205 protein-coding genes and 3 tRNA genes (2 of these 208 only partly in view) are annotated in these 229,597 nt (G+C 68.5%); 129 read left to right on the plus strand and 79 right to left on the minus strand.

Annotated elements, in window-relative coordinates; all coding sequences use genetic code 11:
* The 3 genes in view from ABVF28_RS00280 to ABVF28_RS00290 are tightly spaced (each overlapping or abutting the next) and all read left to right on the plus strand, a layout consistent with a single transcriptional unit that may run on beyond the window.
* Positions 1-110: the 3' portion of an ABC transporter permease gene (locus tag ABVF28_RS00280; RefSeq protein WP_371029050.1), read on the plus strand. It extends 748 nt beyond the left edge of the window; the window shows 110 of its 858 coding nt (coding positions 749-858); its start codon lies beyond the left edge, outside the window; it ends in the stop codon at positions 108-110.
* Positions 107-265, plus strand: coding sequence for a hypothetical protein (locus tag ABVF28_RS00285; RefSeq protein ID WP_371029051.1), 159 nt, complete (start codon positions 107-109; stop codon positions 263-265). Before ABVF28_RS00280 ends, ABVF28_RS00285 begins: the two co-directional genes overlap by 4 nt.
* Positions 262-1,449, plus strand: coding sequence for an ABC transporter ATP-binding protein (locus ABVF28_RS00290; protein ID WP_371029052.1), 1,188 nt, complete (start codon positions 262-264; stop codon positions 1,447-1,449). The genes ABVF28_RS00285 and ABVF28_RS00290 overlap by 4 nt, the downstream gene beginning before the upstream one ends.
* A 149-nt stretch (positions 1,450-1,598) precedes the next feature.
* Here the strand turns inward: ABVF28_RS00290 and ABVF28_RS00295 are convergent, their stop codons facing one another.
* A complete protein-coding gene (locus ABVF28_RS00295) occupies positions 1,599-2,402 on the minus strand; it encodes a DeoR/GlpR family DNA-binding transcription regulator (protein ID WP_371029053.1) in 804 nt (267 codons plus the stop codon).
* A gap of 71 nt (positions 2,403-2,473) precedes the next feature.
* On the opposite strand from ABVF28_RS00295, the gene galT reads away from it, so the two are divergent.
* Both galT and galK read left to right on the plus strand, forming a co-directional pair.
* A complete protein-coding gene (galT, locus tag ABVF28_RS00300; protein WP_371029054.1) occupies positions 2,474-3,604 on the plus strand; it encodes a galactose-1-phosphate uridylyltransferase in 1,131 nt (376 codons plus the stop codon).
* Between the two features lie 14 nt (positions 3,605-3,618).
* Positions 3,619-4,764, plus strand: coding sequence for a galactokinase (galK, locus tag ABVF28_RS00305; RefSeq protein ID WP_371029236.1), 1,146 nt, complete (start codon positions 3,619-3,621; stop codon positions 4,762-4,764).
* 235 nt (positions 4,765-4,999) lie between these two features.
* Here galK and ABVF28_RS00310 read toward each other — a convergent pair whose 3' ends face one another.
* Positions 5,000-5,515, minus strand: coding sequence for a GyrI-like domain-containing protein (locus ABVF28_RS00310; RefSeq protein WP_371029055.1), 516 nt, complete (start codon positions 5,513-5,515; stop codon positions 5,000-5,002).
* A 232-nt stretch (positions 5,516-5,747) separates the two neighbouring features.
* Between ABVF28_RS00310 and ABVF28_RS00315 the strand changes: the two genes are divergently transcribed.
* Together ABVF28_RS00315 and thrC are read left to right on the plus strand one after the other, a co-directional pair.
* A complete protein-coding gene (locus ABVF28_RS00315) occupies positions 5,748-7,238 on the plus strand; it encodes an amino acid permease (protein ID WP_371029056.1) in 1,491 nt (496 codons plus the stop codon).
* Between the two features lie 61 nt (positions 7,239-7,299).
* Complete coding sequence (gene thrC / locus ABVF28_RS00320) at positions 7,300-8,724, plus strand: threonine synthase (protein WP_371029057.1); 1,425 nt, start codon at positions 7,300-7,302, stop codon at positions 8,722-8,724.
* A gap of 133 nt (positions 8,725-8,857) precedes the next feature.
* On the opposite strand, the gene ABVF28_RS00325 is transcribed toward thrC, so the two are convergent.
* The 3 genes from ABVF28_RS00325 to ABVF28_RS00335 form a co-directional block, all read right to left on the minus strand.
* A complete protein-coding gene (locus ABVF28_RS00325; RefSeq protein WP_371029058.1) occupies positions 8,858-9,430 on the minus strand; it encodes a YdeI family protein in 573 nt (190 codons plus the stop codon).
* A gap of 191 nt (positions 9,431-9,621) precedes the next feature.
* Positions 9,622-10,923 carry an Nramp family divalent metal transporter gene (locus tag ABVF28_RS00330; RefSeq protein WP_104310374.1) on the minus strand — a complete coding sequence of 434 codons (1,302 nt, stop codon included), beginning with the start codon at positions 10,921-10,923 and terminating at the stop codon, positions 9,622-9,624.
* A gap of 204 nt (positions 10,924-11,127) precedes the next feature.
* Complete coding sequence (locus ABVF28_RS00335; protein WP_104240141.1) at positions 11,128-12,063, minus strand: dihydrodipicolinate synthase family protein; 936 nt, start codon at positions 12,061-12,063, stop codon at positions 11,128-11,130.
* A gap of 190 nt (positions 12,064-12,253) precedes the next feature.
* Between ABVF28_RS00335 and ABVF28_RS00340 the strand changes: the two genes are divergently transcribed.
* Positions 12,254-13,297: a LacI family DNA-binding transcriptional regulator gene (locus ABVF28_RS00340; protein WP_371029059.1), complete on the plus strand. Its 1,044-nt coding sequence runs from the start codon at positions 12,254-12,256 to the stop codon at positions 13,295-13,297.
* Positions 13,298-13,594: 297 nt separating this feature from the next.
* Here the strand turns inward: ABVF28_RS00340 and ABVF28_RS00345 are convergent, their stop codons facing one another.
* Positions 13,595-14,149 (minus strand): TetR/AcrR family transcriptional regulator, encoded by a 555-nt coding sequence (locus tag ABVF28_RS00345; protein ID WP_179555964.1) that lies wholly within the window; start codon positions 14,147-14,149, stop codon positions 13,595-13,597.
* A 54-nt stretch (positions 14,150-14,203) separates the two neighbouring features.
* Here ABVF28_RS00345 and ABVF28_RS00350 point away from each other — a divergent pair, with 54 nt between their 5' ends.
* Both ABVF28_RS00350 and ABVF28_RS00355 read left to right on the plus strand, forming a co-directional pair.
* Positions 14,204-15,724 (plus strand): MFS transporter, encoded by a 1,521-nt coding sequence (locus ABVF28_RS00350; protein ID WP_371029060.1) that lies wholly within the window; start codon positions 14,204-14,206, stop codon positions 15,722-15,724.
* Positions 15,725-16,056: 332 nt separating this feature from the next.
* The gene (locus ABVF28_RS00355; protein ID WP_104251579.1) at positions 16,057-17,085 is read left to right on the plus strand and encodes an ATP-dependent 6-phosphofructokinase; all 1,029 of its coding nucleotides are present in this window, start codon (positions 16,057-16,059) and stop codon (positions 17,083-17,085) included.
* Between the two features lie 79 nt (positions 17,086-17,164).
* On the opposite strand, the gene ABVF28_RS00360 is transcribed toward ABVF28_RS00355, so the two are convergent.
* The 3 genes from ABVF28_RS00360 to purS are packed head-to-tail and all read right to left on the minus strand — an operon-like array spanning position 17,165 to position 18,765.
* Positions 17,165-17,701, minus strand: coding sequence for a DUF3817 domain-containing protein (locus ABVF28_RS00360; RefSeq protein ID WP_179555966.1), 537 nt, complete (start codon positions 17,699-17,701; stop codon positions 17,165-17,167).
* A 3-nt stretch (positions 17,702-17,704) separates the two neighbouring features.
* The gene (purQ, locus tag ABVF28_RS00365) at positions 17,705-18,409 is read right to left on the minus strand and encodes a phosphoribosylformylglycinamidine synthase subunit PurQ (protein WP_371029061.1); all 705 of its coding nucleotides are present in this window, start codon (positions 18,407-18,409) and stop codon (positions 17,705-17,707) included.
* Positions 18,406-18,765 (minus strand): phosphoribosylformylglycinamidine synthase subunit PurS, encoded by a 360-nt coding sequence (gene purS, locus ABVF28_RS00370; RefSeq protein WP_371029062.1) that lies wholly within the window; start codon positions 18,763-18,765, stop codon positions 18,406-18,408. Before purS ends, purQ begins: the two co-directional genes overlap by 4 nt.
* Before the next feature lie 165 nt (positions 18,766-18,930).
* Here purS and ABVF28_RS00375 point away from each other — a divergent pair, with 165 nt between their 5' ends.
* The 3 genes from ABVF28_RS00375 (at position 18,931) to ABVF28_RS00385 (ending at position 22,585) form a co-directional block, all read left to right on the plus strand.
* On the plus strand, positions 18,931-20,337 hold the full coding sequence (locus ABVF28_RS00375) for an AI-2E family transporter (RefSeq protein ID WP_371029063.1): 1,407 nt from the start codon (positions 18,931-18,933) through the stop codon (positions 20,335-20,337).
* On the plus strand, positions 20,337-21,191 hold the full coding sequence (locus tag ABVF28_RS00380; RefSeq protein WP_371029064.1) for a hypothetical protein: 855 nt from the start codon (positions 20,337-20,339) through the stop codon (positions 21,189-21,191). The genes ABVF28_RS00375 and ABVF28_RS00380 overlap by 1 nt, the downstream gene beginning before the upstream one ends.
* Positions 21,192-21,472: 281 nt before the next feature.
* Positions 21,473-22,585 carry a transaldolase family protein gene (locus ABVF28_RS00385; RefSeq protein WP_371029065.1) on the plus strand — a complete coding sequence of 371 codons (1,113 nt, stop codon included), beginning with the start codon at positions 21,473-21,475 and terminating at the stop codon, positions 22,583-22,585.
* 191 nt (positions 22,586-22,776) lie between these two features.
* Here the strand turns inward: ABVF28_RS00385 and ABVF28_RS00390 are convergent, their stop codons facing one another.
* Complete coding sequence (locus ABVF28_RS00390) at positions 22,777-23,442, minus strand: TetR/AcrR family transcriptional regulator (protein WP_371029066.1); 666 nt, start codon at positions 23,440-23,442, stop codon at positions 22,777-22,779.
* A gap of 92 nt (positions 23,443-23,534) precedes the next feature.
* On the opposite strand from ABVF28_RS00390, the gene ABVF28_RS00395 reads away from it, so the two are divergent.
* On the plus strand, positions 23,535-25,019 hold the full coding sequence (locus tag ABVF28_RS00395; RefSeq protein WP_371029067.1) for an MFS transporter: 1,485 nt from the start codon (positions 23,535-23,537) through the stop codon (positions 25,017-25,019).
* Between the two features lie 69 nt (positions 25,020-25,088).
* Here ABVF28_RS00395 and ABVF28_RS00400 read toward each other — a convergent pair whose 3' ends face one another.
* The 4 genes from ABVF28_RS00400 to purD form a co-directional block, all read right to left on the minus strand.
* Positions 25,089-25,391 carry a DUF1905 domain-containing protein gene (locus tag ABVF28_RS00400; protein WP_179555970.1) on the minus strand — a complete coding sequence of 101 codons (303 nt, stop codon included), beginning with the start codon at positions 25,389-25,391 and terminating at the stop codon, positions 25,089-25,091.
* A 57-nt stretch (positions 25,392-25,448) separates the two neighbouring features.
* The gene (locus ABVF28_RS00405) at positions 25,449-26,981 is read right to left on the minus strand and encodes a SulP family inorganic anion transporter (protein ID WP_371029068.1); all 1,533 of its coding nucleotides are present in this window, start codon (positions 26,979-26,981) and stop codon (positions 25,449-25,451) included.
* A 180-nt stretch (positions 26,982-27,161) separates the two neighbouring features.
* A complete protein-coding gene (locus tag ABVF28_RS00410; protein WP_371029069.1) occupies positions 27,162-28,055 on the minus strand; it encodes a phosphoribosylaminoimidazolesuccinocarboxamide synthase in 894 nt (297 codons plus the stop codon).
* On the minus strand, positions 28,052-29,335 hold the full coding sequence (gene purD, locus ABVF28_RS00415) for a phosphoribosylamine--glycine ligase (protein ID WP_371029070.1): 1,284 nt from the start codon (positions 29,333-29,335) through the stop codon (positions 28,052-28,054). Before purD ends, ABVF28_RS00410 begins: the two co-directional genes overlap by 4 nt.
* 243 nt (positions 29,336-29,578) lie before the next feature.
* Between purD and ABVF28_RS00420 the strand changes: the two genes are divergently transcribed.
* Together ABVF28_RS00420 and ABVF28_RS00425 are read left to right on the plus strand one after the other, a co-directional pair.
* Positions 29,579-29,953, plus strand: coding sequence for a sterol carrier family protein (locus ABVF28_RS00420; protein ID WP_181026850.1), 375 nt, complete (start codon positions 29,579-29,581; stop codon positions 29,951-29,953).
* Between the two features lie 82 nt (positions 29,954-30,035).
* The gene (locus ABVF28_RS00425) at positions 30,036-30,461 is read left to right on the plus strand and encodes a hypothetical protein (protein WP_179555974.1); all 426 of its coding nucleotides are present in this window, start codon (positions 30,036-30,038) and stop codon (positions 30,459-30,461) included.
* A gap of 251 nt (positions 30,462-30,712) precedes the next feature.
* Here ABVF28_RS00425 and ABVF28_RS00430 read toward each other — a convergent pair whose 3' ends face one another.
* From ABVF28_RS00430 to purF, 4 genes are all read right to left on the minus strand, one after another.
* A complete protein-coding gene (locus tag ABVF28_RS00430) occupies positions 30,713-31,327 on the minus strand; it encodes an energy-coupling factor transporter transmembrane protein EcfT (RefSeq protein WP_371029071.1) in 615 nt (204 codons plus the stop codon).
* 90 nt (positions 31,328-31,417) lie between these two features.
* Positions 31,418-32,119 carry an energy-coupling factor ABC transporter ATP-binding protein gene (locus tag ABVF28_RS00435; RefSeq protein WP_371029072.1) on the minus strand — a complete coding sequence of 234 codons (702 nt, stop codon included), beginning with the start codon at positions 32,117-32,119 and terminating at the stop codon, positions 31,418-31,420.
* A gap of 51 nt (positions 32,120-32,170) precedes the next feature.
* A complete protein-coding gene (locus tag ABVF28_RS00440; RefSeq protein WP_371029073.1) occupies positions 32,171-32,800 on the minus strand; it encodes a biotin transporter BioY in 630 nt (209 codons plus the stop codon).
* Between the two features lie 176 nt (positions 32,801-32,976).
* Positions 32,977-34,434 (minus strand): amidophosphoribosyltransferase, encoded by a 1,458-nt coding sequence (purF, locus tag ABVF28_RS00445; protein WP_371029074.1) that lies wholly within the window; start codon positions 34,432-34,434, stop codon positions 32,977-32,979.
* Positions 34,435-34,627: 193 nt separating this feature from the next.
* Between purF and purM the strand changes: the two genes are divergently transcribed.
* Positions 34,628-35,740, plus strand: coding sequence for a phosphoribosylformylglycinamidine cyclo-ligase (gene purM, locus ABVF28_RS00450; RefSeq protein ID WP_371029237.1), 1,113 nt, complete (start codon positions 34,628-34,630; stop codon positions 35,738-35,740).
* Between the two features lie 325 nt (positions 35,741-36,065).
* On the opposite strand, the gene ABVF28_RS00455 is transcribed toward purM, so the two are convergent.
* Positions 36,066-37,007: an asparaginase domain-containing protein gene (locus ABVF28_RS00455; protein WP_258067830.1), complete on the minus strand. Its 942-nt coding sequence runs from the start codon at positions 37,005-37,007 to the stop codon at positions 36,066-36,068.
* A 245-nt stretch (positions 37,008-37,252) separates the two neighbouring features.
* Between ABVF28_RS00455 and ABVF28_RS00460 the strand changes: the two genes are divergently transcribed.
* The 5 genes from ABVF28_RS00460 (at position 37,253) to ABVF28_RS00480 (ending at position 42,649) form a co-directional block, all read left to right on the plus strand.
* Positions 37,253-38,191, plus strand: coding sequence for an ABC transporter substrate-binding protein (locus tag ABVF28_RS00460; protein ID WP_104310394.1), 939 nt, complete (start codon positions 37,253-37,255; stop codon positions 38,189-38,191).
* Positions 38,192-38,351: 160 nt separating this feature from the next.
* Positions 38,352-40,034: an aromatic amino acid ammonia-lyase gene (locus ABVF28_RS00465; RefSeq protein WP_371029075.1), complete on the plus strand. Its 1,683-nt coding sequence runs from the start codon at positions 38,352-38,354 to the stop codon at positions 40,032-40,034.
* A 49-nt stretch (positions 40,035-40,083) separates the two neighbouring features.
* Positions 40,084-41,148, plus strand: coding sequence for an ABC transporter ATP-binding protein (locus tag ABVF28_RS00470; protein ID WP_371029076.1), 1,065 nt, complete (start codon positions 40,084-40,086; stop codon positions 41,146-41,148).
* The gene (locus ABVF28_RS00475) at positions 41,145-41,888 is read left to right on the plus strand and encodes an ABC transporter permease (RefSeq protein ID WP_371029077.1); all 744 of its coding nucleotides are present in this window, start codon (positions 41,145-41,147) and stop codon (positions 41,886-41,888) included. The genes ABVF28_RS00470 and ABVF28_RS00475 overlap by 4 nt, the downstream gene beginning before the upstream one ends.
* Positions 41,888-42,649 (plus strand): ABC transporter permease, encoded by a 762-nt coding sequence (locus ABVF28_RS00480; RefSeq protein WP_371029078.1) that lies wholly within the window; start codon positions 41,888-41,890, stop codon positions 42,647-42,649. Before ABVF28_RS00475 ends, ABVF28_RS00480 begins: the two co-directional genes overlap by 1 nt.
* Before the next feature lie 224 nt (positions 42,650-42,873).
* Here ABVF28_RS00480 and ald read toward each other — a convergent pair whose 3' ends face one another.
* Entirely contained in the window at positions 42,874-43,995 is a 1,122-nt protein-coding gene (ald, locus tag ABVF28_RS00485) for an alanine dehydrogenase (protein ID WP_371029079.1), read from the minus strand.
* Positions 43,996-44,136: 141 nt separating this feature from the next.
* Here ald and ABVF28_RS00490 point away from each other — a divergent pair, with 141 nt between their 5' ends.
* From ABVF28_RS00490 to ABVF28_RS00535, 10 genes are all read left to right on the plus strand, one after another.
* Positions 44,137-44,619, plus strand: a complete 483-nt coding sequence (locus ABVF28_RS00490; RefSeq protein ID WP_371029080.1) for an Lrp/AsnC family transcriptional regulator — start codon at positions 44,137-44,139, stop codon at positions 44,617-44,619.
* A 287-nt stretch (positions 44,620-44,906) separates the two neighbouring features.
* Positions 44,907-46,295 carry a dihydroorotase family protein gene (locus ABVF28_RS00495; protein WP_371029081.1) on the plus strand — a complete coding sequence of 463 codons (1,389 nt, stop codon included), beginning with the start codon at positions 44,907-44,909 and terminating at the stop codon, positions 46,293-46,295.
* A 2-nt stretch (positions 46,296-46,297) separates the two neighbouring features.
* Positions 46,298-47,140, plus strand: coding sequence for an IclR family transcriptional regulator (locus ABVF28_RS00500; protein ID WP_104310401.1), 843 nt, complete (start codon positions 46,298-46,300; stop codon positions 47,138-47,140).
* A complete protein-coding gene (locus ABVF28_RS00505) occupies positions 47,133-49,022 on the plus strand; it encodes a urocanate hydratase (RefSeq protein ID WP_371029082.1) in 1,890 nt (629 codons plus the stop codon). The genes ABVF28_RS00500 and ABVF28_RS00505 overlap by 8 nt, the downstream gene beginning before the upstream one ends.
* A complete protein-coding gene (locus ABVF28_RS00510; protein WP_371029083.1) occupies positions 49,015-50,133 on the plus strand; it encodes a DUF917 family protein in 1,119 nt (372 codons plus the stop codon). The genes ABVF28_RS00505 and ABVF28_RS00510 overlap by 8 nt, the downstream gene beginning before the upstream one ends.
* Entirely contained in the window at positions 50,123-51,430 is a 1,308-nt protein-coding gene (locus tag ABVF28_RS00515) for a M20 family metallo-hydrolase (RefSeq protein ID WP_371029084.1), read from the plus strand. The genes ABVF28_RS00510 and ABVF28_RS00515 overlap by 11 nt, the downstream gene beginning before the upstream one ends.
* A gap of 215 nt (positions 51,431-51,645) precedes the next feature.
* Entirely contained in the window at positions 51,646-52,326 is a 681-nt protein-coding gene (locus tag ABVF28_RS00520; protein WP_371029085.1) for an alpha/beta fold hydrolase, read from the plus strand.
* Between the two features lie 25 nt (positions 52,327-52,351).
* Positions 52,352-52,843, plus strand: a complete 492-nt coding sequence (locus ABVF28_RS00525; protein ID WP_211892238.1) for an FBP domain-containing protein — start codon at positions 52,352-52,354, stop codon at positions 52,841-52,843.
* Positions 52,844-52,960: 117 nt separating this feature from the next.
* A complete protein-coding gene (locus ABVF28_RS00530; protein WP_371029086.1) occupies positions 52,961-55,225 on the plus strand; it encodes a carbon starvation CstA family protein in 2,265 nt (754 codons plus the stop codon).
* Between the two features lies 1 nt (position 55,226).
* Positions 55,227-55,454, plus strand: coding sequence for a YbdD/YjiX family protein (locus ABVF28_RS00535; protein ID WP_371029087.1), 228 nt, complete (start codon positions 55,227-55,229; stop codon positions 55,452-55,454).
* Positions 55,455-55,461: 7 nt separating this feature from the next.
* Here ABVF28_RS00535 and ABVF28_RS00540 read toward each other — a convergent pair whose 3' ends face one another.
* Together ABVF28_RS00540 and ABVF28_RS00545 are read right to left on the minus strand one after the other, a co-directional pair.
* Positions 55,462-55,839, minus strand: coding sequence for an SdpI family protein (locus tag ABVF28_RS00540; RefSeq protein WP_104310409.1), 378 nt, complete (start codon positions 55,837-55,839; stop codon positions 55,462-55,464).
* Positions 55,840-55,907: 68 nt separating this feature from the next.
* Complete coding sequence (locus ABVF28_RS00545) at positions 55,908-56,153, minus strand: DUF3073 domain-containing protein (protein ID WP_104310410.1); 246 nt, start codon at positions 56,151-56,153, stop codon at positions 55,908-55,910.
* Between the two features lie 179 nt (positions 56,154-56,332).
* Here ABVF28_RS00545 and ABVF28_RS00550 point away from each other — a divergent pair, with 179 nt between their 5' ends.
* The gene (locus ABVF28_RS00550; protein ID WP_371029088.1) at positions 56,333-57,526 is read left to right on the plus strand and encodes a flavin-containing monooxygenase; all 1,194 of its coding nucleotides are present in this window, start codon (positions 56,333-56,335) and stop codon (positions 57,524-57,526) included.
* 34 nt (positions 57,527-57,560) lie between these two features.
* Here ABVF28_RS00550 and ABVF28_RS00555 read toward each other — a convergent pair whose 3' ends face one another.
* From ABVF28_RS00555 to ABVF28_RS00580, 6 genes are all read right to left on the minus strand, one after another.
* Positions 57,561-59,042, minus strand: a complete 1,482-nt coding sequence (locus ABVF28_RS00555; RefSeq protein ID WP_371029089.1) for a permease — start codon at positions 59,040-59,042, stop codon at positions 57,561-57,563.
* Entirely contained in the window at positions 59,039-59,812 is a 774-nt protein-coding gene (locus ABVF28_RS00560; RefSeq protein ID WP_371029090.1) for an ABC transporter ATP-binding protein, read from the minus strand. Before ABVF28_RS00560 ends, ABVF28_RS00555 begins: the two co-directional genes overlap by 4 nt.
* A gap of 134 nt (positions 59,813-59,946) precedes the next feature.
* Positions 59,947-60,411: a CrcB family protein gene (locus ABVF28_RS00565; protein WP_371029091.1), complete on the minus strand. Its 465-nt coding sequence runs from the start codon at positions 60,409-60,411 to the stop codon at positions 59,947-59,949.
* Positions 60,411-60,869: a CrcB family protein gene (locus tag ABVF28_RS00570; RefSeq protein ID WP_371029092.1), complete on the minus strand. Its 459-nt coding sequence runs from the start codon at positions 60,867-60,869 to the stop codon at positions 60,411-60,413. Before ABVF28_RS00570 ends, ABVF28_RS00565 begins: the two co-directional genes overlap by 1 nt.
* Before the next feature lie 253 nt (positions 60,870-61,122).
* Positions 61,123-62,151: a helix-turn-helix transcriptional regulator gene (locus ABVF28_RS00575; protein WP_371029093.1), complete on the minus strand. Its 1,029-nt coding sequence runs from the start codon at positions 62,149-62,151 to the stop codon at positions 61,123-61,125.
* On the minus strand, positions 62,148-63,161 hold the full coding sequence (locus ABVF28_RS00580) for a hypothetical protein (protein ID WP_371029094.1): 1,014 nt from the start codon (positions 63,159-63,161) through the stop codon (positions 62,148-62,150). Before ABVF28_RS00580 ends, ABVF28_RS00575 begins: the two co-directional genes overlap by 4 nt.
* A gap of 195 nt (positions 63,162-63,356) precedes the next feature.
* Here ABVF28_RS00580 and ABVF28_RS00585 point away from each other — a divergent pair, with 195 nt between their 5' ends.
* The 4 genes from ABVF28_RS00585 (at position 63,357) to ABVF28_RS00600 (ending at position 70,787) form a co-directional block, all read left to right on the plus strand.
* Positions 63,357-64,445 (plus strand): YdcF family protein, encoded by a 1,089-nt coding sequence (locus ABVF28_RS00585; protein ID WP_371029095.1) that lies wholly within the window; start codon positions 63,357-63,359, stop codon positions 64,443-64,445.
* Between the two features lie 125 nt (positions 64,446-64,570).
* Positions 64,571-68,056, plus strand: coding sequence for an efflux RND transporter permease subunit (locus ABVF28_RS00590; protein WP_371029096.1), 3,486 nt, complete (start codon positions 64,571-64,573; stop codon positions 68,054-68,056).
* Between the two features lie 179 nt (positions 68,057-68,235).
* Positions 68,236-70,332, plus strand: coding sequence for a DEAD/DEAH box helicase (locus tag ABVF28_RS00595; protein ID WP_371029097.1), 2,097 nt, complete (start codon positions 68,236-68,238; stop codon positions 70,330-70,332).
* A gap of 119 nt (positions 70,333-70,451) precedes the next feature.
* Entirely contained in the window at positions 70,452-70,787 is a 336-nt protein-coding gene (locus ABVF28_RS00600) for a hypothetical protein (RefSeq protein ID WP_371029098.1), read from the plus strand.
* A gap of 111 nt (positions 70,788-70,898) precedes the next feature.
* On the opposite strand, the gene ABVF28_RS00605 is transcribed toward ABVF28_RS00600, so the two are convergent.
* The 3 genes from ABVF28_RS00605 to ABVF28_RS00615 are packed head-to-tail and all read right to left on the minus strand — an operon-like array spanning position 70,899 to position 74,220.
* Positions 70,899-71,765: an energy-coupling factor transporter transmembrane protein EcfT gene (locus tag ABVF28_RS00605; protein ID WP_371029099.1), complete on the minus strand. Its 867-nt coding sequence runs from the start codon at positions 71,763-71,765 to the stop codon at positions 70,899-70,901.
* Positions 71,762-73,660, minus strand: coding sequence for an ABC transporter ATP-binding protein (locus ABVF28_RS00610; RefSeq protein ID WP_371029100.1), 1,899 nt, complete (start codon positions 73,658-73,660; stop codon positions 71,762-71,764). Before ABVF28_RS00610 ends, ABVF28_RS00605 begins: the two co-directional genes overlap by 4 nt.
* Positions 73,657-74,220 carry an ECF transporter S component gene (locus ABVF28_RS00615; protein ID WP_371029101.1) on the minus strand — a complete coding sequence of 188 codons (564 nt, stop codon included), beginning with the start codon at positions 74,218-74,220 and terminating at the stop codon, positions 73,657-73,659. The genes ABVF28_RS00610 and ABVF28_RS00615 overlap by 4 nt, the downstream gene beginning before the upstream one ends.
* 177 nt (positions 74,221-74,397) lie before the next feature.
* On the opposite strand from ABVF28_RS00615, the gene ABVF28_RS00620 reads away from it, so the two are divergent.
* From ABVF28_RS00620 to ABVF28_RS00670, 11 genes are all read left to right on the plus strand, one after another.
* The gene (locus tag ABVF28_RS00620; RefSeq protein WP_104310426.1) at positions 74,398-74,796 is read left to right on the plus strand and encodes a BlaI/MecI/CopY family transcriptional regulator; all 399 of its coding nucleotides are present in this window, start codon (positions 74,398-74,400) and stop codon (positions 74,794-74,796) included.
* Positions 74,797-74,870: 74 nt separating this feature from the next.
* Positions 74,871-75,695 carry a M48 family metalloprotease gene (locus ABVF28_RS00625; RefSeq protein ID WP_104310427.1) on the plus strand — a complete coding sequence of 275 codons (825 nt, stop codon included), beginning with the start codon at positions 74,871-74,873 and terminating at the stop codon, positions 75,693-75,695.
* Between the two features lie 3 nt (positions 75,696-75,698).
* Positions 75,699-76,181 carry a hypothetical protein gene (locus ABVF28_RS00630; RefSeq protein WP_371029102.1) on the plus strand — a complete coding sequence of 161 codons (483 nt, stop codon included), beginning with the start codon at positions 75,699-75,701 and terminating at the stop codon, positions 76,179-76,181.
* A gap of 64 nt (positions 76,182-76,245) precedes the next feature.
* Complete coding sequence (locus ABVF28_RS00635) at positions 76,246-77,688, plus strand: sensor histidine kinase (protein WP_371029103.1); 1,443 nt, start codon at positions 76,246-76,248, stop codon at positions 77,686-77,688.
* A gap of 104 nt (positions 77,689-77,792) precedes the next feature.
* Complete coding sequence (locus ABVF28_RS00640) at positions 77,793-78,524, plus strand: response regulator (RefSeq protein ID WP_371029104.1); 732 nt, start codon at positions 77,793-77,795, stop codon at positions 78,522-78,524.
* 160 nt (positions 78,525-78,684) lie between these two features.
* A complete protein-coding gene (locus tag ABVF28_RS00645; RefSeq protein ID WP_104310431.1) occupies positions 78,685-79,569 on the plus strand; it encodes an ABC transporter ATP-binding protein in 885 nt (294 codons plus the stop codon).
* Positions 79,566-80,765, plus strand: coding sequence for an ABC transporter permease (locus ABVF28_RS00650; RefSeq protein ID WP_371029105.1), 1,200 nt, complete (start codon positions 79,566-79,568; stop codon positions 80,763-80,765). The genes ABVF28_RS00645 and ABVF28_RS00650 overlap by 4 nt, the downstream gene beginning before the upstream one ends.
* A 193-nt stretch (positions 80,766-80,958) precedes the next feature.
* On the plus strand, positions 80,959-83,052 hold the full coding sequence (locus tag ABVF28_RS00655; protein ID WP_371029106.1) for an acyl-CoA dehydrogenase: 2,094 nt from the start codon (positions 80,959-80,961) through the stop codon (positions 83,050-83,052).
* 114 nt (positions 83,053-83,166) lie between these two features.
* Positions 83,167-84,522 carry an FAD-dependent oxidoreductase gene (locus ABVF28_RS00660; protein WP_371029107.1) on the plus strand — a complete coding sequence of 452 codons (1,356 nt, stop codon included), beginning with the start codon at positions 83,167-83,169 and terminating at the stop codon, positions 84,520-84,522.
* 9 nt (positions 84,523-84,531) lie between these two features.
* Positions 84,532-84,993 carry a flavodoxin domain-containing protein gene (locus tag ABVF28_RS00665; RefSeq protein WP_104310435.1) on the plus strand — a complete coding sequence of 154 codons (462 nt, stop codon included), beginning with the start codon at positions 84,532-84,534 and terminating at the stop codon, positions 84,991-84,993.
* Between the two features lie 134 nt (positions 84,994-85,127).
* On the plus strand, positions 85,128-86,027 hold the full coding sequence (locus ABVF28_RS00670) for a neutral zinc metallopeptidase (RefSeq protein WP_371029108.1): 900 nt from the start codon (positions 85,128-85,130) through the stop codon (positions 86,025-86,027).
* Positions 86,028-86,172: 145 nt separating this feature from the next.
* Here the strand turns inward: ABVF28_RS00670 and ABVF28_RS00675 are convergent, their stop codons facing one another.
* Together ABVF28_RS00675 and ABVF28_RS00680 are read right to left on the minus strand one after the other, a co-directional pair.
* On the minus strand, positions 86,173-87,006 hold the full coding sequence (locus tag ABVF28_RS00675) for an aldo/keto reductase (RefSeq protein ID WP_371029109.1): 834 nt from the start codon (positions 87,004-87,006) through the stop codon (positions 86,173-86,175).
* Positions 87,007-87,109: 103 nt separating this feature from the next.
* Positions 87,110-88,039 (minus strand): LysR family transcriptional regulator, encoded by a 930-nt coding sequence (locus ABVF28_RS00680; protein WP_371029110.1) that lies wholly within the window; start codon positions 88,037-88,039, stop codon positions 87,110-87,112.
* Between the two features lie 75 nt (positions 88,040-88,114).
* On the opposite strand from ABVF28_RS00680, the gene ABVF28_RS00685 reads away from it, so the two are divergent.
* The gene (locus tag ABVF28_RS00685) at positions 88,115-89,728 is read left to right on the plus strand and encodes an aminotransferase class I/II-fold pyridoxal phosphate-dependent enzyme (protein ID WP_371029111.1); all 1,614 of its coding nucleotides are present in this window, start codon (positions 88,115-88,117) and stop codon (positions 89,726-89,728) included.
* Between the two features lie 133 nt (positions 89,729-89,861).
* Here the strand turns inward: ABVF28_RS00685 and ABVF28_RS00690 are convergent, their stop codons facing one another.
* On the minus strand, positions 89,862-90,392 hold the full coding sequence (locus tag ABVF28_RS00690; RefSeq protein ID WP_371029112.1) for an N-acetyltransferase family protein: 531 nt from the start codon (positions 90,390-90,392) through the stop codon (positions 89,862-89,864).
* A 76-nt stretch (positions 90,393-90,468) separates the two neighbouring features.
* The gene (locus tag ABVF28_RS00695) at positions 90,469-91,500 is read right to left on the minus strand and encodes a LacI family DNA-binding transcriptional regulator (protein WP_371029113.1); all 1,032 of its coding nucleotides are present in this window, start codon (positions 91,498-91,500) and stop codon (positions 90,469-90,471) included.
* Positions 91,501-91,664: 164 nt separating this feature from the next.
* Here ABVF28_RS00695 and ABVF28_RS00700 point away from each other — a divergent pair, with 164 nt between their 5' ends.
* The 5 genes from ABVF28_RS00700 (at position 91,665) to ABVF28_RS00720 (ending at position 97,202) form a co-directional block, all read left to right on the plus strand.
* Entirely contained in the window at positions 91,665-92,891 is a 1,227-nt protein-coding gene (locus ABVF28_RS00700) for a Gfo/Idh/MocA family protein (protein WP_371029114.1), read from the plus strand.
* A 1-nt stretch (position 92,892) separates the two neighbouring features.
* A complete protein-coding gene (locus ABVF28_RS00705; protein WP_371029115.1) occupies positions 92,893-93,888 on the plus strand; it encodes a Gfo/Idh/MocA family oxidoreductase in 996 nt (331 codons plus the stop codon).
* A gap of 288 nt (positions 93,889-94,176) precedes the next feature.
* The gene (locus tag ABVF28_RS00710; RefSeq protein WP_371029238.1) at positions 94,177-95,154 is read left to right on the plus strand and encodes a substrate-binding domain-containing protein; all 978 of its coding nucleotides are present in this window, start codon (positions 94,177-94,179) and stop codon (positions 95,152-95,154) included.
* 66 nt (positions 95,155-95,220) lie between these two features.
* On the plus strand, positions 95,221-96,303 hold the full coding sequence (locus ABVF28_RS00715; protein ID WP_151422077.1) for an ABC transporter permease: 1,083 nt from the start codon (positions 95,221-95,223) through the stop codon (positions 96,301-96,303).
* Positions 96,303-97,202 (plus strand): ATP-binding cassette domain-containing protein, encoded by a 900-nt coding sequence (locus tag ABVF28_RS00720; protein WP_104310447.1) that lies wholly within the window; start codon positions 96,303-96,305, stop codon positions 97,200-97,202. The genes ABVF28_RS00715 and ABVF28_RS00720 overlap by 1 nt, the downstream gene beginning before the upstream one ends.
* A gap of 84 nt (positions 97,203-97,286) precedes the next feature.
* On the opposite strand, the gene ABVF28_RS00725 is transcribed toward ABVF28_RS00720, so the two are convergent.
* Positions 97,287-97,688, minus strand: a complete 402-nt coding sequence (locus ABVF28_RS00725; RefSeq protein WP_371029116.1) for a YccF domain-containing protein — start codon at positions 97,686-97,688, stop codon at positions 97,287-97,289.
* 175 nt (positions 97,689-97,863) lie between these two features.
* Between ABVF28_RS00725 and ABVF28_RS00730 the strand changes: the two genes are divergently transcribed.
* Positions 97,864-98,364, plus strand: coding sequence for a heme-degrading domain-containing protein (locus ABVF28_RS00730; protein WP_371029117.1), 501 nt, complete (start codon positions 97,864-97,866; stop codon positions 98,362-98,364).
* 25 nt (positions 98,365-98,389) lie between these two features.
* On the opposite strand, the gene recQ is transcribed toward ABVF28_RS00730, so the two are convergent.
* The 3 genes from recQ to ABVF28_RS00745 all read right to left on the minus strand — a co-directional run bounded on the left by recQ (position 98,390) and on the right by ABVF28_RS00745 (position 101,110).
* A complete protein-coding gene (gene recQ / locus ABVF28_RS00735; RefSeq protein WP_371029118.1) occupies positions 98,390-100,273 on the minus strand; it encodes a DNA helicase RecQ in 1,884 nt (627 codons plus the stop codon).
* 107 nt (positions 100,274-100,380) lie between these two features.
* The gene (locus ABVF28_RS00740; protein ID WP_181026855.1) at positions 100,381-100,542 is read right to left on the minus strand and encodes a hypothetical protein; all 162 of its coding nucleotides are present in this window, start codon (positions 100,540-100,542) and stop codon (positions 100,381-100,383) included.
* Positions 100,543-100,807: 265 nt separating this feature from the next.
* Complete coding sequence (locus tag ABVF28_RS00745; RefSeq protein ID WP_104310452.1) at positions 100,808-101,110, minus strand: rhodanese-like domain-containing protein; 303 nt, start codon at positions 101,108-101,110, stop codon at positions 100,808-100,810.
* A 270-nt stretch (positions 101,111-101,380) separates the two neighbouring features.
* On the opposite strand from ABVF28_RS00745, the gene efeU reads away from it, so the two are divergent.
* The 5 genes from efeU (at position 101,381) to ABVF28_RS00770 (ending at position 107,468) form a co-directional block, all read left to right on the plus strand.
* Positions 101,381-102,289, plus strand: coding sequence for an iron uptake transporter permease EfeU (efeU, locus tag ABVF28_RS00750; protein WP_371029119.1), 909 nt, complete (start codon positions 101,381-101,383; stop codon positions 102,287-102,289).
* Positions 102,290-102,315: 26 nt separating this feature from the next.
* Positions 102,316-103,533 (plus strand): iron uptake system protein EfeO, encoded by a 1,218-nt coding sequence (gene efeO, locus ABVF28_RS00755; RefSeq protein WP_371029120.1) that lies wholly within the window; start codon positions 102,316-102,318, stop codon positions 103,531-103,533.
* Between the two features lie 278 nt (positions 103,534-103,811).
* Complete coding sequence (gene efeB / locus ABVF28_RS00760) at positions 103,812-105,113, plus strand: iron uptake transporter deferrochelatase/peroxidase subunit (protein WP_371029239.1); 1,302 nt, start codon at positions 103,812-103,814, stop codon at positions 105,111-105,113.
* Between the two features lie 64 nt (positions 105,114-105,177).
* Positions 105,178-105,927 carry a response regulator transcription factor gene (locus tag ABVF28_RS00765; protein ID WP_104310456.1) on the plus strand — a complete coding sequence of 250 codons (750 nt, stop codon included), beginning with the start codon at positions 105,178-105,180 and terminating at the stop codon, positions 105,925-105,927.
* Positions 105,924-107,468, plus strand: coding sequence for a sensor histidine kinase (locus ABVF28_RS00770; protein WP_371029121.1), 1,545 nt, complete (start codon positions 105,924-105,926; stop codon positions 107,466-107,468). Before ABVF28_RS00765 ends, ABVF28_RS00770 begins: the two co-directional genes overlap by 4 nt.
* Positions 107,469-107,478: 10 nt before the next feature.
* Here the strand turns inward: ABVF28_RS00770 and ABVF28_RS00775 are convergent, their stop codons facing one another.
* The 3 genes from ABVF28_RS00775 to ABVF28_RS00785 form a co-directional block, all read right to left on the minus strand.
* Positions 107,479-108,981, minus strand: a complete 1,503-nt coding sequence (locus tag ABVF28_RS00775) for an MFS transporter (RefSeq protein ID WP_371029122.1) — start codon at positions 108,979-108,981, stop codon at positions 107,479-107,481.
* A gap of 210 nt (positions 108,982-109,191) precedes the next feature.
* Entirely contained in the window at positions 109,192-110,580 is a 1,389-nt protein-coding gene (locus tag ABVF28_RS00780) for a M20/M25/M40 family metallo-hydrolase (RefSeq protein ID WP_371029123.1), read from the minus strand.
* Positions 110,581-110,584: 4 nt separating this feature from the next.
* Positions 110,585-111,118: a MarR family winged helix-turn-helix transcriptional regulator gene (locus ABVF28_RS00785; RefSeq protein WP_371029124.1), complete on the minus strand. Its 534-nt coding sequence runs from the start codon at positions 111,116-111,118 to the stop codon at positions 110,585-110,587.
* Positions 111,119-111,157: 39 nt separating this feature from the next.
* Between ABVF28_RS00785 and ABVF28_RS00790 the strand changes: the two genes are divergently transcribed.
* On the plus strand, positions 111,158-112,132 hold the full coding sequence (locus tag ABVF28_RS00790) for a DMT family transporter (RefSeq protein ID WP_371029125.1): 975 nt from the start codon (positions 111,158-111,160) through the stop codon (positions 112,130-112,132).
* Here the strand turns inward: ABVF28_RS00790 and ABVF28_RS00795 are convergent.
* A complete protein-coding gene (locus tag ABVF28_RS00795) occupies positions 112,105-112,701 on the minus strand; it encodes a dihydrofolate reductase (RefSeq protein WP_371029126.1) in 597 nt (198 codons plus the stop codon). The two genes, ABVF28_RS00790 and ABVF28_RS00795, sit on opposite strands and share 28 nt — an antisense overlap.
* Positions 112,698-113,507, minus strand: a complete 810-nt coding sequence (locus tag ABVF28_RS00800; protein WP_371029127.1) for a thymidylate synthase — start codon at positions 113,505-113,507, stop codon at positions 112,698-112,700. Before ABVF28_RS00800 ends, ABVF28_RS00795 begins: the two co-directional genes overlap by 4 nt.
* A gap of 170 nt (positions 113,508-113,677) precedes the next feature.
* Between ABVF28_RS00800 and ABVF28_RS00805 the strand changes: the two genes are divergently transcribed.
* From ABVF28_RS00805 to ABVF28_RS00855, 11 genes are all read left to right on the plus strand, one after another.
* A complete protein-coding gene (locus tag ABVF28_RS00805) occupies positions 113,678-114,529 on the plus strand; it encodes an NAD-dependent epimerase/dehydratase family protein (RefSeq protein ID WP_371029128.1) in 852 nt (283 codons plus the stop codon).
* A gap of 195 nt (positions 114,530-114,724) precedes the next feature.
* Positions 114,725-116,533, plus strand: a complete 1,809-nt coding sequence (locus ABVF28_RS00810) for an amidohydrolase (protein WP_371029129.1) — start codon at positions 114,725-114,727, stop codon at positions 116,531-116,533.
* 259 nt (positions 116,534-116,792) lie between these two features.
* On the plus strand, positions 116,793-117,938 hold the full coding sequence (locus tag ABVF28_RS00815) for a Gfo/Idh/MocA family protein (protein WP_371029130.1): 1,146 nt from the start codon (positions 116,793-116,795) through the stop codon (positions 117,936-117,938).
* Between the two features lie 72 nt (positions 117,939-118,010).
* On the plus strand, positions 118,011-118,925 hold the full coding sequence (locus tag ABVF28_RS00820) for a sugar phosphate isomerase/epimerase (RefSeq protein WP_104251685.1): 915 nt from the start codon (positions 118,011-118,013) through the stop codon (positions 118,923-118,925).
* A 131-nt stretch (positions 118,926-119,056) separates the two neighbouring features.
* A complete protein-coding gene (locus ABVF28_RS00825) occupies positions 119,057-119,812 on the plus strand; it encodes an SDR family NAD(P)-dependent oxidoreductase (RefSeq protein WP_371029131.1) in 756 nt (251 codons plus the stop codon).
* Positions 119,809-120,954, plus strand: coding sequence for an aldose 1-epimerase family protein (locus tag ABVF28_RS00830; protein ID WP_371029132.1), 1,146 nt, complete (start codon positions 119,809-119,811; stop codon positions 120,952-120,954). Before ABVF28_RS00825 ends, ABVF28_RS00830 begins: the two co-directional genes overlap by 4 nt.
* A 98-nt stretch (positions 120,955-121,052) precedes the next feature.
* The gene (locus ABVF28_RS00835; RefSeq protein WP_371029133.1) at positions 121,053-122,471 is read left to right on the plus strand and encodes a CaiB/BaiF CoA transferase family protein; all 1,419 of its coding nucleotides are present in this window, start codon (positions 121,053-121,055) and stop codon (positions 122,469-122,471) included.
* Positions 122,468-123,805: an extracellular solute-binding protein gene (locus ABVF28_RS00840; protein WP_371029134.1), complete on the plus strand. Its 1,338-nt coding sequence runs from the start codon at positions 122,468-122,470 to the stop codon at positions 123,803-123,805. The genes ABVF28_RS00835 and ABVF28_RS00840 overlap by 4 nt, the downstream gene beginning before the upstream one ends.
* Positions 123,802-124,596: an enoyl-CoA hydratase/isomerase family protein gene (locus ABVF28_RS00845; RefSeq protein WP_371029135.1), complete on the plus strand. Its 795-nt coding sequence runs from the start codon at positions 123,802-123,804 to the stop codon at positions 124,594-124,596. The genes ABVF28_RS00840 and ABVF28_RS00845 overlap by 4 nt, the downstream gene beginning before the upstream one ends.
* A 691-nt stretch (positions 124,597-125,287) precedes the next feature.
* Positions 125,288-126,508, plus strand: a complete 1,221-nt coding sequence (locus tag ABVF28_RS00850; RefSeq protein ID WP_371029136.1) for a fumarylacetoacetate hydrolase family protein — start codon at positions 125,288-125,290, stop codon at positions 126,506-126,508.
* Positions 126,505-127,533: a LacI family DNA-binding transcriptional regulator gene (locus ABVF28_RS00855; protein WP_371029137.1), complete on the plus strand. Its 1,029-nt coding sequence runs from the start codon at positions 126,505-126,507 to the stop codon at positions 127,531-127,533. The genes ABVF28_RS00850 and ABVF28_RS00855 overlap by 4 nt, the downstream gene beginning before the upstream one ends.
* A gap of 91 nt (positions 127,534-127,624) precedes the next feature.
* Here the strand turns inward: ABVF28_RS00855 and ABVF28_RS00860 are convergent, their stop codons facing one another.
* The 7 genes from ABVF28_RS00860 to ABVF28_RS00890 form a co-directional block, all read right to left on the minus strand.
* On the minus strand, positions 127,625-129,199 hold the full coding sequence (locus ABVF28_RS00860) for an AMP-binding protein (protein ID WP_371029138.1): 1,575 nt from the start codon (positions 129,197-129,199) through the stop codon (positions 127,625-127,627).
* 154 nt (positions 129,200-129,353) lie between these two features.
* Positions 129,354-129,809, minus strand: a complete 456-nt coding sequence (locus tag ABVF28_RS00865) for a RidA family protein (protein ID WP_371029240.1) — start codon at positions 129,807-129,809, stop codon at positions 129,354-129,356.
* A gap of 7 nt (positions 129,810-129,816) precedes the next feature.
* Positions 129,817-130,896: an acyltransferase family protein gene (locus ABVF28_RS00870; RefSeq protein WP_371029139.1), complete on the minus strand. Its 1,080-nt coding sequence runs from the start codon at positions 130,894-130,896 to the stop codon at positions 129,817-129,819.
* Between the two features lie 251 nt (positions 130,897-131,147).
* Positions 131,148-132,203 carry an ABC transporter permease gene (locus ABVF28_RS00875; protein WP_104310475.1) on the minus strand — a complete coding sequence of 352 codons (1,056 nt, stop codon included), beginning with the start codon at positions 132,201-132,203 and terminating at the stop codon, positions 131,148-131,150.
* Positions 132,200-133,219: an ABC transporter permease gene (locus ABVF28_RS00880; RefSeq protein WP_179556037.1), complete on the minus strand. Its 1,020-nt coding sequence runs from the start codon at positions 133,217-133,219 to the stop codon at positions 132,200-132,202. The genes ABVF28_RS00875 and ABVF28_RS00880 overlap by 4 nt, the downstream gene beginning before the upstream one ends.
* Positions 133,216-134,862 carry a sugar ABC transporter ATP-binding protein gene (locus ABVF28_RS00885; protein ID WP_371029140.1) on the minus strand — a complete coding sequence of 549 codons (1,647 nt, stop codon included), beginning with the start codon at positions 134,860-134,862 and terminating at the stop codon, positions 133,216-133,218. Before ABVF28_RS00885 ends, ABVF28_RS00880 begins: the two co-directional genes overlap by 4 nt.
* A 75-nt stretch (positions 134,863-134,937) precedes the next feature.
* Entirely contained in the window at positions 134,938-136,020 is a 1,083-nt protein-coding gene (locus tag ABVF28_RS00890) for a substrate-binding domain-containing protein (protein ID WP_371029141.1), read from the minus strand.
* Between the two features lie 649 nt (positions 136,021-136,669).
* Here ABVF28_RS00890 and ABVF28_RS00895 point away from each other — a divergent pair.
* Complete coding sequence (locus ABVF28_RS00895) at positions 136,670-137,437, plus strand: hypothetical protein (RefSeq protein ID WP_371029142.1); 768 nt, start codon at positions 136,670-136,672, stop codon at positions 137,435-137,437.
* Positions 137,438-137,596: 159 nt separating this feature from the next.
* Here ABVF28_RS00895 and ABVF28_RS00900 read toward each other — a convergent pair whose 3' ends face one another.
* The 3 genes from ABVF28_RS00900 to ABVF28_RS00910 all read right to left on the minus strand — a co-directional run bounded on the left by ABVF28_RS00900 (position 137,597) and on the right by ABVF28_RS00910 (position 140,802).
* Positions 137,597-138,475 carry a DUF3592 domain-containing protein gene (locus tag ABVF28_RS00900; RefSeq protein WP_371029143.1) on the minus strand — a complete coding sequence of 293 codons (879 nt, stop codon included), beginning with the start codon at positions 138,473-138,475 and terminating at the stop codon, positions 137,597-137,599.
* Positions 138,476-138,489: 14 nt separating this feature from the next.
* On the minus strand, positions 138,490-139,317 hold the full coding sequence (locus ABVF28_RS00905; RefSeq protein WP_371029144.1) for a hypothetical protein: 828 nt from the start codon (positions 139,315-139,317) through the stop codon (positions 138,490-138,492).
* A gap of 150 nt (positions 139,318-139,467) precedes the next feature.
* Entirely contained in the window at positions 139,468-140,802 is a 1,335-nt protein-coding gene (locus ABVF28_RS00910; protein ID WP_371029145.1) for a uracil-xanthine permease family protein, read from the minus strand.
* A gap of 300 nt (positions 140,803-141,102) precedes the next feature.
* Between ABVF28_RS00910 and ABVF28_RS00915 the strand changes: the two genes are divergently transcribed.
* Positions 141,103-142,647: an NCS2 family permease gene (locus ABVF28_RS00915; protein WP_371029146.1), complete on the plus strand. Its 1,545-nt coding sequence runs from the start codon at positions 141,103-141,105 to the stop codon at positions 142,645-142,647.
* A gap of 28 nt (positions 142,648-142,675) precedes the next feature.
* On the opposite strand, the gene ABVF28_RS00920 is transcribed toward ABVF28_RS00915, so the two are convergent.
* Positions 142,676-143,212: an NINE protein gene (locus ABVF28_RS00920; protein WP_371029147.1), complete on the minus strand. Its 537-nt coding sequence runs from the start codon at positions 143,210-143,212 to the stop codon at positions 142,676-142,678.
* A gap of 99 nt (positions 143,213-143,311) precedes the next feature.
* Positions 143,312-144,238 (minus strand): DUF368 domain-containing protein, encoded by a 927-nt coding sequence (locus ABVF28_RS00925; protein WP_371029148.1) that lies wholly within the window; start codon positions 144,236-144,238, stop codon positions 143,312-143,314.
* A 222-nt stretch (positions 144,239-144,460) separates the two neighbouring features.
* Between ABVF28_RS00925 and ABVF28_RS00930 the strand changes: the two genes are divergently transcribed.
* Entirely contained in the window at positions 144,461-146,056 is a 1,596-nt protein-coding gene (locus ABVF28_RS00930; RefSeq protein ID WP_371029149.1) for a molybdopterin-dependent oxidoreductase, read from the plus strand.
* A gap of 167 nt (positions 146,057-146,223) precedes the next feature.
* Positions 146,224-146,871: a hypothetical protein gene (locus tag ABVF28_RS00935; protein WP_371029150.1), complete on the plus strand. Its 648-nt coding sequence runs from the start codon at positions 146,224-146,226 to the stop codon at positions 146,869-146,871.
* Between the two features lie 19 nt (positions 146,872-146,890).
* Here ABVF28_RS00935 and ABVF28_RS00940 read toward each other — a convergent pair.
* The 3 genes from ABVF28_RS00940 to ABVF28_RS00950 all read right to left on the minus strand — a co-directional run bounded on the left by ABVF28_RS00940 (position 146,891) and on the right by ABVF28_RS00950 (position 147,284).
* Positions 146,891-146,963 (minus strand) — tRNA-Phe (locus ABVF28_RS00940).
* 79 nt (positions 146,964-147,042) lie between these two features.
* Positions 147,043-147,119 (minus strand) — tRNA-Asp (locus ABVF28_RS00945).
* Positions 147,120-147,211: 92 nt separating this feature from the next.
* Positions 147,212-147,284, minus strand: a tRNA-Glu gene (locus tag ABVF28_RS00950).
* A 360-nt stretch (positions 147,285-147,644) separates the two neighbouring features.
* Here ABVF28_RS00950 and ABVF28_RS00955 point away from each other — a divergent pair.
* On the plus strand, positions 147,645-149,438 hold the full coding sequence (locus tag ABVF28_RS00955) for a peptidoglycan DD-metalloendopeptidase family protein (RefSeq protein ID WP_371029151.1): 1,794 nt from the start codon (positions 147,645-147,647) through the stop codon (positions 149,436-149,438).
* Positions 149,439-149,749: 311 nt separating this feature from the next.
* On the opposite strand, the gene ppa is transcribed toward ABVF28_RS00955, so the two are convergent.
* Positions 149,750-150,238, minus strand: coding sequence for an inorganic diphosphatase (gene ppa, locus ABVF28_RS00960; RefSeq protein WP_068479635.1), 489 nt, complete (start codon positions 150,236-150,238; stop codon positions 149,750-149,752).
* 237 nt (positions 150,239-150,475) lie between these two features.
* Between ppa and ABVF28_RS00965 the strand changes: the two genes are divergently transcribed.
* From ABVF28_RS00965 to ftsH, 4 genes are all read left to right on the plus strand, one after another.
* Positions 150,476-150,736: a PLDc N-terminal domain-containing protein gene (locus ABVF28_RS00965; protein ID WP_104310610.1), complete on the plus strand. Its 261-nt coding sequence runs from the start codon at positions 150,476-150,478 to the stop codon at positions 150,734-150,736.
* Positions 150,737-150,831: 95 nt separating this feature from the next.
* On the plus strand, positions 150,832-151,860 hold the full coding sequence (gene tilS / locus ABVF28_RS00970) for a tRNA lysidine(34) synthetase TilS (RefSeq protein ID WP_371029152.1): 1,029 nt from the start codon (positions 150,832-150,834) through the stop codon (positions 151,858-151,860).
* Positions 151,861-151,924: 64 nt separating this feature from the next.
* The gene (gene hpt, locus ABVF28_RS00975; RefSeq protein ID WP_104251707.1) at positions 151,925-152,482 is read left to right on the plus strand and encodes a hypoxanthine phosphoribosyltransferase; all 558 of its coding nucleotides are present in this window, start codon (positions 151,925-151,927) and stop codon (positions 152,480-152,482) included.
* A gap of 155 nt (positions 152,483-152,637) precedes the next feature.
* Positions 152,638-154,614, plus strand: a complete 1,977-nt coding sequence (gene ftsH, locus ABVF28_RS00980) for an ATP-dependent zinc metalloprotease FtsH (protein ID WP_104310490.1) — start codon at positions 152,638-152,640, stop codon at positions 154,612-154,614.
* Between the two features lie 90 nt (positions 154,615-154,704).
* On the opposite strand, the gene ABVF28_RS00985 is transcribed toward ftsH, so the two are convergent.
* Complete coding sequence (locus ABVF28_RS00985) at positions 154,705-154,905, minus strand: hypothetical protein (RefSeq protein ID WP_371029153.1); 201 nt, start codon at positions 154,903-154,905, stop codon at positions 154,705-154,707.
* 354 nt (positions 154,906-155,259) lie between these two features.
* Here ABVF28_RS00985 and folP point away from each other — a divergent pair, with 354 nt between their 5' ends.
* The 4 genes from folP to ABVF28_RS01005 all read left to right on the plus strand — a co-directional run bounded on the left by folP (position 155,260) and on the right by ABVF28_RS01005 (position 160,882).
* Complete coding sequence (gene folP / locus ABVF28_RS00990; RefSeq protein ID WP_371029154.1) at positions 155,260-157,191, plus strand: dihydropteroate synthase; 1,932 nt, start codon at positions 155,260-155,262, stop codon at positions 157,189-157,191.
* A complete protein-coding gene (folK, locus tag ABVF28_RS00995; protein ID WP_371029155.1) occupies positions 157,184-158,635 on the plus strand; it encodes a 2-amino-4-hydroxy-6-hydroxymethyldihydropteridine diphosphokinase in 1,452 nt (483 codons plus the stop codon). Before folP ends, folK begins: the two co-directional genes overlap by 8 nt.
* Positions 158,632-159,228: a DUF3180 domain-containing protein gene (locus tag ABVF28_RS01000; RefSeq protein ID WP_371029156.1), complete on the plus strand. Its 597-nt coding sequence runs from the start codon at positions 158,632-158,634 to the stop codon at positions 159,226-159,228. The genes folK and ABVF28_RS01000 overlap by 4 nt, the downstream gene beginning before the upstream one ends.
* 727 nt (positions 159,229-159,955) lie before the next feature.
* The gene (locus ABVF28_RS01005) at positions 159,956-160,882 is read left to right on the plus strand and encodes a DUF559 domain-containing protein (protein ID WP_371029157.1); all 927 of its coding nucleotides are present in this window, start codon (positions 159,956-159,958) and stop codon (positions 160,880-160,882) included.
* Positions 160,883-160,898: 16 nt separating this feature from the next.
* Here ABVF28_RS01005 and ABVF28_RS01010 read toward each other — a convergent pair whose 3' ends face one another.
* Positions 160,899-161,984 (minus strand): GTP-binding protein, encoded by a 1,086-nt coding sequence (locus ABVF28_RS01010; RefSeq protein ID WP_371029158.1) that lies wholly within the window; start codon positions 161,982-161,984, stop codon positions 160,899-160,901.
* 45 nt (positions 161,985-162,029) lie between these two features.
* Between ABVF28_RS01010 and ykgO the strand changes: the two genes are divergently transcribed.
* The gene (gene ykgO / locus ABVF28_RS01015) at positions 162,030-162,152 is read left to right on the plus strand and encodes a type B 50S ribosomal protein L36 (protein ID WP_179557095.1); all 123 of its coding nucleotides are present in this window, start codon (positions 162,030-162,032) and stop codon (positions 162,150-162,152) included.
* A 119-nt stretch (positions 162,153-162,271) separates the two neighbouring features.
* Positions 162,272-163,261 (plus strand): UDP-glucose 4-epimerase GalE, encoded by a 990-nt coding sequence (galE, locus tag ABVF28_RS01020; RefSeq protein WP_371029159.1) that lies wholly within the window; start codon positions 162,272-162,274, stop codon positions 163,259-163,261.
* Here galE and ABVF28_RS01025 read toward each other — a convergent pair.
* Positions 163,251-164,324, minus strand: coding sequence for an acyltransferase family protein (locus ABVF28_RS01025; protein WP_371029160.1), 1,074 nt, complete (start codon positions 164,322-164,324; stop codon positions 163,251-163,253). The two genes, galE and ABVF28_RS01025, sit on opposite strands and share 11 nt — an antisense overlap.
* A gap of 164 nt (positions 164,325-164,488) precedes the next feature.
* On the minus strand, positions 164,489-165,565 hold the full coding sequence (locus ABVF28_RS01030; RefSeq protein WP_371029161.1) for an acyltransferase family protein: 1,077 nt from the start codon (positions 165,563-165,565) through the stop codon (positions 164,489-164,491).
* A 280-nt stretch (positions 165,566-165,845) separates the two neighbouring features.
* On the opposite strand from ABVF28_RS01030, the gene ABVF28_RS01035 reads away from it, so the two are divergent.
* From ABVF28_RS01035 to ABVF28_RS01090, 12 genes are all read left to right on the plus strand, one after another.
* Positions 165,846-166,526: an SGNH/GDSL hydrolase family protein gene (locus ABVF28_RS01035; protein ID WP_371029162.1), complete on the plus strand. Its 681-nt coding sequence runs from the start codon at positions 165,846-165,848 to the stop codon at positions 166,524-166,526.
* A 212-nt stretch (positions 166,527-166,738) separates the two neighbouring features.
* On the plus strand, positions 166,739-168,208 hold the full coding sequence (locus tag ABVF28_RS01040; RefSeq protein ID WP_151422134.1) for a polysaccharide biosynthesis tyrosine autokinase: 1,470 nt from the start codon (positions 166,739-166,741) through the stop codon (positions 168,206-168,208).
* Positions 168,209-168,308: 100 nt separating this feature from the next.
* The gene (locus tag ABVF28_RS01045) at positions 168,309-169,610 is read left to right on the plus strand and encodes a UDP-glucose/GDP-mannose dehydrogenase family protein (protein ID WP_371029163.1); all 1,302 of its coding nucleotides are present in this window, start codon (positions 168,309-168,311) and stop codon (positions 169,608-169,610) included.
* A 99-nt stretch (positions 169,611-169,709) separates the two neighbouring features.
* Complete coding sequence (locus tag ABVF28_RS01050; RefSeq protein ID WP_371029164.1) at positions 169,710-170,840, plus strand: glycosyltransferase; 1,131 nt, start codon at positions 169,710-169,712, stop codon at positions 170,838-170,840.
* Positions 170,841-171,902: a glycosyltransferase gene (locus tag ABVF28_RS01055; protein ID WP_371029165.1), complete on the plus strand. Its 1,062-nt coding sequence runs from the start codon at positions 170,841-170,843 to the stop codon at positions 171,900-171,902.
* 43 nt (positions 171,903-171,945) lie between these two features.
* Positions 171,946-173,076, plus strand: coding sequence for a hypothetical protein (locus ABVF28_RS01060; protein WP_371029166.1), 1,131 nt, complete (start codon positions 171,946-171,948; stop codon positions 173,074-173,076).
* Positions 173,073-174,299, plus strand: a complete 1,227-nt coding sequence (locus tag ABVF28_RS01065) for a polysaccharide pyruvyl transferase family protein (protein WP_151422139.1) — start codon at positions 173,073-173,075, stop codon at positions 174,297-174,299. Before ABVF28_RS01060 ends, ABVF28_RS01065 begins: the two co-directional genes overlap by 4 nt.
* Positions 174,296-175,756, plus strand: a complete 1,461-nt coding sequence (locus ABVF28_RS01070) for a lipopolysaccharide biosynthesis protein (RefSeq protein ID WP_280115558.1) — start codon at positions 174,296-174,298, stop codon at positions 175,754-175,756. The genes ABVF28_RS01065 and ABVF28_RS01070 overlap by 4 nt, the downstream gene beginning before the upstream one ends.
* A gap of 5 nt (positions 175,757-175,761) precedes the next feature.
* Positions 175,762-176,799 carry a glycosyltransferase gene (locus ABVF28_RS01075; protein ID WP_371029167.1) on the plus strand — a complete coding sequence of 346 codons (1,038 nt, stop codon included), beginning with the start codon at positions 175,762-175,764 and terminating at the stop codon, positions 176,797-176,799.
* 62 nt (positions 176,800-176,861) lie between these two features.
* Positions 176,862-178,166 carry an O-antigen ligase family protein gene (locus tag ABVF28_RS01080; protein ID WP_371029168.1) on the plus strand — a complete coding sequence of 435 codons (1,305 nt, stop codon included), beginning with the start codon at positions 176,862-176,864 and terminating at the stop codon, positions 178,164-178,166.
* Between the two features lie 110 nt (positions 178,167-178,276).
* A complete protein-coding gene (locus ABVF28_RS01085; RefSeq protein ID WP_371029241.1) occupies positions 178,277-178,759 on the plus strand; it encodes a YdcF family protein in 483 nt (160 codons plus the stop codon).
* 384 nt (positions 178,760-179,143) lie between these two features.
* Positions 179,144-181,135, plus strand: coding sequence for a hypothetical protein (locus ABVF28_RS01090; RefSeq protein WP_371029169.1), 1,992 nt, complete (start codon positions 179,144-179,146; stop codon positions 181,133-181,135).
* Here the strand turns inward: ABVF28_RS01090 and ABVF28_RS01095 are convergent.
* Together ABVF28_RS01095 and ABVF28_RS01100 are read right to left on the minus strand one after the other, a co-directional pair.
* Positions 181,123-181,479, minus strand: coding sequence for a hypothetical protein (locus ABVF28_RS01095; RefSeq protein ID WP_371029170.1), 357 nt, complete (start codon positions 181,477-181,479; stop codon positions 181,123-181,125). The two genes, ABVF28_RS01090 and ABVF28_RS01095, sit on opposite strands and share 13 nt — an antisense overlap.
* A 320-nt stretch (positions 181,480-181,799) precedes the next feature.
* Positions 181,800-182,759: an acyltransferase family protein gene (locus ABVF28_RS01100; RefSeq protein WP_371029171.1), complete on the minus strand. Its 960-nt coding sequence runs from the start codon at positions 182,757-182,759 to the stop codon at positions 181,800-181,802.
* A gap of 494 nt (positions 182,760-183,253) precedes the next feature.
* Here ABVF28_RS01100 and ABVF28_RS01105 point away from each other — a divergent pair, with 494 nt between their 5' ends.
* From ABVF28_RS01105 to ABVF28_RS01115, 3 genes are all read left to right on the plus strand, one after another.
* On the plus strand, positions 183,254-184,171 hold the full coding sequence (locus tag ABVF28_RS01105) for a UTP--glucose-1-phosphate uridylyltransferase (protein ID WP_151422147.1): 918 nt from the start codon (positions 183,254-183,256) through the stop codon (positions 184,169-184,171).
* A 345-nt stretch (positions 184,172-184,516) separates the two neighbouring features.
* Positions 184,517-185,929, plus strand: coding sequence for a phosphatase PAP2 family protein (locus tag ABVF28_RS01110; protein ID WP_371029172.1), 1,413 nt, complete (start codon positions 184,517-184,519; stop codon positions 185,927-185,929).
* Positions 185,930-186,198: 269 nt separating this feature from the next.
* On the plus strand, positions 186,199-188,463 hold the full coding sequence (locus ABVF28_RS01115; protein ID WP_371029173.1) for a hypothetical protein: 2,265 nt from the start codon (positions 186,199-186,201) through the stop codon (positions 188,461-188,463).
* Positions 188,464-188,496: 33 nt separating this feature from the next.
* Here the strand turns inward: ABVF28_RS01115 and ABVF28_RS01120 are convergent, their stop codons facing one another.
* On the minus strand, positions 188,497-190,695 hold the full coding sequence (locus ABVF28_RS01120; protein WP_371029174.1) for a hypothetical protein: 2,199 nt from the start codon (positions 190,693-190,695) through the stop codon (positions 188,497-188,499).
* A 283-nt stretch (positions 190,696-190,978) separates the two neighbouring features.
* On the opposite strand from ABVF28_RS01120, the gene ABVF28_RS01125 reads away from it, so the two are divergent.
* The 4 genes from ABVF28_RS01125 (at position 190,979) to ABVF28_RS01140 (ending at position 193,292) form a co-directional block, all read left to right on the plus strand.
* Positions 190,979-191,365 carry a VOC family protein gene (locus tag ABVF28_RS01125; protein WP_371029175.1) on the plus strand — a complete coding sequence of 129 codons (387 nt, stop codon included), beginning with the start codon at positions 190,979-190,981 and terminating at the stop codon, positions 191,363-191,365.
* A gap of 3 nt (positions 191,366-191,368) precedes the next feature.
* Positions 191,369-191,896, plus strand: coding sequence for a DUF3995 domain-containing protein (locus tag ABVF28_RS01130; RefSeq protein ID WP_371029176.1), 528 nt, complete (start codon positions 191,369-191,371; stop codon positions 191,894-191,896).
* A gap of 303 nt (positions 191,897-192,199) precedes the next feature.
* Positions 192,200-193,096 (plus strand): ATP-binding protein, encoded by an 897-nt coding sequence (locus ABVF28_RS01135; RefSeq protein WP_371029177.1) that lies wholly within the window; start codon positions 192,200-192,202, stop codon positions 193,094-193,096.
* Positions 193,097-193,106: 10 nt separating this feature from the next.
* Positions 193,107-193,292, plus strand: a complete 186-nt coding sequence (locus ABVF28_RS01140) for a response regulator (RefSeq protein ID WP_371029178.1) — start codon at positions 193,107-193,109, stop codon at positions 193,290-193,292.
* A 390-nt stretch (positions 193,293-193,682) separates the two neighbouring features.
* Here ABVF28_RS01140 and ABVF28_RS01145 read toward each other — a convergent pair whose 3' ends face one another.
* From ABVF28_RS01145 to ABVF28_RS01165, 5 genes are read right to left on the minus strand one after another with little or no spacing between them, the layout of a single operon-like run.
* Positions 193,683-194,456 carry an IclR family transcriptional regulator gene (locus ABVF28_RS01145; protein WP_371029179.1) on the minus strand — a complete coding sequence of 258 codons (774 nt, stop codon included), beginning with the start codon at positions 194,454-194,456 and terminating at the stop codon, positions 193,683-193,685.
* Positions 194,457-194,482: 26 nt separating this feature from the next.
* Positions 194,483-195,316 (minus strand): 5-dehydro-4-deoxy-D-glucuronate isomerase, encoded by an 834-nt coding sequence (gene kduI, locus ABVF28_RS01150; protein WP_371029180.1) that lies wholly within the window; start codon positions 195,314-195,316, stop codon positions 194,483-194,485.
* A gap of 57 nt (positions 195,317-195,373) precedes the next feature.
* Positions 195,374-196,681, minus strand: coding sequence for a TRAP transporter large permease (locus tag ABVF28_RS01155; protein WP_151422154.1), 1,308 nt, complete (start codon positions 196,679-196,681; stop codon positions 195,374-195,376).
* A complete protein-coding gene (locus ABVF28_RS01160) occupies positions 196,678-197,205 on the minus strand; it encodes a TRAP transporter small permease (protein WP_104251740.1) in 528 nt (175 codons plus the stop codon). Before ABVF28_RS01160 ends, ABVF28_RS01155 begins: the two co-directional genes overlap by 4 nt.
* Positions 197,206-197,208: 3 nt before the next feature.
* Entirely contained in the window at positions 197,209-198,264 is a 1,056-nt protein-coding gene (locus ABVF28_RS01165; protein WP_371029181.1) for a TRAP transporter substrate-binding protein, read from the minus strand.
* Between the two features lie 134 nt (positions 198,265-198,398).
* On the opposite strand from ABVF28_RS01165, the gene ABVF28_RS01170 reads away from it, so the two are divergent.
* The 5 genes from ABVF28_RS01170 (at position 198,399) to ABVF28_RS01190 (ending at position 203,744) form a co-directional block, all read left to right on the plus strand.
* Positions 198,399-199,418 (plus strand): zinc-binding dehydrogenase, encoded by a 1,020-nt coding sequence (locus tag ABVF28_RS01170; protein ID WP_371029182.1) that lies wholly within the window; start codon positions 198,399-198,401, stop codon positions 199,416-199,418.
* Between the two features lie 2 nt (positions 199,419-199,420).
* The gene (locus ABVF28_RS01175; RefSeq protein WP_371029183.1) at positions 199,421-200,170 is read left to right on the plus strand and encodes an SDR family oxidoreductase; all 750 of its coding nucleotides are present in this window, start codon (positions 199,421-199,423) and stop codon (positions 200,168-200,170) included.
* On the plus strand, positions 200,167-200,808 hold the full coding sequence (locus ABVF28_RS01180; protein ID WP_371029184.1) for a bifunctional 4-hydroxy-2-oxoglutarate aldolase/2-dehydro-3-deoxy-phosphogluconate aldolase: 642 nt from the start codon (positions 200,167-200,169) through the stop codon (positions 200,806-200,808). Before ABVF28_RS01175 ends, ABVF28_RS01180 begins: the two co-directional genes overlap by 4 nt.
* A complete protein-coding gene (locus ABVF28_RS01185; RefSeq protein ID WP_371029185.1) occupies positions 200,805-201,752 on the plus strand; it encodes a sugar kinase in 948 nt (315 codons plus the stop codon). Before ABVF28_RS01180 ends, ABVF28_RS01185 begins: the two co-directional genes overlap by 4 nt.
* Before the next feature lie 93 nt (positions 201,753-201,845).
* Positions 201,846-203,744: a beta-galactosidase gene (locus tag ABVF28_RS01190; RefSeq protein ID WP_371029186.1), complete on the plus strand. Its 1,899-nt coding sequence runs from the start codon at positions 201,846-201,848 to the stop codon at positions 203,742-203,744.
* Positions 203,745-203,933: 189 nt separating this feature from the next.
* Here the strand turns inward: ABVF28_RS01190 and ABVF28_RS01195 are convergent, their stop codons facing one another.
* From ABVF28_RS01195 to ABVF28_RS01205, 3 genes are all read right to left on the minus strand, one after another.
* A complete protein-coding gene (locus ABVF28_RS01195; protein ID WP_371029187.1) occupies positions 203,934-205,067 on the minus strand; it encodes a TerC family protein in 1,134 nt (377 codons plus the stop codon).
* Positions 205,068-205,326: 259 nt separating this feature from the next.
* Positions 205,327-206,427 (minus strand): substrate-binding domain-containing protein, encoded by a 1,101-nt coding sequence (locus tag ABVF28_RS01200; RefSeq protein ID WP_104310551.1) that lies wholly within the window; start codon positions 206,425-206,427, stop codon positions 205,327-205,329.
* Positions 206,424-208,541, minus strand: a complete 2,118-nt coding sequence (locus tag ABVF28_RS01205; protein WP_371029188.1) for a heparinase II/III family protein — start codon at positions 208,539-208,541, stop codon at positions 206,424-206,426. The genes ABVF28_RS01200 and ABVF28_RS01205 overlap by 4 nt, the downstream gene beginning before the upstream one ends.
* A gap of 192 nt (positions 208,542-208,733) precedes the next feature.
* Between ABVF28_RS01205 and ABVF28_RS01210 the strand changes: the two genes are divergently transcribed.
* The 7 genes from ABVF28_RS01210 to ABVF28_RS01240 all read left to right on the plus strand — a co-directional run bounded on the left by ABVF28_RS01210 (position 208,734) and on the right by ABVF28_RS01240 (position 216,733).
* Entirely contained in the window at positions 208,734-210,692 is a 1,959-nt protein-coding gene (locus ABVF28_RS01210; protein ID WP_371029189.1) for a DUF2264 domain-containing protein, read from the plus strand.
* Between the two features lie 63 nt (positions 210,693-210,755).
* Positions 210,756-212,048: an ABC transporter substrate-binding protein gene (locus ABVF28_RS01215; RefSeq protein ID WP_371029190.1), complete on the plus strand. Its 1,293-nt coding sequence runs from the start codon at positions 210,756-210,758 to the stop codon at positions 212,046-212,048.
* Between the two features lie 63 nt (positions 212,049-212,111).
* The gene (locus ABVF28_RS01220) at positions 212,112-213,059 is read left to right on the plus strand and encodes a carbohydrate ABC transporter permease (protein ID WP_211891961.1); all 948 of its coding nucleotides are present in this window, start codon (positions 212,112-212,114) and stop codon (positions 213,057-213,059) included.
* Positions 213,059-213,973 carry a carbohydrate ABC transporter permease gene (locus tag ABVF28_RS01225; protein ID WP_218854897.1) on the plus strand — a complete coding sequence of 305 codons (915 nt, stop codon included), beginning with the start codon at positions 213,059-213,061 and terminating at the stop codon, positions 213,971-213,973. Before ABVF28_RS01220 ends, ABVF28_RS01225 begins: the two co-directional genes overlap by 1 nt.
* 3 nt (positions 213,974-213,976) lie before the next feature.
* Positions 213,977-214,639 (plus strand): ferredoxin-NADPH reductase, encoded by a 663-nt coding sequence (locus ABVF28_RS01230; protein WP_371029191.1) that lies wholly within the window; start codon positions 213,977-213,979, stop codon positions 214,637-214,639.
* Positions 214,640-214,671: 32 nt separating this feature from the next.
* Positions 214,672-215,841 (plus strand): glycoside hydrolase family 88 protein, encoded by a 1,170-nt coding sequence (locus ABVF28_RS01235; protein WP_371029192.1) that lies wholly within the window; start codon positions 214,672-214,674, stop codon positions 215,839-215,841.
* A gap of 28 nt (positions 215,842-215,869) precedes the next feature.
* Positions 215,870-216,733 (plus strand): fumarylacetoacetate hydrolase family protein, encoded by an 864-nt coding sequence (locus ABVF28_RS01240; RefSeq protein ID WP_371029193.1) that lies wholly within the window; start codon positions 215,870-215,872, stop codon positions 216,731-216,733.
* A 21-nt stretch (positions 216,734-216,754) separates the two neighbouring features.
* On the opposite strand, the gene ABVF28_RS01245 is transcribed toward ABVF28_RS01240, so the two are convergent.
* A complete protein-coding gene (locus tag ABVF28_RS01245; RefSeq protein ID WP_104310559.1) occupies positions 216,755-217,015 on the minus strand; it encodes a hypothetical protein in 261 nt (86 codons plus the stop codon).
* A gap of 134 nt (positions 217,016-217,149) precedes the next feature.
* Here ABVF28_RS01245 and ABVF28_RS01250 point away from each other — a divergent pair, with 134 nt between their 5' ends.
* Positions 217,150-218,697, plus strand: a complete 1,548-nt coding sequence (locus tag ABVF28_RS01250; RefSeq protein WP_371029194.1) for an FAD-dependent oxidoreductase — start codon at positions 217,150-217,152, stop codon at positions 218,695-218,697.
* A gap of 227 nt (positions 218,698-218,924) precedes the next feature.
* Positions 218,925-219,269: a hypothetical protein gene (locus ABVF28_RS01255; RefSeq protein WP_371029195.1), complete on the plus strand. Its 345-nt coding sequence runs from the start codon at positions 218,925-218,927 to the stop codon at positions 219,267-219,269.
* Between the two features lie 76 nt (positions 219,270-219,345).
* On the opposite strand, the gene ABVF28_RS01260 is transcribed toward ABVF28_RS01255, so the two are convergent.
* Positions 219,346-219,678: a hypothetical protein gene (locus ABVF28_RS01260; protein ID WP_371029196.1), complete on the minus strand. Its 333-nt coding sequence runs from the start codon at positions 219,676-219,678 to the stop codon at positions 219,346-219,348.
* Positions 219,679-219,921: 243 nt separating this feature from the next.
* On the opposite strand from ABVF28_RS01260, the gene ABVF28_RS01265 reads away from it, so the two are divergent.
* The 7 genes from ABVF28_RS01265 (at position 219,922) to ABVF28_RS01295 (ending at position 225,918) form a co-directional block, all read left to right on the plus strand.
* Positions 219,922-220,839: an ATP-grasp fold amidoligase family protein gene (locus tag ABVF28_RS01265; protein WP_371029197.1), complete on the plus strand. Its 918-nt coding sequence runs from the start codon at positions 219,922-219,924 to the stop codon at positions 220,837-220,839.
* Between the two features lie 335 nt (positions 220,840-221,174).
* Complete coding sequence (locus tag ABVF28_RS01270) at positions 221,175-221,360, plus strand: hypothetical protein (RefSeq protein ID WP_104310983.1); 186 nt, start codon at positions 221,175-221,177, stop codon at positions 221,358-221,360.
* Between the two features lie 378 nt (positions 221,361-221,738).
* Positions 221,739-222,620 (plus strand): manganese catalase family protein, encoded by an 882-nt coding sequence (locus tag ABVF28_RS01275; RefSeq protein WP_371029198.1) that lies wholly within the window; start codon positions 221,739-221,741, stop codon positions 222,618-222,620.
* A gap of 44 nt (positions 222,621-222,664) precedes the next feature.
* Positions 222,665-223,600 carry a hypothetical protein gene (locus tag ABVF28_RS01280; protein WP_371029199.1) on the plus strand — a complete coding sequence of 312 codons (936 nt, stop codon included), beginning with the start codon at positions 222,665-222,667 and terminating at the stop codon, positions 223,598-223,600.
* 11 nt (positions 223,601-223,611) lie between these two features.
* Positions 223,612-224,043: a phage holin family protein gene (locus ABVF28_RS01285; RefSeq protein WP_151422174.1), complete on the plus strand. Its 432-nt coding sequence runs from the start codon at positions 223,612-223,614 to the stop codon at positions 224,041-224,043.
* Positions 224,040-224,687 (plus strand): DUF3618 domain-containing protein, encoded by a 648-nt coding sequence (locus ABVF28_RS01290; RefSeq protein WP_371029200.1) that lies wholly within the window; start codon positions 224,040-224,042, stop codon positions 224,685-224,687. The genes ABVF28_RS01285 and ABVF28_RS01290 overlap by 4 nt, the downstream gene beginning before the upstream one ends.
* Before the next feature lie 139 nt (positions 224,688-224,826).
* Positions 224,827-225,918: a YihY/virulence factor BrkB family protein gene (locus ABVF28_RS01295; RefSeq protein WP_371029201.1), complete on the plus strand. Its 1,092-nt coding sequence runs from the start codon at positions 224,827-224,829 to the stop codon at positions 225,916-225,918.
* Positions 225,919-225,941: 23 nt separating this feature from the next.
* Here ABVF28_RS01295 and ABVF28_RS01300 read toward each other — a convergent pair whose 3' ends face one another.
* Complete coding sequence (locus ABVF28_RS01300; RefSeq protein ID WP_179556119.1) at positions 225,942-226,286, minus strand: hypothetical protein; 345 nt, start codon at positions 226,284-226,286, stop codon at positions 225,942-225,944.
* Positions 226,287-226,708: 422 nt separating this feature from the next.
* Here ABVF28_RS01300 and ABVF28_RS01305 point away from each other — a divergent pair, with 422 nt between their 5' ends.
* Together ABVF28_RS01305 and ABVF28_RS01310 are read left to right on the plus strand one after the other, a co-directional pair.
* A complete protein-coding gene (locus ABVF28_RS01305; protein ID WP_371029202.1) occupies positions 226,709-227,503 on the plus strand; it encodes a hypothetical protein in 795 nt (264 codons plus the stop codon).
* Positions 227,504-227,640: 137 nt separating this feature from the next.
* The gene (locus ABVF28_RS01310; RefSeq protein ID WP_371029203.1) at positions 227,641-229,317 is read left to right on the plus strand and encodes a response regulator transcription factor; all 1,677 of its coding nucleotides are present in this window, start codon (positions 227,641-227,643) and stop codon (positions 229,315-229,317) included.
* An 11-nt stretch (positions 229,318-229,328) separates the two neighbouring features.
* Here the strand turns inward: ABVF28_RS01310 and ABVF28_RS01315 are convergent, their stop codons facing one another.
* Positions 229,329-229,597, minus strand: the end of a protein-coding gene (locus ABVF28_RS01315; protein WP_371029204.1) for a hypothetical protein. Its footprint extends 328 nt past the window's final position; 269 of the gene's 597 nt are visible here — the last part of the coding sequence; its start codon lies off the right edge, out of view; its stop codon occupies positions 229,329-229,331.

Raw genomic sequence — 229,597 nt, forward strand, 5'->3', positions numbered from 1 at the left:
CCGATGGGCAGATCGCAGCCGTCATGTCGCTCCTCGCGCTCGGCGTCACCACGATCCTGCTCATCACCCTCGACCTGCTCGCGGGGCGCCGGACGCGGAGGCGCCGATGAACCGCCACGTCGCGATCATCGGCAGCGAGCTCATCCTCGGCGCGCTGCCCTACCTCGCAGTTGCCCTCGCCAGCATCTCCATCCTCGTCACCGAGCGCAGCTCAGCCCGTGCACCCCGGGACGCCCGCCGCGCAACGAAAGGCCAGAAGCCATGACCAGCACCATCGCGGCGTCCGCACCCGCATCCGTCACCCATTCGCAGACCGCCGTCGGCGTCGAGCTGCGTGGCGTCACGCGCCGCTTCGGCTCGACCGTCGCGCTGCGCGGCCTCGACCTGAGCATCAAGCCCGGCGAGATGGTCGCCCTGCTCGGACCGAGCGGATGCGGGAAGACCACCGCGCTGCGAGCGCTCGCGGGGCTCGAGGACATCGATGAGGGCGAGATCCTCGTCGGCGGACGCGACGTCGCGAACGTGCCAGCCTCCAAGCGGGACATGGCCATGGTCTTCCAGTCGTACTCGCTGTTCCCGCACCTGACGGTCGCACAGAACGTGGCGTTCCCGCTCAGCCTGCGCCGCGGCATTCCGGCGAGGGAGCGCAACGCGCGCGTGCCCGAGTACCTCGAGCTCGTCGGTCTCGGCGGCTTCGACGATCGCTACCCCAACGAGCTCTCGGGCGGCCAGCAGCAGCGCGTCGCCCTCGCCCGCGCGCTCGCCGTCCAGCCCAAGGTGCTGCTCCTCGACGAGCCGCTCTCGGCCCTGGATGCGAAAGTGCGGGTGCAGCTGCGCGACGAGATCCGCCGCATCCAGCTCGAGGTCGGCATCACGACCGTGTTCGTGACCCACGACCAGGAGGAGGCGCTCGCCGTCGCCGACCGGGTCGCCGTCATGCGCGGTGGCATCATCGAACAGCTCGGCGAGCCGGAGGCGATCTACTCGACCCCGGAGAACGCGTTTGTCGCCGACTTCATCGGACACCACTCGCCAGTGCGAGCCAGTGCGGCGGGCGGCGTCGCGACGGTGCTCGGGCAGCGCGTGCCGCTGCTGGCTGGCAGCGCCGACGGCGACGTCGACGTGCTCCTGCGGCCGGAGCACGTGTCGTTCGCGGTGGCCGGTGCGGTGGACGCGGCCGGTGCTTCAGGGGTCGCGGCTGGTGCGGGCGCCGATGGCGTATCGGAGCGCATCGATGCAGACGCTGCGCTGCCGGCAGGTGAGGCGCTCGCGCGGATCGTCTCGACGGGCTTCCTCGGCGCCCACGTCGTCGTGCAGGCTCGACTCGCGGACGGCACGCTCCTGCGCGCGCACATGCGGAGCCGCGACACGGGTGCGCTCGAGCCGGGCCGCGTGGTGGCCGTCGAGGTGCATCCGGCGCCCGCGCTCGCTGTGGCCGTCGGGGCGTAGCCGCCTGTCCAACTTCAGTGCAATTTCGGGCGAATCTGGCGTCTCGGCGTCGAAAACCCTCGATATTGCACTGAAGTTGGACAGCCACGGGCGCCACGAGAGGTGATGCGCACGCTGGTCGGCGCGGGTCGAGGTCCGGCGCGCTGCTGCTAGACCAGCCGCACGTCGCAGCCGGCAGCGCGCAGTGCCTCGACGTCGCCCGCGTCTGCCTCGGTGCCCGTGATGAGGCTCTCGAACTCGCCGAGGCCGCCGATGACGCCGACGTGCGCGCGGCCGAGCTTGCTGGCATCGGCGACGACGACCGAGTGGTCGGCTGCGTGGAGCATGGCCCGCTTGAGCTCGGACTCCGGCAGGTTCACGTTGGTGACGCCCGCGCCGACCTGCACGCCCGTGCAGCCGATGACGGCCAGGTCGGTGTGGATGCGCTCGAGCATCGCGGACGCGTAGGGCGCGACGAGCGAGTGCTGCAGCGGGCGGAGGGTGCCGCCCGTCACGACGACCGTGAAGCGGGGGATGGCCGACTCGAGGGCGAGCGCGATCGAGAGGCCGTTCGTGATGATGACGACGTCGTCGAGGTCGTCCCGCGCGAGCAGGGCCTCGGCGACGGCCGTCGTGGTCGTGCCGACATCGAGGAGCACGCTCGAGCCGCTCGTCACGAGCGCTGCCGCGGCGGCGCCGATGCGGCGCTTCTCGTCTGCGGCACTCTGCTGCGCGGTCTCGAAGGAGGTCTCGAGGCCGGCGGGCCCGTGGCCGAAGATCGCACCGCCGTGGACTCGCCCGAGGACCCCCGCGCGCTCGAGCGCCGTGAGGTCGGAGCGAACGGTGACCTCCGAGACGCCGAGCTCGCGGCTCAGGTCAGCGACTCTGGCGAAGCCGGTACGTTTGACGAGCGCGACCACGTCGGCTCTGCGCGCCTCTGCGGGGCGGTCTGGGGTCGTCTCGTTGTTCACCACGATCCACAGCTTACGCCTTCGCAAGCGGATTGACACTTGACTTTCGAAAACGAAAGTGGCGTAATCGGAGCGTGCACTCCCTCACCAACAACATCGTCAAGCGCGAGACGCTGCTCTCCGACGGTCGCGAGCTCATCTACTTCGACGACGCCGACACGACCCTCGACCCCGAGCGCGCGCTCGACAGTCGCATCCCCGCCGATCGTCCGCCGGTCGCCGAGATGCGCCAGGACCCGCTCACCGGTGAGTGGATCTCGATCGCCGCGGCGCGCCAGAACCGCGTCATGCTGCCGCCCAAGCACCTCGACCCCCTGGCGCCTTCGAGCCCGGCGAACCTCACCGAGGTGCCGAGCAACTACGACGTGGCCGTGTTCGAGAACAAGTCGCCCTCCTTCGGCCCGACGCTCGCCGTCGACGGCTTCAGCCCCGAGGGCGAGCTCGAGGAACTCGCATCCCTTGGCCTCGGCCGCACGAAGCCGTCGATCGGCCGATGCGAGGTCGTCTGCTTCAGCCCCGAATCAGAGGGGTCGTTCGCCTCGCTCTCGCTCTCGCGCGCTCGCACGGTCGTCGAGGCATGGGCTGACCGCACCGCCGCGCTCTCGCAGCTGCCCGGCGTGCAGCAGGTCTTCCCGTTCGAGAACCGTGGCAAGGACATCGGCGTCACGCTGCACCACCCGCACGGCCAGATCTACTCGTACCCCTACGTCACGCCGCGCACTGCTGCGCTCATCCGCTCTGTCGAGAAGTACGGGCCGACGCTCTTCCAGGACATCCTCGATTTCGAGCAGGCCTCCGAGCGGATGCTCATCCGCGGCGAGCACGTCACGTTCTTCGTGCCCTTCGCCGCGCGGTGGCCGCTGGAGGTGCACATGCTCCCGCACCGCCACGTCGCCGACCTCGCCGAGACGACGCCGGAGGAGCGCGACGAGATCGCCCGCGAGTACCGCCGCGTGCTGCGCGCCCTCGACGCGATCTACGACACCCCGACCCCCTACATCGCCGCGTGGCACCAGGCGCCCGTCAACTCGCATCGTGATGACGTCAGGCTCATGCTGCAGATCACCTCGCCTCGGCGTGCGGAGGACAAGCTCAAGTTCCTCGCCGGTTCCGAGTCGGCGATGGGGGCCTTCATCGGCGACGTCCCGCCTGAAGCCACGGCGGGCCTCCTGCGCGCGGCGCTCGCGAAGGTGGACGCAGCGTGACCCGGCCAGAGCTGGTGACGGCGGCGACGGAGGCGTTCGCGCGCATCCACGGTGGCGCACCCGACGGCCTCTGGTCGTCGCCGGGACGCGTGAACCTCATCGGCGAGCACACCGACTACAACGAGGGCTTCGTGTTCCCGTTCGCGATCAACCGGCACACCGTGGTCGCCGCGAGGCTGCGCGACGACCGGATCGTCCGCGTCTCGAGCGGGCTCCGCGAGGGGGTCGAGGAGATCGCCATCCACGAACTGGCGCCGGATGCGCTGAGCGGCTGGTCCGCCTACGCACTCGGGGTCATCTGGGCGGCGGGCCAGCTGGGCGCCGACCTCAGCCAAGCCCGTGGGCTCGACCTGCACGTCGAGTCCGACGTGCCCCTCGGGGCAGGGCTGTCCTCTTCCGCCGCCCTCGAGGGTGCCGTGGCCGTCGCCATCGACGAGCTGTGGCAGCTCGACCTCGACCGCCGCACGCTCGCCCGCATCGGGCGCCTCGCCGAGAACGAGGCCGTCGGCGCCCCGACCGGCATCATGGACCAGTCGGCCGTGCTCCTCGGTCAGCGCGACTCGGGTGTGCTGCTCGACTGCCGTTCGCTCGAGTCGACCATCGTGCCGCTCGCGTTCGAGGCTCAGGGGCTTGCGGTGCTCGTCATCGACACCCGCGTCGAGCATGCCCACGCGAACGGCGGCTACGCCGAACGGCGCGCCTCGTGCGAGCGCGGGGCCGCTGGCCTGGGCGTCTCGTCGCTGCGCGACGTGGCCGTCGGCGACCTGGAGCGCGCCGAGCAGGTCCTGGATGAGGAGACGTTCCGCCGGGTGCGCCACATCGTCACCGAGAACGCGAGGGTTCTTGCCGTCGTGGAAGCGCTCCGCGACAGCGGCCCGCGCAGCATCGGCCCACTGCTCGCCGAGTCCCACGCATCGATGCGCGACGATTTCGAGATCTCCGTGCCGGAGCTCGACCTCGCGGTATCGACGGCCGTCGCTGCAGGGGCCATCGGCTCGCGCATGACGGGCGGCGGCTTCGGGGGAGCGGCGATCGCGCTCGTGGAACGCGACGACCTCGCCTCCATCTCGCAGCGCATCCACGAGGCCTTTGCCGCCGCGGGGTTCACGGAGCCGGCGACGTTCGAGGTGCTTCCCTCCCAGGGCGCTACCCGCGTCTGAGCCGCGCCGCCGGCGCCCGCTGGCTCTCTGCTGAGCTGCTTGGTCTCCGCCCAGCCACTCGGCCGGAGCCCCGCGCCAGACCCCGGCCTTGCGCATCCGCGACAAGTCCAGCGGATGCGCTTGCCACAGGTCTGCGTGCGCGCCTGTACGTCTCGGTACAGACGTCGGGCTCACGCATCCGCTGGCCGGTAAGCGGATGCGCGCGGCCCAGGTCTGCGGCTCGGTCGCCTCCTCGTTACTCGCGCGGGGCGAGCGACACGATGAGGTCGGTGCGCAGGTCGTCGGGGTTCATGTCGGGGCTCGGCTCGGTGACGTAGATCTCCACCATCGAACCGGGGGCCTCGCCGGAGTCGGCGACATCCTGCATCAGGCGACCCCACGATTCGCCGAGGCCATCGAACGAGCCGAGGTGCGTGGCACCGGCCGCCGGACCTGCCGGCAACCAGGAATTCTGGATGGCGATGTCGCCGACGATGATCTTCTCCCGCTCCGACTCGGTGACGGGGAAGCCGATCTCCACGTCGAAGGTCTGCGACGGGTCGCCGTGGTAGACCGCGAGGGCGGGACCTGCGGGCTGCACCTTGCCGGCCCCGATCGCGGCGCCCATCGCCTGGAACGTCGTGTCGAAGAGCGCGCGCAGGTCGCCCATGCTGACGTTGTCGTAGCGCGCGACCGCGAGGGGGACGGCGGTCAGCTCGAAGCGCTCGACGCCTTGGCGGGGTGATTCGGGCAGCGGAAGTGTCTCTGGCATGGTGTCCTCCTCGACGTCCCGCGCAGGCGGGGGCAGATGCTTGACGCCAACCTAGGGCAAGCAGCCGTATGCCGACGCCAGGTTCGGTGTTCTCGCGGGAACTTCTCCACAAGGACCGGAACTCGACGCGCTCGGTGCGCGGCCGAGGCGCTACGATCGCGCAGGTGGCGTGCCGGCGCAGATGACGGTCGGGTGGATGCGCCACCGGAACCACGAGAGACACGAGCTGCGCATGAACACCGTCGAGAACAACGGCATCGACACCGGGGCCACGCAGAAGCGGCCCCTCGCGCGGGCGCTCACGGCCCGGCACATCCGCTTCATGGCGCTCGGCTCGGCGATCGGAACGGGCCTCTTCTACGGCTCGTCGGCCGCGATCCAGGCCGCGGGCCCCGCCGTGCTGCTCGCGTACATGATCGCCGGCGCCGCCGTCTTCATGGTGATGCGTGCGCTTGGCGAGATGACCGTGCGTCACCCCGTGACCGGCTCGTTCGGGCAGTTCGCGAACCGCTACCTTGGCGCGCGCTGGGGCTTCATCACCGGCTGGACGTACGCGTTCGAGATGATCGTCGTCGCGATCGCCGACGTCACCGCTTTCGGCGTCTACATGGGCTTCTGGTACCCGGACGTCGCGCGCTGGGTGTGGATCGTCGCCGTCATCCTCTTAATCGCCGCCATCAACCTGCTCGGCGTGCGCGCATTCGGGGAGCTCGAGTTCTGGCTCGCCCTCGTGAAGGTCACCGCGATCATCGCCATGATCGCGGGCGGCATCGCGATCATCATCTTCGGCTTCAGCAACCAGTCACCGGATGCGTCCGGCATCGGCGCGCTCTTCAACCCGGCGACGGGCGGCTTCTTCCCGATGGGCATCGAGGGGGTCATCGCCTCCTTCGCGATCGTGGTCTTCGCGTTCGGCGGCATCGAGATCATCGGCATCACGGCGGGTGAAGCGCAGGACCCGAAGCGCGTCATCCCGAAGGCCATCAACAGCGTGCCGCTGCGCATCCTCCTCTTCTACGTGGGCGCGCTCGCGGTCATCATGATGCTCGCGCCGTGGAACACGATCACGGGAGACGCGAGCCCGTTCGTCTCGATCTTCGACGGCCTCGGGATCCCCGCGGCCCCGCACATCTTGAACTTCGTGGTCATCACGGCGGCGCTCTCGGCCATCAACTCGGACGTGTTCGGGGCCGGCCGCATGATCTACGGCCTCGCCGAGCAGGGGCAGGCGCCGCGCGTGTTCCTGCGGGTCTCGAGGAACGGCGTGCCGTGGGCGACGGTCGCGCTCATGGTCGCGGCGCTCGCGGTCGGCGCGTGGATGAACGCCGTGATCCCCGAGGACGTGTTCCTGGTGATCGCGTCCATCGCGACGTTCGCGACGGTGTGGGTGTGGATCATGATCGTCTGCTCGCACATCGCGATGAAGCGGGACATCGCACGCGGCGGCCGCAGCGCATCCGAGTTCCCCGTGCCGCTGTGGCCGTACGCGTCGTGGGCGACCCTCGGGTTCCTCGTGTTCGTGCTCGGCGTGCTCGGCTGGTTCGAGAACACGCGCGTCGCACTCCTGGTCGGAGCCGTCTGGTTGGCGCTGCTGCTCGTCGCCTACCAGTTCGCCGTCGGCACGGCCGGCAAGCGCCGCGCCGACCTCGTCGACGAGACGCGATCAGTGGAGGTGCAAGCCGGCGGGCCTACGCCGCAAGTCAAGGGCACCCCGCGCGACTGACCCGCCCCGATACGATGGGGACGCACACTCCCGGCACGACAGACGACTGAGGCGCCAGATCTTGCAATTCATCTCAACACGCGGCGGCACGCTCGGCGCATACTCCGACGTTCTCCTCGAGGGCCTCGCCCCGAACGGCGGGCTCGCCGTCCCGGAGCTGCTGCCGCAGTTCACGAACGACGACCTCGAGCGGTGGCGGCCGCTCGACTACGCCGGTCTCGCGACCGAGGTGCTCGCGCTCTTCGCGACCGACATCCCCCGCGCAGACCTCGAGCAGCTGACGGCGCACGCCTACGGCGAGGGCCGCTTCGCCTCCGAGGATGTCGTCCCGCTGCAGCAGCTGGATGCGCAGCTCACGCTCGTGGGCCTGTCCGAGGGCCCGACCCTCGCGTTCAAGGACATGGCCATGCAGTACCTGGGCCAGACCCTCGACTACGTGCTCGCCAAACGCGACCGCGTGCTCAACGTGCTCGGCGCGACCTCGGGCGACACCGGGTCGGCCGCGGAGCACGCCCTGCGCGGACGCGAGCGCGTCTCCGTCTTCATGCTCTCCCCGCAGGGCCGCATGAGCGCGTTCCAGCGCGCGCAGATGTACTCGCTGCAGGACGAGAACGTGCACAACATCGCCGTCAAGGGCGTCTTCGACGACTGCCAGAACCTCGTGAAGCGCCTCGCGGAAGACATCGACTTCAAGCGCGGCAACAACATCGGCGCCGTCAACTCCATCAACTTCGGCCGCATCTCGGCCCAGATCGCCTACTACGTGTGGGCGTGGCTGCGAGCCACCGACGAGCTGTCGGCGGATGCTCGCGACGGCTTCGAGGTGTCGTTCGCGGTGCCGTCCGGCAACTTCGGCAACATCCTCTCCGGCCTGTACGCGAAGCTCATGGGCCTGCCCGTGCGCAAGCTCGTGCTCGCCGTCAACGAGAACAACGTGCTCGACGAGTTCTTCCGCACGGGCTTCTACCGCCCGCGCAACGCCGAGAACACGCTCGCCACGTCGAGCCCCTCGATGGACGTGTCGCGCGCGTCGAACCTCGAGCGCTTCGTGTTCGAGCTGCTCGGTCGCGACGGCGGACGCACGGCAGCCGCGTGGAGCGAGCTGGCCGTGACGGGCGAGATCGACCTGTCGGTGGCGCAGCACACGTTCGAGCCGCTCTTCGGCATCGTCAGCGGAACGAGCACCCACGCCGACCGTCTCGCGACGATCCGCAGCGTGCACGACGCATCCGGTGTCACGATCGACCCGCACACGGCCGACGGCGTGAAGGTCGCGCGCGAGCATCTCGAGGACGGCGTTCCCATGCTCGTGCTCGAGACCGCGAAGCCGCAGAAGTTCGCTGACACGATCTCCGAGGCGCTCGGCGCCGAGGTCGAGGTCGACGCGGAGACGCGGGCGCTCCTCGACGCGCCCCAGCGGGTCGTCGAGCTCGACGACGACGAGCAGCTCCTGCGCGACTTCATCGCGGAGCGCGTGCTGCGCTAACGCCCAGCCCCATCCGGGCGTACACGTATGGAAAATGCATGCTCCTTGCACCGGGAGCATGCATTTTTCGTAGGTCTGCGCCGCAGCGGGCGGGTGCGGGAGGCAGTCGCGCGCGGGAGCGCCCGTGAGCCGCTTACTTGTAGTGGTGCTCCCCGCGGGCGGCCTTCTCGACGACGTCCTGGATGCGCGCGGCGCGGATCGCTGTCGTCTTGATGCCGGTGATGCGGAAGATGACCTGGAAGCGCTCCTGCTTCTTCATCGCCTCGAAGAAAGCGAGGGCGGCTGGGTTCGCGTCGAGTGCCGCCTGCAGGTCGGCGGGCACCACTGCGTCCTTGACCCGGTAGGCGGCGTCCCACCGGCCGTCGGCCTTCGCCCGCTCGATCTCCGCGAGGCCGCCCGGCTGCATCCGCCCCTCTTCGATGAGGCGGGCCACGTGCCCGACGTTGATCTGCGACCACGGGCTGTTCTTCCGCCGTGGCGTGAACGCCTGCAGCATGTAGTCGTCGTCGAATCGCGCCGACTGGCCGTCGATCCACCCGTAGCATAGGGCCACCTCGAGCGCCTCCTGCCAGGTGATGCCCGGCGCCTTCGAGAGCTTCTTGCGCAGTTTCAGTCGTACGCCGCCGTCGTCGGGGCCGGACGCGAGGAACGCCGCCCACTGCTCGATCGTGAAGTCGTGGACGGGTTTGTCGGCAAAGCTCACCATGGCGTCATCCTAGGAGGGCGTCGGTCCGGCTGGCGCTGTCCAACTTCCGTGATGGATGCGCTCCACCGACCACCGGGAACGCATCCTGGCCCGTTTCATCACGCAAATCGGTCAGGGCCCGCGCCCAGCAGAGAGCTGAGCACGGGCCCTGATCGTCGGCCCAATCCGCCGAGGTGCTTCGCCTGCGCCGCCTACCCGGCGATGAAGCTCATGAGCAACCGCACGGAAAGCGCGAGCACCGCGACGAGGCCGAGGATGCCGAACAGGTTCTGCCACCACTTGTTGCGCATCTCGCCCATGAGCGAGCGGCGGTTCGCCATGATGATGATGAGTGCCGCCAGGATGGGCGCGACCAGGATGGTGAGGGCCTGGGCGAGCACGATGAGCTCGACGGGCGAGGTCTGGAAGATGAGCGTCACCGCCAGACCGAAGGCGAGGATGAAGCCGCTCGTGACGCGGGCCGTGATGGTGTTCGCGGATCCACCCCTGCCGAACGCGTCGGACAGCATCGTGCCGCCGGCGATCGCGTTGGGGATCATCGAGGAGAACGCCGCCCCCGCGAAGCCGAGGGCGAAGATGAAGCCGCCGACGGGTCCCGCGAGCGGTTCGAAGATCGCCGCCAAGCCGGTGATCGAGGTCGCGGTCTCAGCGGTCTTGCCCAGGGCGCCCGCCGCGACGACGATGACGAGCCCCGTCATGATGCCAGGCGCGATGATGCCTGGGATCGTGTCGACCAGCGTCACATCGCGGTAGTCCTCCTCCGTGCGGCCGCGCTCCTTCGTGCCGTAGGAGGTGTAGAAGGCGGCGTTGATGGAGAAGTTCGTGCCGACGAGCGCCACGATGAGCAGCCAGGAGCCCTCCGGTGCGGTCGGGATGAGCCCTCGGCCCGCCTCCGCCCAGTCGGGGTTGACGACGAACGCGCTCACGACGAAGCAGATCGCCATGAGGGCGACGATGCCGATGAGGACCTTCTCGATGACGTTGTAGATGCTGCGGATGAAGAGCACGGCCGCGACGCCGAGGGTGCAGATGGCGGTCCACATGACGGGCGACGAGCCCTCGACGAGCATCGAGAGTCCGAGGCCCGAGCCGACCGCGTTTCCCACGGAGAAGCACAGCGTGATGAGGAAGACGCCGACGCCGGCGACGACCCCGAGCGGCTTCCCGAGGTGGTCCTTGATGGAGGCGATGAGGGACACGGGCGATTTGATGCCGAGTCGCACGCTCATGTCGGTGAGGAAGATCATGAGCACCGTCGAGACGGCGATGACCCAGATGAGGGCGTACTGGTACGAGCTTCCGGCCTGGACAGCCGTGGTGAGGTTGCCGGGCCCGAACTGCCAGGCGCCCGCGACGAACGCGGGTCCGATGAGGGCCAGCTGCTGCCAGAAGCGGCGGCGAGTGCGGCGGGATTCGACGATCGTGCGGACTGCTTCGGTCGAGATGCGTGCGTGGCCGGTGCCCGGCGTCGAGTGGAGGCGGGTGTCGCCCATGAGGGTCTCCTTCGGGGAGTGCGGCTGATCGGATGCGGGGCATCCGGCCGCGAAGTCGTCATTGACTTGGGGGTCGCGCAGGTTGGGGGAACCGGCGCGACCGGTGCCGCTTCCGTGGCGTGCGTGGCGGCGTGTGTCGTCGATCGTCGAGCAGTCGACGTCAAGCGTATGGGGCAGCGACCCTGTTGTCGCTGCCCCTGCCTGCTAGGAGGCGACCGTCACGCGGTCGAGCCCTGCGATGGCGAACGCCTCGGCGATCTCGCGGTCCGCGCCGTCCGCAAGTGGCAGGAGCGGGGTGCGGACGGTCGCGTGGTCGAGGATGCCGCGGTGCACGAGGCCCCACTTGAGCGCGACCGTACCCTCCATGTGCGAGCCGCGGTGGTACACGTTCTTCGTGACGGGGAGCAGGCGCTCGTGGATCTCGTGCGCCCGGTCGTAGTCGTGCGCCTTGCCGGCCTCGATGAGCTCGACGAGCGCCTCGGGAGCGATGTTGCCGTAGCCGACGAGCAGGCCGTCGACGTCGAACATCGTGGGCAGCAGGTACTCGTCGTGGCAGGAGAGGATCTGCAGCTCCGGGTAGGCGGCGCGCAGCGCGGGGATCTCGGTGTACCAGCGGCGCATGTTGCGGACGCCGTTCTTCGTCGCGAAGACGCCCTCCTGGCCGGCGATCTCGAGCTGCGTGTCGAGGTTGTAGCTGGCCTTCGTGTTGTCGGGGTACTGGAAGAGGATCAGCGGGAGTCCGCTCTCCTCGTAGATGTCGCGGTAGCGCGTCTGGGGCGCGCCGTCCTGGTAGCCGAAGCGCAGCCACCCGTGGGACGGGTAGACGAGGCCGGCGGACGCGCCAGCATCCACTGCCCGCTTGGCTTCCTCGGCGGCGACGGCGTTGCCCTCCTGGGTGATGCCGGCGACGATCGGGATGCGGGAGTCGACCGACTCGCGGAAGGCCGTGATGACCTTGGCCTGCTCGGTCTGCGTGAGGAACGTGCCCTCGCCGGCGTGGCCGAGGACGACGAGGCTCTTGACGCCGTCGACGGAGCCGAGCCAGGAGCCGAGGCGCTGGATGGCGTCGTAGTCGACGGCGCCGTCCTCGGTGAAGGGGGTGACGGGGGCGGGGGAGAGGCCGCGGAGATCGATCGACATCTTGTCTTCCTTTGCTCATCGTTGAGGTGGTGGGTCCCGGCCGTTGCGAGCTGGCGTTGCTTCTGGTTCTGTCAGTTGCAAACGTTTGCGGGAACGATTGCAAGTCTTGATGCAAACGTTCCCGGTGTCAACCCCCGAATCCTGTGATTGCTGCCGGAGCTGTGTCAGCGACCGGGATACACTCCTCCGCATGAGGCGAAACGACAGTGCTGTTGCCCCCGGGGCGGGCGAGCGCCGAGTCGTGACCCTCAAGGAGGTCGCCGCCGAAGCCGGCGTCAGCATCTCGACCGTCAGCCGCATCCTCGACGAGCGCACCGCGCAGTCGCAGTCGGCGACCGCCGTGCGTGTCCGCGAGATCGCGAACGAGCTCGGCTACCGGCGCAACGTGTTCGCGTCCCAGCTCCGCCGCGGATCGACGAGCACGATCGGAGTGCTCGTGCCGCGCCTCAGCGACACGGTCATGGCGCTCATGTACGAGGCGGTCGAGCGTGCAGCGGCCGCGCGCGGCTACGTCGCGGTCGTCGCGACGACCGGTGACGACGCCGAAGGCGAGCAGCGCGCCGCCCAAGTCCTCCTCGACCGCAACGTGGATGCGCTCATCATCGCCTCATCTCGACGCGTCGACTCCTTCCCCCAGTCGCTGCAGGAGTCTGGCATCCCGCTCGCGCTCGTCCTGCGCACCGACGGCGTCAGCCCGTCCTCCCTCGGCGACGACGAAGTCGGCGGCTACCTCGCCGTGCGGCACCTCATCGACCTCGGCCACCGCGACATCGCACTCGTCACGGGTCCCGACTTCACGTCCAGTGCACGAGACCGCCTGGCCGGGGCGCTGCGAGCGGCGCGCGAGGCCGGCATCGAGATCCCTCTGCACCGCATCGCGGGCGACGGCTTCCGCATCGAACACGGCGCCGCCGCGGCCGAGCGCATCCTCGACGCGGCCGACGTGCCGCCGACCGCGATCTTCGCCGCGAACGACAACCTCGCCCTCGGCGTCATGGCCGCCTCGCACCGCCACGGCCTGCGGATCGGCACCGACCTGGCCCTCGTGGGCTACAACGACGTCCCCTTGGCCGAGGCCCTGCCCGTGCCGCTCACCTCGGTGCGCACGTCGTTCGACCAGATCGCCACGACCGCGCTCGAGCTGCTGCTGACGCCCGGCGCAGGTCCCGTCATCCGCCGCGCGATGCCGACCCTCATCCCACGCGCATCCAGCTGCCCGCCGCCGCAGCGCTGACCGCGGCTCCGTCGGCCCGTCGCGGGTGCCGAGTGCGCCGCGGCCCTGTCCAACATCAGTGCAATATGGCCGCATTTTGATCCGTCAGGCCGTCGTTCGCGCGTTTTTGCACTGATGTTGGACAGGTCCGCCGCTCGGCGGCCGGGTCGACCGGCGCTCCGGGGCTTCGTGCCTCGTGCTCGCGCCCGTGCTCTGGCCCCGCCCCCTGTGGCCAACTTCCGTGATGGATGCGCGCCCGTGGCGTTCGTGGCGCCGTACGAATGCGTTTTGTCCCTCAGCTTGGTCAGGTGAACGTCGTTACTCGTCGAGGAGGTCGAGGAGCGTGCGGATGATCGCCTCGCGCTCCCCGTCGCTCGGGAGCAGCTTCGCGGCTTCGGGGAGGCTCTCGCGCGACTCGCTCACGAACGACGTCGAATGGTAGAGGCCGTCGCCGAGGAGCTTCGTCATGTGGGCGACGAGTGGGCTGCCGGTCGATTCGAGGATCGCGTCGTGCCACGAGCGCTCCAGCTCGAGCACGGCTCGGGTCGCGCCCTGGTTGCCGTTGCGGGAGAGGTTCATGACGGCGAGCCAGGCGGTGTCGAGCTCGTCGCCCACGGAGCTGCTCATCTCGATGAAGTGGCGGACGGTGGTCGCGGCGTCGCCGTGCAGCTGGTCGGCGCTTGCTCGTGCCATGCCGGTGAAGCGCTCGATGAGCGCATCCGCCAGCGCCTCCTTCGAGGGGAAGTGGTAGATGAGTCCGCCCTTGGAGACGCCCGCGATGCGGGCGACGGCGTCGAGGGTGGTCGCGGCGACGCCCACGGTGGTCAGTGACTCCTCGTAGGCGTCGAGGATCTTCTCTCTGGCGGAGCTCATGGCCGACATCTTACAGTTGCCAGCTATACCGGCTGGTCGGTATAGTCCTCTTCCATGACCACACTGATCGAACAGCGCGCAGGCCGGAAGGAATGGCTCGGCCTCGCTGTGCTGATGCTCCCCGTCCTCCTCGTGTCGATCGACAACACGGTCCTGAGCTTCGCCCTTCCCTACATCGCGCTCGACCTCCAGCCGAGCGCCGCGATGCAGCTCTGGATCATCGACATCTACCCGCTTGTGCTCGCGGGCCTCCTCGTCACGATGGGCTCCTTCGGCGACCGCATCGGCCGCCGCAAGCTGCTGCTCATCGGCTCGACGGGATTCGCGCTCGTCTCCGTGCTCGCGGCCTTCTCCGTCTCTGCCGAGATGCTGCTGCTCTCGCGCCTGCTGCTCGGTGTCTTCGGCGCCATGATCATGCCGTGCACGCTCTCGCTGCTGCGCGGCATGTTCCACGACCGCGCTCAGCGCCGCCTCGCCATCGCCATCTGGGCGACGGGCTTCTCGGCGGGCACCGCCATCGGGCCGATCGTCGGCGGCGTGCTCCTCGAGCACTTCCACTGGGGTTCCGTCTTCCTCATCGCGGTGCCGTTCCTGCTGCCGCTGCTCGTCTTCGCGCCGCTGCTCGTCACCGAGTCGCGCGACCCGAACCCGGGCCCCATCGATGTTCCCGCGATCCTGCTCTCCATGGTTGCGCTCGCGCCCGTCGTCTTCGCCATCAAGCACACGGCGACCGACGGCCTCGACCTCATCTCGGTGGGCTCGCTCCTGGTCGGCCTGCTGTCTGGTTGGCTGTTCGTGCGTCGACTCCTGAAGCAGGAGAATCCGATCCTCGACATGCGTCTGTTCGCGGTGCCCGCCTTCACCGGCTCGGTGCTCGTGAACCTCGTGAGCGTCGTCGCGCTCGTGGGTCTGCTCTTCTTCCTGTCGCAGCACCTCCAGCTCATCCTCGGACTCACGCCGCTGCAGGCTGGCCTCATGCTGCTGCCCGGGACGGTCATGATGATCGTCGCCGGCCTCCTCATCGTGCGAGTCGTGCGCCGCGTGAAGGTGCATATCGCTATGGCGTTCGGCCTCGGCCTCGCGTTTCTCGCCTACCTGTCGCTGGCGATCACGGGCGGCTCGGCTCCGCTGTGGATGCTCGTGGCCGCGTTCACGCTGCTCGCGGCGGGAATCGCGATCGCTGAGACGCTCTCGAACGATGTCATCATCGCGAGTGTCCCGCCGGCGAAGGCCGGCGCGGCGTCTGCCGTCTCGGAGACGGCCTACGAGGTGGGCGCGGTGCTCGGCACGAGCGTCCTCGGTGGTGTCCTGACGTCCAGCTACCGCTCCGGCATGGTCGTCCCGGAAGGGGTGACCGCCGAGCAGGCGGATGCGGCGCGGGAGACCCTGGCCGGTGCCGTGAACGTCTCGAACGAGCTCGAGGCGGGCGGCATGGCGCCGCAGGCGCAGACGCTCCTCGACTCCGCGTTCCACGCCTTCGATGCGGGCAGCACCGTCACGTCGGCGGTCGGTGCCGTGCTCATGGTCGGCGCGATCTTCCTCGCGCTGCGCATGGTCAGCAAGACACCCGCGTAGTCGGCGTCGCCGGCAGCTGTCGCTCGCATCGCGCGGCCCTCGGCGGGTCGTAGGGCTGTGCTGCCAGTCAGGGTGACGTGAGCCCCGAACCGGGCTTCGGGCTCCAGATTCGGAGCCCCACGTCACCCTGACCGGCAGCGCGTGCGTGGCAGACCGACCCACATCGTCGCTCGTCAGAAATCGCGCGAGACACCCGGACCCGGTACTGTCGCTGTCGAGCCGTCTTCCAACGCAGGAATCCGCTTCTGCACTGAATCCGTTCCGCAGTGGGTGGGCTACTCGACCGTGATGGCTGTTTGCGTGTATTGCCACACCCAGAGGAGAACCAACGCATGAAGATCGGACTGCTGACCAGCGGCGGCGACTGCCCAGGACTCAACGCTGTCATTCGTGGCAGCGTGCTCCACGGCATCAAGACCTATGACAACGAGTTCGTGGGCTTCCGCGACGGCTGGCGTGGCGTCATCGAGGGTGACGTCATGGATCTTCCTCGCACGAAGGTGCGTGGCCTCGCAAAGCAGGGCGGCACGATCCTCGGCACCTCGCGCACGAACCCGTTCGATGGCCCCAACGGCGGTCCCGAGAACATCGCCGTCATGATGGAGCGCCACTCGGTGGATGCGCTTATCGCGATCGGCGGAGAGGGCACGCTGGCCGGCGCCAAGCGTCTCGCTGACGCCGGCATCCCAGTGGTCGGCGTGCCGAAGACCATCGACAACGACCTCCAGGCCACCGACTACACGTTCGGCTTCGACACGGCCGTGCAGATCGCGACGGACGCCATGGACCGCCTCCGCACGACCGGTGAGTCGCATCACCGCGTCATGGTGGCTGAGGTGATGGGCCGCAACGTCGGCTGGATCGCGTTGCACTCCGGCATGGCGGCTGGCGCGCACGCCGTGCTCATCCCGGAGCAGAAGGTGCCGATGACGCAGGTCGCGGAGTGGGTTTCCGAGGTGCACCAGCGTGGCCGCTCGCCGCTCGTCGTGGTTGCCGAGGGCTTCATCCCCGAGGGCATGGACGAGGTGCTCTCGCAGGGCACCGAGGTCTCCGGTCGGCCCCTTCTCGGCGGAGTCGGCGACTACGTGACCGCTGAGCTGGAGAAGCTGACGGGCATCGAGACGCGCAACACGACGCTCGGCCACATCCAGCGTGGTGGCGCGCCGACGGGGTTCGACCGCGTGCTCGCGACCCGTTTCGGCCAGTACGCCGTCGACATGGTCAACGGCAAGCAGTGGGGCAACATGGTCGCGCTGCGCGGCACCGAGATGCAGACGGTCGCCTTCGAGGAGGCCCTCGACGGCCTCAAGACCGTCCCCCAGGACCGCTGGGACCAGGCGAAGATCTTCTTCGGCCGCTAAGCTGTCGGGTCGCTGACCCGAGATGCACGAAGAGGGCGGATGCAGGTGCCTCCGCCCTCTTCGTGCACGCGCAGGGTGCTCAGTGGGCGCCGGTGGGTCCGACGAGGGCGCCGCTGAGGGAGCCGGTCAGGATGACGACGGCGAGCACGATGACGGCCGCGCTCATGGTGATCGGCCGGTCAACGAACCAGCGGACGATGCGCTGCAGCGAGAAGCCCTTGGATGGAGCGTCTCGCCAGCCGCCCTCGAGGGCGCCCCGGCGCTCAGCCCACCAGTCGTAGACGAGCGTCGCGAACGGCGGGATGGCCGCGAACCAGCCGAGCCCGAACATCCACCACGGCCAGCGCTGGTTGATGCCGACGAACGCCGTCACGACCAGGTAGACCATGAACATGGCGCCGTGCAGCGAGCCGCCGACGGACACGAGCAGGTCGGTGGTCTGCGTGACGTACTTGAGGAACATGCCGGTGAGCAGCAGGGCCCACGTGATGGCCTCGCCGATCGAGACCGCCCGCAGCAGGACGCGCGGGGTGAGGCGCCGGCCGTCGGTGGGGGTCGTCGATCCGGTCGCCGTGGCCTGCGCCGTGCGCCCGGCCGTCGTGCTCGCTTCTGACACCGTCTAGACGCGCGCGAGCAGCGCCTCGACGGCGCTGCGGAAGATCGGGAGGCCGTCGAGGCCGGATGCCATGTGGGTCGCTGTGTCCGGTCCGAAGCCGAGCTCGACCGCGTGCTCGGGGTGCGGCATGAGGCCGACCACGTTGCCGCGTTCGTTCGTGAGGCCCGCGATGTTGTTGCGTGAGCCGTTCGGGTTGACGTCGACGTAGCGGAACGCGACCTGGCCCTCGCCCTCGATGCGAGCGAGCGTCTCGTCGTCGGCGATGAACCCGCCCTCGCCGTTCTTCAGCGGGATGGTGATCTCGGCGTTCTTCTCGTACGCGTTGGTCCACGCGGTCTCGTTGTTCTCGACGCGCAGCACCTGGTCGCGGCACACGAACTTGCCGTGGTCGTTGCGGATGAGCCCACCGGGCAGCAGGTGCGCCTCGGTCAGCATCTGGAAGCCGTTGCAGATGCCGAGCACGGGGAGGCCCGCGTTGGCGGCCGTGATGACCTCGGCCATGATCGGCGAGTGGCTGGCGATCGCGCCTGCGCGCAGGTAGTCGCCGTAGCTGAAGCCGCCGGGGAGGATGATGGCGTCGACGCCGTGCAGGTCGTGCTCGCCGTGCCAGAGGGCGACGGCTTCACCGCCCGCGAGGCGCACGGCGCGCTGGGCGTCGCGATCGTCGAGCGAACCCGGGAACGTGATGACGCCGACGCGGGGGCTCATGAAGCGGAGCCCTTCGACTGGACCTCGGCCGCGATGACCGATGAGAGGGAAGCCTCGGTGTCGGCGGCGACCGCGTCGTCAGCGTCGTCGTCGGCCGACTCGGCGCCGTCTGGCAGGACGTCGATCGAGATGACGTCCTCGATGACCCCGTTGGCGAGCAGCTCGTCGGCGACCTGCGAGATCTCCTCCATGAGCTCTGCCGTGACTTCGCGGTCGGTGGTGATCTCGAAGCGCTTGCCCACGCGCACGTCGTGCAGGTGGTCCTTGCCGAGGCGCGAGAGGGCGCCGGCGACGGCCTTGCCCTGCGGGTCGAGGAGTTCCTGCTTTGGCATGACGATGACGACGATCTTGGGCATCGGGAGCGGCTCCGATCGGTGGAGGAAAGAGACGCCCCCAGCTTACCGTCAGGCGCGGATGCGCGAGGCTCGTCCAGAATGTCGGTGCACACGCATAGCCTTGACCCACATTCTCGGCCGTTGGCATCCCCGCCGGCCGCTATCGCTGACATCTCGGGAGCATCCATGCGCGACAAGCTCAAGCGCCTCTTCGGCGGCGGCAAGCGGGCGGGGCGTCCCGCGCCAGTGCTGCCCGCGCCGTCCGCGTCCTCCGTCGCGGCGCAGCTGGCGGCGCAGTCGTCGCCTGTCGAGCACCTCGATGCTCCGGCGCGAGATGAGGTCATGGTCGGCGGCAACGCGGTCCAGGCATACGCGCCAGACGATGGCGAGGGCCGCGGCCGGCGCCCGACGAGCGTCGGCGTCATGTGGACCGACCAGCTGGGTCGCGTCGCGACGCGGGCGCTGCAGGGGCTCGTCATCGTCGCTGCCGCCACCCTGCTCATCTTCGCTGGACTGCAGGTCACGATCGTCGTCATCCCGGTGCTGCTGGCGCTCATCGTGTCGGCCGCCGCGTGGCCGATCATCCGATTCCTCACGTCGAAGAAGTGGCCGCCGGCGCTCGCGACCATCACCGTGCTGCTGGCCATCATCGTCTTCCTCGGCGGCGCGCTCACGATGGTCGTGCTGCTCGTGCGCAACCAGTGGTCGGAGCTGTCGGAGCAGGCGGTCCAGGGGTTCAACCAAGCCATCGAGTGGGTGAACGCGACCTTCCCGATCACGATCAACCAGGACCAGATCAACGAGTGGCTGGGCCAGGCGCAGGACTTCATCTTCACGAGCCAGTTCGGCAACGCCGCCGCGAGTGGGCTCACCGCCGGCATCTCCGGTGTCACCACGTTCATCACGAGCGGCGTGCTCTTCGTCGTCATCCTGTTCTTCTTCATGAAAGACGGCCCCCTCATCTGGGGCTTCCTGACGAAGCCGCTCAAGGGTGCGAACAAGCGCCGCGCGCGACTCATGGGGTCCCGCGCTGTGGAGGTCATGGGCGGGTACGTGCGAGGCACGGTCATCGTGGCCCTCGTGGATGCGGTGTTCATCGGCATCGGGCTCGCCATCGTCGGCGTCCCCCTCGCCTTCCCGCTGGCCGTGCTCGTGTTCATCCTCGCGTTCATCCCGATCGTGGGCGCGACGCTGGCCGGCATCCTCGCAGCGCTCGTGGCGCTCGTCACGAACGGGCTCGTTCCGGCCATCGTGGTCGTCGGCATCGTCGTGCTCGTCAATCAGCTCGAGGGCAACTTCCTCCAGCCGGTCGTGCTCGGCAAGTCGCTCAAGCTGCACGAGCTCGTCGTGCTCATCGCGCTGACGGTCGGCACGATCCTCGGTGGCATCGTCGGGACCCTGCTCGCGGTGCCCGTCGCGGCCGTCAGCTGGGCTCTCATCCGCGCCTGGTACGAGCCCCTCGAGAAGCTGCAGGAAGACGAAGCCCTGCCTGATGACATGCGAACCAGGCTGCCCTGGCGCAAGAACCTCGACGAAGACGACGCCCCGGCCGGCGCCTCCTCAGGCGCCAAGGGCTCGAGCATCGACGTCTGATGTTCGCAGGGCTGATCCGGGGGATCCGGGAGAAGGGCGTCCTCGCCGAGCTCAGTTCGGCAGGCATCGCCGTGGCCGTGCTCGTCGGCGTCTGGACTCTCTCCACGATCTCGGACGTCTCGCAGTTCCCGTACGACGCATCCACGTGGTCGTACGTGGGCATGGGGGCTCCCGCGCTCCTCGGCATCTGGCTGAGCGTCGAGCTCCTCGGTCTGCCTGACGCCGAGGATCGGCCGCTGCTCGGGCGCTTCATGGTGCGCACGATGGTGGTCGGGCCGTTGCTCTTCACGGCCGCCTGGCTGCTCGGCACCCTGCTCCTCCTGGTGCTGACGCTCACGGGCGGCATCGTGCCGGAGCTGAACGAGACGGACGGGCCCGTCACCGAGGTACTGCTCAACGCCTTCCTGACGTGGCTGGTCGGCGTCGCAGCGGTGCTCCTCGGGGCCTTGCTCGGGCTGGTGTTCATCGTGCTTCCCGTCCTCTCCTGGCGTGACCCCGCGAGGGCGGCCGCGATCAACGCCGAGACCGCCCCGAAGGGCGACCTGGCCCGTGCGCGGCTCGAGCGGCTGACCTTCTCGGGCATGCTCGCCCTCATCTTCCTGGCGCCGGCCCTCTGGGTCTTCGGTGAGGACAACGCCAAGGCGAGGAGCGCCCCTGAGGCGTTCGTCAACGTGTGGCGTGCCGTCGTCGACTTCGAGCCGTCCTGGTGGGACCGGTACCTCTGGGACATCGTCTGGGTTCTCGGGATGCTCAGTGCGCTGCTGCTCGTCGCGCTGGTCGTCATCATCGTCCGACAGCGGTCGAAGCACGGCTCATCGTCCAAGGGCCGCGGTTCGAAGGCCGGCGGAGAGTAGCTCAGCACACATCGGTCGCTGCCCGGGCCACCACGAATCGAGCGCACGCGCGGAGGCACTCTCGGTGGGCGGCCATCCTCGCTGCGCCGACATCTGGCGACGGTAATACCTGTTGTGATAATGTCAGGACATATGCGGCAGGCGGGTAGCGATCGGCACGGGCTCGAGGAAGAGCATCCGCGTCGTCGATGGCTCGCGAGGCTCAGCGCCCCGGACCTCGGGGAGCGTGGCTGCCGCGGCACCGGCGAACCCGGCCAACAGCCACCGATGAGGAGAACAGCATGACCCTGCTCGAAACAGCGCCTTCCAACGACAACGGCACCCCGGCGACGGAGCTCGCACCCCTCGCCTGGGCCGCGCAGAACACGCAGACCGCCCTCTGGAACGACTCGGCGGACCCGGAGGAGCTCACGAAGTCCATCGAGTTCGGGGCTGTCGGTGCGACCTGCAACCCGGTCATCGCGTTCGCGGCGATCAAGAAGCGTCCCGATGTCTGGGGTCCGCGCATCAAGGAGATCGCCGCGCAGAACCCCACCTGGGGCGAATCGGAGATCGGCTGGCAGGCCGTGCGTGACCTCTCGATCAACGCGGCCCGACTCCTCGAATCCGAGTTCGAGCGCAGCGGGGGCCGCAACGGCCGCCTCTCGATCCAGACCGACCCGCGCCTGCACCGCAACGCCGCAGCCCTCGCCGACCAGGCCGAGGAGTTCTCGAACCTCGCGAAGAATATCATCGTCAAGATCCCCGCAACGAAGACGGGCATCGAGGCGATGGAGGAGGCCGCCTACCGCGGCGTCAGCATCAATGCGACCCTCAGCTTCACCGTGCCGCAGGCTGTTGCCGTCGGCGCCGCGCTCGAGCGGGCGCTCGACCGCCGTGCGGCCGATGGTCTCCCCGAGCAGGAGTTCGGCCACGTGGTCACGATCATGGGCGGACGTCTCGACGACTGGCTCAAGAAGTGGACGACCGCGAACCGCATCCTCGTCACCCCCGGCATCCTGGAGTGGGCAGGCGTCGCGGCACTCAAGCGCGCGCACGCCGTGTTCCAGGAGCGCGGCTACCGCAGCCGCGTGCTGTCGGCGGCCTTCCGCAACCAGCTGCAGTGGTCCGAGCTCGTCGGCGGCGACGTCGTCGTCTCGCCGCCGTTCGACTGGCAGGCCCGCATCAACGAGAACAACATCGCCGTCTCCGAGCGCATCCACGTGCCCGTCGATGCCGCGATCCTCGAGGAGCTGGGCACGCTCAGCGAGTTCCGCCGCGCTTACGAGGTCGACGGCATGGCTCCGGAGGAGTTCGAGGACTTCGGGGCGGCACGCAACACGCTCCGCCAGTTCCTCGATGCGGACGCACAGCTCGACGCCCTCGTGCGCGAGATCCTGGTGCCCGCCGCCTAAGGTGCCCACGGCGGCTATCCGCCACCATCCGCTTCCTGAACTGAGCTCGGCCGCGTCGCGTCGCGACACCCGGAGCGCGCCGAGCTCATCCCGCCTGCTGCTCAATCAGCGTGGCGGCGCAGGGGAGGGGCCGTAGTTTTCTCGCGAGGAAAGCCGACGGGCCCTCCCCTTTTCGCGTGCCCGCGCCCACGTCAGTGCGCGGGGGTCCCGCGGTGGGCGGCGGGCAGCACGACGTTGTCGATGATGCCGACGAAAAAGTCCCGGTCCGGTGACTGCCGGAGGATGAGCGTTCGGAATGCGGCCATCGCCGGCGCAATCATGCTGAGGGTGTCCAGCTCGACATCGGCGGCGATCTCGCCGCGCTCGATGGCGCGCTCGAAGAGCACGCGGTTGGCGGCGGCGCGGGGAGCGACGATCGCCGCGTGCGCTGCGGCGGCCATCTCCGGGTCGCGCGCGATCATCGAGACGACACCGGTCATGACGTTGAGCTTGCGCTCGGCGTCGCGGATGTTCGGGGGGCGAACCATGGCGATGAGGTCGCCGCGCAGGGTGCCCGTGTCGGGGAGTGCCTCGAGGTCGAGGTCCTTCGACTTCATGCAGGCGACTGCGTCGAGCACGAGGTCCGACTTCGAGGCCCAGCGCCGGTACAGCGTGGCCTTGCCGGCCTTCGCTCGGGTTGCGACCATGTCGATCGTCATGCCGTCGTATCCGGTCTCGGCGAGCACATCCAGTGCCGCCTCGAGGATGTCGGTGTCGCGCGTGTGGTCGCGCTTGCGTCCGAGCCGCGGCTTCCCGGCTGTCTCGTCTGGTGTCGCCGGTGCTGCGGGGGAGCTGTCGGCGAGGTGTGTCTTCGTCATCGAAACCGCCTCTCGTCGCTGCACAGACTAGCCGTGCACATTACGGAACTCAGTGTATCCGAAACGGCTCAGTCTCGGATATGGTGATGCGCATGCCTGAAACCTCTGCACTCGCGACGGATCGTCGCCGCTGGTTGACGCTGGTCGTCGTCGGTCTCGCCCAGCTGATGGTCGTGCTCGACGCGACCGTCGTCAACATCGCCCTGCCGTCCGCGCAAGCGGACCTCGGGTTCTCCGATGGCCAGCGCCAGTGGATCATCACGGCCTACTCGCTCGCCTTCGGCAGCCTCCTGCTCCTCGGAGGCCGCCTCTCCGACCTCATGGGTCGCAAGCGCACGTTTGTCATCGGGCTCATCGGCTTCGCGGTCGCCTCCGCCCTCGGCGGCGCTGCCCCGTCCTTCGAGCTGCTCGTCGCAGCCCGCGCCCTGCAGGGTGTCTTCGGCGCGCTGCTCGCGCCGACGGCCCTTGCCGTCCTCACGACGACCTTCACGATCCCCAAGGAGCGCGCCAGGGCCTTCGGCGTCTTCGGCGCGATCGCTGGCGCGGGCGGAGCAGTCGGTCTGCTCCTCGGCGGCGTGCTCACGGAGGCGTTCGACTGGCGCTGGAACCTCTACATCAACGTCGCGATTGCTGCCGTCGCGCTGGTCGGCGCCTTCGTCTTCGTGCCGTCGATCGCCCGCACCGGTCCACGCCCGAAGCTCGACATCCCGGGAACGCTGCTGGTCTCCGCCGGCCTCTTCGCGCTTGTCTACGGCTTCTCGCACGCCGAGACCGACGGGTGGGATTCGCCGCTCACGTGGGGCATGCTCGCCGGCGCGGTTGTGTTCCTCGCCGGGTTCGTGGTCTGGCAGACTCGCGCCGGGCACCCGCTGTTTCCCCTGCACATCGTCCGCGACCGCAACCGCGGCGCCGCCTACCTGTCGGTCATGATCGCGGGCGCCGGCATGTTCGGCGTCTTCCTCTTCGTCACGTACTACCTGCAGCTCACGCTCGGCTACTCGCCCATTCAGACGGGGTTCGCGTTCCTGCCTATGATCGCGATGCTCGTGCTCGCCGCACAGCTGGGCACGAACATCTTCGTTCCACGGTTCGGCCCGAAGGTGCTCGTCCCGATCGGCATGACGATCGCCGCGAGCGGCATGGTCTGGCTCACGTTCCTGGATGCGACGAGCTCGTACGCGGCGCACGTCATGCCGCCGCTCATGATGATCGGCTTCGCGATGGGGACGATCATGCCCGCGTCGATGCAGACGGCCACGCTCGGCGTCGACCGCGAGTTCGCCGGGGTCGCGTCGGCGATGGTCAACACGAGCCAGCAGGTTGGCGGTTCGGTGGGCACCGCACTGCTCAACACGCTCGCCGCGACGGCCGCCACCGACTACCTGCTCGAGCATGGCCGGGATGCGGTCGGCGACGCCATGATCGCCAGCTACGCCGCCGCCTACTGGTGGGGCGCGGGCTTCTTCGCGCTCGGTGCTGTCGTCTCCGCGTTGCTGTTCCGCCGCCGGAACCAGGGACTCTCGCTCAGTCGGGAGATCGAGGCGGAAGAGGCCGCAGAGCCGACCCTCGCCCACTAGACGTGCGGCCGCCGGTCTGGGCTTCCGTGTCCATGCCGCGCGTCCGGGCGCATGCTCAAGCGTCGCGGGTCACCGCTCCTGCAGGTCGACGAGACGCACCTTGCCGACCACCGGCGCATCCAGCTCGAGCCCCTCGGCCTCGCGCACGGCCTTCTTGATGGGCAGGATGTAGGCGTCGTCGCTCGGGAAGATCGATGTGCGCCACGTGGAACCGCCGACGGTCGCCTCGACCCGCACCGAGCCGAAGCCGTGCGTGAAGCGCTCTGTGGCGGCCGCGATCTTGTCGGACGCGTCCTCGCTGAGGCTCACGAACGTCCACAGCTCACGCCGCTTGTCCCAGCGCCACAGGGGATTCGAGAACGAGAACTCCATGCGACCATGATCGCGCACGAGAGAGGTCGCGGCGAGCTCCGCGACGTGGGTGGGGGGCTAGTGCTCGCCGCCCGGCAGCACGTCGCGCATCCGCTGCAGGCGGGTCTCGCTCTCAGCGTTCAAGCCGACGACCTCCACGGTGGCGCCGTGCCTCTCGTACTTCTCGATGACGGCATCAAGAGCTGCGACGGTCGACGCATCCCAGACGTGCGCCGCACTCAGGTCGATGACCACCCGTGCCGGATCGGACGCGTAGTCGAACTGCGCGTACAGATCGTTCGACGACGCGAAGAACAGCTGGCCCGTCACCGCGTACGAGGCGAGCGCACCGTCGTCCGACAGGGTCCGCCGCACCTCGACGACGTGTGCGACACGACGCGCGAAGAGCAGCACGGCGCACAGCACGCCCGCCCCGACGCCGATCGCGAGGTTGTGCGTCGCGACCGTCGCGACGACCGTCACGAGCATGACCGCGGTCTCGCTGAGCGGCATCCCGCGCAGCGTCGACGGGCGAATCGAGTGCCAGTCGAACGTCGCCCAGCACACGAAGATCATGACGGCGACAAGCGCCGCCATGGGGATGAGCGCCACAACGTCGCCCAGCAGCACGACCAGGAGCAGCAGGAAGACCCCGGCGAGGAACGTCGAGATGCGCGTGCGCGCGCCGGACGCCTTCACATTGATCATCGTCTGCCCGATCATCGCGCAGCCGCCCATGCCGCCGAAGAACGCGGTGATGACGTTCGCTGCACCCTGCCCCCACGCCTCGCGGGTCTTGCTGGAACGCGTATCCGTGATGTCGTCGACGAGCTTCGCCGTCATGAGCGATTCGAGCAGCCCGACGAATGCCATGGCCAACGCAAACGGGAAGACGATCTGCAGCGTCTCCAACGTGAGCGGCACATCCGGCACGAAGAACCCCGGCAGGGTGCTCGGCAGCTCGCCCTTGTCGCCCACCGTGGGAACGCTGAGCGACGCGAGCACCGTGATGAGCGTGAGCACCACGATCGCGACCAGCGGAGCAGGCACGACGGTCGTCAGTCGGGGAAGCCCGAACACGATGATGAGGGCCAGCAGGGTGAGCGGATACACGAGCCACGGCACCCCGAGCAGCTCGGGCACCTGCGCCAGGAACACGAGAATCGCGAGCGCGTTCACGAACCCGACCATCACCTGGCGCGGGATGAACCGCATGAGCTTCGCAACCCCGATCACGGCGAGCAGCACCTGCAGCACACCGGCGAGGAGCACCGCGGCGATGAGGTAGTCGAGCCCGTGCGAGGCCATGAGCGGCGCGATCACGAGCGCGACGGCGCCCGTCGCCGCCGAGATCATGGCGGGCCGGCCGCCCAGGACGGCGATCGAGACGGCCATCGTGAACGAGGCGAAGAGACCCACCCGGGGGTCCACTCCCGCGATGACCGAGAACGCGATCGCCTCGGGAATCAGCGCGAGCGCCACGACCAGGCCGCCGAGCACCTCCACCTTGAGCAGGCGAGGTGATCGCAGCGTTCGGAGCACCGACTGCCGCTGCTCGGGAGTGATGGCCGTGACGGCGGACACCGGTGCGGATGGGGCAGAGGGAGGCACAGCGGATCCAGTCTCGAGGGTGAGGAAGCAGGAGGACCCGCGAGCCCATGAGCGGCAGCGGACTTCCAGGGCGGTGTCGAGGTCGTTCAGACCGCGGAATGACGACCATAGGTCCGCTACGCGCGCCGAGCAAGGGGCGCGCTCGTCCGGACGGCACTGGCCTCGGCGTCCGAGACGTGGCTAGGCGCCGACTCCGAGGCGGTCGAAGAGCTCCGCGTAGCGAGCCTGGGTGCGCTCGATGACCTCGGCCGGAAGCGCGGGCGGTTCACCCTGCTTGTCCCAGTTCGAGGACAGCCAGTCACGGACGATCTGCTTGTCGAACGACGACAGCCGCTGCTTCAGCGGCAGCGTGGTGTCGGCGTACAGCTTCGCGTCCCAGTAGCGTGACGAGTCGCTCGTGAGCACCTCGTCACCGATCGTGATCTCGCCGTTGGCGGGGTTGCGTCCGAACTCGAACTTCGTGTCGGCCAAGATGACGCCGCGCGCCTCGGCGACCGCGGACGCCTCGCGGAACACCCGCAGCGACAGGTCACGCAGCGCGACTGCATCGTCGAGGCCCACGAGCTCGATCATCTTCTCGAAGCTGATGTTCTCGTCATGCTCACCCTGGGGCGCCTTGTAGGCGGGCGTGAAGATCGGGGCCGGGAGCCGGTCGCCGTCCTCGAGCCCCGTCGGCAGGGCGATCCCGCACACTGTGCCGTGTTCGCGGTACTCGATGAGCCCCGAACCGGTCAGGTAGCCGCGCACGACGCACTCGACGGGGAACATCTCCAACCGCACGACGCGCATCGATCGGGCAGCGGTGTCGGCGGGCAGCGATGCATCCCATCCCGACGGCTCGCGCAGGTGGTTCGGCACCGCGATGCGGTCGAACCACCAGCGGCTCAACGCCGTGAGTCGAGCGCCCTTCCCGGGAATGCCGGGGGAGAGGATGTGGTCGAATGCGCTCACGCGGTCGCTCGCGACCACCAGCAGCACGCGGTCGTTGGCCAGTGATTCGTACACTTCGCGCACCTTGCCGGACGAGACGTGCGACCACCCTTCGAGCGTGGGAGTCAGCGCGGCGTCGGTCACGACTGCTGCTCGCGGGCCGCGAGCTCGGCGATGTCTGCGCGGTACTGCGCGCCGTCGACGTGGATGCGCGAGAGCCCCTGGTACGCGAACGCGCGAGCCTCGGCGATGGTCGCGCCGGTTCCGACGACGTTGAGGATGCGGCCTCCGCTTGTCACGAGCGTGTCGTCGTCGCGTTGGGTCGTGGCCGCCTGCAGCACCTTCACGTTCGGCTCAGCCAGCGCATCCTGAACACCCGTGATGGTGCGGCCGGACTGCACGTCCTCCGGGTAGCCCTCGCTCGCGAGCACGATCGTGACCGCCGCGTTGTCGGCGATCGCGAGCTCCGCTGGCAGATGTCCGAGGGTGCCGGTCGCCGACGCGTACAGCAGCTCGGAGAGCGGCTGGGCGAGGCGCTCGAGCACGGCCTGCGTCTCGGGGTCACCGAAGCGCGCGTTGAACTCGATGACGCGGATGCCGGCGCTCGTCACGATGAGTCCGCAGTAGAGGAGCCCCGCGAACGGCGTTCCGGAGGCCCGCATCTCGTCGACGACGGGCTTCGCGACCTGGTCGACGATGAGCTTCGAGAAGGCGCGCTCGCCGCCGAAGCGGTCGCCCAGGAACGGGACGGGCGTGTACGCGCCCATGCCGCCCGTGTTCGGGCCACCGTCGCCGGCAAGGAGGCGCTTGAAGTCCTGCGCGGGCGGGAGCGCCCGGACGTTGACCCCATCGGAGAAGACGAACTGCGAGACCTCCTGGCCGTCGAGGAACTCCTCGACCAGCACGGGGCCAGCGGCAAGCCAGTGCTCGGCGTGGATGAGCGCGTCCTCGCGGCTCTCCGTCACCATGACACCCTTGCCGGACGCGAGGCCGTCGGCCTTCACGACGTACGGAGCGCCGAACTCGTCGATCGCCGCGGCCGCCTCGTCGAGCGTCGTCGCGAGGCGCGCGCCGCCCGTCGGGACGCCGGCGCGGGACATGACGTCCTTCGCGAAGGTCTTCGAGCCCTCGATCTCGGCGGCGGCCTTCGACGGGCCGAACACGGGGATACCGGCGTCGCGCAGCGCGTCGGCGACACCCGCGACGAGTGGCGCCTCCGGTCCGATGACGACGAGGTCGAAGCCCTCGTCCTTGGCGAACTCCGTCACGAGCGACGGGTTGTTCACATCGAGTCTGATCACCTCAGACTCGTCGGCGATACCCGGATTGCCCGGGGCCGTGACGATCGAGTGTGCGCGCTCGCTGTGGAGGGCGGCAACAATTGCGTGCTCGCGGGCACCGGATCCGAGGACGAGAATTCTCACCGCACCAGCCTAACCGGGGACGACGTCTCCCGCTTCCGCGTGAACGCAGATGACCGGTCGGTGACACCGGCGGCGCTTCTGCCTGCGCCTCGTCGCGCACCGGTCGCCAGCTTCGGTGACTGGTTCCTCGGATCACGGCGTCCGCCGAACGGAAACGCCGAAGAGTCACCGAAGTTGGCAGCCCGCCCCGGCGAGGTGCGTCGCTCACCGACTCCGGGGGCGCGGCTGGAGCACAATAAGGACGTGCCGAAACCCCGAATCGCCGACGCCGCTGGCCTCGGAGCCATCACCGCCTGGTCTGAAGCCCGCGCCGAGGGGCGCCCGACGCCTCGTGCCGACGCCGCGACTGCCGTTCGCTACACGCTGCAGGCCCTCGAGGACCGGGCGCCCGGCGCGAGCGTCGAGGTTCGCGTCCCGCCGTTCGGGGCCGTGCAATGCGTCGAGGGCCCGGGCCATACGAGGGGCACACCGCCGAACGTCATCGAGCTCGACGCCGACACCTGGCTCGAGCTGGCAACGGGCCGGACCTCATGGCAGGAGGCCTTCGAGGCGAACCGCGTGCGCGCCTCCGGCACCCGCGCCGACGTCTCGGCCTGGCTGCCGCTCGTACGTCGCTGAGGGCGTGTGTCTCGGCGGGGTCGCCGCCCCAGCGACTGCGCATGCTGCGCGCGCTCACCGGGAACTGCGCGACAATGGATGCATGCTCCGCGAGAACGAACCCACTCCGCCGCGACCTGAAGGCGGCGCCGAACCGACGGCTGACCGCACGGTCCAAGCCGGCGGCGAGCTGGAGGGCTACGAGGCCGAGTTCGCCGAGCTGATCGACGAAGACGAGGATGACGGCGTCCGCGAGATGGACGCGAAGGTGCACCGGGTCCCGCGCATGAGCAGCTTCCTCGTGCTCGGCGCCATCGTCGGCGTGGTGCTCGTGACGATCCTCACGTTCGCGTTCCCGCCCAACGAGGCGTTCACGCGCATCCAGGTGTTCGCGTTCCTCCTCGCGTTCACGGTGCCCATCACGCTTGCACTCGGCGGGCTCGCCGGGTACATCGCGGGTCGGGTCTCTGCGAAGCAGTCGGTCGACGCGCGTCTCATCCGCGCCGACGAGCTCGAGAACCGCAGCTAACCCCCCCCCCGCACGGCCGCGGCAACCCTGGCCGTGCGCGCGCCTCCCTCCGGATCTGACTGGTGTTCACGGACCCAGTTCATCGCGTCGTGACGATTCGAGGCGGGGGGGTGTTGCCACTCAAGGTGACGTAGGACTGAAAATGCGGGCGGTGCGGCGGCGACGCTCCCCACGTCACCCTGACTGTCAGCAAAGGTGTCAGGTCCCGGTCCGAGCCAGGTGCGGAAGAGCGCGAGGACCTCTCGGTTCGCTCAGTCGTCGAGGCCGCGCGCGTGGAGTGCGTCTGACATGGCGTCGGCGCGACGCAGCGCTCGCACGACAAGCGGCACGGCGAAGGCACGCGGGTTGCCGCGGCGGCCGCGTGCGTACTGCGCCTGCCTCGCGGTCTCGGCGAGCTCGGCGATGAGCGGCACCGCTCGCACGCCGAGCGCGAGCTGCAACGCGATTCGGTCGGGATCCACGCCGACGCGTCGGAGCGGCCGGAGCAGCCACACGATGGCGTCGATCATGTCGGTCGTGCGGGTCGTGAGGCTGACGAGGGCGGCCGCGAGGAGCAGCGCGACGATCGACCCGACGACGCCGAGAGCCCGGGCGAGGTCAGCGCTCCACCACTGGAAGGCGAAGATGCCGATCAGGAAGATCCACGTGGGCCGCACGCCGCGCCAGGCGTAGCGCAGGCTCAGTCGCGCGACCGCGAACCCGAGCAGGGCAGTCGCGACCGCGATGCCGGCGGCGAGCGGCGACGCGATCGCGAGCACCGCTGCGCCGGCGGCGACGAGCGCGAGCAGCTTCGCCCCTGCCGGCAGCCGGTGGACGATGGATGCCCCGGGCACGTAGACCGCGAGCGGCGACGAGCGGTCAGCCACGGGCTGTGCCCGGCGAGAGCGGGTGCCCCGCAGCGCGCCCTTCGTCGTCGAGGCGGGCGTCCCAGAACCCCGTCTGCCGGGATGCGGGCTTCACGGCGCCCCTTCGGCCTCGATGGCGGCCCGGTACGCGGCGATGGCCTCCGACGGTGACCCGTCGAAGTGGATGCGCCCGTCGTGCATCACGAGCACGCGATCGAAGGTGCGGAGCAGGTCGAGGTCGTGGGTCACGAGGACCACCTGTTGCGGCAGGCGTGCGATGCGGGCGGCCATGGCGCGTGCGTTGCGCAGATCGAGGAGGGTCGTGGGCTCGTCGAGGACGAGGATGCTCGGCTCGGTCACGAGAACCGCCGCGAGGGCGAGCAGCTGCTTCTGTCCGCCGGAGAGGAGGTGCGCCGGGTGGTCGGCGCGGTCGGCGAGCCCGACCTGCTCGAGCGCGCTGGCGGTGCGGGCGGCGATCTCGGCCTTGCTGAGGCCCCGCCGCCCGAGCCCGAAGGCGACGTCCTCCCCGACGGTCGGCATGATGATCTGCGAGTCGGGGTCGGTGAAGCAGAACCCCACGCGCCGGCGGACCTCTCGCCCGTCCCGCTTCGTGTCGAAGCCGTCGACCGAGACGGTTCCGCTCGTCGGCAGCAGCAGGCCGTTGAGGAGCCTCGCGAGGCTCGACTTGCCCGAGCCGTTGGCGCCGATGATCCCGATGCGCTGCTCGTGGAGCGTGACCGAGATGTCGTCGAGCACCCGCCGCCGCTGGGCGCCGTCGCCGAACGCGACGCTCACGCCGTGCAGCTCGATCATGCGCAGCCCCCGTTCATCGGGCGGGCGTGAGGGGATGCGGGAGCCGAGCGCTCACGCATCCACTGCCGGTGCCGCTGCTGGACTGGACGCGGCCTTCCGCCGGTGCCGACGACCGGAGATGAGCCCCGGGTACGCCTTGTGGACGCCGCGCGCGATGAGCGCCGCGATGACCGCCTTCGCCAGGTCGCCCGGCAGGAAGGCGAGCGCAGAGAGCGCCGCGGCGCCGACGCCGATCTTGGCCATGAGGGCGACGCCGATGATGCCGGGAACGTAGAGCACGAACACACCCCCGACCGCGGTCGCGAGGATGCCGGGCAGAAGGCGGAACGGGGTCCCGAAGCGTTCGACGAGCCATCCGACGGCGAAGGCCGCGATGGGGAAGCCGATGAAGTAGCCGACAGTGGGGCTCGCGAGCACCGCCAGCCCGCCCCGGCCGCCGGCGAGCAGCGGGAGCCCCGCGAGCACGAGCACGTTGAAGAGCAGCATCGCGGAGAAGCCGCGCTTCGACCCGAGTACTGCGCCCGCGAGCATCACGCCCAGCGTCTGCAACGTGATCGGCACCCCGGGGCCGGGGATCGTGATGGCCGGCACCACGCCGAGCGCCGCCACGATGCCCGCGAACACGGCGATCTGCGTCAGGTCCCGGGTTCGGTTGCGGGGTGCGAGGGGTGCGTCGGTCATGCGAGGACTCTACCGGCGCCCCGCCCTGCCGCCCGCCCCGCGCCCGGCGTCTCGCATCCCGCGACACCTGTGGAAAACGCATGCTCGTTTCGCGACGAACATGCGTTTCCCAGATATCTGGCCCCGTTGGGCGGCAAGGATGCGCGGGGTGTGGGCTGCAGTGAGTCGCCGGCTGGCTAGCTCTTCGTGTTGAGCTCGAGCCAGGCGAGGTACTCGGGGGTGACGGTGCCGGTGGCGTAGTTGCCGTCGAAGCAGCTCATGTCGAGCTCCTTCACGTTCGAGCCCTCGGTGATGGCCGTGAACAGGTCGCCGACCTCCTGGTAGACGAGACGGTCGGCGCTGATGACCGACGCGATCTCCTCGATCGAGCGGCCCGATGCGACGAGCTCGCCGCGCGACGGCATGTTGATGCCGTACACGTGCGGGTAGCGGACCGGGGGAGCGGCGGATGCGAAGGTCACCGAGTTGGCGCCGGCCTGCCGGGCCATCTCGACGATCTCCTTCGACGTCGTGCCGCGCACGATCGAGTCGTCGACGAGCAGCACGTTCTTGCCGCGGAACTCCGTCGGGAGCGCGTTGAGCTTCTGGCGCACCGACTTCTTGCGCACCTTCTGCCCCGGCATGATGAACGTGCGGCCCACGTAGCGGTTCTTGTAGAAGCCTTCGCGGTAGTCGATGCCGAGGGTCTTCGCCATCTCCATCGCCGTGGGGCGGCCCGAGTCTGGGATGGGCATGACCACGTCGATGTCGCCGGCGCTGATGCTGCGCTCGACGTTCGCGGCGAGGGTCTTCCCCATGCGCAGGCGCGACTCGTAGATCGAGATGCCGTTCATGACGGAGTCGGGGCGAGCGAGGTACACGTACTCGAACGAGCAGGGCACGAGGCGCGGGTTGATGGCGCACTGGCGCGAGAAGAGCTCGCCGCCCATGGAGATGAAGATCGCCTCGCCCGGCTCGACGTCGCGGACGAAGTCGTAGCCGCCCGACTCGAGCACGAGCGACTCGGACGCGACAACCCACTCGTCGCGGCCGTGCTCGTCGTCGCGGCGACCGAGGACGAGGGGGCGGATGCCGAACGGGTCGCGGAAGGCGAGCAGCCCGTATCCGGAGATGAGGGCGACGGATGCGTACGAGCCCTCGACCCGGTCGTGCAGGCGGGAGATCGAGTCGAACAGGTCGTCCGGGGTGAGGTCGTCGCCGTTGATGCCGTGCTGCAGCTCGTTCGCGAGGACGTTGAGCAGCAGCTCCGTGTCACTCGACGAGTTCAGGTGGCGGCGGTCGACGTTGAAGAGCTCCTTGCGCAGCTCTCGCGTGTTCGTGAGGTTGCCGTTGTGCACGAGGACGATGCCGTAGGGCGCGTTCACGTAGAACGGCTGCACCTCGTCGTCGCTCTTCGCGCTGCCAGCCGTCGCGTAGCGGACGTGGCCGAGGCCGACGTTGCCAAGCAGGTTGCGCATGTCGCGGGTGCGGTAGCCCTCGCGGACCTGCCCCTTGACCTTGGCGATGTGGAACGTGTCCCCGTCGGCTGTCGCGATGCCGGACGAATCCTGGCCGCGATGCTGCAGGAGCAGGAGGGAATCGTAGATCTGTTGGTTGACGGGACTGGTCGAGACGTGACCAACAATGCCGCACACGCTGGGGGAGCTCCAAGCACAGGTAAGCGCGCCCGCGAGGGCCCGATTTCAAGGAGGCCCACGAGGGGCCCTGAACGATGTTTCGATTTTGTCACAGCTGGCGAGTCCGCGCGCACCAGCGTGGGAAGGGTTCGCTTCCGGCGTCACCCTCGCGGCGGGCTAGGCTGTTGGGCGCATCCCCCGAGGAAAGGGCATCCCTGTGTCAGGCAACGACCTCTACGCCGCCGCTGGCGTCGACACCCGCGCGGGCGACACCGCCGTCGAGCTCATGAAGCGCGCCGTCCAGGCGACCCACGGACCAGAAGTGCTCGGCGGCGTCGGCGGCTTCGCCGGCCTCTTCGACGCGTCGCGTCTGACGTCGTTCACGAAGCCCATCCTCGCGACCTCGACCGACGGCGTCGGCACGAAGGTCGCGATCGCGCAGGCCATCGACAAGCACGACACCATCGGGCAGGACCTCGTGGCGATGGTCGTCGACGACATCGTCGTCGTGGGCGCCGAGCCCCTCTTCATGACCGACTACATCGCCTGCGGCCGCGTCGTCCCCGAGCGCATCGCCTCGATCGTCGAGGGCATCGCGAAGGCGTGCGCCGAGACCGGCACCGCGCTGACCGGCGGCGAGACGGCAGAGCACCCCGGCCTCCTCGGCCCGGACGACTACGACGTGGCAGGTGCCGCAGTCGGCGTCGTCGAGGCCGACCGGATGCTCGGACCAGAGCGCGTGCAGCACGGCGACGTCGTCATCTCGATCGCGTCGAGCGGACTCCACTCGAACGGCTACTCGCTGGTGCGCCGCATCATCGCCGACCAGGGGCTCGCCTTCACAGACACCTCGGCGGAGCTGGGCGGGGTCGTCGGCGAAGTGCTCCTCGAGCCGACGCGCCTCTACACTGGCCCGCTCGTCCGTCTTCTCGCCGAGCCAGCCCTCGACGGCGCCGTGCACGCGTTCAGCCACGTCACCGGCGGCGGCATCGCAGCGAACCTCGCCCGCGTCCTCCCGCAGGGTTCCTGGATCGAGCTCGACCGCGGCGCCTGGTCCCCGAACGACATCTTCCGCGTCCTCGCGGGCTTCGCCGGAACCGACCTCGAGTCGACGGAAGGCACCTGGAACCTCGGCATCGGCATGTTCGCGGTCGTCGACGCGCAGCGCGCATCCGCGGTCGTCGAGTGGCTCGAGGCTGCTGGCCTCCCCTCCTGGGTCGCCGGCACCATCTCGACCGAGGCCCGCGACTTCGATGGCTTCGAGCAGGGCGCCAAGGGCGTCGACGGCGGCGCCGTCCGCCTCGTGGGCAGCTACGCCAGCTAGCAGGACGGGAGTCGCCGCTTCTCGCGGACGGACGAAGCAGCGCGGCCACGAGCACGCGGGTCTTCGCGCGGCCTGACCCACATCAGTGCAATAAACGCGATTCGAGGGCGTTTCGACGCTTTCGGGCCCGATATCGCACTGATGTTGGACAGGCGTCCGCGCAACGTCGAAGCGGCGCCCGGAAAATCCGCGCCCACCTGGCCAAGGTCCGTGATGAAACGGCCGGGTTCGCGCGTTGCGGCGTCTCCCGCGCTCACTGATCCCAGAAGTTGGACAGGCGTCCGTGATGCCTGGACTCCGCCGCGGCGCAGGAGGGGCAGCCCGTCTACTCGGCGGCGAACGCCGCAGCGATGTCCTCGCTCGTCGCCTCATTGGCGAGCAGGGCGGCGAGCAGGATGCGCGCCTGCCCGGCGCGCAGGACCGCCGCGTGGATGGCGCCGACGACCGCGAGGTCGTGCCCGCCCCCGCCTCCGCCGTAGCTGGCCTTGAGGACACCGAAGGGCACTCGGCTCGAGACGACGAGCGGGATGTCGGAGGCCTGGCATTCCCATGCGGCGGAGACGATGCTCTGGCTCGCGTTGCCGGAACCGAGGCCGACGAGCACGATGCCCTGCACGCCGGCTTCGAGGCTCGCGTGCAGGTGAGTGGCGTCGCCGCCAGGCATGACGGCGACGGTGTCGACGCGCATTCCGGTCACCGGGGCCGGCAGGTGCAGGCGGCGGGCGGGCCTGTCGGTGACGCTCCGGAACGCATCCGCGCGGTCTGCGGATGCCTTCGTGAGGCCCCACGCCTTGAGCAGTCGGCCGCCGAACGCGACGAGCACGCCTCGCCCGCGGTTGGCGGGATCGAGCGCGGCGGCGAGGGCCGCGGCGACGTTCGCGGGCCCGTCCGGTGCCTCAGACTCCGCAGTGAACTGCGAACCGGTAAAGATGACGGGCTTCGAGCTCTTGAGCTGCAGGTCGGTGAGCAGCGACGACTCCTCCATGGAGTCCGTGCCGTGCAGCACGATGACGGCGCTGACCTCGTCATCCTCCACCTGGCGGCGCACCTCGTCGCTGATCGACTGCATGTCGCCGAGGGTGAGGCTCGAGGAGTCGACGGCCATGAGGTTCACGGGCCGCAGGCGGGCACCTGGCGCGTCTGCGCCCTCGAGCAGCGCATCCGCGCCGAGGCTGGGCGTCGTCGCCCCTGAGGCGGTTGTCGTGCTGGCGATGGTGCCGCCCGTCGCGATGACGGCGATGAGGGGGAGAGGCGCAGTGGTCGTCACGGTCACATGTCTACCCGGTTTCGCCGGGACGCGCGCTGAGGGTTGACTGCGCGGCGTTCGGGGACCGACGGCCAGGATGCGCGACCCGCGACGCGGGGAACACGGACGCTTTCCCGTGCGTTGGGCACGTAACACAGAGTTAATTCGCGCCTTCCGGGAAGCGCGTCCCGAATTCATGGGGCACATTCCTAAGATGGCCGCACATCACTGATGTTCTGGCTACCGCCGAAGATAGGGAAACCCCAATGCAGAAGACACGCCTGATCACTGGAGGCATCGCCGCGCTTGCAGCGATCGGCCTCCTCTCAGCCTGCTCGAACCCGACCGCCCCCGACGCCGGCGGAACCGACGAGGGCGCCGCGTCCGGCGACACCATCGTCGTCTCCTCGGCGAACTTCCCGGAGTCGGAGATCATCGGCAACCTGTACGCGGAAGCGCTCAAGGATGCCGGCTTCACGGTGGAGACGCAGTTCAACATCGGCTCGCGCGAGGCGTACATCCCGGCGCTGTCGGACGGATCGATCGACCTGATCCCCGACTACACCGGCAACCTCCTCATCTTCCTCGACCCCGAGGCGGACACGGCGGATGCGGAGACCATCAACACGGGGCTCACCGCGGCGCTCGAGGCGGAGGGCCTCACGGGGCTCACCCCGGCCGAGGCCGAGGACAAGGACGCGGTCGTCGTCACGAAGGAGACCGCTGAGAAGTGGAACCTGACGACCATCGCCGACCTCGCCGCGCACAACGCCGAGATCACCTACGGTGCCCCGGCCGAGTTCCAGGAGCGCCCGCAGGGCCTGCCCGGCCTGAAGGCGAACTACGGCGTCGAGCCCAGCGCCTTCACCCCCATCGCTGACGGCGGCGGACCGGCTACGGTCGACGCGCTCGTGAGCGGACAGGTGCAGGTGGCGAACATCTTCACCACGTCGCCCGCGATCGTCGAGAACGACCTGGTCGTGCTCGAGGACCCGAAGAACAACTTCCCGGCGCAGCAGGTCGTCCCGATCGGCAACACCGAGAAGCTCACCCCCGAGGTCGCTGAGGTCATCGACGCCATCTCGGCGCAGCTGACCACCGACGAGCTCATCGCGCTGAACACGCGCGTCTCGGGCGAGGAGAAGGTCGAGCCGACCAAGGCCGCGACCGACTGGCTCACCGAGAAGGGCCTGCTCGGCGCGTAGGCACCGGGGCACCCGCACGACCGCCCAGAGGGTGGATGCGGCCGGTCACGCGCCGTCCGCATCCACACTCTCGGCAGCACCACCAGGCACGGCCGCCGAACCCACCTCCCCCGCTTTCTTCACCCCTCCAGTTTCAAGATCCACCAGAAGCGAGTTCCGGATGCAGCAGCACGCAGACGCCGAGCAGCGGCCGCAAGTGCGCCCGACGATGCGCCCCAACAGGCGTGCCGTGCAGGCGAAGCGCCCGGTCACGGACGGGTCGTCCGCTGGCGTCAACGCGCTCGCGGGGACCAGCGCGGAGGCGTCGCTGCCGCTCTCGAGCTTCGTCATCGGTCGCGACCGCATGACCCCGCGCATCCTGGAGCGACTGGCCGTCACGGTCGGCCACCTCGACATCGACCCGCACGTCAGGGTCCGCCTCGCGGAGGCCCGCGGCGTCATCGAGAGCGTCATGGCGCGCGGCGAACCGGCGTACGGCGTGAACCGTGGCCTCGGCCCGCTGCGCGACCAGGAGATCCCCGAGGAGCTGCAGCACGCCTTCCAGCTGTTCGTCCTCGCCTCCCACGACGCCGCTGTCGGCAAGAACCTCACCCCGATCGAGGCTCGTTCCGTCATGCTCGCGCGCCTCGCCGTCATGGCGCAAGGCAACTCTGGGGCGACGACGTCGCTCTTCGAGGGGCTGCGCTGCCTGCTCGAATGCGGCGTGACGCCCGCCATCCCGTCTGAGGGATCCGTCGGCGCGGCAGACCTGTCCATGCTCGCGGCGATCGGGAACGTGCTCGTCGGCCGTGGCCGGGTGCTCGACGAGACGGGCACGCAGACCGTCCCGGCTCGCGAGGCGCTTGCGACGGCAGGGCTCGTCCCGCTGGAGCTCGCCGCGAAGGACGGCCTCGCCCTCGTCGGCGCGAATGCCGCCTCGGTGGGCATCGCCGCCCTCACCTCGGTGCGACTCGACCGCTTCACCGCCTCAGCCGACCTCGTCGTCGCCCACACCTTCGACGCCCTCAACGGCAGCGTCAAGGGCTTCCAGGAGAAGGTCGTCGCGGCGCGGCCCCACCCCGGCCAGATCCGCGCCGCCGCCCGCTTCCGCTCGCTCCTCGGCTCGAGTCGCGCCTACGGCCCCGCCACAGCTGGCTCGCTGCAGGACCCGCTCTCCATGCGCACCGTCCCGCAGGTGCACGGCACGCTCATCGAGCAGGCGGATGTGCTGCGCGAGTCGGTCACGGTCGAGCTGAACGCGCGCAGCGAGAACCCCTACATCGACGTCGACAACGACGTCATCATCTCCAACGGCAACTTCTCGACGATCCAGATGGCGATCACCGCCGACTCGGTCCGCCTCCTCCTCGCGCACTTCGGCATCATGAGCGAGCGGCGCTGCTCCCTCATGATCAGGCGCCTCCGCTCCGAGCGCTCGCTCGTCGAGCAGGTGCTGTCGATCGATGACGCCGAGCATCCGTTCGTGCCCGTCATCCTCGCGAACACGGCCTCGTCGCTCATGGCGCGACTCCAGCAGCTCGCGGCGCCCGTCTCGCACCTCGGCGGGGTCGTCGGCGACGGCGTCGAGGACCACAACGCGCAGGGCTACCTCGCCGTGCGCCTCCTCGAGGACAGCCTTGAGGCCGCCGAGCGGCTCCTCGCGATCGAGGCGCTCCTCGCAGTCGGCGTGGGCGTCGCAGCCCCCGCGCCCTCCATGAAGGACCGCGCCCCGCTCGTGGTGCAGCTTTCGAAGCGCATCCGTGAGACGCTCGCCCTCAACGACCCCGCCATCATGACCTCTCAGCGAATCGACCGAGTGCGCGCCGACATCGCCGAGCTGAGCGAGCACGTGCAGGACGCGTGAGCCGTCGGCTCTCGCACCAAGATCACCCCGTCCCCAGCCAAGGAGCAGCATGATCACCTTCGAGAGCGTCACCAAGACGTATCCGGACGGCACCACCGCGGTCAACGACCTCAGCCTCGACATCGAGGAGGGCTCCTTCACGGCCTTCGTCGGCCCCAGCGGATGCGGCAAGACGACGTCGATGCGCATGATCAACAAGATGATCGACGCGTCGAGCGGCCGCATCACGGTTGCAGGCAAGGACGTCGCGGATGTGCCCTCGACGCAGCTGCGACTCGGCATCGGCTACGTGATCCAGAACGCGGGACTCTTCCCGCACCGGACCGTGCTCGACAACGTCGCCACCGTGCTCCGGCTCAAGGGCGTGCCCGCGAAGGAAGCCCGCGCGAAGGCGATGGATGCCATCGAGCGAGTTCGCCTCCGCCCCGAGCTCGTGCACCGCTACCCCGCCGACCTGTCCGGCGGCCAGCAGCAGCGTGTGGGCGTGGCGCGCGCGCTCGCGGCCGACCCGCCCATCCTGCTCATGGATGAGCCGTTCAGCGCCGTCGACCCGGTGGTGCGCGACGAGCTGCAGCAGGAGATGATCCGCCTGCAGCGCGAGCTGAAGAAGACGATCGTGTTCGTGACGCACGACATCGACGAGGCGCTCATCCTCGGCGACAAGATCGCCGTCTTCGGCCCCGGCGGCGTGCTGCACCAGTACGCGGCCGCCGAGGAGGTCATGACGAGACCGGCGAACACGTTCGTGTCCAGCATGATCTCGAAGGACCGCGGCTACCGGGCCCTCACGTTCCGGGACGCATCCCTCACCGCGGAGCCCCTCGCCGAGCCGGTCGCCGGCATCATCAGCCTCGACCCACACACATCGGAGTGGTCGCTCGCCGTCGACGACAACGGCCGCCCCGACGCCTGGCTGCACCGCGCGAGCTCGCTGCGCGTCCCCGTCGGCGCCGTCGTCACCCTCGACGACAACCTGCGCCGGTCGCTCGACGCGGTGCTCGCCTCCCCGGCGGGCCTCGCCGTCGTGGTCGACGAATCCGGCGCCGCCGCCGGTGTCGTGCGCGGCGAGACGGTGTTCGCGCGCGTCGCCGACTCGAGCGGCGACCGGTCATGAGCTGGCTCATCGCGAACTGGGACACCGTCTGGCCCATCATCATCCAGCACGCGATGCTCTCGGTCGTGCCCACGGTGCTCGGCCTCATCATCGCGCTTCCGCTCGGGATGCTGCTCGTCGGGCGCCCCCGGGGTCGCGCGGTCGCGATCGTCGTCGCGAGCATCGTGTTCACGATCCCGTCGCTCGCGCTGTTCGTGGTCATCCCCTCGATCGTCGGCACGCCGATCATCAGCCCGCTCAACGTGGTCATCGCGCTGACGCTCTACTCGACGGCGCTCCTCATCCGCACAGTGCTCGAGTCGCTCGACGCCGTGCCCGCCGACGTGAAGGACGCGTCGAGCGCCATCGGCTACTCATCGATCAAGCGGGTCATCGAGGTCGAGCTGCCCCTCGCCATCCCGGTGCTCGTCGCCGGCCTCCGAGTCGTCGCCGTCACCAACGTCTCGCTCGTGTCGGTCGGTGCCGTCATCGGCGTCGGCGGCCTCGGCCAGCTCTTCACTGCCGGCTTCCAGCGCGACTACCCGGACCAGATCTTCGCGGGCATCATCACGATCCTCGTGCTCGCGTTCATCTTCGACCGCATCATCGCCCTCATCGGCGTCGCCACCACACCGTGGCTCCGCAGCGGGCGCGTCAAAGCGAAGCGCGCCGCGAGGCGCACACCCAACGAGCGCACGGAGACCGCCATGCTCGACACCGTCATCGGACTCGATTCTCCGGAAAAGAAGGCAAACGTCTGATGTTCAACGAGATGCTGTCCTACTTCCTCGACCCGGCCAACTGGGTCGGCTCCGCGAGCATCCCGGCGCGAGTGGGCGAGCACCTCTGGTACTCGCTGCTCGCCGTCGCACTCGCCGCCGTCATCGCGTTCCCGCTCGGCCTCGTCATCGGCCACACCGGCAAGGGCACGACCTTCATCGTCGCCACCGCCAACGTGCTCCGGGCGCTCCCCAGCCTGGGCCTCATGACGCTGCTCGTGCTGCTCATGGGCCTCGGCCTGTTCCCGCCCGTGATCGCGCTGGTCATCCTCGCCGTGCCGCCACTCCTCGCCGGCGTCTACTCGGGTGTCGCCAACGTGAGCCGAGCGACCGTGGATGCCGCGCGAGCCATGGGCATGACCGAGTGGCAGATCGTGTGGCAGGTCGAACTGCCCAACGCCATGCCGCTCATCGTCGCCGGCCTCCGCAGCGCGGTGCTGCAGGTCATCGCGACCGCGACCATCGCGGCCTACGTCAACCTCGGCGGCCTCGGGCGCTACATCTTCGACGGCCTGGCCGTCACCGACTACGGGCGCGTGCTCGTCGGCGCGATCCTCGTGACGCTCCTCGCGCTCGTCGTGGACGGCATCCTCGCGCTGCTCGGCCGCCTCGTCGTCCCCGGCCGCAAGAAGCGGGGTCCGAAGGATGCTGATGCGGGCTCGGGCTCGGGCGCAGGCTCGAGTGCTGGCGCTGTCTCCGGCGCGACGGTCGCATCCACGAGCGCCGCCACGACCAGCGCCTAGCTGTGCGGTCGGTGTCCGCGGGTTCCCTGGCCTGCGCTGGCACCCCGGTCGCCGGCCCGGCCGGCCCGCGCACCCGCCCCACAGCGCGATCACTGCCAGCCAGGTGGCCCTTCTGGATGTTCCAGAAGGGCCATCTGGCTGGCGGCGTTCGCGGTGGCTCGGGGCTCAGGGGCCATTTGGCTGGCAGCGATTGAGGTTGGGTGCGCGGATGCGGTGCGCGGCGGCTACTCGGCGGCGAGGATGTCGTCGACGGGGCGGTACTCGAGGCCGAGCGCCGTCGCGACGCCGAGGTTGGTGATGTGCCCGCCGTGCACGTTGAGCCCGAGCGAGAGCGCCGGGTTGTCCTGCATGGCACGCTTCCAGCCCTTGTCGGCGATGGCGGTCACGTACGGGAGCGTCGCGTTGGTGAGCGCGCGCGTCGACGTCTCCGGCACGGCACCAGGCATGTTCGCGACGCAGTAGTAGATCGAGTTGTGCACCGGGAACGTGGGGTCGTCGTGGGTCGTCGGGTGCGACCCCTCGAAGCATCCGCCCTGGTCGATGGCGATGTCGACGAGCACCGATCCGTGCTTCATGCCCGCGACCATCTCGTCGGTCACGAGCTTCGGTGCGGCGGCCCCCGGGATGAGGACGGAGCCGACGACGAGGTCGGCCTCGGCGAGCTGCGCCGCGATCTCGTACGCCGATGAGGCACGCGTCTGGATCTTGCCCTGGAACTGCACCTCGAGCTCCCGGAGCCGGGGGATGTTGAGGTCGATGATGGTGACGTCGGCGCCCATGCCGACGGCGTTCGCGGCCGCGTGCTCGCCGGCGACGCCGCCGCCGATGACGACGACCTTCGCCTTCGGCGTTCCGGGGACGCCGCCGAGCAGCATGCCGCGTCCGCCGGCGGCCTTCATGAGGTGGTACGCGCCGACCTGCGTCGCGAGGCGGCCAGCGACCTCGCTCATGGGGGTGAGCAGCGGCAGCGAGCGGTTCGGCAGCTGCACCGTCTCGTAGGCGATCGCGGTGGTGCCCGCGCCGGCGAGCGCCTCTGCCTGCGCCCGGTCGGCGGCGAGGTGCAGGTAGGTGAAGAGCACGAGGTCTGGCCGCATGTGCCGGTACTCGGAGGCGATGGGTTCCTTGACCTTGAGGAGCAGCTCTGCGCGCGCCCACACCTCGTCGGCGGTGGCGAGGATGCTCGCACCGGCGGCCCCGTAGGCCTCGTCGGTGATGGCGGAGCCGAGCCCTGCGCCTGCCTCGATGAGCACCTCGTGGCCGTGCCGCACGAGCTCGTGCACGCCGGCGGGCGTTATGGCGACGCGGTTCTCGTTGTTCTTGATCTCTGCAGGGATCCCGATGCGCATGATGACCTCGTTGTGTTCGTGCTGATTCGGTGCTGTTCTCCGGAAATCATGTGCAGAAAGTGTTTCGAACGAGTTGAGAGCCGCAGGAACCGCGGCCCTTGGGTCAGTATTGGTAGAAATCTGTGATCGAAGGGGATGCGCATGGCTGGAACGCCGAAGGAACTTCGGGGTGCGGATGCAGGGGCGCTCGACGACATCGACGGCAGGCTCGTCGAGCTGCTGCAGGCCGACTCCCGGCAGTCGAACACGCAGCTCGCGAACGCCGTCGGCATCGCGCAGTCGACGTGCATCGCGCGAGTGCGCTCGCTGGTCGCCCGCGGCGTGATCACGAGGTTCACGGCGGATGTGGGCCTGCCGCAGCTCGGCCTTGCGCTGCAGGCGCTCATCAGCGTCAACATCCGGTCGGGGAAGCGGCAGGAGCTCGCGCATTTCGCGGAGGAGATGCGGGCGCTGCCCGAGGTCGTGCAGATCTTCTTCCTCGGCGGCTCGGAGGACTTCATCGTGCACGTCGCAGTGCGTGACTCGAATGACGTGCGGGAGTTCGTGGTGGCGCACCTGTCGACGCACCCGGCCGTCGCCTCGACTCGCACGAGCATCGTCTTCGACCACCACCGCATCCGCTGACCTGCCTGCCTGCCTGCCAGCCTGCCTGCCTGCGCCGAGCTCAGGCACAGACGTTGGGGTTGCGCATGCTCGGCGCTGCTCGTGCCTGCTGAAGCCCCAGGTTTGGGGATGCTGGAGTCGGCCCGGCGTGCAGACGTGGGGGTTGCGCTGGTTCCGTGCTGGGGTGGGCTGCTGAAGCCCCAGGTCTGCGGGCAGCTGGCCGGCATGCGGCAGCCTGGATCCGCACTTCGTCCCGCGATCTAAGAACGCAGTAGCCGAAACCACCGTTGCGTTCTTATTCTGTGTGCATGGAGCCAGGAGCGCAGCCACAGGAAGACCTCGTCGCGACCCTCATCGTGCGCGGGAGGATCCGGGATGCCCGCGGCGTCTGGGGACCGGGCGAGGTGTGGGCTGCGGGGCCTCGAATCGTCGCGGTGCACACCGGCGCGTCCCGCGCCGCGGCTCCCGCAGGAGCCACGCTGGTCGACGTCGGCGATTCCTACGTGCTGCCCGGAGTGGTGGATGCGCACGTGCACTCCCTCTCGCACGGCGGCGAGGGCATCGCCGCGTCGACGAGGGCGGCGGCCGCGGGTGGCGTGACGACGATCGTGGAGATGCCGTACGACGGCACCGGTCCCATCAACAGCCTCGACAAGCTGCGCGCGAAGCAGGATCTCGCGAACGACGAGGCGCACATCGACGTCGCGCTGCTCGGCACCCTCGCGCCCGGTGGCGGGTGGCGTGCGGCTGGAGATCTCGCCGAGGCTGGGGCCGTCGGCTTCAAGGTCTCCCTCTTCCACACGCACGAGACGCGCTTCCCCCGCATCGACGACCGCGAGCTGCTGAGTGTCATGGCCGCCGTGCGGGACGCGGGCCGCACCCTCTGCACGCACGCCGAGAACAACGAGATCATCCAGTCGCTGCTCCGGGAGGAGCGCGCGGCGGGCAGTACCGACCCGCAGTCGCACTCGCGGTCGCGGCCGCCCGTCTCGGAGACGCTCGGGGTGCTGACGGCGCTCGAGGTGGCGGCCAACACGGGCGCGCGCCTGCACGTCTGCCACCTGTCGCTGCCGCGCAGCGTCGATCTCGTCGAGTGGTACCGCTCGCAGGGCGCTGACGTCACGCTCGAGACGTGCCCGCACTACCTGACCTTCACCCAGGACGATCTCAAGACGCAGCGCGGGCACCTCAAGATCAACCCTCCGCTGCGCGATGCGACCGCACGTGAGGGCCTGTGGGACCGCATCGGGCGTGGCGCCGTGAGCGTCGTCAGCTCCGACCACGCGCCGTGGTCCCGCGAGCTGAAGGAGCACGAGGTGATGCTCGACAACAGCTCGGGTGCTCCCGGCGTGCAGACGCTCGTCGCGGCGACGCTCGGCGGGGCGCTCCGCCGCGACGCGTCCGAGGCGCTGCTGTCGCAGGCGGTGGATGCGCTCACGATCTCGCCAGCGCGCCGGTACGGCCTCGACGTGCGCAAGGGCTCGCTCGAGGTGGGCAAGGACGCCGACATCGTCGTGTTCACGCCTGGCGACGCATCCATCGAGCTCGACCGGATGCTGTCGAACGCTGGCTGGACGCCGTACGAGGGCATGTCGCCGGGCGGCAGCGTGACGCACACGTTCTCCCGCGGTGAGCTGGTCTACTCCGACACGGCGGGGCTGCTCGCGGCCGCTGGCCGGGGAGAGGTCCTGGTCTGATCATGAGCGACCTGCGACCGAAGGCGGATCCGAACGGGCGGCCCATCTCCGGGGGAGCGGCCGCGTCCGGCGGTGGCAGCGGCACCGGTGGAGCGGCGTACAAGTCACTGCACCGTGGCCTCGAGATCCTGCAGCTCATCCAGGGCCGCGGGCGCCTGAAGATCTCCGAGATCAGCAGCGAGCTCGGGATGCCCCTCTCGACCGTCTACCGCTACGTGACAGTGCTTCGGGATGCAGGCTTCGCGATCGAGATCGACGGCTACCTCATGCCGTCGAGCCGTCTCGCGGAGAGCGACGACGCCTCGCCGCACCTCGTGCGCTACGCGGCCCCCGTCCTCCGCCGCCTCCGCGAGCTGACCGGCATGACCGCGATTCTCGCCGTGCGGGTGCACATCACCGCCGTGTGCCTCGAGGTGTCCTACGCGCATCCGCAGCATCGCATCCCGTTCGGACGCGGCAAGGTGCGCAGCCTCTACGCGGGCGCCACGGCGCTGCCGCTGCTGGCGTACGCGCCGAAGAAGGTGGTGCGCGAGCTGCTTTCCGGCGGTCTGCGCGCGTACACGACCGCGACCATGAGCCCCGAGATGATCGAGCCGTATCTGCGCCAGGTGCGCGCCGAGGGGCACGCCGTCTCCTACGGGCAGATCACCCCGGGCATGGTCGGCATCGGCGTTCCCGTCTTCGCGGGCGGCCGCGTGCTGTGCTCACTGTCGCTTGTCGGTGACGAGCGGCAGACTGGGGCACTGGACGAGCGCATCGCGCTCCTCAAGCAGGGAGCTGCAGAGCTCGCCGCGAAACTGCCATCGAACGTCGACCTCGAAGTCTGGAGCGATCAGAGTGCCTGAATCAGCCGCGACCCCCGCGAACAGCCAGACCCGCGCGGGCGGTGAGACTCCCACGAACGGCGAGACGCCGCTGCCGGCATCCGCGCCCCTCGCCAGCCCCATCCTCGCCCGCGGCACCCAGCCCATCACGGCGCAGCGCGGCACGAAGCTGCGGGCCAGGAACTGGCGCGCCGAGGGCCTGCTTCGCATGTTCGAGAACGTGCTCGAGGTCGGCGAGAACGCGGCGGAGCTCATCGTCTACGCCTCGCTCGGGAAAGCCGCCCGCAACTGGGACGAGGCCTGCCGCATCGTCACCTCGCTGCTCGAGCTCGACGAGGCCGAGACGCTCATCCTGCAGACGGGCGCCGCAGTCGGCGTCATGTCGACGAAGCGCGACTCTCCCATGGTGCTGTCCGCCGTCAACAACACCGTCGGCAACTGGGCGACCAGCGACCGCTTCTACGAGCGGTACCGCGCCGGCCAGACCATCTGGGGCGGCCTGACCGCCGCCGCGTGGCAGTACATCGGCCGCCAGGGGGTGCTGCAGGGCACGTACGAGCTGCTGCGCGAAGTGCTCGTCCAGCACTACGACGCGCGGGCGGAGGGCAGGTGGATGCTCACCGCTGGCCTCGGCGGGATGGGGTCGGCCCAGCCGATCTCGGCGCGCATCCTCGGCCTCTCCTCGCTCACGGTCGAGATCGACCAGGTGAAGATCGACCGCGCGCTCGCGGTCGGCGGCATCGACGTGCAAGCGCCGACCCTCGACGACGCGCTCGCGCTGATCGAGGCGGCGCGCGCCGAGGGGATCCCGGCCGCGGTCGCGCTGCACGCCAACGCGGCGGCCGTGTTCACCGAGCTCGCATCCCGAAACGTCACGCCGGACATCGTCACCGACCAGACCGCCGCGCACGACGCGCGCTACGGCTACGTGCCCCTGGAGTACACACTCGACGCGTGGATCACGGCCCGCGAGACGGAGCCGGAGCGCGTCGAGGCGCTCGCACGAGCATCCATGGCACAGCAGGTCGAGGCCATGCTCACGTTGCAGGAACGCGGATCGGTCGCGTTCGAGAACGGCAACAACCTGCGCGTGAAGGCGCTCGAGCACCTGGGGGAGGGTGAGACTGCCCGGGTCAACCGCATCCCCGGCTTCATGGAGGCGTACCTGCGGCCGCTCTTCGCTCGCGGCATCGGCCCCTTCCGCTGGGTGTGCCTGTCGGGCGACGTCGACGACCAGCTGACGATGGATGCGCTCGCCTCGTCGCTCTTCCCCGACCGCCCCGAGGTCGCCGAGTGGCTGGCGCTCGCGGGCGTGCATGTGCCGCAGCAGGGGTTGCCGGCCCGGTCGTGCTGGCTCGGCCACGGCGAGCGCTCGCGCCTCGCGCAGGCCGCGAACGAGCTCGTCGCCGACGGACGCCTCACAGCTCCCGTGCTCTTCAGCCGCGACCACCTCGACTCGGCTGGCATGACGCATCCGCGCATCGGCACGGAGGGCATGCGAGACGGCTCGGACGGGGTCACCGACTGGCCGCTCCTCGACGCCATGCTGCTCTCGACCGCGGGTGCCGACCTCGTCGCCATCCACTCCGGCGGCGGCGGCTACACGGGGTGGATGCAGTCGGCTGGCGTGTCGATCGTCGCCGACGGCAAGGCGGAGACCCTCGAGCGCCTGCGCCTCGCGCTCGACCTCGACACGGGCCTCGGCGTCATCCGCCACGCCGCCGCCGGCTACGAGGAGGCGACCGTCGCCATCGCGCGCGGAGGCGAGACGGGGGATGCGCCCATCGCGGCCCTCGGGCTGGCCGCGCGCGGCGCATCCGCTGGGCCAGCTGCATCGGCCCCGGAACCACACGCACTCCCAGCCAGCTCTGACACCGACCCCGAAGGGAACGCTCGTGCGTGAACTCACCCAGGAAGACGCCATCCACGGAGTGCTCGGGGGCGGTGTGCTCGCGTGCGGCGGCGGCGGGTGGAAGCACCACGGCGAGCTCATGGGCCGCATGGCGACCGAGCTGAACCGGCCGGTGCTCGCGAGCATCGACGAGCTGCCGGAGGACAGCTGGGTGGCGACCGTCACGGCCATCGGCGCCCCGGCGGCGAAGAACTGGGAGATCCGCCCGGTCGACTACGTGCACGCGCTGCAGGAGCTCATCAGGGCGACGGAGGTGCCCATCGCGGCCGTCATGACCGCCCAGAACGGCTACTCGACGACCCTCAACGGGTGGATCCAGTCGTCGGTGCTCGGCGTGAAGGTGCTCGACGTGGCCGGCGACGTGCGAGCGCATCCGACGGGCAAGCTCGGCTCGCTCGGCCTCGCCGAACGTGAGGGCTACGTGGCGACGCAGGTCGTCTCGGGCGGCAACCGCGCCCTCCACGGGCACTTCCTCTCGGTGAACACAGGCACGATCAACACGTGCGACGACGTGCTGCGCGACATCTCGGTGCGCACGGGCGGTTTCATCGCGGCCGCGCGCAACCCCGTCGAGCTGAGCTACGTGAAGGAGCACGCGGCGCACGGGTCCATCTCGTTGGCCCTCGACCTCGGGCGCGACATGGCGGCCGCGCTGAAGAAGCGCGGCGCGAGCAAGCAGGAGGCGTTCGTGCAGGCGGTTGTCGAGCGCCTCGGCGGCACCGTCGTGTCGCGCGGCCCGCTCGGCTTCGAGGTGCCGACCGAGACGCACGGCGGCTGGGACCACGGCACGTTCCGCATCGGCGACTTCACGGTGCCGTACCTCAACGAGTACATGGCCATCGAGTCCGGCGGTGAGCGCATCGCGACCTACCCGGACACGATCATCATCCTCGACCCCAAGCTCGGCGAGGCCGTCGCAGTCAAGGACGCCTACGAGGGCGAAGAGGTTGTGCTCGTCTCGGTGCCCGCGTCAGCCCTGCCCGTGTCGTCGTCGGCCATCGACGAGTCCGGGCTCGCCGAGATCGAGCAGATCATGGGCATCGACTTCCTGAAGTACCGCGACTCGGGCCTCGTCGGCGGGACGGTCGGCTATGTCAGCTGACACCGCGGATGCGCTGCTCGGCGCCGTTGACCCGTCCAGACTCCGGCCCGACCAGCAGCGGGTCCTCGCCGATCTGACGGAGCTCGCCGGCCTCGTCGAGAGCGCCGAGCCTGGCTTCTCACGACGCGTGTTCTCCGACGCGTACCGCGCGGGGCGCGAGTGGGTGCGAGACCGGATGCGTGCCGCGGGCCTCGACGCCCACATCGACCCGGCGGGCAACGTCGTCGGAGTGCTGCGCGGCGCGAACTCGGCGCTCAAGCCGCTCATGACGGGGTCGCACACCGACACCGTGCACGCGGGCGGACGCTACGACGGCATCGTCGGCGTGCTCGGCGGCATCGAGGTCGCGAGGCGGCTCCGCGAAGAGGGCATCACGCTCTCGCGCGACCTGTACGTCGTCGACTTCCTCGGCGAGGAGGCGAACTCCTTCGGCGTCTCCTGCATCGGGTCCCGGTCCATCGCCGGACTCCTGCTGCCCGAGCATCTCGAGCGCACCAACGGCGAATCCGCGCTGCGCCTCGGCGACGCCATGACGGGCTTCGGCCTCGACACGAGCGGCGCCCTCGGCCAGGCCTGGACGCCCGGCTCGCTGCACGCCTACCTCGAGCTGCACATCGAGCAGGGACCGCAGCTCGAGCGCAGCGGCACGCAGATCGGCGTCGTCACGGCGATCGCCGGCATCGAGCGGCTCATGGCCGCCTTCGCGGGCCGCGCCGACCACGCGGGCACCATGCCCATGCAGGGCAGGCACGACGCGCTCATCGCGGCCGCCGAGGCGATCCTCACGATCGAGCGAGAGGCGTGCGGCGCCCCCATCCACGGAGTATCGACGACCGGCCGCATCGAGTCGTCGCCCGGTTCCTTCAACATCGTTCCAGACGAGGCGCGCATCTGGGCGGAGATGCGCAGCGTGGATGCGTCGTGGCTGCACGGCGCGAAGCGTCGGGTCGCCGAGGACATCGCGGCGGGCGCCGCGCTGCGCGGCGTCGAGACCGCCATCGAGTGGCTCAACGACCAGGACCCGGTCGCGGCAGACCCCGACGTGCAGCGCCTCCTCGGCGAGGCCGCCGACGCGCTCGGCTACACGTGGGAAGCCGTGCCGTCCGGCGCCGGCCACGACGCCGCGCACCTCGCGCACCTCGGGCCGATGGGCATGATCTTCGTGCCATCCGTCGGCGGGCGCAGCCACGTGCCAGAGGAGTTCACGGAGGCTGACGACATCGCCGTGGGCATCCACGTGCTCGCGACGGCCCTCGTCGCCGCCGACCGCAGCGAGCGTCCGCTCGTCGCGAGCTGAGCCCGCTCGGCCGTCGCCGAAGTCTCGGGATGGAAACCTCGCTTCGCTGCGGGAAGTTTCCCAGCACGAAGTGAGTTCGCCAGCCCGAGTCCCCGGGCGCCGAGATCGCCGGCCAGGTGCCGAGTCGGGCGAAAGTCCAGGCTCGGCCCCCAGGCTTGGCAGTCGGATGCATGTGCATCCGTTCACAGACAACTGATGCGGGAACGGGGAACACCATGGCGACGTTTGTGCTCATCCACGGTGGAGGATCGTCGAGTTGGGACTGGCACCTTGTCGTGCCGAAGCTCGAGGAGGCGGGGCACCGCGCCATCGCGGTCGACCTGCCGGTTGAGGAGCCGGGCCTGTCGCTCGTCGACTACGCCGATTCGGTGTCCGCGCAGCTCGACGAGGCGAGGGGCGACAGCTCCGACGGTGACGGGCAGGGCGAGCAGCTGGTCATCGTCGGCCATTCGCTTGGCGGCTTCACGGCCGCGCTCGTGGCTGAGCGCCTGGACGCCGACGGGCTCGTGTACGTCGCCGGGATGACCCCGAAGCCGGGGGAGACGATGCAGGAGTGGTGGGATGCCACGGGCCATAGCGCGCTCGGTGTCGATTCCGAGGACGAGCTCGTCTTCTACAACCTGGTCCCAGACGACCTGGTCGTCGATGCGAAGGCGCACGTCCGCGAGGAGACGGGGTCGTGGATGGATGCGCCGTGGCCCGGAGTGGGCCGGGAGACGCCGACGGGGTTCATCGCCGCCGAGGACGACCTGTTCTTCCCGCTCGAGTTCGCGAAGCAGCATGCGCGCGACCGCGCCGGGGTCGAGGCGGTTGTCGTGCCGGGTGGTCACTACGTCGCCATCGGTGCCCCGGATCCCCTGGCGAAGGCGCTCGCGGAGTTTGCTGACGGCCTCTGACCGTTCGGGTCGGTACGCTCGTCGGATGCAGCAGCTCACCGAGGCCCAGATTCGGGATGCGTTCGTGAACGCCTCGCGCAAGGAGGTCAGCGACGTGACCCTGCCGCCCGGTTTCCACGATATCGACTGGGGGCGACGCGACTACCTTGGCTGGACGGACCCGAAGTTGGGGCGTCGCGCCTACGCGGTGGTCCCCGTCGACGGCGAGCTCGTGGGGATCGTGTTCGAGCGGGCGCGCAAGCTGCCGACGCGTCGGGCGATGTGCTCGTGGTGCGAGGACGTGACGCTGCCGAACGATGTCGTCTTCTACAGCGCGAAGCGCACGGGGGACGCGGGCCGGCGCGGCGACACCGTCGGGACGCTCGTGTGCGCTGCGTTCGAGTGCTCGGCGAACGTGCGCCGCCTGCCTCCGTCCGCGTACATCGGCTATGACCGGGATGCGGCGCGCGAGCAGCGCACGGAGAACCTGCGGACGCGCGCGGCGAGCTTCGCGCGCAACCTCCGCGACGGGGTCTGACCGAGTCCGTCGGGCGTCCGGGTCTCGATCCGGTCACTCCCTCCTTCCGGAGGTGGCGAGTGTCGGTGGCATGGTCCATCGTGGACTCCACGACAGCCACTCGACGAGGAGCGACCTGTGAGCCACGACGCGAAGAACAGCGGAGCAGCACTCCGCGACCCTGAACTGCCACCTGTAGCGGTGGAGGATCTCGACCCAGACGCCGAGAAGCCGAGGTGGGCGCCGGCGAAGGTCGCCCTGTGGGTCGGCGTCGGGCTCTTGGGCGGTCTGGCCTGGACGATGCTCGCGATCGTCCGTGGCGAGACGGTCAACGCCATCTGGTTCGTGTTCGCCGCCGTCTGCACCTACCTCATCGCCTACCGCTTCTACTCGAAGCTCATCGAGCGCAAGCTCACACGCCCTGACGACCGCCGCGCGACACCTGCCGAGTACAAGGCGAACGGCAAGGACTTCGTGCCGACCGACCGTCGCGTGCTGTACGGCCACCACTTCGCGGCGATCGCCGGCGCAGGTCCTCTGGTCGGTCCGGTGCTGGCAGCGCAGATGGGGTACCTGCCCGGCACGGTGTGGATCATCGTCGGCGTCGTCCTCGCGGGTGCCGTGCAGGACTACCTCGTCCTGTTCTTCTCGACCCGCCGCGGAGGTCGCTCGCTCGGGCAGATGGCCCGCGACGAGCTCGGCGTGATCGGCGGCATCGCGGCGCAGATCGCGACGCTCGTCATCATGATCATCATCGTCGCGATCCTCGCGCTCGTGGTCGTCAACGCGCTCGGCGAGAGCCCGTGGGGTGTCTTCAGCGTCTCCATGACCATCCCGATCGCCCTCTTCATGGGGCTCTACCTGCGCTACCTGCGCCCGGGCAAGATCACCGAGATCTCCATCATCGGCTTCGTGCTGCTCATGTTCGCGATCGTCGTCGGCGGCTGGATCGCCGACACCGAGTGGGGCACGCAGCTCTTCACGCTCGACCGCACGACCATCGCCTGGGGCATCATCATCTACGGCTTCGTCGCCGCCGTCCTCCCCGTCTGGCTCCTGCTCGCACCTCGCGACTACCTGTCGACGTTCATGAAGATCGGCGTCATCGTCATGCTCGCCGGCGCGATCGTCGTCGTGCGCCCCGAGATCGAGGTGCCGGCGTTCAGCGAGTTCGCGAGCCGCGTCGACGGTCCGGTCTTCTCGGGCTCGCTCTTCCCGTTCCTCTTCGTGACGATCGCGTGCGGCGCCCTCTCCGGGTTCCACGCGCTCATCGCATCCGGAACCACCCCGAAGCTCGTCGAGAAAGAGAAGCAGACCCGCTTCATCGGCTACGGCGGCATGCTCATGGAGTCGTTCGTCGCCATCATGGCGCTCGTCGCGGCGCTCTCCATCGACCGGGGCATCTACTTCGCCATGAACTCATCGGCGGCCGCCACGGGAGGCACCATCGAAGGTGCCGTCGCGTTCGTCAACTCTCTGGGTCTGACTGGCGTCAACCTGTCGCCGGATGCCCTCTCGACGATGGCGACGAACGTCGGCGAGGAGAGCATCGTGTCCCGCACGGGCGGCGCACCGACCCTCGCCGTGGGGCTCGCGCAGATCATGCAGCAGTTCATCGGGGGCGTCGGCATGATGAGCTTCTGGTACCACTTCGCGATCATGTTCGAGGCGCTCTTCATCCTCACCGCTGTCGACGCCGGCACCCGAGTCGCCCGATTCATGCTGCAGGATGCGATCGGCAACTTCGTGCCGAAGTTCCGCGATCCCGACTGGAGGTTGGGCGCCTGGATCGCCACCGCTGTCATGGTGGCGGGCTGGGGCGCGATCCTCATCATGGGCGTCACCGACCCCTTGGGTGGCATCAATACGCTCTTCCCGCTGTTCGGCATCGCGAATCAGCTGCTCGCCGCCATCGCGCTGGCGATCTGCCTCACGATCGTCGCCAAGAAGGGCCTCTTCAAGTGGATGTGGATCGTCGCGCTCCCGCTTGCGTTCGTCGCGGTCGTCACGATCACGGCGTCGGCGTTCAAGATCTTCTCGCCGGTCCCCGCCGTCGGGTACTGGGCGCAGAACGCGGCCTTCCGGGATGCGCTCGCGGCTGGCGAGACGAGCTTCGGCAACGCGAAGACCGTCGAGGCCATGGAAGCGGTCGTGCGCAACACCACCGTGCAGGGCTCCCTGTCGATCCTGTTCGTGACGCTGTCGATCATCGTCATCGTCGCCGCGCTCGTCCGCACCTTCCGCGCGATGCGGGGCGACCTCGGCCAGAGCACGGAGGACCCGGTGACGCCGTCGCGGCTGTACGCCCCAGCGGGGTTCCTGCCGACCAAGCCGGAGCGAGAGTTGCAGCGCGAATGGGACGCGGTCCCCGCCGACAAGCGCCCCGACATCGTGAGGCACTGACGTGACGAGCACTCCGACCTCTGGGATGCGCCTGGCTGTGGACACAGTCGGGCGCGTCCTGCGGGCCATCCGCTGGTACGTGACGTCGATGATGGGCGACAACGCCTACGAGGTGTACGTCGCGCACCAGCGCCGCGCGCATCCGGGCGTCGAGCCGATGGGCGAGCGTGCGTTCTGGAGGGAGCGCACCGACGAGCAGGACAGGAACCCGCAGGGACGCTGCTGCTGAACCCCGCCTACAGGCCCGCGACGCCCTTCGCCGCCCGATGAGCGATCACCAGACTCGAGATGACGCCCGCCAGCGTCGCCACGACTGCGAGGGCGAGCGATACCAGGTACGGCGCGACTGTTCCGGCGGAGAGCACGGATACGACCGCGAACACGATGCCGGCCCCAGCTCCCGTGTTCGCGGGTCGAAGCGCCGCTTCGTGCCCGGCGCGCCAGGCCTCGTCTGAGGAACGGGTCGCCGCCGTCCGCAAGCCCGCATACCCCCAGCGGTCGAGTCGACCATCCGCACCCCAGCGAACCGTGAGCATGCTCACGAGGTTGCCGACGATGAGGATGACCGCCACAGCAATGGCAGCGGGAAAGCTCGGCGGCTGGAGTTCGATCACTGGGGATTTCGAGTTCGGCTCAGAGGCAGACGGCAACTGCGCGGCTCGGGGGAGCCGTTCGCAGACGCCTACGCGCGCTTCTGCTCGTAGCCGCTCGCGTCATCGTCTTCGTCGGCGTCATCATCGTCGAGGTACTCGGACCACTTCGAGAGGATGTCGTCGGCTGGTTCTTCAGTGACTGGCTGCGTCGCCGGATAGCTCGAGGAGCCACCGGACAGTTCACGTGCCAGCGCGTCATAGTTCGTCTCATGTACGGAGTACTTGAGCTCACGGGCGACCTTGGTGTGCTTCGCCTTTTGACGGCCACGCCCCATGCGTAACCCCCTTATAAATCGGGCCGGGCAGGAATGGCCACCCGGTCGCACGTCGTTAACGAAAATCTGACGCTCACATTACCACGGCGGCCGAGCTAATCTTCGGTGCGCCGACCCGGCCACGTCACCCCGCGTCTCTAGACTGACCCCTACCGGACGGAAGCTCGTCGACCGTCCGAGTGACCGCACAGGTGCGCCCCCAGCGCCTCGACAGGAAGCCGGACGTGCACAGCGTGAAGACCGACATCGACCTCGTCGTCATCGGCGCGGGCGTGCCAGGTGTGACCGTCGCCGCGACGCTCGCCGAGATGGGTCTGCGTCCGCTGCGGGATTTCGTGGTCTTCGATGCAGAGCCCCAGCCCGGCGGGTCGTGGGGGCGCGGCTGGGATTTTCAGACGGTCGGTCACACGCCGCTCCTCACGGGGCCTCCCGGGTTGTCCGAGCTGGGTATCCGACTGAGCGACCAGGATCCGGAGGCCATCGTCCGCGACATCATGCCGCCGCTCATGCGCCGCTACGAGGATGCCTACGACCTGTTCGTGGCGCGGCCCGTGCGCGTGCTGAGGGTCGAGGCGATGCGTCGCTCCCCGCATCTGACGGTGCACATCCAGGTGCGTGATCGTCCGCCCCGGACCATCACGACGCGATACGTCATCAACGCCACGGGCGACTGGTCGTCGCCGTTCGTGCCCTGGTATCCGGGGGCATTGGACTTCGCGGGCGAGCAGCTGCCATCCGCCCACATCGAGTCGCTGGCTGGATTCGCGGGCAAGCGCGTCATGGTCGTCGGTGGCGGCCGTTCAGCTGTCACGATCCTGCGCGAGCTCGAGCCGATCGCGGCGGCGACCGCATGGTCGACCCGACGCGAGCCCGACTTCCATGAGCTCCCGCGCCTCACGCTGCCGTCCCGCACCGACTCGCGGCAGCGCGACATGGATGCGCGCCACGAGGCGGAGTTCGTGCGCTTCGTCGAGCGCGGGGAGCGCCTCCCGAGCGAGGTGAGCGTCCGCGGCATCCCCCTCTCGAGGGGGACGCTCGCCGCGATCCGCCGCGGGCTGCTCGTGTCTCGGGGGCCGCTCGCGAGCATCCAGCCGGACGGCGTCACACTCGCGAGCGGCGACCGCTTCGAGGCGGACGCGATCATCTGGGCGACGGGCAGCCGCCCCACGATGCGGCACCTCGCGCCCCTGCAGCTGCGCGAGCAGGGAGGGATGGCCCGGCTACGCGACGGATGGAGCCGCCGCGACAACCGTGTGGCGCTCCTCGGCTACGGCACGAACCGCCGCAACCCCGTCGCAGCCCGGCTCGACGCTGAACGCCTCGCCGAGGGCGTGTTCGACCGCCTCGGCGAGACCCCAGCTGACGTCAAGTAGGGCCTGCCCGGCGCCCCGCGCCCGGCGCCCCGAGCTAACCGCGGTGCGGTGAGGCGAGCACCGACGTGACGACGGGGCGAGTGCCGAGCAGGGCCAGCCAGACGGCGCCGAACCCGAGCGCGAAGCACAGCGCCATCGTGAGCATCGCGAGTGGCGCCACGAGCAGGGAGGCGCCGACGATCGGCAGCACCAGGGCGACCGCGGCGCCCGCCCCGCCGAGTGCGGCGAGCAGCAGGGGCGCCCAGACCTGCGCCCGTTGCGCCTTCTCGAAGACCGTGCGCGGCATGCCCGTGCGGTCCAGGGAGATGAGCAGCCTGCGCTCATCGAGGATCGCGGCGGACTGCGAGACACCCACGGTGCACGCCAGCATGAGGAAGGCGATGAACAGCGTCAGGAAGACGCCAGTCCGGAGGTCGGTCATGAGCGTGAGGTCCTCCGCCGAGACCCCCTCGGTGCCGCCCACCATGTCCAGCAACGCGAGTCCGCTGCCGCTGATGACGGCGACGAACGCGATCATCGCGATACCGGACACGCTTCGCCAGGCCACGCCGGGCGCCTCCGCGAGGCGGCGCCCCGCGATGAGGCGAGCCGGCGTCTTCGCGCGCTTCGCCATCTGCCGACCGATCAGCCCGACGAGCGGTCCGCCTGCGAGGTTGATGGCGAGCATCCCGATCGCGAACGGCACGAACAGGGCGAGGACGATGCCGACGATGCCGAGCGCCGAGACGAATCCCTGGGCCAAGCTGACGAGGCCGAGCGCGACGAGCAGGGCGACGACGCCGCCAGCGAGTGCGAGCCACTTCACCCGCGGTGCCTTGTCGCGCTTGCGCACGCCGAGGGGTGTGACGCGCACGGCGGCGAGTCCGGCGAAGGAGCTCGCCGCGGCTAGCACCGCGATGCCCGCGGCGGTCGCGGCGAGGATCGGGAACCCGACCCACAGGGACGCGGCCCCGACGGCCCCGCCGTAGAAGTGCAGCAACCCGACGACGGGAAGCAGCGCCGCGTAGAGCGCCGTCCCGGCCAGGATGCCCACGACGGCGATGAGTGTCGCCTCGGCCACTGCGAGCATCGTCACGACGGTCGTGGACGCGCCGAGCAGTCTCAGCGTCGCGAGCCGGTCGTCGCGTCGCCTCGTGGAGAGGCGCGCGGCGGCGACGCCGAGCGTCAGCAGCGGCACGGCCAGCAGGGTCAGCGCGAAGACGGCGAAGAAGCCGTGCGACTGCATGCCGGCCGGCGGGTTGAAGAGCATGATGGTGCCGCCGACGACGATCAGCGTGAGGGCCGTCACGACAGCGAACGCCACGGCGGGGAGGGCGACCGCAGCGACGCCGACGGTGCCGGGCCGGGTGAGCATCCGCAAAAGCGTGAGCGCCGGGATGCGTCCGGTTCCGCGAGGCGCGGGACCCGGGATGCGCGGGCCCTGAGCGACCGTCGAGCTGGCGGTCGGCGTGGCGCCCGCGGACGGGAGCGTGTCGCCGGTGGGTCCCGGGAAGCTCGCCCCTCGCGCGGCGCTCATGCGCGGGCCGCCGAGTCGTCGAGGACGCGGCCGTCGCGCATCCGCACGGTGCGGTCGCAGCGGGCCGCGACCTCGGGATCGTGCGTGACGACGACCAGGCTCCGACCGGCGCGGGAGGTCGCGGCCAGCAGCGCCGTCATGACGTCGGAGCTCGTTGCCGAATCGAGGGCACCCGTCGGTTCGTCGGCGAACACGATGCGGGCGCCCGTGACCTGGGCGCGGGCGATCGCGACGCGCTGCGCCTGGCCACCGGACAGCTCGCCGATGCGACGCGCCTCCATGCCGCGGAGGCCCATGGCCGCGAGCCACTCGCCGGCGGCGTGCTCGGCGCGCTTGCGCTCGACGCCGCACAGCATGGCCGCGAGGGCGACGTTCTCGAGCGCCGTGAGCTCCGGGAGGAGCATCCCCTCCTGGAACACGAAGCCGAACTCGGTGCGGCGCAGGTCGGTGCGCTTCGCCTCCGACATGTCCGTCATCTCACGGCTGCCACCCTCAGCGTGCAGCTGGATGCTGCCAGAGTCCGGGGTGATGATGCCCGCCAGGCTGTGCAGCAGCGTCGTCTTCCCGGAGCCGGAAGCGCCCATGATCGCGAGCGCCTCGCCCGCCCGGACCGCGAGGCTCACGCCGGCGAGCGCGACCGTGGCGCCGTAGGTCTTCGTGAGCGAGTGCGCCGCGAGGACGGCGTCGGGGTGATGGGCGCCGGCAGCGGTGGAGGTTTGAGCGCCAGGACGCGGCGCCGCTGGTGTCTGGAAGCCTGGGTGAGAAGTCATGGTTCCAAGGTGCCCGCACAGGCGGCCGCGCCTCGACCATCTGGGGGCTCATCCGTCCCCTCCTGGAGGAGGGCTTTCCGGGATGCGCGTCATCCGCGAGGATAACCCGCGGTGCCCTGGCGCCGACGGTGTCGCTACCAGGTGAGCAGGCCAAGTCCAAGGTTGGCGCCGAGCAGCTGACCGACCGTCACGCCGATCAGGGCCGCGAACACGCCCCAGAGCATCTGGACGACCACGATGATCGCGGTCTTGCCGAGCTTCCTCGCGCTGAGCGCGTTCGCCGCGTCGAGCATCACTGAGCTCCAGGAGCTCATCCCGCCGCAGAAGCCCGAGATGACGACCATCGAGGCGACGGTCGGGAGCGGCAGCAGTCCCGCCGCCAACCCGGCGAGCAACGATGCGATCACGTTCACGATCATGAGGCGCCACTCTGGCGCCACGCGGCGGGGGAGCCGAGCGTCAGCCGCCGTGGCAGAACCGGCCAGCGCGGCACCTGTGTGGTGAGCCGGGACCCGCGGCCACCCCTCGACGGCGACGTAGCGGACGCAGGCGCCGACACCGCCGGCGATGGCAACCCCGAGGATGAAGAGGACGTCCATCAGCGCGCTCCCGCTCCCGCCGGCGGCGGAGAAATGCGGCGCCCGAGAGCGCGGCCGAGGACGATCGCGAGGACCCCGCCGAGCGTGCCGAGCAGAAACGCGGCGATTGCCCACGCGGACGTGGAGAAGACGAGCGCCAGCGCAAGCGCGATGAGCGAGAACGTCGTGAAGCCTCCGCAGAAGCCAGGGCCGAGCGCCGCACGCCACCCGGCGCGCTGCGCAGGCCAATGGGCACCCGCCACGATGCCGAGAGCCAGCGACCCCGCGAGGTTGGCGATCAGGGCCGCCAGGATGTCCGAATCGAGGACGTGCATGCTTCCGGCTGACAGCTCGACGAGGTCCGCCGTGCCCTGCGGCATCGTCGCGGTTGAGACGACCGAGCCGAGCCACACCCGGGCGAGCGTGCCGAGGGCTCCGCCGAGGAACACGGCGAGGAGGAGTCGGGCTTGCGTTCGCACGCGGCAACCGTACTCCCAGGGCGAGGGTGGCGCCAGCCCGCTTCCGAGGGTCCCGCCCGCTGGCCAGCTTCGGTGACAGACGGCGGCGTCCGGCGCACGAAACGAGCCAGAAGCACCGTTTAGTCACCGAAGTTGGACGGGGAAAGGGGCAATCCTCCGTGCGGTCGGGCGCGGGTCGCAACGGTCGCCGGGTTCGCCGCGGACACCGAAGGGCCGTCTCCCGTCATGGGAAGCGGCCCTCCGATACCGCGACTCAGGCGCCGGGCGAGTCCTTCTCGTCGCGAGCCCCGAGAGCGTGAGAGATGCGCTCGCGGACTCGTTCGAGCTCCTGGTCGAGGAACGTCACGATCCCGGGTGAGAGGTGCTGCGCGCTCTGCGCGGCGCGGAGCTCTTGCCGAAGCTCGTGCCTGAACTTGTTGAGCACGAGGTCCGCCTGGGACATAGCCTCGAGCTGCTCACGACCGGCATCACGCCGCGGGTTGCTCGCAGAACTCGTGGTCCCGGTTTTCGGAGCCTCACTCGTGCCGCTGTTGCTGTTGCTGTTGCTGTCGCTGCCGCTGTCGTCGTTCCAGACGTGCGAGCTGGTCGCCGATGCCCAGGTGTCGAACCTGCCGTGCGTGCGGTGGCCCGAGCTCGATGCACCCGGCGCACCCGGGGCCTCGGGCGTCGGCGGAGCCTGTGGCGGGTCCTGCGGGCGCGGCTCGCCGGACGCCGTCGTGCCGTCGCCGAATCCGGGCGCAGAGGATCCCGGAGCCGTCTTGCCCGGGGTGGAGAACGGGGCGTCGCGGGGCTCGTTCCAGCCCTTTGCCGCGCCGGCGAAGAACCCGCGAGCTGATGCAGCTCCAGCTGCTCCCGCGCTTGCCGCCTTCTCGAAGCCCGAACGTGCGTCCGGCCCGAGTTCCTGGGCGAGGCGCGCGAACTCGGCGCGGAGCTCTTCGCGCGCGCTGGCGAGGCCATGCCGGACGTCCGCGGCGAGGCGGCGGACGGAGGAGTCGACGTCCTGCTCGATGGCGGCGAGCTCATCGCGTCTCGAGTCGAGCTCGCGTCGCCCCGCTTCCGTGATGCGATAGACGCTCTTGCGGCCGTCGTTGTGCTTCGTCACGAGGCCTTCCTCTTCGAGCTTCGCGAGGCGCGGGTAGATGGTGCCGGCGCTCGGCGAGTAGGTGCCGTCGAAGCGCTCGGAGAGTGCCTGGATGAGCTCGTAGCCGTGGCGTGGCTGGTCCTCGAGGAGGCTCAGCAGGTAGAGGCGGAGGTGCCCGTGGGCGAAGACTGGCGGGGTCATGCGGTGCCTCCTGGCTTCGTGGCGTCTGATGCGGTGTCAGCGTCGGCGCTGGCGTCGACCTCGATGTTGCCGCCTGGTTCGGCATCGGCGCCCGCGGTGTCGGGTTTCGCGGTCCCTGCTGCGGGCGTGCTGGCGTGGTCATCCTCGGTCGCGGGCGCGATGCGGGCGTCGATGCGCTCATCGAAGTCGGCCGGTGTGTCGCCTGCCCGCGGGGTGCGCGCGGAGAGCATGACGGAGACGCGGCCGGTGACGGTGCTGATGCGCACGTCGGTGACCTCGCCCTTGACGGGCTCCGAGCGGTAGGTGGTTCCTCTGAGCGGTTCGAGGTGCAGGCCGTCGAGCTGCACGGAGGAGCCGACGGTCGAGACCTGGTAGCTGGGGTGCGTTCCGCTCGGGAGTCGCACGGTCGTTGCCCCGCTGACCGACCTGTTGGCGACGAGGGTGGGGGATCCGGATGTGACGTCAACGATCGTTGCTCCTGAGACTGTGCTGCCGTCGAAGCTCACGATGGGGCCTGTCGCGGTGACGTCGCCGGATGCCGTCTTCACCACGGCTTTGCCAGCGTGACCGCGGACGCTGATCTCGCCGCCGATGGAGTTGAGGTGCAGCTCGCCTTGGGTGGCGTCGAGGAACTGCTCGCCGCCGACGGTGTTGACATCGATGCGTCCGTCGATGCCTGCGACCAGCACCTCTGAGCTCACGCCGAGGATGTCGACGTCGACACCTGCTGGGACGAGCACGCTCACGACGACGGTCGGCTGGTTCCAGATCGTCTTCGCGGAGGTCTGAACGTCGGTCCACGACAGCTGGGGGTGGTCGATGAGGAGCTGGTCTCCATCGATGGCGATCTTGAGGTCACGGCCGGTGATGGCGGACACCTCGATGCGGGTGCTCGGCTCGTCGTGCGCGAGCACGCTGATGGCGCCGCCTGCGAGTCTCGCGCGAACGCTGCGGACGGTCTGCACGTCGATGACGCGGGGCCCGTCTACGATCCACTGTTCAATGGCCATGGCTGCTCCTCGGGAGGTGTTCTGGATGCGTTCCGGGCGGTGAGTCCGGCAACCGACGGTCACGTTATATCGCGATTCTGAGTATTCGCGTTATATCGCGAAATGCGGGCGGGCGGTCGCGGCCCCGAGCGCGTAGGCCATACTGAGCCCGTTCCGCCGTCGCTCGGCGGTGGGGAACGGAAGGCGACGCGCATCATGGAGATTCTGGGCATCACGGGCATCGCGCTGCTCTCCACGCTCATCCTCTTCGGGCTGGCCGCGCTCGTGGCCGTCATCGCCGTGCGGCGGACGCGCGAGGAGCCGCGGAGGTTGAGCAACGGCGTCTGGCTCGTTGCCGCCGTCATCGCAGTGACCTCAGCGCTCTCCGGCCTGAGCAGCGGTTTCGCCGGCCTCGTCGGCGCGGTCACGGGGCTGCCGCTCATCCTCTCCCCGCTCCTGCTGCTCGTGCTCATCGTCACCCTGCTGCTGAACGGGGCGCGCATGCTCCGGCGCGAGGGGCGCTCGCTCGGCAACTTGCTCTCGCTGGTGCTCGCCGTCGTCCTCGCGGCCCTGGCCGCGCTCCCCTTCGCAGCAGTGCTGATCGACGACCGGATCTTCTTCGCGGTGGCCCTCTTCGTCGCCCTCGGCGCGGCCTATCTCGGGGCGGCTTTCGTGCTGTTCCTCGGCTACTCGTGGCTCTACGCTCGGCTGGTGCGCGGCGCGGCCGGCACGTGGGTGATCGTGCTGGGCTCCGGGCTGTCCGGCGGACGCCGCGTGCCGCCACTGCTCGCGTCTCGCATCCGGACGGGCCTGGATGCGGCGCACCGTGTCGGGGCTGCGGTCGTCGTCATGTCCGGCGGGCAGGGCAGCGACGAGGCGCTGGCCGAGGGTCGTGCCATGCGCGAGTGGGCGCTCGACCCAGCGAACGCGGGCGGTGACCTCGGGAGCCGGGAGGTCACAGTCGGCGTGGCCGGCCCCCGCATCCTGAGCGAGGAGGAGTCGGTCAACACCGAGGAGAATCTGCGGTTCACGAAGGCGATCCTCGAGCGCGAGGGCGTCACGGGCCCCGGCATCATCGCCACGAGCAACTACCACGCCATGCGAGCGGCGATGCTGGCGCGCGAGCTCGGCATCGATGCGCAGGCCGTGCAGGCGCCCGTCGCCCGCTACTACTGGCCGAGTGCGATCCTGCGCGAATTCGCCGCGATCCTCAGACGGTATCTGCTGCTCAACCTCACCGCTGGTCTGCTCTTCGCGCTGCCGCTGCCGGCCCTCAGCCTCGTGCTGGCGCCCGGGGTGAGCTGACTGGGCCGTTGCGCTCAGAGAACCCTCGAATGAGTTCCTGACCACGGATTCGGGAGGCGCTCAGCGGGGTTCCGGAGACTGTCGGAGGTGCGTGCAAGACTGACCGAGTGCACAAACTCGCTGAGATGAGCTTGAGAAACCGCGCGCTGATCGCCCTTGTGACGCTCTCCGTGCTCCTCTTCGGTGGCCTGTCGATGACCTCGCTCAAGCAGGAACTGATCCCGTCGGTCTCCCTGCCCATCGTCTCGGTCGTCACGAGCTACCCGGGCGCCTCGCCCGAGATCGTCGACGAGGACGTATCCCGCCTCGTAGAGACGTCGCTCCAGGGGCTCCAAGGGCTCTCCTCGACCCAGGTCACCTCCAGCGCGAACCTCTCCTCGGTGACGGTCCAATTCGAGTACGGCACCGACACGGTCTACGCAGAGCAGCGCATCCAGCAGGCCCTCAACCGCATCGAGAGCCAACTCCCCGAGGGCACCGAGACGACCGTGCTCAGCGGATCGATCGATGACTTCCCGGTCATCCAGATCGCGGCCACCGGCGGCACCAACGCCGAAGAGCTGGCCGCGAGCCTCGAGAGCTCGACCGTGCCCGGCCTCACCGAACTCGACGGGGTCCGCGAAGCGGCGGTCAGCGGCGCACCGGTCTCTCGCATCGAGATCACCCCAGACCAGGCGGCGCTCGCGGGCGCGGGCGCCAGCATCCAGAGCATCCGCGACACGCTCGACGCCGCCGGCACGCTCATCCCCATCGGCCAGATCACCGAGGGCGACGACGCCCTCACCGTGCAGGCCGGGACGCTGCTGGACAACGTCGATGCCATCGCCGCCCTTCCGCTCAGCGGCGCGAACCCCGCCACGACCACCCTCGGCGACGTCGCCACGCTCGAGCTCGGACCGGAGCCCGCCAGCTCCATCTCCCGCGTCAACGGCGAAGACGCCCTCACGGTCTCCGTCACGAAGCTCGCCAACGCCAACACCGTCGAGGTCTCCCAGGCGGTTCGGGATGCGCTGCCCGCGCTCCAGGCGTCTATCGGCGGGGGCGCGACCCTGCAGATCGTGTTCGACCAGGCCCCGTTCATCCAGCAGTCCATCGACACGCTCGTCGTCGAAGGACTCCTGGGGCTCGTCTTCGCCGTCATCGTCATCTTCGTGTTCCTGCTGTCGTTCCGCGCGACACTCGTGACCGCGATCTCCATCCCGACCTCGCTGCTCGTCACCTTCATCGGCCTGCAAGCCGCCGAGTACTCCCTCAACATCCTCACGCTCGGAGCGCTCACCATCGCGATCGGTCGAGTCGTCGACGACTCGATCGTGGTCATCGAGAACATCAAGCGGCACATGGCGATGCACCCCGGCGCCAGCCTGCGGGGCAGCGAACGCGTGCGAGTGATCTCCGAAGCGGTCCGCGAGGTGGCCACCGCCGTCACCAGCGCGACGATCGCCACCGTCGCCGTCTACCTCCCCATCGCGTTCGTCGGCGACATCTCCGGAGAGCTCTTCCGCCCGTTCGCGCTCACGAGCGTCATCGCCCTGCTGGCGTCGCTGCTCGTCTCCCTCACCATCGTGCCCGTGCACGCCTACTGGATGCTCGGCGGGCGGCACCTCAAGCGTCGCGCCCGCGTCGGCACGGCGGAGACCTGGTCGGGCAACGGCAACGGCAACGGCAACGGCGCCGACAACGGCGCCGAGACCGGTGACGCGTCGACGCCTTCGGAGCCGAGCAGAGAACGTGAGCACGTGCTCGCGAGCGAATCCGCACCCGCCACGGACGTCGTCGCCGTCCAAGGCTCGGAGACGAAGACGGAGACGGAGACGGCGAGCAGCGACGGCCCCGTCGAGGCCGTTCGAGTGCGCCCGCGCCGCGAACGCGCGCAGCGTGACGCCGGGAGGTTCGCACCCCTCGGTCTGCGGAGTGACGACGAAGAGCTCCACCCGCGCCGAGCCCGCCGCCGCCAGGCAGAACAGGGAGCGGGTGTCGCAGGTCGTGCAGAGCACGGCCCCGACTCCGAGCTCGCGACCGCGCACGAGGAATCGAGCTGGCTGCAGCGCGGCTACGAGCCGGTGCTGGGATGGACCCTCCGCCGACCCTTCATCACCCTCGGCGCGGCCGTCCTCATCCTCATCCTCACGGGCGCCCTCGCTCCGCTCATGAAGACCAACTTCCTCGGCAACACCGGCAGCAACAGCTTCACGGTGACGCAGGCTCTCGAACCCAACCTCACGCTCGCCGCCTCCGGGGAAGCCGCCTCGCAGGTGGAGGACATCCTGCGAGCCAAGCCAGGTGTCGAGACCGTGCAGCTCACGATCGGCGGAGGCGGCGCGGCCTCGCTCTTCACCGGCGGCGGCGCCTCACGCGCCAGCTTCTCCGTGACCACATCGACAGACGCCGACTCCGACGCGATCCAGGCCGAACTGCGCGAAGAACTCGACGCCCTCCCCGAAGAAGCTGGCGAGATCTCCGTCGGCGGCGGCGGAAGCGCCGGCTTCTCCAGCGCCATCAGCGTCGACCTTACGGCTCCAGACGCGGAAACGCTCCGCGAGGCGAGCGACCAGGTCGTCGCCACCCTCACCGGCGTCGAAGAACTCGGGGAAGTCACGAGCGACCTCGACGAGACCCGCCCCTTCGTGCAGATGGATATCGACCAGGCGACGGCCGCCCAGTACGGGCTCAGCCAGACCGCCATCGGCGGCATCGTCGCCCAGCAGCTCCAGCCCACCCCCGTCGGCTCCCTCACCGTCGACGGCGCCAGCGTGCAGGTCGTGCTGCTCGGGGCGGAACCACCCGCCAACATCGATGCGCTTCGCGCCACGAGCATCCCAACCGCGCTCGGGCCCGTCCCGCTCACCACGCTCGCGACGGTCGAGATCGTCGACGGACCAGTCTCCATCTCGTCAGAGCGAGGCGTGCCCCTCGCCTCCGTCACCGTCGTCCCGACCGACGACAACCTGAGCTCCGCAAACGCACTCATCACCGAGCAGCTCGACTCGCTGACACTCCCAGAAGGCGCGACGGCTGTGCTCGGCGGCGTCAGCTCAGACCAGGCCGCCGCCTTCCAGCAGCTCGGACTCGCACTGCTCGCCGCCATCCTCATCGTCTACATCGTCATGGTCGCGACGTTCAAGAGCCTCCTGCAGCCGCTGCTGCTCCTCGTCTCGGTACCCTTCGCCGCGACCGGAGCCATCCTGCTGCAGCTCGCGAGCGGGGTTCCCCTCGGCGTCGCATCGCTCATCGGCGTGCTCATGCTCATCGGCGTGGTCGTCACGAACGCCATCGTGCTCATCGACCTCGTCAACCAGTTCAGGGAGCGAGGACTCGCCGTTCGCGACGCCATCCTCGCCGGCGGCGCCCGCCGAGTCCGTCCCATCGTCATGACCGCCCTCGCGACGATGCTCGCCCTCACGCCAATGGCGTTGGGCATCACCGGCCACGGCGGGTTCATCTCGCAGCCCCTCGCCCTCGTCGTCATCGGAGGACTCCTCTCCTCAACCGTCCTGACGCTCCTCGTGCTCCCCGCGCTCTACACGGTGGTCGAAGGCCCGCTTGAGCGACGCCGCGCTCGACGTGACGCGCGCATCGAGGAAGAACTGGCCGCCAACGACGTCGACTGACCCGGTTGGGGGATCGGAGCGCGAGGACGTATCCGGACCCGCTCGGTCGCGGATTCCGGCGAGAGTTCGGGACGCCGCACGTTCCCGTCTGGTCAGAGCGGGCGACGTGAGCTAGCCTGGCAAGTTGGGCATGCGCCGAATTCTGTGTGAGCAGCGTGCCAGATCTGGAGAAGGCACACATGCCCAAGCGCAAAGCAAAGGGCGGGTTCAAGCCCGCGAGCAACTACATCCCCAAGGATTCTGCGGGCCGCGGCGAGCGACCCGCCCGCGCCGGCGGCGGCGCCGGCCCCGGCGGCAACCCACGCTGGGTGAGCGAGAACCGCCGAGACGGGGCGGCCGGAGACGACCGTCGCGGAGGCTACGCCGGACGCGACGACCGCCGCGGGAGCTCCGCAGGACGCGACGACCGACGCGGCTCGGGCGCGGCGAGCAGCGGCGAGCGCGGCGCCTTCCGCGGAGACGACCGCCGGTCCGGCGGAACTCGCGCGGGCGGCGACGACCGCCGCGGTGGCTATGCCGGACGCGGCGACGACCGCCGAGGCGGCTACGGCAGCAACACCCGGCCAGGTGACGACCGGCGGAGCGCCGGCCGAGGCTCGGACGACCGTCGTGGCGGCTACAGCGACCGCAGCGAAGACCGTCGTGGCGGCTACGACGCGTCCGGCCGCAACGATTCCTTCGACCGCGGCGGCGACCGCGACCGCGGCGGCTCGCGCGGCTCCGACCAGAGCCGTCCCCGCGGCGACGACCGCTACAGCACCCGCCGAGGAGCACCCGCGCGCGGAGCAGCATCAGCGCGCGGCGGCGCTCGCGGACGCGACGGGCAGTTCTCCGATCGCAACGAGCGCATCGACCGTCACCACCACGACGCCCTCCGCCAGTCGCATGGGCGTCAGCCGGCGGCCGGCTCGCGCGGCGACCGCAGCGCCAAGCACTTCGACCCCACGGCTCGCGGCGCGAATCAGCCGCAGCGCGGGGCGATCCAGGACTACCGCAGCCACAGCCAGTCCGCCGCGGGCCGCGCTCCCTCTCACGACGAGGACCGCGTGCTCGAGCGTCTCGCCCCGACCGCGGTCGGCGCGAAGAACGCCGACGGCCTGAGCTTCGGCGACCTCGGGCTCGGCGCCAACATCGTCGACGCGCTCGCCGAACTCGGCGCACCGAGCCCGTTCCCCATCCAGGCATCGACGATCCCGGATGCGATCCAGGGGCGCGACGTGCTCGGCCGTGGCCGGACCGGAAGCGGCAAGACGATCGCGTTCGGTGCAGCCCTCGTGCAGCGGCTCAGCGTCGCGCGCGGCCGCGACGCCGACGCCAGCAAGCGCAAGATCGGGCGCGCGCCCCGCGCGCTCATCGTCGCGCCGACTCGCGAGCTCGCCCTGCAGATCGACCGCACCATCCAGCCGATCGCACGCAGCGTAGGCCTCTTCACGACCCAGGTGTACGGAGGCGTGCCGCAGCAGCGTCAGGTCACGGCCCTCGGACGCGGCGTCGACATCGTCATCGGAACCCCCGGCCGCATCGAGGACCTCGAGCGCCAGGGCTTCCTGAGGCTCGACCAGGTCGAGATCACCGTGCTCGACGAAGCCGACCAGATGTGCGACCTCGGGTTCCTCGAGCCCGTGCAGCGCATCCTGCGCATGACCATGCCCGGCGGCCAGCGCCTGCTGTTCTCGGCGACGCTCGACGCGGCCGTGCAGCGACTCGTGACGGAGTTCCTCAAGAAGCCATCCGTGCACGAGGTGGCAGGCGAGGAAGAGCAGCACACCGACATCGACCACAGCGTCCTCGTCGTCGAGCGCGACGACAAGCGCGCCGTCATCGAGCAGCTCGCCGGCTCCGGGGGGCGCGTGCTCATCTTCACGAAGACACGCATCGCCGCCGAAGGGCTCGCCACCGAGCTGTCGATGGCCGGCGTGCCCGCGGCAGCGCTCCACGGCGATCTCACGCAGGGGCGACGCACGCACAACCTGCGCCTGCTCACGAGCGGCAAGGTCAACGTGCTCGTCGCCACCGACGTCGCCGCGCGCGGCATCCACGTCGATGACATCCGTCTCGTGATCCAGTCGGACATGCCTGAGGAGTACAAGTCGTACCTTCACCGCTCCGGCCGAACGGGTCGCGCGGGACAGCGAGGCACGGTGGTCACGGTCATCCCGAAGCAGCGTCGTCGCCGAATGTCCGAGCTGCTCGAGCGGGCCGAGATCGACGCGCCCATGATCCCGGCACGCCCCGGGGGCGCCGAGCTCGACGCCTTCATGGCGTACGCAGACTAGGCGCCCGGCGCCAGCCGATCGACCGATGCCCCTCTAAACGAAGACACCCTTCGTCCAGAGGGGCATCGTCGTCCGTGCCGCACCCGAAACGTGGATGATCGCCGCGTAGCGTTGGACGCATGAGCGAACAGCAGGCGAACGACCCGCGGGCGCGGGCAGACCAGGCAAGCGCGGGCGAGGACGTCGCGGCGAACGGTGAAGGCTCCGGCGGCGAGAGCGCGGGCCACGAGAGCGCGGCGCGCATCAGCACCGAGCAGCTCGCCAACGAGCGTGCGAACGGCGACGGCCACCTCTTCCCCGACGCGGGCTCGCTCTTCGAGCCGGAGCCCGTCGACACTCCGCAGGAGCTTGAGGCTGAGGTCGAGGAAGCGGAGAAGCACGACAAGCGCGTCGCGAGCGGGCCAGATGAGTGGGGCGTGGCCGAGAGCAATTTCGGGCAGAACACGAGCGAGTAGCGTCATCGCCCGACGAGGCACTGCCCTCGGTCTCGGGATGGGTTCCTCACTTCCAGATGGGTTGCACCCCATCCCGAGATGAGGAACCCATCCCGAGAATGGCGGGATCGTTCAGCCCAGGTGGCTCGACGCGAGCAATGCGGCCGCCGTCGCGGTCCACGCGACGGCGACGAGCGCCCAGTCGGCGGCGTCCGTGCGGAGGATGTGGCGCTCGGTGCGCGTCGGGGCGAACCCGAACGCGCGCGCATCCATCGAGAGCGCGACCCGGTCAGCGTGCCGCAGCGCGCCCGCGAGCAGAGGGATCGTGACGTCGAGCTGCGAGCGAAGCCAGGCGAGCGGCCCCCGACCTCGATCGACGCCGCGCACGCGCCGGGCGGCTCGGATCACCTCGAGCTCAGACCGGAACCTCGGCACGAACCTGAAGGCGGCCATCGCGGCGTAGCCGAAGCGGTAGGGCACGTGCAGGTGCTGCACCAGGGAGCGCACGAAGTCGTCGCCCGCCGTGGCGATTCCGCCGACGAGCGACAGCAGCACGATCGCGACGAGGCGGAGCGCTGTGCCGAGTCCGGTGGCCCAGGCGGCCACCGTGAAGGGCCGGCCGGCGACCTCGAAGATGGTCGCCGTACCGTCGAGCGCGAGCGCGGCGAGCAGGGGAGCGGCGCTTGTCGTCTCGCCGGACACCGTCGGGTCGACCCAGACGCCGAGGGTCACCGACAGGACCGCCAGCACGACGGGCACGCCGGCGATCAGCAGCAGGGCGCTTCGGGCAGACAAGCGCGCCCCGCTCAGTATCGCGATGCCGCAGAGAACGATCAGCAGCGCTGGGCTGAAAGCGTCGCGCACCACGAACATCGCGATGATCGCGGGCAACGTCGCGGCGATCTTCACGAGCGGGGTGCGCCGGTGCAGCCAGGGCAGGCGCTCGGCGCGCGAGCGCGCGACACTGGGCCGCGAGGCGAGTGCGTCGCCTGCGCTCACGACGCACCGCGCAGGTTCGCCGAGGACTGGCGAGCGAGCTCAGCCTCGAGCCGAGAGATCGACGTGATGCCGCGCAGGCCTGGGTGACTGCGCACGTCCGCGAGTGCGCGCGCAAGCGGCGGCAGGCCAAGGCCCGCGGCCTCGAGCGCACCGGAGGACACGACGTCGCCGACTTCGCCGTGCGCGGCGACCACGCCACCCTCGAGAACCAGGAGGTGCGTCGCGAGTTCCGTCACGAGCTGCAGGTCGTGCGTCGCGAGCACCAGCGTGGCCCCGTCTCGGTGGAGCTCACGCAGCAGCGAGACGAGCTCATCGGCGCGCGCCTTGTCCTGCCCGAAGGTCGGCTCGTCGAGCACCAGCACGTCGGCCCCGTCGAGGAGGGCGGCGGCCACCGTGAGCCTCCGCTTCTGACCGCCGGAGAGGAGGAACGGATGCCGGTCGGCGTGCTCGGCGAGCCCGAAGCGCTCGAGCATCTCGTCGACCCGGCTCCGTGCATCCGCCGCCCCTCGCCCGATCTCGAACGCGAGCTCGTCTCGCACGGTGTGCGTGAGGAACTGGTGCTCCGGGTTCTGGAACACGTAACCGATGCGGGCGCGGAGTTCACCCGCCCGCATCCGGGAGATGTCCTGCCCGTCGAGCAGCACGGTGCCTCGCGGCGCGCGACGCACACCCGCGAGGGCTTGCAGCAGGGTCGATTTGCCTGCCCCGTTGTGCCCGACGACGGCCGTGATCGTGCCGGGCTGGATGCTCAGGGCAACTGGCCCGAGCACTTGTGTGCGGCCGCGGGTGACGGTGAGCTCGCGGACGTCGAGGCGATGGAAGGCCGGTTGCGTTCCGGACTGCTCGGGGGACGCGGCCGACTTCGGTGACAAGTGCTGGGTCACAGGGGTGTCTGTGGTCGATTCGGCGCGAGTAGTCACCGAAGTTGGCCGCAGACCGATGCGCAGGTCGGTCGCTGTCGGTGAGGCCGCGTGCTCGAGGCGCCGCGCGAGCTCGGTGCCGAGCAGCGGCAGCGGTGCCGCGCCCAGATCCCAGCCGGCCTCGGTGAAGACCGCCGCGGCCTCGTGTGCGACGGGGAACCAGACCCCGAGTTCGCGGAGCTCGGCTTCATGGCGCCCGAAGACCTGCTCAGGCGGGCCGTCGAGCACCAGGCGCCCTGCGGAGTCGAGCACGATGACGCGGGTGGCGATCGTCAGCGCCTCATCGAGGTCGTGCTCGATGAGCAGCAGGCCGTGCGTGCCAGCGCGCACGAGCTCACCGAGCGCCAGGTAGATGGCGTGCTTCGCGGCCTGGTCGAGGTTCGCGGTGGGCTCGTCGAGCACCAGCAGCGGCGAGCCCATGGCGAGGGCGCTCGCGATCGCGAGTCGCTGTCGTCCCCCGCCGGAGAGCACGTCGGGGGAGTCGTCTCGTCGCGGCCACAGCCCGAGCTGAGCGAGCGCCGCCTTGACCCTCGTCTCGATCTCCGCGACCGGTAGGCCCAGGTTCTCTGGCCCGAAGGCGACCTCGTCGAAGACCTGGCCGGACACGATCTGCGCGTCCGCGTCCTGGAACACCATGGCGACGTACTGGCTTGCGGCGGCGACGCCGAGCTCGGCGACGTCCCGCCAGTCGGCGCCTGCCCGCGCCCCTTCCGCCCGCGCCCCGCCCGCTCCTTCTGCCTTCGACTCGTCTGCGCCGTCCGCGAGCAGCACCCTCCCGGTCACGTCTGCGCCGAGCGACTGCGGGATGAGCCCGTTCAGTGCGCGGGCGAGCGTCGATTTGCCGCACCCGGACGGGCCGAGGAGCAGCACCGCCTCGCCGCGGGAGATTGAGAACGAGACGTCGTCGGGGCGCGGAGCCGCAGCGTCGAAGTGGGTGACGGAGAGACGTTCGACCCGCAGGAGCGGGGACGTCACCTGGGTGCTCTGCGGTCTTCCGCGAGCCGCAGGTCACGGCCGATGCCCGCGCGCTCGAGCTGCTTCGCGAGCCAGACCGCGAGCATCGTGCAGAGCGGAGGCGACACGAGGAAGCTGCCGATGAGGAGCGCCGTGCCGAGCGCGTCGTACCCGCCGCCGTCGAGGATGCGGAACGCGGCGGCGGTCATGACGAGGCCGGCGAACAGCGACCCGGCGAGGAACAGCCACGCCGACCAGCGTCGGAAGCGTGTGACCAGGAATGGCAGCTCCTGGAGCACCCCGATGCCGACGCCGATGAGGAACGCGCCGAACGCGATGGGCTGGAACGGGCTCGCGACGAGTCCGGCGAGGGCCGAGGTGATGAGGCCGACCCACGGGCGGCGGAACAGCGCCTGCGCGAGTGCCCCCGGAATGAAGTACAGGCCGATCGTGAGCCCGTACACGAGTGGGAGGAGATTCGAGACGGCGCCGCCGATGTAGGCGTTGACGGTGAACACGACTCCGCCCGCGACTCCGATCGCGGCACAGCTCATGAGCAGACGAGTGCTGACGTTTCTCATTGGGCTCCACGCCTTCCCTCAGCGGGACACGATCCCGCTGGGGTCACGGGCTGGTGCAAGTCTACAAACTGTAGAGCGACGCGCGCGACAGGCCGTTGAGCTTGATAGCCTGAAGGCTCGCGGAGATCTGGGTGACGTTCCCCACGGCAGATCCGCGTCAAGAATTGGAGCAGCACAATGCCAGGAACTCGCACTCGAGCACGGGGTGAGCTCGAACTCGTCGTGCTGCGGCTCCTGTGGACCGCCGACGAGCCGCTCACGGCCCGTGAGATCCAGGACCGGTTCCCGGGCCGGGTTCCCGCGTCCACGACCATCCTCACCGCCCTCGACCGCCTGCGGGCGAAGGGTGATGTGACGCGCGTCGGCCACGAGCAGCGCGGCATCCGCTTCGCTGCGACGCAGACCGAGGCCGAGCACGCCTCCAGGGCGATGCTGAATGCGCTCAAGACGATCGACGGCCGCGAGGCCGCGCTCCTGAAGTTCGCGGGCAACCTCGACGCCCGTGACGCAGACCTCCTTCGCGCGGCTCTGCAGCACTCGCCTGTCTCGGCTTCCGAGCCCGCATCGGCCAGCTAGCCGGAGCCGGACCGGGTTCCACCATGGCTCCAAGCGGGCGTCCGGGGTTCCTGCCCGGACGCGAGTGATCCGAAGTGTGGATCATCCCTGCGCTCGCGTGTCTCGCGTTCGCGGTCTTCACGATGCTCGCGGCACCGTCGCTCCTCACCCGGGGCACCTGGCAGGTGCAGCATCCGCAGCTGGCTCTTGGGCTGTGGCACGGCGCCGTCGTCGGCGGCTCGCTCGCGCTGCTGGCGGCTGTCGCGCTGTCGGTCGTCGCTGTGCTCACCTGGGAGCATGACGAGGGCAGCTGGCTCAGCGGCTTCGAGATCGCGCTCGCCTCGGTCGTCGCGAGCGTCGGCCTGATCGCCATGTTCGGCTGGGGGTTCATCGTCACGCGTCGTTCCGGGCGGGCTCTGGCTGACGGCAGGCGCGCGAACGACGAGCTGCGGGATGCTGCGCGCGTGCTGTCCTACAGGGATGAGCGCATCGGCGGGGCCCTCGTGCGCTTCGTCGAGTCCCCGGCGCCGCACGCGCTCGCGGCGGCCGGGCCCGCTCCGGTGGTCATCGTGTCGAGCGGACTCGAGCAGCTGCTGACGCGCGAGCAGCTGGAAGCGGTCGTCGCGCATGAGCGCTGTCACCTGGTCAGGTTCCACGCCCTCGCCCAGCGGCTCGCCGAGGTCAATGAGGCGTGCCTCCCGCGGTACACGGGCGCGAAGAACCTGTCGCGCGCGACGGCGCTGCTCATCGAGTTGATCGCGGATGACGCGGGCGCGAAGGCGGTGGGCGCGGATGCGCTTGCCGGCGCGCTCCAGGCGCTTGCGGGTGCGGGTGCCGGATCGGACGATGACGTGCTGCGCCAGCGGGCGAGAAGACTCCACGCTCGTCCGGGAGGCATCAGCTCGACGTGGCAGGCTTGAGGCATGCCTGATTCCCCTTCGTACGAAGAACCTCGCCCGGGCTACGACGTGCCACGTGCGGCAGAGCCTGAGCGGTCGCTCAACCCGGTGCGCGTGTCGAGGCTCCGGCGGCTCACGATCCTCCTCGCGGTCATGGTCGCGGCCGGTGCGCTCGCGAACTGGCAGCAGGAATCCGAGTTCCGGTCGGCGAGCATCCTGAGTGTCGTGGTCTCGATCGTGGTCATCGTCGTCGGCTACGGCGCGATCTGGAAGATCCTCGGCTCGCCCAAGCGGAAGCGGGCGGAGGGCGCTCGGACTGCGGGCAGCATCCTCTCCGTGCTCGCGGTCACGGGTCTTCTGCTGACGGGTGTGCTCGCGATCACGGGTGCGAGCGCGAACGGCGCGGTGCAGCTGGTCGTCGGGCTCGGCTCGGCGATCGTCGGAGCCATCTGGCTGCACGCCGCCTGGCGCCGTCTCCCCGCCGAGCCGACCGGCCTGCTCGACTGACGCGTTCGCGTGCCCCGCGACGCGCGCGCGTGGAATGTCGGGGGCTGCGCCTAGCCTTGAGCCCATGATCTCGTCACCGCGCGGCAGCGATCTCTGGCAGCGACTCCAGGGCCTCGATGCCGAGCATCCTTCCGACTGGCAGCGACCCGGCCCATCTCGGCGTGCGCTGCGCACCGACGTCATCGTGGCGCTCATCGCGGTCGGCCTCATGGTGTTCTCGAACTGGGCGGTGCTCGAGCTGCGCAAGGGGGCCGACCCGTCTGAAGTCGGCGCCCTGCTCCACGACGAAGATCCGGCTGCAGCGCTGGTCGGCATGGTCCTCGTGCCCGCGATGTACGGCGTCGCCATCGCGCTGCGCCGCCGATTCCCGTTGTGGATGCTCGTGCTCAGCACGGTCGCGTTCGTGTCGGCGTTCGCCTTCACGTACCTCGACACCGTCGTCACGCAGATCGGGTACTTCCTGCTCATCTTCACGGCGGGTGCCTGGAGCAACCAGCGGGTGATGGTGACGCTGCTGCGCATCGCCATCACGGTCGGCATGACCGTGTGGGCCGTCGTCGACGCCTTCACTCGTGCGACGCTCCTCTTCGCGTTCTCGGAGTCGAGCGACAGCGAGAACTGGATCTCGAGCGTCTTCACGGCCTACACGCTGCTCATCAACGTGCTCTACTTCATCGGCGCCTTCTGGTTCGGCAACTCCGACTACCGGCGGGCGGGGCAGCGCGCCGCGCTCGAGGAGCGCACGCGTGAGCTGGAGGAGTACGCGGAGGCGCTGGCTGACGAGCGCAAGCGCGTGGGAGAGCAGGCGATCCGCCTCGATCGTGTCCGTATCGCGAGAGAACTCCACGACGTGGTCGCGCATCACGTCTCGCTCATGGGCCTGCAGGCGGCCGCGGCTCGGCGCACCGCAGAGACTTCGCCAGAGAAATCGCAGCAGGCTCTGCTCGGTGTCGAGCAGAGCGCACGCGTCGCGATCGAGGAGCTCCATTCGCTCCTCACGACGCTGCGCAGCGCGGATGCGGACGACGCCGACGGTGCGCCGGCGCCCGACGACGGCGCACCGGGAGTGCAAGCAGGAGCATCCGCGCCTTCGACGCACACCGTCGAGCAGGTGCCGGCGCTCATCGAGGAGCTGCGCGGGGCCGGCATGCGGGTTGAACTCAGCACATTCGGGGAGCCGCGGCCGGTGTCGCCGCTGACCGGCATCGCGGTGTACCGCGTGCTGCAGGAGGCGCTGACCAACACGCGGAAGCATGCCGGCCCCGAGGCTCCCGCCGACGTCCGGCTGCGCTATCTGGAACGCGGAATCGAACTCGATGTGACCGACGACGGGCCAGCATCCTTCGCCCACGCCGCTGCCGCGAAGCACACGAACGGCGCCGGCGGGCTCGGGCTCGTGGGCATGCGGGAACGAGCCCGCGCGGCGGGAGGCGAGGTCACCACCAGCAAGCGCAGTGGCGGAGGTTTCCGGGTTCTCCTCCGGGTGCCCTATGACCGGCAGGTATGACGACGTGCCCCTGGACTCCAGCGCCACTCGGACAACTCCCGGTAACCTCGCCCGCATACGGTCACGAGAACGACACCGCTGCTGCGGGTGCCAAAGGAGGCCTAGTGTCTGAACAGATCCGCGTGGTGCTGGTCGACGATCACCAGCTCGTGCGCATGGGCTTCAAGCTGATCCTCGAGTCCGAGGCCGATATCGTCGTCGTCGGCGAGGCGACAGACGGGCGCGAAGCCGTCGCCGTCGTCGAGCGGCTCGAGCCAGACCTCGTGTGCATGGACGTGCAGATGCCCGTGCTCGACGGCATCGCAGCGACCCGCGAGATCATGCAGCTCGGCGACGCCGCCCCGCGTGTGCTCATGCTGACGACCTTCCGCGACGAGGCCGCCGTCCGCGACTCGCTGCGCGCTGGAGCGAGCGGATTCGTGCTGAAGAACTCGCCGCCGGAGACGCTCGTCGAGGCCGTGCGGGTCGTCCACTCCGGCGATGCCCTGCTCGATCCTCAGGTCACACGTGGCGTCATCGCCGGCATGCTCCACGACGCCCCGGAGTCGGCTCCGACGCAGGTCGCGGATGCGCTGCAGGCCGGCGTGCACGACGAGGGCACGTCGCTGGCGCCCACCCAGCATCCTGCGCTCGCGAGCCTCACCGAACGCGAGAGCGAAGTGCTGGCCCTCATCGCGGAGGGTCTCAGCAACGCGGACATCGCGGCGCGTCTGTTCGTGTCCGAAGCCACCGTGAAGACGCATGTCTCGAACCTGCTCGCGAAGATCGGGGTGCGCGACCGCATCCACGCGGTCATCTTCGCCTACAACGTGGGCGTCGTCGCGCCCGTCGAATAGCGCCCCTCAGGCCGAGCGACCACCACCTCACCCGAGCGGATGAAGCGGCAGAGCTCGAGTTCCGTCGCGCGGCCGATCCCTCGACCCGCCGTTGTCCGTAGCGTCTTCTGCATACCCAGAGACGGTGCGGCGTCGGACGTCGCGCGAGACAGGAGGGGTGATGCTCGAGATCCAGAACATCTCCAAGACCTACGGCGACCGCAAGGTGCTCGACGATGTGAGCTTCTCCGTGGAGCCGGGCAAGCTCACGGGCTTCGTCGGCGGCAACGGCGCGGGCAAGACCACGACGATGCGCACGATCCTCGGCGTCGTGAAGCCGGATGCCGGAGTCGTCACGATCGACGGCCGTCCCGTCGTCGTGACCGACCGGGCCCGCTTCGGGTACATGCCGGAAGAGCGTGGCCTCTACCCGAAGATGAAGGTCAAGGAGCAGGTCACCTACTTCGCCGAGCTGCACGGACTCAGCGCCAAGGAGGCGGCCAAGAACGCCGACCGCTTCCTCGATGACCTGGGGCTCACAGAGCGGGCAGACGACAACGTGGAGGACCTCTCGCTCGGCAACCAGCAGCGGGCGCAGATCGCCGCGTCGCTGGCGCACGAGCCCGAGATGCTCATCCTGGACGAGCCGTTCTCCGGACTCGACCCGCTCGCCGTCGAGGTCGTCCTCGAGACGCTGCAGGGCTTCGCGGCCCGCGGCGTCCCCGTGCTCTTCTCCAGCCACCAGCTGGACGTCGTCGAGCGGCTCAGCGACAACCTCGTCATCATCTCCGGTGGAGCCATCAGAGCGAGCGGCGACCGACACGAGCTGCAGGAGCGCCACTCCGAGGGCATGCACCGCATCTCCGTCGCCGGAGACGCCGGCTGGCTCCGAGACGAGCCGGGCATCAAGGTCCTCGAATTCGACCGCGGGGATGCGATCTTCGTCGCCGACTCGGGGGAGACGGCGCAGCGCATCCTCCGCACGGCCCTCGACCGGGGTCCGGTCTTCGGCTTCGGTCGCCACATCGTGAAGCTCTCCGACATCTACCGGGAGGTCGTCGCATGACGAACACACAGGAAACCACGTCTCCCCAGCGCGCCGCAGCCGCGGCGCCGCGGCCTCGTCAGTTCGGCCTCAGCTCGGCGAAGGGCATCCAGCTCATCGCCAAGCGAGAGATCCTCGTGCAGGCTCGTTCGCGCGCCCAGCAGATCTCGTTCCTCATCACCCTGCTGCTCGTCGCGGGCGGCATCGTGGCGGTCGCGCTGTTCGGTGACGCCATCGGAGGCGGATCGACGAAGGTGGCGACGGTGTCCGACACGACGTCGATCGCTTCCACGGCCGGCCTCGAGGCGACCGAGGTCGCATCCGCAGAGGCCGCTGCCCAGCTCGTGCGAGACGGTGAGGTCGAGTACGCGGTGCTGACACCGGCCGATGCTCGAGGCCTTGAGCTCTTCACGGGCGACGGGCAGCCGGCGAGCGACCTCGGCGACGGTGCGTTTGTGCTCGTCGGGCTCGACGGGGTGCCGACCGAGGACTCCATGGCCCTCGCCCAGGTGCCCCCGTCGTTCTCGCTCGAGGCTCCCGAGGTGAACCCGGCCCTCGGGTACATCATGGCCGTCGCGTTTGGCGTGCTCTACTTCATGGCCGCGATGGGCTATGCGTACACGATCGCGCAGAGCGTCGTCGAGGAGAAGCAGTCGCGCATCGTCGAGATCCTGCTCTCCACGGTCACGCCCCGCGTCATCATGGCGGGCAAGGTCATCGGCAACAGCATCCTGGCGCTCATCCAGGTGGCGGCGATCCTCGCCGCCGCGGCCATAGCGCTCGCCGCGACGGGCCAGGGGGCGCTGTTCTCGCTCATCGGGCCGGGCTTCGTCTGGTTCCTGGTGCTGTTCGTGTTCGGCTTCGTGCTGATCGCCACGCTGTACGCGGGCGCATCCGCGATGGTGTCGAGGCAGGAGGAGGTGGGCAGCGTCACGACGCCCCTCATGATGCTCATGCTCATCCCGTACATGCTCGTGATCCTCTTCAACAGCAACGAGCTGCTCATGACGATCCTCAGCTACATCCCGTTCTCGGCGACCATCGCGATGCCGCTGCGCGTCGTGCTCGGGCAGGCCGAATGGTGGGAGCCGATCCTGGCACTGGTGATCCTCATCGCGACGAGTGCGGTGTCGATCATGATCGGGGCCCGTATCTACGAGAACTCCATCCTCCGCATCGGCGGACGTGTGAAGCTCAGCGACGCCCTCAAGGGGTAGGCGCAGGCCGCAACAGCCGGCATCACCGCACATCTCTAGCGGGTCAAGCTAACGCTTGGCCCGCTGAGTTGTATGAAGTGTGCAATTCGGGGGGTTCTGGCGCGCAGAATCCTCGTGCCCTCCCACGGGGAAATGGCGAGTGTCGGTGGCCCGTCCTAGCGTGGAGGCATCCCAACGTTGCAAAGGAGCATCCGTGTCTGACATCAGCATCAACGATCCGGAACTCGACGAGCCTGTTGCTCTCGAGCAGAGCCGCATCGATGTCGGCTGGCTGTCGCAGCAGCTGCTCGGCACCTGGCCGGAGGAGCGCCTGCGCGCACGAGCGAACTCGGCTCGGCCCGAACTGTGGCACGACCCGGCCCTTGCCATGCCGGAACATCGCGACCGTGTGATGGGCCAGTTGCACATCCTCGTCGAGGAAGGCGCCGTCAACCTGGCGTTCCCGAAGCGCCTCGGCGGTGAGGCGAACCACGGTGGGAACATCGCCGCCTTCGAGGAGCTCGTGGTCGCCGACCCAAGCCTCCAGATCAAGGCCGGCGTGCAGTGGGGACTCTTCGGCTCTGCCGTCATGCACCTCGGCACCGACTACCACCACGACACGTTCCTCCCGGGCATCATGAGCCTCGAGGTGCCCGGCGTCTACGCCATGACGGAGACGGGCCACGGCTCCGACGTGGCGTCGATCGGCACGACGGCGACGTACGACGAAGCCACGCAGGAGTGGGTCATCAACACCCCGTTCCGCGGGGCGTGGAAGGACTACCTCGGCAACGCGGCGCTGCACGGCAAGGCGGCGGTCGTGTTCGCGCAGCTCATCACGAAGAACGTGAAGCATGGCGTGCACGCGTTCTACGTCCCCATCCGCGACGACAGCGGCCACTTCCTGCCGGGCATCGGCGGTGAAGACGACGGCGTCAAGGGTGGCCTCAACGGCATCGACAACGGGCGCCTGCACTTCACCCAGGTGCGCGTGCCTCGACGCAACCTCCTCAATCGCTACGGCGACGTCTCGGAAGACGGCACGTACACCTCGCCCATCAAGAGCCCGGGGCGACGCTTCTTCACCATGCTCGGCACCCTGGTCCAGGGGCGAGTCTCGCTCGACGGCGCCTCGGTGGCCGCATCGAAGGTCGCGCTCAAGATCGCCATCACCTACGCCAACGAGCGGCGGCAGTTCGCGGGCGGTGACGGCGAAGAGACGGTGCTGCTCGACTACGGGATGCACCAGAAGCGGCTCATGCCGCGTCTCGCGACGACCTACGCGCTGAGCTTCGCGCACGAGAACCTGCTGAAGCAGTTCCACGGCGTCTTCTCCGGCGACCTCGACACCCCGGAGAACAGGGAAGACCTCGAGACGCTCGCGGCCGCCCTCAAGTCCCTCTCCACCTGGCACAGCCTCGACACGCTGCAGGAGGCACGAGAGGCGTGCGGCGGGGCCGGGTTCCTCGCCGAGAACCGCATCACGCAACTGCGTCACGACCTCGACATCTACACGACCTTCGAGGGCGACAACCACGTGCTGCTGCAGCTCGTCGGCAAGCGACTCCTCAGCGACTACGCCGAGCAGTTCAAGGGTGCCGACCGGGGCGAGGTCACGCGCATCGTCGCCGAGCAGACGGCCGAACGCATCTACTCGGGGTCCGGCCTTCGCGGCATCGGCCAGATCGTCCTCGACCGGGGCAGCCGAGCCCGGTCGGTCGGCTGGCTGCGACAGCCCGCCACGCAGCACGAACTCCTCACCGCGCGGGTCGAGACCCTCGTCTCCGAGATCGCCGCGAAGCTGCGCAACGCCAAGAAGCTGTCCAAGTCCGAAGCGGCCGCGCTCTTCAACCGTCACCAGCCGACCCTCATCGAGGCGGCGCGGGCGCACGGGCAGCTGCTGCAATGGGAGGCGTTCACCGACGCGATCGCGGCTATGCCCGAAGGCAAGACGCGCCAGGTGCTCACGTGGCTGCGCGACCTCTTCGGTCTCGGCCTCATCGAGGAGAACCTCGCCTGGTACCTCATGTCGGGTCGCCTCTCCGTGCCGCGCGCGCAGGCCGTCTCCGCATACCGAGAGCGGCTCATCGCACGACTGCGCCCGCACGCTGGCGACCTGGTCGACGCGTTCGGCTACGGGCCCGAGCACATTCGAGCGGCCATCGCCTCCGGTGCGGAACGCGAACGTCAGGACGAGGCGCGCGCCTACGTGCGAGCGCAGCGTGAGTCGGGTACTGCTCCCGTTGAGGAGAAGGCCATGCAGGCAGAGGAGAAGCTGAAGCAGCAGAAAGCGGGCGCCAACGCCTGACGATCGCCACCTGACCGGCGGCCGGCCTCCAACCTGAAGCAGCGGCTCGGGCCGAGGTGCGATACTCGGCGGAGCGTTTCCCGCGCCCCCGCAAGTCGAGGAGAGCACCACTGCATGACCGTTGAACCCCGCCGTGCCGTCGCGATCATCGGCAGCGGCCCCTCGGCTTGCTATACGGCGCAGGCGCTGCTCAAGCTGAGGCGCGACGTCGATATCACCATGTTCGAGCGCCTGCCCGTGCCGTACGGCCTCATCCGCTACGGCGTCGCACCGGACCACGTCGGGACCAAGGCGGTCACCCGCCAGTTCGATCGACTCTTCACCCGGTCGGGTGTGCGCTTCCTCGGCAACGTCGAGGTGGGGCGCGACGTCGACCTCGAGTCGGTGCGAGGCGCGTTCGACGCAACCGTCGTCGCGACGGGGCTGCACGCCGACGCGCGCCTGCCGCTCCCGGGGTTCGACGACGCGCGAGTCGTCGGCGCTGGACGATTCATGCGCATCCTGAACCAGCACCCCGGCGACGAGGTGTCCCTTCCCTCGCTCGGCGCTCGCGTCGCGGTCGTCGGGAACGGCAACGTGGCGATCGACATCGTGCGGCTGCTCGCGAAGCACGAGACGGACTTCGAGGGGTCTGACGTGCACTCGCCGCTGCTCGAGCAGGCCTCGGGTGAGCTGCGGACCATCGAGGTGCTCGGACGATCCCTCGTCGACCAGGCGAAGTTCACCCCCTCGCTGCTGGCCGAGCTCGGACGCATCGACGATGTCCGCTACGAGGTTGTTGGCGTCGAGGCCTCGTCGCTCGAAGATTCTGCGGAGAGATCGGGGCAGGCGGCTGCGCTGGCGGCGCTGCTCGCCCGCGACCAGCCGACCACGCCTCGCATCACGGTGCGCCTCCGGTTCGGCGTCGCGCCCGTTGCGCTTGCCGCTGAGTCCGAGGGAGGCTCGCCCCTCCGGCTCTCGGTCGCCGGCCCCGGCTCCTTCGAGCCCCAGGGTGCTTCGACGGTCGCCGAGCCCGCGTCTCTCGACGTCGACTCGGTCGTTACCGCCGTCGGCTTCCACCGCGGTGACGCGCACCTGCTGCATGCGCTGCTCGGTCACGAGCGGGATGTCTTCGCGGCAGGCTGGGCGAGGCGCGGCCCGCAGGGCACCATCGCCGAGAGCCGCGCCGAAGGGCAGACGGTCGCCCGCGAGGTCGAGGAGTGGCTTGCATCGGCGGATGTGAAGCCCGAGGGTGAGCGGGCGGCCCTGCTCGCACGCCTCGACGAGGTCTCGGTGAGCTTCGCCGAGTGGAACGTCATCGACGAGCACGAGCAGCGTCAGGCTGGCCCCGGCCGCGTGCGGGCGAAGGAGCAGGACACCGAGAGTCTCCTGCGCATCGCTCGAAGCTCATCCGGGTCCTCGGCCGTGGTTGCTCCGCTAAGCTCCCACCCGTCCGTGCCAGAAGCCCCAACCCCCGACAGTGACAACTAGGAGCAGTTCATGAGCATCGTCATCCTCTACGGAACGGAGTCCGGAAACGCGGAGATGGTCGCTGGCGACCTTGCGGACGCCATGCCCGACCGTGAGGTCACGGTCGAGGACATGTCCGTCTTCGAGCCGGAGGAGCTCGAGGAAGGCACGTTCTACCTCTTCGTGTGCTCGACCCACGGTGACGGTGAGCTGCCGAGCGGGGCTCTGCCCTTCTGGGAGGAGCTCGACGCCATCCGCCCGGCACTCGACGGCTACCGCTACGGCATGTTCGGAATGGGTGACACCACCTACTCGGACACGTACAGCCAGGGCAGCGAGCACATCGACCGGCTCATGACCGAGCTCGGGGCGCAGCGGGTCGGTGAGTACGGGCGGCACGACGCCAGCTCGCGGCAGACCGCGAGCGACGCGGCACTGGCCTGGCTCCCAGGCCTGCTCGCAGCGCTCGAGGCCGCCGGCATCGACGCGTAACTCGGCGCGTCACGCGACCGGAGAAGGGGAGCCGGGCGGCAGAACGACCTGGGCGGTGCCTGATCGAGATTGCGATCACGGCAAGCCGCCGCCTGCGAACCCCGATTCGCCCGCTGTGCGAGTAGATTTCCCCCATGACTTTCAACGAGAACGCGAAGCTCGACACGAGCGGCGTGCAGAAGCGCGGCCGGGGGGCCAAGACGGCCGCGATCGGCGGCGGATCGATCGGGCTGCTCATCGTGGCGTTCCTCGCCTCGCAGTTCCTCGGCGTCGACCTGACGGGACTCGTCAGCGGCGTCGACCAGGGCCAGCAGTCACAGCAGGAGGAGGTCGAAGGCGGGGGACTCGCCGAGGAGTGCCAGACCGGTGCCGACGCGAACGCGCAGATCGACTGCCGCATGGTCGGCGTCCAGAACTCGCTCGCCGACTTCTGGGAGACGGAGAGCGCGGCCGTCGGCGTCACGTACGAGCAGCCCGGGTTCATCCTGTACGAGGGCCAGACGAGCTCGGCGTGCGGGACCGCATCCAACGCGGTCGGCCCGTTCTACTGCCCAGGCGACTCCTCGATGTACGTCGACACGTCGTTCTTCCAGCTGCTCACCTCGCAGCTCGGCGCGCAGGACGGCCCGCTCGCCGAGATGTACGTCGTCGCACACGAGTGGGGCCACCACATCCAGCATCAGCTGGGCGTCTTCGACACCACGAACCGCACCGACACCGGGCCCACGTCTGACGGCGTCCGCATCGAGCTGCAGGCCGACTGCTTCGCCGGTGCCTGGCTCGGCGAGGCCGCGACGACCGAGACCGCCGAAGGTGTGACGCTCCTCGAACCGCCCACGCGCGATCAGGTGGACGTGGCGCTCTCGGCCGCGTCCGCCGTCGGCGACGACCACATCCAGGGCCAGCAGGGCCAGGTGAACCCGGAATCGTTCACGCACGGCACCAGCGAGCAGCGCGTGAACTGGTTCGTGACCGGCTACGAGCAGGGCACGGGCGCCTGCGACACGTTCGCCGTGAGCGGCAACGAGCTGTAGCGCTGAAGCGGTCCCCGCCGCCGCCGCGAGCACAAGATTGTGGCCCGGTGCTGCTCATTTGTCGATGAGCAGCACCGGGCCACAACTCTCTGCCGTCGCTGCGCTGAGTGCCGGAACGGGCAGGCCCGAGCGCGAGGCCTGGGGGCTAGAACTCCTCGTGGGTGTCCGGGTCCTGGTCCCAGATGCGTCCGCGCTCGAGGCCGGAGAGCGCATCCACCTCTGCCTGGTCGAGCTGGAAGCCGAAGATGTCGAGGTTCTTCGCCTGGCGCTCGGTGGAACGCGACTTCGGGATCGGCACCGAGCCGTGCTCGACGTGCCAGCGGAGGATGGCCTGCGCGGGCGAGACGCCGTGCGCGGCAGCAACCTCGACGACGACGGGATGCTCGAGCAGCTCGCCGCGACCAAGCGGGCTCCAGGCCTCGGTCACGATGCCGTGCTCCGCGTGGAACTCGCGCAGCGCGGCCTGCGGGAAGAACGGGTGCAGCTCGACCTGGTTGACGGCGGGTGCGACACCGGTCGCGTCAACGATCTTCGTCAGGTGCTCCGGGGTGAAGTTCGAGACGCCGATCGACCGCACCCGGCCGTCCTTCTGCAGCTGCACCAGTGCGCGCCAGGTGTCGACGTACTTCTCGAGGCGCGGCAGCGGCCAGTGGATGAGCAGCAGGTCGAGCTGTTCGAGGCCGAGGCGCGCGATCGACTCGTCGAAGCCGGTGAGCGTCTCGTCGTAGCCGTGGAAGCGGCCGGGGATCTTGCTCGTGACGACGATCTCGGAGCGCGGTACGTCGGACGCACGGATGCCGCGGCCGACGGCTTCCTCGTTGTCGTAGCTGATGGCAGTGTCGAGGAGTCGGTAGCCGAGCGAGAGCGCCTCGCGTGTGGGTCCGGCGGAGTCCTCGCCGGCGTGCGGGAAGGTGCCGAAGCCGATCGCGGGGATCGTGGTGCCGTCGTTGAGTCCGAGTTCAGGAACGTTGCTGGTCACTGTTCGCCTTCCGTCATTTGTTAGAACAACACGACCCTAGGGCTTGTCACCGGGAGGTTTCCGACCGTGACGCAATCGGCTGGCAAGGCGGGAGGCGGCCGCCTCAGCGCGTGCTGAGCTCCGACAGTGCCCCCGCGATCGCGTCTCGCAGTGCGGCCGGAGGCTCCTCCCGTGTGGCGAGCACGACCTCGCGGGTGAGCGTCGCAGTATCGATGGGCAGGAACGCGACTGCGTCGTCGTGCCAGGTCGCGACCGAGACGGGGACGACGGCCACGAGCTGCCCCGCCGCGATCATCCCGAGAATCGCTGGGTAGTCGTCGGAGTGCATGCCCGTGCTCGCTTCGAAGCCGGCTCGTCTGCACAGCTCGCGCGTGGCCTCGTCCAGGGTGTCGCCGCCCGACGCGCCGAACGCCCACCGGTCCTGTCGCAGCTCGGTGAACTCTCGAATGGGTTGGCTCGGCTTCGCAGCGGCGAGCGGATGCGAGCGGTGCACCGCCAGAACCAGGGGCTCAGCGAAGAGCAGCTCCGTCGTGACCTCGGCTGAGAGGGACGTCGGCAGCCCTGGGGCCTGGAAGAGGACGGCTGCGTCCAGCTGGCCCTGCTCCAGCTGTCTGGCGAGCCGTTCGCACTCGTCGAGTGTCAGTTCGAGACTGAGGTGCGCGAGTTCGGCTCGGCGCAGGATGCCTGGGACGACGAGCGCGCCGAGGGTGGGGAAGATGCCGAAGCGCACGAGTCGCCGCTCATCGTCGAGCCACGCGTCGAGTTCGGTGAACGCCCTGCGGCCGGCTTCGAGCAGCTGTCTGACACGGACTGCGAATACGCGGCCCGCCGCGGTCGGGGTGCTGCCACGGGGACCGCGTTCGAGGAGCTTGGCGCCTGCTTGCTGCTCGAGTCGCCGGAGATGGTGGTCGACCGTCGGGTGGCTCCATCCCAGCGAGCTCGCCGCGGCGGCGACGGAGCCCTCAGCGAGAACGGCGTCGAAGGCCGCCAGTCCTCTGAAATCGGGAAGATTCGTCGTCGGCCGGTGTGACATTGCTTCAGTCTATGGCTGAAGCGATACCGCTAAGTTGCCATTCTCTCTTGCAAGCGAGCCTGGCACGATGGAAGCATGACGCACGCACCCGAGGTTCCGACGTTCGCCTACGACGACGCCGAAGACGACTTCGGTGGGGCGTCGACGAACCCGACTCAGCGCGCGACGTCCCTCGAGAAGTCGAACAGGGCGAGCCGAGACACCGCAGGGGCGCCCTATGCCGCCGCGCTCGCCGTGCACGCCGCCCGCGACTCCACTGCCTTCCTCGTGCCGGGCCACGGCGCCGACGCCACCGGTCTCGGCCTGGGTCAGGCGGAGTACTTCGGCGAGCGGGTCCTCGAACTCGACGTGACGCCACTGCTCGACGGCATCGACCTCGGCGACGGGTCGCCTCGCGAGCAGGCGGAACGTCTCGCCGCGGACGCGTGGGGTGCATCCCGAACCTGGTTCCTCACCGGCGGTTCGTCGATGGGAAACCGCATGGCTGCGCTCGCCGCGCGCGGGCTCGGCGAGGGCGTGCTCATGCAGCGCAGCGCCCACTCGAGCTTCGTCGACGGCATCATCCTGGGCGGGTCGTCGCCGAGCTTCGTGCTGCCCGAAGTCGACCTCGAGCACGGCATCGCCCACGGGGTCACCCCCGCCGCGGTCGCGGATGCGCTGGCCGAGCGACGCGCATCCGGCGGCGGCGACGTCGCGGCCGTCTACATCGTCTCGCCCAGCTACTTCGGCGCCGTCGCCGACGTCGCAGGCATCGCCGAGGTGGTGCATGAGGCCGGTGCCGCCCTCATCGTCGACGCCGCCTGGGGCGCTCACTTCGGGTTCCTTCCCGAGCTTCCCGATTCTCCCGTGCGCCTCGGCGCTGATCTCGTCGTCACGAGCACCCACAAGCTCACCTCGTCGCTCTCGCAGAGTGCGCTGGTGCACCTCGGGCACGGTCCCATCGCTCGGGCGCTCGAACCGCACGTCGAGCGAGCCCACCGCATGACCGCGTCGACAAGCGAGAGCTCGCTGCTGCTCGCGTCGCTGGACCTCGATCGTCGCGACCTCGTCGAGCGCCGCGACCTGCTCGAGGCGTCCTACGACGCCGTGCTCGCCGCCCGCGACATGTTCCGCGCCGACGGTCGCTTCCCGGTCGTCTCAGACGAGTTCGACGCGTACCCGTCGACGGTCGCGATCGACCCGTTCCGCATCCCGGTCGACATCCGCGCGACGGGCCTCGACGGGCACACCGTGCGGCTGCGCCTCGCCCGCGAGTTCGGCGTCATGGTCGAGATGGCCACCGTGAGCTGCGTCGTCGCGGTCGTCGGCATCGGCAAGACGCCGGATGCGCGTGTCCTGCTGGACGCGCTCGCCGCACTCGCGGCCGATGCCACCGCGGCGCCGCCCGCCACCGAGGTGCCAGGCGACGCTGCTGTCACGATCCCGCCGATGCCTGGACCGGGGGAGATGCGCATCCGCCCCCGCGCCGCCTACCTCGCCGACGCCGAGACAGTTCCGTGGGCGGATGCGATCGGGCGCATCTCCGCCGACTCGCTCGCCGCGTACCCGCCGGGAATCCCGAACGTGCTGCCTGGCGAGGAGATCACGGTCGAAGTCGTCGAGTTCCTGCGGGCGTCGGCCGCCGCGGGCAGTCATGTGCGCGGTGCCGTCGACAGCCCGGTTTCGGCGTTCCGAGTCGTCGTCGAGTAGCAGCTCAGCTCGTTGGTGCTGTGGCGCATACTGCTTGGCGCCTTCGTGACCAACATCAGTGCAGAATCGCCGCCTGGAGTCTGCACCGAGCTCGACGGCCCGATTTTTGCACTGATGTTGGTCAGGAGTCTTGCTAGCTTCGCCCGGCGTCGCCCGGGCCGCCGGCGTCGAGGATGAGCTGCAGGAAGATCACGTCGAGCCAGCGGCCGAACTTCGTGCCGACCTGGTCGAGGCGACCCGCGTGCGTGAAGCCGAGGCGCTCGTGCAGGCTGATCGATGCCGAGTTGTCTGCGTCGATGGCGGCGACCATGACGTGGTTGCCTGCCCTCCGGGCACGGTCGATGAGCGCGAGTGTCAGTGCCTTGCCGAGCCCTCGTCCGCGGGCTTCGCCTCGCACGTACACCGAGTGCTCGACGGTGTGCCGGTAGCCCGAGAAGGTGCGGAAGTCGGCGTATGTCGCGTAGCCGAGCACGGCGCCGAGTTCGTCGACAGCGACGAGGACCGGAAGTCCGGCGGTTGCTCGGCCGGCGAACCAGGCGCGGCGGTCGTCCTCGTCGACGGTGGCGGCGTTCCAGTTGACGGTTGTCGTCAGCACGTCCTCGTTGTAGATCTCGGTGATCGCGGGGATGTCGTCGACGGTGGCGTCGCGGATGGTCGGGGTCACCCGGTCAGTATCGCGCAGGGTTCAGGCCATCAGGCGGCGGTGAGGCAGACGCGCTGCGATCGAGCCGCCGCGAAAGTCAGACCGGTGCGCTGCCGGTCGAGCCGCGCACGGCGAGACTCGTTGCAACGCGCTGCACGCGCTGGAGCTGCACGGGGTGCTGCATCCGCTCGAGGAGGAGTGTGCCGGCTTGCACTCCGATGGCGAAGTTGCCGGTGTCGACGGAGGTGAGCGACACCACTTGGAACTTCGCGAGCGGGGAGTTGTCGTAGCCAGCGACGGACAGGTCGGCGGGCACGCGCAGCCCGAGGGTGTTGGCGACCGAGAGCACGCCGATGGCGGAGGCGTCGTTGAAGGCGAAGATCGCGGTGACCCGCTCGCCTTCCGGGGCCCCGAGGAGCCGTCCGGCGGCCGCGTGTGCGCTCTCCTCGCTCATGCCTCCCGCTTCGGTGACGGCGTGAGCGGCGAGTCCGGCTTCGGTCATGGCGCGCAGGAAGCCCTCCTCCCGCAGTTCGCTGATGCGACCGGGCCCGCGGAGGTAGGCGATGCGCGTGTGTCCGAGTTCGAGGAGGTGGCGGGTGATCTGGCGGGCGCCGGCCTCGTCGTCGTTGGTGACGATGTCGACCGCGGGAAGGTCGGGGTCGAGGGTGCCGGCGAGCACGACGGGCACGTCGTCGGCGATGCGGACCACGGCGTCACCCTCTGAGGTGGTGCCGATGACGACGATGCCGTCGACGCCCTGCTGGGTGAGGGTGTTCAGCGAGCTGCGCCCGATGCGCTGGTCGGTGCGGCTGTCGGTCAGGAGCGTCGCGTAGCCGGAGGCGTGGAGTGTTGCGGAGACCCCCTCGAGGAGCTCCACGAACCAGGGGTTGCGGAGGTCGTTGACGATGAGCCCGACGGTGCGGGTCTTGGCGCGTGAGAGGCCGCGGGCGTGGGCGTTTGGGCGGTAGCCGAGTTCGGCGATGGCTGCGAGGACGGCTGCGCGGCGGGTGTCGCTCACGTGGGGGGCGTCGCGCAGCACCAATGAGACCAGTGACTTGGAGACGCCGGCGCGCTCGGCCACGTCCCGGATGGTGACGGGGGTCGAGGGCGACTTCTGGGTCTCCTCCACGAGGTCGCCTCCTGACTGCGCTCTGGTCGAGCCCCCAGCGTATGGCCTTTTCGGTCGTGGTGTGGAACTATTTGCACCGATCTACATTTGTCCAAGACGAGCGAGCAGGCAACGGCAAGCGCCGACATGCGCCGAGCACGCACGAGATGAGCAACGAGGGTGGCATGAGCACACAGAACGCGCGCCGGCTGAGCGCAGGAATGGTCGGGGGCGGCATCGGCGCCGACATCGGCAAGACGCATCGCTTCGGGATGCGGATGGACGACCGGTACTCGCTCGACGCGGGGGTCTTCGGACGCGACCGTGAGCAGTCGGCCGGAGTGGCCGCATCCCTCAGGGTCGCGCCTGAGCGCACCTACGACTCGTACCAGCAGATGGCGGAGGCTGAGGCCGCACGCGAGGACGGCATCGACATCGCCGTCGTCGCGACGCCGAATGACAGCCACTTCGAGGTGGCCAAGGCGTTCCTCGAGCGCGCTATCAACGTCGTGTGCGAGAAGCCGCTCACGCGGGACTCCGCGACAGCTCGCGAGCTCGTCGACCTCGCGGCGGCCAACGACGTGATCCTCGCCGTGCCGCACTGCTACTCGGCGTATCCGATGGTCAGAGAGGCAGCACGCATGGTGAGCGACGGTCGCCTCGGCCGGCTCACGTTCGTGGACGTGGAACACGCCTCCGGCTGGGCCGCGACGCCGCTCGAGCTGACCGGCCACAAGCAGGCGAGCTGGCGAACGGACCCCGACGTGGCGGGGTTCCCGAGCGTCGTCGGCGATCTCGGCACGCATGGCTACCACCTCGCTCGCTACATCACCGGCCTCGAGGCCGATCGCGTCTCGGCGCAGCTCCACACTCTCGTGCCTGGTCGGAAGGTCTTCGACAATGCGACGGTCGCACTCGAGTTCAGTGACGAGGTCCCGGGTCGGCTCTGGGCGAGCATGGCCGCGACTGGCCACAATCACGGGCTGCGCATCCGCGTCTTCGGCGACGAGGGAAGTCTCGAATGGCAGCACGAGGACCCGCACCACCTGACCTTCCAGGACCTCGAGGGCACGACCACGGTCTTCACGCACGGCCTCGCCTCGCTCTCCGAGGACTCAGCCAGGCTCACGAGGGTCGGCCTCGGGCACCCGGAGGGCTTCCTCGAGGCGTTCGGCAACTTCTACCGCGACCTCGCCGACGAGCTCGAGGCGCGACGGGATGCGCGCCTGTCGACCATCCGCGAGCTGTCGTTCCCGACGGGCATCGACGGTCTCATCGGTGTGCAGTTCGTGGAGGCCGTCGCTGCCTCGCACGCCGCCGATGGGGCGTGGGTCGTGCCGGCGAGCGTTGTCGATCACGAAGCCGAGGTGGCGGCCGCCGACGCTGAACTCCGTGTGGCAGGGGGCAACTGAGATGCAGAGATTCGCGCTCATCGGCGCCGGGTTCATCGGCGCCGTCCATGCTCAGAGCCTCGCGGCCAACCCCGATGTCGACTTCCGCTACGTGTACGACGTCGACCTCGCGAGGGCAGAGAGGCTGGCCGTCTCGCACGGCGCAGCGGCCGTGCCCTCGCTCGCGCAGGTCTTCGATGCCGCGCAGGTCGACGCCGTGCTCATCGCGTCCTCCACCAACAAGCACTCCGAGCATCTTCGGCTCGCGGCCGACGCGGGCATCGCAGCGCTCTGCGAGAAGCCCATCGACCTCGATCTCGAGCGCGCCCGGGAGACGGTGGCGTACGTCGAGGCGTCCGGCATCACCGCGATGGTCGATTTCAATCGTCGTTTCGACCGCGACTACTCCGAGGTGAAGCGAATCGTGGATGCGGGCGAGGTCGGCGACGTCGAGCTGCTGCAGCTCTCGAGTCGCGGGCCATCCATGCCGCCGCTCGAGTACATCGCGGTCTCCGGCGGGCAGATGCGCGACCAGGCGGTGCACTTCTTCGACCTCGCGACCTGGATCACCGGCCTCGATGCGGTCGCCGTGTCCGCGACGGGCAGTGCCTTGGCTGAACCCAGGGTCGCCGAGTACGGCGACGTCGACACGTCGATCGCCACCGTGCGCCTCGCGAACGGCGCCCTCGTGCAGATCGACAGCATCCGTCGCTCCGGCTACGGCTACGACGAGCGCATCGAGGTGTTCGGCTCGGAGGGGCTGGTCGAAGCCAAGCGGCACAGGTCGGGCCAGGTGGCCAGGTATGGGAGCGGAACGGTGACGGAGTCGGGGATGCACGCGGGCTGGTTCGAGCGTGTGCAGCCCACCTACGCCGCGGCTCTCGCGGAGTTCGTCGGTGCGCTCGAGGATGCGCGTTCGCCGTCGCCGTCACTGCGCGAGGCCCTTCGCGCGCAGGCTGTCGCCGAGGCCGCCACTCGTTCGCTCGCGAGCGGCCGGGAGGAGCCGGTGGTCTACTGAGTGCGCGCGAGACCTGCCGTCGGGCGGCGGGCGACCGGATCTCGGTCGCCCGCCGTTCTGCGTCGAGACGGATCCGTGATGCGGTCTTCACAAGAAAGTGTTTGCTTAATACACCTGTTGAGCTATTGTCATGACAAGTCAGTGACGTGCTCGTTGCTCTCGGACAAGGATGACCGAGCGAGCACACGTGAGCTTCTCAAGGCGCCGTCCCCCAGCGGCTGTCTCGTCGAGCGCACAACTGACGTCATCACGGCATTCAAAGGAGTTTTCGTGAAGAAGAAACGTCTCATGTTCGGCCTGGCCGCACTCGCCATGGTGCCGGTCTTCGCACTCACCGCCTGCTCCTCCGCAGGCGGACGCGACACCGGAACGGCGCAGGACCCCGCGGTCGCTGGCGTCGCAGACACGCCCTCGATCAAGATCGCGATGATCACTCACGCCGCCCCCGGCGACACCTTCTGGGACATCGTCCGCAAGGGCGCCGAGACGGCGGCGGCGAAGGACAACGTCGAACTGCTCTACTCGTCTGACCCGCAGGCTCCGAACCAGGCTCAGCTGATCCAGCAGGCCATCGACCAGGGCGTCGACGGCATCGCCGTCACCATCGCCAAGGGCGACGCACTCGAGGACTCCATCAAGGCCGCCGTCGACGCCGGCATCCCCGTCGTCGCCTTCAACGGCGGCAGCAAGGAAGCCTTCGAGTTCGGCGCCTTCACCTACATCGGCCAGGACGAGGTCGTCGCGGGCCAGGCCGCCGGTGACAAGATCACCGAGCTCGGCTACAGCAAGCCCCTCTGCATCATCCAGGAGCAGGGCCACGTCGGCCTCGAAGCGCGGTGCGCGGGCATCAAGGAGAAGGTGCCAGCCACCGAGATCCTCTACGTGACCGGCACCGACATGACCCAGGTCAAGTCGACGATCTCCGCCAAGCTGCAGTCGACGCCCGACACCGACGTCGTCATCGGACTCGGAGCTCCCTTCACCCTCACGGCCATCGACTCGGTCTCCGAGACCGGCTCGAGCGCCAAGGTCGCGTCGTTCGACCTCAACGCGGACCTCGCGCAGGCCATCGTCGACGGTGACGTCGCCTTCACGGTCGACCAGCAGCCCTACCTCCAGGGGTACATGGCCGTCGACTCGCTCTGGCTGCAGAACAACGGCGAGTTCGCACTCGGCGGTGGCAAGCCCGTGCTCACCGGCCCGACGATCATCGACGAGAGCAACGCGGCCGTCGTCCTCGAAGAGGCCAAAAAGGGCATCCGCTAACCAGCGAACCACGGTCGGGGTGGCCGCCAGCGCGGCCATCCCGACCCCTCACAAGGAAGTGCAGTCATGGTTCAAACCTCAACACCAACCGCAGCATCCCCCCGGTCGCCCAACACCGGCTCGGCCCCCGTCACCACCGACGAGCGCGTCGGCAAGCGCTCGCCGCTCTCTGTCATCCTCGGTCGGCCCGAGATGGGCGCCGTCGTCGGCGCCATCGTCGTCTTCGTGTTCTTCGCGGTCGCCGCCCCAGTCTTCACGCAGGTCACATCGCTCGCGACCGTGCTCTACGGCGCCTCCACGATCGGCATCATGGCCGTCGGCGTCTCGCTGCTCATGATCGGCGGCGAGTTCGACCTCTCCGCCGGCGTCGCCGTCATCTCGTCGGCACTCACCGCATCCCTCTTCAGCTGGTACTTCGCCACCAACGTGTGGGTCGGCGTGCTCATGGGGCTCGTCTTCGCCCTCGTCGTCGGCTTCATCAACGGCTGGCTGCTCATCAAGACGAAGCTGCCGTCGTTCATCGTCACGCTCGCGTCGTTCCTCATGCTCACGGGGCTGAACCTCGGCATCACCCGCCTCGTCGGCGGCGGCGTCTCCAGCCCCGCGATCGCTGACATGGACGGCTTCGCATCGGCGAAGGCCATCTTCGCGAGCGAGATCCCGGTCTTCGGCGTCAACGTCAACGTCACCGTCTTCATCTGGATCGCCCTGGTGCTCGTCGCCACGTTCATCCTCATGCGCACGAAGATCGGCAACTGGATCTTCGCGGTCGGCGGCGACGAGAACGCGGCCCGCGCCGTCGGCGTCCCCGTCACGGCGACGAAGATCGGCCTCTTCATGGGCGTCGGCTTCTGCGCCTGGATCCTCGGCATGCACAACCTGTTCGCCTTCAACGTCGTGCAGTCGGGCGAGGGAATCGGCAACGAGTTCCTCTACATCATCGCGGCCGTCATCGGCGGCTGCCTCCTCACCGGCGGCTACGGCTCGGCGATCGGCGGTGCCATCGGCGCCCTCATCTTCGGCATGGCCAACAAGGGCATCGTCTACGCCCAGTGGAACCCGGACTGGTTCAAGTTCTTCCTCGGCCTCATGCTGCTGATGGCCACGATCGTGAACCTCGTCGTCAAGAAGAGGGCGGAGCAGAAGTAATGGCAACGAATCAGGCAACAGTGACGGATGCGCAGCAGTCGGCGTCGGCAGACCAGGGCGCGCACCTGATCTCGCTCCGGGAAGCCGGCAAACGGTACGGCAACATCCTCGCCCTGCAGGGCGTCGACATGGACGTCGACCCGGGGCGCGTCACGTGCGTGCTCGGCGACAACGGTGCCGGCAAGTCGACGCTGATCAAGATCATCGCGGGACGCCACGAGCACACCGACGGCGAGTTCCTCATCGAGGGCGAGTCGGTGCACCTCAAGTCGCCTCGCGAGGCCCTCGAACGGGGCATCGCGGCGGTCTACCAGGACCTCGCGGTCGTGCCGCTCATGCCGATCTGGCGCAACTTCTTCCTCGGCTCCGAGCTCACGAAGGGCTTCGGCCCGTTCAAGAGCCTCGACGTCGAGCAGATGAAGGACATCACGAAGAAGGAGCTGCTCGACATGGGCATCGACCTTCGCGACGTCGACCAGCCCATCGGCCAGCTCTCAGGCGGCGAACGGCAGTGCGTCGCGATCGCCCGCGCCGTGTACTTCGGGGCGAAGGCGCTCATCCTCGACGAGCCGACCGCCGCCCTCGGCGTCAAGCAGTCTGGTGTGGTGCTTCGCTACATCCTCGCGGCGCGCGACCGCGGACTCGGCGTGATCTTCATCACCCACAACCCGCACCACGCGTTCCCCGTCGGCGACAGCTTCCTGCTCCTGAAGCGGGGCAAGTCGATCGGCTACTACGACAAGGCCGACATCACCCTCGACGAGCTCACCGCGCAGATGGCCGGAGGCGCCGAACTCGAGGAGCTCGCCCACGAGCTCGAGCAGCTCGGCGGCTACACGCAGGACATCGCCGTCATCCGCGAAGTGGAGGACGACATCCCGGACGTGCCCGCCAAGTAGGCGCAGCGTCCGCTGCGTGGATCATGCGAGAACGGCCGGCACCCGCTGCGGGGTGCCGGCCGTTTCGCGCGCTCAGGAGGCTGGTCAGCGGCGGGCGGCCGCAAACGGACCGTTGTCGCGGTCGACGACCTCCTTGCCGAGCGGCGAGAGGGAGATCGGGATCATCTTGAAATCGGCGATGCCCATGGGGATGCCGACGATGGTGACGCACAGCGCGATACCGGAGACGATGTGACCGATCGCAAGCCACCAGCCAGCGAGCACGAACCAGATGACGTTGCCGATGAAGGAGAAGGCACCGGCGTTCGGCCGTGAGACGACATCGCGGCCGAAGGGCCAGAGCGCGTACAGGCCGATGCGGAACGAGGCGATGGCCCACGGGATCGTGATGATCGGGATGCAGAGCAGCACGCCGGCCAGCATGTAGCCGCAGAAGAGCCAGAAGCCCGAGAGTAGGAGCCAGATGATGTTGAGGAGAGTGCGCATGCGTCAAGCCTGCCGCAACTCGCGATGTATCGCGTCATCCCGGAGACTGAACTCTGCATGTGCATATGTCATGACAAAAGGGCGCAGGAGGGCTATGCTCGCAGCAGGTACGCCGTCGTGCCGAAACCCCCAGCCCATCCGCAGTCCGAGACTGCCGTGCACACCGAGGTCACCCATGAGCTCCACCACCCCACCCCCGTACGCCGGCCTGCCCGCCGGCGAGATCCTGAGCATCCTGAACGCCGAGGAGCAGGAGCTCGACTTCCCGAGCTTCACGCTCGAGGATGCGTGGCAGGTGGGCACCTGGCTGCGCCACGAGTCGATCATGCGCGGCCACAGCGTCGCCGTCTCGGTCGTGCTCGGCGGACAGCGTGCGTTCCACGCCGCGACGCCAGGCTCCTCCGCGTTGAATGACGCCTGGCTCGCCCGCAAGTTCCGGGTGGTCGAGCACTTCGGTCACTCGACCCTCGCGGTCCGATACACGTACGAGGCGGACGGCGAGGACTTCGCCGCAGACTCCCTCCTGGACCCGCGCGAGTACGCCGCCGCGGGCGGCGCCTTCCCGATCCGCATCGGCGGCACCCTCGCCGGCGCGGTCGGCGTCAGCGGCCTCGAGATGCACGAGGACCACGCGCTGGTCGTCGAAGCGCTGCGCGTCCACCGAGTCCTGTCGTAGCCGCGCGACGGCCAGGGCTGCGGCGCTACTGGTCGGCGACGGCGTCGAGAACGTCGTCGGCGTAGCGCTCGAGCTTCGCCGCACCGACGCCGGAGATGGCGGCGAGCTGCGCGTGCTGGCGCGGCTTGACCTCGGCGATGGCGGCGAGGGTCGCATCCGTGAACACGATGTAGGCGGGCACGCCCTGCTCCTTCGCGGTCTCGGCGCGCCAGGTGCGCAGCCGCTCGAAGACCTCGCGCTGCGACTCCGTGAGGGCTGCCGCTGCCGCGCTCCCGCCGCCGGAGCGACCCGAGTACTCCCCGCGCGAGCGGCGCCCGCTCGAGCCGGCCGGCTTCGGGGGCTCCTTGCGGAACATGAGCTGCCGCTCGCCGCGGAGCACCGGGGCGGCCTCGCTCGTCAGCGCCAGCACCCCGTACTCGCCGCGCACAGCGAGCACCCCCGCGGCCAGCAGCTGGCGGATGACGCCGCGCCACTCCGTGTCGCCGAGATCCTTGCCGATGCCGAACGTCGAGAGCTCGTCGTGCTGCCACTGCGTGATCTTGTCGGTCGTCTTGCCGGTGAGGATGTCGATGAGCTGGCCGGCGCCGAACGCCTGGCCGTTGCGCTCGCGGTCGAGTCGCAGCACGGTTGAGAGCAGCTTCTGCGCCGCGATCGTGCCATCCCACGAGTCGGGCGGCGAGATGCACGTGTCGCAGTTGCCGCACGGCTCGCTGAGCTGCCCGAAGTAGGCGAGCAGCTGCACGCGGCGGCACGTGACGGTCTCGCAGAGCGCGAGCATCGCGTCGAGGTGCTGGCTCTGCGCTCGCTTGCGCTGCGCGTCTCCTTCGCCTTCCGCGATCATGCGGCGCTGCTGCACCACGTCGTTCAGGCCGTAGGCCAGCCAGGCGGTGGACGGCAGGCCGTCTCGGCCCGCGCGACCAGTCTCCTGGTAGTAGCCTTCGATGCTCTTGGGGAGGTCGAGGTGCGCCACGAAGCGCACATCCGGCTTGTCGATGCCCATGCCGAATGCGATCGTCGCCACCATGACGACCCCGTCTTCGCGGAGGAACTTCGCCTGGTGTCGCGCACGCGTCTCGGCAGGCATCCCCGCGTGGTAGCCGAGCGCGTTCACGCCCTGTCCCCGCAGCCACTCGGAGACGTTCTCGACCGACTTGCGGCTCAGGCAGTACACGACGCCGGCGTCGCCCGGGTGCTCCTCGTGAATGAGGCGCAGCAGCTGCGCCTTCGGGGTGGCCTTCGGGGAGACGCGGTACTGGATGTTCGGGCGGTCGAAGCTGGCCACGAACACCTTCGCGTCGCCGAGCACGAGCCGGTCGACGATCTCCTGCCGGGTCTCGCTCGTCGCGGTGGCCGTCAGGGCGATGCGGGGGACGCCTGGCCAGCGCTCCGCGATCATCGACAGGTTCAGGTAGTCGGGGCGGAAGTCGTGCCCCCACTGCGCGACGCAGTGGGCCTCGTCGATCGCGAACAGCGAGATGTTGGTGCGACTCAGGAGGTCGGCGGCGACAGGCAGGCGCTCGGGGGCCAGGTAGATGAGGTCGAGCTCGCCCGCGAGGAGTTGCCGCTCGACGTCTCTCCGCTCGTCGATCGACTGCGTGGAGTTCAGGAACGCGGCGCGCACGCCGAGCTGCTCGAGCGCGCCGACCTGGTCGTGCATGAGCGCGATGAGGGGCGAGATGACCACTCCGGTGCCCTCTCGCACGAGCGCGGGCACCTGGTAGCAGAGGCTCTTGCCTCCACCGGTCGGCATGAGCACGACAGCGTCGTCGCCAGCGCAGAGGCGCTCGATGATCTGGGCCTGGTCGCCGCGGAAGTCGTCGTAGCCGAAGACCTCGCGCAGCACCCGCTGCGCTCGCTCGAGCAGGGTCCCTGACCTGGCGGGGGCTTCTGTCTCGTGCGTTGCGACCATGCAAGCAACCCTAGGCGCGACGACCGACATCCGCTTGGTCATCCACAGGCCCGGCCGCATGCATCCGCGCACCGACGCGACCGGAAAGCGGAGGCCTCAGCGTGCCGCTATCGGGCGGCGCCGAGGCGCGAGACCGGCGGGTAGTAGCGGAACCCGGGGATGAACAGAGGCGCAGACGCCGCCCGTATCGCGCGCCGCGGGAGGGTGCGGTCGAACGGGTCCAGCTGAGCTGCGCGGTGCTGCTGCTCGAGCTGCAGCCGAGGGTCCACGCTCGGCTGCGATGCCAGGCGGGTCGAGGCATCACGGGCGCGCGCAAGATGCCGTGGGCTGTTCACACTCAGCTCCCATCGCCGGTGACTCGTCGCGCCGCAGGGCTCGCGATCTTGGGGGCTTCAACGCTAGCGAGAATCGACGCACGGCACACCCGAGATCCAGGGGAGAACTCCCCACCCGACAGGATGGCTGGGGAGGTCTGCCTCGGGTCGATCGGCGAAGGAATGGCGAGGATACGGCGGGCAGCCGACCGTGGGTCGTTCAGTCGCGTTCGACCGTGAACCCCGACCCCGCCCATTCGGACATGCCGCCGAGCACATTCACGACCGGCTTGCCCTGCTGCTCGAGGTACGCGGCGGCGCGTTCGCTGCGGACCCCCGCGGCGCAGATCAGGTACACGGGGCCGTCCTCTGGCACCTCGTCGACACGATCCGTGAGCTCGCTCAGCGGCACGTTGCTGGCCCACGGGATGCGCACGGCAGAGAACTCATCGCGTTCGCGAACGTCGATGACGGTGGCCTGCTCGCCGAGCTCTGCGAGCTGCTTGGTGTCGATGGTCTGCACGGGTGATCCTCCTGGTTGAGTCTCTGCACCGCGGGACCGCGGGCCGCGCACCACGGTACTTCAGCGCACTTCGAGAGCGCTGGCGCACTGGCCTCGGGAGGAGTTGGGACGCCGGACGGGCTCTGACCTGAACGGAACTTGGCAAATCCCCGAAGGCAGGTGTACCTTCACAAAAGGTAAGCCTTACCTGGCCTACCGCGTATGGACGCCAGGGCTATGGCTGGCCCTCACGCCCGCCGGCCCAGTTCTTTTCACGCCCAGGAATCCAGCATGCTCGGCTCTCTCCTCATCGGCCTCCGCGAAGGCCTCGAAGCGGCGCTCGTCGTCGGCATCCTCATCGCCTACGCTCGGCGAATCCGACGACCGGACATCGTGCGTCGCATCTGGCTCGGCGTCGCGTTCGCGGTCGTCACCTCCCTCATCCTCGGCGCGGTGCTCACGTTCGGCGCCTACGGCCTCTCCTTCCAAGCCCAGGAGATCATCGGCGGCACGCTCTCGCTCGTCGCCGTCGCCATGGTCACGTGGATGGTGTTCTGGATGCTTCGCGTCTCGAAGACGCTCAAGCACGACCTCGAGGGGCAGGTCGATCGCCACCTCGGGGGCAGCGGCTGGGGCATCGTCGCGGTCGCGTTCGTCTCCGTCGCACGCGAGGGACTCGAGACCGCGCTCTTCGTCTGGTCGACCACGCGCTCGGGCGACGGCTGGGTGCTCGGCTTCCTCGGCGCCATCCTCGGCCTCCTCATCGCGGTCGGGCTCGCCTGGGGTCTCTTCCGCGGTGTCGTTCGCATCGACCTCTCCACCTTCTTCACCTGGACCGGCGCCCTCCTCATCGTCTTCGCCGCGGGCATCGTGGCCTACGCGATCCACGACCTGCAGGAGGCGGCGGTGCTGCCCGGACCCTTCACCGCAGCCCCGGAGAGCGCATCCGCCGCCGCCCAGGCCTGGTTCGGGGAGAACGCGTGGGCGTTCCGCATCCCCCAGATCATCCCGCCGGACGGTCTCCTCGGCGCGCTCCTCAAGGGAACACTCGGCTTCACCCCCGAGATGACGAAGCTCGAGATCCTTGCCTACTTCGCGTACCTCATCCCGACCGCCACGCTCTTCGCCATCCGCACCCGCTCGGGCAGGCGGCACGCGACCCCAACCTCACCCCAGCCCGCGGCGACCGCCGCGCTCTAGATACGCGCCCTCGAAGAAGGACACCCATGCACCTCAAGCCACTCGCCGCCGGTCTGCTGTCGGCCGCTGCCCTCGTCTCCCTCACCGGCTGCGTGCCGAACGCGCCGGCCGACCCAGCGTCGTCGCTCGCCGTCTCAAGCACGGATTCGGACTGCACGGTCTCCGGCGCATCAGCCGCCAGCGGGCCCATCACCTTCGACGTCACCAACGAGGGCGAGCGCGTCACCGAGTTCTACCTGCTCGCCGACGACGGCCTGCGCATCGTGGGCGAGGTCGAGAACATCGCCCCCGGCACGAGCCGCCAGCTCTCCGTCGTCGCGCAGCCGGGCAGCTACTTCACGGTCTGCAAGCCGGGCATGATCGGCGAGGGCATCGGGCAGACCGCGTTCGAAGTCTCCGGCGAGGCCGTCGAGGTCGCGGCAGACGACCAGGCCGCCTACGACGAGGCCGTCACGAGCTACACCGCCTACCTGCGCAACCAGGTCTCCGAGCTCGTGCCCCTCATCGAGGAGTTCACGACCGCCTACAAGTCCGGCGACGACGCGAAGGCCCGCGAGCTGTTCGCCGCGGCGCGCGTGCCCTACGAGCGCATCGAGCCGACCGCCGAGGCGTTCGGCGACCTCGACCCGAAGATCGACTACCGAGAGGTCGATGCCGTCGCCGAGGGCCTCGACTGGACCGGCTTCCACCGCATCGAGAAGGACCTCTGGCAGCCGCAGCCGGGCGACAAGAACTCCGACGACACCGACGCGTTCCTCGACTGGGCGCCCTCCACGCCCGAGGAACGCACCGCCTACGCGGACCAGCTCGTCGCCGACATCCAGGAGCTCGCCGACCTCGTGAACGGCGAGGAGTTCGTGATCTCCATCGAGGACATCACGAACGGCGCGATCGGCCTGCTCGACGAGGTCGCGACGGGCAAGATCTCCGGTGAGGAGGACTGGTGGTCCGGCACCGACCTCAGCGACTTCAAGGCGAACGTCGAGGGTGCAGAAGTCGCCTTCGGCATCGTCGAGGACGTCGCCCGGTCGAAGGGGGAGGACGGCACAGCGATCGCCGACTCCATCAGCACGGAGTTCAAGGCGCTGAACGACCTCCTCGGCAGCTACGGCAGCTACGAGGAGGGCTTCACCAACTACCGCGACCTCACGCCAGACCAGGTCAAGGAGCTCTCCACGCAGGTGGATGCGCTCGCCGAGCCGCTCTCGCAGCTCACGACCACGGTGCTCGGCCTGCAGGCGTAGCCTCTCCGAGACGCACACCGCCAGTCAGGGTGACGTGGCGTCGCTGAGTGCCCTTCATCACGGCGATGCGATCCCTCGTCACCCTGACTGACGGGACTCGGGTCCGTGCTCGGATTTTCGCTGCAATCTCCCGGGACGGCACCACATGAACCATCAGCAGAAGGAGCGCCGTGAGCGCAGGTGAGACCGGGCGCGAACCCGACGGCGCAGATGCGCGAGCAGGGAACGTGAGGTCCGGATCGACGGCGGCACGTCGGCCAGCGGCGAGCTCCGACCCGGTGGCGGACCCTGCCGCGGCGGCACCCGCACATGGTGGCCTCTCTCGACGCGGGCTGCTCGGGCTGCTCGGTGCGGGCGCCGCGGGCATCGCCGCCGGCGGTGCCGGTGGCTTCGGTATCGCGGCCGCGACCGGGGCCGGTGCCAGCACTCACGCGGGCAGCGGCACCCAGTATCCGTTCTCCGGCGACCACCAGGCCGGCATCGTCACGCCAGCCCAGGACCGGCTCCACTTCGCGGCCTTCGACGTTCGCGAGGGCACAACCCGCGAGCAGCTCATCGAGCTGCTGCAGGACTGGAGCTACGCGTCGTCGCGGCTCGTGCAGGGCCTCGACGTCTCAGCCTCCGGCGCCGTCGGCGGCTCCCCGCTCGCGCCGCCAGACGACACGGGCGAGGCCATGGGACTGCCTCCGTCCGCGCTCACCATCACGGTCGGCTTCGGGCCGACGCTCTTCGTCGACGGCGACGGCGTCGACCGCTTCGGGCTCGCGAGCAGGCAGCCGGCGAAGCTCACACAGCTCCCGCGGTTCTCTGGCGACGCCCTCGACAGCGCACTCTCCGGCGGCGACCTGTGCATCCAGGCCTGCGCCGACGACCCGCAGGTCGCGGTGCACGCCATCCGGAACCTCACGCGCATCGGCTTCGGCCGCGTCATCCTGCGCTGGTCGCAGCTGGGCTTCGGGCGCACCTCGTCGACGTCGACGAGCCAGGCCACACCTCGCAACCTGTTCGGCTTCAAGGACGGCACCGCGAACGTCAAGGCGGAGGAGACGAGCGCGACCGCCGAGCACGTCTGGGTTGCCCCGGGCGACGGCGCCGACTGGCTGGTCGGCGGCTCCTACCTGGTCGCGCGGCGAATCCGCATGATGATCGAATCGTGGGACCGAGTGCGTCTCGAGGAGCAGGAGCAGATCATCGGCCGCGACAAACGCGCCGGCGCCCCGCTCAGCGGCGGCGAGGAGTTCACCGAGCCCGACTTCGTGGTCGAGAGCGAGACGACCTTCGGGCAGCCCGCCATCGACGCGAACTCGCACGTCGCCCTTGCCCATCCCGCGAAGAACGCGGGAGCGAGGCTGCTGCGTCGCGGCTACAACTTCGTCGACGGCAACGACGAGCTCGGGCGGCTCAACGCCGGGCTCTTCTTCCTGTCCTACCAGCGGGACCCGCAGCAGTTCATCCGCGTGCAGCAGTCGCTGAGCACCGATCTCCTGAACGAGTACCTCAAGCACACCGGCAGCGGCATCTGGGCGATCCCGCCCGGCGCGCGCGAAGGCGGTTACGTGGGGGAGACGCTCTTCACCTGACCGCGCATACTCCGCGCCCAGGCGGCTCATAGGTGCTCCATAGTTGAAAGAGGAGACTGGAGCCATGCCTGCAACCGATCAGTCGAGCTCGCGGCTCGGCCCGAAGCTCACGGCGGCCGACGGATCCGCCATCCGAGTGCTCGTCGTCGACGACGAGCCCTCGCTCACCGATCTGCTCCGGATGGCGCTGCGCTACGAGGGCTGGGAAGTCCGCACCGCCGCGGATGGCGCCTCCGCGATCAAGGTCGCCCGAGAGTTCAAACCCCACGCCGCAGTCCTCGACATCATGCTCCCCGACACCGACGGGCTCAGCCTGCTGCACCGCATCCGCGCCGACGACGAAACGCTGCCCGTGCTCTTCCTCACCGCGAAGGATGCACTCGCCGACCGTCTCGCCGGACTCACCGCGGGCGGGGACGACTACGTCACCAAGCCCTTCAGCCTCGAGGAGGTCATCGCGCGCGTCCGCGGCCTCGTGCGCCGGTCCATGCTCACGCAGGGCACCGCGAACGACCCAGTACTCCGCGTCGGTGACCTCAGCCTGGACGAGGAGAGCTACGAGGTTCGCCGAGGCGACGACCTCATCGAGCTCACGGCCACCGAGTTCGAGCTGCTCCGCTTCCTCATGCGCAACCCCCGCCGCGTGCTCTCGAAGGCACAGATCCTCGACCACGTCTGGAGCTACGACTTCGGCGGGCGAGAGACCGTCGTCGAGCTGTACATCTCCTACCTGCGCAAGAAGGTCGACGCCGGCCGGGAGCCTATGATCAGCACGGTGCGCGGTGTGGGGTACATGCTCAAGGCCACGGAATGACCTCGCCCCTCGCCGGGCAGGGAGGATATGCCGAAGCGGCCGCCCCGCAGGGCCGCGCACCGATGACGCTTCGCCGGAGGCTCGTCCTCGGCCTCGTCGCGACGCTCGTCACCGTCACCGCCGTCATCGGCGCCGTGAGCGTCTCGCTGCTGCACAACGTGCTCGTCGACCGGCTCGACCAGCAGCTGCTCTCTGCCAGCGACCGTGGACGCGAGGGCGCGTCCGGTCCCGGCGACACGGGCGGGCCGCTGTCGCTCACGCCGAACGCGACCTTCGTGCTGAAGCTGCCCGGCCAGGCCGAGGGCACGGTCGGGGCGGTCATCGACGGCGGCGAGGTCATCTCCGCCGGCGCCCTCGACAGCCTCGGCGAGGTCGTCATCATCTCGCCGAGCACCGCGGAGTCGCTCGCGAGCGTGCCCCAGGACGGGCGGGCGCACACGGTCACCGTCGACGGCATCGGCGAGGTCAGGGCGCAGGCGAGCGAAGGGCCCGCCGGGTACGGGGTCGTCATCGCCCTCCCGCTCGGCGACGTCAACGCGACGACCACCACGCTGAGTCTCATGATCGGCCTCATCGGGCTGCTCGGCATCGCGCTCGCCGCCCTGTTCACGTCTCGCTGGATCCGCGCATCCATGGCCCCGCTCGAACGGGTCGAGCACCTCGCGACCAGCATCTCGAAGCTGCCGCTCACCTCGGGCGACGCCGCGCTCGACGTGCGCGTCGACCCCCGTGACGCCGACCCTCGAACCGAGGTCGGGCGCATGGGGCAGGCGTTCAACACGATGCTCGGGCACATCTCCCGCGCCTTCACGGCGAGGGAGGCGAGCGAAGCGAAGATGCGGCAGTTCGTCGCGGATGCGAGTCACGAGCTGCGCACGCCCCTCGCGTCGATCCGCGGCTACTCCGAACTGACACGTCGCAGCCGCGCCGACCTGCCGGAGGACACGGCCCGCGCGCTCGAGCGCATCGACTCGGAGTCCGTCCGAATGACCGCGCTCGTCGAGGAGCTCCTCCTGCTCGCTCGACTCGACGAGGGCGTGGAGGCCACTCGCGGCAGGGTCGACCTGTCCCTCATCGCCCTCGAGACGGTCGGCGACGCGGATGCCGCCTGGCCCGATCACCGGTGGAACCTCGATATCCCCGGCGAGCCCATCGAAGTGGTGGGGGTCGAGGGTCAGCTGCGCCGCGTCGTCTCGAACCTGCTGGCCAACGCCGACGCGCACACGCCGCCCGGAACCAACGTCACGCTGACGCTCGGCGTCGATGGCCGGTTCGCGATGCTCAGCGTCCTCGACGACGGCCCGGGCATCGACCCCGCCGTGCTCGGCCACCTCTTCGAGCGTTTCGTGCGCGGCGACACGTCGCGCGCCCGCGGCGAGACCGAGGCCGGTGACATTCCGGTGACCAGGGGAACAGGTCTCGGCCTCTCCATCGTGAAGAGCGTCGTGGATGCGCACGGCGGCACGATCGCCGTCGACAGCCGACCCGGCGCCACGCGCTTCACGGTGCGCCTGCCGCTCGCTGCCCCAGCCCAGGGCTGAGGCGCGGGCGCTACACGGCGACGGGCGGCTGGCCGGCCCGCTCGGGCGCATCCTGGAAGGCCGTCCTCGGCACGAAGCAGAGCGCAGCTGCGGCGGCCACGGCCGTCAGCCCGCACACTGTCCACACCGTGAAGTAACCCGTGAGGGAGCCTGCCGTGCCGTCGCCCGCGGCGGGGGCATTCGCCAGCGTGCCGAGCAGGGCGATGCCGAACACGCACGACGCCATGGCCCCGCCCAGCGTCTTCACCGAGTTGGTCAGCCCGGTCGCAACGCCCGTCTGGGTCGCGGGGGCTGCGGCCGCCGCCGCAGAAGGAAGCGCCGCGACGAGCGCGCCGGACCCGATGCCCGCGATGACCATGTTGGTGACCGCCTGCATATACCCGTCGTGGAAGGGCAGGAACAGCAGGTATCCGGTTGCGACGAGACCGCTCGCGCCGATCAGCGCGATGCGCGGTGCGAGCAGTTTCGTGACCTGCGCGTAGAGCAGCGCGCCGGCGACCATGGAGAGCACGTACGAGCCGATGAGGATCGACGTCTGGCCAGCGGATGCGCCCAGCCCGTACCCGTAGACGCTCGGGTCGGTGCGTGCGAACGTCGAGAGGGGCGCTTGCGCGCCGAGCACGCTGACTCCGAAGAGGCCGGCCGTCAGGAACACGGGCCAGAGCGCCGGCGACTGGAAGAGGCGCACGTCGATGAGGGGATCGGGTCGGCCGAGCTCGACGCGCGCGAAGACCGCGAGCAGGGCGAGGCCGAGCAGCACGATGCTCCACGAGAACAGGTCCGCCGGACCGTTGACGCGCAGCAGGCTGAGCCCGCCCGTGAAGGAGATCAGCGCGAAGCTCAGGAGCAGGAGGCCCGGGTAGTCGAGCCTCCCTCCGACCGGGTTCGGGGCTTCCTTCACGCCGAACAGGATCACGAAGAAGCAGAGAGCAACCGCGACGGCCGGGATCAGCAGGAGCACCGGCACGGGCAGGGTTTCGGCGAGCGCCCCAGCGCTGAGCGCGCCGGCGACGGCCCCGAGTTGCAGCGCCGCGACGAGCACTCCGGCCGAGGTGCGGGTGAGGCGCGCGGAGTTCGGGCGCTCGCGCGTGCGCGACCAGATGAGGGCGATCTCGAGCGGCAGCCAGATGACGTAGAAGCCCTGCAGCGTCCAGGCGACGAGGAACATCCAGAACTCCTGCGCGAACACGAGGCCGAACGACGCCAGCGCAGTGACGGCCGTCGAGACGAGCAGCACCTTGCGCTGCCCGAGCATGTCGCCGAGCTTAGCGAGTACCGGCACGACCAGTGCCGACAGCATGAGCTGCGCCCCTTCCAGCCAGTTGACGTCGGCGTCTTGGATGCCCAGGTGCCGCGCGATGTCGGTGAGCAGCGGGGTGTAGTAGCCCTGCAGGATCCCGCTCGTGCACTCGACGAACGCGAGGAAGCCGACGATGCCGGCGATCGAGGCGAAGCCGGCGGGGCGGAGACGGTGCACGTTGGTGCCTTCCTCGAGGGGAGCTGGGCGGAGCATCGGGCGCCCGAGCTCCGGCCTCTGTGCTGGCGGGGGTGGGGCCCGGGGTGGTGCGTCGTGCCGGACGGCTGCGGTGTCGTCAGTCGTTCTGGGTGGAATCACTGTACTGCCGCCGTCGCTCGACACCTACCGACCGGTCTGCGTCGTCTCGCCTTCTCCGCCAGGACCTCTCGGGGAGAGGCGCTCAGGCGCGGCCGACGAGCACGGGAATCAGAGCGAGCGCAGCAGGGACTCGTGGAAGAGCTTGCCCGCGCGGAGGCTGGCGATCGAGACGCGCTCGTCGACGCCGTGGATCGACGCGCGCTGCCTGGCATCCATGGCGAGCGGCGCGAAGCGGTAGGTCGCGGGCGCGAAGCGCTGGAAGTGCTTCGCGTCGGTGGCGGCGAGCGTGATGTAGGGCGCGGCGACGGCCTCCGGGTAGGCGCGGCGCGCGGCATCGCGCAGCAGAGCGAACTGCGCATTGTCGGTCGGGGCGAGCGCCGTCGGCTCGTTCGGATCAGTGCAGCAGATGCGCACCTGCCGGTCGCGGACCGCCCGCCGCACGTGCCGAAGCGTGGAGGCAACACTCTCGCCCGGCGCGATGCGGCAGTTGAGGGTCGCGCTCGCGCTCGCGGGGAGCACGTTGTCGGCGGTGCCACCGCTGAGGCGCGTCGTCGCGAGGGTCGTCCGCACGAGTGCGGCCGCATCACCGCCAAGGCGGACCAGCGTCTGCGCGGCGAGCAACGGGGCCCGCGTGAACGATTCGAGGATGACCCTGCCGCGGCCCTGGGCATGCGGGATGAACGTCGCGAACATCTCGCGGGCCGCCGGAGTCAGCCGCGCGGGGAACGGCCTGCGTTCCACCCTCGTCACGGCCCTCGCGATGCGGGCCGTGGGCGTCAGTCCGGACGGCGCCGATGCGTGCCCCGCGTCGCCGCTCGCCTCGAGGATGATGTTCACCGACCCCTTCTCGCCGACCCCGATCATGGCCGCTGGCACATCGATGAACGGCAGGGGAGCATCCACGACGGCACCGCCTTCGTCGAGCACCAGCCACGGCGTGAGGCCGCGCTCGCGGAACAGGGTCGCTGCCGCCGTCGCCGCTTCCGAGCCCGTCTCCTCGTCGCCACCGAACCACAGGTACACGTCGCGCGCCGGCGCGAACCCCTCGCCGAGCAGCGCTTCGACGGCTTCCAGGATCACGCACAGCGGCCCCTTGTCGTCGAGCGTGCCGCGGCCCCACACGGAGCCGTCGGCGACGGTGCCCTCGAAGGGCGGATGCGTCCATCCCTCCGACTCGAACGCCGGGACGACGTCGAAGTGCGCCATGAGCACCACGGGTTCACTCGAGCTGCCGGGCCCGGTTCGACCGCCGGTCTCCGCCATCGGCCAGCGGTACAGCACGCCCCGGTCGGTGACGGGTTCCCGTTCAAGTCGCTGGTGGGCCAGCGGGTACAGCTCGTCGATCAGGGAGAGGAAGTCCTGGAGCGGGGCAGCGTCGCGCTCCGTCATGTCCGCCGAGACGGTCTTCACCCGCACCATGCGCGACAGGCGCTCGGCGATGCCGGTCGCCTCGTCCGGGAGCTCGGAGCCGCGGCCCGACGCCTGGGGAGCAGTCATGACGTCAGTCTAGGGAGGCGCCCCTGCCGGTGCCCTCGACGGTGTCCTCGACGTCGGCGAGCCAGTGGCCGAGGATGCGGGCGAGCGCGGCCCGGTCGTCTGCGCTCACGCCGGAGAGGAGCCGCTCCTCGTTCTCGAGGTGTCGCGTGTAGGCCTTGTCGATGAGGTCGAGCCCGCGCGGCGTGAGCTGCACGACGCGGCCCCGCCCATCCGCTTCGCTGACCCGTCTGGAGACGAGGCCAGCGCCCTCGAGCCGGTCGACCCTCTTGGTCATGGCCCCGGTCGTGACCATGGTCGACGCGGCGAGCTCGCTCGGCGTGCGCTCGTGTGGCGTGCCGGCGCGCCGCAGGGTCGCGAGCACGTCGAAGTCGCCCTCGCCGAGGCCGAACTCGCGATAGACGCGGGTGAGCTCGTCGGTGAGGTGCAGGCCGATGCGGTGGATGCGCCCGATCACGCCCATCGGGGATGCGTCGAGGTCCGGACGCTCGCGCGCCCACTCGGCGAGGATCTGGCTGACGCGGTCGTCGGGGGCGATCATGGTGACATCCTAGCTTCCGTGGAAGCTAGGATGGCTTCCATGGAAACTACATGGCGCTGGATGCTCATCACGGCGATCGCACCGATTGCCTGGGGCAGCAACTACTACGTCATGGGGTCATTCCTCCCGGCGGATGCGCCGCTCTGGGGTGCCGTGCTTCGCGCGCTGCCGGCCGGGCTTGTCCTCCTCCTCTTCGCCCGGGAGCTGCCGAAGGGCGCGTGGTGGTGGCGCGCCCTCGTGCTCGGCACCATCAACATGAGCGCCTTCTTCGCCCTCGTCTACGTCGCGTCGCAGCTGCTCCCGTCGAGCATCGCGTCGATGATCATGGCCGCGTCGCCCATCGTCATGATGGTCTTCGCCGTCTCCATGCTCGGCGAGCGGCTGCGTGCCCTGCCCGTCGTGGGAGCGGCCACCGGCCTCGCCGGGGTCGTGCTCATGCTCGCGACGGGAACGGGTGCCGTCGACTGGATGGGAGTCGCCGCATCCGTCGCAGCCATGGCGCTGGCGTCCTTCGGCTTCGTCCTGGTGAAGCGGTGGGGGAGCGGCGTCGAGCTGCTGCCGCTCACGGCCTGGCAGCTCGTGGGCGGCGGGGTCGTGCTGCTCCCCGTCGCGCTGCTCGTCGAGGGGCCGATGCCGAACTACGACGGGCCCGCGATCGCCGCGCTCGCCTACGTCGGCCTCATCTCGACGGCGCTCGCCTACCTCGCCTGGTTCGGGGGACTCAAGAACCTCACGGCGGGGACGACCGGCCTGATCGGGCTCCTCAATCCCGTCACGGGTGTCCTGCTCGGAACGCTTGTCGCCGGCGAGGTGCTCAGCTGGCAGCAGGGCGCGGGCATGGCACTGGTGCTGCTCGGCATCCTGCTTGGGCAGCCGATCATCCAGCCAGTCCTGCGGCGAATCCGCGCAGGCGAGCCCAGAGCGGTGCCGAATGGGGCCGCGGAATCGGGGACCCGGGGAGCCTCGGCGTCTGGGACCCGCGGGGCTCAGCGCGAGAGGCTCAGGAAGCGGTAGCGGATGCCCGTGCGCGACTCGAGCCAGCCGTCGGACGGCTCGCGCGCATCAACGACCCAGTCGTCTCCCGACCGGTCGGGGGCGTGGGCGTCACCGTCGACGGCGAGGTCGATCTCGGTGACCTCGAGGCGGTCGGCGGTGGCGATCGCCGCTCGGTAGAGCTCGCCGCCGCCCATCACCCAGGCCTCGGCGCCTGTTCCGGCGCTCGCCAGGCTGAGCGCCTCCTCGAGCGACCCGGCGCGTTCGGCGCCCTCGGCGAACCAGTCGGGCTGTCGGGTCACGACGATGTTGCGTCGCCCGGGCAGGGGTCGGAAGCGCTCGGGCAGCGAGTCCCAGGTCTTGCGGCCCATGATGACGGGGTGCTCGAGGGTGACAGCCTTGAAGTGCGCGAGGTCCTCCGGCACGTGCCACGGAATGCCGCCCTCCGCGCCGATCACGCCCCCGTGCGCCTGCGCCCACACGAGGCCGACCGTCAGGCCGGTGCCGGTGCCGTCGCCGGTGTCGCCCGCGCTTTCTGCCGCCGCGCGCACTGCATCCGCCGCCCAGGTCGCTCCCGCTGCGTCGCTCATACGGCGATCGCCGCGCGGATCGTGGGGTGGTGCTCGTAGTTCGCGACCTCGAAGTCCTCGAACTCGTAGTCGAAGATCGTGTCGGGCGTGCGGTCGATGCGCAGCTGCGGGTACGGGTACGGGTCGCGTGTGAGCTGCTCCCGAACCTGTTCCTCGTGGTTGTCGTAGATGTGCACGTCGCCGCCCGTCCACACGAACTCGCCCGGCTCGAGGCCCGTCTGCTGCGCGACCATGAGGGTCAGCATGGCGTAGGACGCGATGTTGAACGGGACGCCGAGGAAGAGGTCGGCGCTGCGCTGGTACAGCTGGCAGGAGAGCTTGCCGTCGGCCACGTAGAACTGGAAGAGGGCGTGGCACGGGGGCAGCGCCATGGTCGAGATCTCGGCGGGGTTCCACGCCGTGACGATGTGGCGGCGCGAGTCGGGGTTCGCGCGGATCTGGGCGACGACCTGCTCGATCTGGTCGATGTGTCCGCCTTCGGGTGTCGGCCAGGAGCGCCACTGCACGCCGTAGACGGGGCCGAGGTCGCCGTTCTCGTCGGCCCACTCGTCCCAGATCTTCACGCCGCGCTCCTGCAGCCAGCGCACGTTCGAGTCGCCGCGCAGGAACCACAGCAGCTCGTACGCGATGGATTTGAAGTGCACGCGCTTCGTGGTGATGAGGGGGAAGCTCTCCGAAAGGTCGTACCGCAGCTGGCGGCCGAACACGCTGCGCGTTCCCGTGCCGGTGCGGTCGGACTTGCGGGCGCCGTTCTCGAGCACGTCGCGCAGCAGGTCTTCGTACGGGGTCAGGATCTCCGAAGTCACGTCCCGAGGATACGCCCGCGGAGTCGGACTGCCCAGCCGACCACGGGTCCGCGTCGCCCGGTGACGACCTCGCACGTCTGCCCACCGCGAATCACCGCGAATGGTCGCCGTCAGGGTCCGATTGCGACCCTTTGGGGTGACTCGCGGGAGTCGAGTTCTACGCTCGGAGGATGAGCACCCCCGCCTCGCCGACGTCCGCGCCCACCCGCCTCCTCATCGCTGGCTTCGGCAAGCTCGGCTCGAGGCTGGGGGAGCGGTACCTGGCCCGCGGTGCTGCGGTCGTCGGAGTGCGACGCAGCGCGGAGGCCGCAGGCGGTGGGATAAGGCTCATCCGCGGGGACCTCGCGGACCCGACTTCCTTCCCGCCCTCCCTCCCGGACGCGGACGCGCTGGTCATCACGCTGCCTCCCCCCTCCGTCGACAGGGTGGTCGCCCCGGACGCCTACCGGCGATGCCTCGAGACACTTGCCGCGCGCCTGCCGCGCATCCCCGACCGCGTCGTGTTCGTGTCGTCGACCCGCGTCTTCGAGGGGCGGGCCGACGGCGCCGAGATCACCGAGGCCCACGCGCCGTCACCGATGTCCGACCGGGCGCGCGCGCTCGTCGACGGCGAGCGTCGCGCGGTCGAGCTGCTGGGCGCATCCGTCATCAGGCCGTCCGGGATCTACGGTCCCGGCCGGGACAGCCTCCTCAGGCGCGTCCTCGAGGGCGACCCCGTCCAGTACGCGCGTCGCACCAATCGAGTGCACGAGAGCGACCTGGTGCGGGCGATCGAGGCGATGCTGGAACGTGCCGACGCGCCCTCACTCCTTCACGCGACGGATGCGCACCCCGCGCCGCTGGGTGAGGTCGCCACGTTTGTGGCCGGCGAGCTCGGCGTGGCCCCGCCCCCGCGCATCCACCCGGAAGAGGCCAGCGGCACGCTGCTGAGCGGCGAGCGGATGCTGCAGCTGCTCGGCACACTCGACTACCCCGGCTACCGCGAGGGCTACGCCGAGATGGTCCGCCTCCGCTCGACCTGACGCCGCTCGCACCTCGCGCCTCGCGCTCGCCTCCCGCGCCCCCGCTCGCCCCCGCGCCCCACGGACCGCAGCGGGGTTGTGGTCGTTCTCAAGCGATTTTGACGACCACAAGACCGCCCTGGGCGTCCATACTGGAGACGCCCTGCTCCACCCGCGTCGCCCCGCCGCTTCCATGCGGCGCCCCGAAGGAGTCGCATGTCAGAGCCAGCCGCCACCCCCGCACGCGCCGCCACCCCCGCAGGCACCGCCACCCCCGCAGGCACCGCCACCCCCGACGTGCCCGCGGTGCCGGACGCGTTCATCCTCACTGCCGGCACAGTCGTGACGATGGATGCGCAGCTGCCGCGCGCGTCAGCCGTCGCGGTGTCTGACGGCAAGATCGTGGCGGTCGGCACGCTCGCCGAGTGCCTCGAGGTCGTGCCGGGCGCTCCCGTCATCGACAGCGGCGCGCCCGTGCTCATGCCGGGCTTCATCGACCCGCACAGCCACCCGTTCCTGAGCGGCCTCGCGACGCAGCTGCCCGCCTTGTCGATCGCGCCGTGGAAGGCGCCGACCTGGAGCGAGGTGCTGAGCATCTTCTCGCAGGCGATGGCCGAGCACGACGCCGACGTCCCCCTCCTCTTCAACGGCTTCGATGCGCTCCTCCACGGCCGCCCCGCCCCGACGGCCGCCGACCTCGACGACATCTTCGGCGACCGGGTCGCGGTGGTCGTCGACAACTCCGGGCACGCCTGCTCCTTCACGTCGGCGCTCATCCGCAGCCGCGGGTGGGACTCGAACCCGCCGGCCGACCCCATCGGCGGCTCCTTCGCGCGCGACGCTGATGGCGCCCTCACCGGCATCTCGTTCGAGATTCCCGCGAATGCCGCCGTGCTCGGCCCCGTGATGCAGCAGCTCGGCGGCAACCCGCTTGGCAGCGCCGCCGAGTACTACGCCCTCATGTCGCGGGCCGGCATCACGTCGACCTCTGACATGACGTTCTCCACCGACCTCGCCCCCGCCTACGAGGCGCTCGCGGCCATGCCATCCTCGCCGTTGCGCGTGAGCCTGTGGGAGGTGTCGACGGCTGCCGCCCCGGGCGCCGCGGCGAACTTCGACGCTGGTGAGGAGCGCCTCGTGAAGCAGGGCGTGAAGCTCTGGACTGACGGATCCCCGTGGATCGGCAACATCGCCACCTCCTTCCCCTACCTCGCGAGCGACGCGACGAAGCGGGCCGGTATCGACCCCTCGACGGCGGGAGGCGCATCCGCCATGAACTACTCGCGAGCGCAGGTGGACGCGACGCTCGATGCGTGCGCGCCGCTGGGCTGGCAGATGTCGTTCCACGCGAACGGTGACCTCGCCATCGGCTTCGCGCTCGACGCCTATGAGCGCGCCCTCGCCCAGCACGGACTGCTCGGCACGGACCACCGCTGGCGCATCGAGCATGCCGGGGCCGGGCGCCGCGACCAGTTCGAGCGGGCCGCGCGCCTCGGCGTGCACGTGTCGCTCGCACCGTTCCAGTACTACTACTGGGGTGACCTGCTCGACGGGCAGATGTTCGCTCCCGAGCAGGGCGCGCGCTGGCAGGCTTTCGCCGATGCGGTGGACGCCGGGGTCGTCGTTTCGCTGCACAACGACGGCTCGGTGTCTCCGCCGTCGCCCATCCTGAACGTGCAGACGGCCGTGACTCGGCGCACCAGCAGCGGGCGCATCCACGCGCCACAGCAGGCCATCTCAGTGGATGCGGCGCTCAGGGCGCACACGATCGATGCGGCGCGCACCCTGCATCGGGAGCATCTGGTCGGCTCGATCGCGGTCGGCAAGCTCGCCGACTTCGTGGAGCTGAGCGCCGACCCGTCCGAGGTGACGCCGCGCTACCTCGCTGAACGAGTGCGGGTGCTCGGGACGTGGGTGGGTGGCTCACGGGTCGACCTGCCCGAGTTCCTGGCCGCGGCGCACGCCAGCGACCCGGCACCGCACGCGCACCACGCGGCTCGCGGTCACTCGGGTCACGGCTGCTGAGCTCCCGGTTTTGCCACGACGCCACGTTCGCCTGACCTCGCGGCTCGCATCGTCGAGAGTTGTGGCGAAATGCGCTTGCGGCGGCGGAGAAGCGCACAGAACCACAACTCTGTCCGTGAAGAACCCGCCGACAGGGACTTGCGGCCCGGTCGCCGCATCGCTACATTCGGTGCAATGGCAGCGCTACCAGTAGCGCTCACATGGTTCGGGCCTCCCCGGTTCGAAGCACACGCTCACGCAACGGCGCGAAGGAGTAGCAGTGTCCACGAGTTCCCTTGAGACGCAGGCCGACGAGGCTCGGGCTGGCAGCAATGCCCTCCTCCCCGACAGCCCAGTGCGGGCCCGCTCCGCGAAGATCGGCGCAATCGGAGCCGGCGCCATCATGGCAGACCAGCACCTCGCCGCGTACAAGCAGGCAGGCTTCCCGGTCGTCGCCATCGCATCCCGCACGAAGGCCAACGCCCAGCGCGTCGCCGAGCAGTGGGGCATCCCAACCGTGCACGACACCCCAGAGCTGCTCATCGAGGACCCGGACGTCGAGATCGTCGACATCGCGTATCCACCCGACCTGCAGCCCGCACTCATCCGCAAGGCGCTTGCGCAGCCGCACGTCAAAGCCGTGCTCGCCCAGAAGCCCCTCGCGCTCACCCTCGATGAGGCCATCGCCCTGCGCGACGAGGCTGCAGCGGCCGGCAAGATCCTCTCCGTCAACCAGAACATGCGCTACGACCAGTCCATCCGCGTGCTCAAGCAGCTGCTCGACGGCGGAGAGCTCGGAGACCCCGTCTTCGTCGAGATCGACATGAAAGCCGTGCCCCACTGGCAGGGCTTCCTCGAGGGCTACGACCGCCTCACCCTCGCCAACATGAGCGTCCACCACCTCGATGTCCTCCGCTTCCTCTTCGGAGACCCCGACGAGATCATGACCGTCACCCGCACCGACCCGCGCACCCAGTTCCCCCACACCGACGGCATCGTCGTCTCCACACTCCGCTTCCCCGGCGGGCTCCTCGCCCTCTCGACCGAAGACGTCTGGGGTGGCCCGCGCGAAGAGGGCTTCGACGACGACTTCTCCATCACCTGGCGGGTGGAGGGCACACGCGGCGTCGCGAAGGGCACGATCGGCTGGCCGAGCGGCACGCCCTCGACCATCACCTACGCATCGGCGGCTCGCGATGACGGCGGCCCATCGACCGACGGCAAGTGGGTGACGCCCACCTGGGACACCCACTGGTTCCCGCACGCCTTCATCGGCGTCATGGAGCAGCTCCAGTTCGCGGTCGAGACCGGCAGCGAGCCAGCCCTCACCGTCGCCGACAACGTCAAGACCGTCGCGCTCATCGAAGCCGGCTACCGCTCCATCGCCGAGCGCCGCCCAGTGCGCCTCGACGAGTTCCCCCTCTGACTCGAACACCCGCATCCACTTCACCACCACCTCAACCGGCCAACAGCCCCCACAGAAGGAGCAAAGAAGCTCATGATCCAAGTCGGCATCTTCAGCGGATACTTCCCCTACGACCTCAAGACCACCGCCCAGAAGGCGCGCGAGCTCGGCTTCAACACCGTCCAGCTCGACCTGCACTTCAAGGACCTCGACCTCACCGCGGGGCAGATCACGAAGGAGAAGGCGAAGCTCGTCGCCGACACCTTCCGCGACAACAACCTCCCCATCTCGGCGATCTCCGGCTACACGAACATCGTCCACCCGGACCCCGACCACCGCCGCGCCAACGTCGACTACCTGAAGGAGATCATCCGCAACGCGCGCTCCTTCGGCACGCCGTACGTCATCTCGGAGTCCGGCACCTTCAACCCGGACAGCGAATGGGACAGCGACCCGCACAACAAGACCGAGGACGCCTACGAGCAGGTGCGCGACGTGCTCGCCGAGCTCGCGCAGGAGGCCTACGACCACGGCTCGATCTTCCTGCTCGAGACGTACGTCAACAACGTCATCGGCTCCGTGCGCGAGACCGTTCGCGTCTTCAACGACATCCGCTCGCCCGGCATCGAGCTGCTCATGGACCCGACAAACTACTTCGACGCGTCCAACATCGACGACCAGGCCGGCGTGCTCAACGAGGTCTTCGACACGCTCGCCGACAAGGTGCGCGTCGCCCACGCCAAGGACGTCAAGCGGGCCGGCGACGACAAGAGCGAGAAGCACGCCGACATCGGCGACGACGACGCGCTCGCATCGCACACGTTCCGCGGCGTCGGCGAGATCGAGCTGCCGGCCGCTGGCCTCGGCTCGCTCGACTACGAGCTCTACCTGCAACGCCTCGCCGAGCGCAACCCGAACGCGCCGCTCATCATCGAGCACCTCGACGAGTCCGACATCCCGCGTGCGAAGAAGTTCATCGACGACATCCTGCGCAAGTACTCGATCTAGTCGTCTCTGACAGTCAAGGTGACGTGAGCGGGCAGACGCGCCGCCAAGGGGTGACGGACGTGCGCACGTCACCTTGACTGTCAGAAGACCCTGAGGACCCCAGACCACAACAGGCTTCGGCCGGAGGAACCATGACGGAAACAGGTGAGAAGCCCGTCGCGATCGTGACCGGCGCCGGCGGATCGCTCGGGCGGGCGACCGCGCTGCGACTCGGACGCGACGGCTTCGCTGTCGCCGTGCTCGGACGAGGCGGGGCGACCCTCGCGGAGACGGCCGAGGAGCTGCGCGGGGCGGGCGTGCCGACGTACGTGCTCGAGGTCGACCTGCGCGACGCCGCGGCGATCAAGGCCGCGGTGCGCGAGGCGGAGGCCGAGTTCGGGCCGGTGCACGCGCTCATCAACAACGCCGCGATCTACCCGCCGACGCCGTTCTTCGACATCACCGTCGAAGAGTTCGACGACGTCGTCGCGGTCAATCAGCGTGGCTACTTCGTCGCGGCCCAGGCGGCGGCCGAGCTGATGCGCGAGCGCGGCACGGGCGCGATCGTCAACATCGGCTCCGTCACGTGGAGCGGCGGCTGGGACAAGCTCGCGAGCTACGTGACGACGAAGGGCGCGGCCGTCGCCATGACTCGCGCCCTGGCGCGCGAGCTCGGCGAGTTCGGCATTCGCGTGAACCTGCTCTCGCCGGGTGCGTTTCCCACCAAGGCCGAGGAGATCCACGAGAACCCCGAGCAGTACACGCAGTTCGTGCTCGACCATCAGTCGCTCAAGCGGCGCGGTGACCCCGACGAGGTGGCGAGCGTCATCTCGTTCCTCGTGGGCAAGGACTCGAGCTTCGTGACCGGGCAGACGATCAACGTCGACGGCGGATGGGTGATGATGTGAGCGAGCAGGCAGCAGGACCAGGCGTCGACGTGTTCGGCTCGAACCTCTCGGTGGCCGAGCTCCGCAGGCGCACGGGCGACCTCTCGGCCGTGGCGGGCATCCGCCAGGTGGTGCTGGACAACGGCGTGGAGCGTGGCGTGCGGGCGATCGACCTGCGCACCTCCGCTGGCCTCGAGCTCGAGGTCCTGGTCGACCGGGCGTTCGACCTCGGGTCGATGCGCTTCCGCGGTGCCCCCATCGGGTGGCGCAGCGGCAACGGCTTCCGCCACCCGGGGCTGCACGAGCACAACGACGAGGGTGGGCTGTCGTGGCTGCGCGCGCTCGACGGCCTGCTCGTCTCGGGCGGTCTCGACCACACCCTGTTCGGGGGTGAGGTGGATGCGACGCGCTACAACTACCCGCCGAAGCAGACCGTCACCCACGGGCTGCACGGGCGGCTGACCGCCATTCCGGCTCGGTTGCTTGAAGCCCGCGAGGTCGAACGTGAGGGCCGCGTCGTGTTGCGGGTCGTCGGCGAGGTGATCCAGGCGACGGCGTTCGGCGAGCACCTGCGCCTGACGCGCACGATCGAGCTCGACTTCGACGGTCGCGAGGTGCGCTTCGACGACGTCGTCGACAACCTCGGATTCGATCCGACGCCGCACATGTTCCTGTACCACATCAACGTCGGCTGGCCGTTCCTGGATGAGGGTGCGAGGTTCGTGGCGCCTATCACGAAGCACCTCTGGCAGTCGGACTCTGTCGCGGAGCAGGGCACGAGCTACCGCGTCATGCCGGCCCCGATCGACGGTTTCGTCGAGCAGGTCACCGAGCACGAGCTGGTGGTCGGCGACGACGGCAGGCACCGCGTGGCGCTGATCACGGCGGGTGGGGAGCGGGGCATCGAGCTGAGCTGGGAGGCTGCGGGCATGCCGCACTTCTTCGAGTGGCAGAACCTGCGCAGCGGCCAGTACGGCATCGGCCTCGAGCCGAGCACGCATCATGTGTCGGGGGATGCGGCCTCGCGCCAGGATGGCACGGCGCTGTTCCTGGGGCACGGGGAGTCGCGCAGCTACTCGACGACCATCCGGGTGCTGGACGGCGTCGCGGAGACGAGTGCGGTCGAGGCCGCGATTCGTGCCATCGGCGATCAGCCGGATTAGAACCCCATGCCCGGGGCTGACGATGACGTTGGCTCCGGGCGTCCTACACTTGAGATGTTAGCGCTGCCAGCAGCGCATTCACCGAAACGAGGAACACCATGAGCGGCGCAGAAGACACCAGCGAGACGCACCAGGCAGAGGCCGGGGTCGGCGGTGGAATCCTCTCCGGCATCCGAGTGCTCGACTGCTCGATCGCCATGGCGGGCCCGTTCGCGGCGCAACGCCTCGGCGACCTCGGCGCCGACGTCATCAAGGTCGAGCCGCCGGCAGGCGAATGGCAGCGCCACGCCCCTGCTGGGGGTGCAGCAGGCAACGAGATCAACGTGTCGTTCCTCTCGCTGAACCGGAACAAGCGCTCCATCGCCCTCGACCTCAAGTCCGACGATGGCCGCGAGGTGCTGCGCGAACTCGTCGCCACGAGTGACGTGTTCCTGCAGAACTACCGTCCAGGCGTGGCCGCCCGCCTCGGCGTCGACTACGACACCCTGAGCGCCATCAACCCGAGCCTCGTCTACGTGTCGGTCTCCGGCTACGGCGAGGACGGCCCGTACAAGATGCGGCCGGGCCAGGACCTGCTCCTCCAGGCCATGAGCGGTGCGATGCTCTCGACCGGCCGCGACGGCGAGCCCCCGCAGGCCGCCGGCCAGTACCTCGTCGACGCCGTCACCGCATCCACGGCGTTCGAGGGCGTGCTCGCCGCGCTCTTCCACCGTGAGCGCACCGGCGAGGGGCAGCTCGTGACCGTCAACATGCTCGACGCGATCACGACCCTGCAGATGCAGGAGCTCTCCGTGTTCACGGCCGGCGGCGTGCCCCAGCAGCGCAGCGCCGAACCGCACGCGCACGTCTACATCCGCTCGCCCTACGGCTCGTTCGCGACCTCCGACGGCTTCATCGTGCTCGCCATGCCAGACCTTGAGGAGCTCGGCCGCACGATCGGCGAGGACAGCTTCATCGGCCTGCACACGCTCGACGACTCGTGGCGCCTGCGCGACGAGGTCTTCGCCAAGACCGCGGCCCGGCTCGCGACGAACACGAGTGCGCACTGGCTCGACGCGTTCTCGAAGACCTCGATCTGGGCTGGCCCCGTCTACGGCTACGCCGACCTCGTCGCCGACCCGCAGATCGCGCACAATGGCACGTTCGTCGAGTACGAGCACCCCACCGAGGGGCTCGTGAAGACGCCCGGCTTTCCCTACAAGTTCTCGAAGACGCCCGCTCGAATCGACCGAGGCGCCCCGCTCACGGGCGAGCACACGCGAGAGATCCTCAGTGAGCTCGGGCACGCGGCCGCCCACATCGAGGAGCTCGCCGAGCGCGGCGCGATCGCCGTGCACGCCACCCTCGACAATGTGCGGGAGCAGCTCGGCGGCGCGGTGTCGGCCGACGGCACGGCCCTGCCTGGCGGGTCGGATGCGGTGCTCCCCGGAGAAGGGGCGCCAGAGCAGGCCGCGGCTTCTGCGGCAGACGGGGCCGGCTCGGATGCGCCCGCCGGCGTGAGCGCCCAACGATCATGAGCTCGCCCTCGCCCTCGCCCTCGCCGACCACCGCCTCGCCGACCACCGCCTCGCCGACCACCGCCTCGCCGACCACCGCCTCGGCGCCGCGCTACCGGGGCCTCACCTGGGACCACCCGCGGGGCCGGCACGCGCTCGAAGCGGCGGCAGCTGTCGCCGCCCGTGACGGGCATGCCCTCCTCGAGTGGGAAGCGCATCCGCTCGAAGGCTTCGAGTCGGCGCCGATCGCCGAGCTGGCCGAGCGGTACGACCTCATCGTGCTCGACCATCCGCACCTCGGCGAAGCGCTCGCCAGCGGCTCGTTTCGGCCGCTCGACGACGTCTTCGACGCGGCGCTCCTCGAGCGGATCGCCGCTGACGCGATCGGCCCGAGCTTCACCTCGTACTCGCTCGCGGGGTCGCAGTGGGCGCTTCCGCTGGACGCGGCCACCCAGGTTGCCGCGGCACGCGTCGATCTGATCACCGGGGAGGTGCCGACGACCTGGAGCGACGCCGTCGCGCTCTCCGAAGCCACCCCCGTCGCGCTGTCGCTCGCAGGGCCGCACGCGTTCCTCACGTTCGCATCCGTGCTCGCGGGGGCCGGCGCACCGATCTCCGACAGTCCTGCCGAAGGCCCCCTCTTCTCCTCCCGCGACGTCGCGCGGGAAGGCTTCGAGCTCCTCCGCACCATTGCCCGCCGCTCCCCGGCAGCGACGCACCGTGAGAACCCCATCGCCCTCCTCGAGCGCATGTCCAGCGGCGACTCGCTCGCCTACGTGCCGCTCGTCTACGGGTACGTGAACTACTCGTCGCCCACCCTGCAGTTCCGGGATGCGCCACGCTGGGCCGCATCGGCTCGCCTCGGGTCCACGATCGGCGGCACCGGCATCGCCATCTCGAGGCGCTGCCGCGTGAGCTCCGAGCTCATCGCGCACCTCGCCTGGCTGCTCGACTCCGAGACGCAGCGCACGTTCATCCCGGAGCACGACGGTCAGCCCGGACTGCGCTCCGCGTGGCACGACGCCGACGTCAACGAGGCCGCGCACGACTTCTACGCGAACACGGCGGCGACCATCGAGGAGTCATGGGTGCGCCCGCGGTACGACGGATACATCGCGTTCCAGGCGACAGCATCCGAGCTGTTGCGCGACGCGCTGCTCAGCGACGCCACTTCTGCAGCGCAGCTCCGTGAGGTGTGCCTCGACGACCTCTCGGCGGCCTTCGCCGCATCTGCGCCTGCAGGTGCACCGTCGTCTGCGGCCTCATCACCAGCGAACGCTGCATCGACGCGCATCGATGCACCGGATGCGCGCGTCCCCGCCACCACACCCACGACGTCTGGAGTCAGCTCATGACCGACAGCCTTCCGCAGCTCGGGACCGACGAGATCCTCGTCGAGCTCGACGGCTTCACCGCGACCGTCACCATCAACCGCCCAGCGAAGCTCAACTCGGTGACGCAGGAGATGTCCGACGCGCTCGTCGCTGTCGCCACCTGGGCCAACGAAAGCGACGACGTGCGCGTCATCATCCTCACCGGCGCGGGAGAGCGGTCGTTCTGCGCAGGCAGCGACATCCGCTCGCTCGACAAGTACGCGACAGCCTGGGACTTCCGTAACCGCGAGGACTACTGCGACGCCCTCCGCGCCCTCCGCAAGCCCATCATCGCCGCCATCAACGGCTACGCCTTCGGCGGCGGGCTCGAGACGGCCATGACCTGCGACATCCGCCTCGCCGCCGAGACCGCCTCACTCGCCGCCCCCGAGATCAAGCTCGGCTGGATCGGCGGCGGCGGGATGGCCTCCTTCCTCGCCCACTCCGCCGGCGCGAGCAACGCCGCCCTCATGCTCCTCACGGGCGACCCCATCTCGGCGCAGCAGGCACTGTCCTGGGGGATCGTCTCCGAAGTGCTGCCCAGCCAGCAGCTGCTCGGCCGGGCCCGCGAGCTCGCCGCAGTCATCGCATCCCGGCCACCCATCGCAGCCGAGACCGCGAAAGTCAACCTGCGCGCCTCCTACAACATGAGTCAGGACGCGGCCGTCGCCTACGAGCGAGACCTCCAGACCATCACCTTCGCGACCGCCGACGCCGACGAGGGCCGTGCCGCCTTCGCCGAGAAACGCGAGGGCGTCTTCCACCGCCGCTGACGCCGAACCGACCTGAGACCGAGCCAAGCCGAGCCGACCATGCCGACCCGAGCCGACCATGTCAGCCACCACCCTCGACTCGTTTGCTCTCCCGCCTTCGACTCGGGATGGGCTTCACGCTTCGGGATGGGTTGCAAGCCATCCGGAAGCGCGAAAGCCATCCCGAAACCGCTCTGGGCGAACCTCTCCACCGAACTTCGAGACCGGCCTCCACCCCGCCACCTCCACCCTCGCCACCCGGCCACCTCGCCACCGAAGCTCCGTCTCGGGATGGAAAAGTCGCTTCCTCCCGGAAAACTTCCCGCAACGAAGCGAGTTCCCCATCCCGAAACCGGAGGCGCCTCGGTCGTGTCTCGACCTCCGACCTCCGACCTTCGACCTTCGACCTCCGACCTTCGACTCGGGATGGGATTCACGCTTCGGGATGGCTTGCAAGCCATCCGGAAGCGCCAAAGCCATCCCGAAACCGCTCTGCGCGAACCTCTCGACCGAACTTCGAGACCGGCCTCCGCCCCGCCACCTCCACCCTCGCCACCCGGCCACCCTCGCCACCCGGCCACCCTCGCAACCCGGCCGCCCTCGCAACCCGGCCATCCCGCCGCCGAAGCGTTTGACCGGAACCACCGACTCGCCTCGACCGACGACCCTCGACCGACGACCGACGATCACGACCAGAACCTCAGGAGCTCACATGACATCGCAGCAGATGGCCTCAGGCCAGCAGCCGGCAGCCGGATGGTCGGGCAGCGCCGCCCAGGCGCTTCCCGCCGACGGGACGACGGGCACGCTCGTCGGACGGGTCTGGGACCCGGCGGTCGGCGGCCCATCACCGGTGCTGGTCACGGCTGACGGCGTTCTTGATCTGAGCGGGACCTTCGCGACCGTCAGCGACATCACCGAGTCGGCCGACCCTGCCGCTGCGGTGCGGGCTGCGTCAGCGGACGCGCCGAGCCTCGGCTCGCTCGACGACATCTTCGCGAACACCGAGCCCACGACCCGCGACGAGTCCAAGCCGTGGCTGCTCGCCCCGGTCGACCTGCAGGTGCTGAAGGCGGCCGGCGTGACGTTCGCGGTCTCCATGATCGAGCGCGTCATCGAGGAGCGGGTGCGCGGCGACATCGAGGCGGCGGCGCGGATGCGCGAGCAGATTCTCGCGGAGATCGGCACCGACCTCGCGAGCCTCAAGCCTGGGTCCGAGGAAGCGACGGCGCTCAAGGCGTACCTCGTGGGGGAGGGGCTCTGGAGCCAGTACCTCGAGGTTGGCATCGGCCCGGACGCGGAGATCTTCACGAAGGGCCCGACCCTCTCGGCGATGGGCACCGCCGAGCAGGTCGGCGTGCACTCCTCGTCCGAGTGGAACAACCCGGAGCCTGAGGTTGCGCTGCTCATCGCATCCACCGGCGCCATCGTCGGCGCGACGCTCGCGAACGACGTGAACCTGCGCGACGTCGAGGGACGCTCGGCGCTGCTGCTGCCGAAGGCGAAGGACAACAACGCGTCGTGCGGGCTTGGCCCGTTCATCCGCCTCTTCGACACAGGCTTCGACCTGGACTCGGTGCGCGACATGACGGTGGACCTCGACATCGTCGGCCTCGACGGCTTCACCCTGCACGGCTCCTCCGACCTCGCGCAGATCTCCCGCGACCCCGCCGACCTCGCCGCGCAGCTGCTCGGCCCGCACCACCAGTACCCAGACGGGGCCGTGCTCATGCTCGGCACGATGTTCGCGCCCATCGTCGACCGCGACCAGCCCGATCACGGGTTCACGCACCACGCCGGTGATGTCGTGCGGATCTCCTCACCTGCCCTCGGTAGTCTGGTGGGCCAGGTACAGACCAGCGAGGAGTGCGCGCCGTGGACATTCGGGATCGCAGCGCTCATGCGCAACCTGGCGGCCAGAAGGCTGCTGTGACCAGGCGGTCGACGCAGAAGGTGACGCTCACCGACGTCGCGGCGTCGGCGGGGGTCTCTCCGCAGACCGTGTCGCGGGTGCTGCGGACGCCAGAGCTCGTGTCGGTCGACACCCTCGAGCGAGTGCAGTCGGCGATCGGGGCGCTCGGCTACGTGCCGAACCTGGCCGCGTCGAACCTCGCGTCGAACCGGTCGATGACGGTCGCGGCGATCGTCCCGTCGATCTCCGCATCGGTGTTCGCGGATGCGCTGCACGGCCTCGAGGCGATGCTCTCACCGTTCGGGTACCAGCTTTTCATCGGCACGACCGGGTACAGCCCGGAGCACGAGGAGGAGCTCGTCCGGGCATTCCTCGGGCGTCGACCGGATGGCATGTTCATCGTCGGCGCGCAGCACACGGAGGCGGCGTCGACGCTGCTGCGCGCCTCCGGAATCCCCGTCGTCGAGGCGTGGGACTCGAGCGAGAACCCCGTCGACAGCCTCATCGGCTTCTCCAACGAAGATGCCGTCCGCGCGCTCGTCGAGTACGTGCGGGACAAGGGATACGCGCATCCCACGTTCGCGGGCTCGTTCCAGTCCGGCGACTTCCGTGCGGCGGCGAGGCGAGCGAGCTTCGAGGTGTCCGTCGCCGAGCTGTTCCCGGGCGAGCCCGTGCGGGTCGTTGACTCCGGAGTTGCGGCGGTCGACCTCGAGACTGGACGCGACCTGCTCGACGCGACGCTGCGCGAGCATCCCGAGACCGATGCACTCATGTTCGCGAGCGATGTCTTCGCGGCGGGCGCCGTGCTCGAGTGCGCTCGCCGCGGCGTGTCCGTGCCTAGGGAGCTGGCTGTGACGGGCTTCGGCGACTTCGAGCTGTCGTCGCACCTCACGCCCACCCTCACGACCGTGGCGGTGCCCAACCGCGAGATCGGCACGAAGGCGGGCGAGCTGCTGCTCGCTCGCATGAGCCGTGGCGGTGCGGATGCGCCCGAGGGCGAGACCGTCGACCTCGGCTTCGAGGTCGTCGCCCGCGAGAGCGCGTAGGCCGAGCTTCAGAGCGGAGTTGTGGTCGCCTCACGTCGATGTTGACGACCACAACACCGCCCTGGGCGGCGACGGCGAGGCCCGCCGCACCTCAGCGGCCGCGGAGGTCCTTTCGCAGGATCTTGCCTGACGTCGACTTCGGGATGACGTCGATGAACGCGACGGCCCGCACCTTCTTGTGCGGCGCGACGTGCTCGGCGACGAACGCCTCGACACCCGCCTCGTCGAGCGAGGCGCCCTCGCGGCGCACGACGAACGCCTTCGGGATCTCCTGCCCGTCCGCATCCAGCGCCCCGACCACGGCCGAGTCGGTGATGTCAGGATGCGTGAGCAGCAGCGCTTCGAGCTCGGCGGGCGCGACCTGGTAGCCCTTGTACTTGATGAGCTCCTTGAGGCGGTCGACGATGGTGAACTCGCCGAGCGGACCGACGGTGGCGATGTCCCCCGTGTGCAGGAAGCCGTCGTCGTCGATGGCTTCGTGGGTGGCGTCGTCGCGACCGAGGTAGCCGAGCATGATCTGGGGGCCGCGCACCCAGACCTCGCCAGGTTCGCTCTGCCCGCCCTTGACGGTGTCGATCTCGGCACCGGTCTCGGTCGAGACGAGCTTCACCTCGGTGTTGGCGATGGGCACGCCGACCGAGCCGAGCGGCATGCCGTTCTGCTCGAGGGGGAGGACGTGCGTGACGGGGCTTGCCTCGCTCATCCCGTACCCCTGCCTGGTGCGGGTGCCGAGGCGGTCGGCGACGGCCGTCATGAGCGCCGAGTCGATGGGGGCGGCGCCGGAGAAGACCGTGCGAACGCTCGACAGGTCGAAGTCGTCGATGAGCGGATGCTTCGCGAGCGCGACGGCGATCGGCGGCGCGATGAACAGGTAGGTGCATCGATGCGTCTCGATGATGCGCAGGAACTCGCCGAGGTCGAACTTCGGCATCGTGACGAGGCGGGCGCGCTTCTTGATGGCGATGTTGAGGAGCACGGTCATGCCGTAGATGTGGAAGAAGGGGAGGAGCGCCAGCACCACGTCGTCCGCTTCGACGTCGAGGACCGGGTAGGTCTGCACGACGTTCGCGACGAGGTTCGTGTGGCTGAGCTTGACGCCCTTGGGGTTGCCGGTGGTGCCGGAGGAGTAGGGGAGGACGGCGACGTGGGTTGCCGGGTCGAAGCTCACGTCGGGCGCGGGGAGGCCGGCACTGAGGAGCTCGCGGAGGTCGTGGTAGCCCTCGGCGCCGTCGAGGACGATGATGGCGTCCTGCTCGAGGCCCGCAGCGATGGCGCCGGCGTGGGCCTGCGCGAGCAGCGGGCTCACGGTGAACAGCAGCTTCGCGCCGGAGTCGCGGAGCTGCGTCTCGATCTCCTCAGCGTTGTAGAGGGCGTTGATGGTCGTCGCTGTGGCACCGGAGCGGAGGATGCCGTGGAAGACCGACGCGAACGCGGGCACGTTCGGGCAGTGCAGGGCGACCACGTTGCGAACCCCGAGCCCGCCGCCGGCGAGGGCCCCGGCGATGAGCTCGATCTGCTGTCTGAGGGCCCCGAAGGTCGTCTCGGCGCCGCTCGTGCCGTCGACGATGACGGTGCGGGCCGCGTCCGCTTCGCTCAGCTCGGCGAACAGGAAGTCGAAGACCGAGACGTTCGGGATCTGCTCGTCTGGGTATGGGCTCTTGAACACGGCGATCTCCTTTGACCGAAATGCAGGCGGCGCGGCGGTCGGGTTGTGTCCGGCCGGGCCGTGTCTGGCGGATGCACGTGTCGCATCCGCTGCTCATCTTGCGCATCCCAGATGGGAACGACCCCAGCGCGAGCTCCGCCGGCGCAGGCTCGAGCTATGCGGGAGGCGTGGCGGGCGCCACCGCTGCGACCGCCTCGATCTCGACGAGCTGGTCGTCGTAGCCGAGCACGGTGACGCCGAGGAGGGTGCTCGGCACGTCGTGGTCGCCGAAGGCGTCCCGGATGACTTCCCACGCGGTGACGAGGTCGGCCTGCGATGACGATGCGACGAGCACGCGCGTGCTGGCGACGTCCTCGAGGCGCGCCCCGGCTTCGGCGAGGGCGACGCGCAGGTTCTCGACGCACTTCGCGGCTTGGCCCGCGTAGTCGCCGATGGCGGCGGTCGTGCCGTCGTCGTTGAGGGGGCAGGCGCCTGCTGGGAAGACGAGGCGTGCACCCGCGTCGACGGTGGATGCGTAGGCGTATTCGGCGGTGTCGCTGAGCGTGTTGGCGCGGATGAGGGAGACGTAGCTGGACGCGGGGTCCTCCTGGTGGTCGTCTGGCGGGTGGATGCGTGGGCTACGCGGGGCGGACTGGCGGCGCGAGCTGCGTGCTGCGGCGCGCGAACCTGGGGAGCACGAACAGCGCTTCCACCACTCGGAATCGGCGCAGCCAGCACGCGAGATAGGCGACGGCGAGGGCGCCGAGGAAGCAGGCGGGCAGGGAGATGTTGGGGTTGGTGACGCCGAGGTCGCTGAGGGTGTTCGTGATCCACACCTGCGTCGGGAAGTGCACGAGGTAGAACACCACCGAGTTGCGGCCGATGTACTGCAGCCACCTGGCGCGGTCGTGGCTGTGACCCTGGTGGGAGCCGGTGAGTCGGCGCACGGCCATGACGGTGCCCGCGATGCCGGCGATCACGACGGGCAGGAGCTCGAGGCGGTGCGCGTCGAAGCCGGCCGTCATGGCGTTCGTGTAGCCACGGTTGCCGGCGATGATGAACGCCCCGAAGCCGGTTGCGACGGCGAGGCACACCCACATGAGGGTGCGCGTCTCGAAGCGGGAGAGTCGCGAGCCGAGCCGCACGCAGAGGTGCCCGGCGAAGAAGAAGCCGCCGTAGTAGCAGAGGTTGGAGAAGTCGCCGTCGGGCAGCGGCCAGCTGGCGATCCACAGCACGACGGGGACCACCCCGAACCAGGTGCCAGGGATGCGCGCGAGGAGCGGGGCGACGGCGTAGTAGACGGCGAGGAAGAAGATGAACCACAGCCAGTTGTTCGGGATCCAGAAGAACGGGTCCCGCAGGTCGGTGTAGCCCTCGGTGAGCATGCCGATGACCATCCACACGAGGTATGGCCAGATGAGGGTGCGCACCTTGTTCCAGTAGTAGGTGCCTGGCGGTTTCGCGAGCGAGCGGGTCAGCAGCACGCCGGAGAGGAGGAAGAGGAGGCTCATCCGGTAGGGCGCGAAGAACGAGTTGATGTCGTTGACGACGCGGCCCGAGCTGATGCCGCCGAACATCCACGGGATGGCGGTGGCGTGCAGCAGCACGACGAGGAGGATCGCGCCTCCTCGGATGAGGTCCATCCAGCGGGCCCGGGATGCGCCGCTCGGGGCGCGGGAGCCGGTCGGCGGCTGGGACTGCGGGGAGGGTGAGGTCATTGCGGATGCGCGTCTGGTTGGGAGCTGCCGGGGCGCGACGGCGGTGCCTCGGCAGTGTCCGACCATACGCGACTCGTGGCGGTGGGGGTCTTGCCTCGCCCCTGACGCGGGAATCCGACCGCACGCATCCGCGTGCACCCACCTCCTGCCCGCGCGCATCCACCTCCGACTGCGCGCAGAGTTGTGGCGCGGTGCTGTTCCCGATTCGGGTGACAGCACCGCGCCACAACTCTGGGCGGAGGGCCGGGCCGTTACCCGCGCTTGCGCCCGTACAGCGAGATGACGACGAGGATGATGGCGCCGTAGATGAGCTGCTGCACGTTGGAGCCGAGGTTCAAGACGGTGACGAGCGTCGCGACCTGGCCGAGGACCAGCGCGCCGCCGACGGTGCCGACGACCGAGCCTCGTCCGCCGAAGATGGATGCGCCACCCACGACGACCGCGGCGACGGAGGAGAGCAGGTAGCTGTCGCCCATGGTCGCGGAGGCCTGCTGGAAGTAGCCGACGATGACCATGCCGGCGAAGGCGGCGAGCATGCCGGAGATGACGTAGCCGGTGATGCGGATGCGGTCGACGGGCAGGCCGGCGAGCCTCGCCGTCTCGGGGGCGGCGCCGACGAGGAACAGCGAGCGCCCCCATCCGGTGTAGCTGAGGACCAGCTGCAGCACGACCATGAGGACGAGCCCGAGGGGGAGGACGGCGGCCATGGAGAGGCCGAGGACGCTGATCTGCGCTGACGTGATGGCGGTGATGAAGTCGGGGATCTGCGTGAGCTCGGAGAAGTTGAACTGCAGCAGGATCACGCCGAACAGGAGGCCGTTCATGGCGATGGTCGTGACGATGGGGGTGAGCCCGAGCTTCGCGATGACGAGCCCGTTGAGGAGGCCGATGACGGCTCCGGCGAGCAGCGCCCCGATGAACGCGCCGAAGGGCCCGAGGGGTCCGACCATTGCCAGGAACGACAGTGCCGAGAACGCGATCGTGTTGGGTACCGACAGGTCGATGCCCGCCTGGATGACGGCGAAGGTCTGCCCGAAGGACGCGATCGAGAGGATGATCGCGAAGGTCGCGGTGCCGATGAGCGATTCGATGGTGATGAGGTTCGGTCGGATGATGCCGCCGATGAGGAACAGCACGAGGAACGCGACCAGCGGCCACACGCTGCGGGGAACGCGGGCGAGCAGCGACTTGGACGGTGAGTACTCGACCTCGTGGTCGGCGCCGCCAGTCGTTCCCGGGCCCGTCCCCGAATCTCCGGCGCCGGATGCCCCGGTGCCGCCGACTGCGGCCGGAACTGTTGTGGTCATGACCGTGCTCCCTTCCGAGCGAACGACACCTTGCGCCACACGACGGGGATGCCCACGACGGAGACGATGATGAGCGCCGAGATGACGTACTGCCAGTACGAGTTGATGCCTGCGAAGAAGAGCAGGTTGCCGATGAGGCCGAGGGTGATGCCGGCGAGGATCGTGCCGATGATGCTGCCGCGTCCGCCCGTGAAGCTGGCGCCGGCGAGGGCGACGGCGGCGATCGAGGACAGCAGGTAGGGGTCGCCGCTGCGCGGGTCGCCGGTCATGGTGGAGCCGGCGAGCATGATGGCGCCGGTGGCGGTGAGGACCCCGGCGATGCCGAACGCGGCGAGCTTCGTGAGGCGGGCGTTGAGGCCTGCCGCGCGGATGCTGTCCATATTCGAGCCGACGCCGTAGATGTGCCTGCCGAGGGCGGTGCGCTGCAGGATGAACCAGAGCAGCACGGCGATGAGGGTGAGCCAGACGAGCGCGACGGGGACGAACGGGATCGCCTCACCGCTGGTGGCGAGGTGGAACTCGGTGGTGATGTCTCCTCCTGGCCGGTCCATGACCTCGCGGGCCAGCGAGCCGAAGATGAAGGCGCTCGCCAGGGTGACGGCGATCGCGGGGAGGCCGCCGTAGGAGACGAGGAAGCCGTTGAAGAGACCGCAGGCGAGGCCGGTCGCGAGTCCCATCAGGACTGCGATGGGGACGGGGACCAGCTCGGTCTGCGCCGCGAAGACCACGTTCGAGAGGCTCATGATGGCGCCGATGGAGATGTCGATGCCGCCGACGAGCACGATGAGCAGCTGACCCAGGGCGACGAACGCGAGCGGCACCACGAGGTTCGCCGCCGTCTGCAGCTGGAACCTCGTCAGCAGCTCCGGGTTGATGATGATGTAGACGATCAGGAACACGACGAACGCGGCGGCTGGCGCGAACGCGCCCTCGCGTCGCAGCCTGACGAGTCCCTGCCGCTTCGCGACGGCCCGGGTGACGGGGGATGCCGGGGGCGGGGTGACGGTGGCGGTCATCTGCTGCTCCTCGTGGTGGTGTGTCGTGCCGCCTCTTCCAGCTCGGCGGCCGAGACGGTCTGGATGCTGCCCGTCGCGCCGACAGCGGCGCCGACGATCGCATCCGCCGTCAGTCGCTCGCCGGCGAGCTCGTCGGTCACCTGGCCGTTGTAGAGCACGAGCACGCGGTGGCAGACGTGAACGAGCTCCTCGACCTCGGTGGAGAACCAGAGCACGCCGACGCCCTGCTTCGCGAGGTCGACGATCGCGCCGTACAGCTCCTGCTTGGCGCGCACGTCGATGCCGCGTGTGGGGTCGTGGAGCAGGATGACCGACCGGGAGCGATTCATCCACCTGCCGAACACGAGCTTCTGCTGGTTGCCGCCGGACAGCGAGCCGGCGGCCTCGAGCGGGCCGCGCGTGCGCACGGACAGGGCGGCGAGCACGCCGTCGAGCCAGCCGCGCTCGCGGCCGAGGCGCGGCTTCCCGCCGAGCTGCCAGGCCTTGAACCAGGGGGCGAGGAGGTTCTCTCCCACGCCGAGCTCGAGCGCGAGCCCTTCCTTCTTGCGGTCCTCCGGCACGTAGCCGAGGCCGCGCCGCACGCCGCGCACGGGGGTGAGGCGGGTGACGGGGTCGCCGTCGATCGTCCACGAGTCGGCGGTGGCGGCGGATGCGCCGAACAGGGCACGCAGCAGCTCGGCCTGGCCGTGCCCCGCGAGCCCGCCGATGCCGACGATCTCGCCCGCGCCGATCGTGAGAGAGATGCCGTGCACGCCCTCGGCGCGCAGCCCCTCGACCTCGAGGACGTCGCCGTCGTCGGTGCGCGCTGGCGGGTCTGGGAAGAACCGCTCGGCCTTGCGGCCCGCCATGAGGGAGATGAGCTCATCGTCGGTCCAGGAGCCGCGCGAGAACTCGCCGGCGAGGCCGCCGTCGCGCAGCACGATGCCGCGGTCGGCGATCTCTGCGATCTCGCCGAGGCGGTGCGACACGTAGATGACGCTGCCGCCGCGCGCCGTGAGCTCGCGGATGCGTGCGAACAGCCACTCGACGCCAGGGGGCGTGAGCGCCGATGACGCCTCGTCGAGGATGAGCAGCTTCGGCTCGCCCGCGAAGGCGCGGGCGATCTCCACGAGCTGACGGTTGGCGAGCGAGAGGTCGGAGACGAGCGCTCGCGGGTCGATCTGCGGCAGCTCGAGCGACTCGAGCAGCGCGCTCGCGGCCGAGATCGCCTTCTTCTGCGAGAAGCCTCGAAGCGGCGCCCCGTCCGGGAGGCTCAGGTTCTCGGCGACGGTCCACTCGGGCACGAGCGCGAGCTCCTGGAACGCGCATCGCACGCCCGAGCGACGCGACAGGCGCACGCTGCCGGACGCGAGCGGCGCATCCTCGACCGTGATCGTGCCGGAGGTCGGCGTGACGGCACCCGCCAGCATCTTCGCGACGGTGCTCTTGCCCGCACCGTTCTCTCCGACGAGCGCCAGCACCTCGCCGGGGTGGCAGACGAAGCTCACCCCCTGCACTGCCTTGACCGGGCCGTAGCTCTTGACCAGGTCGGCCGCGACGAGGAGCGCCTCGCCGCTCTGCGCCTGCCCGGTCGCTGGCGGCCCTGGCGCGGCGGCGGGCTGGAGCGCGTCCGGTGCCGCTGCGCCCACTTCACTTGCATTCATGACTCGATGTGTCCTCGCTGATCGATGCGATTGAGACCTGTCGGCGGCCCTGTCGAGCAGGGCCGCCGGAGCCGGCTAGGAGCCGGAGTAGTACTCCATGACGTCCTCGAGCTTCAGGTCGAGGCCGGGGAAGTCGTAGCCGAGCTGGAAGTTCGCGGGGCGATCTTCGAGGCAGTAGTCGGCGGCGTTGTCCGTCGTGATCTCGAGCGGCGGGAAGAACTGCTCGCGCTCGATGTCCTCGCCCTCGAGGAGCTTCACGGACTGCTCGAGGCCCTTGGCGTAGATCGACGGCTGGCCGAAGATCATGTTGCCCGAGTAGCCCTCTGGCCCGTACTCGACGAGCGCGCACGCCTCGCCGTTGTAGCCGGAGCCTCCGACCGTCGGGACGAAGGGGATGCCAGCGGCCTTGTAGGCCTCCGCGACGCCCTGGCCGCCGGTCAGGAACGAGTAGACGCCGCCGATGTCGGGGTTGGAGCGCAGGATGTTCGCCATCGACTCCTGCGCGGTGGCCTCGTTCCAGCCGTTGGTGTCCTGGGCGACGACGGATGCGCCGCCGGCTTCGAGCGCGTCGATGACGCCTGGCATGGAGCCCTCGTTGAGGGGAACGCCGGCGAGCCCTTCAAGCACCGCGACGTCCTTGTTGTCGGTGAGGTTCTCGAGCAGCCATTCGGCGCCGATGGTGCCAGCGCTCGCCCAGTCGGTGGAGACCGTGTAGACGTCCTCGCTCTCGTACGGGCCGCCGTTGGCGATGACGGGGATGCCCTGGGCGGTGGCCTGCGCGATGGCGGGGTCTGCGCCGCTCGAGGAGGCGGGGTCGAAGAGGATGAGGTCGACGCCGTCCGCGATGAGGTTCTGCATCGCGGCGTTCTGCTGGGCCGCGTCGTTGTCGTCGGTGCGGACGATCTTCAGCTCGACTTTGTCGACGTACTCGGGTGAGTTGGCGAGGGCCTGCAGCGAGGCGAGGCCCATCTCTCGCCAGGCCTGGCCGCCGAGGGGCTGCTGGAAGCCGATGACGAACTTGCCGTCCTCGCCACCTGCGGAACCGCCGCCGCCTTCGGCCGGTGCGCTCGTGCATCCGGCGAGGAGGACCACGGCCGAGGCCGCGGCGACGAGTGCTGAACCCATCCTGAAGCGCGATGTGGGTCGACGAGAGTGCATGATTTCTCCTTTGAAATCTGGCGGATGCTGCTGGCGACAGGGAGTGTGGGGTTGGCCGTCTGAGGGAGGTCAGGGGCTGTTCGCCGGCATGCTTCGTGACACTAGCCCAAAAATGGCAGCGCTACCAGTAGCGCTGCCAAATTGGGTCGGGATGGTGACCCGGAGCGGGCGGCCGTGCCCTCGGAGGCCCGCGGCGGAGACCGCCACGCGGCTCTGCCGGTGCGCACCCGGCTTTGCCGGTGCGCCATCCGCTCTGCCGGTGCGCACCCGCTCTGCCGGTGCGCACCCGCTCTGCCGGTGCGCACCCGCTCTGCCGGTGCGCACGCGGCTCTGCTAGTGCGCCACGCGGCTCTGCCGGTGCGCACACCTGCGGCGAATGCATGGTCGTGCGGTCGGGGGCGTGCATTTGTCATGGGTTTGTCGTTTGGCCGCGCGGCCCCATCGCTGCCAGCGAAGTGGCCCCTTTGGGGTTCTCATTCGGGCCATTTGGCTGGCTGCGATCAGCCGCGTCGTGGGGGTGGGGCCATTTGGCTGGCAGCGATGGGGCTGCGGACTGCGGACATCAACCTCACGCCCAACCTCGTCGCTCAGGAGTGCTGAGCGGCGCTGAGGAGTGCTGAGTAGTCTGGCCGCAACGAGGGGATGCGACGTGAGATCACGTGCTGGAATTCCAGGGGCCGTCGGCGCGCAGCTGCGGGAACGGCGCGACGAGACGCTGGCGCGGCGTGCGGTGCTGCTCGGTGGCGGAGCGGATGCGCCCGCCGAGCCGAGCTCGAAGCCCGGCAGCGCGGCATCCGCTCCCGAAGCGTCGGGCACGGAAAGCGCGTCCGCTCGCGAGGCATCCGCTGCAGCATCCCGCCACGACTGGGTCGCGCAGCCGATGCACTCCGACGCAGCGATTCGAGCGCAGACGGGGCAGGGCTGGGATGACTGGATCGACGCGATCAACGCCGGTGTGGGGCGCGACGCCGCGCATCCGCAGATCGTCGAGTGGGTCATGGCCAACTCCGAGCAGAACGGCTGGTGGAGCCAGGGCATTGCGGTCAGCTTCGAGCGGATGACGGGCCGGCGCCTCGCCGGGCAGATGCCAGACGGCACGTTCACCGCCAACCGCTCGCGCACGCTTCCTGTTGACCGCGAGGTGCTTCGCTCGCTCATCGCCGACGACGAGAACCGGGATGCGCTGCTCGGCTTCGAGACGGAGTTCCGGTCGAAGGTCGCGTCGAAGACCTACAAGGTGCTGATTGCATGTGACGGGGAGTCGATCGGTGGGCTGCTGTTCACGTTCGACGCCCCCGCGGATGGCCGTACCAAGCTCGCCATCATGCACGAGAAGCTGCAGGTGCTCGACGAGATCGAGCTCTGGAAGGCCTACTGGGGCGATTGGCTCGATGCGCTCGAGGCGGCGCTGGTCTGACGCCGCCTTCCTAGGAACCGCCCCGCACGCGCGCCATCCGCCCGCAAACATGCGGCAGACGCATCTTCGTGACGCCGAGAAGATGCATTCGCCGTGCGGATGCACGCGAGGGCCGACGCTGGTGGCGTGCGCCAGCGAGAACACGGCGCAGCCCACACCTCACGCGCCGAACGGGAACGGCGGCGTATGCGCTCGGTACGACTCGATCAGGTCTGGATGCTCGCGGGCGATCAAGATGCGGCGCTCGTCTCCGGGGCTCGCGGGATCGTAGATGACGGTGACCTGGTCGCCGATCCCGGGCAGTGAGTCCTCGTGGAACAGTCCCCAGGGTGTGGTCCAGCGGGTCTGCCCGTCGTGGTCGGTGAACTGGATCGTCCAGCGGCTGACGACGCGCGCGCTCGCGGGCGGACGCTCGACGCCCTGCGTGACGACGCCCGAGGTGCGGGTGCCGGTCGCGAAGACAGCTTCGAACGTCGACCTCGTGCGTCGAAGGCGCCTGGCGCGAGCAAGGCGCCTCCACACCGACAACACGAGGCCAAGCGTGAGCAGCGACGGCAGCACCCATGGCAGCACCGTGACAACCCACGGGGTCTGCTCCTCGACCGGGGTCCCGTCGCCGTTCGAGATCAGCGGGCCGGTGATGAAACTCGCCTCTACGGCCAGCGCGGCGAGCGACGCCCACGCGCCAGCTGCGGCGCCCGCGAACCAGATCGGCTGCCCGTCTGCCAGGGCGCGCGTGAAGTCCGTCTCGCCCGTGTAGGCGCGCCGAGTGACGGCCTGCGCGATCAGGAGGCCGACAGACACGAAGATGCCGATCGGGATGAGGAGCGGCAGCAGCGCCACGAGCGGGACGGTGCTGGTCGCCTCGAGTTCGGCGATAAAGAACAGCGAGCTCAACCCCACGACTCCGAGAAATCCGCCCGCCGCCAGGCCGAAGTCCATCACCAGGAGCACGGCGAGGGCTCGCCCGCTTCCTACGCGCCGTCGCTTCGCGGCGTCTCGCTCCGCGATCACATCCAAGGGGTCGACGGTGCTCATGCGTAGTCCTCCGCTCAGTCCGGTGACGACCTCGAGACGAAGATCCGCGAGGTGTCACCCGGACGTGCGGGGTCGAAGAGCACCCACACACGCTGCCCCGGCTTCGGGGCGTTCTGCCACTCGAAGGCGTTGGTGCGCTTCACCCAGCGCTGCACGCCCTGGGCGTCCGTGTACGTGAAGCGCCACGACGCGATCGTGCGTGTGCCCGGCGAGATCTCCACCCCCTCGGTGATCGTGCCAGGCACGGGGCGGCCCGCCGCGAGCATGCGCCGGACCGCATCTCCTCGCCGCGAGGATCGGCGTCGGAGCAGCGTGCACGTCACGAAGGCGACGACGGTGAGGGCTGCAGCGAGTGCCGGCAGCCACAGGGGGAGCCAGTAGGAGGCCCAGGCGCTCGACGACCAGGTGTCGACGGTGGCGAAGTGCTCGTCGCGCGTGAAGCCGACGTGCTGCGGCTGCGACCAGAGACCGCTGAAGGCGAGAAGCCCGACCGTCGTGCCCGCCAGCGCGATCGTGAACGGGTCCATGGGCGGCAGCGGACGCGGATCGCCGATGAGGTTCGCGTAGACCAGGAAGTAGAGGGGGAGTGCGCCGAGCAGCAGCACGAACGCGGCAGGGAGCGCGTACCAGGCGCCGTTGATCCACGGCTCAGCATCGAAGTCGCGGATCCCCAAGGCCATCTGGCGACCGGAGTTGCGCTCGGCGATCAGACCGAATCCGAGCAGGGCACCGAGGAGGAAAAGCGCGGCGCCTGCCGTCCAGAGCGCCGCGAGCGTGCGCGGACTCCCGATGCGGCGCTCCGCTCGCGCTCGCCGTGCTTGGACCGGGTCGATGGTGCTCATGGCTGGATAGCGACAGGCGGATGCGCCCCGCACCAGTCCCGGATGCTTCGACTTCGCCGCGCAGGTGCCCCGTGTCGCAGCGCGTCGCCGCGCACGCCCCCGAGCGCGCGGCGTCGGATGCACGCAACGGCGCAGCTTGCTCGTGCCCGGCTAGCGCGCGGCCCGCTCCGCATCCGCTGCCCCGTCGGCCCCGGCGACGAGGTCGTCGCCGGCCTCATCGACGTCGGATCCGCGGAGCTTCGCGATGCCGCTCATGAGGTGGTACACGACGAGCGTCGCCACGGTGCCGAGGACGATGCCGCCGAACGTCACCTGGCCGCTGTTGATCGTGAAGTCGCCGATCGCGACGATGAGGCCGACGCCCGCCGTGAACTGGTTCGTGGGTGACGAGAAGTCGACCTTGTTCTCGAGCCAGATGCGCACGCCGATGATGCCGATGAGTCCGTAGAGGGCCGTCGTGATGCCGCCGAGCACGCCGGCCGGGACGCTCGCGATGAGGACTCCCACCTTGGGGGAGAGCGCGAGGAGGATCGCGGCGATCGCGGCGACCCAGTAGGCGGCCGTCGAGTAGACGCGCGTCGCCGACATGACGCCGATGTTCTCGCCGTACGTGGTGGTGGGGGAGCCGCCGCCGAAGCCGGAGAGCACCGTCGCGAGGCCGTCGGCCAGCAGGGCCCGGCCCGCCATCGGGTCGAGGTTGCGGTTCGTCAGCTGGCCGACGCCCTTCACATGGCCGACGTTCTCGGCGATGAGCGCGAGCACAACCGGCACGAACATCAGGTAGACGAGCAGGTGCTCGGCGGCGAAGACCGGAGCCGTGAACGTGGGGAGGCCGATCCAGGCGGCATCGTCGAATCCCGCGAGGTCGACCTGATCCATGAACGCGGCCACGATGTAGCCGACGACCACGCCGATGAGGATCGACAGACGCCCGACCATGCCCTTGAAGGCGACCGCGACGACGATGACCGTCAGGAGCGTCACTGACGCGACGAGGGGCGACGCCTCGAAGTTGTTCTTCGCCGCCGGGGCAAGGTTGAAGCCGATGAGCGCGACGATCGTGCCTGCGACGACGGGCGGCATGAGGAGGTTGATCCAGCGGGTACCCGCGAGGTTGACGATGAGCCCGACCACCGCGAGCAGCGCGCCGACGACGATGATGCCGGCAAGTGCGACACCCTGCCCGTCGGAGGCGACGGCCGCGAGGATCGGCGCGATGAACGCGAACGACGAGCCGAGGTAGCTGGGTACGCGGTTGCGGGTGATGAGGAGGAACAGCATCGTGCCGATGCCCGAGAACAGCAGCGTGGTGGACGGCGGGAAGCCCGTCAGCAGCGGCACGAGGAACGTCGCGCCGAACATCGCGACGACGTGCTGAGCGCCGAGGCCGATGGTGCGCGGCCAGGTGAGGCGCTCCTCGGGCAGCACGATCTCGCTTGCGGGGACGTTCTTTCCGTCTCCGTGCAGTTTCCAGGGCAATGCCACGGCGGTCTCGCTTCCAGGTCGTTCGGCGGGGATCGGCCTGCGCGGGGGATCGGCGCGTGACCTCTACGAGATTAGGGGATGCGGTGGCCGCCGTCGCGCGCCAGCCAAGGTGACGTAGGAGTGAGATCCAACTCGGTGGCGACGGGGATCCAGCTCACGTCACCCTGATTGTCGATGCCGCGCGTCACCCTGGCGCTCGAGCGGAACAGGGCGGCGCAGAGCGGTCGAGGGGGCGACGGGCGCTTCGCGCGCTGACTACGCTTGTGCCTGTACCGCGAGCAGCACGATCAGGGGAGCCGCATGAGCGACAGCCACGAGTCCGCAGTCGACGACGAGCAGGCGGAAGGCGGCGGCGGACACGTTGCGACGCCAACGCGTGCAACCCAGGTCGCGCCGACGAGACGTGGCAGCGGGTCGACGTTCAAGGAGCGCCTCGACACGTTCTTCGAGATCACGCACCGCGGTTCGAACGTGCCGCGCGAGATCCGCGGTGGCCTCGTCACGTTCATGACGATGGCGTACATCGTCATCCTGAACCCCCTGATCCTGGGCGGTTTCTCGCAGGATCAGGCGACGCTCGACGTCGAGGGCGGCTGGCTGCAGGCTTCGCAGGTGGCCGCCGTCACGGGGCTCACGGCCGGCGTCATGACGATTCTGTTCGGCGTCATCGCGAATCTGCCGTTCGGCCTCGCCGCCGGTCTAGGCATCAACTCCTTCCTCGCCGTCAACGTCGTGCAGCAGGTCACCTGGGCCGAGGCGATGGGGCTCGTGGTCATCAACGGCCTGGTCATCGTCGTGCTGTCGGCGACCCGCCTGCGCGAGATGATCTTCCACGCGGTGCCGCCGCAGCTGAAGACCGCGATCACGGTGGGCATCGGCCTGTTCCTGGCGTTCATCGGGCTCGTGGACGCGGGCTTCGTCACGTCATCGGGGAACGCGTCGCCGCCCGTGCAGCTCGGTGTGGGTGGTTCGGTGACGACGGTTCCGACGCTCATCTTCGTGATCGGCCTCATCGTGATGGGCGTGCTCATGGCCCGTCGTGTGAAGGGCGCGCTGCTCATCGGCATCGTCGGCACGACGGTCGTCGCGGTGATCGTCGAGGCCATCATGAAGCTCGGCCCTGCGTTCGAGAACGAGGGCGGATGGTCGCTCAACGTGCCCATGCTGCCGACGCAGATCGTCTCGGTGCCGGACCTCGGCCTGATCGGTGCGTTCGACTTCGGTGCGTTCGAGCGCATCGGCATCCTGGCCGGCGTCATGCTGGTCTTCACGCTCGTGTTCACGAACTTCTTCGACGCGGTCGGCTCCCTGACCGGTCTCACGCGCGAAGCGGGTCTGCAGGACAAGCAGGGCAACTTCCCTCGCCTCAAGTCGTCGCTGGTCGTCGAGGGCATCGGGGCGGTCGCGGGAGGAGCGACCTCGAGCTCGTCGAACACGATCTTCGTGGACTCCGCCGCGGGTGTCGGTGAAGGTGCCCGCACGGGACTCGCGAGCGTCGTGACCGGTGTCATGTTCCTGCTGGCGATGTTCTTCACGCCGCTGACGCAGATCGTCCCGCTCGAGGTGGCGGCCGCGGCGCTGGTCGTCGTCGGTGTGCTGATGGTGTCGCAGGTGCGCGAGCTGAAGTGGGACGACTTCTCTGTCGCCCTCCCGGTCTTCCTGACGATCGTGATCATGCCGCTCACCTACTCGATCGCGAACGGCATCGGCGCGGGCTTCATCTCGTGGGTGCTCGTGCAGACCCTGACCGGCAAGGCGCGCAAGGTGTCGCCGCTGCTGTGGATCGTCGCCGTCGGCTTCCTCATCTACTTCGCACGCGGCCCCATCGAGGGCATGTTCGCGTAGACGTGACGGGGAGCCGCTCACCCGCCCGCTAGTACTGGCCGGGGTACTGCCCGCCGCCGCCAGCGGGCCCATATCCCTGATGCGCCGAGTATGCGCCAGCCCCGGCGAGACGCGCGTTGGCTTCTCGGACGAACTGCGGGATGAGGAAGAGCTCGACGATGACCCAGATCGCGACTCCGAAGACGAGGAGCAGGCCGATGCCGAGCCAGGACGTCGCGAATCCCACGAGGTAGAGCACGAGCTGCGTGATGGCGATGCCCGTGCGGCCGAGGTAGAAGTTGTGGATGCCGAGTCCGCCGAGGAAGATCGCGAGCACGTACGTGATGCCGACTTCCTTGCCCCCGCTGACCACAACCGTCTGCTGGTAGAGCACGGGTGCGTTGGTGGCTGGTGCCTGCGTGGGCGGGTAGTGCCCCCACTGGGTGCCGTCCCAGTATCGCTGCCTGCCCGTGGGGTCCGGGTACCAGCCGGCGGCCGGCGAGGACGGCCCGTGGTTGGCGTCGGACGAGCCGAAGGTGTCGTCTTCGGGCTGCGATGCGTACGGATCCGATGGAACGAGGCTCATCAGGCACTTCCCTGCTGTCGAGTGGATGCGTCACTCATGCTAGCGAGCACCACCGACACTGGGGGGCCTGTGGGATTGCGGGACCAAGGCGCGGCACGGTCAGGGCGCCGGGTGTGCGCCTGGTGCCTTGCGCAGCGCTCGCCGGACGAGCAGTCCTTCAGCGATGAGGAGCGCAGCCACGATCGCGGCGCCGAGCAGGAACCACAGCACGGGGCCGACGACGTCGCCGGACGCCCAGAGCAGCTCGCGGTCCTCGGTCTGCCACGGCCACAGGGCGCGGAGCGACCCGGCCATGAGGCCCGTCATGAGGGCGAGGGTCACGCGGCGGTGCTTGGTGAGGAGCCACAGCAGCACCTGCACGAAGAGCGCGAGGCCCGTGACAGCGCCGACCGCGAAGAGCGCGATGTAGCCGAGATCGAGGGAGTTGAGGGCGCGCAGCGTCGGCTCGTACATGCCAGTCGTGACGAGGACGAAGGATCCGGAGACCCCGGGCAGCACCAGCGCGCAGACCGCGACGGCTGCCGAGACGAGGATGGCGATGGGGGATGGGTCAGCGTCGTTCGCAGACGGGAGTCCCGTCAGCACGAAGCTCAGGATGGCGGCGGAGACCGCGATCGCGTAGTCGCGCACCTGCCAGCGGGCGCCGAGCATCCGGGCCGGAACGATGAGCGACACGGCGATGAGCCCTGCGAAGAGCGCGCGTGATGCGACGGGGTGCGCCTCGACCAGGGGCGCGACGATGCGGGCGGCGACGACGATCGCCACGAGCATCCCGATGCCGATGGGCAGGACGACGCCCCACCTGACCTGCGCGAAGTGCTCGCGTGCGCGCTGCAGGCCTTGACCGCGGACTGTGTCGACGGCGGCTCGCACGACGCCGCGCACGAGATGGCCAGCTGAGTCGATGAGGGTCTCGTAGACACCGATCAGCAAGGCGATGGTGCCGCCGCTGACGCCCGGGATGATCTCCGTCACGCCGATGAGCGCGCCTCGGAGGAGATTGACGAGGACGTTGAGCGCTGACAAACCGGCCCTTCCCGGGCGCCGGGGTCGGGGGCGGCGCCGGATGCTCGTGCGCCAGGAGAGGCGGCACAAAGCCTCTAGTCTGTCAGGCCGCATCCGCGACCGCACCCGCGGCGCCTCGCCGCCGCCGGCATCCGGGTCACGAGGCGGGCGGCATTCACAGCGGATTCACGCAATCCACCGGCACTCAGCCCGGCCGGGTCCAGCGCGCGTACCGTGTCCGCCATGTCCCCCGAACCCAGCCTCGCAGTGGCTCAATCGCGTCGCGGACGCCTCCGCGGCGCAGCCCCCGCCGGCCTCGCCGGCATCGGTGCGGCGGCGCTCGGAGTCGGCCTCGGTGAGCTTGCGGCCGCGTTCCTGCAGACCACGGCGAGCCCGATCGTCGCGGTGGGGGCCCTCCTCATCGACCTCGCACCGCCCTGGGCGAAGGACACGGCGATCGCGCTCTTCGGGACCGCCGACAAGATCGCCCTCATCGCGCTCGTCGCGGTCGTGCTGCTCGTCGTCGCCGCGGTCGCCGGCGTGCTCGAGCGGGCTCGTCCGCCGTGGGGGCGCGTGCTCATCGGGCTCATCGCCGCGATCGGTGCTGTCGCTGTAGCCACCCGTACCCCCTTCTCGCCCCTCGATACCGTGCCGCCGCTGCTCGCCATGGTGGTGGCTGTGCTGACGTTGCAGTTCCTCTCGAAGACGCTCGCCGATGCTGAGCAGCGGGCCCGCCAGCGCTCGAGGGAGTCGGCCGCGCCGCCAGCCGGCGTCGACCGCCGCCGCTTCCTTATCTACTCGGGGGCATCCCTCATCGTCGGCGCGATCGCGGCCGCCTCAGGTGCCGCGCTCTCCGCCGGAACTCGCGCCGTCACGGCCGTCCGCGAGGCGATCGCCCTGCCCGCGGCCGCGGTGAAGGCCGCCGCCGTCCCCGCGGGCGCGCAGTTCGACATCCCGGGCCTCCCGCCCGTCGTCACCCCGAACGCCGACTTCTACCGCATCGACACGGCCCTCAGCGTGCCGCTCGTGAACCCCGAGGGCTGGTCGCTGCGCATCCACGGCCTCGTCGACAACGAGGTGACCATCACCTGGGACGAGCTGCTCGCACTGCCGCTCGAGGAGAGCATCACGACCCTCATGTGCGTGTCCAACGAGGTCGGCGGCGGTCTCATCGGCAACGCCCTCTGGCTCGGCTACCCGCTCCGCGATCTGCTCAAGCGCGCGGGCCCGCAGGCGGACGCCGACATGGTGCTCTCGAAGTCCGCCGACGGCTGGACCGCCAGCACCCCCATCGGCGCGCTCACCGACGACCGCAACGCGATCCTCGCGGTCGGCATGAACGGCGAACCCCTGCCCGCCGAGCACGGCTTCCCGGTGCGGATGGTCGTGCCAGGCCTGTACGGGTACGTGTCGGCGACGAAGTGGGTCGTCGACCTCGAGGTCACCCGCTTCGACCGGGTCAACGCATACTGGACCGACCGCGGGTGGAGCGCCGAGGGGCCGATCAAGATCGGCTCGCGCATCGATGTGCCGAGCGCCGGAAGCCTGAACGCGGGTCCGACGACGATCGCCGGGTTCGCGTGGCAGCAGCACACGGGCATCGAGGCCGTCGAAGTGCAGATCGACGACGGCGAGTGGATGCCGACTGAGCTCGCCGCGCCCATCTCCGACGACACGTGGCTGCAGTGGAAGCTCGACTGGGACGCCCCAGCCGGCGAGCACTCCGTGCGCGTCCGCGCGACCTCCAGCGACGGCGAGGTGCAGACGGATGCGCGCGCCGACGTCGTCCCCGACGGTGCCACCGGGCACCACGAGATCAAGGTCAACGTCACGGCGTAGACCTCGGCGTCGGCGGGGCCCGCCCGCATCCGCTCGCGCCACACGTTCCTCCTCCGCAGAGGTGTGGGAAGCGCAGCCTCGTTCCGGGATGAGCCCGCATTTCCCAAAGGTCTGCGCCGAGTCTCAGCCGGATGCACCGCACAAGACGCCCCGATAGCCTGGCCGGGATGCCCCCACGTTCCCCCGAAGAGGCTCCCCGTCCGTCGACCCTGCGCGATCTGCCGCGCGCCGCGTGGATCTCGGCACGCGCATCCACCCCGAATACGCCCCTGGCCGTGCTGTCGGTGCCGATCTACGCGTTCTCGATCGTGCCGATGACCCTTCGAGGTGGGCTCTACCTCGACGCGTCGCGCACGGGAACCGTGCTCTTCGCGCGGCGACGGCCGATCTTGGACGGGGTGGTCGTCGGGCTCGTCACGGCTGCGGCGTTTGCGCTCTGGGTGGCCTGCATTCTGCTGTTCGACACCATGCTCGTGCTGCTGCTCGGGATGCTCGCCTACGCGGCGCTGCTCATCGGAGCTGTCATCGCGCTGGTGCAGCCGGGAGGGACGACGCTCTCGGCGTCCGGGCCGGAGACCCCCAAGGGGGAGCGGTGGATGGTCGCGGCGCTGGCGCAGCTTCCCGGCACCCGCATGACCGCGGTGATGCTCGCGAGGCGCCTGATCGAGCAGGCACCGCCCGGCTCGATCCTGGTCGCGGCCGCGGCGACGGATGCGCTGCACGAGCGCTACGTGCGCGCCGGCTTCACCGCGGGGCGGGCACGGCGCGTCTATCGCCTCGTTCCCCCGCGGACGCAAAGAAACCCCGCCATGTAGAAGCTAGGCGGGGTTTCAGTGGCTCCGACGGGCGTCGATCCCGTGACCTCACGATTTTCAGTCGTGCGCTCTACCAACTGAGCTACAGAGCCGGAGGCTGTTGCCTCGTGGCGACGCACTGATGTTCGTCGCCGTTGCAAATTGCCCTCTTCGAGAAGAGGGCAAGCTGCTTGGCGACCCTGACGGGACTTGAACCCGCGACCTCCGCCGTGACAGGGCGGCGCGCTAACCAACTGCGCTACAGGGCCTTACTGTGGTGTCTCAGCCTGGGCTGATCCATCCGTATTCGATTGCGACAGTTCAATGTACAGCATCCCAGCACCTGGTGTTGTCACGACCGTGACCCCAACGGGATTCGAACCCGTGTTAACGCCGTGAAAGGGCGCCGTCCTAGGCCGCTAAACGATGGGGCCGAGTGCTTGTAGCTGACTTGACTACCGAGAGGAGAGCATAGGGGCGTTTTCGGCTCGCGGCAAATCCGGCGCCGCATCGCGGCTCGTTCGGCGTGTCGCACCGGACGTGGTCGGGTGCGCGCGCAGGCTTCCACGTATCCGGATGTTCCCCACGACGCGCGGGATTCCGGCCCACACGACGACCCGGTACAGGTTTCCTCACCCGGGTCTCTGTGACGCGCTAGGCAGATGTTGACAAACTTGTTACTGTTTCTCGTGTTGTTGGTGTGAAACGAGTGACTGCAGTGGTAAATGCAGTCTCGCGTTGCCGCAGAGGCGTCCGCCTCGTTCCGCACCCAAGATCCATCACGAGGAGAGCGAATGCCCGCCACCAGGAGCCGGAAGCCCCTGCGACTCCGCGACCGCTGGCGTACCCCGCTCGTGAGCGCAGCATCCGCCGCCGTGCTGGCCGCGCTTGCGCTCTCCGCCGGCCCCGCATTCGCCGCCGACGATGACTACGCCACGTGGGAAGACGTCGTCGCCGCCGAGGGCAACGTCGACCGCCAGGAATCGCTCATCAGCGAGATCGAGCAGCAGATCGCCGACCTCGACGCAAAGGTGACCGCAGCAGCCTCCGAAGCGCAGGCCGCTGGCGAAGAGCACGGCAAGGCGCAGACCGCGTCGAGCGAGAAGTTCGCCGAGGTCACGATCCTGCAGGAGCAGGCGGATGCGGCCGAAGAGAAGGCCGCGACGTCACGCGAGAAGGCCGGTCAGCTGGCTGCCGCCATGAGCACACGCGGCGCAGGCGACCCCAAGCTCGCCCTCTTCCTCAACCCAGGTGACGCCGACACGCTGCTCTACCAGCTCGGCACCATCAGCAAGCTCTCCGAGCAGACCGACGGCATCTACAACCAGGCCGTCACCGAGAAGAACACGGCAGACGTCCTCGGCACCCAGGCGACAACCGCGCACGACGAGCTCGCGAAGCTCGAAGCCGACGCGAAGACCAAGTTCGACGCCGCGCAGGCCGAGCAGGTTGTCCTCCAGAACGAGAAGTACCTCGCCGACAACAAGAAGGCCGACCTCCAGGCCATGCTCGCGCCGCTCAAGGAGAAGCGCGACGTCACCGCCAGCGACTACGCAGCCGGTGAGAAGCTCCGTCAGGAGCAGGTCGCGCAGACGAACCGCGAGCGTGCAGAAGCCGCGGCCGCCTACCAGGAAGAGGCGTACCAGCAGGCCGTCGCCGACGCTGAAGCAGCCGGCGTCCAGGCGCCAGCCAAGCCCGACATCTCCACGGACGTCCCAGAGGCATCCGCCCCGCTCGCGCCAGCAGACCCGACGGACACCTCTGTCGCCCCGGAGTCGCTGCGCCCGCCGGCACAGGCTGCACCTCCTCGCCAGCCCTCTGCCCCGCCGACGGCCACGGCAGACCCGACCGCGCCGGTCGCGCCCCAGCAGCCGACCACTCCCGCCGAGTCGCCCGCCCCGAACCCTGACCCCGTCAAGCCAGCGCCGACCACGGACCCGGAGCCGACGACCGCCCCGGAGCCGACGCAGGCGCCGGAACCGACACAGGCCCCGGAGCCGACGACCGCGCCGCCGACCACGGCACCCGAGCCCGACCCGACGAAGCCCGACATCGAGATCCTCCCCGAGGAACCGCAGAAGCCTGACGTCGAGCTCGAGCCGGAGCCCGAACCAGAGCCCGAGGTTGTCGCACCGACCACTCCGGAGACCCCGAGCGGCGTGCTGGCCGGCTACTACGGACCGATCAGCAGCGGCGTCGTCACCGACGAGTACGGCATGCGCCTGCACCCGATCTTCGGCACCTACCGCATGCACAACGGCCTCGACCTCGGCGTCAACGGCGGCACCTGCGGAGCCCCGCTCTACGCAGTGCACAGCGGCACGATCACCTACGCCGGCTACAACGGCGGGTTCGGCAACCACGTCGTGCTCGACTTCGGCAACGGCACCCAGGTCTCCTACTCGCACATCATGGACGGCGGCATCAACGTCTACGTCGGCCAGACCGTGAACGCCGGTGACGTGCTCGCCTACGCCGGAACCACCGGCTCCTCCACGGGCTGCCACCTGCACTTCGAGCTGAAGTACTGGGGCACCCTGATGGACCCGAAGCCGTGGCTCGCCTCGGCAGGCATCTACTACTACTGATCCCCGCTCGCACTGGCTGACCCAGCGCGCGCAGAAGGGCGACTCCTCGCTTCGGCGGGGAGCCGCCCTTCTGCGTCTGACGTCGGCGGCGGTTGCCGGCGCGACGACCCCTTGCGCTCGACGTCTGTCCAACATCAGTGCGATTTCGCGCGATTCCGGGCCTTAGGGGCCGCAGATCCCCGATATTGCACGCATGTTGGACAGCCGCAGCCGCAGCCGCAGCGCGCACCGGGCGCACGAAGAAGCCCCGCATCCACGTGGGGATGCGGGGCTCTCGTCAGCCTGCCGCCGGACGAACCGGCGAACGGTGCCTACTCGGCTGGCTTGTACTGCGCGATGGAGCGCTCGATGATCGCCTCGGCGGCGGCGGCGTCGCCCCAGGCCTCGACCTTGACCCACTTGCCGGGCTCGAGGTCCTTGTAGTGCTCGAAGAAGTGCTTGAGCTGGTCCTTGGTGGAGTCGTCGACGTCGCCGAGGTCCTGGATCTTGGCCCAACGGGGGTCCTTCGCGGGGACGCAGAGGATCTTGTCGTCTCCGCCTGCCTCGTCTGCCATGTTGAGCACGCCGACGGGGCGCACCTTGAGGCCGACGCCGGGGAAGAGCGGGTACTCGAGCAGCACGAGCGCGTCGAGGGGGTCGCCGTCGTCGGCGAGGGTGTGCTCGAAGAAGCCGTAGTCGACGGGGTACACGAACGGCGTGAAGAGCACGCGGTCGAGGAAGACGCGGCCGGTCTCGTGGTCGACCTCGTACTTGTTGTGGCTTCCGCGTGGGATTTCGATGACGACGTCGTAGCTGCCCATGGCGCTCCTTCGTTGCGCCTGGCGGCGCTCATTCTCTGTGGCTTGTCGGCGGGGCCCTGTGGGGCGCTGCTCGCCGCACGAAACCGTTGGTCTCGTTCGGCTTCAGGGTAGTGGATGCGCCTCAGTTGGGGGTGCGGATGCGCGCTTTCCGTCGGCATCGGCGGCGGCGGATGCCGGCGCCTCGCCTTGTGACGCTCCGCTGGAGCGGCGGCGACGGATCGTGGCATGCTGGTCTGCATGGCTGATCTCAAGGAAGCGCTGCACCTCGATCCGTTCATCCCGCTTCGGGAGGGGACGGGCCAGGCGCTTCCGCACGCGTTGTCGCTTGGGACGGCTCTTGTCGCCGGCGTGCAGTTCACCCTCCTCGCCGCGGCGCTCTTGAGCCTCGTGCGTCGCAAGCCGACCGAAGTGCGGGGTTCGCGACTCGCGTGGGGTGCGTTCTCGCTCGTGAACTTCGTGGGTCCGATCTCGTACTTCCTCTTCGGCCGCAAGCGTTGAGCCTGCTGCCCGCCACCGCGCCTCGCTGCCCCTCCGGCGGCGCTTGTTGCGGCTCCGAGCGTGACGGTTCGCGCGGGCGCGTTTAGGCTGTACCTGTGTCAGATCGCCCTCGCCTCACTCCAGCAGTCGCCGACCTTCGCCGAGCCGTCCGTGGTTCGCTCCTCGGGCGTGTGCAAAAGGGCGACCGTGTGCTCGTCGCCCTGAGTGGCGGACCCGACTCTCTTGCTCTTGCCGCTGCCGCCGTCTTCGAGGCCAAGCGCCTCGAGGTCGAGGCCGGCGCGGTCATCATCGACCACGACCTGCAGGAGGGTTCGGCGAAGATCGCCGAGCACGCTGCGGAGCAGGCGGCTGAGCTTGGCCTCGCCCCGGTGAGCGTCGTGCGCGTCAATGTCGAGGACCTGGGGGCCGGCCCTGAGGCGTCTGCCCGCGTGGCCCGCTACGAGGCCATCGAGGCCGTGCGCGTCGAGACCGGCGCATCCTGGGTGCTGCTCGGCCACACGCTCGACGACCAGGCCGAGACGGTGCTGCTGGGCCTCGCTCGCGGCTCCGGCGCGAAGAGCCTGCACGGTATGGCGCCCGTCACGGGAACGCTGCTGCGCCCGCTGCTCGGCCTGCACCGCCAGGTGACGGTCCAGGCGTGCGAAGACCAGGGCATCACGCCGTGGATCGACCCGCACAACAGCGACCCCGCCTACACCCGCGTCCGCGTGCGCGACACGGTGCTGCCGCTCCTCGAGAAGGAGCTCGGCCCCGGCATCTCCGAGGCGCTCGCCCGCACGGCGACGACGCTCCGCGAAGACTCTGAGACGCTCGATGCGCTTGCTCTCGAGTGGGCGCACGAGATCGTGAACACCGATGATGACGGCCGCATCTCCCTCGACGTCGGCGGCATCGTCGCGCAGCCTCCCGCGCTGCGCCAGCGCATCTGCCGCATCGTCGCCGAGCAGGGCTTCGGCGTCTCCCTCACGCGTCGCCACACGATGGCCGTCACGGCCCTCGCGACGGAGTGGCGCGGTCAGGGCCCGGTCGACCTCCCCGGCATCCGGGTGGAGCGCGAGAAGGGCCGCATCCTGTTCGGTGCGACGGCCTCCGCGCACGACGACCACCTCGACGAGACCGCCTAGCTTCACCCGTTCCGCCGCACACCACGCTCGTCTTTTCGAGCGCTGAAACACCCCAGGAGCCAGGATGCGCGCCACTGATATCCCGAACGACGTCCGCGAAGTCCTCATCACGGAAGAGGAGATCCAGGCGAAGCTCGCTGAGATCGCCCGCCGCATCGAGGCTGATTACGCCGAGTGCGAGCCGCTGCTCATCGGCGTGCTGAAGGGCGCGGTCATGGTCGTCTCCGACCTGTCCCGCGAGCTGACGATCCCGCTGAAGATGGACTGGATGGCCGTGAGCTCCTACGGCTCCGGCACCGAGTCGAGCGGCGTCGTGCGCATCCTGAAGGACTTGGACACCGACCTCACTGGCCGGCACGTGCTCATCGTCGAGGACATCATCGACTCGGGCCTCACGCTGTCGTGGCTCAAGCAGAACCTCGAATCGCGCGGCCCCGCATCCGTGGAGATCTGCACGCTGCTGCGCAAGCCGGAGCGCCTCAAGTCGGATGTGCCCGTGCGCTACGTCGGCTTCGACGTGCCCAACGAGTTCGTCGTCGGCTACGGCCTCGACTACGACGAGCAGTACCGCCACCTGCGCGACATCATCGTGCTGCAGCCGCACGTGTACGGCGGCGAGTAGGCCGGGTAGCGCGACCCGGTGCATCCGCGCGCCTTCAGCGAACACTGGAGACCCGTGTCGGTGGTGCCGAGTACCATGACTTTCGATCGCGCGCCCCGGTGCGCTGGCGAAGAACCGGCTGAAAGGCACCGAGCACGCCACTCGAGTCTCGACTTATGAAGCAAGTTACCAAGATCCTCAAGAGCCCGATCTTCATCGTGGTGCTCGCCGTGCTGGTCATCGGCCTCGGCTTCAGCCTCATCAACGGCAGCGGCACCCGCGAGGTGACGACGCAGCAGGGCCTTCAGCTCCTCCAGGAAAAGAAGGCAGACAAGGTCGTCATCGTCAACGGTGACAACCGCGTCGACATGGAGCTGGCGCAGGCCGACCCCGAATACGGCCAGAATGTCCAGTTCTACTTCGTGGATGCGCGCGCCGACGACGTCGTGTCGGCCGTCGACACGGCTGCTCCCGCCGGTGGCTACGACGACGACGTGCCTCAGCCGAGCTGGCTGCTGTCGGCCGTCAGCATCCTCTTCCCGCTGCTGCTCATCGGCTTCTTCATCTGGATCCTCTTCGCTGGAGGTCTGGGTGGCGGCGGTGGCCGCGGCGTCATGCAGTTCGGCAAGTCGAAGGCGAAGCTCGTCTCGAAGGAGAGCCCGCAGGTCACGTTCGACGACGTCGCCGGTGCCAACGAGGCGCTCGAGGAGCTGCAGGAGATCAAGGAGTTCCTCAAGGAGCCGGCCAAGTTCCAGGCGGTCGGCGCCCGCATCCCGAAGGGCGTGCTGCTGTACGGCCCTCCAGGAACCGGCAAGACCCTGCTCGCCCGCGCCGTCGCGGGTGAGGCTGGCGTGCCCTTCTACTCCATCTCGGGTTCCGACTTCGTCGAGATGTTCGTGGGTGTCGGCGCGAGCCGCGTCCGCGACCTGTTCGAGCAGGCCAAGCAGAACTCGCCCGCCATCATCTTCGTCGACGAGATCGACGCCGTCGGTCGTCACCGTGGCGTCGGCATCGGCGGCGGTAACGACGAGCGCGAGCAGACCCTCAACCAGCTGCTGGTCGAGATGGACGGCTTCGACGGCTCGACGAACGTCATCCTCATCGCCGCGACGAACCGTCCGGACGTGCTCGACCCGGCGCTTCTGCGGCCAGGCCGCTTCGACCGCCAGATCGGCGTCGACGCGCCAGACCTCGACGGCCGCGCCCGCATCCTGGGCGTGCACGCCAAGGGCAAGCCGCTGTCGCAGGACGTCGACCTTCGCGTCATCGCGCGCAAGACGCCCGGCTTCACGGGTGCCGACCTCGCGAACGTGCTCAACGAGGCGGCGCTGCTCACGGCCCGCTCGAACGCGCAGATCATCGACAACGAGGCCCTCGACGAGGCGGTCGACCGCGTCATCGCCGGACCGCAGCGTCGCAGCCGCGTCATGAACGACCAGGAGCGCCTCATCACGGCGTACCACGAGGGCGGCCACGCCCTCGCCGCCGCCGCGATGCGCCACACCGACCCGGTGACGAAGATCACGATCCTCCCGCGCGGTCGCGCCCTCGGCTACACGATGGTGCTTCCGCTGGAAGACAAGTACTCGGTCACCCGCAACGAGCTCCTCGACCAGCTGTCGTACGCCATGGGCGGCCGCGTCGCGGAGGAGATCGTGTTCCACGACCCCACGACGGGCGCATCCAACGACATCGAGAAGGCCACGAAGACGGCCCGCAAGATGGTCACCGAGTACGGAATGACCGCATCCGTGGGCTCCGTGAAGCTCGGGGAATCCTCCGCTGAGACGGTCTACGGGCAGCAGGCCGGCGCAGGTCGCAACTACTCGGAGTCGGTCGCCGAGACCGTCGACCGCGAGGTGCGCCTCCTCATCGAGCAGGCGCACGACGAGGCGTGGAAGGTCATCAACGACAACCGCGACATCCTCGACCAGCTCGCGGCCGAGCTCCTTGAGAAGGAGACGCTCGACCACGTTCGGCTGGAAGAGATCTTCGCGCCCGTGCGCAAGCTGCCCGAGCGCCCGCAGTGGCTCTCCAGCCCCGACCGGCCCGTGAGCGCGCTGCCGCCCGTGCCGCTCAAGCCGCACATCCCGGTCGACCAGATGGACCCGATCGAGCACGCTCAGGATGGCGGCGCCGAGCTCGGCTTCTAGACCCCGCATGCACGACGAAGAAGGCAGGTTCCCGGCGATGGGAACCTGCCTTCTTCGTGTGTGCGTGCACCTGCGGTCAGGGCATGGTGGCTAGGAGCCGCGCGTCTTCTTGAGAGCGGCCGCCGTCACGGCGATGCTGACGACTGCGAGGGGCACGATGAGGATGCTCATCTGCAGCAGGTTCCAGCCGAACGCGAGGAACATGGCAGTTGCTGCGACGGTGGCCACCCAGAGCGTGATGGCGAGTGGCGTGGATGCGAAGCTCCGGAAGCCTGGGCGTTCGGTCGTCATAGGTGCTCCTCCCATCGTCGGTACGTACTTCGTGGCAGCTACGCCGGGGTTTGCGTGGCCCTTCGACCCTCTCGAGGCGGGCGGTGGCCTGTCAACCTGAGGCGTTGATGCCCAGGCAACCTGCACCCGGCACGACGTCGCTGCCCCGGTCGGGGGCGCCGCCGCGCCCGCCGCCCGCTTCCATGAGCCAGTTGCTGATGATGTCGATACTGGAGGGCTCCCCTCCGCCTCGGACGCACGCCTTCGCGTCGCCGCGCGACTCGCGCGAGTGCCGCGGGGATGCGCGCGGGCTTCGTTTCGCGGGAGGATGGATACCGACCCGCGTTGCGGGCGCTGCGGAGTGAGGACTTGCAAATGAACGATGTCGGTTCCGGATCGTCGGAGCGGGTCGATCTTGCGCGCGCGCAGGCTGCCGTGCGGGAGTTCCTGGCGGCAATCGGCGAGGACCCCGACCGCCCTGGCCTCGCGCGCACTCCCGAGCGGGTCGCGGAGGCCGCGCTCGAGCTGTTCGGCGGCATCGGGGTTGACGCGATCACGCCTCTGGCTGGCGCCAGGTTCCCCGTCGCCGACACGCAGCAGCCGTTCGCGGCTGTATCCGGCGCGGCCGGATCCGGGGCTCCGCTCGCCGCATCTGCGAGTGCCGTCGCGTCCGAATCTGCCTCCGCACGCGAATCCGCGTCCACAGCTCCATCCGCGGACAACGCAACCGCGCCCGTGTCGCGGCCCGTCGTCCTCCGCGATCTCGCCTTCAGATCCATGTGCGAGCACCACCTGCTGCCCTTCTCTGGCCGTGTGCACCTCGCCTACGTGCCCGGTGATTCGATCGTCGGCTTCGGTCGTCTGCACGCGCTCCTCGAGACGCTCTCCGCACGACCGACCCTGCAGGAGCGCCTCGGCGACGAGCTGGTCGACGCAATGATGACGGCGCTCGACGCCCGCGGAGCGCTTGCGATCATCGAGGCGAGTCACGCGTGCGCCGGGCTTCGCGGCTCGCGGCAGCAGGCAGGCGTCGTCGTGACCGTGTCTGCGCGGGGCGAGCTCTCCGAGCCCATCGCTCGCGCCGAGATCATCTCGCTCATCGGGGCGCAGCCGATCGTCGCCGCGGATGAGGCCGCCGCGACGCCCGCCGCGAGCGGTCAGTCGGCTCCGCCCGCCGCGCCCATCGTCGGTCACGTGCTGCGCGGCGCGCGCTTCGACCCACGGTTGGGGACGCAGGCGAGCTCCGCGTCAGCCGACGAGGACGACACGGCTGGAGCGCGAGAAGCAGCGGAGCCGGAGGCTGCAGGGACTGCAGCGGCGGCACCCGCATCGCACGCGCCCGCCGAGGTCACCGAGCGCGACGCGCAGCTCGACGCGGCGACGGGTGAGCAGTGGGCGGAGGACTCCGGCCCCGTGAACACGCGACCGTTCGAGCTGCCGCAGCGGTTCACGAACCTGCTGCAGCCTGCGATCCCGAAGCGGCCGCGCATCCTGGGCATCCTGAACATCACGCCGGACTCCTTCAGCGACGGCGGCAAGTTCGAGGATCTCTTCAGCCAGAATCGCCGCACGAAGCGTGCGCTGCGACGTGCGCGTGAGCTCGTCGCACAGGGCGCCGACATCATCGACGTGGGTGGCGAGTCCACGCGCCCCGGCGCCGTGCGGGTGCCGCAGGAGGAGGAAGCCGCGCGCGTCCTGCCGGTCATCAAGGAGCTCGCGGGGCTCGGCGTGCTCGTGAGCATCGACACGATGTACGCGAAGACGGCCGAGGCCGCACTCGAGCTCGGCGCCGAGTACGTCAACGACGTGTCGGGCGGACTGGCCGATCCCGCGATGCTCGGCCTCGTCGCCGAGAGCGGGAACCCGTTCATCCTGAGCCACTGGCGCGGGCACTCGGTGCGCATGAACGAGCTCGCAGACTACCGCGACCCTGCCGCCGAGATCCTCTCCGAGCTGGCGGGTGCCCGGGACCGCGCCGTCGACGCCGGGCTGGACCCGTCGCAGATCGTGCTCGACCCCGGCCTCGGTTTCGCGAAGCGCCGCGACGACAACTGGGCCGTGCTGCGCGAGCTGGAGCAGTTCGTGGCGCTCGGGCATCCGCTGCTAGTGGGGGCCTCGCGGAAGCGCTTCACGGGCGAGATGCTGGGACCGGATGCGGACGTGACCGAGCGCGACCTGCCGACGGCGGTCATCACGGCGCTCGCCGCGAAGGCGGGCGTCTGGGGCGTTCGGGTGCACAACGTCGAGGCGAACCGCGTGGCGCTGGATGTCGTCGACGCGTGGCGTGAAGGAGCACAGGATGACTGATCACTCGAGCGGACACGAGCCGAACCTGGACGCCAGACGCGCGGCGGATGCGCCCACCGCCACACGCAGTGCGGCCGCTGACGCTGCCCGCGGGCATGCGCACGAGCACGCGTTCGTGCGCGAGCCGGTCGTCGGTGCGACCAACAGCGTCGCCGGTCAGGTCCCGTCCGAGCTCGCAGCAACGGCTACGCCAGAGCCTGCCCGCCGCACAGGCGTCCCGGAGCCCGAGCTGGACCGCATCATCATCACGCGCATGCACGCCCGCGGCCATCACGGGGTGTTCGAGCACGAGCGCCGGGACGGGCAGGACTTCTACGTCGACGCCGAGGCATGGGTCGACGCGGCCGCGGCCTCGTCGAGCGATCACATCGGCGACACCCTGCATTACGGCGAGTGGATGCACGCGTTGCACGCGATCGTGACCGGTGAGCCGGTCGATCTCATCGAGACGCTGGCCGAGCGCCTGGCGGCGGCCACGTTCGGCTTCGACGACGCGGTGGCGGTGCGGATCACGGTGCACAAGCCCCAGGCGCCTGTCGCCTTGGACTTCGAGGATGTCGCCGTGAGCATCCTGCGGCATCGGCCGGCCGCTCCGGGGGAGTACCTGGAATCGGCGGCCGCGCACGCGGTCCAGGCGCCCAGCGCCCAGACGGCAGCCACGGCCGTTCCTGCCGCCGTTCCCGCTGCGGCTCCGAGCACCGCCGCGTCGGCGAGCGCCGAGGACGATTTCCTCGCGCGTGAAGCGGCCGCCGCCGCGCACACCGCCTCCGACGCGTCGATCGTCCTCGACTCCGGGGGAGCCCCCAACGTGCCGCTGCCACGCATCGAGCCTGCTGGCGACCTCTTCTCGCCGATCGCGCAGCGCGAGCAGGACGAGCGTTCGCCGTCCGATGCGGCCGTCGTGAGCCGCGCCGGTGGCGCTCCGAACGCCACGTCCGCCCAGCTGCCGACACGCGTTCGCCAGGCGGTGATCGCGCTCGGCGCCAACCTCGGCGATCGCGACGCGACCCTGTCCTCCGCCCTGCGCAGCATCTCGGAGCTGCCAGGCACGAAGCTGGTCGCCGCTTCGAGCCTCTACGAGACACCCGCGCTGACGCTCAAGGGCGTCAGCGAAGAGGCCCCCGCCTACCGAAACGCTGTGGTGCTCGTCGACACCGATCTGCCCGCCGAAGACCTTCTGCAGGCGCTGCACGCCATCGAGGATGCGCACGGCCGTACGCGCGAGACGCGCTGGGGGAGCCGAACGCTGGACCTCGATCTCATCCAGGTGTCCGGCGAGCTCCGCGACGGCGAGCTGCAGCTCCCGCATCCGCGGGCGCACGAGCGTGCGTTCGTCCTGGCCCCGTGGCTCGAGGTCGACCCGCGCGCGCAGCTCGCCCCGCACGGCAGCGTCGCGGAGTTGCGGGCGGCCGCTCCGGATCGAGTCGATCGGATCGTGCAGTGAACCTCGCGAGCAGAACGCGACCTGGCCTGCTCGTCGGGCTGGTCGTGATCGGGGGCGTGCTCGCGTGGTGCGTGGAGACCTGGCTCGTGACCTCGGGTCGTCCCGTCATGGCGCCGCCGCTCACGATGCCCCTGACGCTGGTCGTGCTCGCGGCGCTGCTCCTGTGGCTCGCGTGGCCCATCCGGGCGTACACGCGCCGCCTGTGGCGTGAGCGCCGCGAGGCCGAGTCGCGGCGGCGTGCGTCTGGTCTCGAGCGCGGTGGGGCCGGTGGTGGCGCGGACCGCCACGAACGCCACGGCCGCGAGGTCGACGACGTCAGGGGAAAGCGCGTCGACCCGCAGTACGCGTTCCGCGTGCTGGCGTTCGCGCGTGCGGCGAGCTTGGCTTCGTCGCTCATGGCCGGTGTCGCGCTGGGCGTTCTCGCGTTCGCGGTGACACGCACGGTGCCGCCGGAAGAGCCCATCTGGCACGCCGTCGTCTCGGTGATCGGCGCGGCCGTCCTGCTGGCCGTCGGCCTCATCGCGGAATCGTGGTGCCGCATCCCGCCGGGAGGTGAGGAGACCGCCACTTCGCAGAACCCCGTCGCCGCGTAGCGTTCGGCGCCTCCGACCAGCGCGTTCGGCGAATCGATCGAGCGCTTCCAGGATGGGCCGGGCTGGGCTGGCCCGGTTAGGCTGCCCGCGTGATCGGCCTGCGCCTCTGCGTGCTCGCTGATCCCGTCCTGGGAAAGGGTCGGTGTCGACAGCCTCGGCAGTTCGCCGCTCTGCGCGTCTCGTCACCTTGACTGTCCGCATCGAGTTCTCGGTCGTCGGGTGATCGAGTGATGACATCGCCCCCTCTGTCTCCGGTCAACTCGCCGGCGTTGGTAGGCCAACCCGGGCGGACGAAGTCTCTCAAGGGCTGCGTTCTGGCAGTCAAGGTGACGTGGACCTGGGGCGGCCTCGTAAACCCACTGATGCCAGCGTCACGTCACCGTGACTGTCAAGCTTGCTTGTTGCCGCCGGCTCGACCGTCAGACGCGGTCGCCCAGGCCGCCTTCCGGTGCAGATGTCGGCTATCTGTTCGAGTTCTCGCGTGTTCGGTCGGCGTCGACAGGGGTTCGCTCTTGTCCGCCAGCAGTCGAGCTGATCACCGTCCGGCCAGCAACCGGCCTGATCGCGGGTTCGTTCGAGAACCGTGTCAGTCACGGTGACGTGGTGTGCCTTTGGCGCTGAGAACAGGCGCCCTCCACTCTGTCGTCACCGTGAGTGTGAGCAGGTGTTACTCACAGTTCGAGCCGCTCGGAGTCGACGGCGACGTATTTTGGGTTCTCCTGACCACATGACAGAACACGCGTCGCACACGGCGAGCATCACGAAGCGCGCGCTCGGTGGGGTCTTCTCTCGCGCCGAGTGGCTTGACGAGGGGCTGACCGACGCCGAATTGCGCCGGGCGATGCGTGAGGGGCAAGTGGCTCGGGTCTGCAGAGGCTGGTACGAGTTCGGTGCTGGCCGACTCGAGGTGAAGCGCGCGGTTCGGGCGCGGGCGCGTCTCACGTGCACGAGCGCATTGGCGCTGCACGGCGCCTGGGATCTTCGTCCCGCCTACCCGCATGTGCGCATTCGTTTCGGGGAGCGCGGGTACACCGAGCGTCGCAGCGAGGGCGCGCCGGCGTTCGGCCCGTCTGAGCGCGGTTTGCTTTTGCACCGGCCGTCTCGAGGGGGTGATGTTCCGCTGGGCAGGTGCGCGGTCGATGACGTCGAGTTGGCGTTGCGAATGGCGTTCGAATGTTTGGGCGCTCGCGATCTTGCGGTGGTGAGCGACTCTCTGCTGAATCGCGGGCTGGTGAGCGAGGAGGTTCTGCTCGGCATTGCGGCGAGCGGGTCGGCTGGGGCGGCGCGGAAGGTTGAAGGGGTGGACGGGACGAGCATGTCGGGAACGGAGACGCTTGTGAGGTTCTGGCTGCGTGGCCGGGGTTGTGCCATTGAGACGCAGGCGCAGTTCGACGGCGTGGGTTATGTCGATCTGCTCGTCGACGGGTGGTTGATCGTTGAGTGTGACTCTCGGGAGTTCCATGTGTCCCCTGCGGCTGCTGCGGAGGACCGGCGACGCGACTTGCTGCTGGTTGCGATGGGGTTCGTCGTCGTTCGTTTGACGTATGAGCAGGTGATGGTCGAGTGGGAGTCGACTGAGCAAGCGCTTCTGAAGGTTCTGGCGCGTGGGCGGCGTATCTCGAAGAGGTGCTCTGGGAGTTCCATCGGGTTGTAAGCGCTCTGGGAGGTCATTACTCCCATCCCGGGAACGGATCGGCATAACCATGCCAGGAGGCCGGGCCGGCGATGAGCTCGTCGTCGGTGAGGGCGCAGTCGCGCAGGGCGGCGTCGATGGTGTCGGTGCGGAGGTTCTTCCCGAAGAAGGCGATGGTGGTGCCGATGGGTGCGTCCGGGTCTGAGCTGGCGAGGCCGGACGCGCCGAGCTGGATGCTGCTGCCGGTGCTCGACCAGTCGCCGACGTGATCCGTGCGGCTGGCGAGGCGGAAGAGTCCGCGGGAGCGGGCGATGAGTCCGACTCGGTCGGGGGTCAGGCCGCCGAGGGCTGTGGCGAGGCGTTCGGGGTGGAGGGGTCTCGGCTCGTTGAAGACGTGGCAGTCGAGGGGGCCGCCGGCCGGCGGGAAGTGCGTGTGTTCGTCGAGGCGCAGCATCCAGCCGGCGGTGGAGGCGAGCTGGTGCGCGAGTCGTGGACGGATCGGCCGCAGTCGCCGCCCGAGTTCGGTGGCCGCGGCTGGCGTGGTGATGGCGGCTGTGGGGTTGAGCTGCTGGATGAGCGCGCAGGTCTCGCTGACGACGCCGGCGGGGTGCGCGTCGGCGGCGGTGAGGACGATGACGGTCGCGAACTCGAGCTGCCCGACGAGGGTGGCGGATGCGTCGGCGTCGTCTGGCAGGGAGGTTCCCTCTTGGAACAGCAGGCGTCTGACGTCGGAGATGCTGGCGACGGTGACGAACTCTCGTGGGCCTATGACGAGCCCAGCTTCATCATCGCCTGGAGTTGAAGCCATCGCGCCGCGTCGCTCGGCGAGGACATGCTCCATCGCGAGTCCGATGCTCTGCGGGTCTGCGTCTGCCGAGAGTTCGACGATGGTGTTGCCGCGCCGTCCGTCCGAGGCCTGCCGCTGGAGGTCCTCGGCGAGTTCGACGCCGAGCTCCAGGGCCCCCGTCTGCTCGTCGCCGTAGGCGCTCGCGGGCGTCGGGCCGCCGGGTTCGCCGCACATGAGGGCGGTCACGAGTTGCCGCCCGGAGGTTTCGAGGCCGCTGACGAGGGTCATGCCGAGTGAGCTCGTCGCGGTCTGGCTGGTTGGCTGGTCGGGGGTCATGTGAGTAGTCTAATGAGAAACATTCTCAACAAGGAAGTCAGGCTCATGAAGGTTCGCAACTCGCTCAAGGCGCTCAAGAAGGTCCCCGGCTCGCAGATCGTCCGCCGCCGCGGTCGCACGTTCGTCATCAACAAGAAGAATCCGCGCATGAAGGCGCGGCAGGGCTGACCCGCCGCTCGGGCGCGCCTGTTCCCCGGAACTGCCAGAATGGGGGCGGGTGCGTTCCGGCGCGTCCGACGAAGCCCGGCGCAGCCGCTCGGCGCTGACGCACTCTGAGGAGATTCACCATGACTGTGCTCATCACCGGCGGTGCCGGTTACATCGGCGCTCACGTGCTTGCGGCCCTTGAGGCTCGCGGCGACACGGCGGTTGTCGTCGATGACCTCACGACGGGCACTCCCGAGAAGGTCGGCGCGACCCCGCACTTCAACTTCGACATCTCCACGACCGGTGCGGCGGATGCGCTTGCCGACATCATGCAGGCGCTCGAGGTGACAAGCGTGATCCACTTCGCGGCGAAGAAGCAGGTCGGCGAGTCGGTGGCGAGGCCCGCCTGGTACTACCAGCAGAACATGGGTGGGCTCGCGAACGTGCTCGAGGCGATGCAGCGTGCGGACGTGAAGAGTCTCGTGTTCTCTTCGTCGGCGGCCGTGTACGGCCTCGGGACCGGGTCCGACGAGCCGATCCGCGAGGACGATGTGAAGAACCCCATCAACCCGTACGGTCAGACGAAGCTGGCGGGGGAGTGGCTCGTGCAGGCGGCGGCGAAGGCCGCGGGCATCAGTGCTGTGTCGTTGCGCTACTTCAACGTCGCGGGTGCTGGCAGCGATGAGCTGGCCGACCGCTTCGCGTTGAACCTCGTGCCGATGATCTTCGAGAAGCTTGCCGAGGGGAAGTCGCCGCTGGTGTTCGGCGATGACTATCCGACGCCTGACGGCACGTGCGTCCGTGACTACGTGCACGTCGTCGATCTGGCGGATGCGCATCTTGCGGTGCTGGATGCGATCGCGGCTGGCGAGCCGGTCTCGGCCGAGTACAACGTGGGTCGCGGTAAGGGCTACTCCGTGTTCGACGTGCTGGATGCGGTGCGTCGCGCGAGCGGGCAGCAGTTCGAGGCGGACGTCGCGCCGCGTCGCCCGGGTGACCCGGCTTTGCTGGTGGCTGACGCATCCAGGATCAAGGATGAGCTGGGGTGGACGGCGAAGTACTCGCTGGACGACATGGTCACGTCGGCGTGGTCGGGGTTCGAGCGCAACGGCGCTCCGGTCAGGGCGTAGGGCGGCGGCGGGGACGCAGCTTCGGGAAGGCGAAGACGGCGTCTCCTGCTGGCCAGCGGCGCAGCCAGCAGAAGAGGTAGCTGAGGCTCATCGCGACGACGGTGTTGATGATGAGCATCCAGGTGGGGTCGCGCATGCCCCAGTCGCCGAGCCATGAGGTGATCATGATCTGCGCGGGGTAGTGGACGACGTAGAAGACGACGGAGTTCCGGCCGATGTATTGCAGCCAGCGGGCGGAGTTGCCGTCGAGGCCCCGTTGGGTGCCGGTGAGGCGGCGGGTGATCATCATGATCGCGGCGACCCCGGCGAGGACGACGGGGATCCAGACGAGCTCGTAGCGGTCGATGAGGCGGGTCGCGGCGGTGAGTGAGCCGTCGCCGGGGGCTGTCGAGGTTGTGCCCGAGACCCACTGCAGTGCGCCGTCGAGGCCGAAGTAGGTGCCGCGTGTCTGCCCGATGAGCAGTGCGCCGAAGCCGCCGGCGATGGCGGTGCAGGCGATGAGCAGTGGCCAGCTCTCGATGCGGGCGAGTTGCTGCCGGTGTTGGGCGACGAGGTGGCCGGCGAAGAAGAATCCGCCGTAGTAGGCGAGGTCGCCCCACATCCCGGATGGGCCGATCCCGTCGGCGGAGAGCGCGGCGCTGAGGCCCCAGAGGGCGAGTGGCACGAGCGCGAACCAGGGGCCGCGGATGCGGGTGAGGAGCGGGGCGGCGAGGTAGTAGATGGCGAGGTAGAAGATGAACCAGAGCCAGCTGAGGGCGATCCAGTTGCTGGGGTTTGTCCACCCGTCTTGCATGGTGACGAGCCAGTACACGGTGCCCCAGAGCAGGTACGGCCAGACCAGGGTGCGGAGCTTGCCTGTGTAGTAGGTGGGGCCCGTCTTCGCGAGGGAGCGGCCGAGGAGCATTCCGGAGAGGAGGAGGAGCGTGCTCATTCGGTAGGGCGCGAAGAGCGTGTTGAGGTCGTTGATGACGCTGGTCGGGTCGACGCCGGCGAGGAAGATCGGGATGGCGCTGGCGTGGAAGGTGACGACGAGGAGGATCGCGGCGCCGCGGACGAGGTCCATCCAGTGCTCGCGCCGTCTTCGGGGTCCGGGGCCGGGGCTCGAGGCGGAGTCGGGCGTCACATGGGCCGGGCCTCTGCGGGCTGACTGCTCGGTGGGTGCTGGTGTTGGCATGGGGGGTTCAGTGGGCGCTGGAGGGGTGTCACGGTGCGCGAACCGCGTTCCGATCATCTGGTGGCCGGCGTTGCTCGTTGCGGGAAGACGAAGAGCGCATTCACGACGCGGCTGCGGCGTCGAAGTGCAACAGCGCCGAACGATACGGCAAGTGCGGCGATGATGCACGCGCTCATCACGATGGGCTGCTCGGTGATGCCCGCCGCGGCCAGGAGTCTCACGAGCACGATCTGCAGTGGGTAGTGGATGAGGTAGAACACGACCGAGTTGCGGCCGATGTGCTGCAGGAAGCGTGAGGGGGCTGGTTCGCGGTGTCCGTCGAGGGTGCCGCGGATGCGTCGCGCGAGGAGCGCGGTGCCGGCGATGCCGGCGAGGACGACGGGAACCCAGATCAGGTCGAAGCGCTCGATGGCACCGTCGTCGTTCGTGCCAGGCGTCGTGGGCGAGGTGAGGGTGAGCCCGTGCTCCTGGAGGACGAGCAGTGCGGCGAAGGTGGAGCTGCCGGCGAGGAGCAGCACCATCGCCAGCGGGGTGTTGAAGCGCCTCAGCAGGTGCTGGGTTCGGGCGATGAGGTAGCCGGCGAAGAAGAATCCGCTGTAGTAGCTGAGGTCGAAGAGCGTGCCGTCTGGGGCGACGGTGCTGAGCAGCCAGAGTGTGATTGGCACGAGGGCGAACCACGGGGTCGGGATGCGGGTGAGCAGGGGCGCGGCCACGTAGGAGAGGAAGAGGCACAGGATGAACCAGAGCCAGCTGCGTGTGGCCCAGCCGTCTGGGCGCATCCACTCTGTGGGGTTGGAGGTGGCGATCCAGAAGATCACGAGCCAAACGACGTACGGCCAGGCCAGGGTGCGGAGCTTGCTGGCGTAGTAGCGGCGGGGTGGTTTGGCGAGGGCGCGGGGGAGGAGGAGACCGGAGAGCAGCATGAGGGAGGTCATGCGGAACGGCGCGAAGTAGAGGGTGATGTCGTCGATGACGGTGCCGGGGGCGATGTCGGCGATGTGCATGGGTACGTCGATGGCGTGGTTAGCGATGACGAGGAGGATGGCGGTGCCGCGGATGAGGTCGATCCAGCGTTCGCGCTGCTGGGGCACGGTCGACGATGCACGTGCTGTCGCGTCGTGTGTCACCATTCGTTCTCCGTCTCGCCGTGTCTCGACGCTACACTTGCCCGTTTTCTGGGCTACGACATGGCGAATTTGGATGAATCTGAAATGACGTCCAGGGCTAAATCCCGCGGATCTGCGCGTGTCGGAACGGCCTTCGGTTCCCCGGGGAGTACAAGGTGTGCCGCTGGGCCGGTACGATCACTGGGAAATGAAAACACGCAACCAGAGTGCGCGTCGTTGGCCCCAGCTGACACTGCTCGTGGTCGTGGCTCTCGCTGCGGCTGCGTTGGTGGCTCTGGCGTTCATGCCACGGCAGGCCCCCGCGGGGGTCGGCGCAGAACCCGTTCTTACCATTGCCAGCTCGGAAGATGCCGCTTCGGCGACGAACTCCGGTGGAGCTCCATCCGCTTCCGCACCGTCGGCGACCCCTGCGGGTGCCGGCCTGACGGTCGCGTTCATCGGTGACTCGTACACGGAGGGTGTCGGCGCGAGCGACCCGTCGCTGCGCTGGACCACGCTGCTGGCCGCGGCGAACGGCTGGGAAGAGCTGAACCTGGGCGTGAGCGGCGCGAGCTACGGCCAGGGCCTCGAAGAGTGGAACTCGTACGCGGTCCAGGTCGAGGAAGCCATCGAGGCGCAGCCTGACGTGGTGATCGTCTCCGGCGGTCTCAACATGTCGGAGCTCGACCAGGAGCTTGGCGTCGAGTCGGTCTTCACCGACCTTCGCGCCGGGTTGCCGGATGCGCGCATCATCGCGGTCTCGCCCTTCTGGGTGAGCACGGCGTACCCCGCGCAGCTGACGCTCACGAGCGAGCTGATCGAAGCGGACGTGACCGCAGTCGGCGGCCAGTACCTGGACGTGGGTCACCTGTTCGAGGACGAGTTCCAGTACTTCGAGCTCGACGGCCTGCACCCTGACGACGCCGGTCACCAGCTGATCGCGAACGCTGTCGACGCGGGCCTGCCTGTGGAAATCGGCGGCTGATCAGCGTTCTGCGCCAGCGTGTGCCCGATTCGCGACAGGTTCGGCACATTTCACGAATTTACAGCCCAATAACATGACACCAGTAGTATGAGGCCGGGCTTGCCCCAGCTTGCCTGAGATACCCCCTGCGCTCCGAACCGCGAGCCACCCGTTTCGTGCCAGCCGCGAAAGCGGCAGCGGCACGAGCGCGAGAGACACACGGACGGACCTTTATGGAACTGCGCGACTACCTGCGAATCCTGCACAAGAACTGGATTGCCATCCTGATCTGCATCCTTACAGGTGTCGCAGCGGGCGCTGGGGCTTCGATGCTGATGACTCCCAAGTACGAGTCGACGGCTCAGCTCTACGTCTCGGTCCGTTCATCGGACGGGACCGAAGTTCAAGGGCTCAGCCAGGGCACGACCTTCGCTCGCCAGGCGGTGCAGTCGTACACCACTGTCGTCAACAAAGAGATCGTGACGTCCCGAGTCATCACCGAACTCGGGCTCGACCTGACTCCTGCGCAGCTCGCCACCAAGATCACGGCCCAGAACGAGCTGAACACGGTCGTCATCGAGATCTCGGTGGAGGACGAGGACCCACAGATGGCGGCCACTCTGGCCAACTCCGTTGCCTCGAACTTCATTGATGTCATCGTGAACGAGCTGGAGAAGCCGGACGGGGATGCTGCCAGCCTGGTCAAGATCGAGCCTGTTCAGTCCGCAGCTGTCCCATCGTCACCGGTCAGCCCTCGGGTGCCGCTCAACATTGGTGCCGGAGCGCTCGTAGGGCTTGTAATCGGCATTGCGATTGCAGTCGTTCGCCAGCTCGTTGACGGCAAGATCCGAAGCACGCATGACATTGCCCAGATCACGGACCGCCCCGTGATCGGCACCATCGCCTATGACCCGGATGCCGGCAAGCGCCCCCTCATCGTGCATGAAGAGCCGAAGAGCCCCAAGGCCGAGTCGTACCGTGCGCTTCGCACGAACCTGCGCTTCATGGACATCGAAAACACGCGTCACAGCTTCGTCGTCACGAGCTCGCTGCCCTCCGAGGGTAAGAGCACGACGTCGGCGAACATCGCGATCGCGCTCGCCGAGCAGGGCGCCAAGGTCGTGCTCGTGGATGGCGACCTCCGTAAGCCCAAGGTCGCGACGACCATGGGGGTCGACGGCTCGGTCGGTCTGACTGACCTCCTGAGTGGCCGCGCTGAGCCGAAGGACGTCCTGCAGCGTTGGGGCCGCGGGCGCCTCTACGTGCTCCCCGCCGGTCGTATTCCGCCGAACCCGAGTGAGCTCCTCGGCTCGCACACGATGCAGCAGGTCCACGACCAGCTGCTGGCCGAGCACGACTACGTCATCATCGATGCGCCGCCGCTGCTGCTCGTCACCGACGGTGCGGTGCTCAGTGAGCTCGCCCACGGCACGCTCCTCGTCGTTGCCAGCGGTCAGACCCCCCGCTCGGCGCTCGCTGGTGCTGTCGCGCAGCTCGAAGGCATCGGCTCCGAAGTGTCCGGCATTGTTGTGACGAAGGTTCCGACCAAGGGGCCCGACTCCTACGCATATGGCGCATATGGCGCATACGGGGCTTACTACGGAACCGATGAGGCCGGTAACCCGACCACCGAGTACCGCAAGATCGGCACTGGCCAGATGCCCATCGTCACCGCTCGCAAGAGTCGCAACTCCGACTCTTAGACCCAACCCCGGCCTCTCAGCGCTTCGTAGCGTTCGTGACCGGCCATCCCTCCCCCGAGGGCAAGATCCCAGGTTCGCCCCAGACCACGGAGTAGTTCAGATGAAAGTTTCGGTAATCGGCTGCGGATACCTCGGCGCCGTACACGCATCGGCCATGGCAGACCTCGGGCACGAGGTTGTCGGCGTCGATGTCGACCAGCGCAAGATCGACGCGCTGTCTGCTGCGCTACCCCCGTTCTTCGAGCCGGGGCTCCCCGAGATCCTCGCCTCGGCCAGTGAGTCTGGAAAGCTCCGTTTCAGCATTGACATCAGTGCTGTCGCAGACGCCACGGTGCATTTCATCGCTGTCGGCACGCCGCAGACTCAGGGCAGTGCCGCTGCCGATATGACCTACGTCGAAGCGGCCCTTGACGGTCTGCTGCCGCACCTCAAGCCGGGTGACCTCGTGGTCGGCAAGTCGACCGTTCCGGTAGGTACGGCTCAGAAGCTCGCCGATGTGATCGAGGCGAGCGGAACCGGGGCATCCCTGGCCTGGAACCCAGAGTTCCTTCGTGAAGGCTTCGCGGTGCAGGACACGCTCACTCCAGATCGTCTGGTCTACGGCGTCGAAAACGACAGTGCGACGGAGATCCTCGACGAGGTCTACGCTGACGCCCTTTCCAAGGGCACACCCCGCATCGTCACGGACTTCGCAACCGCGGAGCTGGTCAAGGTCGCTGCTAATGCGTTCCTCGCTACGAAGATCAGCTTCATCAACGCTATGGCGGAGATCTCTGAAGTTGTCGGCGCCGACGTCACTCAGCTGGCGGACGCGATCGGCCATGACGTGCGGATCGGCCGAAAGTTCCTTAACGCTGGTATCGGCTTCGGCGGAGGATGCCTGCCGAAGGACATCCGCGCTTTCGCCGCGCGCGCCGAAGAACTCGGCCGTGGCGAGTCGGTAGCTTTCCTGAAGCAGGTCGACGCGATCAACCTGCGCCGTCGTCAGCGCGTCATCGATCTCGCCCTGAACGAGTTCGGTGGCTCGGTGGTCGGTAAGCGCATCGCAGTCCTCGGTCTGACCTTCAAGCCTGCTTCCGACGACGTGCGCGACTCGCCTGCTCTCGACGTGGCAGTGCAGCTCCATGGCCTTGGCGCTGAGGTCGTCGCGACCGATCCTCAGGGGATCGAGAACGCACGACTTCGCCACCCGCAGCTCACCTACGTGGATGCCGCGTCCGAGGCCTTGACGGGCGCCGACCTGGTTCTGCTCGTCACCGAATGGGACGAGTACAAGAACTTGTCGGCTAAGACAACGGGCGAACTTGTGCAGAACCGCACCATCATCGACGGAAGAAATGTTCTGGATGCCGGCATCTGGAGAAGCAATGACTGGAAGTACATCGGTCTCGGTCGTCCCTAAAGGCAGCTGCGCGCCCCACACCTGCAGCGCATTCCTCGCGCAGCGGGAATACAAGTCAGATCCAGCACGAGCCTTCAGAACCGGTGGGATAGCACTGAAATGACCAAGACAGTTGCGGTGATTGGAACTCGGGGATACCCGAGCTACTACGGCGGTTTCGAGACGGCAGTCCGAAAGCTTGCTCCATACCTTGCTGATGAGGGTTGGGACGTCACGGTCTACTCGAGGCAGGCGTCGACCCTCCCAGACGACCCCACGAGAGACCCCCGGATCAATGTCGTGAACACTCGCGGCATCGAATCCAAGTCGCTGAGCACGTTGACCTTCGGGTTCTGGGGCGTTCTCGGCGCTGCGCAAGCGAAGCCAGACGTCGCGCTGATCATGAACGTCGCGAACTGCTTCTGGTTGCCGCTCCTCAAAGCCCGGGGCATACCCACGCTCGTAAACGTGGACGGCATGGAGTGGGAGCGCGAGAAGTGGGGCAGGGTAGCGAAGGCGATCTTTAGGGCCGGTGCTCGCGCGGCGGCGCTCTGGGCCGACGTGCTCGTCTACGACGCTGTCGAGATCGGCAGGCTCTGGAAGCAGATCTTCAAACGCGACGGACTCTTCATCCCCTACGGAGGGGATGAGCGCGAAGAGCTGCCCGTTCCGGAAGGCCTGAACCGGCGCGAATACGCCTTGATGGTGGCACGCTTGGTGCCAGAGAACACGGTCGACGACTTCCTCATTGCCGCAGAACGGCTTGCTGCGGACCACGACGTGGTCCTTGTCGGATCGACCGGGTACGGGGGCGAGTTCGATGAGAGGGCTCGCGAGCTGGACGCGAAACTCGAGCGATTCCACTGGCTCGGCCATGTGAGCGACGACGATCGTCTCCATGCGCTGTGGCAGCATGCCGGCGCCTATTTCCACGGGCACACGGTCGGCGGAACCAACCCAGCGCTTGTTCAGGCCATGGCCTGCGCGGCACCCATCGTTGCCACTGACACCCCTTTCAACAACGAGGTGCTCGCTGGCAGCGGAGAGATCGTGCAGATCTCTGCACAAGACATCGAGCGCAAGATTCGTGAGCTCCTGACCGACCCCGAGAGGCAGGAGCAGCTGAGCGCTGCTGCTCTCGAGCGTTCGCGGGCGTCGTATTCGTGGTCGTACGTCAACTCCCTCTATGAGGGCGCGCTCGAAGATCTTCGGCATGTCCGCAGGAGCCGTAGCGTTGGGAGGAGGATCTAGGTGAAGATCTGCCTTGTTGCCGCCCCTCTGAGTGGGCGTAGCGGCGTCTATCGCAGCACACGCGACCTCGTCTCTGAGGCCCGTTCGCGCGGACTGGAGTGGACCGGACTGATCGGCCTCCGCTCCAGTGCTCCCGACGCCAACGAGCCGACCCCTGAGGGGATCAGGGAGTGGACGTTCGACGCAAGAGGACAGAAGGGCGTCACCGCGCTGCGAGAGTACCTCTCGGCCGCTCCTGAAGTGGTGGAGGCGGATGTCGTCATCACACTCATCCCGCAGTCCGACGTAGCGTTTGCTCGGGCTTCAAGGAGCCCGAATCAAATGTGGGTGTCGTTTGTCAGAGGGGCGCCGTGGCCGGCCCCTGGTGAGCAGGGCCGCCTCAAGACATCGGCACAGAAGCTCGCAGTCACGCGGGCTATGCGACGCGCGGATGACGTGTGGGCGACGACGGAAGTGCTTGCTAACTCGTTCTCGAGTGTGCGCAAGGCGTTCCTGATTCCCGCCGGTGTGCCGCTCAAGATTCCGAAGCGGTTCACCGCCCCGTCTCCTTCCGGTGACATCATCTGGGCCGGCCGGCTCGATACGGACAAAGATCCTCAGCTCTTCCTGGACCTCATGGAGGACTCCGGTCTCCAGGGCAAGATGTTCGGCGCGGGCCCCCATCAGGATCGCGTCTCAAACGCCTTGCCGCCCAACGTCTCGCTGCAGGGATGGGTGCATCCCGACCAGCTCTGGGAGAACGCTGCGGCCTTCCTCGGTACGTCCACGCGCGAAGCCTTCGGTCGGAGCGCCGTTGAAGCCGCTGTCGAGGGCATTCCAGTGGTCCTCCACGAGGAATACGGATGTGCGCCGCTCTTGTACACCGACCCCGAGCTGCGGAAGAAGTTCGTGCTTCGAACAAGAGAACCGGGCGCCTGGCGCGCGGCCATGCTCACTGTCGTGAAGGATCCGCACATGTGGGCTCGGGTGTCCGAACACGTCCGTGAGAACGCGAACAACCTGTCCATCGAGAAGTCGGTCGATTCCGTCCTCGCGCGCGTTGAGTCTCAGCGCAGTCGATGATCTCGACCCGTCCACCACGAGCAACACCTACCTCAGGATCACGATGACAAGACCAGAAACAGCGCTGCTCGCATTTCCGATGCACGGTCAGCACAAGCTCTCGACCGAGGGCTATCGCACCCGTGACGGTCATTTCATCGAATGGTTCGGCAAGAAGCTGGCCTCGCAGGGCGAAGTCGCTGTCTTCTCGCGACCGGAGCCGCTCCCGCTGGAGCTGAAGTACCGGCTGGGAGATCAGACCGTCGCCGAGAACACGCGCTCTTACCGCAGCACGAGTTTCAGGCTTCCGAACATGCAGGATCGACGCAAGTGGTGGGTGGACTCACTCGGGAGCTACCGAAAGCCCGGGGCCGCGGCGGGAACACCCGTCGTCTTCTGGAATCCGTTCGTGACAATCTCGAACATCGCCCCTGAGATCCGGAACCTCGGCGGGCCCGTGGCCTTCGATCTCCTCGACGACTGGACGTACCACTACGCCTTCCAGAGCATCTCGGAGTACGTGAAGAAGGCCTACGCCGCTTCGTTCGAGATCGCGGACATCGTGACGGCGAACTCCGAGGCGACTCTCGAACTCGCTCGTCAATATGGACGTACCGATGCGGTGCTCGTGACGAACGGCTGTGACCCGGAGCGCTTCTCCCACGAGAGCAAGGCAAGCGGTCGACCGAGGGTCGGATATGTCGGAAAGATCGGCAAGCGAGTGGACCTCGAACTGGTGACGTCAACGGCGTTGTCCATGCCGAACGTCGACTTCGTGTTCGCAGGTCCGATCCTGGACGCCGAGTATCGCGAGCCGCTTCGACGCGTGCCCAACATCGAACTCCTCGGCGATGTCCACTACGAGAAGGTCCCCGAGCTGCTCACGAGCTTCGACATCGGCTGGGTGCCTCACCGCGTCGGTGAGGGAGAAGTGGGCGGCGACGTCATCAAGACCTATGAATACCGAGCCGCTGGGCTGAAGGTCCTGACGACTCCCGTTCTGGGCGCGTCCGACCGTGGTCTGACGAGCGTGGAGTCGCTTCCCGCCGCCAACCATGCGGCCTGGCTGAAGCAGGAGTTCGATCGCGCACCGCGCGTGGTTCGCGACCTGACGCCGGTTCCTGTCGAGCACACCTGGGAGCAGAAAGCCGACTTCATCTTGAACGCACTGACTGAAGCGAAGGACCCTCGATGAAGAAGCAGCTGAAGAAACTCCTGAAGCCGGTGGACGGTGTCCTCCGGTCGACAGCGCTCTTCCGATCAGTGGCGACGGCGACGCTCAGCCTTCCGGGTTCCAAGTCGAAACGTCACGGCCATGTGCTTCTCGCCCCGCCAGGTGCCGGCAACATCGGTGATTCAGCGCTGGTGGAGTCCTTCCTGGAATCGGTCGATGAGCGTGTGACCGTTGTCGTTCGCAGCAAGTCCAACTTCACTTTGGACCAGCAGAACGTCCACGTGGTAGAGATGCCTCACCTTTTGTACGGCCGTCTCCCCTGGGCGATCAGAGATCTTGTTCGTCTCTCGAGGCTCCTCGATCGGTCGACATCATTCTCGGTGGTCGGGGCAGACATCATGGACGGGGCCTACAACCCCCGCGCATCCGCGAGGCGTGCCATCTTGAGCAGGCTCGCCCTGCGACGGGATACCTCGTCTCGGGTCCTTGGCTTCAGTTGGAATGCATCTCCGGAAGCTGGTGCCCTCAGGGAGGTGCGCGCCGCCTCTCAGGCGGGTGTCCAGTTGCTCTTAAGGGATCCGGCCTCCGCACGGCGTGCGGTCAAAGACAACCTCAGCAACGTCACTTCGTGCGCCGACATGGTCTTCACCGCGAAAACGGTTGATTCGGATGCGAAGAAGAAGTACCTGGCCCACGTGGGCGATGCACCGTTCGCACTCTTGAACGTCAGCGGACTGCTGCGGCAGTCGCAGGATCTGACTGAGGACTACATCGCGGTCATCGAGCATCTCCGTGTTCTCGGCTACCACGTTGTCCTGCTCCCGCACGTCGTGAAGCCGGGTTCGAGTGATCTCGACGCGGTCGATGCGGTCGCCCAGCGCCTCGTGGACCAGACGAACGTCACGACGATTCGCGAGACGTTGCGGCCAGCAGAGGTCCGTGGTCTCACGAAGAACGCGAAGGTCGTGATCACGGGACGCATGCACCTTGCGGTGATGTCTCTGATGGCGGGCCTCGCACCAGTGACGCTGGCCTCTCAGGGAAAAGTCCAGGGGCTCTTCGAACTTTTCGAACGCGAGTACCTGTGCGTCCAGCCGAAGCCCGGCATGAAGGACGCCATCATCGAGGCGCTCAGCCGCGCGCTGGATGATGGGCCCATCGACCAAGAGCGCTTGGCCAAGGTGACGAACCTCGCCGAGCTCAACTTTGCTGGGCTGCAGTCTGAAGGGTCCTCAACCCCGTGACAGCTGGCACCTCACTCGGGCACTCGGCGGCGCGAGGCGGCGCTATTACCATGCTGGGTCAGCTCGCAAGAGTTCTGATCCAGGTGGCCGGTATCGTCGTGCTAGCCCGCCTGCTCTCACCAGAGGACTACGGTCTCCTAGCGATGGTCGTCGCAATCGTCGGCGTTGGCGAGATCTTCCGCGACTTCGGACTCTCCTCGGCTGCTATCCAGGCTCCGACCATCAGCAAGGGGCAGCGCAGCAATCTCTTCTGGCTCAACTCGGGTATCGGCTTCACGTTGGCCATCCTCACCATCGTTCTCGCGCAGCCGATCGCCCTGCTCTACGGGGAGCCACGACTCGCGGGGATCTGCCTCGTACTCTCGTCGACCTTCCTCCTCAACGGCATCGCGACTCAGCACAAGGCTGACATCACGCGTCAGCTGAAGTTCCGCAAGCTGGCGCTCATCGAAGTGATCGCTCCTGCGATCGGCCTCGCGGTCGGTCTTGTGAGCGCCATCGTTGGCTTCGGCTACTGGTCACTCGTCCTGCAGCAGGTGGCCATCCCGCTCGTCGCAGCGATTCTGTTCTTGCAGGCTGGTCGATGGGTTCCACAGTGGTACGACAAAACCGAGAGCGTTCGGGGCTTCATGAAGTTCGGCGTGAACCTCCTGGGCGCGCAGATGCTGACGTACGCATCACGCAACGCGGACAGCGTCGTCATCGGCATGCGCTTCGGACCCGCTTCACTGGGACTCTATGACCGTGCTTTTCAGATGATCGCCCTGCCGCTGAATCAGTTGAACGCCCCAGCGAGCAAGGTGGCCCTGCCGATCCTGTCCCGTCTGGACGAAGACTCCAACCGCTATGCATCGTTCCTGCTTCGCGGTCAGTCGGTGATGATCAACATGATCACGCCACTCCTAGCGTTCGGTGCCTCGGTGGCTCCCGCGGCGGTGACCATCGTTCTCGGGGCGCAGTGGACCGAATCGGCCGCCCTCTTCCAGCTCCTAGCTCTCGGTGGCATCGCGCAGGCGCTCAGTTACGCGACGTACTGGGTGTTCCTGTCCAAGGGGCTCACCGCGTCCAACCTGCGTCTCACCCTTGTTTCCCGACCGCTGATCGTCCTCGGGATCATCGTCGGTTCAAACTGGGGCGTGCAGGGGGTGGCCACCGCCTACGCGGTCGGGCTGCTGCTCAACTGGCCGCTCGGCCTGTGGTGGATCTCGCGAGTTTCGGACGCGCCCGCCCTCGGCATGTTCTTCAACGGAGTACGCGCGCTAGTCGTCTACGGCATCGCTGCCATCGGCACACATTTCGTGACGACGTCACTGCTGCACTTCAATGAGCTCGGCACCGCAGCCGTCGGTTTGGTGATCTTCCTGGCCATCGCATCGCTGGGTCTGCTCTGGCGCCCGTTCAGGAGAGATATCGCTGGCATTCTCCAGCTGAGAAGTCTGTTGGGTAGGCGGAAATGAGCTTCATGAAGAACTCCAAGCGCCGCGCTGCGGGCGGCGATCGTCGGCTTACAGTGCTGTACTCAGTTCCAGCGCCCTCGAGAGCCTCAAATCCTTACACCACCATGTTGGCGGAAGGCGTCGCGCGGTCGGCCAACGTCGAGTTCTTCTCCTGGAAGACCGCGCTTCTCTCGCGCTATGACGTCCTGCACGTCCACTGGCCGGAGACAATGGTGCGAGGCAAGGGCCGCGTCACCGAACTTCTCCGCAGCCTGGCGGGTGTGCTCCTCCTCCTCCGGCTCTCTGCGAGCAAGATCAAAGTGGTCAGGACCGTCCACAACCTTGATGCGCACGAGGCTGGCAGTCTGCTCGAGAAGTTCTTCGTCCGTCGGCTGGAGACGATGGAGAGCCGACGAATCTATCTCAACGCCTACGATGTGGGCATGGACGCGCACGATGTCGTCATTCCTCACGGGCACTACAGGAGTTGGGAAGGCTACGGACCCTCACTTAGTGCTGCGGAAGTGAGCGCCGGTCGCGCAAACCTGCTCTACTTCGGGGGCATCAGGCCTTACAAGGGCGTAGAGCAGCTCATTGAGGTGTATCGCTCCGACACGGCTCGGGTTCTACCCGAGCTGGTGGTGGCCGGATCATCTCCGGACGAGGCGCTCTCGACGGCGCTCAGGAGACTCGCGCAGGCAGACGGAAGGGTCACGCTCAGGCTCGAGCGCGTCAGCGACTCGGATCTGTCTGAGCTGATACAGCGAGCAGACGCGGTCGTGCTCCCGTACAGGAAGATGTACAACTCCGGAGCTCTACTGCTGGCACTGAGTCTGGGTACACCGGTGATCGTCCCGGACGTACCGGTCAATCGAGCTCTGGTGTCCGAGTTCGGTGAAGAGTGGGTCTGTCTGGTGGATAGCTTCTCGCTCGAGACGCTTTCGAAGGCTGTGGAAGGTTTCCTTGCGAAGCCCCGCCCAACTGGACCCGACATGAGTGGCCGTGAGTGGGCCGACGCCGTCGATGCCCACCTTGGTGTGTACAACGATGCCGTCAGCGCGTAACGTGATGCGACCGATGACAAGGCGTACGCACGAGATGTTCGAGGGCAGGACGGTGGGTTCGCATGATTGAGATCGTTTGGGTCGCTCTGGGCTTGGGATTGCTTGCGCTCATGCTGCCGGCGAAGCCCGTTTTGCGAGCTGTCGCGTCTCTGGCGATCCTGCTGGCTGTCCTCGCAGTGTTCCAGACCACGGGCGGTCGAGGAACGGTCACCGTTTCGGCGAGCTACGTGATTGTGGCCTGCGTAGGGCTCGTCGGTCTAGTGGCCTTCTGGAGGAAGAGCTCTCCATGGCTCTTCGTTCCACTGGCGGCCTACCTCGCTTTCGGTATGGCCTTCATCTGGGACGGCGGGGCCGGACAGTCCGGCGGCACCATGAACATCGTCTACATCATGCTTGCGTGGGCTGCCGGTGCTTTTATGGGGTCATCGTTCCGCGATCGAGCCGAGCTCGACCGGAGCTTCACAGTTCTCCTGGTCTTGATCGTCGTGTTCCAAGTCCTAGTAACCGCCCTCCAAACTCTGGGCGTACCCATTTTCGAGCTCACGGGACGCAGCCTCGACCTCGAAGGTGGTCGCGCCAATGGAACCTTCACGCATCCCTCGACGATCGGGAAAGTCCTCACGCTGGTGATGATGCTTCTGATGCCGATGACAAGGGCCGCTGATGCGACAACCAGGAAGTTGGCGCTGTTTGGTTTGCTGCTCTCGATCGTCCCGATCGCGTTGTCGGCGAGTCGGGCGAACTTCGTCTCTGCCTTGGCCATGATCCTTGTGTGGTCGTTGCTTCAGCCCCGGGACACCAAGTTCTTCAGCCGGAGGTTCCTGCTCCCGGCCCTCGTGGGTGTCGTCTCGCTTTTCTTCGTCGATTCCATCCTTGAACGATTCAACAAGGACCCCGTTGGCGGTGAGCGAGAGCACTTCATGGAGGTCGCGCTTGTTCAGTTTGCTGACACGCCCTGGTTCGGAGTTGGGCCCGCCAACTATGTGCGGGTCGTGGGCATGCGCGACGCCCTGACGGCCGAGGGGTGGCCTGTGCACAATGCGTTCATGCTGCAGATCGTCGAACTCGGCATTATCGGCGCACTGCTCTTCTTCCTACCGCTCCTCTACATGTTCGTGAGATCGGTACTCGCCATGCGCCTCGTCAGTCGCCAGGGTGACTACGCCAGGGCTGTGGTCGCTTACCTTCCAGCCTTCGTTCTCATCTCTTGGACTGGTTGGGGGATGCTCGCGCCGGGTATGGCGGCGTTGTTGTTCTTCTGCCTTGCTTTTTCTATGCAGCAGGTGACGAGTAAGGCGACGCCGGTCGTGTCGGTGTCGGAGGTTGCGCTCGTGCCCGTTCGAGGCCGCAGCTCGCTGAGATCTTGAGCAGTCGTCCGCTCCCGAGCTTGCGAGCGCGAAGTGGAGATCGACCTCGTCGCAGTCCTGGCATCTGCACCTTGGTGGCCACGGCTCTCCTGTGCTTGGTCCTCACTCCGGTGAGGCCAATCTTCGCTCCGACCCCGGGGGAGGCCGGCAGGGCGGACGTCATACTGGTTCTTGGGCCAGCAACGGCGTCCCGTCTAGACCTTGCTAAAGAGATGATTGAGGCCGGGCAGGCGGCGAACTTGGTGGTGTCGACAAACAGCGGGCACGAACGGTTCGGGGCGAGGAACCTTCAGACGTGCCGAGTCGACCAGGGCTACCCGGTCCACTGCGAGCAATCCAACCCTTTCACGACGCAGGCAGAAGTCGGGCTTCTTCAGCGGTTGAGCGACGAGAACGGGTGGGGGAGCGTCATTGTCATCACATCTCGCACGCATGCGACGAGAGCCAGTCTGTACCTGGCTCGTTGCTACAGCGGAGAGTCCGTCGTCGTCTGGCCTGCCGAACGCTTCTCTTTGGCGCACGTTGTCGAGCAGTACACGTATCAGTCAGCCGCTTTCGTCAAAGCGCTGGCTATCACGAACGATTGCGTCTAATCGGCGTAGGACCGCCACGTGCCTCGTGCGCTGTCTCGTAGTGACCGGGAACGCGAACGCGCAAAGTGGAGTCAGTGCAGTCTGCGGAGATGCAGGACAGGTGCAAGAAGACTCTCAGCTCGGCTCTGAGGTCGGCAAGCGGCTCGCCGTGGGGCTTGATGATGTGTTGACTTCCCCACGTCTCCTACCACGTCTCCTGCGTTCGTCGTCAGAGTCGGTGGAAGGGAGTCGTCGATGTTCCGGGGGCATCATGTGGCGAGCAAAATTCTACCAGTGCGTATAAGATCTATCATGTAGTGACATAACATCTAGACTGGGGAGATGTGCTTGAGTATTTCAGCTGCAGGAGTTCCGTGGCCATATCGGCCGGTGGCGCTCTGGGACATGAACGATAGCGCCGCCCCGCTTGTGAACACCTTAGGAACGCACACCTGGTCTGTGCCGCTGGTTGGCGGCAAGTTCGCGAAATCCGACGCGGAGAAGGGACCGTTCGGATCGTCGCTATATTTGGATGGCAAGACAGCGTTCATCCTCGCGGTGCCTCAGTCGGATCCTATTGTCATCACCGATTACAGTGAAGAAATCACGACGATAACCTGGCACAAGTCAGTTTCCAAAGATACAAATGCTACGTGCATTTTTGCGTTGCACTGTGAGTCGACCAGCGTTCCATCGCGAGTTTGGGCACAGTACGTTCGGGAGCGTATGTACGGTGGCATGATGCGATTCTCCGCGAACTTCGGGGCGCAAGATGGCCCAACGCCTGGTTACCCGTACCTTCGAGACTACGCATCGGTGGGCAATCAGCAAGTTGCTCAGGAGTGGCATATGTTCACCCAAGTCATTAAGAACGGTGTCACCACTGCCTACGTCGACGGCTACGCATCGCCGTTCAACGACTACACGGAGCCTGCCCCACGGCCCGGATACTCGCTGCAGCAAGGACCGTATCCTAAGAATCCCTACGACGCCGGAAAACCGATCAACAAATCACAAACGACGAAGGTTTTGTCCATCGGCGCTGCGTCTGGTGTCAATGCTGGGAACTTTGTCGGCCTGAACTACGAAGAGGGCTATCTCGGGGGCGCAGCGATCTTCGACCGAGCCTTTACGCCTGAGGAGGTGATGGCTGTCCGTTTGGCAACGCTCCAGAGGGGTGCTACAAAGGATCCTGTGCTCACGGTGGATTTCGCGATCCAGAATAGTCGCTCGGGCGAATGGCCGGACCCTGGTACTTCTGGGCCAAGGGCACTTCGTGATCGGGGTTACTTCTCGTACGGAGGTGTCACTTGCAAGGATCTTTCACGGCTAACGACCGGTGAAGGCTACTGGCATCACAATCTTGTATCTTTGGACTTCGATTTCCTAACACGGGAAGGTTCTTCCATAGCTCCCGCGATTGCGGGTATCGAAGGAATATCGGGTCTTCCTCTTGCGCGCATGAATCGCGTCACGGGGAAACTTCTCTCGGACACTCCCAGTGCAACTCCTATCCAGATCGCCATGAGAGTCTCCGGTGTTTGGTACGTATCTGTCGAGAAATTCGGTACGTCGAGAAATCATGCCGTGACTGACGTCCCGGACGCGGATTCGTTCGAATATGCAATCATTCCGCAGGCCTCGAGATGGCGTAGGCTTTACGTTCAACCGACTGAGGATAGGGCGAGCACTATCCGCAATGAGTCGACAAACCCTCGCCTCCTTTCGGACTCGAGGGGTTACGGTTCCACCAACGAGGGGCCAGGTTTTACCCTTGGTCGCTATCAAACAGGAGGCCTGGACAATGGGCCGACCCGACGTCTTATTGTTTCCTCGGCACCCGCATCCCGTGGGGGTGGCGCAGAGGTCAGTTCTTTCGAAGGCGTGCAAGCGGGGCAGATGTACAACGCCAGTGCTCACGTGCGTGCGTCGAAAAGTAGACCGCTTGTGGCTCGGCTGGTGTTCTTCTCTGCCACTGGCGCCAGGGTCGCTGCTACGAACCAGGACGCAGTCCAAGTAGTCGCGCGAACGCTGACTCGACTGTCTGTGTGGGCTCCCGCGCCTACCAACGCCGTCAGGGCAAGCCTGCAAGTTGTTGCGCCCGTAAGCGGTTCACCCTGGACTACCGGAGATTGGATCGAAGTCAGCGGCGTTCAGCGCACGAAGGGACAGGCTTTGCTTCCTTACTTCGATGGCGCTTCGCCGGGTGCCAGCTGGGGCGGGCTGCCTAATGCATCCGCGTCTACCAAGCCGGAGTCCTCCGTGGCCGGTAGCCTTGCGATCGGTGGTGTTCTATCGTCGAACATTGCCAACGGATCTGTGCAAGCCCTTGCAGTGTTTTCGCCGGCCAATCAGGGCACTCAGCGAGTTTCGAAACTCCGCTACTACAGCGACTGAAGTTCGGCCAGCAGTGTCGTGTAGCCCGGGACAGACACGAAGACCTTTGGGGGTATTGCCGTATCAACGCCTTCGAAGTTCACCTCAAAATACTGGCCCACGGTGCCACTGTAGTAGTAGATGGCACGGTCATCTTCGACCAGATTATGCTGGCCATCGGGCTCAAACGAGACGAATGACCTCGAAAGTGAAGGTCCGCTTTCGTCCGGTACGCCAACAACCAATTGACCTATGCCAGATTCAGGGTCCCACACGCCAGAAGCCACCTGCAGTGCACCCTGATCGGAGTGCGCGTTGGTTGCGAACATCGAGGAAAATCCGAGAACCGTGAATCCTGTAGCCACCTGCAAGAGCGTGCGTCGGCTAGGGGTAAACCTCGATGAGGGTTCCGCTTGGTTCATTTTTCAGACTTTCCGGTGTGATGAGGCAGTCGTCGATGAATGGGTCGGCGCTGCTAGTAGTGGGATGCGCCCGGCAAAGCTCCTTGGCAGGACGGTGTGATCCAATCGTACCCTCTAGGAGTTGCATCTCTGAAGCCCAAAAAGCTGATGGCTCGCAAGCGCTCGAAGGGCCGAGGGGGTCTGCTGGGTGTCGGTGTGTCCGAGTTTCGGACGACTGATCGTTTGGGAACGTAGTTCCGCTCGAAGCGTCGGGTGTCCCCCAACTACTCCTGCGTTGGAATTCTTTCCCTCTTAGTTGGCCACGCGAAGAGTAGTCCCGTTCGGGGCCATCGAATCGTCAGCAATATGAAGGCGAGTCCGCTGACCAGCCCGATCGCAACAAAAATTGGGTACTGCAAGTATGGGTTAGTGAGGTCTACTCGTGCCATCACGGTGCCTGCTGCACGTATTGCAAAGAGGTGCACGATGTACAGCACTATCGAGTTCCTCCCTAGGAACTCCAGAGCTGAGCGCGTCCGCCCTCTTCGAATTCGAGGAACGAGGTTCATGGCAATGGCGATCATGCCCACCACGCCGAGCGCGTACAGCGGTTCGTAGACAACCTTAAGGCCCTCGACACTCGCGTAAGAGGCCAGTGCTGCGGCCACGACCGCAAGGGTTATAGTTAGGGGCTTATTGACCCAGGCGTTGATGTGCTGACGATGCTGGGAGTAATAGCTACCCAGCATGAAGAATGCGAAGAGGAAGGCCGCCTTTTCGAGACGAAAGGCTTCGGGCAGGAACTGCGAGGCAGCCAGTGCGACAAGCGCGATGGCGATGCTCGGGACTTTTCTCAAAACCCACGCTGCCGTGTAGAAGATGAGCAGGAACCATAGGTACCAAAGGTGCGTCTCCGCTGGGTTGTAGGCAATCCTCAGGATGTAAGAGGCGGCCAGGTCGCCTGCAAGTGCGAGTCCGACCATACTCCATAGGAAGTACGGCCAAGCGATCTTGCGCGCTTTCCCACTGAAGTAAACTGTCGCCCTCTTGTTGAGAGACTTGTAGAGGAGCATCCCGGATAGGAACATGAGCGTCGGCATCCGGTAAGGCTCGACGATTTCATTGAACACTTCGATACCTCGGGGGTAGAAGTCGCCGAAGTAGGCAACTCCCGTCCCGGCGTGAAACAAGACCACTAAGAGCATCGCGATTCCACGCAACGCATCCATCCATGTTTCTCGCACTTATCGCTCCTCGTCTTTACTGATTTTCGAGCCTTGGTGCAGCCTCGACGGATCGAGCGGAACCGACCGTCTTGTGATTCCGGCCCCGGCGGCGGTCCTGTTAGCGTCGCTGGGCAGGACGGATTGAAACGTGTAGGAACTGCAAGCTCTGGAGCGCAGGGGATGCTTCCAGACGTGAGGTTTACCACTCGTCGAATCCGCGAGAGCACCGACAGGCGCCCTGCATTTGCGGCGTGGCATCGCAAGGAGCCGATGGTCTACCGTCCCAGGGTACGTCACGAGCGAGGCGCGCCAGCTTCGCTGGCTGATGCTGGGCCGCCGATTGCTGAACCTGTGTGCCCGCAGGCCGCGAGGCCCGGTGGTGCATGAGGCTAGTCGGAAGCTCAGACAGACCTCCTTGCTCGCGCTTGCCCGCTAAACGTCTGCTCGTACACGAGACGTCACGTGTCGGCCAGCGAAACTTGTTGGTTACCCGGGTCCAATAGTCTTGGCTCATGCGTGCACCAATCACCAAGGCCGTTATCCCCGCAGCCGGCCTCGGCACCCGATTCCTTCCTGCCACCAAGGCCATCCCGAAGGAGATGCTCCCCGTTGTGGATCGCCCAGCCATCCAGTACGTCGTGGAAGAAGCCGTCGAGGCTGGACTGTCTGACGTGCTCATGATCACGGGACGCCACAAGGCCTCACTCGAGAACCACTTCGATCGTGTTGCCGAGCTGGAGACGCTCCTTGCGGCGCGCGGCGAGCACGAGAAGCTGGCCCGCGTCAACGCGGCGACGAACCTCGCCGATGTCCACTACCTCCGCCAGGGCGACCCGCTCGGCCTCGGTCACGCCGTGCTCCGCGCCAAGCAGCACATCGGCCACGAGCCCTTCGCCGTACTGCTCGGTGACGACATTATGTCCTCTGGCGGATCCTTGCTCAAGCGCATGATCGAGGTACACGAGCAGACCGGCGCAAGCGTCGTCGCGCTCCAAGAGATCGAGCTTGACCAGATCTCCGCGTACGGAGTCGCCGCGTACGACACGAGCATTCCGCGGGAACAGGGAGTCGTGGGCCCCGACACGATTCAGCTGACCGGGCTCGTTGAGAAGCCGGCCCGCGAAGACGCGCCATCGAACCTCGCCGTCATCGGTCGTTACCTGTTGCGTCCCGAAGTGTTCGATGTTCTCGAGCGCACAGCTCCCGGCCGTGGCGGGGAGATCCAACTCACCGATGCTCTCGAGGTTCTTGCAGGTGATCCTGAGGCATTCGGCGGAGTCGTGGGCGTTGTCTATGGCGGCCGCCGGTACGACACCGGAAACAAGCTCGAGTACATCAAGGCAACAGTCGAGCTCGCGAGCCAGGACCCGAAGCTGGGGCCAGACCTGGTTCCCTGGCTCAAGAGCTTTGCTGGGCAACTGACTGACTAACACGGGTTACTGACGAGACCGCCCCAACTCCGATAGGAGCTGGGGCGGTCTTGGTCCATCTGGGCAGATGCGGACCGGCCGACTCTAGTCTGTGGCTATCGTCGACAGACCAAGTATGTGGTCGCGGGTAAAGGCCGGCAACTCGATGAAGTGCGATTATTCATCCGCGCCGACGACGTCTCATGACGCCCCCTGGGGGACAAACAAGTTCACTAGCCGTCCACCTAACGGACACTGCCGCGATTCCCCGGATCCCTACGCTCGCGGAGTTCATCCCCCGACCGTTAGGCCGAACCCCGCATGCGCATCACGACGTCTCGACGACGCCTCGCCTCCACTCTCGCTGTGACGACCGGGCTGGGGGTGCTGCTCTCCGGCTTCGGCGCGGGGGCAGCATCCGCCGCCGAGCCGTTCACCGACGACCAGCTCGCCTACGACTACCCGTCGAACGCCGACTACGACTACGTGCCGATCATGGACCAGTTCTCCTGGCTCGTCACCGACCGCGCTGACATCATCGCGCTCAACGACAGCCAGACCGTCGACATCAACAACTCGGCGACCCCCGAGCAGGTAGAGCTCGCGATCGTCGACCAGTACGACGACATGTCCGTCTCCATGGGCGACGGGCTCGGCACGAATCTGGGCGCCATCTACACCGACGCGCGCCTGGCGGGCGAACTCCCGAAGATCGACGCGCTCCTCGCGAAGAGCGGCGGCCTCGTCGGCTACTACTCGTCGTCGAACCCGTCGAAGAACTTCTTCGACTACGACCGCCCCTACATCCGCTTCCCCGAGCTGCTCCAGTACCGCGACAAGGAAGGCGGCGACGCCTGGGGCTCCACGAGCGGCGCCTACCCGAGCGGCCACACCTCGCAGGCCTACTGGCAGGGCACCTCGCTCTCGATGATGCTGCCCGAGCTCGCCCCGCAGATCCTCGCCCGCACCTCCGAGGCCGGCAACAACCGCATCGTCATGGCCGCCCACTACCCGCTGGATGTCATGAGCGGACGCATGATGGGCCAGCACATCGTCGAACGGCGCATGAGCGACCCCGCGTTCCGCGAGCTGTTCGCTGAGGCCGAGACCGAGCTGCGCGGCGTCCTCGAGGCCCGATGCGGTGCGGCGCTCGCCGACTGCATCGCCGCCGACACCCCGTACCTGTCCGACGAGGACGCACTTGCGCTCTACGAGCAGCGCATGTCGTACGAGTTCCCGCAGATCGCCCCCGCCGGCGACGCGGTGACGATCCCCGCGAACGCCGAGTCGCTGCTCATCACGAGCCACCCCGACCTCACGCCCGAGCAACGCCGTCAGGTGCTCGAGCTCACTGCCATCGACTCCGGGTACCCCCTCGATGAGGGCGCCGAGGGCAGCTGGCAGCGACTCAACCTCGCCGCCGCCATGGCAGCTCAGGTCGAGATCAACGCCGACGGGACACTCAGCCTTGTGGATGCGGGCGCCGAGCAGCCGGGGCCCAGCACGCCCGGTACCGCCGAACCGGCCGTGACGCCCGTACCGACCGCGGAGCCCACGCCCACCGCGACGACCGAGCCCACCGGATCCCCGACGTCGACTCCCGTTCCTTCGACGACGGCCCCGGCCACCGGCAGCGACGCAGCAGGCAGTGGATCCGACGCGTTGGTCACTACTGGGTCAGAGGACGCCGTCGCAGGGATTCTCGTAGCTCTTACGATGCTGGTCGTCGGCGCGACGGCACTCCTGATGTGCCAGCGGTCGGCGAAGGCGAAGAACTAGCGGGATCCATCCCACAAGGCCCGCAGCTCGCGCCGCACCTTGGCATCCATCAGATGCCGGGCACGACGGGCTGCGGGCCTCGCGCGTCACCGCGCTGACCGACGGTAGAATATCCCGGTGCCCTCTTCGCCGAGCTGCCACCCCACCTACCTCTGCAGTCGATCTGCACAACACGATGCGGGACCCACGTTTCGCGTAACAAGCATGTGCGAACCTACTCACTCGAGAGTGGTTGATGGTGCACGCGAGGTTTGATGGAGGAGTCTGAAGTGTCTGACTCTGAAAAGGCGGAGCCACGCGGCGGACGCGTCTCGCGGCGCGCGGTTATTTACGGAGCCCTGGGCCTCGGGGGCCTGGCCCTGGCGTCACAATTCGTGCCGGATCTACGTATTCGGTGGCGTGAGCCTCTCGGGCAACTGGCGGCATTCCCCGCTCCGGATCGAGCTTCATTCCTCGACACGGAGCAAGTGCTTGCCCCCTACCTGATGACCGCAGTGCCACTGGCCAACGACATCATCGGTGATCCCCAAGCGGAGTATTACGGCTTCATGGCGGGCGGATGGTGGAGGCCCCCCAACGCGCAGACCGAAACGAACGCTCGGATCATGGAGCACATATCGACGCTCGCATGGTTCGCAGCGAACAAGCGAGACTGGAATCCGCTCTACCGTAGTGAGATTCTCCTGGCACGTATCGAGGCTGCGGTCGCGTACTACACGTCTCTCCAGCTGCAAGACGGTACTTACCCCGAGTACGAGGGAAAGCCCTCCCTGGCTGCCACGACGTTTGGCATAGTCGCCCAGGCCGATGCTTATGAGGCGTTGCAGCAGATCGGGGCCTCACCGGACGCAATGCTCCAACTTCGCAGGAGCATCGAGCGTGCAGTCCGCTGGTTCATGGATGTCCAGGCGAAGCATTGGACGCGGCCCGTTCGCGTGTTCAACCAGGTCGCTGCCGGTCTGATTGGTGCGCAGCGCGCCCTGCAGATCCTGCCTGATCCGCCGGCGGATCAGAACGCTGTATATGAGCGGATCTCCTACCTGTGCGCGCACGGCCAAGCGCCCGCCGGCTTTCTGCACGAGCCCTACGGCGTCGACTTTGGCTACAACTTCACGGTCACGATGCCCGACCTTGCCTGGCTGCACGCTCACACTGGACACCCGGAGATTGTGCCGTTGGTGAGGAGGTACATGGGCTTCATGCCGTTCGCTGTGCTTCCGGAGCCCGGAACCGGCGGGCTCTGGCACGTCCCGGCGTTGCACGCGCGGAATGTGACCACCTCCGTGTCCCGTCCCGCTGGAGACCTCGTAGACAGAGGGGCGCTGGCGAAGGTGTTCCTCGACGACGTGCCGAGTATTGCGCTCTTCCTCCCGACTAGGGAGGACAAGGCTGCTTCTCGCGAAGAGTTTGCCTCCGCGGCGGGACCGGTCAGCGAGCTTGTAAAGCCGCACACATCACCTCGAACGTGGATGTATGGACTGTTGGCGCCCGAAGGGCCCGCTCGGGCTGTGCGTGACGCTCTGGAGAAGCAACTCCCTGTCCTGACGAGCGAGCGTTTTACGAAGCTCGAAAGCGGTTCCCAGAAGGATCAGTATCTTTTCGTTCGCCGACCGAGCTACTACGCAGCGAGCGTCTTTGGCGACTGGATGGAGAACGATAAGTCGACGCGTCAGCTCGGAACCCTGTGGAGCCCGCGTCTCGGCACGATCCTGGTGGGCACCAACGACCCGGACAACCCCGAGGGATGGGAAGCGCTCGGGCCTAACCGCGAATTCACCACCCGACAGTCGAGTTCCACGAGCGAGTTTTTCGACAGTCGGACGTCCGCTGAGGACCGTGTGATCGATGTCGACGAGGTTCGAGGAAAGACTGGACTTTTCGCGCAGCGGACACAGGCAGACACTGGCTTGGCTGACTACGCGACGGGTTGGGGGTACTGGGATCAGGGGCTGCGCTACACGTTTATAACGGAGCGCGCAGGCGAGTGCATCCAGCGGATCCCCGTCCTCATCAAAGAAGGTGACAAGTTGACGTTCTCCGACGGGTCGTCGTTTTCTCACGGCGATGAAAATCAAGAAGTGGAAACTTCTCACATCGTGTTGGAGCGGAAGGGAAAGCGCGTCTTATTCGACCTCGGAGCTAACAAGCTTCGCGCGTTTGTTAAGCCCTCCGGGTATTCAATGTCCGGCGGTGAGATTCATCGCATCGGGGTCATGTTCGAAACTCGTCTGGATGTAAATACGGTGTTCCTCATGGCGGATGGTCCCGAAATTGTGCAGGCCGAAGCGCACCGACACAGCAGCGACGAAGCGTCCGTGCGGATCACCATCTCCTCGTCGAACGCGAGGCCCGTCTCCCTGCTCAGCATCAGCGGTCTTGGAGCGGAGAGTCAAATCGAGGTTGCCGGGACTGGTTTTAGAGTGTTTGAACGAACAATTACCCTCAGTCGGGCTAGTGGCACGGACTCGGTCGTCGTCAGAGCGCACAGCCCCGACGGTTCGATGGCAGGCGAAGCTAAGGCGACAATACGGTGAAGTCAATCCCCTTGATCAAGCTCAGCACCCCTGTTAGATGTGGATCATTTCCTGCCAGAGTGCACCATCCCAGACCAGTTCGAGGCGACGACCTTTCGTGAGCGCTCGATTGGCGGCAGATTTCAGTGCCATCCGCGCCGCTGTCCCGTTGACGAATGTTGTGGTGCCCATTGTCATCTGCATAAAAACCCACTGCTGACCCCGACGGCGTCCCTTGGGGAGAGAATTGACTGCAATGGATTTTCCTTCGCCCAGTATCTGTATAGTCACAGTCTTGTCTGAGGATCTAGCAACATTGGCTAGTGAATCGACTAGGAGAGGTGCTCGGAGTAGGAAAAAGGCGGAGCTCAGATCCGTGCGTTCGACGCCATCGATGAAATCTACTTCCCATTCCCATGACGACGTCGAGTGAGCCTCACCGGGCATCGAGGGAAAAGGGTTTTGGAGGCGCACCTGGCGGGCGTTTATGCGGTTCTCTGTGCCACCGAATACGAAGTACGCCCTTGCAGCGGCGCTAGGCGTGATGCGAACGTCAAGATCCGTGATGGTCGTATTTTGTCTACCAGGGGTTCTGCCGGTCGTGGAGCCGGTAATGAAGGGACGCGGTTTGCCCGCTTTGTTGTAGGTGTAGTCCAAAACTATGTTTCGGGCCAGTGTTTCGCTATTGCGGGAGAAGAATCCCTCGTACAGTCCGTCGTCGACCCCTTCGGGGGCGACGTAGGTCGCGTTAGAGATATTAATCACTGCGTTCTCGCAGTACACCAGGCGGTTGCAATCTGTGGCAACGATGCCATCTACGATCGCGTTGAGGCGCGTGTCACGGGTGTTTTGCTTTGGGTGTCCGGACTGATTCACATTGAAGATGATCGCAGCATCGGACATGCGCTCGGCGTTGAAGTTGGAAATATGGTGGCCCCAAGATTCGCCGCCCCCTGACTCGGTTCTGATACTGATGCCGTAGACGTACTGATGGGCGGTGCAGTCTGTGATCCGATGTCTGCGACCTCTGAGTTCGAAACCAGCAGGAGTTCCGCCGGCGGGAACGCCACCCATTGTTCGACACGCTGCAAACGTCACGCCCTCGGAGCTGTGGTGAGTCGAGAAACCGGCCGAAGTGGTCATGAAGGACTCGACTCCGATTAGGAGAGTGCCATACGTGCGTCCATAGTAGGTCAGGTCGGAATTGTTGGCAGTGACTTCTGGCGTGTCATCGGTGTAGGCATGGCGGACATGTCTGAATGTCCCACCGATTACTCTGCCGAAACTGCAGCAATTGTCCACAATGCCGTAGCCGAGTGCGCTCTCACCAGATGCATCGCGAGCGTAGCCGACATCGACGTTCTCAACCAGGTAACCGAAACAGGAGTTTAGGCTTATTACCTTATTGCTGGATTGAGTTACACGGACATCTTGAATCCGCGGGTTTAGTAGTCGGTTAAAGGCAAGTAGTGCCTCGTTGGAAGTCTGTGATAGATTTGACCCGATGCATTCGAGTTCAAGACCCAAGACGCTTATGGTTTGACGAGAGATTCTTGTGATGCGAACGTTCGTCCGGTACTGCTCGCGGAGGCGTCCCGATAACGTGACGGTAGACCCCGAGACTGAATAGACCACCCCAAATTCACCGATGCGGCGAGAACCTGGTCGCGAGCCTTCAATGAGGTCATCGGCCACGATCTTCACGACGTCGCCAGGGGTCCAGGCAACGGTCGTTGCGAGTTTGATCACCGAGGTGGGTACGGCCTTCCCTGTGGGGAAGGTTACAGCGGTGTCGGCTGCTGAGCTAACAGCGATCGTCGCGTCGTAGGTACCCCGTAGGGAGATTATCGACTTTGTGGATGTGGCGACCAGTTTGGCGCCGTATCCCGATACGGTGATCGACTTTCCGTTTCTCGGTGAGATAGCGGTTGAGAGGAGGTACCTTCCCGCGGGGATCAATAGGGTGCCGCCATCGGGGGTGGCGTCCATCGCCGCCTGCAAACCCGTGGTTGAGTCGGTCGTTCCCGTGGGGTCGATACCGGAGAAGCGTCTAGCCTCTGCGACGACCGCGATTTTGTCGATCGTCGTCTGTTCGTCTGCAGTCAGTACAGTTGGTGCTCGGTGATGGAATGGTTGTCCCTGGGCGCTAGCGACTGCGCCGTCGGGTGACGAGAAGAGTCCAGCAAGTGCTGCACCCACGGCGCCTGCGCCGCCCACGACTACCGAGCGTCGGCCATGTATCGACTGTGGCATGTTCTCTTCTCCGAAGAAAGAATGGATGGTCGGCACGAATTGGTCCCGTGCCCTGCCGAGCGGTTCGCCCGCATCTCTATTGGAAGTACTCGAACGTGCGATCGCGACGAACTATGCGACCGGTCAGTGACTCCATCCTAAACACGATAGGAAGGATCTCGCATGGTGATGTCCGGGTGTTGACATCGGCGGTGCACGGGAACTATTGCCCCTCTCCACCGAACTCCCTCCACATCCACGCCCAGCTCTGGCCATCGCGGCCCCCGCGCGGTGAACTGGACCCATGCCTAAGACAACGCGCGTGATCAGCGTCTCGATCCCTGTCTCCGATGTGGATGCGGCGCTCGCCTTCTACACGGACGTGCTCGGCTGCGAGCTCGTCATGGACGTCGAAGCGTGGCCGGGCGCCCGCTACGTCGAGGTGCTCCCGCCCGGTTCCAGCGTGGGCATCGTGCTGCTGCCGCACGACAGTGAGATCCCGATCGCGGTGCGCCTCGGCACCACCGACGCGGAGGAGGCGCACGACCGCATCAAGGCGAGCGGCGTCGAGCTCCACAACGACGAAGTGCTGCGCTGGGAGGGCGTCGAGCCCATGTTCTCCTTCGAGGACCCGGACGGCAACGGGCTCGTCTACCTGGAGGACTCCAGCGATCAGACGCCGGGGGAGTAGGGGATGGGCGACGGCACGCGAAGCGATCGAGCAGCGCGAACATCCCGAAGCCCCCGCACTCCCAGCACCCGCCGCACCGCGCGCATTCTCGTGCTCGTCGCCGCCACGATCGGCCTCGTGCACGGCGCCTTCAGAGCCTACTGGGCGCTCGGCGGAACATGGCTGCTGTCGACCATCGGCGCGGTCGCCGTCGAGTTCTCGAGGCGCGAACCGCTTGAGTCTGGCCTCATGCTCGGCGCGGTCGCCCTCGTGAAGGCCCTCGCCGCGCTCATCCCCGTCGCCGTCGACGCGCAGCGGATGCCGTGGCCGAGAACCTGGCGAGCGATCAGCTGGGTGGGCGGCGGCGGCATCGTGCTCTACGGACTCGTCAACATCGTCGCAAGCAGCGCAGTGCTGCTCGGCATCCTCACCCCCGAGGGTGGCTACGACCACGACGCCATGATCGGCCACGCGCTCCTCTGGGACCCGCTGTTCCTGGTCTGGGGACTCACCCTCACCGGCTGGCTCTGGTTCTCGAAGCCCCTGCGCTGAAGCCCGGCAGTGCGTGGCAATAGGCTCGGAGCGTCGACCCCTGAGTTTTGTCTCGACAGACGCCAAGCTGTTGATAACTTTATCAATCTTCCTGGTGCTCGATAATGTTATCAACATGCGCACCCCGCTGAACTCGCCGCAGCCCAGGGTGACTGGGTCACGCCGCAACTACGCCTTCCTTCCGGGGCTGACCCGCTCAAGCGGGTCGCAACTGCGTTGATCGAGCTAGCGCACACGGCTGGCCTGTCGCAGAAGCGCGATAAGAAGCTGGGGCTACTCCTCAATCGCGTCCAGACTGTCGCAATGGCCGGTGTTTCGCTGACGCTCCGTGAGGAGCAGGACAGTCCAGATCCACACACGGTGCTCACGGAACTGCTCGTCGAGATCGGCCGCGCGGCGCGCAGACGAGGGGGTACCGCCGTTCTCGTGCACATCGACGAAATCCAGAACATTTCGTCGGGAGATGTGATTTCGCAGGTGTTCGTCGCCCTGGGGGACGCCCTCGTGCATGAAGAACCTGAAGTCGCTCCCGGTGGGATGAACTTCACGGTGGCGCTTCCCATCGCCGTTTACCTTTCCGGACTGCCGGAATTCGAAGACGTAGCGGGCGCCCGTCAAGGGGCCACCTTCGTGCGCCGCTTCCAGAAGACCACGCTCGCGCCAATTGAAGACGATGACCTTCTGGCGGCCCTTCAGCCGTTCGTGACCGAAGGCTGGCCCGTCCTCGCCGCGGACGGTTCGCCGACGCGAATCTTCATGGAACCGGCGGCTCAGCAACAGATCGTCGAACTTTCTCACGGCGAGCCTTTCCTCTTCCAGTTAGCGGGTGAGCGAGCTTGGTACGCCGACACGGGAAACGTCATCACCCGTGACCATGTGCTGGCTGGCTGGCAACATGCGCGAGATGAAGCAGAAGCCCACGTGGAGCGCATTCTCGAACGTCTCCCACAACGGGAGCGCGAGTTCCTCCACGCGATGGCTGAGCTCCCCGTCGCCGACCGGAAGCTCACACAGATCGCCAGAGCACTCGGTCACGAGCGAGCCACCGAAGACGGAACCATCGCGCAGAGACTCGACCGAAAGCGCGGCATACTCCAGAGGGGCCCCTCTACACGTTCAGGCACCGAGCTCTCGGCGCGTACCTCACCAGCGAGTGGCCCAACATTCCCTCGAGCTGAGCCCCACAAACGCGTGAAATAAACTCGACCCCATGCGCGTGCTGCTCTGCGAAGACGACGACCAGTTGGCAAGGGGGCTGAGACGCGCCCTCAAGCACGCCGGGCACCGGGTCACGCGCGCCGCCGACATCGCCGAAGCGCTCGCGTGCATCCGCGACGAAGTGCCAGAGCTGGCGCTCGTCGACATGTCACTCCCCGGGCCTCGAGCTGGCTTTTGAGCCGCCCGGGCCCACTTCTGCCTCCACCTCTGACCAACTCCAGTGATGATTTGCCCGGTTCTGGCGCGTAGCGCGTTGCACCGGCCAGCTGATCACTGAAGTTGGTCAGCGGTGTCTCCAGCCCGCAGTGTCTCGCCGCTGTGTCGCGGACGTCGGCGACCGGGCCTCGAGCTGGCGGCGCCGTGGTTCCGCCGGACCGTCGCTCCGGGACCGCTGTCCAACATCAGTGCTGAATGGGCGGTTCTCGGCGAATGAATCGTGTCATCGCTCGAATCTGCACTGATGTTGGACAGGCCGGGCCGCCCCGCCGCCGGGCCCGACGCAAAGAGGCGCCCGCCGCCAGCTGATGCTGGTGGCGGGCGTCTCTGAGCTGCAGAAGCGCTCGCAGCCTTACGCGCTCGGCGCCCCGAGCTCCCGCGAGATGCGGTCGGCCGCGGCGATCGCGGCGGGCGCGAGTTCCTCGATGGTGTGCCCGGGGTACTCGAGCTCGATCGACGACACGGAGAGTCCGTGTGTCACGGCGCCCGTGTGGTCGCGGATGGGTGCCGACACGCACACGGTGCCGCTCTCGTTCTCGCCGAGGTCGGTCGCGTACCCGCGAGCCCGCACGCGTGCGAGCTCCTCGTGGAGGGCGTCGAGGTCGGTGATCGTGAGGTCGGTGCGTCGGGGGAGACCCACGCGCTCGGCGAGTGCGTCGACCCGTTCGGGTGCCCAGTCGGCGAGCACGACCTTGCCCATACCGGAGCTGTGCATGGGCACGGCGAGGCCGACGCGGGATCGCATGCGGTACGGCTTCGCGGCGTCTCGGCGGATGACGTAGACCATCTCCGAGTCGGTCGCGACGCCGACGTGGATGGTGCAGTCGACCTCGGCCGCGAGCTGCTCCACGAGAGGGGCGGCGACGCTGGAGATGTCGACGCTCGCGAGCGCCCGGCCGGACAGCGCGAGCAGGGTCGGGCCGGCCCGGTATCCCTGCTCGGCGCTGCCGCCGAGGTACTCCTGCGAGACGAGGGTGGCGAGGATGCGGTGCACGGTCGCCTTCGCGAGCCCGGCCTCCGCGACGATGTCGGTGAACCGCGGGTGCGCGAGGGCCGCCGCGAGCACGCGGAGCGTCTTCTCGCTGGCCCCTGCAGATGGTGCGGGGGAGCGGTCCACGTCGTCCATGATGACCATCCTCGTCGTCTCCGTCATCACCGCATGTCGGTGATCGGCACAGAGTCCATGTCGTCGAACGACTGGTTCTCGCCGGCCATCGCCCATACGAACGAGTAGCTTGAGGATCCTACTCCGGAGTGCAGGGACCAGCTCGGGGAGAGGACGACGTCGCCGTTCGCGACCATGAGGTGGCGGGTCTCCTTGGGGTCGCCCATGAGGTGCACGACGCGCTGGTCGTCGTCGAGGTCGAAGTAGTGGTAGACCTCGGTGCGGCGGTCGTGGGTGTGGGCTGGCATGGTGTTCCACATGCTGCCGGCGTGCAGGCTGGTGACGCCCATGACGATCTGGCAGCTCTTGACGCCGTTCTCGTGGATGCACTGGCGCAGCGTGCGGCGGTTGGAGGTGACCTGGTCGCCGAGCTCGCGGATCGTGCCCTCTTCCGGGGTGACGAGCGTGTTCGGGTAGGCGGTGTGCGCGGGTGCGCTGAAGCCGTAGAACTTCGCGGGGTCGGCGGCGTCGGCGCTTTCGAAGGTCACGTCGACGGTGCCGCGGCCGAGGTACAGGACGGCGGTCTTGGCGAGCTCGTAGCGTTCGCCGTCGGCGACGATCGTTCCCGTGCCGCCGGTGTTGACGAAGCCGATCTCGCGGCGGTCGAGGAAGTTCTCGCTGCGCAGCTCGTCGACGGTCTCGAGCTTGAGGGGTGCGTCGACGGGGACGGCGCCGACGGTGACGACGCGATCGAAGTGCGTCGAGACGATGCGGATCTCACCGGGGGTGAGGAGCTGCTCGACGAGGTAGCGGTCGCGGAGTCCCTGCTGGTCGAGGGTGGGGATGTCTTCCGGGCGGCCCGGACGGTACTGGTGAGACAAGGGGATGCCTTTCGTTTGCGGTTGAGGTCAGGGGGTGTCTGGTCAGGGGTGGTCGGGTCAGACCAGGCCGAAGAGGCCCGGCAGCCAGAGCGAGAGCTGCGGCACGAACACGACCAGGAAGAGGACGACGATGAGCGCGAGGAGGAAGGGGAGGAGGCGCATGATGACCGGTTCGAGCCTCACCCCCGCGACTTGCGCTCCGACGAACAGCACGGGCGCCGACGGCGGCGAGATCACACCGATCGAGAGGTTCATGACCATCATGATGCCGAAGTGCACGGGGTCGACGCCGTAGGAGATCGCGATGGGCAGGAAGATCGGTGTGAAGATCAGGATGGCCGGGGTCGGGTCGAGCGGGATGCCGATGATGATCAGCACGATCATCATGATGAGCAGCACGACGACCTTGGAGTCCGTCCAGCCGAAGAGCGTGTCGGCGAGCAGCTGCGGCAGGCGAGCGTACGTCATGACGAACGCCATGATCGAGGACACGGCGATCAGGAAGATCACGATGGAGCTGGTTCGCGCGGACTCGAAGAGGAGGCGCGGCAGGTCCTTCACGGACACCGTGCGGTAGATGAACGACAGCAGCAGGGCGTAGACGACGGCCACGGCCGAGCCCTCGGTCGGGGTGAAGAACCCGGCGACGATGCCGCCGATCGCGACGACGATGAGGCCGAGCGCGGGGAGCGCCTTCAGGAAGGTGCCGAGGATGATGCCGAACGCCGGCAGCGGCTTGCCGCGCAGCTCCGGGTGCTTGCGGGCGTAGAAGAAGACGACCACGGCGCAGGCGAGTGCCCAGAGGGCGCCCGGGATGTACCCGGCCACGAACAGGGCGCCGACCGACGTTCCACCCGCCGCGAGCGAGTAGATGATGAGCGTGTTGCTCGGCGGGATGATCATGCCGGCGGGGGCTGAGGCGACGTTCACGGCGGTGGAGAACGCGGGGTCGTAGCCGTCCTTCTTCTGCATGGGCGCCATGGTGGCGCCGACTGCGGAGGCCGTGGCGACGGCGGAACCGGAGACGGTGCCGAAGATCGCGTTCGCGATGACGTTGGTCTGCGCGAGCGGCGCGGGCATCCGCCCGACGAGCACTCGGGCGAGATTGATGAGCCGTTCCGCTATGCCGCCGTTGTTCATGATGACGCCGGCGAGGACGAAGAACGGGATCGCGAGCAGGGCGAACGAGTTGGCGCCGCGGAACATCTGCTGCGCGCTGGTGATGGCTCCGTTGTCGAAGCCGAGGATGAGGAGCATGCAGATCGCCGAGGGCAGTCCGATGCTGATGGAGATGGGGGCACCGAGCGCGAGCAGCAGGACGAGCCCGCCGACGAGGATCAGTGCGATGAGACCTGGCTCGATCATATGGATGCGGCCTCCGGGTCCTCATGCCCACGCGACCTGACGGAGTAGCCGGGCGAGAGCGTGCGCGAGATGTGCAGGACGATGTAGAGCGAGAAGAGGATGCCCGCGATGGGCAGGGCCAGGTAGAGCTGGCCCTGCGTCACCGGGAGGATGGGGTTGGACTGCCCCCAGGCGAGGATCGCCTGCTTGCCGCCGCCGTAGACGAGGGCGTAGAGGACGAACGCGAGGGTGGCGAGGTAGGCGACGATGTCGGCTCCGCGCTGGAGCTGCCTCGGCAGGCGCTCGACGAGGAAGTCCATGACGACGTCAGCCTTCTGGCCGACGACGACGGCGATGCCGATGAAGCTGACCCACACGAAGGTGAAGCGTGCGGCTTCCTCGGTCCACGCGCTCGGCGCGTTCAGCACGAGTCTGGTGAACACCTGCCACACCACGAGCAGCAGCAGCACGCCGAAGAGCGCGATGACCAGTGCTTTCAGGATGCGTCCGAACCACAGCTCGACTGCGGCGGCGGCTTGCTTCACGAGCTAGCTCCTCGCTGCTTCGATGGCGTCGTAGATGGCCTGCGTGCGCTCGTTCGTGACGCGCTCCTCGTGGAGCGGGAGGGTCGCTTCGCGGAACGTCTCGACGTCGACCTCGTTGAACGTGGCGCCGGCCTCTTCGGCCTCGCCCTTGGCGGCGTCGACTGCCTCGGCGAAGAGCTCGAGCTCACGGTCGGAGCTCGCTGCGAGCAGGTCCGTCATCGTGGCCTGCACGTCTGGCTCGATGCCGTCCCACACGGTGGTGCCCGCGATGAGGTAGTCGGGCATCATCAGGTGCTGCGTCTGCGAGTAGAACGGCGCGATCTCGTCGTGCGAGAGGCTCGAGTAGATGAGCTCGTTGTTCTCGGCGCCGTCGAGCACGCCCGACTGGATGGCCGTGAAGACCTCGCCCTGGGCCATCGGCGTGCCGACGCCGCCCATGAGCTCCATCATCTTGACGTTCGTGTCGGAGCCGATGACGCGGATCTTCTGTCCGGCCAGGTCGGCCGGCGTCTCGACGGCGCCCTTGCTGGAGTAGACGTTGCGCACGCCGCCGTGGAATGCGGACAGCACCTTGATGCTGTCGTCTTCGACGGCGCCGTACAGGTCGCCCATGATGGCTTCGTCGTTGAGCACCTGCATCTGGTGCTCTGGCGAGTCGTAGAGGTAGGGGAGGTTCACGACGGAGAAGTCGGGCTCGAAGTTCTCGAGCAGCGAGCCTGCGATCATCGCGAAGTCGATGGTGCCTGACTGCACCTGCTCGATCGTGGATGCCTGGTCGCCGAGCACCTCGTCGGTGTAGAGGTCGAGCGAGAAGCGGCCGTCGGTCGCCTCGTACAGCTCGTCGGAGAACTCGAGCAGCGCCTGGGCCTGGGGGTGCTCGACGCTCTGGTTGAAGGCGACCCGGAAGGCCTTCTCGCTGCCCATGAGCTCGCCGACGCCTGGTTCCGCTCCGCCTTCAGCGCCGCCGCCCGCGCCGCCGCCAGAGCATGCGCTGAGGGTCAGTCCTGCGATTGCGACGCCTGCGATGGCGCCGATCTTGCTGATCTTGCTGATCCGCATGGTTCCTCCTCGTTGAGTACTGGCGGCGCTTGCCTTTGCGCTCGCCACGACCGCTATAGTAGCCAGATGAAACCGAGTTCCGCCAGTCGGACCTCGCAACGGAAACAAGTTTCACCGAGCAAGGGAGCACGGGAGTGAGAGCAGCGCAGTACAGCGGCGAGCACCGCATCATCGTCAACGAGGTCGAGGCGCCAGCGCCGGCCAGCGGCGAAGTCCAGATCCGGGTCGCCTACACGGGCATCTGCGGCACCGACCTGCACGTGCTGCACGGGTCGATGGATGCACGCGTCGACGTCCCGCAGGCCATCGGCCACGAGATGAGCGGCACCGTCGAGTCCGTCGGCGAGGGCGTCACCGCGTTCGCCGCCGGCGACAAGGTCACCGTCATGCCCCTCGACTGGTGCGGCACCTGTCCCGCCTGCAAGGCCGGCAACTCGCACATCTGCCAGAACCTGAACTTCGTCGGCATCGACTCGCCCGGCTCGCTGCAGGAGCTGTGGAATGTGCGCGAGGACCTCGTCGTCCCGCTGCCAGCATCCCTCTCCCTCGAGCACGCCGCACTCGTCGAGCCGCTCGCCGTCGCCTGCCACGACGTGTCGCGCTCGCGGCTCACCGAAGGCGAGACCGCCGTCATCATCGGCGGCGGCCCCATCGGCCAGCTCATCGCGCTCGTCGCCGCCGCCACCGGCGCGACCGTCTACGTCATCGAGCCCAACCCCGAGCGTCGCGCGCTCGCCGAGCGCCTCGGCGCCCGCACCATCGACCCGACCACGAGCGACGCGGTCGCGATCATCGAGGAAGCGACCGGCTCGGCCGGCGCCGACGTCGTCTTCGAGGTCGCCGGCGTCGCCGTCACCGCCCTCACCGCCGTCGACTACGCGAAGGTCCGCGGACGCGTCGTGCTCGTCGCCATCCACCCCAACCCGGTGCCCATCAACCTCCACCGCGTCTTCTGGCGCGAGCTCGAGCTCATCGGCGCCCGCGTCTACGTGCGCGCCGACTTCGAGCGAGCCATCGAGCTGCTCGCATCCGGCGCCGTCCCCGCCGACGAGCTCATCACGAGCGTCGTCGGGCTGAGCGAGACCCAGGCTGCCTTCGACCAGCTGTCGGGTGCCGCCGCCATGAAGATCCTCGTCAACGTTCAGGAAGGCTAACCATGACCAGCTTCGACCTCACCGGAAAGACCGCAGTCGTCACGGGAGCCCGCCGCGGCATCGGCCTCGGCATCGCCACCGCCCTCGCCGAAGCCGGCGCCGACATCATCGCCGCCTCCTCGCAGCAGGAAGCCGACGGCGGCGAGGTCGGCACGCGCGTCCGCGCCCTCGGCCGCAGCTTCGAAGGCCACGGCGTCGACTTCACCGACCGCGCCGCGGTCGAGCAGTTCGGCGACGCCGTCAAGCACGCCGACATCCTCGTCAACAACGCCGGCACCATCCGCCGCGCACCAGCGGCCGAGCACTCGCTCGACTGGTGGGACGAGGTCATCCAGGTCAACCTCTCCAGCCAGTTCGTGCTCAGCCAGCTCGTCGGCGGCGCGATGGTGGAGCGCGGCGAGGGCCGCATCATCTTCACCGCGAGCCTCCTCAGCTTCCAGGGCGGCATCAACGTGCCCGGCTACACCGCATCGAAGTCGGCCATCGCGGGCCTCGTGCACGCGCTCAGCAACGAGTGGGCGGCGCGCGGCGTGACCGTCAACGCCATCGCCCCCGGCTACATCGCCACCGACAACACGGAGGCGCTGCGCGAAGACAGCGACCGCTCGCGCTCCATCCTCGAGCGCATCCCGGCCGGCCGCTGGGGCGAGGCCGACGACCTCGGCGGCGCCGCCGTGTTCCTCGCGAGCCCCGCCGCCGCGTACGTCACGGGCGTCGTCCTCCCCGTCGACGGCGGGTGGCTCGCGCGATGAGCTCCCTCTTCGAGGGGCACCCCATCGTTCCCCTCTCCACACCGAGCACCACCGCGCAGGCGGAAGCGCTCGCCGACGGGCTCGTCGCCGGCGGCATCGGCATCGTCGAGATCGCCCTCCGCGGCGACGGGGCGCTCGCCGCGATGCGCCACATCGCGGGCCGCCCCGACCTCATCGTGGGAGCCGGCACGGTCCTCGACGTCGAGCAGGCGCAGCAGGCGCTGGATGCGGGTGCCCAGTTCCTCGTGTCGCCCGGCCTCTCGGCCGACGTGGTGCGCGCCGGACAGCGCGCGGGCGTGCCCGTGCTCCCCGGCACCCTCACGCCAACCGACATCACGGCGGCCCGCGAGCTGGGGCTCACCCAGCTCAAGCTGTTCCCCGCCGGAAACTTCGGCGGGCTCGCGCTGCTCGGCACCTACGCGTCCGTGTTCCGCGGCATCACGTTCATGCCGAGCGGCGGCATCGCACCCGCGAACCTCGCCGAGCACCTCGAGCATTCGGCCGTCTTCGCTGTCAGCGGCAGCTGGCTCGGCGGCGCGAAGCTGCTTGACGCCGGAGCGGATGCGGTGGCCGCGGCGGCACGCGAGGCGTCAGAGATCGCCGCCCAGGTGCTGCAGACCAAGGCGGCCGCCGCGTGAGCGGCATCGTCACCATCGGTGAGGCGCTCGGGCTCGTGCTCGCGCGCCGCGCCGGCGGCTTCGACCTGCAGTCGGACGCGGAGATGAGCTTCGGCGGCGCCGAGAGCAACGTCGCGATCGCCGCCGCCCGCCTCGGCAGCGAGGTCGCCTGGATCGGACGGCTCGGCGACGACGCCATCGGCAACCGCATCCGTCGCACCCTCAGGGCCGAGCAGGTGCAGCTGCACGCGAGCATCGACGCGGATGTTCCCACGGCCCTCATGGTCAAGGACCGGCCACGCCCAGGGCACAGCCGCGTCACTTACTACCGGCACGGGTTCGCGGGCAGCCGCATCACCCCGGCCGACGTGCCGAGCGACGTGATCGCCGGGGCAGACGTGCTGCACGTCACCGGCATCAGCCTCGCCCTCAGCGACAGCTCGGCCGAGACGATCTTGAACGCCGTCCGGTTCGCCCGCGAGCGCGGCGTGACGGTGTCGTTCGACGTCAACCACCGCAGCAAGCTCTGGTCGGCCGAGACCGCCGCGCCCCGCTACCGGGAGCTCGTCGCGCTCAGCGACATCGTCTTCGCCGGCGACGACGAGGCCGCCATGATCGTCGGCGAATCCTCGCCCCTCGAGCAAGCCCGCGCCCTGCAGGCCCTCGGGCCCACCCAAGTGCTCATCAAGCGCGGCGAGCACGGCGCATCCGGCGTCGACGGCGAGCTCGAGCTCGAGGTGCCCGCCTACCGCGTGGACGTCGTCGACACCGTCGGAGCCGGAGACGCGTTCGCCGCCGGCTACCTCGTCGAACTCACCCGCGGCGGCACCCTCGAGCAGCGGATGCTCACCGCCGCCGCCTGCGGAGCCTGCGCGTGCCGCGCCGACGGTGACTGGGAGTCGCAGCCGAGCTGGGGCGACGTGCGCGGCCTCGTCGAAGGCTCCGGCGACGCCGTCCTCCGCTGAGCCGCGGCCAGCTGGCCCGCCGACCCGCGCCGCGCCTCACCTCACCGAAACCGAACCCCTGCCGACGCAGACAGAAGACTGGAACACGCCCATATGACCTTCGAGATCGGCGACGAGCACTTCCTCCTCGACGGCGAGCCGCACCGCGTGCTCTCCGGGGCCCTGCACTACTTCCGCGTGCATCCCGAGCAGTGGGCCGACCGCATCCACAAGGCGAAGCTCATGGGGCTCAACACCATCGAGACGTACGTGGCGTGGAACGCGCACGAGCCCCGCAAGCGGGAGTGGGATGCGACGGGCTGGAACGACCTCGGACGCTTCCTCGACCTCATCGCCGCCGAGGGGATGCACGCCATCGTGCGGCCCGGACCGTACATCTGCGCCGAATGGCACAATGGCGGCCTGCCGACCTGGCTCACGGCGATGCCTGGGATCGGGCTGCGCCGGTCGGAGCCCGCGTACCTGACCGAGGTGGAGACGTACCTGCGACGCGTCTACGACATCGTCGCACCGCGGCAGATCGACCTGGGCGGTCCCGTGGTGCTCGTGCAGATCGAGAACGAATACGGCGCCTACGGCAACGACACCGCCTACCTCGAGCGGCTCATCGAGGTCACGCGCGAGGCGGGCATCACCGTGCCGCTCACGACGATCGACCAGCCCACCGACCAGATGCTGAGCGACGGCAGCGTCGCAGGCGCGCACCTCACCGGCTCGTTCGGGTCGCGCGCCGACGAGCGCCTCGCCACCCTGCGACGCCACCAGCCCACCGGCCCCCTCATGTGCGCGGAGTTCTGGGACGGCTGGTTCGACTGGTGGGGCGCCTTCCACCACACGACCAGCGTCGAAGATGCGGCACGCGAGCTCGACGCGCTCCTCGCCGCCGGCGCCTCCGTCAACTTCTACATGGTCCACGGCGGCACCAACTACGGCCTCACCAACGGCGCCAACCACAAAGGCCGCTACCTGCCCATCGCGACGTCCTACGACTACGACGCCCCACTCGACGAGGCCGGCAACCCGACCCCGAAGTTCTTTGCGTTCAAGGACGTCATCGCGAAATACGCGGACGTGCCCGCCGAGTCGCCGGCCGCCGGCGGACCTGCGCCCGAGTTCACGGCTCCACTCTCCGTCGTTGCGGCGGATGCGTGGCTGCCGGCCGTCTCGGACGCCCGCGCCGGCTCGCCCGGTTCGGCTGCATCGGCTGACACCGCTCGCTCGGCCGGGACTCTCGCCTCGCCTGCGACGCACGCCGTGCCACCGACCTTCGACGCGCTGCAGCACCTCAGCGCGCTCGTCAGCTACGAAGTCGAGCTGCCCGACGCATCCACGCCTCGCCTGCTCGAGTTCGAGGAGGTGCGCGACCACGCGTGGGTCTCGGTCGACGGCATCCCAGTCGGCACGCTCTCGCGCACCCTCCACGAGACCGCGATCGTCGTCCCGCCCGGGCAGCGACTGCGCGTGCTCGTCGAAGAGCAGGGCCGCGTGAACTACGCCGAGCGCATCGGCGAGGAGAAGGGCATCATCGGCACGCCACTCCTCGACGGGGTACCGCTCGAAGGGTGGACGGCGACCCCCATCGACGTCGCCGAAGCCGGAGCCGCGATCGGCTCGGCCGGGGCTGACATCGCCGCTGGTTCTGCTGGTGCTCCTGCCGATGTCGGTGGTGCTGGCCTCGCTGCCGCCGACGCATCCTCGTCACTGGCTCATCCCGGGACGCCGCTCGGGCTCACAGGCCTTCGCGGCGAGTTCGAGCTCGAAGAGCCGGCGGACCTGTACCTGGACACCTCGAAGTGGGGCAAGGGATACGCGCTCGTCAACGGCTTCCTGCTCGGGCGCTACTGGCGGAGTGGGCCGCAGCAGACGCTCTACGTGCCGGGCTCGATCCTCAAATCCGGCACGAACACGATCGCGGTCATCGAGCTCGAGGTGACGGCGTCGCCCGTCGCCCGCTTCGTCGCCCAAGCCGCCCTCGGCCCCCTCGAGGAGTAACCCCGCCGCGCGCTCGCCCCGCGCGCCACGTTCTCGCGCCGCGCGCCGCGCTCGCCCCGCGCTCTGCTGTCGCACCACCCCCGTGACCCCGCGCACCGCATCCACATCGCTGCCAGCCAGATGGCCCTTCTGGGAAGTCCAGAAGGGCCATTTGACTGGCAGCGATCGCCGGGGAGGCGGCGCTTGCGGTCAGGCGTCGTTGGACCGCCCGCCGGTGCGGGTCGCCTCGCCCGAGGACGAGCTGGACACCTCGCTCGAGGTCGGGCTGGTGCTCGTGCGCGCGTCCGTCGCAACCCGGGCATCCGCCGCCTCGGCGGCCGTCTCGATGGGCTCGCCCTGCACCGTGGAGCGCTCGGATTTGCTGCGGTCGCCGCGTGTCTTGAGGAGGCTCGCGATGGTCGCGACCGCGATGGTGGCGCTGATGAACGTGAGCGAGAACCAGATGGGGATCTCGGGCACCCACAGCAGCGGCTCGCCGCCGTTGATGAACGGCACCTCGTTGACGTGCAGGGCGTGGAAGACGAGCTTCACGGCGATGAAGCCGAGGATCACGGCGAGGCCCTGGCTGAGGTAGACGAGGCGCTCGAGGAGTCCGCCGATGAGGAAGAACAGCTGGCGCAGGCCCATGAGGGCGAAGGCGTTCGCTGTGAACACGATGTACGCCTCGTTCGTGAGGCCGTAGATGGCGGGGATCGAGTCGAGGGCGAAGACCAGGTCGATGAAGCCGATCGCGACGATCGTGAGCAGCATCGGGGTGACCCAGCGCTTGCCGTCCTTCTTCACGGTGAGCTTGTCGCCGTGGTACTCGTCGGTGACGGGCAGGATGCGGCGCACGAAGCGCATGAACGCGTTGTTCGAGGGGTCGCCGTGGTCGCCCTTGATCTGCTGGTAGGCGAGCACGAACAGCAGCGCGCCGAACAGGTAGAAGACCCAGGAGAAGTTCTCGATGAGGGCGGCGCCGACGGCGATGAACCCGCCGCGCATGATGAGCGCGATGACGATGCCGATCATCAGCACCTTCTGCTGGTAGATCTTCGGCACCGCGAAGCCGGTCATGATGATGAGGAACAGGAAGAGGTTGTCGAGCGACAGCGCCTTCTCGGTCAGGTAGCCGGCGAAGTACTCACCGCCGTAGCGCCAGTCGGTGACGAAGCCGATGCCGACGCCGAACAGCAGCGCGAGGCCGATGTAGAACGCGGACCAGCGCGCGGATTCTCGGATGGTCGGCTCGTGCGGCTTCCGCACATGGGCGAAGAACTCGTAGACGAAGAAGCCGATCGTCACGGCGATCGTGATCAGCCAGACAGAGGTCGTGACCTGCATGGGGGTACTCCAAAGGGGGATTGGTGTTCGACAACGACACCAAGGTCTCCTCCGCCCCGACCAGAACAGCGACGCTGACCTGGTGGAACCGGCGCCCCGGAACGTGGAATCACGCTCGTATTGACGGGCACACCGCAGACGGGAGTACTCCCCTTGCTTCGGGAGATAGTAGACGGACTTCCGCAGAGGAAACCTGGGAGAACCCTTTCGAGCGGATGCGGATGCGGATGCGGATGCGGGGCGGGGCGTGCGGCCCCGCTCAGACGGCTCGGGGCGGCGCCGTCGAGAGGCGCGAGTTGAAACTCGGGCTGAGCACGGTGCGGTGCACGGGCCTCGACGGGTCGGCGATGCGTGCGAGGAGCGTCTCGACGGCGGCGCGGCCCAGTGACGAACGGGGCGGTGTCACCGCGGTCAGTGCCGGCGTGAAGAGATCGGCGACCTCGTCGTCGTAGGCCACGACAGACAGGTCGTCCGGCACGCTGAGCCCACGAGCGAGAGCCACGTCGATGATCGCCATCGCCTCCCGGTCGGAGTGCACGAGCAGGGCGGTGACGCCAGCTTCGAGGACCGCGTCGAGCACCGCATCCACTGCTCCCGAGAAGCGAGGGTCGCGGCGGTCGGGCAGGATGCGCTCGACGTGCTCACCCGGCGTGAGGCCCAGCTCGCGGCAGGCGGCCGACCAGCCGGCGATGATCTTGCGCGACGTCGGCGAGTTCCGTGAGATGAAGAGGCCCACCTTGCGGTGCCCGAGCTGCGCGAGATGACGGGCCGCGAGGACGGCGCCCAGGGCGTGATCGGTGGTGACCGACTCCGCGGGCGTACGGTCGGGGCCGACGACGGCATCGCGCTCGGCGAGCACAAACGGCAGCCCGGACTCATGCAGCCACTCCATGACCTCGCGGGCATGGTCGGTGTCGGTGTTGGGGGCGACGACGAGGCCCGTGACACCCTCGTGCTCGACCATCCGCTCGAGCACGGGCCGCTCATCCTGCATCTCGTACGACGTTCCCCGCAGCAGCAGCTTCGCGCCCTGCTCGCGAGCCGCCTGCTCCATGCCGCGGATGACACGCGGCCAGTAGAAGTCGAGCGAGGGCACCAGCACGCCGATGGTCTGCTGCGCGCCGTTCGTCGCCTGGCGCGCCTGCAAGGCGGGCGCGCCGTCGGGCGGGAGCACGGCGCCGCCGTGCACGCGCACCAGGAGGCCGTCCGACTCGAGCTGCTGCAGGTCGCGTCGCAGCGTCACCGGGGTGACGTCGAGCTCGTCGGTCAGCTCGGCGACCCGCACCGCACCGGAGGCGAGCAGCCGTTCCAAGATGAGGTCGCGCCGTTCGGCGGCGAGCCGTGATCCCTGTTCCATCATTCTGCGTCCCCCACAGCGTTCGTGTCCCCGAAGGGCGGTGTCGAGTGCTCCTGGCGCACAGTGACGGTCATCGTTGACCGGCCGGCGACGTCGAGGTCGAGTCGCACGAGTCTAGGGCCCCACACGTCCGTCAGCATCGGGTCGTCGAGCTCGATCGGCGTGAGGGTGGCGGTCGCGGTGCCAGTCCAGGTGACGTGGACCCGCGGGGCACCACCCAGAGGGGTGATGACGGCGCTGTCGTCACCCTGACTGTCAGATGCGAGGGCCACGTCGCCGGCGAGCAGCATCCGCAGCTGCGTCGGGGCGGGTGCGGCAGAGGAGGATGTCGCGTCCGTCGCGTCGGCGTCAGATGCGGAGAGTTGTGGCGCGGTGTTGTTCAGCTCCTCGCGGACCACGCTTGGCCACAACTCTGTTGAGCTCGCGGGGGCGGGGGCGGGCGCGGCATCGGCGGACGCCCAGCGCCACGCGTCGTGGATGCGCACCTCGGCGCGCTCGCGGTCGAGGAGCACCTCGCGGCGCCACGACTCGAGCCCTGCGACGTCGTAGGCGCCGGCCAGCTCGAGCTCGAGCGAGGGAGCGTTCCCTGTCTGCACGCCGACAACGTCGGCCGCGTACTCGCGGCCTGTCGGCTGCCCGCGCCCCGCGATGAGCGGCACGTTGTGCCATTCGCTCTGCATGGGCCACAGCTCGTAGCGGCGGTTGCTGAAGGTGCGGGCGTCGTAGCTGGGGCGCCCGGCGTCGACGATGACCGGCACTCCGTCGGAGGCGACGAGGAACGTGCCGACGTCGTTGTGGTTGTGGTTCTCGTCGTTGTGGCCGCCCTTGACCGCGACCGACAAGCCCGAAGACGAGCCGTCGCGCTCGCGGGCGACGAGCATCTGCGTGGAGGGGAGCCAGGTGGATGCGGGGGCCGGGGGAGCGGGTGGGCTCAGCTGCAGCCAGGCCGCGTCGGTGAGCCCGCGAAGCACTCGCCCGAGCCCCTCGGCTTCGACGACCGCGGCCTCTGATGGGCGGCGGTGGGAGGCCGCGAACGCTTGCGCGTCGGCGTCTCCAGCGCGAACGGCCGTCCGGTGCAGGGAGTGCCACGGCTGGTCGCTGCTGGGCTTGGCCTGCCCGTCGGCGGCGTTCACGAACCAGCCGCCGCCGAGGTGCATGCGGTGCGGGAAGGCCACGGTCTCTCGGAGCGAGCGGGTGCTCGGAACGGGGTCGAAGGCGCCACCGGTCGCGAAGGTGAGCAGGTCGAGGGCTTCGAGGAGGCGGCAGGCGCCGTTCCACCAGTAGGCGTAGCCCTCGTCGATGGCGCCGTCTTCTGGGAGCACGGCGACGTAGCGGTCGAGCCCTTCGACGACGAGCTCCAGGATGCGCGCGCGTTCCGCGGCGTCGCTCGGCGCGTCGAGCAGGCGGAGGGCGGCGACGAGCACGTTGCCGTGGATCCACGGGTTCCAGTTGTGCGCGTCCCCGTCGAGGCCGAGCCAGTGCCAGTCGCGGCGACGCACGAACGGCTCGAAGACGCGCACGCGGGCTTCGTGGCGGATGCGGGCCCGCACACCCGGGTACTGGGCGTCGAGCTGGTCGCCGAGCAGCTGGTCGATCCAGGCGAGCTGCCCGACGACTTCGCCGGCGCCGAGGTCGAGGTAGGGGTCGGTGACGGTTGCGAGCACTGAGCTGTGCCGGGCGAGCGTGTCGTCGTGGGCCGGCCAGCACCAGGAGCTCTGCTCGCAGAGCAGGATGACGCCGTCGACGACCTCGGCGAGCAGCGACGGGTCACCGGCGGCCGCCACCGCGGTGCGAGTCAGGCGTTCCTGCCGCGCGAAGGCGGGCGTCTCCCAGGCGATCCGGTTGCCGTCGCCGTGATATCTGGCGGCGTCGCTCGCGCGCGGTTGCGGCCATGGTGTGCCCTGTTCGGCGGTGGCGCGTTCGGTCATCTCCGCGAGGGTGCGCGCGTCGGCGATTCCGGCGGGCCAGTCGGATGCGGGCGGCACGGGGAGCGCGTGGTCGGGGTCGGCGATGACCTCGTCAAGGTTCCGGCCGCCGAGCTGCTCGTCGAGGGCGCGCGAGAGGGGTCCACGGAATGCGGTGCCGCTCTGCACGGGAATGTCCGTGGTGTCTGTCATCGTCGACCTACTTCTCGGGGGTGGTGCTCGCCGCTGCTGCGGTGGTGGTGTTGCAACTCGAATCGATCGTAAACGATCATGCACGATCATAACCGCATTGTTGTGATCGAGGTTGATTGCTACTCTTTCGAAACGTCACCACCCCCGGGGGGACGCCGCAGGCACCCCGGACGGCAATTCAAAGGAGAATCCGTGTCCACGGCACTCACGCCCGAAGCGCCCGCCGCTGCGCTTCCGTCAGCGTCGCAGCGAGCATGGACCCGCGACGACTGGACCGCCTACGCCGACCGCCTCCTCGCGGGCGCCATGGCCTGGTCCTCTCCGGGTAAGGGGCGCATCACCCCTCCCGGCGCCGAGGGTGGCTACGGTCACGACATCGACGGCCTCGAGGGCTTCGCCCGCACGTTCCTCCTCGCTGGCTTCCGCATCGCGGGGGAGCGCGGCCAGGGCGTCGACGAGCTCATCTCCTTCTTCTCCGAAGGCATCCGCACGGGCGTCGACCCGGATGCGTCCGACCGCTGGGTGCGTCTCGAGGAGCACCCGCAGGCGAAGGTGGAGTCGGCGTCGCTCGCCCTCATCCTCGACCTCACGCGCCCCTGGATCTGGGATGCGCTCGATGAGCTCACGCAGCAGCGCGTCATCGACTACTTCGCGCCGGCTGTCGGCGACGACACCTACCCGCGCACGAACTGGCTGTGGTTCCGCCTCGTCGTGCAGACCTTCCTGCGCTCCGTCGGCGGCCCCTGGTCGCCGGAGGACGTCACCGCCGACCTCGCCCTGCACGACTCGTTCGTGCGCGCCGACGGCTGGCTCTCCGACGGCGACGAGCGCTCCTACGACCACTATGTCGGCTGGGCGCTGCACATCTACCCCGTCCTCTGGTCGCGGATGCGCGGGGCCAGCGAGCTCGCGGGCGACCGCCTCGCCGGTGACGTCGCCGCCCTCGACCGCTTCCTGCAGGACGCCGTGCACCTCATCGGCGGAGACGGCTCCCCGCTCCTGCAGGGCCGCAGCCTCATCTACCGCTTCGCCGCCGCCGCCCCGTTCTGGGTCGGCGCGCTCGCGGAGGTTCCCTCGGTCTCGCTCGGCGCGCTCCGCCACGCGGCCGAGAAGGTCGTCTCCCACTTCGCCGAGCGCGGCGTGCCGGATGAGCGTGGCCTCCTCACGATGGGCTGGCTCGACGAGTGGCGCCAGCTCGCTCAGGCCTACTCCGGCCCCGCCTCCCCGTACTGGGCCTCAAAGGGCCTGCTCGGCATCCTTCTCCCGGCCGACCACCCCGTCTGGGCCGCCGAGGCCGAGCCGCTCCCCGTCGAGCAGGGCGACTTCGTGCGCACGATCGCCGCCCCGGGCTGGGTCGTCACCGGTACGAAGAGCGACGGCATCGTGCGCATCGCCAACCACGGCACCGACCACGCGAAGCCGAACACGCTGGTCGGCGACTCGCCCCTCTACGCCCGCATCGCCTACTCGAGCGCAACCAGCCCGCTGCTCGACGACGCGGCCTGGCACGAGCCGCTCGAGCAGTCGGTCGCGCTCGTCAAGAGCGCCACCGCAGGCGAGAACGCCACCACGGGCACCGAAACCGCCACGCACCGCGCCGCGATGGAGCTCCTTGCCACGACCACCGACGGCGACGCCGGCGTGGCCGCATCCACCTGGCTCGCCCACACGCTCGTCCCGAGCGCGAAGCAGCAGCGCCACGGCTCCGGCCTCGACGGCGAAGCGACGGTCGTCGCGCGCCTCACGGTCGTCTCGGTCGTGCGCGCAGCAGAAGAGGTGCGCCTCGCCCGCGTCACCGACCTCGCCGACGGCGTCGACGAGAGCGACTGGATGCTCCGCTGGGGCGGCTGGCCCGTCACGAGCCGACAGGATGCGCAGATCACGAGCGCACTCCGCGGCCTGACGACGGGCACGACGGCACGCACCGTGACTCGCACGGACGCGAGCCCGCTCGGCGCATCCACCGCAGTGCCCGTGCTCGACGCCCCCGTGGAGGTCAGCACCTGGGCCGCCACCCACCTCACCCTCGCGGGCGCAGACCACACCCCAAGCACCACCACCGGCGTCGAGCTCACCGATGAGCTCGCCGCCATCACCTGGTCGGACGGGGCGCACAGCACCGTCGACCTCACCAACTACCGCCTCTCGTAGCCCGGGCGTCGGTTTTCAGGGATCCGAAGCGGGTCTCGTTCATTGCAGCAAAGGAGCAGCACCATGAAGAAGCGCACCATGATCGCCACTGCGGGCCTCGCCGCCGCCGCACTGGCCCTCACCGGATGTAGCGGTGGCGGGAGCGTCGACCCAGACGGTCCCATCACGCTGTCGGTGTCGGGCTGGAGCGTCGCATCCACCCCCGAGTTCCAGCTGCTGGCGGACGGCTTCACGGAGAAGTACCCAGACGTGACCGTCGAGGTCGTCGACTACGACCCCGCCGAGTACAACACGCTCATCACGGCCGACCTCGCGGCCGGTTCGGGCCCCGACATCATCACGCAGAAGGAGACGAAGTTCGTCACCACCTTCCAGGAAGGCGGACAGCTGCTCGACGTGTCCGACATCAAGCTGCCCGAGGGCATCAGCGGTGCCGCGTCGTACGAGATCGACGGCACCACGTGGGCGACCCCGTACCGCCAGGACTCGTGGGTGCTCTACTACAACAAGGCCCTCTTCGACCAGGCAGGCGTCGCCTACCCGGACGGCAGCTGGACCTGGGACGACTACGTCGAGAACGCCGACCTCCTGACGCAGAACCTCACCGCAGCGGGCTCGACCGCCAAGGGCGCGCACCAGCACAGCTGGCAGTCGACCGTCCAGGGCTTCGCCAACGCGCAGGCTGACGGCGACATCTTCAGCGGAGCGTACGACTACTTCGAGAAGTACTACGACAACTCGCTCAAGCTGCAGGACGACGGCGCGCAGGCCTCCTTCAACACGGTCACGGCCAACAAGCTCACCTACCAGGGCGAGTTCGGCAAGCAGAAGGCCGCGATGATCCCCATGGGCTCGTGGTTCGTGGCGACGCTCATCTCGCAGCAGGCAGCCGGCGAGGCCGACGACTTCGAGTGGGGCATCGCACCTGTGCCGCAGATGGATGCATCCACCGCTGGTCTCGAGAACACCCCCGTCACGTTCGGTGACCCTGCCGGCTTCGGCATCAACGCCAACATCGACGAGGGCAAGACGCAGGCCGCCAAGGACTTCCTCGCCTACGCAGCAAGCGAAGAGGCGGCGACGAAGCTCGCCGGCATCGGCATCACCCCGGCGCTCCTGAGCGACCCGGTCGTCGAGGCGTACTTCGGCGTCGAGGGCGCCCCGCAGGACGAGCTCTCTTCGTTCGCCGTGCAGACGCACGAGACGCTCCCCGAGAGCCCGACCAACTCGAAGACCGCCGCCGTCCAGAACATCCTGAACGACATGCACTCCTCGATCCTCTCCGGCTCGAAGTCGGTCAAGGACTCCATCACGGAGGCCGAGACCCGAGTCGCCAACGAAGTCGGCCTCGACTAACCCCTCTCGTCGGTCGGCCGGTGCTCTCTCACCGGCCGACCGGCACCTCTCTCCAGGAGAATCATGACCACCACAACGGAACCGGCGCAGCCGAAGGCCGCGCCTGAGGGCCTGTCGCCCGAGGCGCGCAAGCTGCGCAACCGCTCACGGCTCAAGCGCTCGCTTGTCGGCTGGAGCTTCATCCTGCCGAACTTCCTCGGCTTCGCGACGCTGACGCTCGTGCCCGTCATCGTGCTGTTCTACATGTCTCTCACGAACTGGAACATCTTCGGCACCTCGACGTTCGTCGGCTTCGACAACTTCACCCGCCTCCTGGGCGACGGCAGCTTCCAGGTCGCGTTCGGCAACACCATCTACTACTCGGTGCTGCACATCCCGCTCACGATCGTCGTTTCGCTCGGGCTCGCGCTGCTGCTCAACAACAAGCTCCGCGGCGTCGCGTTCTTCCGCACGGCCGCGTTCTTCCCCTACATCACGTCGATCGTCGCGATCGCGCTCGTCTGGAACCTGCTCTTCAGCCCGGACTTCGGCCCCATCAACGAGGGCCTGCGCCTCATCGGCATCGACAACCCGCCAGGCTGGCTCACCTCGACCGAGTGGGCGATGCCCGCCGTGGTCATCATCAGCACGTGGCGCGACATGGGCTACTACATGGTGCTCTTCCTCGCGGCCCTGCAGACGGTGCCGCCCGAGCTGCACGAGGCCGCACGCGTCGACGGCGCGAACGCGTGGCAGCGCTTCTGGAACGTGACGCTTCCCTGCCTGCGCCCGACCATGTTCTTCGTCACCGTCATGCTGACGATCAACTCGCTGAAGATCTTCGACCTCATCCTCGTGCTCACCGAGGGCGGGCCGGGCCAGTCGACGACCGTCATCTCCCAGTTCATCTACCGCAAGGGCTTCGAGGAGAACGAGTTCGGATACGCGTCAGCGGCCTCCGTCGTGCTGTTCCTGCTCTGCATCGTCGTCACGATCATCCAGTTCATGTGGAACAAGCGGAAGGACAGCTGATGTCCCAGACCATGGCAGTCGTCCTCCCCGAGGAGACCACGACCCCCCTCTCGACCGACCACGTCGAGCCCGCGAAGCCCGCTGGCAAGAAGGAGCACAAGCTCGCTCGCGCGCTCCTCTACGTGATCCTCATCGTCGCCGCGGCCGCGATGCTCACGCCGTTCTTCTGGATGATCATGAGCTCCCTCAAGGAGGCCAACGCGGTCTTCTCGGTGCCGGTGCAGTGGATCCCCGAGGTCTTCGTCTGGCAGAACTACGTCGACATCTGGACCAAGTCGGACATCATGACCTGGATCGGCAACACGCTCATCCTCTCGGTCACCGTCACGGCCCTGCAGGTACTCACCGGCTCGTTCGCCGCCTACGGCTTCTCGCGCGTCAAGTTCCCCGGTCGCGACGTGCTGTTCCTCCTCTACGTCGGAACGATCGCCGTGCCGTGGCAGTCGTACATGATCCCGCAGTTCATCCTGCTGTCCAACGCGAACCTCTCGAACACCCTCTGGGCGATCATCCTGCTGCAGGCGTTCGGCGCCTTCGGTGTGTTCCTCATGAAGCAGTTCTACGAGACCATCCCAATGGAGCTCTCCGAGGCGGCCCGCCTCGACGGGCTCAGCGAGTACGGCATCTGGCGGCGCATCATGCTGCCACTGTCGGTCCCGGCCATCGCGAGCCTCTCGCTGCTGACGTTCGTCAACACCTGGAACGACTACCTCGGACCGCTCATCTACCTGCGCGACCCGAGCCTCTGGACCATGCAGCTGGGCCTCAAGAACTTCGTCTCGAGCCTCTACGACGTCGACTACGGCGTGCTCTTCGCGGGCCTCACCATCTCGGTGCTGCCCATCGCGATCGTGTTCCTCCTCGGCCAGCGGTACTTCGTCGAGGGCATCGCGACCAGCGGAATGAAGGGCTAGGCCATGAAGCGCATCTCGCACGGCGTCTACGCGACGGCGTTCAACGTCACCTACCTGGCGCTCGCCGTCAACCTGATGCTCGCGGTCATGAGCCTGCCGTTCCTCGTGCTGCTCGTGACCACCGACCCGTCACTGTCGTGGCCGCTGCTCGCGGCGAGCGCGGCGCTCACGGGGCCGGGCATCGCGGGTGCGTTCGCGACCTTCCGTGCGCACGCGGAGGGGGACACGGATGTGATCCGCGCGTTCATCAGCGGGGTGCGCCGCACCTGGAAGCGGGCGCTCGTGATCTCGGCGGTCACGTCCGCCGTGGTCACGGTCGCGCTCGTGGATGTGTTCTTGCTCGTGCCGACGGGCATCGGCGTCCTCCTCGTGCCGCTGCTCGTCGTCGTCGCGATCCTGACGCTCGCGACCGCAGCCGTGACGCTCGTGGCGATCACGCAGGCCGAGGACACGCGCCTGCTCGTGCTGGCGCGCGCATCCCTCATCCTCGCCGTGCGCCGCTGGCCGCTGACCTTCGTCTCGTTCGCGATCGTCGGCGTCCAGGCCGCCGTGCTCACGGCGGCCCCGGCCATCGCCATCGGCATCACCACCGCCGCCTGCCTCTACGTCGTCTGGGCTGGCGGACGCTACACCCTGCAGCAGGCACCCGCGCGCGTCGCGGCCTGACTGACCTCTCGAACTCTCACGAAGGAACACCCATGACTTTCGCGCCCGCATCCACGACCGTGGAGAACGCGCTGGCAGCGGCCACCGACACCGTTCGACGCAATATCGAAGCGTTCGGCGCCGCCTACCCGGACGACACGACCAGCGACAACAGGTACCTGCTCCGCCCCGCCACCGACACCTTCGCGGAAGGCGCCAACCGCGGCTGGACCACCAGCTTCTGGCCGGGCATGATGTGGCTCGCCGGCGACGTCACGGGCGACGCGGTCTTCCACGAGGCCGCGCTGGCGCACGCCGCCGACTTCGAGCGCCGCCTCTACGGCGACGAGGACCTGGAGACGCACGACCTCGGCTTCCTCTACTCGCTCTCCGTCGTCACGGCGTGGAAGCAGACCGGCGACGAGCGCTGGCGCACGGCAGGCATCAAGGCCGGCGAGCGCCTCATGACGCGCTTCCTCGAGCCGGCCGGCATCCTGCAGGCCTGGGGCGACCTCAGCGACCCCGCGCAGCGCGGCCGCGCCATCATCGACAGCCTCATGAACATGCCCCTGCTCAGCTGGGTGGGCGAGCAGACGGGCGACCCCCGGTATGCGGATGCGGTGCGCCGGCACACGGAGCAGCTGCGCACGCAGATCTTCCGTGCCGACGACTCGACCTTCCACACCTTCTACTGGGATGCGGAGACCGGCGAGCCCCTGCGCGGCGGCACCGAGCAGGGCGCGTTCGATGAGTCCTGCTGGGCGCGCGGCGAGGCCTGGGGCATCTACGGCTTCGCGCTCAACTCTCAGACGGTGGGCGACCCGCGGCAGCTCGAGGCGGCCTGGCGGTGCGCCGACTACTACCTGGCGCACCTGCCGAGCGACGGCATCCCGTACTGGGACCTCGTGTACACCGAGGGCAGCGATGCGCCCCGCGACAGCTCGGCCGCCGCGATCGCCGCATGCGGGTTCTTCGAGCTCGCCGCCGTCGAGCCCGACCCCGAGCGCTCGGCCCGGGCGCTGCAGGCGGCGCACGCGCAGGTCGACGCGCTCATCGCCGAGGCCACCCCGCAGCCGCCCGAATCGTCGGACGCGCTCCTCCTGCACGGTGTCTACGACCTGCCGAAGCTCGTCGGCGTCGACGAGGGCACCCTATGGGGCGACTACTTCTACCTCGAGGCGCTGACCCGCGCCTCCCGCCCCGACTGGAAGCGCTACTGGTGAGCGGCGTCATGGGCGAAGGAGTCTGCGCATGAGGATCGTCAACTGGGACCGCGCTGGTGTCAGCGTGCCCGCAGCGCTCGTCGACTCGGGCGAGGGCGACCTGCTGGTCGACCTGTCGGGCGTCGCCGCCTCGACGCTCGAGCTGCTCACCGATGAGGGGGCGCTGGCGGATGCACGTGCCGTGGTCGACGCGGCGGATCCAGCCAGCCTCCCCGCTCGCGATGGCGAGCGCCTGCTGGCGCCGATCACACCCCGTGTGCTGCTGTGCATCGGCTACAACTACCGCGGCCACGTGGTCGCAGGCGGAGAAGGACAGCCCGACCCGGAGCATCCGGACGTGTTCGTGAAGACCGCCAACACGACGTTGGGGCCGGACGACGCCGTGGTCCTGCCGCCGCAGAGCGACGACGTCGACTACGAGGGCGAGATCGGGGTCGTGATCGGGCGCACGGCGCACGCCGTCTCCGCGGAGGACGCCCTCGACCACATCACTGGCTACACGCTGGTCAACGACGTGTCTGCCCGCGACTGGCAGAACCGCACGAGCCAGTGGACGCTCGGCAAGTGCTTCGACGGCTTCGCCCCTCTCGGGCCAGCCGTCGTGACGGCCAACGAGATCGCGGACCCCGCGAATCTGCTCGTCGAGGTGGTCCGCGACGGGAAGACGACCGTCTCGCAGAGCACGTCGACGCTCATCTTCCCGTTCGCGGAGATCGTCTCCTACGTGTCGCAGTCCATCACCCTCCAGCCGGGTGACGTCATCGCGACGGGTTCGCCGCAGAAGCTCGAGGATGCGCTGCGCGAGCACCGCCCGCTCGTCGACGGCGACTCGGTGCTCATCCGCGTGGCCGGCATCGGCGAGCTGACGACGCGCTTCCGCACGGCGGACTGAGCGCTCCGGCCGTCTCGAGAGCTACGGGGTCGGCGTCGGGCTCATCGTCTCCGACGGGGTCGGCGAGTCGGTCGTCGACTCCGTCTCCTCGGGATCGGGGGAGACCGTCATCGTGTCGTCCTCGTCCGCGGTCTCCTCGGTCGTCGATGTCGGCACCCCGGTGTCGGGGGAGATCGGGCTCTGGACGACCTCGTCGCCACCGCAACCGGCCAGGAGGAGGGAAGCAGCGAGTGCCGCGGAGGCGGCGAAGGCAGTCCGTAGGGTCTTGGCTGTTGGTGTCATGCGTCCAGTCAAGACAAGCCAGCTGGGAAGTTCGTTCCCCCTTGACACGGTGACGTGCGCTCGTTCTCACCGTCCTCATCCGCCAGGAGTCAATACTGACGGGAAACTCGGGTTGGCTTCCTACCGTTGGCGTCATGAGCGCAGCGAAGCACGACTCTGACCGGCACGGCATCTGGACAGCCCTCGGGCAGCGGACGACCGAGCACCCCGAAGCACTGAGCGTGGAAGCCGACGACGCCTACGACGTACTCGTCGTCGGCGCTGGGATAACGGGGCTCACGAGCGCCGTGCTGCTCGCCGAATCCGGCCTTCGGGTCGGGGTGCTCGAGGCCCACGACCTCCGCGCATCGGCCACCGTCAACAGCACGGGCAAGCTGTCGCTCCTGCACGGCCAGACACTGGCATCGCTGCGCAGCAGGCGGGGCGACGAGGGCGCGGCCGCGTACGTGCACGGCAACATCGCAGCCATCGACTGGGCGAGGGCGTTCTGCGCCGAGCGGCACGTGCCGATGCAGGAGCGCACCTCCATCCTCTTCGCCCGCACCGAGCAGGGCGCGAAGCAGGTCGGGAAGCAGCGAGAGGCCGCCGAAGCGCTGCGTCTCCCCATCGGCGACCAGGTCGCGGCGGAGCTGCCGTTCGAGATCCTCGACGCCATCACCCTCGACGGCGGCCTGCAGCTCAACCCCTACGAGCTCATCCTCGCGCTCCTCGAACGGGCCATCGAGCTCGGCGTGCACCTCTCCCTCAGCACGCGAGTCACGGGCGTCGACCACCACCGCACGCACGTCGACGTGCACGCGAGCCGCGCCGGCCGCGACCTCTCCGTGCGCGGCGCGCACGTCATCATCGGGACCGGCTTCCCCATCGTCGACCGCAGCGCCGAGTTCACGACCCTCACCGCCTACCGCTCCTACGCGCTCGGCTTCGAGACCGGGATGCCGCTGCTCACGGGCATGTACCTGGGCCTCGACAGCGAGACCATCTCGCTGCGCGAGTACACCACGGCGGGCCGACACCACCTCGTCGTCGGCGGGGCCGGTCACAAGGTCGGCGCCAGCGTCTCCTCCCGCGAGCGCGTGGATGGCCTCAGCCAGTGGGGCCAGGAGACGTTCGGGCTCGTGAGCCCCGAGAAGTACCGCTGGTCGGCGCAGGACTACGAGGAGCCGGACATGACGCCGTCCTCGGGCGTGGCCACGCCCGCCCATCCGCGCATCCTCTACGCCACCGGCTTCAACAAGTGGGGACTTTCGAACGGCATCGCCGCCGCCCACGATCTGCGCGGGCGCATCCTGGACAGCCGAGACGAGTGGATGCACACCCTCTACGACCGGCGCGTGACCGCTGCCACGGTGGGCGGCCTGGTCGCGCGGGGCGCGGAGGTCGGGGTGACCGCGGTCGGCGACTGGGCGCGAGCTGAGCTGTCCACGCCGGAGGCGCATCCGGCGGAGGGGGAGGGGAGCGTCGGCCGATCGGGAGGCGTGCCGGTGGCCGTGAGCACGGTCGACGGGGTGACCCGTTCCGTCTCGGCGGTCTGCACGCACCTCGGCGGTGTGCTGCGGTGGAACGACGAGGACTGCTCGTGGGATTGCCCGCTGCACGCGTCCCGGTTCGCGCCTGATGGAACGCGGATCGAGGGGCCGGCGACGTCCGACCTTCCGTCTCGCGACGCCGACGAGGCGTAGCCGCGCATCCCCGAGCATCCGGAACGCGGGCCAGGGTAGCGGTGTGGGCCTCGTCGCGCCAGGAGAACGGCGCAATTGCTGGGCGGGGGCAGACTAGAGGCACCCGTCGCCGGCCCCTGGCTCGATCCCCCGACTGGGCGTCCACGATGTGGACCCCTGGGCCAGGGGCCGTCGTCGGGGTGATCTGAGCAGGTCAGCCCGATGCCCCCGACGCGAAGCCAGGTCCTATGCGCTCCCACCCCTTCCAGCTGCCCGCGTTCGACGCGAGCGCGCTGCCGTTGCCCCTGGCGCTGCCGGCGGAGCCGCCGGTGGTCGCGGCGTTCCCGTCCTCCATCGATCTGATGGTCACGGGTGCGGTGGTGAGCGTGGCGGTGCTGTTCGTCGTCGGCGTCTGGGTTGCCGCGGCGATGCGGTTGCGCAGCGGGCAGCGGATGTCTTTGGACTTGGTGGGACGTGTGGAGCGGGCGCAGCGCATCAACCGCACGGCCACCATCTCGACGCTGCTCGCCTCCGGTGCGATGATCGCGCTGCTGATCGTCTGGGTGGTCGTCAGCCTGGTCTGGCTCTCCTAGGGCGCCGACTGCGCTCCCCGGACCCGCTGGCCTGAGCGAGCGGGTGCGACGTGGCGAGCCCGGCCGAGCCGCTCGGTCAGCGCGCGGGCCCGGAGATCTTCGCCCGCGAGCGGCGGGCCACGACGGAGCTCGCACGACTCGTCGACGGCTTCTCGCCGGTCGAGGCGCGCCGGGTCGCGAGCTGCGCCTCGCCTTCGCAGCAGGCCGCGACGAGCGATTCGATCGCCCGCTCAAGCTGCACGTGCTGGCTGATCTCGACGCCGGTGTCCACCCGTGCGCCGCGGAGGACGACGTGCACGCCCTCGACATCGACGATGAATCCGAGTGGGGCCCCGTCGCGTTCGAGGGCGACGATGCCTGCCGTGGTCTGCGTGAGTTCGTATCCGGTCAATGCGGAGATGGGAATCATGGGGGAGCTCCTCTGCCGTTCCTGAAAAGCGTGACGGGGCGGTCTGGGAGGAGCTTGGAGATTTTCGGGTTTTCGACCGAGGGTGACAGCTGCTGCGGGGATCGCAGCACCATGACCAGGCATTTTGTCTCCACCAGTGTTGTCGCTAGCTGACCCAAGAAATTTGCGCAAGCCCCTCGGGCAATTCGGTCCGAAGGCAGGGCGCGACGCGGTTGACCGCGAGATTCGCGGCACACTAGGCGGATGCCCGCACCGATCACCCCCTGGCGACGCCGGTTCCGTCGATGGCGCGAGCGCAGTCGCCTCGTGCGCTTGTGGCGTCTCGCCCGCACCTCGAGCCCGGTCACGTTCACCGACAAGGTGCGGTACAAGATGCTGCGCGATCGGCGGCCGCTGATCGTGACGTTCGCGGACAAGGCCGCCGTGCGCGGGTACGTGGAGGCGGCCGTGGGCGCGCGCTACCTGCCCGAGGTCTACGGGGTGCTCGACGACCCTCGCGAGCTGGAGGCCCTCGAGCTGCCGAAGTCGTACGTCGTCAAGCCGACGCACGGTTCGGGTGCAGTGGTCGTCGTTTCGCCCGCCGCGCCGGTGGACTCGCGGCTGCCGGAAGCCAGGTGGGGGTGGGTGTACGCGCACGTGCGGCCGGAGCACGCGAACCGTGAGCACCTCGCGGCCATCGGCGAGGGGTGGGTGTCGAAGCTGTACGGCCAGGGCCCCAACAAGGAGTGGGTGTACGGGCGGATGCCGCGCCGCGTGCTGGTCGAGGAGTATCTCGTCGGCGAGGACGGCGCGGTGCCGGAGGACTTCAAGTTCTTCGTGTTCCAAGGGGTGGTCCACTTCGTGCAGGTCGACGGCGGGCGGTTCGGCGAGCGGACGCAGGATTTCTTCCGACCCGATTGGACGCACCTCGACATGTCGGGCGGTCTGCCCTGGCGGACGCCGACTCCGCCTCGACCGGCTCGTCTCGACGAGATGCTCGAGGTCGCAGCCAGGCTCGGTGCGGAGACCGACTTCGTGCGCGTCGACCTCTACCACCTGCCGGATCGGGTCATCTTCGGCGAGCTGACGAACTACCCGGCCGGTGGCGACAGCCCCTTCGAGCCCGAGAGCTGGAACACGGCCTTCGGCGAGCCCTGGCGGGTTCCCCGCCGCTACCGCTGAGGCGCCCCGCCCGCGCGCAGACCGGGGCCTTGCGCACCGCAGCTCGCGCGGAGGCGTGCACAAGCCCCAGGTCTGCTGCAGACCCATCCGCAGACCTGGGCCTTGCTCACCGCGCCGCGCACATTCACCGGTCCAACGCCCAGGTCTGTCGCAGGACGGCGGGCGGACGGCGGGGCAGTCGAGCACTCAGGTGCGTGCCGGCGAATCAGCTTGCGTCCGGGTGGCACCCAGGCGATCGCAGGATGCGCGGGGCACGGTGGGGGTGCGCTCGGCTCCCGACCGGGCGCGCTCGACCTCCACAGCACCGCGGCGGCTGCCGCTCAGAAAGGACCACGATGTCGAACGCAGAAGTTCACGACTCGCATGATCTCGACGGCCCCGAGGAAGGCAGCGTCGGCGCAGGCGGCGCGACCGCCGACGGCGCGATAGATGAGGCCCTCGGCACGGACCAGCCCCTGACCTCGAACGAGGGCAGCGTCGGTGCGGGCGGCGCCAGCGCCGACGGGTCGCGCTCGGAGTAGCCGCAACCCACTTCACGCGACGAAGGGCCGGTTGTCAGCTGAGGCTGACGGCCGGCCCTTCGTCATGCCCGGCCCGTTGTTGTGTGACGGGCGTCGCGGCTGCCGGGCAACGGCGATCGGCAATCTTGCGACGGTACGCATCCTGTCCGCGGGAATCCTGCGAGCTCTATTCACACGTCGTTTTCAGACTCCGCTCCGAAGAAGCAAAAGCGTACTCAACCTGGGATTTTCCGACCCTGCCCTGGAGGGGTAACAGCAGGTTGCTGGAGGTTCAAGCCCGTTCTTGGGGTCCACAAGTCGCGCCAGCGTTGGACGTGCCGCTCGTCCCCTTCGTCTTCGAGCGAGCGAACACCAACGTCCCCCGAGTGCGAGGAAGTCATGTTCTTTCACAAGCAGGAATTGCAGTTCAAGTCGAGCCCATCGAAGCCTGACGCAGTGCTGGCGAAGCGAATGCAGGAGATCCTCGGCGGCCAGTACGGTGAGATCACCGTCGCGATGCAGTACGGCTTCCAGTCCTGGAACGCCCACGAGCCGGGCAAGTATCGCGATCTGCTCTACGGCATCGGTGCCGAGGAGTTCGGTCACGTGGAGATGATCGCGGTCATGATCGCGCAGCTGCTCGAGAAGGCCCCCATCGAGCAGTCCGAAGCCGCGATCAAGGCGGACCCGGTGCTCGGTGCGGTCGTCGGCGGCACCGACATCCAGCACGCCATCGTCGCGGGCGCCGGTGCGCGCCCCGTCGACAGCAACGGCAACCCGTGGCAGGGCTCGTACATCACCGCGAGCGGCAACATGCTCGCCGACTTCACCGCCAATGCGAACGCGGAGATGCAGGGCCGTGTTCAGGTCGCGCGCCTCTACAACATGACCGACGACCCGGGCGTGCGGGACATGCTCTCGTTCCTCCTCGCCCGCGACACGATGCACCAGAACCAGTGGATCGCGGCCGCCAACGAGCTGCGCGCCGAGGGCAAGGAGGACCTGCCGGTGCCGAGCAACTTCCCGCTGAACAAGGAGGAGCGCGACGTGTCGTACCAGTACCTCAACTTCTCCGACGGCGCGGCCGCCAGCGAGGGCTCCTGGGCTAGCGGACCGACCCCCGACGGGAAGGGCGAGTTCACCTACCACGACGGTCCGACGACCAGCGTGCCGATGCCGCCACCGACCGTGCCCGACGAGCGCTTCTACGGCACGACGCCCATGCCGAACACGATGGAGAAGGTCGCCGGCGTGGTGAAGGACACGTTCAGCAAGAAGTAACGATCGCCACCCAGTTCGTACGACGAAGCTCTGAAAGGATCACCATGTCCAACGACACACCATTCACCGTTCCGGACACGCCCCGCCATGGAGGTGCGCTCCCGCCCGACAGCTCACCGCAGGTTCATGAGGACGGCACTGTCTTCGAGCCGGGCGTCACGGAAGATGCGACGTTCTCACCCGCCGGCACCGGCACCGGTCGGGCCTCCGACGGCGGTGACTCTCGCACCGGCGCCGCGAAGGAACAGGCGTCGCAGCTCAAGGACACCGCGACCGACGAAGCGAAGAACGTCACTGCCAACGCCAAGGGAGAAGCTCGCAACGTGGCCGGCACTGCCAAGGAGGAGGCACGCAACGTAGCTGGCACCGCGAAGGAGGAGGCCCGCAACGTGGCTGGCGAGGCGAAGAACCAGCTCGCATCTCTCTACTCCGAGTCGATGCACCAGCTGAACTCGCAGGCCACGCAGCAGCAGGAGCGGGCAGCGACCGGGCTCAAGTCGCTGAGCGGCGAGTTCCGCAACATGGTCAGCAACTCGGAGGGCGACGGCCTCGCCACGGAGCTCGTGCGTCGCGCCGCGGACACCACCGGGGCGGTCGGGGCCTGGCTCGGCGACCGCAACCCGAGCGGTGTGCTCGACGATGTCCGCTCGTTCGCGCGTCGCAAGCCGCTCGCCTTCATCGCGATCGCCGCCGTCACGGGTCTTGTGGCTGGTCGCATCACCCGTTCCATCGCGGAGGTCGCGAAGGACGACAAGGTGGACGAGCTGACCGGGCGCAGCGCGTCCGCAGACTCGTCTCGAGCGGCCTCGTCGGTCACCGGCCGAGAGGGCGGCACGGAGGGGGAGCGGATCGCGAACAACGTGCAGACGGAGTCCACGACCGTCTCGCCTGGCCCCATCGACGAGGTCTCGCTCGGTGAGCGGACGGGCCTCCCCGGCCCTGGCATCGACGGCGTTCCCAACCGCGGAACCGGATTCTGAGGGGGCCTCCCATGACCAGCGAGTACCCGGCACCCCCGCCGCAGCATCCGCCGCAGAACCCATCAGATGTGTCGCTTGGCGACATGCTCGGACGCGTCAGCACTGACATCTCGACGCTCATGCGCCAGGAGGTGGCGCTTGCGAAGGCCGAGCTCACCGAGACGGCGAAGAAGACCGGCAAGGGCGCGGGCCTCCTCGGCGGCGCGGGCTACGCCGGCATCATGGCGCTGCTGTTCCTGTCGATCGCCGCCTGGTGGGGCCTCGGCTACCTGATCGGCAACGCCTGGTCGGCGGTCGTCGTGGCCGTCGTCTACGCCATCGTCGCGGCGATCCTCTTCGCCGTGGGCCGCAGCAAGCTCAAGGACGTCGAAGGCGCCCCGCAGACGGTGGCCACCATCAAAGAGATCCCAGACACGCTCAACCCGAACGGAGATCACCGATGAGCACTGACCCAGACCAGATCCGCGCCGACATCGAGCGCACCCGCAGCACCCTGGGCTCCGACGTGGACGCGCTGGCCGACAAGGTCACGCCGTCCAGCATCGTCGACCGACAGACGGAGAAGGTGAAGGACAAGCTCGGCTCGGTGCGGGACTCCATCATGGGGGCCCGGGACGACGCGGCCGAGTCGGTTCGCGACGCCACCTCCGCCACCGGTGACAGCGTCGCCGACGTGAAACGTCAGGCGGTGCGCACGGCGAAAGGCAACCCCTTGGCGGTCGGCCTCATCGCGTTCGGTCTCGGCGCGCTGGTCGCGTCGCTCGTGCCGGCAAGCGAACCCGAGAAGCAGGCGACCGGCAAGGTGAAGGATGCTGCCGAGCCGCTCGTCGACGAGGTGAAGGGCGCGGCACAGGACCTCGCCCAGGAGCTGAAGGAGCCGGCGGCGGATGCGGTCGGCAGTGTCCGCGAGACCGCGATGGATGCGGCGGAGCACGTCAAGACCGACGCGCGGTCTGCGACCGACACGGTGAAGGGCGACGCGCAGTCCGCCGGGGACAGCGTGAAGTCCGACGCCACGTCGTCCGCCGAGAACGTCAGGGACTCCGCGCAGGAGGCCCGCGACAACGTGCAGGGCGCTGGCTCCTGATGCGCTGACCCCCACAATCAGCCGAGGACCTCTTCGGCGTCGAACCGGCAGCGGGCCGCGCATCCACCCCCGATCGATGCGCGGCCCGCTGTCATTTCCCACCAGCAGTTGCAGCAGAGCAGAGCAGAGGAACACCGAGATGGCCACGTCGAACTCGACCGCAGCATCCACCAATGAGAAGCAGGGCGCGCCCGACCCGGACGACGCGCGGAAGCCGGACTCGCCGACGGACATCAAGAAGCGGTCGTGGAAGTACGTCTTCACGAAGACGATCCGCGAGTTCTCGTCCGACCAGTGCACTGACATCGCGGCGTCGCTCACCTACTACTTCGTGCTGGCACTGTTCCCGGCGCTCATCGCCGTGTTCTCGTTGCTCGGCGTCATCGGCCAGGGCCAGTCGGCGGCGGATGCGATCCTCGGCATCGTCGACGAGGCGGCTCCGGGTGGCGCCTCCGACGTGATCCGCGGCCCCATCGAGCAGTTCGCGTCGTCGCCGGCCGCCGGGTTCGCGCTCGTGTCCGGTCTCCTCGTCGCGATCTGGTCGGCGTCCGGTTACGTGGGCGCGTTCAGTCGCGGCATGAACCGCATCTACGAGATCGAGGAGGGGCGGTCGTTCTGGAAGCTGAAGCCGCAGCAGCTGCTCGTGACGCTCATCGCGATCGTGCTCATTGCGATCGCCGGCGTCATCCTCGTCATCTCCGGGCCGGTCACCGAGGCGATCGGCGGCGCGCTCGGCCTGGGCGCGACCGTCACGACGATCTGGTCGATCGCGAAGTGGCCCGTCCTGGCGTTCGTGATCGTCCTCGTGGTGGCCGTGCTCTACTACGCGACCCCCAACGCGAAGCAGCCCAAGTTCCGGTGGATGAGCATGGGCGCGTTCCTCGCGATCCTCGTGCTGGCGATCGCTACGGTCGGGTTCGGGTTCTACGTCGCGAACTTCTCCAACTACGACAAGACGTACGGGTCGCTCGCGGGCGTGATCATCTTCCTGCTCTGGATCTGGATCGCCAACAACGCGCTGCTGTTCGGCGCCGAGTTCGATGCCGAACTCGAGCGGGGCCGTCAGCTGCAGGCGGGCATCGCGGCGGAGGAGACGCTGCAGCTCCCGCCGCGCGACACGAAGCGGAGCGACAAGGCCGCGGCGAAGGAGGAGCAGGATGTCGCCGAGGGACGGCGGATCCGCCTGCAGCACGCGGAGACCGAGGTGCGGGACGGTGAGAGGACCGAGTAACCGCGGCGGTGCCGCCTGCTGAGCTACCGCTCGATGCGACCGATGTAGTCGCGCAGGTTGCTGATGACGGTCTCGAGGTCGGTGCCCGTGGCCTGCGCGAGCTGACCCGCGAGCCAGCTCTGGTTCAGCAGGGCGGCGCCGAGGATGTGACTGTCCTCGATGCTCTCGTCGAGTTCCGTGGCCGGGGCTCCGAACGGCTCGAGGGCGAGCTGGAACGCCAGCTCGTTGGTGACGGGATCCGAGGTGGCGTGCTGCGCGAGTACGGCGTCGAGCTGCACGTGCATGGCGCGGATGGCCTGCTCCGGAACCTGCAGGCTCGAGCTCTGCTCGGTGATCGCAGCGGCTCCGTACTCGGAATCGTGGTCCATCTCAGTGCCTTCCGTCGCTTGTCGGAGCACGCGTGCGGCCGTGTCCGTGCTCGCACGCTACGGGCTCGAAGGTGCGTGAGCGGAAGATCCGCGCAACAGCCGCGCGAATTCACCCTGTTCTTCACCGCCGACAGGGGATGCACGCCTGTTCGACTGGCGTCATGAGCAGCTCTGCGGTTAATGGTTGTCAACGAGACCAATGATTTCGCATGCAGGTTCCATGTCAGGCCAACGGAGCTGACGGCTGACCGCTTCCTCTGCTCAACCCCCGGGTCCGCAGTTGCCCGTCATTCCGGTCATCCCCGGTGAAATTCGCCTAAGCACGTCCATGACTTTTCACCCACTCCTTCACCCACCGAACGGCTGGTGTGCGCCAGGCCCGTTCTTAGTGTTGTGCAGTCAGCATCACTTAGGAGTGAACAATGTCTGCGAACATCCCCCAGGACACGACCACCGCGAGCACGTTCGATCGCCGCACGGCTCTCCGAGCCGCAGCCTGGTCGACCCCCGTCATCGTGTTCGCCGCAGCGGCCCCCGCGCGCGCAACGTCACAGCCCGACGTCGTCCCCGGACTCAACGGGTGGATTCTCTTCAGCGTCAAGCAGGTGCAGGTTCGCGTGCGCGGCCGCTGGGGGTGGGAGTGGGAGACGCAGCGCGTCGTGTCGTTGGACGCGACCGGTGAGTACCCCAAGCGTGGTCTGTGGGTGAACGATGTGACGTCCAGGACGAAGCTCACCGACATCCACATCGTGTTCCATCTTGAGGTCGACGCGGGTGCGCCCGTCTTCACGAAGTCTGGCAACGCGTCGTGGACGGATCTGACGCTCGTCGGGACCACGAGGATCGGTCGGACGACGTTCAACAGCTACCGGTCTGACTTCACCGGGACCCCGTCGCGGACGGGAGCACGGGCGTTGATCGACAACAACTTCGGTTTCGTGTCCGGCGCCGTCCAGAAGCAGGACCCGACCCGCTACATCGACCGCTTCGTGACGATCGACGGCGAGGTCTTCTCCTTCCGGCGTCTTGTGGGTGGCAACAACGAGCTGCTGCCCACGACTCCGTACGTGGCCGGCGGTTCGCAGCGTTCGCGGCTTTCTGCAGCACCGGATGCGCAGGCGTCGGTTCCAGAGACGGAAACGGCACCATCTGGCGAGGCGTCTGCGAGCCCGGGTGCACCTGAGGAAGAACTCGTCCTCCTCGAGTCGATCGCGTAGCTTCGCTCGATTCCCCGGACCGTTGCCGGCCGCGGTCGCAGTCTTTAGGCTTCCCTGGTCGGTCTTCGCGCCGGACGCGCTCCACCACACCCCCCACTTCTCGCGAGTCCTCTCACCATGACGAAACGAGGTCGCTGTTGACGCACACCGCTCCCATCCCACTCCCGGTCGTCGTCGATGTCGATGTTGCGGTCAGTTCGTCCAAGCTGGCAGAAACGTCCTCGGTCGAGACGCAGTCGGTCGCGCGGCGCATCCACGTGGCGCTCGAGGCTGAGGACTGGCGTGCGGTGACGTCGCTCATCGGCGACAACTGGTCGTCGTTGCTTCGCACGTCGCGCGAGACGGTGCGGGCTGCGGTGAGTGCGCTCCCCGATGCAGTGGTGGATGCGCAGCCGCGGTGGGCGGCGGCGCGTGAGTACCTGAATTACTCCCCGCAGGGGAGTGGGCCCCGACCGGTGAAGTACGAGAAGCACGAAGGCTCGTCCGGAATGGCGAGTGAGCTGCTGGATGTGCTCGCGCAGCTGACGAGCCGGTCGGCGTCCGAGCGCAGCCATGGGCGCTTCCAATTGGGAGCTGAGGCCGCCAGGGAGGCGATAGCGCTCGCAGGGGGCGCGACTCCGGATGCGGTTGCCGAGTTCCGTCCTGTGATTGCTGATCTGCGTGTGCAGTGGGCCATCAGCCTCCTGCTCGCGGGGGCGACGAGGGAAGCGGCCGTCCAGTTCGAGGCCACGTTCGATGACGCGGTCACGTTCGACAATTCGAGGACTGCGACGGAAGCCGCCGGGTCGCTCGCGTTCATCCACAGCGTGAACGGCGACCTGCAGGCCGCCAGAGCCTGGCTGGCGCGACAACCGCTTGATGTGCGGGGAGTCGCTGCGGTGGCGCATGCGCACGCAGATCAGGTCACGGCTATGGGTGCTCTCGCCGCGGCGAATATCGCAATCGACGAGCTCGACGAAGACGCAGCGAGGGCGGCGCTCGTCGCCGACCCTGGCGACGAGTTCGCGCCCGAGCAGTGGGCGCTCCGCCTGTATGTCGTTTCGCGGGCCGAAGTGCTCTTCGGCGACGCGTACGCGCAGCTGATCCGCAATCGCGCGGCCGCGCAGGCGCGGGTGCCGTATCTTTCCGCGAGCGGCTTGAACGCGTGGGCGTTGCACTACGCGGCCTCCGCCATCCTCTACGCGGTGAACGATGTCGAGGGTGCCGCGGAGGCTGTCGCCTCCCTGGAAGCGGTGGACGCAGAGCCGGCGACGGAGTCGGCCCGAGTGTTTACCACGTGGATGCTGGCGAACACGCGAAGTGATGCTCAGGTGGTGGTGGACTCCGCGCAGTGCCTGACTCGGGCTCCCAGCCTGCGCGGGAGCGCCGAGATGATGGCGGCCTCCGTCTCCGGACATCTGCACACGGGGCATGTGGACCAGGCGATGAAGCTGTTCCGCTCGCTCGCGGTGATCGTCGCGGAACAGGGCCTGCTCTCTGTGCTGACGCGGTTCGACGACGACGCGCTCGAGGCGCTGCTGGCTGGCAGCGGCGTCGACCTCGATGAGGTCGCGTTGGAGCGACGAGCGCGAGCGAACCCGCGCATGTTCGCGCGACTGCCCGACGTGCAGCTCACCGACCGCGAGCGGGTCGTGCTGCGGCACCTGCTCAGCGCTCGCACGCTGGAGGAGATCGCCGTCGAGGAGCACGTCTCGCGCAACACCATCAAGTCCCAGACCAGGAGCCTGTTCAGGAAGCTCGGCGTCTCGTCGCGCGAGGCGGCTGTCGAGTTCGGGCTTGAGTATCCGGCGCTGTGGGCGGAGTCCGGCCTGTAGGGTGCTCGCGATCAGCCGACGGTGACGGGGCCGCGCGTGAACGCGACTTCGCGGCCATCCGCTGTGATCGCTCGTCGTGCCCAGACGCGTGTTCTGCCGGTGTTCTCGATCGACCGGAACTTGAGTTGGTTGTCGAGGTTCGTCTGGGTGGTCGTCGCGGTGATCGGGCGCTGGTAGCGGGTCACGTACACGGAGCATTCGGTGCCGTCGACACGAGTTGAGCCTGTGCGGACCGGGGTCGACCAGGCGCCGGAGTTGCCGCTCATGGGCTCCCAGGTGA

Source organism: Pseudoclavibacter sp. JSM 162008 (genome assembly GCF_041366455.1).
Classification (GTDB): Bacteria; Actinomycetota; Actinomycetes; order Actinomycetales; family Microbacteriaceae; genus Pseudoclavibacter.

Bases quoted from the DNA above. Each gene is read 5' to 3' on its own strand.
- ABVF28_RS00870 (WP_371029139.1), bottom strand. From the start codon at position 130,896: ATGACCTCACCCTCCCCGCAGTCCCAGCCGCCGACCGGCTCCCGCGCC.
- ABVF28_RS01040 (WP_151422134.1), top strand. From the start codon at position 166,739: ATGGAACTGCGCGACTACCTGCGAATCCTGCACAAGAACTGGATTGCC.
- ABVF28_RS00730 (WP_371029117.1), top strand. From the start codon at position 97,864: ATGAGCTCCACCACCCCACCCCCGTACGCCGGCCTGCCCGCCGGCGAG.
- ABVF28_RS01300 (WP_179556119.1), bottom strand. From the start codon at position 226,286: ATGGACCACGATTCCGAGTACGGAGCCGCTGCGATCACCGAGCAGAGC.
- ABVF28_RS00930 (WP_371029149.1), top strand. From the start codon at position 144,461: ATGTCCCCCGAACCCAGCCTCGCAGTGGCTCAATCGCGTCGCGGACGC.
- ald (WP_371029079.1), bottom strand. From the start codon at position 43,995: ATGCGCATCGGGATCCCTGCAGAGATCAAGAACAACGAGAACCGCGTC.
- ABVF28_RS00560 (WP_371029090.1), bottom strand. From the start codon at position 59,812: ATGACTTCTCACCCAGGCTTCCAGACACCAGCGGCGCCGCGTCCTGGC.
- hpt (WP_104251707.1), top strand. From the start codon at position 151,925: ATGCGCGCCACTGATATCCCGAACGACGTCCGCGAAGTCCTCATCACG.
- ABVF28_RS00390 (WP_371029066.1), bottom strand. From the start codon at position 23,442: ATGACGAAGACACACCTCGCCGACAGCTCCCCCGCAGCACCGGCGACA.
- ABVF28_RS01120 (WP_371029174.1), bottom strand. From the start codon at position 190,695: ATGCCACAGTCGATACATGGCCGACGCTCGGTAGTCGTGGGCGGCGCA.
- ABVF28_RS01205 (WP_371029188.1), bottom strand. From the start codon at position 208,541: ATGACAGACACCACGGACATTCCCGTGCAGAGCGGCACCGCATTCCGT.
- ABVF28_RS00355 (WP_104251579.1), top strand. From the start codon at position 16,057: ATGAAGATCGGACTGCTGACCAGCGGCGGCGACTGCCCAGGACTCAAC.
- ABVF28_RS00885 (WP_371029140.1), bottom strand. From the start codon at position 134,862: ATGAATGCAAGTGAAGTGGGCGCAGCGGCACCGGACGCGCTCCAGCCC.
- ABVF28_RS01165 (WP_371029181.1), bottom strand. From the start codon at position 198,264: ATGCGGATCAGCAAGATCAGCAAGATCGGCGCCATCGCAGGCGTCGCA.
- ABVF28_RS00500 (WP_104310401.1), top strand. From the start codon at position 46,298: ATGAGCGACCTGCGACCGAAGGCGGATCCGAACGGGCGGCCCATCTCC.
- ABVF28_RS00310 (WP_371029055.1), bottom strand. From the start codon at position 5,515: ATGCCAGAGACACTTCCGCTGCCCGAATCACCCCGCCAAGGCGTCGAG.
- ABVF28_RS01260 (WP_371029196.1), bottom strand. From the start codon at position 219,678: ATGATTCCCATCTCCGCATTGACCGGATACGAACTCACGCAGACCACG.
- ABVF28_RS01265 (WP_371029197.1), top strand. From the start codon at position 219,922: ATGCCCGCACCGATCACCCCCTGGCGACGCCGGTTCCGTCGATGGCGC.
- ABVF28_RS01125 (WP_371029175.1), top strand. From the start codon at position 190,979: ATGCCTAAGACAACGCGCGTGATCAGCGTCTCGATCCCTGTCTCCGAT.
- ABVF28_RS00915 (WP_371029146.1), top strand. From the start codon at position 141,103: ATGAGCGACAGCCACGAGTCCGCAGTCGACGACGAGCAGGCGGAAGGC.
- ABVF28_RS00460 (WP_104310394.1), top strand. From the start codon at position 37,253: ATGCAGAAGACACGCCTGATCACTGGAGGCATCGCCGCGCTTGCAGCG.
- ABVF28_RS00785 (WP_371029124.1), bottom strand. From the start codon at position 111,118: ATGATCGCCCCCGACGACCGCGTCAGCCAGATCCTCGCCGAGTGGGCG.
- ABVF28_RS01045 (WP_371029163.1), top strand. From the start codon at position 168,309: ATGAAAGTTTCGGTAATCGGCTGCGGATACCTCGGCGCCGTACACGCA.
- ABVF28_RS00615 (WP_371029101.1), bottom strand. From the start codon at position 74,220: ATGAGAAACGTCAGCACTCGTCTGCTCATGAGCTGTGCCGCGATCGGA.
- purQ (WP_371029061.1), bottom strand. From the start codon at position 18,409: ATGAGCCCCCGCGTCGGCGTCATCACGTTCCCGGGTTCGCTCGACGAT.
- ABVF28_RS01130 (WP_371029176.1), top strand. From the start codon at position 191,369: ATGGGCGACGGCACGCGAAGCGATCGAGCAGCGCGAACATCCCGAAGC.
- ABVF28_RS00345 (WP_179555964.1), bottom strand. From the start codon at position 14,149: ATGAGCTCCGCCAGAGAGAAGATCCTCGACGCCTACGAGGAGTCACTG.
- ABVF28_RS00620 (WP_104310426.1), top strand. From the start codon at position 74,398: ATGCCAGGAACTCGCACTCGAGCACGGGGTGAGCTCGAACTCGTCGTG.
- ABVF28_RS01270 (WP_104310983.1), top strand. From the start codon at position 221,175: ATGTCGAACGCAGAAGTTCACGACTCGCATGATCTCGACGGCCCCGAG.
- ABVF28_RS00725 (WP_371029116.1), bottom strand. From the start codon at position 97,688: ATGCGCACTCTCCTCAACATCATCTGGCTCCTACTCTCGGGCTTCTGG.
- ABVF28_RS01035 (WP_371029162.1), top strand. From the start codon at position 165,846: ATGCCACGGCAGGCCCCCGCGGGGGTCGGCGCAGAACCCGTTCTTACC.
- ABVF28_RS00395 (WP_371029067.1), top strand. From the start codon at position 23,535: ATGCCTGAAACCTCTGCACTCGCGACGGATCGTCGCCGCTGGTTGACG.
- ABVF28_RS00685 (WP_371029111.1), top strand. From the start codon at position 88,115: ATGACGCACGCACCCGAGGTTCCGACGTTCGCCTACGACGACGCCGAA.
- ABVF28_RS01175 (WP_371029183.1), top strand. From the start codon at position 199,421: ATGACCAGCTTCGACCTCACCGGAAAGACCGCAGTCGTCACGGGAGCC.
- ABVF28_RS01275 (WP_371029198.1), top strand. From the start codon at position 221,739: ATGTTCTTTCACAAGCAGGAATTGCAGTTCAAGTCGAGCCCATCGAAG.
- ABVF28_RS00840 (WP_371029134.1), top strand. From the start codon at position 122,468: ATGAGCTCGCCCTCGCCCTCGCCCTCGCCGACCACCGCCTCGCCGACC.
- ABVF28_RS00575 (WP_371029093.1), bottom strand. From the start codon at position 62,151: ATGACCCCGCCAGTCTTCGCCCACGGGCACCTCCGCCTCTACCTGCTG.
- ABVF28_RS00465 (WP_371029075.1), top strand. From the start codon at position 38,352: ATGCAGCAGCACGCAGACGCCGAGCAGCGGCCGCAAGTGCGCCCGACG.
- ABVF28_RS00705 (WP_371029115.1), top strand. From the start codon at position 92,893: ATGCAGAGATTCGCGCTCATCGGCGCCGGGTTCATCGGCGCCGTCCAT.
- ABVF28_RS00475 (WP_371029077.1), top strand. From the start codon at position 41,145: ATGAGCTGGCTCATCGCGAACTGGGACACCGTCTGGCCCATCATCATC.
- ABVF28_RS01195 (WP_371029187.1), bottom strand. From the start codon at position 205,067: ATGCAGGTCACGACCTCTGTCTGGCTGATCACGATCGCCGTGACGATC.
- ABVF28_RS00490 (WP_371029080.1), top strand. From the start codon at position 44,137: ATGGCTGGAACGCCGAAGGAACTTCGGGGTGCGGATGCAGGGGCGCTC.
- ABVF28_RS01215 (WP_371029190.1), top strand. From the start codon at position 210,756: ATGAAGAAGCGCACCATGATCGCCACTGCGGGCCTCGCCGCCGCCGCA.
- ABVF28_RS00955 (WP_371029151.1), top strand. From the start codon at position 147,645: ATGCCCGCCACCAGGAGCCGGAAGCCCCTGCGACTCCGCGACCGCTGG.
- ABVF28_RS00770 (WP_371029121.1), top strand. From the start codon at position 105,924: ATGACCTCGCCCCTCGCCGGGCAGGGAGGATATGCCGAAGCGGCCGCC.
- efeO (WP_371029120.1), top strand. From the start codon at position 102,316: ATGCACCTCAAGCCACTCGCCGCCGGTCTGCTGTCGGCCGCTGCCCTC.
- ABVF28_RS01030 (WP_371029161.1), bottom strand. From the start codon at position 165,565: ATGGTGACACACGACGCGACAGCACGTGCATCGTCGACCGTGCCCCAG.
- ABVF28_RS00285 (WP_371029051.1), top strand. From the start codon at position 107: ATGAACCGCCACGTCGCGATCATCGGCAGCGAGCTCATCCTCGGCGCG.
- ABVF28_RS00905 (WP_371029144.1), bottom strand. From the start codon at position 139,317: ATGAGCACCATCGACCCGGTCCAAGCACGGCGAGCGCGAGCGGAGCGC.
- ABVF28_RS00585 (WP_371029095.1), top strand. From the start codon at position 63,357: ATGGAGATTCTGGGCATCACGGGCATCGCGCTGCTCTCCACGCTCATC.
- ABVF28_RS00920 (WP_371029147.1), bottom strand. From the start codon at position 143,212: ATGAGCCTCGTTCCATCGGATCCGTACGCATCGCAGCCCGAAGACGAC.
- ABVF28_RS00670 (WP_371029108.1), top strand. From the start codon at position 85,128: ATGACTTTCAACGAGAACGCGAAGCTCGACACGAGCGGCGTGCAGAAG.
- ABVF28_RS01075 (WP_371029167.1), top strand. From the start codon at position 175,762: ATGAAGAACTCCAAGCGCCGCGCTGCGGGCGGCGATCGTCGGCTTACA.
- ABVF28_RS00845 (WP_371029135.1), top strand. From the start codon at position 123,802: ATGACCGACAGCCTTCCGCAGCTCGGGACCGACGAGATCCTCGTCGAG.
- ABVF28_RS00635 (WP_371029103.1), top strand. From the start codon at position 76,246: ATGATCTCGTCACCGCGCGGCAGCGATCTCTGGCAGCGACTCCAGGGC.
- ABVF28_RS00775 (WP_371029122.1), bottom strand. From the start codon at position 108,981: ATGCTCCGCCCAGCTCCCCTCGAGGAAGGCACCAACGTGCACCGTCTC.
- ABVF28_RS01080 (WP_371029168.1), top strand. From the start codon at position 176,862: ATGATTGAGATCGTTTGGGTCGCTCTGGGCTTGGGATTGCTTGCGCTC.
- ABVF28_RS01255 (WP_371029195.1), top strand. From the start codon at position 218,925: ATGCGCTCCCACCCCTTCCAGCTGCCCGCGTTCGACGCGAGCGCGCTG.
- ABVF28_RS00555 (WP_371029089.1), bottom strand. From the start codon at position 59,042: ATGAGCGCCGCGCGAGGGGCGAGCTTCCCGGGACCCACCGGCGACACG.
- ABVF28_RS00985 (WP_371029153.1), bottom strand. From the start codon at position 154,905: ATGACGACCGAACGCCCAGGCTTCCGGAGCTTCGCATCCACGCCACTC.
- recQ (WP_371029118.1), bottom strand. From the start codon at position 100,273: ATGGTCGCAACGCACGAGACAGAAGCCCCCGCCAGGTCAGGGACCCTG.
- ABVF28_RS00965 (WP_104310610.1), top strand. From the start codon at position 150,476: ATGGCTGATCTCAAGGAAGCGCTGCACCTCGATCCGTTCATCCCGCTT.
- ABVF28_RS00875 (WP_104310475.1), bottom strand. From the start codon at position 132,203: ATGACCACAACAGTTCCGGCCGCAGTCGGCGGCACCGGGGCATCCGGC.
- ABVF28_RS01060 (WP_371029166.1), top strand. From the start codon at position 171,946: ATGACAAGACCAGAAACAGCGCTGCTCGCATTTCCGATGCACGGTCAG.
- ABVF28_RS00525 (WP_211892238.1), top strand. From the start codon at position 52,352: ATGCAGCAGCTCACCGAGGCCCAGATTCGGGATGCGTTCGTGAACGCC.
- folP (WP_371029154.1), top strand. From the start codon at position 155,260: ATGAACGATGTCGGTTCCGGATCGTCGGAGCGGGTCGATCTTGCGCGC.
- ABVF28_RS00545 (WP_104310410.1), bottom strand. From the start codon at position 56,153: ATGGGGCGTGGCCGTCAAAAGGCGAAGCACACCAAGGTCGCCCGTGAG.
- ABVF28_RS00580 (WP_371029094.1), bottom strand. From the start codon at position 63,161: ATGGCCATTGAACAGTGGATCGTAGACGGGCCCCGCGTCATCGACGTG.
- ABVF28_RS00935 (WP_371029150.1), top strand. From the start codon at position 146,224: ATGCCCCCACGTTCCCCCGAAGAGGCTCCCCGTCCGTCGACCCTGCGC.
- ABVF28_RS01285 (WP_151422174.1), top strand. From the start codon at position 223,612: ATGACCAGCGAGTACCCGGCACCCCCGCCGCAGCATCCGCCGCAGAAC.
- ABVF28_RS00710 (WP_371029238.1), top strand. From the start codon at position 94,177: ATGTTCGGCCTGGCCGCACTCGCCATGGTGCCGGTCTTCGCACTCACC.
- ABVF28_RS00385 (WP_371029065.1), top strand. From the start codon at position 21,473: ATGACCCTGCTCGAAACAGCGCCTTCCAACGACAACGGCACCCCGGCG.
- ABVF28_RS01025 (WP_371029160.1), bottom strand. From the start codon at position 164,324: ATGGACCTCGTCCGCGGCGCCGCGATCCTCCTCGTCGTCACCTTCCAC.
- ABVF28_RS01305 (WP_371029202.1), top strand. From the start codon at position 226,709: ATGTCTGCGAACATCCCCCAGGACACGACCACCGCGAGCACGTTCGAT.
- ABVF28_RS00795 (WP_371029126.1), bottom strand. From the start codon at position 112,701: ATGAGCGACGCAGCGGGAGCGACCTGGGCGGCGGATGCAGTGCGCGCG.
- ABVF28_RS01010 (WP_371029158.1), bottom strand. From the start codon at position 161,984: ATGACCCCCGACCAGCCAACCAGCCAGACCGCGACGAGCTCACTCGGC.
- ABVF28_RS00290 (WP_371029052.1), top strand. From the start codon at position 262: ATGACCAGCACCATCGCGGCGTCCGCACCCGCATCCGTCACCCATTCG.
- ABVF28_RS00645 (WP_104310431.1), top strand. From the start codon at position 78,685: ATGCTCGAGATCCAGAACATCTCCAAGACCTACGGCGACCGCAAGGTG.
- ABVF28_RS01135 (WP_371029177.1), top strand. From the start codon at position 192,200: ATGGCCGGTGTTTCGCTGACGCTCCGTGAGGAGCAGGACAGTCCAGAT.
- ABVF28_RS01105 (WP_151422147.1), top strand. From the start codon at position 183,254: ATGCGTGCACCAATCACCAAGGCCGTTATCCCCGCAGCCGGCCTCGGC.
- ABVF28_RS01065 (WP_151422139.1), top strand. From the start codon at position 173,073: ATGAAGAAGCAGCTGAAGAAACTCCTGAAGCCGGTGGACGGTGTCCTC.
- ABVF28_RS00565 (WP_371029091.1), bottom strand. From the start codon at position 60,411: ATGGACGTCCTCTTCATCCTCGGGGTTGCCATCGCCGGCGGTGTCGGC.
- ABVF28_RS00440 (WP_371029073.1), bottom strand. From the start codon at position 32,800: ATGACCGACGCACCCCTCGCACCCCGCAACCGAACCCGGGACCTGACG.
- ABVF28_RS00825 (WP_371029131.1), top strand. From the start codon at position 119,057: ATGACGGAAACAGGTGAGAAGCCCGTCGCGATCGTGACCGGCGCCGGC.
- ABVF28_RS00900 (WP_371029143.1), bottom strand. From the start codon at position 138,475: ATGAGCACCGTCGACCCCTTGGATGTGATCGCGGAGCGAGACGCCGCG.
- ABVF28_RS01155 (WP_151422154.1), bottom strand. From the start codon at position 196,681: ATGATCGAGCCAGGTCTCATCGCACTGATCCTCGTCGGCGGGCTCGTC.
- ABVF28_RS01225 (WP_218854897.1), top strand. From the start codon at position 213,059: ATGTCCCAGACCATGGCAGTCGTCCTCCCCGAGGAGACCACGACCCCC.
- ABVF28_RS00680 (WP_371029110.1), bottom strand. From the start codon at position 88,039: ATGTCACACCGGCCGACGACGAATCTTCCCGATTTCAGAGGACTGGCG.
- purS (WP_371029062.1), bottom strand. From the start codon at position 18,765: ATGCCCAAGATCGTCGTCATCGTCATGCCAAAGCAGGAACTCCTCGAC.
- ABVF28_RS01145 (WP_371029179.1), bottom strand. From the start codon at position 194,456: ATGGACGACGTGGACCGCTCCCCCGCACCATCTGCAGGGGCCAGCGAG.
- ABVF28_RS01240 (WP_371029193.1), top strand. From the start codon at position 215,870: ATGAGGATCGTCAACTGGGACCGCGCTGGTGTCAGCGTGCCCGCAGCG.
- ABVF28_RS00380 (WP_371029064.1), top strand. From the start codon at position 20,337: ATGTTCGCAGGGCTGATCCGGGGGATCCGGGAGAAGGGCGTCCTCGCC.
- ABVF28_RS00660 (WP_371029107.1), top strand. From the start codon at position 83,167: ATGACCGTTGAACCCCGCCGTGCCGTCGCGATCATCGGCAGCGGCCCC.
- ABVF28_RS01280 (WP_371029199.1), top strand. From the start codon at position 222,665: ATGTCCAACGACACACCATTCACCGTTCCGGACACGCCCCGCCATGGA.
- ABVF28_RS00715 (WP_151422077.1), top strand. From the start codon at position 95,221: ATGGTTCAAACCTCAACACCAACCGCAGCATCCCCCCGGTCGCCCAAC.
- ABVF28_RS00315 (WP_371029056.1), top strand. From the start codon at position 5,748: ATGAACACCGTCGAGAACAACGGCATCGACACCGGGGCCACGCAGAAG.
- ABVF28_RS00880 (WP_179556037.1), bottom strand. From the start codon at position 133,219: ATGACCGCCACCGTCACCCCGCCCCCGGCATCCCCCGTCACCCGGGCC.
- ABVF28_RS00480 (WP_371029078.1), top strand. From the start codon at position 41,888: ATGTTCAACGAGATGCTGTCCTACTTCCTCGACCCGGCCAACTGGGTC.
- ABVF28_RS00835 (WP_371029133.1), top strand. From the start codon at position 121,053: ATGAGCGGCGCAGAAGACACCAGCGAGACGCACCAGGCAGAGGCCGGG.
- ABVF28_RS00630 (WP_371029102.1), top strand. From the start codon at position 75,699: ATGCCTGATTCCCCTTCGTACGAAGAACCTCGCCCGGGCTACGACGTG.
- ABVF28_RS01220 (WP_211891961.1), top strand. From the start codon at position 212,112: ATGACCACCACAACGGAACCGGCGCAGCCGAAGGCCGCGCCTGAGGGC.
- ABVF28_RS00335 (WP_104240141.1), bottom strand. From the start codon at position 12,063: ATGTCGATCGATCTCCGCGGCCTCTCCCCCGCCCCCGTCACCCCCTTC.
- galE (WP_371029159.1), top strand. From the start codon at position 162,272: ATGACTGTGCTCATCACCGGCGGTGCCGGTTACATCGGCGCTCACGTG.
- ABVF28_RS01200 (WP_104310551.1), bottom strand. From the start codon at position 206,427: ATGATGGAACAGGGATCACGGCTCGCCGCCGAACGGCGCGACCTCATC.
- ABVF28_RS00350 (WP_371029060.1), top strand. From the start codon at position 14,204: ATGACCACACTGATCGAACAGCGCGCAGGCCGGAAGGAATGGCTCGGC.
- ABVF28_RS00650 (WP_371029105.1), top strand. From the start codon at position 79,566: ATGACGAACACACAGGAAACCACGTCTCCCCAGCGCGCCGCAGCCGCG.
- efeU (WP_371029119.1), top strand. From the start codon at position 101,381: ATGCTCGGCTCTCTCCTCATCGGCCTCCGCGAAGGCCTCGAAGCGGCG.
- ABVF28_RS01090 (WP_371029169.1), top strand. From the start codon at position 179,144: ATGAACGATAGCGCCGCCCCGCTTGTGAACACCTTAGGAACGCACACC.
- ABVF28_RS00850 (WP_371029136.1), top strand. From the start codon at position 125,288: ATGACATCGCAGCAGATGGCCTCAGGCCAGCAGCCGGCAGCCGGATGG.
- ABVF28_RS01180 (WP_371029184.1), top strand. From the start codon at position 200,167: ATGAGCTCCCTCTTCGAGGGGCACCCCATCGTTCCCCTCTCCACACCG.
- folK (WP_371029155.1), top strand. From the start codon at position 157,184: ATGACTGATCACTCGAGCGGACACGAGCCGAACCTGGACGCCAGACGC.
- ABVF28_RS00325 (WP_371029058.1), bottom strand. From the start codon at position 9,430: ATGGTGAGCTTTGCCGACAAACCCGTCCACGACTTCACGATCGAGCAG.
- ABVF28_RS00720 (WP_104310447.1), top strand. From the start codon at position 96,303: ATGGCAACGAATCAGGCAACAGTGACGGATGCGCAGCAGTCGGCGTCG.
- ABVF28_RS00595 (WP_371029097.1), top strand. From the start codon at position 68,236: ATGCCCAAGCGCAAAGCAAAGGGCGGGTTCAAGCCCGCGAGCAACTAC.
- ABVF28_RS00495 (WP_371029081.1), top strand. From the start codon at position 44,907: ATGGAGCCAGGAGCGCAGCCACAGGAAGACCTCGTCGCGACCCTCATC.
- ABVF28_RS01290 (WP_371029200.1), top strand. From the start codon at position 224,040: ATGAGCACTGACCCAGACCAGATCCGCGCCGACATCGAGCGCACCCGC.
- ykgO (WP_179557095.1), top strand. From the start codon at position 162,030: ATGAAGGTTCGCAACTCGCTCAAGGCGCTCAAGAAGGTCCCCGGCTCG.
- ABVF28_RS00400 (WP_179555970.1), bottom strand. From the start codon at position 25,391: ATGGAGTTCTCGTTCTCGAATCCCCTGTGGCGCTGGGACAAGCGGCGT.
- ABVF28_RS00820 (WP_104251685.1), top strand. From the start codon at position 118,011: ATGATCCAAGTCGGCATCTTCAGCGGATACTTCCCCTACGACCTCAAG.
- ABVF28_RS00470 (WP_371029076.1), top strand. From the start codon at position 40,084: ATGATCACCTTCGAGAGCGTCACCAAGACGTATCCGGACGGCACCACC.
- ABVF28_RS00805 (WP_371029128.1), top strand. From the start codon at position 113,678: ATGAGCACCCCCGCCTCGCCGACGTCCGCGCCCACCCGCCTCCTCATC.
- ABVF28_RS00600 (WP_371029098.1), top strand. From the start codon at position 70,452: ATGAGCGAACAGCAGGCGAACGACCCGCGGGCGCGGGCAGACCAGGCA.
- ABVF28_RS00810 (WP_371029129.1), top strand. From the start codon at position 114,725: ATGTCAGAGCCAGCCGCCACCCCCGCACGCGCCGCCACCCCCGCAGGC.
- ABVF28_RS01050 (WP_371029164.1), top strand. From the start codon at position 169,710: ATGACCAAGACAGTTGCGGTGATTGGAACTCGGGGATACCCGAGCTAC.
- ABVF28_RS00780 (WP_371029123.1), bottom strand. From the start codon at position 110,580: ATGACTGCTCCCCAGGCGTCGGGCCGCGGCTCCGAGCTCCCGGACGAG.
- ABVF28_RS00330 (WP_104310374.1), bottom strand. From the start codon at position 10,923: ATGGGCGACACCCGCCTCCACTCGACGCCGGGCACCGGCCACGCACGC.
- ABVF28_RS01230 (WP_371029191.1), top strand. From the start codon at position 213,977: ATGAAGCGCATCTCGCACGGCGTCTACGCGACGGCGTTCAACGTCACC.
- ftsH (WP_104310490.1), top strand. From the start codon at position 152,638: ATGAAGCAAGTTACCAAGATCCTCAAGAGCCCGATCTTCATCGTGGTG.
- ABVF28_RS01140 (WP_371029178.1), top strand. From the start codon at position 193,107: ATGCGCGTGCTGCTCTGCGAAGACGACGACCAGTTGGCAAGGGGGCTG.
- ABVF28_RS00765 (WP_104310456.1), top strand. From the start codon at position 105,178: ATGCCTGCAACCGATCAGTCGAGCTCGCGGCTCGGCCCGAAGCTCACG.
- ABVF28_RS01250 (WP_371029194.1), top strand. From the start codon at position 217,150: ATGAGCGCAGCGAAGCACGACTCTGACCGGCACGGCATCTGGACAGCC.
- ABVF28_RS00425 (WP_179555974.1), top strand. From the start codon at position 30,036: ATGCTCCGCGAGAACGAACCCACTCCGCCGCGACCTGAAGGCGGCGCC.
- ABVF28_RS00665 (WP_104310435.1), top strand. From the start codon at position 84,532: ATGAGCATCGTCATCCTCTACGGAACGGAGTCCGGAAACGCGGAGATG.
- ABVF28_RS01005 (WP_371029157.1), top strand. From the start codon at position 159,956: ATGACAGAACACGCGTCGCACACGGCGAGCATCACGAAGCGCGCGCTC.
- ABVF28_RS00340 (WP_371029059.1), top strand. From the start codon at position 12,254: ATGAGGCGAAACGACAGTGCTGTTGCCCCCGGGGCGGGCGAGCGCCGA.
- ABVF28_RS00375 (WP_371029063.1), top strand. From the start codon at position 18,931: ATGCGCGACAAGCTCAAGCGCCTCTTCGGCGGCGGCAAGCGGGCGGGG.
- ABVF28_RS01295 (WP_371029201.1), top strand. From the start codon at position 224,827: ATGGCCACGTCGAACTCGACCGCAGCATCCACCAATGAGAAGCAGGGC.
- ABVF28_RS01190 (WP_371029186.1), top strand. From the start codon at position 201,846: ATGACCTTCGAGATCGGCGACGAGCACTTCCTCCTCGACGGCGAGCCG.
- ABVF28_RS00590 (WP_371029096.1), top strand. From the start codon at position 64,571: ATGAGCTTGAGAAACCGCGCGCTGATCGCCCTTGTGACGCTCTCCGTG.
- ABVF28_RS00790 (WP_371029125.1), top strand. From the start codon at position 111,158: ATGGAAACTACATGGCGCTGGATGCTCATCACGGCGATCGCACCGATT.
- ABVF28_RS00435 (WP_371029072.1), bottom strand. From the start codon at position 32,119: ATGATCGAGCTGCACGGCGTGAGCGTCGCGTTCGGCGACGGCGCCCAG.
- ABVF28_RS01245 (WP_104310559.1), bottom strand. From the start codon at position 217,015: ATGACACCAACAGCCAAGACCCTACGGACTGCCTTCGCCGCCTCCGCG.
- ABVF28_RS00515 (WP_371029084.1), top strand. From the start codon at position 50,123: ATGTCAGCTGACACCGCGGATGCGCTGCTCGGCGCCGTTGACCCGTCC.
- ABVF28_RS01235 (WP_371029192.1), top strand. From the start codon at position 214,672: ATGACTTTCGCGCCCGCATCCACGACCGTGGAGAACGCGCTGGCAGCG.
- ABVF28_RS00520 (WP_371029085.1), top strand. From the start codon at position 51,646: ATGGCGACGTTTGTGCTCATCCACGGTGGAGGATCGTCGAGTTGGGAC.
- ppa (WP_068479635.1), bottom strand. From the start codon at position 150,238: ATGGGCAGCTACGACGTCGTCATCGAAATCCCACGCGGAAGCCACAAC.
- ABVF28_RS00700 (WP_371029114.1), top strand. From the start codon at position 91,665: ATGAGCACACAGAACGCGCGCCGGCTGAGCGCAGGAATGGTCGGGGGC.
- ABVF28_RS00890 (WP_371029141.1), bottom strand. From the start codon at position 136,020: ATGCACTCTCGTCGACCCACATCGCGCTTCAGGATGGGTTCAGCACTC.